The sequence below is a fragment of the Promicromonospora sukumoe 327MFSha3.1 genome, assembly GCF_000385135.1.
GTDB lineage: Bacteria > Actinomycetota > Actinomycetes > Actinomycetales > Cellulomonadaceae > Promicromonospora > Promicromonospora sukumoe_B.
In genome coordinates, this window is the sequence record NZ_ARQM01000011.1 from 459,641 (window position 1) to 690,326 (window position 230,686).

The following is a 230,686-nucleotide window of genomic DNA, read 5'->3' on the forward strand; positions in this document are numbered from 1 at the left end:
CCTCGTCCGCCGGCGAGGCGGAGCGGACCGGCGACGTGAAGGTCGGCAAGAAGGTGGTCGGGCAGTACGCGTTCGTCCCGGTGAAGGGCGGCAGGACCGTCGTCGTGTGGCAGAACGGGACGGTCGTGCTGCAGGCGACCGGTCCGACCGACCGCATGGAGGACTTCTACACGGCGTTCCCCCTGTGACGGCGAGGGTTCGCGCGCGCCGGGGGACAATGGTGTGGTGAACCAGCGACTTGCAGTGCTCGGGGCCGGGAACATGGGCGAGGCGGTGCTCGCGGGTGCGCTCTCGGCGGGCTGGGCCGCGTCCGACGTGGTGGCGACCGTGCGTACCGAGGCCAAGGCCCAGCGCCTGCGCGAGACCTACCAGGTGGCCACGACCAGCGACAACGTGGCGGCCGTCCGCGGCGCCGGCATCGTGCTCGTGGGCGTGAAGCCCAAGGACGTGGGCGCGCTGCTCGACGAGATCGCGCCCGCGATCGACCCGGACGCCGTGGTCGTCACCGTCGCGGCGGGCCACCCGACCGCCTTCTACGAGCGGCGGCTGCCCGCCGGCGTCGCCGTGGTGCGCACCGTGCCCAACACGCCCGCCGCCATCGGCGCGGGCATCACGGCGATCGCGCCGGGCGCGGCCGCCACGGAGGCCCACCTGGCGGCGGTGGAGCACCTGTTCGCCGGCACCGGCGCGGTGGTCCGCGCCGCGGAGAAGGACCTGGACGCCGTCTCGGCGATCTCCGGCTCCGGCCCCGCCTACGTCTTCTACGTGGCCGACGCGCTCGCCGAGGCCGGGGTCCTGCTCGGCCTGACGCGCGACGTCGCGCGGAGCCTCGCGACCCAGACCCTGCTCGGCGCCTCCCGCCTCATGGACGAGTCGGGGGAGCACCCTGTCGTGCTGCGCGAGAAGGTCACCTCACCCGGCGGCACCACGGCCGCCGCCCTGCGCGCCCTGGACGAGGGCGGCGTGCGCGCCTCGTTCCTGAGCGCCGCTGCCGCCGCGCGTGACCGCGCGCAACAGCTGGGTGGATGATCCTCCCGTGACCATCTCTCGACCCGCGACGACGCGGCCGCCGGCCATGGCCGACGTCGCCGCGCTCGCCGGCGTGTCCCACCAGACCGTCTCGCGCGTGCTGAACGGCCACCGCAGCGTGCGCCCGGCCACCCGGGAGCGGGTGCTGGAGGCCATCGCGGAGCTCGGCTACCGCCGCAACAGCGCGGCGCGCGCCCTGGTCACGGCCCGCTCGGCCACGGTCGGCGTGGTGACCACGGGATCGCCGCTGTTCGGCCCGTCGAGCACGCTGATCGCCGTCGAGGAGGCCGCGCGGGAGCAGGGCTGGTACGTCAGCGTCGCGACGCTGCGGCAGTACGACACCGCCACCATGCACAACGCCCTCGAGCACTTCATGGACCAGGCGGTCGAGGGCATCGTGGTGATCGCGCCGCACAGCGACGTGGCCGACGCCGTGGAGTCCTTCCAGGCCCCCGTGCCCGTGGTCCTCATCGCGGCCCGCGAGCTCCAGCCGGACGTGCCCACCATCCCGCTCTCCGTCGACCAGCGGGCGGGTGCGCGGCTCGCCGTCGAGCACCTGATCGAGCTGGGGCACCGGCGCATCCTGCACGTCGCCGGACCGCAGGACTGGCTGGACGCCGTCCAGCGCGAGGAGACCTGGCGCGCGGTGCTCACCGAGAACCGCATCCCCGTGCCCGAGCCCGTCATCGCCGGCTGGACCGCGGACCGCGGCTACATGGTGGGCCTCGACCTGGCCCAGCGGGTCAGGTCCGGCGACGGGCCCACGGCCGTCTTCGCCGCCAACGACCAGCTCGCGCTCGGCCTGCTTCGGGCGTTCTGGGAGTGCGGCGTCTCCGTGCCCGACGACGTCTCGGTGGTCGGGTTCGACGACGTCGACGGCTCGGGGCACTTCATCCCGCCGCTCACGACCGTGCGCCAGCCGTTCGTGGACTTGGGCCGGCGCAGCGTGGCGCTGCTGCTCGCGGCGGTCGACGGCGGCAAGCCGGCCGCCGAGCTGATCGCGCCCGAGCTGGTGGTGCGCCGGAGCGCCGCGGCCCCGCGCGTCTGACGGCGCTCGTCCTGCGCGCCTGACCGCGCTCGCCCCGCGCGTCTGACCGCCGTCGCGCGGCGCGCCTGACCCCTCCCGGGGGCCCCGCATACCTTTATGAGAACGTTGCCGGAGGGGGCGTTGACACGTCCGCGAGGCAGTGGCAGAGTCACCGCGCACAAGGATGTTTACGTTCACATTCTTGGCGCCGGGCAGTGTCGTCCGGCGTGATCCGAGGACATTGCCGTCCAGGAGAGTCCGGACGACGTCGTCCGGGGAAAGGGGTGTGGCCGTGGCCGGTCGCCGCCCACCGAGCCGCCGCGTCTCCGCGGCCGGCTGGAGTTTCGTGACGCCCTTCCTGGTGGTGTTCGCGCTGTTCATCGTGACCCCGCTGGTCTACTCGATGTACCTGAGCCTGTTCCGCAACCAGCTCATGGGCGGCACCACCTTCGCGGGGTTCGCCAACTACGTGACCGCCTTCACCGACCCCAAGCTCTGGGACGGCATGGGCCGCGTGGGCCTGTTCCTGGTGGTGCAGGTGCCGATCATGCTGGGGATCGCCCTGATCGCGGCACTCGCGATCGACAGCGGCCGACTGCACGGCAAGAGCTTCTTCCGCGTGGCGCTGTTCCTGCCGTACGCCGTGCCCGGCGTCGTGGCGGTGCTGATGTGGGGCTTCATGTACGACGACCGGCTCGGTCTCACGGGCAGCGTCAACGACCTGGTGGGCTTCCCCCTCATCGACCCGTACACCAAGCAGTGGATCCTCACGGCGATCGGCAACATCGTGACCTGGGAGTTCGTGGGCTACAACATGCTGATCCTGTACGCGGCCCTCAGGACGGTGCCGCTCGAGATCTACGAGGCGGCGGCCATCGACGGCGCCAACCAGTTCCGGATCGTGCGGTCCATCAAGATCCCCGCCGTCCGCGGCGCCCTGGTGATCGCGACGATCTTCTCGATCATCGGCAGCTTCCAGCTGTTCAACGAGCCGACGATCCTGAAACAGATCGAACCGGCGCTGATCTCGACCTACTACACACCGAACATCTACGCCTACAACCTGAGCTTCGTGGGCAACCAGGTGAGCTATGCCGCCACCGTCGCGATCGTGATGGGCGTGATCACCGCGATCGTCGCGTACGTGGTGCAGCTCCGCGGGACCCGGAGGGAGATCTGATGGCCGGCTACTCGTACCACCGTCCGCGCAAGTCGATCACCCTGACCGTCCTGCTGGGCGCGCTGCTGATCTACTCGGTCCTGCCGCTGACCTGGATGCTGTTCAGCGTCACCAAGACCCAGCCCGAGCTGCTCAGCTCGTTCGGGCTGTGGTTCTCGGGCGACTTCGCGTTCTTCGACAACGTGCGGGACGTGCTGACGCACGACGACGGCGTCTTCCTCAAGTGGTTCGCCAACACGCTGGTCTACGTGGTCGTGGGCGCCGGCGGTGCCACGGTCCTCGCGACCGCCGCCGGGTACGGGCTGGCCAAGTACCGGTTCCGCGGCCGGAACGCGGTGTTCGCCGTCATCCTCGGGGCCATCGCCGTGCCCGGTACGGCCCTCGCGGTGCCGACGTTCCTGCTGTTCAGCCAGTGGGGCCTGACCAACACGATGTGGGCGGTCATCCTGCCGTCGCTCGTCTCGCCCTTCGGGCTCTACCTCATGTGGGTGTTCTCGGCGGAGGCCGTGCCCACCGAGATCCTGGAGGCAGCCCGGGTCGACGGCTCGGGCGAGTGGCGCACCTTCTTCACGATCTCGCTGCGCCTGCTGGCGCCGGGCATCGTGACGGTGGCGCTGTTCGCGATCGTCGCCACGTGGAACAACTACTTCCTGCCGCTGATCATGCTCAACGACCCGGACCTGTACCCGCTGGTGCTGGGTCTGTACCAGTGGCTGGCGGATGCCTCGGGAATCGGCGCCCAGCCGGTGTTCAACCTCGTGATCACCGGGTCGTTCCTGACGATCGTGCCGATCGTGGTGGTGTTCCTGGTGCTCCAGCGGTACTGGCAGTCCGGCCTCAGCGCGGGCAGCGTCAAGGCTTAGGTGAGGTCGGCCCCGCCGACGTCGAGAGACCTGAACTACAACGATGTGGAAGAAGGAAGACCATGACCATCACCCGTAACCGCCGGGTCGCGCTCGGCGCCCTGGCCGCACTGATGGCAGCCTCGCTCACCGCCTGCTCGGGCGGCGGGGACGACGGCGGCGGTGGCGGCGCCTCGGAGGGTGCCAGCGCCGACGAGATCGAGGCCGCGCTCCAGGAGGGCGGCAGCATGACGTACTGGACCTGGACCCCGCAGGCCGAGACGCAGGTCGCGGCGTTCGAGAAGGCGTACCCGAACGTCGACGTCACCCTCGTGGACACCGTCGGCGCCGGCGACGCCAACACCAAGCTGCAGAACGCGATCGCCGCCGGGACCGGCGTGCCCGACGTGGTGCAGATCGAGTACCAGTCCATCCCGCAGTTCCAGCTCCCGGGCCAGCTCGTGGACCTCACCGCGTTCGGGTTCGCCGACCTGGAGGACCTGTACACGCCGTCCACGTGGGGTGCGATCTCGCAGCAGGGCATCTGGGGCCTGCCCCAGGACTCCGGCCCCATGGCGTTCTTCTACAACAAGGACGTGTTCGACGCCGCGGGCGTCGAGGCGCCGACCACCTGGGACGAGTACAAGGACGCCGCGGCCAAGATCAAGCAGCACGACCCGGAGACCTGCATCGGCAACGACACCGGCGACGCCGGTTTCACCACCAGCATGATCTGGCAGGCCGGCGGCAAGCCGTTCCACACCGAGAACGGCGAGGTCACCATCGACCTGGCCGACGAGGGCACCACCAAGTGGGCCGAGATGTACCAGCCGCTCATCGACGACGAGCTGCTCTGCCAGCTCCCGGGCTGGAGCGACGAGTGGTACCAGGCCCTGAACGACGGCACCATCGGCTCGGTGGCGCTGGGCGCGTGGATGCCCGGCATCCTCGAGGACGGCGTGCCGGACGGCAAGGGCAAGTGGCGCGTGGCCCCGATGCCCACCTACGACGGCACCCCGACCAACGCCGAGAACGGCGGCAGCGCGGAGTCCATCCCGGGTGCGGCGGAGAACAAGCTGCTCGCGGCCGGGTTCCTGAAGTGGCTCAACTCGAGCGACGAGTCGATCAAGGCGTTCATGGACACGGGCGGCTTCCCCGCCACGGTCAAGCAGCTGGAGTCGCCTGAGTTCCTGGGCTACGAGTCCGAGTACTTCGGCGGGCAGAAGATCAACGAGGTGCTCGCCGCGGGCGCGTCCGACGTCAACGAGGGCTGGCAGTACCTGCCCTGGCAGTCGTACGCGAACAGCATCTTCGCCGACACCGTGGGCCAGTCCTACCTCGACAAGACGTCGCTGATGGACGGCCTCGCCGCCTGGCAGGAGGAGAACGTGTCGTACGGCACGGACCAGGGCTTCACGGTCAACGGCGGCTGATCCGCCGCACCCGAGAGAACGTGTCAGACCCCCAGGTCACCCCGGTGACCTGGGGGTCTGACACGTTCTGCCGCATGCCGAGGGCGGGCGCCGGGGGCCGGCTTGGGTACAGCGTTGTAGACCGGTATCGTGTGAGCGCTAACATCGCCGTGGCGGCGAGCAGGCTGCTCACCACCACGGCCGAACCACGGATGAACGAGCTACGCCTCGCGACGGTGCGGGCAGGACGGAGCGGTCCACGATGGTGGAGCGGCAGGACGAAGGGGCGGAGCGGCTCGCCGGGCACCGGGAGGCGATCGACCAGGGTCGGACCGCCCTCGGCATCGAGCTCGGCTCCACCCGGATCAAGGCGTGCCTCGTCGGCCCGGGCGGGGAACCGCTCGCCAGCGGCAGCCACGACTGGGAGAACCAGCTCGTCGACGGCATCTGGACCTACTCGCTGGAAGCCGTCTGGGCGGGCCTGCGCGACGCCGTCGCCGAGCTGCTCGCCGACGTCGAGCGGCAGTACGGCGCCCGCCCCGCCACGATCGGCGCGATCGGTGTGTCCGCGATGATGCACGGCTACCTCGCCTTCGACGACGCCGACGAGCTGCTGGTGCCCTTCCGGACCTGGCGCAACACCACCACCGAGCGAGCCTCCGCCGAGCTGAGCCCCCTGTTCGGGCACAACATCCCGCTGCGCTGGTCGGTGGCGCACCTGTACCAGGCGATCCTCGACGAGGAGGCGCACGTGCCGGCGGTGCGGCACGTCACCACCCTGGCCGGGTACGTGCACTGGCGGCTCACCGGGCAGCAGGTGCTCGGCGTGGGCGACGCCTCCGGCATGTTCCCGGTCGACGTGGCCACCGGCGGCTACGACCAGCGGATGCTGGCGCAGTTCGACGAGGTGGCCTCCGGTCACGGGTTCGGTCGGGGTCTCGCCGACCTGCTGCCGGGCGTGCTGCCCGCGGGCGCCGACGCCGGCGCGCTCACGGCGGAGGGCGCCACCCTGCTCGACCCGACCGGCACCCTCAAGGCCGGCATCCCGCTGTGCCCGCCCGAGGGCGACGCCGGCACGGGCATGGTCGCTACCAACTCGGTGGCGCCCCGCACCGGCAACGTCAGCGCCGGCACCAGCATCTTCGCGATGGTCGTGCTGGAGCGGCCGCTGGAGCGCGTGCACCACGAGCTGGACCTGGTGACCACGCCGTCCGGCGACCTCGTCGCGATGGTGCACTGCAACAACGGCGCCAGCGAGCTGGGCGCCTGGGCCGAGATGTTCGGCCAGTTCGCGTTTGCCCTGGGGCAGCCCGCCGAGCCGGGCGCCGTCTTCGAGGCGTTCCTGCGGTCCGCCCTGGACGGTGACGCCGACGGCGGCGGCCTGCTCGCCTACAACTACCTGTCCGGCGAGCCGATCACCGGCCTGGAGGCCGGGCGCCCGCTGTTCACCCGCACCCCGGACAGCCGGCTCACGCTGGCCAACTTCGCCCGGACGCAGGTCTACAGCGCGTTCGGCACCCTCGCCCTCGGCATGCGCGTGCTCGCGCAGGAGCAGGTCGGCCTGGACGCGATGTTCGCGCACGGCGGCATGTTCAAGACCGCGGGCGTGGCGCAGCGGCTGCTGGCCGCCGCGCTCGGCGCCCCGGTCGCCGTGGGCACCACGGCGGGCGAGGGCGGCGCCTGGGGCATCGCCGTGCTGGCCGCCTACCGGGCGTCCGCGGACGGCGCCGCCGCCCCGGCGCAGGACCTGGGCACCTGGCTGGGCACCGAGATCTTCGCGGACGCCGCGCTCGACGTCGTCGAGCCGGACGCCGACGACGTGGCGGGCTTCACCGCCTTCCTGGAGCGCTACAGCGCGGGCCTGGCGATCGAGCGTGCCGCCGTCGCCGAGCTCCGCACCCGAGACACGACGCAGGAGAGCGACCGATGAGCAAGACACTGACCGACTACTCGCAGGCGGTCCAGGACGAGGTGGCGCGCGTCCGCGCCGTCGTCTCCGACCTGCACGCCGAGCTGCCACGCTGGGACCTGGTGGTCTGGACGGCGGGCAACGTTTCGCAGCGTGTGCCGAACGCGGACGTGCCGGACGGCAGCGCCGACCTGTTCGTCATCAAGCCGTCCGGGGTCTCGTACGACGACCTGACGCCGGCCGACATGGTGGTCTGCGACCTCGATGGCAACCTCGTGGACGGCACGCGGGCGCCGTCGTCCGACACCGCGGCGCACGCCTACGTGTACACGCACATGCGCGAGGTGGGCGGCGTCGTCCACACCCACTCGACGTACGCGACGGCCTGGGCCGCGCGCGGCGAGGAGGTGCCGTGCGTGCTGACGATGATGGCCGACGAGTTCGGCGGGCCGGTGCCGGTCGGACCGTTCGCGATCATCGGCGACGACTCGATCGGCCGCGGCATCGTCGAGACGCTCAGCGGCCACCGCAGCCCCGCCGTGCTGATGCAGAACCACGGCCCGTTCACCATCGGCAAGGACGCGCGGGCCGCCGTCAAGGCCGCCGTCATGGTCGAGGAGGTGGCCCGCACGGTGCACGTCGCCCGGCAGCTCGGCGACCCCCTGCCGATCGAGCAGCAGCACATCGACGCCCTCTACGACCGCTACCAGAACGTCTACGGCCAGCAGGCCGCCACGAGCACGGAAGGACAGGCATGAGCACCAAGCCCTACGCGGACCGTGAGGTTTGGTTCCTCACCGGGAGCCAGGACCTCTACGGCGAGGAGACCCTGGCCCAGGTCGCGGAGCAGTCCCAGGAGGTCGCCCGCGCGCTGGACGCGTCGTCCGACGTGCCGGTCAAGGTCGTGTGGAAGCCCGTCCTGAAGGACTCGGCCGCCATCCGCCGCGCCATGCTCGACGCCAACGGCGACGACGCGGTGCTGGGCGTCGTGACCTGGATGCACACCTTCAGCCCCGCCAAGATGTGGATCGCGGGCCTGGACGCGCTGCGCAAGCCGCTGCTGCACCTGCACACGCAGGCCAATGTCGAGCTCCCCTGGGACGACATCGACATGGACTTCATGAACCTCAACCAGGCCGCGCACGGTGACCGCGAGTACGCGTACATCGCCACGCGGCTCGGCGTCGCGCGGACCACGGTGGTGGGGCACGTCTCCAACCCGGCCGTCACCCGCCGGGTGGGCACCTGGGTGCGCGGCGCGGCCGGCTGGGCCGCGACGCACGAGCTCAAGCTGGTCCGGTTCGGCGACAACATGCGCAACGTCGCGGTCACCGAGGGCGACAAGACCGAGGCCGAGCTGCGGTTCGGCGTCTCGGTGAACACCTGGGGAGTCAACGAGCTGGTCGCGGCCGTGGACGCCGTCGAGGACGCCGCGATCGACACCCTGGTCGCGGAGTACGAGGAGAAGTACGACGTCGCCCCGGAGCTGCGGGCCGGCGCCGAGCGGCACGACTCGCTGCGCTACGCGGCGCGCCAGGAGCTCGCCCTGCTCGGGTTCCTCGAGGCGGCCGGCGCCAAGGCGTTCACCACCAACTTCGAGGACCTCGGCGCGCTGCGCCAGCTCCCCGGCCTGGCCGTCCAGCGCCTCATGGAGCAGGGCTACGGCTTCGGCGCCGAGGGCGACTGGAAGACGGCGGTGCTCGTGCGCGCGGCCAAGGTCATGGGCGAGGGTCTCCCGGGCGGGGCCTCCCTGATGGAGGACTACACCTACGACCTCACCCCGGGTTCCGAGCTGATCCTCGGCGCGCACATGCTGGAGGTCTGCCCGTCGCTGACCACCTCGAAGCCGCGCATCGAGATCCACCCGCTCGGCATCGGCGGCAAGGAGGACCCGGTCCGCATGGTGTTCTCGGCGGACGCCGTCGAGGGCGCCGTGGTGGTCTCGCTCGCCGACATGCGCGACCGGTTCCGCCTGACGGCGAACGTGGTCGACGTCGTCACGCCGCCGCGCGACCTGCCGAACCTGCCCGTGGCCCGCGCCATGTGGGCCCCGCGGCCGTCGTTCGAGATCTCGGCCGAGTCGTGGCTGACGGCGGGCGGGGCGCACCACACCGTCATGTCGACCGCCGCGGGCATCGAGGCGTTCGAGGTGTTCGCGGACATCGCGCGTACCGAGCTGCTGGTCATCGACGAGGACACGACGCGCCGCGGCTTCGCCGACCAGGTGCGCCACAACCAGGCGTACTACCGCCTGGCCCAGGGCCTCTGACCCTGGCTCCATTGCTGGTCGAGCTTGTCGAGACCCGGGTCTCGACAAGCTCGACCTGCGGTAGGGGGTCTCGACGAGCTCGACCGGCGTTAAGGGGCCTCGACAAGCTCGACCTGCGGTAGGGGTCAGGTGTTGCCTGCCGTCGCCGCGCCCGTCGTCGCCACCATGGTCGCGACCATCACCGCGTTGACCTCGTCGATCGCCCGCTTCACCGCGTCACCGGCCCACTGCGACTCCGAGATCTCCTTGGCTCGCCGCTTGAGCGTCCGCCGGTCCTGGTCGGGGAAGACCTTGCGGGTCAGGTCGGTCGCGTGCAGCAGCGAGACCAGGGCCGCCGTCGGCTCGTCCAGGTCCGCGGCCCCGGTCAGCGCCCCGAGCACCCGCTCCCGGACCGCGGCCTCCGGCGCCGGGTCGTGCGCCGGCCAGGTGGTGCTCGGGAACAGCCCGAGCACCTTGACCTGCTCCTCGCGGAGCACGCCCCGGGCCGCCAGCCCCTGCTGCAGCGCGTCGCGCAGCGTGCGGGCGAAGCTGCCCTGACCGATCTTCCGGATCGCGTCCTTGGGCCTCCGGCCCTCCAGCAGGTCCAGGATCTCGCGCTCCAGCGGGTCGGACGGCGTCGCCCGTCCCGTCGCGCGGAACCGGCCCTTCTGGCCGCCGTCGACGCCGTCGGACACGCCGAGCGCGCCCCGCAGCATGAGCCCGGCGACGGCGGCACCGGCGAGCGCGAACTGCAGGTGCTGCCCGCTGAGCAGGGGGCGTCCGGAGGCGTCGTCGAGCGCGAGGAGCAGGTACTCCTCGGCGAGGCTGAGTTCCATGGTGGTCTCCCGGTCGTCGCTGTCGTGGGCGGGCTGGGCCCTCGGGACCAGCAGACCACGGCAGGTCCGGCCGCGTGATCCGCCGCGGGGATGACGGCGGCCCACCGCCGGGCGGAGAAGCCTGCCGCCGGGCCGCGCGACCCCGCGGTTCAGGATTGGCCGGACTTGGGAGTTTCGTTCCCCTAACCGGGCGAAAGCGGCAGACTCGTTACCGGAATGTGACGTGTCCACCTGTCTGTCTGGTATTTGTGAGCGCTAACATTCCAACCGGGCACAAAGCCGCTAGCACTCGCACGATGCCGTGCGAGATCTCAAGGAGGAGACATGGCACGCACGACCCTGACCCGTACCGTTCTGGCCGCAGTGTCGGCAGCCTCGCTGTTCGCCCTCGGTGCGTGCAGCTCGGACGCCGGCAACGAGCCCGCGGGTGGTGGCGACACGGTTGCCGCTGACGACGGCGTCATCACGCTCGGTTTCTCCCAGGTGGGCGCGGAGTCCGGCTGGCGCGCCGCCAACACGAAGTCGATCCAGGACACGCTCACCGCGGAGAACGGCTTCGACCTCAAGTTCTCCGACGCGCAGCAGAAGCAGGAGAACCAGATCCAGGCCATCCGCTCGTACATCACGCAGGGCGTGGACGTCATCGCGTTCTCCCCGGTGGTCGAGACCGGCTGGGACGCCGTCCTCCAGGAGGCCAAGGCCGCGGGCATCCCCGTGATCCTCACGGACCGCGCCGTCGACTCCAGCGACGAGACCCTGTACGAGTCGTTCATCGGCTCGGACTTCGTGCTCGAGGGCGAGATGGCCGGCGAGTGGGTCGCCGAGCAGTACGACGGCGAGGGCTACAAGGCCGTCGAGCTGCAGGGCACCACCGGTGCCGCCCCGGCGATCGACCGCAAGGAGGGCTTCGCGTCGGCCATCGAGGGCACCGACATCGAGCTCATCGACAGCCAGACCGGCAACTTCACGCGCGCCGAGGGCAAGACGGTCATGGAGGGCTTCCTCAACGCCCACGACGACATCGACCTCGTGTTCGCGCACAACGACGACATGGGGCTCGGCGCCATCGAGGCCATCGAGGCGGCCGGCCTCACGCCGGGCGAGGACATCAAGATCGTCACGATCGACGCCGTCAAGGACGGCATGCAGGCGCTCGCCGACGGCAAGATCAATTACATCGTCGAGTGCAACCCGCTGCTCGGCCCGGACCTGGCGGACATCGCCAAGAAGGTCCTCGCCGGCGAGGAGGTCGAGAAGCGCATCGTCGTCAAGGACGAGGCGTTCGACCAGGCGGCGGCCAAGGAAGCGCTGCCCACCCGCGAGTACTGACCCCCGCCGCCGGCCGCTCGTGGTCGTGAGCCCGGTGCGCCGGGCGAGCCCCCCGCTGGTCGAGCTTGTCGAGACCCAGGGTCTCGACAAGCTCGACCAGCGGGCCTCGCCCGGCGCACGGGCTCGCCGCCCGGGGCCACGCACGTAAGAAGGTCGAGGATGACCCAGCAGACCACACCACCCGTCGTCGAGATGACCGGCATCAGCGTCGAGTTCCCGCCGGTCAAGGCCCTCGACGGCGTCGACTTCAGTCTCCGCCCCGGCGAGATCCACGCCCTCATGGGCGAGAACGGCGCGGGCAAGTCCACCCTGATCAAGGCCCTCACGGGCATCCACTCGCCGACGGCGGGGACCATCCGCGTGGACGGCGTCGAGCGCCGGTTCTCCGGCCCCGCCGACGCCCGGGCCCACGGCGTGAGCACCGTGTACCAGGAGGTCAACCTCTGCGAGAACCTCACGGTCGCGGAGAACATCATGCTCGGCGCCGAGCCGCGCGTGCTCGGTGGCCTGAACTGGCGGGCGATCGGTCGGCAGGCGGCCACGCACCTGGAACGAATGGGCCTGGACATCGACCCGGGCTCCTCGCTGGGGTCGCACTCGCTGGCGGTGCAGCAGCTCGTCGCGATCTGCCGGGCCACGGTGGGGGACTGCAAGGTGCTGATCCTCGACGAGCCCACCTCCAGCCTGGACACCGACGAGGTGGCCCATCTCTTCACCGTCATGCGCGCCCTGCGCGACGACGGCGTGGCGATCCTGTTCGTGAGCCACTTCCTGGACCAGGTCTACGAGGTCTCCGACCGCATGACGGTGCTGCGCAACGGCACCCTCGTGGGGGAGTTCGTGACCGCTGAGCTGCCGGCGTCCGAGCTGGTGCAGCACATGATCGGCCGGTCCATGGACGTGCTGGAGGCCGCCGAGGAGGTGCTGGAGCAGGCCGAGCGGCCGGCCGACGCGACCCCGCTGCTGCAGGTGGTGGGCCTGGGCCGCAAGGGCTCGGTGCAGCCGTTCGACCTCGACCTCTACGAGGGCGAGGTGGTCGGCCTGGCCGGGCTGCTCGGCTCGGGCCGCACGGAGCTGGCGCGCCTGCTCACGGGCGCCGACCGGGCCGACGCCGGGCAGGCCCGCGTGTCCGGCAAGCCGACGCGCCTGCGCAACCCGCGCGCGGCCATGCGCCACCGGATCGCGTACACGTCCGAGGACCGCAAGGGCGAGGGCGTCGTCGACGGCCTGACCGTGCGGGAGAACATCGTGCTCGCCCTCCAGGCCGAGCGCGGCTGGATGCGGCCGCTGCCCCGCAAGCAGGTGGACGAGCTGGTCGCGAAGTACATCCAGCAGCTCGGCATCCGGCCCGCCGACCCGGAGGCGCTGCTGCGCAACCTGTCCGGCGGCAACCAGCAGAAGGTGCTGCTCGCGCGGTGGCTCGCCACGGCCCCGAAGCTGCTCGTGCTCGACGAGCCGACGCGCGGCATCGACGTCGGCGCCAAGGCGGAGATCCAGAAGCTGGTGGCCGAGCTGGCCGCCGACGGCATGTCCGTCGTCTTCATCTCCGCCGAGCTGGAGGAGGTGCTGCGCATCTCGCACCGCATCGCGGTGCTGAGGGACCGCCGCAAGGTGGCGGAGATCGACGGCAACCGCGCGTCGATGGACCAGGTGGTCGAGCTCATCGCGGGAGGTGGGGCAGCGTGAGGGACGTACTGCGGCACCATCTGTTCTGGCCCGTGGCCGCGCTGGTCGCGCTGCTGGTCGCCAACACGGTGGCCCGGCCGAGCTTCCTGGCGGTCACCGTCCGGGACGGGCACCTGTTCGGCGCCCCGATCGACATCCTGCGCACGACGGCGCCCCTGCTGCTCGTCGCCCTGGGCATGACCCTGGTCATCGCGACGCGCGGCATCGACCTCTCGGTCGGCGCCGTGGTCGCGGTCTCGGGGGCGGTCGCGCTGTCGCACATCGCGTCGTCGCCGAACCCGGACTCGCCGGTCACCGTGCTCACCGCCATCGCCCTGGCCCTGGTGCTGTGCCTGCTGCTGGGCGTGTGGAACGGGTTCCTGGTCTCGGTGCTCGGCATCCAGCCGATCATCGCCACGCTCATCCTGATGACGGCGGGCCGCGGCGTCGCCATGCTCATCACCGGCGGCATGATCACCACCGTCAACAGCGCGCCGTTCAAGGTGCTGGGCTCCGGGTTCTGGCTCGGCCTGCCCACCGCCGCGGTCCTCGCGTTCGGCGTGTTCGCCGTGGTCGCGTTCGTGGTGCGGCGCACCGCGCTCGGCATGCTGCTGGAGGCCACGGGCATCAACCCGGCCGCGAGCCGGCTGTCCGGTGTGCGCTCCCGCACCCTGACCTGGACGGTGTACGCGGCGTCGGGCCTGTTCGCCGGCCTGGCCGGCCTGCTGATCAGCGCCGACACGATGGCGGCCGACGCCAACAACGCCGGCCTGTTCATCGAGCTCGACGCGATCCTCGCGGTGGTCATCGGCGGGACGGCGCTCTCGGGCGGCAAGTTCAACCTGTCGGGCACCCTGGTCGGCGCGCTGGTGATCGCAACCCTGGAGCGGACCGTCACCGTGCTCGGCATCTCGCCGCTGGTCACGCCCCTGTTCATGGCCCTGGTCGTCATCGCGGTGACCCTGCTCCAGTCGCCCCGGATGCGGGAGCGGCTCACGGCGGCCAGACGACGCCAGGTCATGGCGCCGGCCGAGCCGCCGTCCACCGCACGCCCCGACTCGACCCCCGACTCGACGGAGGTGAAGGCCTGATGGCGACGTCGGCCCCCGCGCCCGGCGCGGCCCCCACGGAACCCGTGGCCCCCAAGGCCCGCGCCCGGAAGCTCCCCGTCCGGCTGGACCGGCGATACCTGCCGGTGCTGGGCACGTTCGTGGTGCTCGCCCTCATGCTGATCGTGGGCGGCACCAGGTACGACAACTTCCTGACGCCCGCCGTGATCTCCAACCTGTTCATCAACAACGCGCACCTCATCGTGCTCGCGGTGGGGATGACGTTCGTGATCCTCACCGGCGGCATCGACCTGTCGGTCGGGTCGGTGCTGGCGCTGTCCACGGTGATCACCGCGGCCCTGCTCCAGGCCGGCCTGCCGGTAGCCGTGGTGCTGCCGCTCGCCGTGGGCGCCGGGACGGTGATCGGCCTGGCGCACGGCGTGATGATCCACTACTTCCAGGTGCAGCCGTTCGTCGCCACGCTCGCGGGCATGTTCTTCGCGCGCGGGCTGTGCTTCCTCATCGCGCCCGAGTCCATCGCGATCGACGACCCGTCGTTCGTGGCGCTCGCGAGCTGGGTGCAGATCTTCGGCGAGTGGCGCATGACCTCCAGCGTGCTCATCGCGCTGATCGTGGTGGGCCTCGGCTTCCTGGTGCTGCACTTCACGCGGTTCGGCCGCACCGTCTACGCGATCGGCGGCGGCGAGCAGTCCGCGCTGCTCATGGGCCTGCCCGTGGCCCGCACCAAGGTGCTCGCGTACGTCGTCAGCGGCACCTGCGCCGGGCTCGGCGGCCTGCTGTTCGCCATGTTCTCCCGGTCCGGCTACTCGCTGACCGGTGTGGCGATGGAGCTCGACGCCATCGCGGCCGTCGTCATCGGCGGCACGCTGCTCACGGGCGGTACGGGGTTCGTGCTCGGCTCCGTGCTGGGCGTGCTGGTGCTGGGCCTGATCCAGACCATCATCACGTTCGAGGGCACCCTCAGCTCCTGGTGGACCAAGATCGTCATCGGCGTGCTGCTGCTGATCTTCGTGGCCCTCCAGCGGGTGCTGAGCCTCCGCCGCACCTGACGAGGTACCCCGCCCCCGGCTCGGCGCACCCGCTGCGCCGAGCCAGGGGCGGGGGTCCGACCATCCGAAAGCCACAACGACGTGACGAGAGGAATTACAACGATGAAGAGAACGACGAGACGCAGGACCGCCCTGGTGGCGGCCGCCCTGAGCCTCGGGCTGGCCGCCCCCGCCGTGGCGGCGGCCACGACGCCCGCCGTCGTCCCGGCGGGACCGGCCGCCCAGACCGCCGACCCGTCGACAGGCTCAGGGCAGCGCGGCGACCATGCCGCCTACTTCTTCCCCTACTTCACCGGCGAGTCGACGGCCGACGGCGAGACCATCTCGTTCGCCGTCTCCGACGGTCCCGACCCGCTGGAGTGGACCACGCTGAACGGCGGCGAGCCGGTGCTCTCCTCCGACCTCGGGACCAAGGGGCTGCGCGACCCGTTCCTGATCCGCGGCGGGGACGGCACGTACTACCTGCTCGCCACCGACCTGCAGATCTACGGCGGCGGCAACTTCGGCGACGCCCAGGAGACCGGCAGCCGCTCCATCATGGTCTGGGAGTCCACCGACCTCGTGAACTGGGGCGAGCAGCGCGAGATCGAGCTCGCCCCCGAGAACGCCGGCAACCTGTGGGCGCCCGAGGCGTACTGGGACGAGGCGGCGGGCGAGTTCGTCGTCTACTGGGCCTCGGCGCTCTACCCCGACGACGTCCCGCCCGCCGAGCGCGACATCCGCGACTCCTACCAGCGCATGCTCTACGCGACCACCACCGACTTCGAGACCTTCTCGGAGCCGCAGCCGTGGATCGACGAGCCGCAGGGCGACGGCCTCGGCATGATCGACTCCACGGTCCAGCAGGAGGACGGCGTCTACTACCGCCTCACCAAGGACGAGTCGTACATGGGCATGCGGCAGGAGTCGTCCACCGACCTGCGCCGCACCCAGGGCGTGTCCGACGGCGACGGCTGGGACCTGATCAAGGAGCGCGTCGGGTTCGGGCAGCCCAACCCGTGGGGCGGCACGTTCACCGGGGGCGAGGGGCCCACGCTGTTCCCGTCGCTCACCGACGACCGCTGGTTCCTGCTCCAGGACCAGCCGAGCTACCACGACGGCCAGGGCTACATGCTCTTCGAGACCGACGACCTGAGCAGCGGCGAGTGGACGGCGAACCTCGACGCGATCCTGCCCGCCAGCCCCCGGCACGGCACCGTGCTGCCGATCACCGCCGAGGAGCGCGACCGCCTGCTGGCCGCGTACCCGCCCGCCGCGACCCCGGTCCAGGAGCACACGCTCGACGTCGACGCCGCGGCGGCCGGCACCGAGATGAGCGACGACCTGTACGGCGTCTTCTACGAGGACATCAACTACGCGGCCGACGGCGGCCTCTACGCCGAGCTGGTCCGCAACCGGTCCTTCGAGTTCGCCGCGACCGACAACGCGAGCTTCACGGGCATGACCGGCTGGGACGTGGTGCAGCGCGGGTCCGCGGGCACGGCCGTCGTGGAGTCCGAGCGCGGCGAGTGGCTCAACGACAGCAACCGCGCCTACCTGACCGTCGAGGCCGACGGGCCCGGCGTCGGCGTGCGGAACGCGAGCTACAACGAGGGCTTCGCGATCGAGAGGCGCAAGAAGTACGACTTCTCGGTGTTCGCCCGCGCCGAGCGCGGCCAGCGCCTCACCGTCAGCCTGGAGTCGCCCGACGGCGGGACCACCTACGCCTCGACGACCGTGACGGTCAACGGCTCTGACCGCTGGAAGAAGCACACGGCCACCCTCACCGCGAACCGCACCGTGAACGACGCCCGGCTCGTGGTCACCGGCGGCGCTCGCGGCACGCTGCGCCTCGACATGGTCTCGCTGTTCCCGCGCGACACCTGGGTGGGCCCGGTCAACGGGCGTTCGCCGCTGCGCGCGGACCTCGCCCAGAAGGTCGCAGAGCTGGAGCCGTCGTTCCTGCGGTTCCCCGGCGGCTGCGTCACCAACGTCGGCACCTTCGACACGTACCTGGAGTCCGACGGCGCCGACCGCCGTCGGACCTACCAGTGGAAGGAGACCATCGGGCCGGTCGAGGCGCGGCCCACGAACTGGAACTTCTGGGGCTACAACCAGACCTACGGCCTGGGCTACCTGGAGTACTTCGAGTTCGCGGAGGACCTGGGCGCCACGCCGCTGCCGGTGCTCTCGGTGGGCGCCAACGGCTGCGGCAGCAACATCCCCGAGATGACCGACGACGTCCGCATCGACCGCTGGGTGCAGGACACGGTGGACCTCATCGAGTTCGCCAACGGCTCCGTGCGCACCAAGTGGGGCAAGGTGCGCGCCGCGCTGGGCCACCCCAAGCCGTTCGGCGTGAGGTACATCGGGCTGGGCAACGAGGAGAACACGGACACCTTCCAGGCCAACTTCCCGCGGTTCCGGGACGCCGTCGAGGCGGCGCACCCGGAGGTCACCGTGATCTCGAACTCCGGCCCGGACGACGCCGGCGCCCGGTTCGACGAGCTGTGGGAGTTCAACCGCGAGCAGGGCGTCGCGATGGTCGACGAGCACTACTACAACGACCCGTCGTGGTTCCTGTCGAACACGGAGCGGTACGACTCCTACGACCGCGAGGGTCCGCACGTGTTCCTCGGCGAGTACGCCTCGCGGGGCAACGCGTGGTCCAACGCGCTGTCCGAGGCCGCGTACATGACCGGGATCGAGCGCAACGCCGACCTGGTCGAGCTCGCCTCGTACGCGCCGATGTTCGCCAACGAGGACTACGTCCAGTGGTCCCCGGACATGATGTGGTTCGACAACGACGAGTCCTGGGGCTCGACGTCGTACTGGACGCAGAAGATGTTCATGACGAACACCGGTGACCGGGTGGTCCCGTCGGTGCACGACGGCCCGGAGGAGACCCCCGCCGACATCTCGGGCGGCGTCTTCCTGTCCACGTGGAACACCCGGGCCGCGTACGACGACGTCGTGGTCACCGACAACGCGTCCGGCGACGTGCTGTTCTCGGACTCGTTCGACGACGCGTCCGGCTGGGACCCCCAGTCCGGCACGTGGGCCGTGGCGGACGGCGAGTACGTCCAGTCGGCCGGGAACGTCACCGACGCGCGCTCGATCATCACCGACGCCTACGCCAAGGACTGGGACAACTACACCCTGGAGCTGGACGCCCGGAAGCTGGGCGGCAGCGAGGCGTTCCTGATCGGCTTCGCGGCCGGCGGCCGGGACGACTTCTACTGGTGGAACCTCGGCGGGTGGAACAACACCCGGCAGGCGCTGCAGCGGGCCGACAACAGCTCGGCGAACGAGGTCGCGGCCGTGGAGGGGCACTCGATGGAGACGGGCCGGGACTACCACGTCAAGGTCGTGGTCTCCGGGCGCACCATCAAGCTCTACCTCGACGGCGAGCTGCAGATGACCTACACCGAGCCGACCACGGAGTCGCTGTACCAGGTGGTCACGCGCGACGAGCGGACCGGTGACCTGGTGCTCAAGGTGGTCAACCCCTACGAGTCGGTCGCGCGCACCGCGGTGTCGCTCGCCGGGGCGAAGGTGGACCCCCGGGCGTCCGTCACGGAGATGACCGGGGCGCCGTCGGCCCGGAACACCAAGACCCAGCCCGAACGGGTGGTGCCCGTCGAGAGCCGCACGCGGCTCGACGTGTCCCGCTCGGGCGGCGGCTCGGCGTTCACGTACGACTTCCCGGCCCACTCGATCACTTTCCTGAGGCTTCACGAGCGCTAGCAGTTTTCACGCCCACGGGACCACCGTCAGCCCGTACGGTGGTCCCGTGAGCAAGCTGCCCGAGGACGTCCGGGAACGCCCCATGCCTGACCCTTCAGAGCTGCGCCAGCTGGTCGCCGACCTGCGCCGCCTGGTCCTGACCTACAAGTTCGGGATCGACGAGGTCATGACCAAGATCTCGATCCTGCGGGACGAGTTCCGGCACATGCAGAACTACAACCCCGTGGAGCACGTGGGGTCGCGGCTCAAGTCCTTCGAGTCGATCGTCGCCAAGTGCCGGCGCAAGGGCATCCCGCTGACGCCGGACGGCGTGCGGGACCAGATGTTCGACATCGCCGGGGTGCGGATCACCTGCAGCTTCGTCAACGACATCTACCTGGTGCGCGACATGCTCCTGGCGCAGTCGGACCTGACGCTGCTGGAGGAGCGGGACTACATCAAGCACCCGAAGGCGACCGGGTACAAGTCGCTGCACCTCATCGTGCAGATCCCGGTCTACCTGTCCGACCGGGTGGAGAAGGTCATCGTCGAGATCCAGCTGCGGACCATCGCCATGGACTTCTGGGCGAGCCTCGAGCACAAGATCTACTACAAGTACGACGGCGACGTGCCCCGGCACCTCACCGACTCGCTCAAGCTCGCCGCCGACGTCGCGTGGTCGCTCGACACCTCGATGGAACGCATCCACGACGAGGTCAAGGCGATCTCGGGCGACGAGGAGCCGGTCGCGAGCCGGCACAACCTGCACACCCCGGAGGAGATGCTGCGCGACTTCTGGCGCGCGGCGGAGGCCGACGGCGGCTTCGGCTTCGACAGCGAGACCTGAGCCCCGCTGGTCGAGCTTGTCGAGACCGGTTGGTCGCCCCGTTGGTCGAGCTTGTCGAGACCTTCCCGGGTCTCGACAAGCTCGACCAGCGGTTGGGCTAGCGGGTCGCCAGCGCCCCCGACAGCGCTGTCCACGACTCCGGCGGCAGCGTCACCGTGGTGGTCGTCCCGTCGCCCGCCGTGACCCGGCCGGCGACGTCGAACGTGCCCCAGTGGGCCTGGGCCACCTTCTCTGCGTGCGCGGGACCGGCGACGGCGGCCTCGTGGTCGGCGGTCATCGACCAGCCCTCGGTGACGTCCAGCGCCGCACCCGGGTGCGCCAGCTCGACCTCGACCGGCTCGGGGGAGCGGTTGGTCAGGAACAGGGCCACGGCGCCGTCGGACAGCGTGGCCGCCGCCGTCACCGACGGCACCTCGCCGTGCGCCTTGGTGGTGATGCCCGGCGTCGTCACGCGCAGGTCGAGCGCGTCGCCCTGGGCGAGCCGCGCCGTCGTCGCGAACGGGTGGAACGTGGGCTGCCGCCAGGCCTCGCCGCCGGGCTCGGTCATGATCGGCGCGATCACGTTGACGAGCTGCGCGAGGCACGCGACCGGCACGCGGTCGGCGTGGTTCAGCAGCGTGACCAGCAGGTCGCCCACCACCACGGCGTCGAGCCCAGAGTAGACGTCCTCGATGATGCGCGGCGCGTCCCGCTGGATCGGCAGGTTCTCCTCGCCGGGGAACCGGGTGGTCAGGTACCAGACGTTCCACTCGTCGAAGCTCACGGTGATCTTCTTGTCCGAGCGGCGCTGCGCGCCCACGGCGTCGGCCGAGGCCACGACCCGCTCGATGAACCGGTCCATCGCGGTGCCCGAGCCGAGGAACGACGCGCGGTCGCCGTCGATCTCCTCGTAGTAGGCGTGCATCGAGATGTGGTCCACCAGGTCGTAGGTGTACTCCAGGACCGTGCGCTCCCACTCGCCGAACGTCTCCATCTGCATGGACGAGGAGCCGCACGCCACCAGCTCGATCGACGGGTCCACGAGCTTCATCGCGGCGCCCGCGTTCCGGGCGAGCCTGCCGTACTCGTGCGCGTCCTTGTGGCCGATCTGCCACGGGCCGTCCATCTCGTTGCCCAGGCACCAGAGCTTGACCCCGTAGGGCTTCTCGCGCCCGTTGGCGATGCGCAGGTCGGCCCAGCGGGTGCCGGCCTCGCCGTTGCAGTACTCCAGGAGGGCCACGGCCTCCTCCACGCCGCGCGTGCCGAGGTTGACCGCCATCATCGGCTGGATGCCCTCGCGCTCGGCCCACTGCAGGAACTCGTCGGTGCCCACCAGGTTGGGCTCGACGGTGCGCCAGGCCAGGTCGAGGAACGGCTTGCGCTGCTCCACCGGCCCGACGGCGTCCTCCCAGCGGTAGTTGGAGACGAAGTTGCCGCCGGGGTACCGGACGGTCGTGACGCCCAGCTCGCGGGTCAGGTCGGCGACGTCACGGCGGAACCCGTGCTCGTCCGACGTCGGATGGCCGGGCTCGTGGATGCCCGTGTAGACCGCGCGGCCCAGGTGCTCCACGAACGAGCCGAACAGGCGGCGGTCGACGGTGCCTACGGTGAAGTCGGGGTGCAGCAGGACGCGGGTGCGGGAGGTCGTCATTGTTCCTCGCTGGTCGGTCGGTGGTTCTACAACGTTGCACACTAGCGGATGGACGACGCGGTAGCGATGCCCGTCCTCTACCCTGTGGAAAAACTCGCCGACCGGAGGCTGGCAGCGTGGCCGTGACGATGCACGACGTGGCGCAACGCGCCGGCGTCTCGATCAAGACCGTGTCGAACGTGGTGAACGGCTACCCGTACATCCGCGCCGCCACGAAGGAGCGCGTCGAGGCGGCGATCGACGAGCTCGGCTACCGCGTCAACATGTCGGCCCGGAATCTCCGCACCCGCCGCACGGGCCTGATCACGCTCGCCGTCCCGGAGCTGTCGCTCCCGTACTTCGCGGAGCTCGCGGACGCCGTCATCTCCGCCGCCGACGCCGCCGGCTGGACGGTGCTCATCGAGCAGACCAGCGCGAGCCGCGAGCGGGAGACCGAGGTGCTCTCGGGACGGCGCCGCCACCTCACGGACGGGCTGATCTTCTCGCCGCTGGCGCTCGGCCCCGACGACATCGGCCTGTTCTCCGTGGACTTCCCGCTGGTCATCCTCGGCGAGCGCGTGTTCGGCGCGCCCGCCGACCACGTGACCATGAACAACGTGGCCGCGGCCAAGGCGGCCACCCTGCACCTGGCGTCGCTCGGCCGCCGCCGGATCGCCGTGATCGGCGCGCACGCGGGCGAGCAGGTCGGCTCGGCCGCCCTGCGCACCGAGGGCTACCGGGAGGGGCTCGCCGAGGCCGGGCTGCCGTTCGACCCGGAGCTGGTCGGCGAGGCCGGCCTGTGGCACCGCTCGACGGGCGCCGAGACGATGAGCCGCATGCTCGACGACGGCGTCGAGCTCGACGCCGTCTTCGCGCTCAACGACGCGCTGGCCCTCGGCGCGCTGCACGCCCTGCACGCCCACCGCATCGACGTGCCGGGCCAGGTGGCGCTCATCGGCTTCGACGACGTCGACGACGCGCGGTACTCGGTCCCCGCGCTCTCGTCCGTGGACCCCGGGCGCGACCAGATCGCGCACACCGCGGTGGAGCTGCTGCTGGAGCGCATCGCCGCGTCCGGCGACCCCGCGCCGTTCCGCAGGGTGGTGCCGGACTCGCGCATCGTTGGCCGCGAGTCCACGGGCGAGCCGGGCGACGTGGTCGGCGTCCAGCCGGGCGGCACCGAGCAGGTCGCCGTCGACATGACCTGGGCCTGACGAACCAGGGATCGGCGTATCGAACCTCTTGCCACGGCGGCATGGTTGCCGGTAGAACGGTGCCCGGCGTTCCTACAACGTTGAAAAGTGACCCGGCGACGACGCCGGGAGCGCCGTGGTCCCCGACCGCGGAGCACCGAATCAAGGAGGACTCGGATGCGTACTTCAGCCCGACGCCGAGGCGTGGCTGCCGCAGCCGCCGTGGCCGTCTCCGCCGTCGGCCTCACGGCCTGCTCCGGCGGAGGCGGGAGCGCCGCGGAGGCGACCTGCACCAACGAGATCAAGCAGCCGGACGCCGCCCAGGTGACGGTCTGGGCGTGGTACCCGTCGTTCGAGTCCGTGGTGGACAACTTCAACGAGACCCACACCGACCTGCAGGTCTGCTGGACCAACGCGGGCCAGGGCGCGGACGAGTACAACAAGTTCCAGACCGCGATCGAGGCCGGCACCGGAGCGCCCGACGTGATCATGCTCGAGGCCGAGGTGCTGCCCACCTTCACGATCCTCGAGTCGCTCGTGGACCTCTCCGAGTACGGCGCCGCAGAGCTGGAGGGTGACTACACGCCCGGCTCCTGGTCGGACGTCTCCAACGGCGACGCGGTCTACGCGATCCCCGTGGACGGCGGCCCCATGGGCATGCTCTACCGCGCCGACATCTTCGAGGAGTACGGCGTCGAGGTGCCGACCACCTGGGACGAGTTCGCGACCGCGGCCCAGGACCTGCGCGACGCGGGCTTCGAGGGGCACATCACCGACTTCCCGACCAACGGCAACGCGCTCAACTACGCGCTGTTCGCCCAGAACGGCTGGGAGCCGTTCCAGTACGACGCCGCGAAGCCGACCGAGGTGGGCATCACCGTCGACAGCCCGGAGGCCGAGGAGGTCCTGAGCTACTGGAAGGGCCTGATCGACGAGGACCTGGTGGCCACCGAGGACGCGTTCACGACCGACTACAACGCGGCGCTCGTGGACGGCACCTACGCCGTCTATCTCGCGGCCGCCTGGGGTCCGGGCTACCTCCAGGGACTCTCGGAGGCCGACGCCGACGCCGAGTGGCGCGCGGCTCCGCTGCCGCAGTGGGACCCCGAGAACCCCGTGCAGGTGAACTGGGGCGGCTCCACCTTCGCCGTCACCACGCAGTCCGAGCAGCCGGAGGCCGCGGCGACCGTGGCCAAGGAGCTGTTCGACACCGACGAGGCGTGGAAGCTCGGCGTCGAGGAGGCGGCCCTGTGGCCGCAGTGGAAGCCGATGCTCGAGTCGGACTGGTTCACGGGTCTCGAGGCACCGTTCTTCGGCGGCCAGAAGATCAACGAGGAGGTGTTCCTCGACGCGGCCAACGGGTACCAGGGCTTCTCGTTCAGCCCGTTCCAGGTCTACGCCTACGACCAGCAGACGCAGGCCCTGTACGACATGGTCCAGAACGGCACCGACGCCGCCACGGCGCTCGGCACCGTCCAGGACGGTCTGGTGCAGTACGCCACCGAGCAGGGCTTCACGGTCTCCGAATGAGCCTGAGCAAGAGCGCCGCCGCGCCCGCCGCGGCCCGCCCCACCAGCAAGATCGCCAGCCGGCGGCAGCGCTGGGGATACGTCTACGTGGCGCCGTTCGCCGCCGTGTTCACCGTGTTCCTGGTGCTGCCCCTGGGCTACGCGCTCTGGATGAGCCTGCACAACAAGGGCATCGCCACGGCCGGGCGCAGCGTGTTCGTGGGCGCCGACAACTACGTCAAGGCGTTCACGGACCCGGTGTTCCTGGAGGGCCTGTGGCGGGTGCTGCGGTTCGTGCTGGTCATGGTGCCGGTGCAGATCGTGGTCGCCCTCGTGGCGGCGCTCCTGCTCGACACGCTCGCCACGCGGCTCAGCCGGGCCACGCGCCTGCTGATCTTCGTGCCGTACGCGATCCCGGCGGTGATCGGGGCGCTCATGTGGGGCTTCCTGTACAGCCCCCGGTTCGGTCCGGCGCAGGACGTCTTCGGCCTGCTGGGCCTGACGGCGCCGAACTTCCTCAGCTCCGCCAACATCTTCGGGTCGCTGGTCAACATCGTGACCTGGCAGTGGGTGGGCTACTACATGATCATCATCTACGCCGCCCTGCGGTCGATCGACCCCTCGGTCTACGAGGCGGCGGTGCTCGACGGCGCGGACGGGCGACAGATCGCGCTGCGCATCAAGGTGCCGATGATCTCGTCGTCGATGGTGATGATCGTGGTCTTCGCGCTCATCGGCACCCTGCAGTTCTTCACGGAGCCACAGGTCCTGCGGTCGTCCGCGCAGGGCGCCATCCCGTCCGACTACACCCCGAACATGTACGCGTTCGCGACGGCGTTCAACTACAGCCAGTTCAACTACGCCTCGACGCTGGCGTTCGCCCTCGGGTTCCTGGTGTTCGTGGGCTCGTACGTGTTCCTGTTCCTGACGCGCAAGCAGAGCGGGCTCAAGTGATGGCGACCTCGACCCTTGCCTCCAAGGCCACCACCGACCGCACGGCGCGGGACACGTCCGGCCCCGTGGGCCAGGGCCGCCGCATCGGCTCGCACGTGGTGCTCGTCATCCTGGCGGTCTACTTCGTGGTGCCGCTGTGGTGGCTCGCGGTGGCGTCCACCAAGACCAACTCGGGCCTGTTCGCCGGGGACGCGCTCTGGTTCGGCTCCGACTTCGCCCTCTGGGACAATGTCACGGGGCTGTTCACCCACCAGGGCGGCATCTACTGGACGTGGTTCCGCAACTCGTTCGTGTACGCGGTCGCGGGTGGCGTGGGCGCCACGGTGCTCTCGGTGCTCGCCGGATACGGCCTGGCCAAGTACCGGTTCCGCGGGCGCTCCGTGTTCTTCGCGCTGCTCCTGGGCTCGGTCATGGTGCCGATGACGGCGCTGGTCATCCCCACCTTCGTGCTGCTCAGCGGCATGGGCCTGCTGAACACGATGTGGGCCGTCATCCTGCCGTCGCTGCTGAGCCCGGTCGGCGTCTACCTGGTGCGGGTCTACGCCCAGGACGCCGTCCCGGAGGAGGTGCTCGATGCCGGCCGGGTCGACGGAGCGGGTGAACTTCGTCTCTTCTTCCAGGTGGTCCTGCCGCTGCTGCGCCCGGCCATCGTGACCGTGCTGCTCCTCACCACCGTCGCCACGTGGAACAACTTCTTCCTGCCGCTGGCCGTGCTCCGCGACCCGAACCTGCTCCCCGTGACGGTCGGGATCTACAACTGGCAGGCCCTCTCGAACGCCGGCGCGGGCGGCGAACAGGTCTGGAACCTGATCGTCACGGGCTCGTTCCTGTCGGTGGTCCCGCTGGTCGCAGCGTTTCTCTCGTTGCAGAAGTACTGGCAGGGCGGCCTGTCGCTCGGCAGCGTCCGGTGAGGTCCGGCGCGCCCGGACCGGGCGCGCCGGATTCAAGAGTTGACTGTATCGATGCCGTAACCATCCAAGAAGTTCTCCTTACTTACCCGCGACCCCGGCTACGGTGATCCCCGTCACCGAACGATCGTGGCGGTTCTCAGCCGACACGGTTTTGACCAATGGGCTTGTGAGCGTTCACAATCTGTTGCGTTCACAAAGTGAAGTCGGCCGGGTTGCAGAGACGTTGCCCGGGCAACACTCGAAGAGGAGAAGTCATGGCAAGGAAGCTGTGGGCAACGCGCGGTCTGGCCGCGCTGGCAACGGGCGCGATGGCCGTCTCTCTCGCCGCGTGCGGCGGCAGCGGCGCCGGTGGTAGCGGCGCCGGTGGCGACGGTGCGGGCGACGGCGAGGCCGGCGGCCTCGTGGGCGTGGCGATGCCGACCCAGACGTACGAGCGCTGGATCGCCGACGGCGACGCCGTGAAGACGGGCCTCGAGGAGGCCGGCTACGACGTCGACCTGCAGTTCGCGGGCGACGACATCCCGACCCAGCAGCAGCAGATCGACGCGATGATCAACAAGGGCGCCGAGGCGCTCATCATCGCCTCGATCGACGGCACCGCGCTGGGCAGCCAGCTCGAGGCCGCCGCTGCCGCGGACATCCCGGTCATCTCCTACGACCGCCTCATCCGCGACTCGGAGAACGTCGACTTCTACGTCACGTTCGACAACTACGAGGTCGGCGTGCAGCAGGGCACCTCGCTGCTGACCGGCCTGGGCATCCTCGACGAGAACGGCGAGGAGGCCGCGGACGCGCCCGAGGGCCCGTTCAACGTGGAGCTGTTCGCCGGCTCGCCCGACGACAACAACGCCGGGTTCTTCTTCGACGGCGCGATGTCGGTGCTCCAGCCGTACCTCGACGACAAGACGCTCGTCGTGCCCTCGAAGCAGGTCGACTTCGACACCGTCGCCATCCAGCGCTGGGAGCAGGAGCGTGCGCAGAAGCGCATGGAGGACCTGCTGACCGCCACGTACACCAAGGGTGACGTGACCGTCGACGGCGTGCTGGCCCCGGCCGACGTCATCTCGCGCGGCATCATCACGGCCCTCGGCAACTCCGGCTACGGCGAGGACGACCTCGCGATGCCGATCGTCACCGGCCAGGACGCCGAGGCGTCGTCCGCCAAGCTGATCGTCGACGGCGACCAGTACTCGACGATCTTCAAGGACACGCGTCTGCTGGCCGAGCAGGCCGTCACCGCCGCCACGTCCTTCCTCGAGGGCAACGAGCCCGAGGCGAACGACACCGAGACCTACGACAACGGCGTGAAGGTCGTGCCGTCGTACCTGCTCCCGACGGTGATCGTCACCAAGGACAACCTGCAGGCCGAGCTGGTCGACTCCGGCTACCTCACCGAGGACGAGGTCGCCTCCGGTCAGGTCGACGAGTAGGTCTGACCTCCTCGCGAGACCGGCGCGACACCGCCACGGCCCCTGGGTCGGCCGGTCAGGACACGAAGGTGTCCTGACCGGCCGGCCCGGGGCCGACGGGCGGGCGTCGCACACAGCAACTCATCACTGGCGACAAGCACGCGACAAGGACTGGCATGGCCGATTCGGCGCCGACCGACATCCTCGAGATGCGCGGCATCACCAAGACATTCCCTGGGGTCAAGGCGCTCCAGGACGTCAACCTCACCGTCCGCCGGGGCGAGATCCACGCGATCTGCGGCGAGAACGGGGCGGGCAAGTCCACCCTCATGAAGGTGCTGTCGGGCGTGTACCCGCACGGCACCTACGAGGGGGACATCGTGCTCGACGGCGAGACCGCCGAGTTCGGCACGATCAACGACTCCGAGGCGCGGGGCGTGGTGATCATCCACCAGGAGCTCGCCCTCGTCCCGTACCTGTCGATCGCCGAGAACATCTTCCTCGGGAACGAGCGCACCCGGGCCGGCGGCGCCATCGACTGGAACCGGACCAACGCCGAGGCCGCCGACCTGCTCGCGCGGGTGGGCCTGAGCGAGTCGCCGACGACGCCCATCTCCGCGCTCGGCGTGGGCAAGCAGCAGCTCGTCGAGATCGCCAAGGCGATCTCGAAGGACGTGCGCCTGCTCATCCTCGACGAGCCGACGGCGGCGCTGAACGACAACGACTCCGAGCACCTGCTCGGCCTGCTCCGGCAGTTCAAGGAGCAGGGCATCACGTCGATCATGATCTCCCACAAGCTGGCCGAGATCGCCGAGATCGCCGACCGCACCACGATCATCCGGGACGGCCGGTCGATCGAGACGTTCGACATGGCCACGGCGGGCGCCTCGTCCGACGCGATCCAGGACCGCATCATCCGCGGCATGGTGGGCCGTGACCTCGACAACCGGTACCCCGACCGCGTGTCGCACCCGGGCGAGGAGGTGCTGCGCATCGAGGACTGGACGGTGTACCACCCGACCCAGACCGGGCGCGTCGTCGTCGACAAGGCGCACCTGAACGTGCGTGCCGGCGAGGTGGTCGGCATCGCCGGCCTCATGGGCGCCGGGCGCACCGAGCTCGCGATGTCGCTGTTCGGCCGCTCCTACGGCCGGGACATCACCGGCCAGGCCTACATCCACGGCGAGCCGGTCGACGTGCACAACGTGCCCGACGCGATCCGGGCGGGCATCGCCTACGTGTCCGAGGACCGCAAGCAGTACGGGCTCAACCTCATCGAGGACATCCGGCGCAACATCTCCGCGGCGGGCCTCGGCAAGCTGTCGAAGAACGGCTTCGTGGACGAGAACGAGGAGCTCAAGGTCGCGGAGGAGTACCGCGCGTCCATGAACATCCGCACCCCCAACGTGCTGGTGGAGGTCGGCAAGCTCTCGGGCGGCAACCAGCAGAAGGTGGTGCTGTCCAAGTGGCTGTACACCGCCCCTGAGGTGCTGATCCTCGACGAGCCCACGCGCGGCATCGACGTCGGCGCGAAGTACGAGATCTACACCATCATCAACGAGCTGGTCGCGGCAGGGAAGGCCGTGCTGGTCATCTCGTCGGAGCTCCCCGAGCTCCTCGGGATCTGCGACCGCATCTACACCCTGGCCTTCGGGCGAATCACCGGCGAGGTCGACGTGCCCTCCGCCACCCAGGAAGGACTCATGGCCCTCATGACGCAGGAGACCACGCGCGAGACGCAGGAGACGAAGGCATGACCGGCATCGCCAACATCCGGGAACTGTTCACCCGGAATATCCGTACCAGCGGCATCTACATCGCGTTCGTGGCGATCGTCGTGCTGTTCTCCGTGCTCACCGACGGACTGCTGCTCAGCTCGCGCAACCTGACGAGCCTCGTGCTGCAGTTCTCGTACATCCTGATCCTCGCCATCGGCATGGTCATCATCATCATCGGCGGGCACATCGACCTGTCGGTCGGGTCGGTGGTCGCGCTCACCGGCGCCGTCGCCGCCGTGCTGGTGATCCGCAACGGGATGCCCTGGTGGGTCGGCGTGCTCGCCGCCCTCGGCACCGGGTTGCTGGTAGGTGCCTGGCAAGGATTCTGGGTCGCGTACGTAGGCATCCCAGCGTTCATCGTGACGCTGGCCGGCATGCTCCTGTTCCGCGGCCTCACGCTCGAGGTGCTGAACAACGTCTCGCTCTCGCCGTTCCCGTCGGAGTACACCTCCATCGCCTCGGGCTTCCTCAACGGCCTGCTCGGCGGCTACGGCTACGACACCTTCACGCTCGTCATCTTCGCGGTCGGCGTGCTGGGCTTCGCGTACAACTCCTGGCGCAACCGCCGGGCCCGGATCGCCTACAACCAGACCGTCGAGGCGCCGGTCCTGTTCGTGCTGAAGATCGTGGTGGTCGCCGCCGTCGTGATGTGGTTCGCGTGGAACCTCGCCACCTACCGCGGCCTGCCCGCCGTGCTGATCATCCTGGCCGTGCTGGTCATCGCGTACACGCTGATCACCAAGCACAGCGTGTTCGGCCGCCACGTCTACGCCATCGGCGGCAACCTCGCCGCGGCGCAGCTCTCGGGTGTCCGGGTCAAGCGTGTGAACTTCTGGATGTTCGTGAACATGGGCTTCCTGGCCTCGATCGCGGGCATCGTGTTCTCGGCCCGGTCGAGCGCCGCCCAGCCGGCCGCGGGCAACATGTTCGAGCTCGACGCCATCGCGGCGTGCTTCATCGGTGGCGCCGCCGTGACCGGCGGCATCGGCACCGTGACCGGCGCGATGGTCGGTGGTCTGATCATGGCGGTCATCTCGAACGGCATGTCGCTCATGGGTGTCGACCAGTCGACGCAGCAGATCGTCAAGGGCATCGTGCTGCTGCTGGCCGTCGCGTTCGACGTCTGGAACAAGAAGCGGGCGTCGGCCGCCCGCTGACCCTCCCGCCGAGGTAGAACCCTGGCGAGACAGAACTCTGGCGAGATGGAACCGCAGCGCGCCTGCCGTTCTGTCTCGCCAGAGTTCTGTCTCGCTACGGTTCTACTTCGCCACGGTTCTACCTCGGCGACGTTCGAGGTGGGCGAGAATGGCCGGATGGCCCAACCTGATGCCGCGCCGCGGCGCGGCCGCCGTCCCGCCGGGCAGGACGCCCGTGCCGAGATCCTCGCCGCCGCCCGGGACGAGTTCGTCGAGCGCGGGTACGAGGCGTCGTCGCTGCGGTCCGTCGCGCGCCGTGCGGGCGTGGACCCCGGCACCGTGCGGCACTGGTTCCCCGACAAGGCGCGCCTGCTGACGGCGACGCTCGGGGTCGCGGGGATCGAGCCCGACAAGGTCGTGGAGCAGGTCGCCGCCGGCCCCGTCGAGTCGCTGGGGGAGCGGCTCGCCGCGGCCGTGATCGGCATCTGGGACTTCGACGGCGGCGACACCGTCCGCGTGGTCATCCCGGCCGTCATGTCCGACGCCGAGCTGCGCGGCCTGCTGCCGCAGTTCATCGGCGCGGCCATCCTGGCGCCCGTGATGCGCGCCCTCGACGTGCCCGACGCCGCGCTGCGCGCCGGGCTCGTCGCGTCGCAGATGTCCGGCCTGCTGCTCACCCGGTACCTGATCCCCGTGGAGCCGCTGGCCTCGCTCGCCCCGGCCGACGTCGCCCGGCTCGTGGGCCCCACCCTGCAGCGCTACCTCACCGGGCCGCTTCCGGACGCCGGAGGTCTTGCGCCGTAGCCCGCACCGGGAGCACAATTCCTCACATGAGGAAAAACGCGGTCGTCATCCGGGACCTGCGGGTCGTCCGCGGCGACAGGACGGTCATCGACGGGCTCCGGCTGGACGTGCCCGCGGGGTCCGTCGTCGGCCTGCTGGGGCCGTCCGGCTCGGGCAAGACCACGCTCATGCGCGCCGTCGTGGGCGTCCAGGACAAGGTCACGGGCACCGTGGAGGTGCTCGGCGACGCCGCGGGCAGCCCCGCCCTGCGCCGCCGCGTGGGCTACATGACCCAGGACGCCAGCGTCTACGCCGACCTCACCGTGGTGCAGAACCTGAGGTACTTCGCCGCGCTGGCCGGCGTCCCGTCCCCGGGGAAGGCCGTGGCGGACGCCGTCGCCGTCGTCGACCTCGGCGGGCACGAGAAGCAGCGCGTGGGCACCCTGTCCGGCGGCGAGCGGTCCCGCGTGTCGCTGGCCGCCGCCCTGGTGGGCGACCCCGAGCTGCTCGTCCTGGACGAGCCGACCGTGGGCCTCGACCCGGTGCTGCGGCGCGACCTGTGGACCGTGTTCCGGCGGCTGTCGGCCGAGGGGCGCACGCTCCTGGTCTCCAGCCACGTCATGGACGAGGCCACGCAGTGCGACCGGCTGCTCCTGATGCGCGCGGGCGGCCTGGTCGCGGACACCACGCCCGACGACCTGCTGACCAGCACCGGGGCCCCGGACGCCGAGCGCGCGTTCCTCGCCCTGATCGACGCGGCGAACGCCGTCGAGACCGCACCGGCCGAGACGCTGCCGGCCGAGACGAACGAGGAGACCGCACGATGACCCTGACCCTCGCCACCTCCGGCCGCGTGCTGTCCCAGCTGCGCGGCGACCACCGCACGGTGGCCCTCATCATGCTGCTGCCGTGCCTGCTGATCGGCCTGATCGCCTGGATGTTCCACGACCAGCCCCAGGTGGTCGACCAGTTCGGCCCGATGCTGGTGGGCCTGTTCCCGCTCATCGTGATGTTCCTGGTCACGAGCGTGGCGACGCTGCGCGAGCGGCAGTCCGGCACGCTGGAGCGGCTCATGACGACGCCGATCCGCAAGGGCGACTTCGTCGCGGGCTACGGCCTGGCGTTCGCGACGCTCGCGCTCGTGCAGGCGCTCGTCGTGGTCGGGTTCGCCGTGCTCGTGGGCATGGACGTGGCCGGCCCGCTCTGGCTCGTCGTGGTGGTCGCGCTGCTCGACGCGATCCTCGGCTGCACCCTGGGCCTGGCCGCCTCGGCGCTGGCCCGGAGCGAGTTCCAGGCGGTCCAGATGATGCCGGCGATCCTGTTCCCGCAGCTCATCACGTGCGGGCTGCTCATGCCGCGGGACCAGATGCCCGAGGTCCTGGAGTGGCTGTCCCGGGTCTTCCCGCTCACCTACGCGATCGAGGCGATGACGTCGCTCGCCGCCGGGGACGACTGGTCCGACGTCCGCGGCGCCGTCGGGGTGATCGTCCTGTTCATCGTGGGCGCGGTAGTGCTCGGCATCCTCACGCTCCGCCGCCGCACGGCCTGACCCAGCACCTGTCAGACGTACAGGTCACCGGAGTGATCTGTACGTCTGACACGTGGCTCACCTCAGGTGCAGGGCCTCCGCCACGTCGCCCCAGTGGACGTACGAGAAGCCCGTGGCATCCCGGTCCGGGTCGACGTCGGGGCCGGTCTCCGGCTCGTCGTGCGTGACCAGCAGGCCCGTCTCGTACTCGCCCACGGGCGCGTTGGAGACCGCGAGACCGTCCGAGCCGTTGACGTCGTCCACGCCGTCGCCCGCCACCCGGAACGTGCCCAGCGACCGGTTGTGTCCGGTCAGGTCGTAGACGCCGTAGGTGTCGTCACCCTGGCTGGAGACGATCACGTAGCCGGTGCGGCCGGGGCCGTACCAGATGTCGACACCCTCGGCGTCCGCCGTGAGGTTCTTCCCGCCGTACGACGGCGCGACCGGGTCCACCGGGGCGCACTCCTCGGACTCGGGGTCGTAGGCGTCGTGCACGCCGAAGTCCTTGACCTTGTCGACCAGGCGCGGCGCGCCGGACCCCAGCGGCAGCGGCACCCGCCACAGGCCGACGTCCTCCTGCGCCGCGTACAGCGTGCCGGTACGCCGGTCGACGGCCAGGCCCTCGAGCTGCGGTCCGACGCCCGGCTCCTCGCACGGCACCCAGGTGGTGCCGTCGGGCAGGCGGAACTCGCCGGGCATCGCCAGGTGCTCGACGTCGGTGTAGCCGACGCCGTCCGGCCCGGTCGTGAGGCGGGCCGTGGCGATGGTGGTGCTGCCCTCCTGGGTCACCACGGCGTACGCCGCGCCGCGCCGCGGCTGGTAGACGGCCAGGCCGTACGCCGTGTGGTCCTCGGCGACGGTCTCCCGGTCCGGGCTGAACAGGAACTCCAGCTCGGGGGCGGTGACCTCGGTGAGCGGCACCGCGGCGTCCGCCCCCGCGGGATCGATCGCGAAGAAGCGGATCTGGTCGTTGTACCGGTCCGAGACGACGGCCACGTCCGTCGCCCGGCCGTCGACGCGCAGGCCGTAGGCGATGTCCACGTTGTTGAACCTGCCGGGCACGCCGTCCGCGCGCGGGGCCGGCGTGGCCGCGACCGACTGCAGCTCGGTCGCGGCCACGCCGTAGACCCGGAGGCCGCCCTCCTTGGCCGTCGCGAGCACGAGCGAACGGTCCGAGTCGTCCGGGTGCACCCAGATCGCGGGGTCGTCGCCCGACGCGTTGCCGCCGGCCTCGTCGTCGTACAGCGGCGGAGTCTCCACCGAGGTGGTGACGGTGGCGGTCCGGTGCTTGCGGGTGGCGTCGGTGGCGCCGTCCGCCACGGCTGACGCGGGCGCCGCGACCGGCGCGAGCAGGGCCAGGAGCAGCAGGGTGGCCGGCAGTCCGGCGAGGCGACGTCGCATGCGGAAACGTTCCCGTCCGGGGGTGAACGGGGCGTGTCCGGCGTCTTGTGATCGGTGGTACGGCGGGTGATCAGTCCAGCAGTGGGTCCAGGCCCCACAGCGGGAAGACGGCGCGGCGGGTGGCCTGGACCGACCGGTCGACGGCGTCGGCGGGGTCGTAGCCGTCGCGCCAGCTCCGGAACGGCACCTCCGCCGTGCCGAGCGTGTGCGCGGCCTCCAGGTCCAGGGCCTCCACCGCCTCGTACCACGCGGAGGGCAGCGCGGCCCCGCGCTCCAGGGGTTCGTGCGCGGCCTCGGCGACGAGCGCCGCCCACGCGAGCGGGACGACGTCGGACACGGCGTAGCCGCCGCCGCCCAGCGCGAGCCAGCGGCCGTCGGCGTGCTCGTGCGCCAGGGCGTGCGCCCACTGCTGCGCGGTGGTCTGCGCGTCCACGGAGACGTTCAGGTTCGACAGCGGGTCGCGCCCGTGGGCGTCGCAGCCGTGCTGGGAGACGATCGCCTGCGGGCGGTGCTCCCGCACCAGCGCGGGGACGACGGCGTCGATGGCCCGCAGCCACGCCGCACCCGACGTGCGCGCCGGGACGGGGATGTTGACGGCGGTGCCCTCGGCGGGGCCCGGCATGCCGACGTCGGACGAGGCGCCCGTGCCGGGGAACAGGGTGCGGCCGTCCTCGTGGATCGAGACGGTCAGTACGCGCGGGTCGTCCCAGAAGATGGCCTCGACGCCGTCGCCGTGGTGCGCGTCGAAGTCCAGGTAGGCGACGCGCTCCGCGCCGAGGTCCAGCAGGCGCTGGATCGCCGCGGCGGCGTCGTTGTAGACGCAGAAGCCGGACGCCGCGCCCGGCATCGCGTGGTGCATGCCGCCCGCGACGTTGACGCCGTGCGTGATCTCGCCGTGCCACAGGGCGTCGGCGAGAGCGACGGACCCGCCGAGCTGCCGCGCGGCGGCCTCGTGCATGCCGATGAACAGCGGGTCGTCGTCGGTGCCCAGGCCGCGCATCAGGTCGGGCTCCAGCGTGGTCCCGGCGTGCCGGACGGCGGCCACGTAGTCGGCGTCGTGCACCGTCTCGATGACGGCGTCGGTGGCGGGCTCGGCGTCGACCACCTCCAGCGTGGGCCGGTCGAGCAGGCCGAGCGCCTCGATGAGCCGCATCGTCAGGTCGAGGCGGGCGGGCGCCATGGGGTGCCCGGGTCCGAAGTCGTACTCGAGGAGTCGCGGACTCCAGACCAGCCGGGCGAGGTGCACCCGCCCACGGTAACGGACCACGCCGGGGAGGGGCGCCGTGGTTCACGATCAGCAGCTGGCGTAGCCCGGAGAGGGCGCGCGGCGTACCCTCTGAGGTGCCGTCCCCTGCGGGGGAAACGGTAGTGAAGCCGGGAACTCCCGCCGGACGACGGGATCCCGGCTTTCGCGCGTTCGGGGCGAAGACGGGTCCCGCGCGGGACTTCTGCCCGGCAGCGGCCCTCCGGCGTGGCAGAGTTGGCCCCCGATCGTAGGGACACCGGCACGAGGAGGGAGCACGGCTGATGCCGATCTTCCGGCACAGGCTGTTCGGCATCCGGGAGCTGGTGGACGAGCTGGCCTTCCGGGCGCCGGCCCGCCTCGCCGTCACCGTCTTCGCGGGCGTGATCGGGCTGTTCGCGATCCTGCTGCTCGTCCCGTTCGCGACCGCCGACGGCGAGGGCGCGAGCTTCGTCGACGCGCTGTTCACCGCGGTGTCCGCCGTCTGCGTCACGGGCCTGGTGGTCCAGGACACGGCGACCTACTGGTCGTTCTACGGGCAGGTCGTCATCCTCGCGGGCATCAAGGTGGGCGGATTCGGCATCATGACCGTCGCCTCGCTGCTCGGCATGATGGTGTCGCGCAAGATCGGGCTGACGCAGAAGCTGCTCACGGCGTCGGAGACCAAGACGAGCCGGCTGGGCGACGTCGGCTCGCTGATCCGGGTCATCATCATCACCGCGACGACGCTGGAGCTGTCGATCGCGCTGCTCCTCTTCCCACGGTTCTTCGTGATCGAGGACAACGTGGGCACCGCGGCCTGGCACTCCCTGTTCTACGGGATCTCCGCGTTCAACAACGCGGGGTTCGTGCCGACCCCGGACGGCCTCATGCCGCACGTGGGGGACTGGACGCTCCTGCTGCCGATCGCGCTCGGCGTCTTCATCGGGGCGCTCGGCTTCCCCGTGATCCTCAACCTGCAGCGCTCGCTGCCCCGGCCGGGCCACCGCTGGCACGGCTGGACCAAGCGGCTCTCCCTGCACAGCAAGCTGACGCTCGTGACCAGCTTCGTGCTGCTGGTGGCGGGCGCGCTGCTGCTCCTGGTGCTGGAGTGGACCAACCCGCGGACGTTCGGCCCGCTCAGCGTGGGGGACAAGCTGCTCGCCGCCCTGTTCGCCGGGATCATGCCGCGCTCGGGCGGGTTCAGCACGGTGGACATCGGCGCCATGCACGAGTCGAGCTGGCTCATCCAGGACGCGCTGATGTTCGTGGGCGGCGGCTCGGCGTCGACGGCCGGCGGCATCAAGGTGACGACCCTCGCCGTCATGCTGCTGGCGATCATCGCCGAGGCGCGGGGCGACCGGGACATCGAGGCGTTCGGCCGCCGGATCCCGCGCGACGTGCTGCGACTCTCGATCGCGGTCGTGTTCACGGGCGCGAGCATCGTGCTGGTCTCCTGCGTCGCGCTGCTGCAGCTCACCGACCTCCCCCTGTCCAAGGTGCTGTTCGAGGTGCTGTCGGCGTTCGCGACCGTGGGCCTGAGCACCGGCATCACCGCCGACCTGCCCGACGCCGGGAAGTACGTGCTGGCCGCCCTCATGTTCGTGGGGCGCACCGGTGCCGTGACCGTCGTGGCGGTGCTGGCGCTGCGCGACCGGCGGCGCATCGTACGCTTCCCGGAGGAACGCCCCATCATCGGGTGAGGCCGGAACGGAACGCAGGCCTCACCCGACAGACAACATCGGCTGACAGCCCGATGTGTCAGACGCACAGGTCACTATGGTGATCTGTGCGTCTGACACGTGGAAGAGAGGACTACCGTGCCGGAGAAGAAGCCCGAGCGGGACGCGGGTGTGCTGGTGATCGGCCTGGGCCGGTTCGGGTCGGCGATCGGTGCCACCCTGGACCGGCTGGGCCAGGACGTGCTGGCGGTCGAGCAGGACCCCACCCTGGTGGCCCAGTGGTCGGGACGGCTGCCGCTGGTCGAGGCCGACGCGTCCAACCCGGACGCGCTGGAGCAGCTCGGCGCCAAGGACTTCGGCGTCGCGGTGGTGGGCGTCGGCTCGTCGCTGGAGGCGTCGGTGCTGATCACGGGCAACCTGGTGGACCTCGGGACGCCGCAGATCTGGGCCAAGGCCATCTCCGCCGAGCACGGCCGCATCCTGACCCGGATCGGCGCGCACCACGTCGTCTTCCCGGAGGCCGACGCTGGTTCGCGCGTCGCCCACCTGGTCAGCGGCAAGCTGCTCGACTACATCGAGGTCGAGGACGGCTTCACCATCGTCAAGATGCGCCCGCCGCGGGAGGCGCAGGGCTTCACGCTCGCGCAGTCGAACATCCGCAAGCGGTACGGCATCACCGTGATCGGCGTGAAGTCGCCCGGCGTGGACTTCGTCTACGCGACGCCCGAGACCCGCGTCTCCGCCAACGACCTGCTCGTCTGCTCGGGCCACGCCGACCTGCTGGAGCGGTTCGCGGCCAGGCCGTGACCCGGTGCGCCGGGCCGGCCGAGCAGCGGCTCCGGCGCACCTCACACCGCTGTCGATTACGGGGCGCGCGGCAGAGCAGGTAGCCTAGGTAGCGGACTCCTTTTCGTGTTGGTCGGCCATCGTCACTATGGCGTCACTGTCCCGGACCAACCGTGGACCATTTCGCCGCGCGGCCCGTCGTCGGGCCGCCGCCGACCGACCGACCGAACATTGCGAGGACCTATGGGCTCCGTCATCAAGAAGCGCCGCAAGCGCATGGCCAAGAAGAAGCACCGCAAGCTGCTTCGCAAGACGCGCCACCAGCGCCGCAACAAGAAGTGACGCGCGCGCCGTCGGGCGCGTGACGAGCAGGCCCGGCCCCTCGGGGGCCGGGCCTTCTTCGTTCCCGGGGCGGCCGGCCGCCGCGGGCGGCCGGGCTACCGGGCCTCGGGCGACGTCTCGGCGGCGAGGGCCGCGACCTCGCGGACGGCGTCCGCGACGGCGCGGAAGTCCTTGCGCAGGATCCAGTCGTGGTTGCTGGCGACCTTCGCGCTGATCCCGAGGTTCGGGTTGCGCTCCAGGGCCGGGTCGAGGCTGGCGCGGATCTTCTCCTGCTCGTCGCCCTTGCTGCCCAGGGACGCGCCCGAGGCCAGCACGTAGCGCGTCGGCACGGCGATGGCGTCGAGCACCGGGCCCAGGGCGCTCTCCCGCGCGATCCTGCCGAGCTCGATGTTGCTCTCGGCCTGCTGCGCGGCGCTCAGCCGCGGGGTCAGGCCCGTCGGGCGCAGCAGCCAGGTGACCGGGGTCAGCAGCCGGAACAGCTTGCGGATCCGCACCTCGAGGGCGTCGTCGAGCCAGTCGTTGGGCTCCGCGCCCTCGACCAGGACGGCGCCGATCGCGCGCTGCGGGTTGCGGCTGGCCCAGTGCGCGGCGATGAACGCCCCGTAGGACCAGCCCACCACCAGCGCCCGCTCGACGCCGCGGGCGGCGAGGACGGCGTCGACGTCGCGCACGGCGGTCTCGAAGGAGTAGTCGGCCGACGTGCGGGACTTCCGGCCGCGGGCGCGCTCGTCGTAGGTGATGTGCCGCCACCCGTCGCCCAGCTCGGTGATGGTCCGGCGCCAGTAGCCCTGGGTCGCGAACTGGCCGTTGAGGTAGACGATCGGGGTGCCGGTGCCACCGGTGTCGGTCACGGCCAGGGCCGTGTCGTCGATCGGCACCAGGCCGGACCAGGTGGGGTGCTCGATGGTCATGACTTCCTCTTTCTGGGGGCCTGCCGCGAAACGGTGCTGTTCGGCGGCTGCCGGCGGTGCGGCACCGAGCAGCCTGCTCCCGGCGTCCCACGGGATCAACGGCGAGTCCGGCAAGGTAGCGTTGCCCGCCGGGTCATTGATGCGCGCCGCGACGACGCGCCGGTGAGCGCCTGGTTCACGACGGCGACGGGACGGCGATGGAGCTGCGGGACATCGAGATCTTCCTGACCCTGGCGGAGGAGCTCCACTTCGGGCGGACCGCCCAGCGGCTGCACGTCACCCCGTCGCGGGTCAGCCACGTGATCAAGAAGCAGGAGCGGCAAATCGGCACCGCGCTGTTCGAGCGCACGTCGCGGACGGTCCGGCTCACGCCGGCCGGCGAACGGCTCTACCTGAGCCTCCGCCCCGCGTACCAGCAGATGACGGACGCGATCGAGGAGGCATCGGCCGCGGTGCGCGACGTCTCGGGCACGCTCACGCTCGGCACGATCGGCATCCAGGGCTGGATGGTCGACCACGTCATCAACGAGTTCCGGACCCGCTGCCCGGCCGTCGACCTGAGTCACCGCGACCTGAACACCGTCGACCCGCTCACCCCGCTGCGTGCGGGCGAGGTCGACGTGGCCCACGTGTGGTTGCCGGTGCGTGAGCCGGACATCACCGTCGGCCGGATCACCCATACCTCGCCGATCATCGTCGCCATGGCCGCGGACCATCCCTACGCGGCGCGGGAGTCGATCGGCCTGGAGGACTTCGGCGACCTGACCTTCGTGGCGCACGAGTCGCCCATCCCGGCGTCCATGGAGGAGACGTTCCAGCCGTTCCGCACGCCGTCGGGGCGGCTGGTCCCCCGCGGGCCCCTGGTGGCCACGTGGGACGACGAGCTCAAGGCGGTCACCGACGGGCACGCCGTCATCGCCGCCGCCGCCGAGGCGGCCGAGTTCTACTCCCGGCCCGGCCTGGTCTGGGTGCCGGTCCGCGACGCGCCGCGCTGCCAGTGGGCCTTCGTGTGGCGCACGGCGGACCAGAACCCGCTGATCCGCGCCTTCACGGCGGTCGCCGCCGATGCCGCCGACGCCGTGGCGGACCGCCCCGCCTAGTGCCCCCGCAGCCGGCGTCGGGCGGCCCGCAGCACCAGACCGAGCACCCACGCCGCGCCGGCCCACGACGCCGTCCGGACCCCGCGCCCGGCCGCGCGCTGCGACCGCCCGCGGAACTCGCGGATGGGCCAGCCGACCTCCTGGGCGTGCCGGCGCAGCCGCAGGTCGGGGTTGATGGGGCACGGGTGCCCCACGGACCGCATCATCGGCAGGTCGTTGAGCGAGTCGCCGTAGGCGTAGCTCTCGTCGAGGTCGATCTTCTCGGTCTCGGAGAGCTCGACGATGGCGTCGGCCTTGGCCTGGCCGTGCATGAGGTCGCCCACGAGCCGGCCGGTGTAGAAGCCGTCCTTGTGCTCGGCGACGGTGCCGAGCGCCCCCGTCGCGCCCAGCCGGCGCGCGATGAGCCGGGCGATCTCCACCGGCGTGGCGGTGATGAGCCACACCTGGTGGCCGGCCGCGATGTGCTCGTCGAGGAGCCTGCGGGTGCCGGGGTAGATCCGCAGCGAGAGGACGGCGTCCCACACCTCTTCCCCGAGGGTGGCGACCTCCGCGAGGCTGCGGCCCGCGATGAGGGAGAGCGCGCGGTCGCGGACCACGTCGATCTCGTCCTTGTTCTCGCCGAACAGCAGGTAGCGGGCCTGGATCAGACCGAACCTGAGCAGGTCCCGCGTACCGAAGAACTTGCGCTGGTACGCCGACTTGGCCAGGTGAAAGGCGCTCGCACCGCGGATGATCGTGTTGTCGACGTCGAAGAACGCCGCGGTGGCGGACGAGGGGTGCGTCGACGGCATGGGGGTCACTCTATCGGCGTGTCACAGGACGCAAGTCCTCGCCGGGCACCCCGGCAGAAGCGCTGGTAGAACCGGGGAGTGACGCAGAACATCGGGGCTCCCGAGGGAGCCGGGCTCGCGCGGTTCCTCCACCTGCTGGTCGCCGTCCTCGCGCTCGGCGGCTTCGGCATCGAGCTCGTCGTGGCCCTCTCCGGGGGCGCCGGCCTGGCCCCCACGCACGCCGAGCGGATCGTCCGGCTGTTCAGCTACTTCACGATCCAGTCGAACCTGCTGATCGGCGGGGTGTCGCTCGCGCTCGCCCTGGACCCGCGCCGGGACGGGCCGCTGTTCCGCGTGCTGCGCCTCGACGCCCTGCTGTGCATCACGGTCACCGGGATCGTCTACAACACGGTGCTGCGGGGGCTCGTGGAGCTCACGGGCGCCGGCATGGTGTCGAACGTGATGCTGCACGTGCTGGCGCCGGTGTTCGCCGTCGTCGCCTGGCTGCTGGTGGGGCCGCGCCCGCGCGTGAGCGCGCGGACGGTGTGGTGGTCCGTCGTCTACCCGGTCGCGTGGCTGGTCTACACGTTCGTCCGCGGGGCGGTCACGGGCTGGTACCCGTACCCGTTCCTCGACGTGACCGAGCTCGGGTACGCCGGAGCGGTGACCAACTCGGCGATCGTCGCCGTCGTGTTCCTCGTCCTGGCCTGGGGCGTGCGCTGGGCGGACGGGCGGCTGCCGGACACCGACCGTTCGGCGCCCCGCGCGTGACGTAACCTCGGGGGCGTGACCACCGCTGCCGACACCCGGGTCGTCCTGTACACACGCGAGGCGTGCCACCTGTGCGAGGACGCACGTGCCGTCGTCGTGCAGGTGTGCGAGAGTTCGGGGGCCCGGTGGCGCGAGGTCGACATCGACAGCACGCCCGAGCTCCGGGACAAGTACGGGGAGTACGTGCCCGTGCTCGAGGTGGACGGGATACAGCAAGGTTTCTGGCGCGTGGACGGTGCGCGCCTTGCCCGCCTCCTGGCATGATCGTCCAGGCAGTGTGTGCGTACGCCCGCGACACAGTGGTCGCGGGGAGGGGAGCAGCACGTGGTCGAGCTCAGTGACGGGACAGTCCCCGCGGCAACCGTGGGGAGGCTGCCCTACTACCTGCGTGCCCTCCGGGACCTCGCGGCGGAGGGGGTGGACCTCACGTCCTCGACGGAGCTCGCCGAGCGGTCGGGCGTGAGCTCGGCGCAGCTGCGCAAGGACCTCTCGTACCTGGGTTCGTTCGGCACGCGCGGCGTCGGGTACGACGTCGAGTCGCTCGCCTCGTACATCACCGTCGCCCTCGGGCTCGAGACGGAGCACCGGCTGGCGATCGTCGGCATCGGCAACCTCGGCCACGCCCTGGCGAACTACTCCGGGTACGCGACCCGCGGCTTCCAGGTCGTGGCGCTGCTCGACGCCTCGCCCGACGTCGTGGGCACGGACGTGGCCGGCGTGACCGTGGAGCACGTGCGCGAGGTGGCCGACGTCATCGAGCGCGAGCGGGTCTCGATGGTCGTGCTGGCCCTGCCGGGCCACGGGGCCCAGGACGTGGCCGACGCCGTGGTGGGCTCCGGCGTCCGGGAGATCCTGAACTTCGCGCCGGTCGCGCTCCAGGTGCCGGACGACGTGGTGGTGCGCTCCGTCGACGTCGGCGGCGAGCTGCAGATCCTGGCGTTCCACGCGGCCACCCGCGCCGCCGCGGTCTGATCCTTCCCGGCAGAAACGACTGATCCCGGCTCAGCAGGCCCTGGGCGACCACATCCCGAAGGATGATGGTCGCCCGGAGCCTGCTGAACCAGGATCAGGAGCGCCGCCCACCCGGCGGCAGGGGGAGTGGCTCAGGCCTTGGCGATCGCGCTGACGTCCAGCGTGATCTTGACCTTGTCGCCCACCAGGAAGCCGCCGGTCTCCAGCGTGGCGTTCCACGTGAGGCCGAAGTCCTTGCGGTTGACCTCGAGGTTGGCCTCGAACCCGGCGCGGTCGTTGCCGAACGGGTCCTTGGCGGTGCCGGTGAACTCGGTCTCGAGCTCGACGCCCTTGGTGATCCCGTTGATGGTCAGGTCGCCCAGGATGATGTAGTCGTCGCCGTCGGCCTTGATGCTGGTCGAGGAGAAGGTCCAGGTCGGCTTCTCGTCGGCGTGCCAGAAGTCGGCGCTCTTCAGGTGGCCGTCACGACCGGCGTCGCCGGTGCTCACGGAGGCCGCGTCCAGCTCGGCGGTGACGCTCGACGACTCCAGGTCCTCGCCCACCGTGATGGTGCCCGAGGTGACCGCGATGCTGCCGCGCACCTTCGCGATGCCGGCGTGGCGGACGGAGAAGGAGGCAGCGGTGTGGGAGGGGTCGATGTCGTACGTGCCGGCGGTGAGACCAGCGGGGAGCGGGGTGGCCATCAGGGGGACTCCTTGTGGGTGCGGCGGTTGAGGTAGATAGTTGAGGGATCAACTAGATCTGATGCGTTCCAACATAACGGGTCCCGTAACGTATTCCTAGAGGGCGCTCGGAGCGTCGCAGATCACATCGGGGCCGTGGGACGACGACGGCACCGGGGCGCCGGGTCACCCTCCTGGCAGCTCGGCGAGCACGAAGGCGGTGGGCGAAGTGGCAGCGGAGACGATCGAGGAGTCCGACGTCTGGCTGACGGAGGACCAGCAGGGCTCGTGGCGGCACTATCTCGAGGGCACCGCCCGGTTCGTGGAAGCGCTCGGCGCGGTGCACGACCGGTCCCTCGACCTCTCTCTCGGTGAGTACAGCCTGCTGGTGCAGCTCTCGGAGGCACCGGAGCGCACCATGCGGATGTCGACGCTCGCGGACGGCCTGGTGCTGTCGCGCAGCCGGCTCACGCACACGGTCGCCCGCATGGAGGCACGCGGGCTGGTGGCGCGGCAGGCGGCCGAGGGCGACCGGCGCGGGGTCAACTGCACCATGACCGACGCCGGTTTCACGGCGCTCGAGGCCTCGGCGCCGGGGCACGTCGCCGCGGTGCGCCGGATCCTGGTGGACGCCCTGGACCCCGAGGAGTTCGCGGCGCTCGGCCGGATCATGGCCAAGGTCGCGGCGTCGTCCAAGGTGTCGGGCGGCACGGAGGAGGGCCTCACGGCCCTGTGCGACTGACCGCGCCCCGCGGCGCGTGTCAGACGCACAGGTCACCCGAGGGATCTGTGCGTCTGACACGTGGGTGGTGGGGATGGGGTGGCCCTACTCCGTCAGGACTCGGCTGAACATCGGCCGGTACGCGAACCCGGCGAGCAGGCCGCCCAGGATCGGGAACACGATGAAGACCCAGAGCTGGCCCCATGCCCAGCCACCCGCGTAGATCGCGGTCGCGAGGGACCGGGCGGGGTTCACCGAGGTGTTCGTGATCGGGATCGACACCAGGTGGATCAGGGTGAGCGACAGGCCGATCGCCAGCGGCGCGAAGCCCGGGGAGGCGATCCGCGCCGTCGCGCCGAGGATGACGAAGAGGAAGACGGCGGTCAGGACGGTCTCGGTGAGGATCGCGGAGCCGAGCCCGAACCCGTCCGGTGAGTGCTCGCCGAACCCGTTGGCCGCGAAGCCCGACTCGCGCGCGGCGTCGAAGTAGCCGTCGGGCCCGCCCAGCGCGATCAGCGCGAGCACGCTGGACCCGAGCACACCGCCGATGACCTGGGCCACGACGTAGCCGCCCACGTCGCTCCACGAGAACCGGCCGGACGCCGCCAGGCCCAGCGTCACGGCCGGGTTGAAGTGCCCGCCGGAGATGGGGCCGAGCGCGAACGCGCCGACCACCACGGTGAGGCCGAAGGCCAGGGCGACGCCGAGGAAGCCCACACCCACGGTGTTGGTCTCGGCGTCGGGGAAGTTGGCGGCGAACACCGCGGTGCCGCAGCCACCCAGCACCAGCACGAAGGTGCCGAGCGCCTCGGCACCCAGGCGCGCATACATGGCAGGCGATGCTGTCTCACTCATGTGGAGCCCCCTTGCTTGCATCCGACGGTTTCATGGCGAAACCTTTCCGCCGAATGTAGGTCCGCGAAACCGGATCGGCGCGAGATGACGTAATGCACACTCGCCGGAGGTCACGGGCACCCAGGGTCGGATGGGAGACTGTGGGTCATGGTTTCCACGACGGTTCACCTGCTGCGTCACGGCGAGGTGTACAACCCCGACGGCCTGCTGTACGGGCGCCTGCCCGGATACCGGCTGTCCGACCGTGGCCAGGCGATGGCCAAGATCGTCGCCGACCACCTGACCAGCACCGGCCGGGACGTGACCCACGTGGTGGCGTCCCCGCTGCAGCGGGCGCAGGAGACTGCCGCCCCCGTCGCGCAGGGCTTCGGCCTGGAGCTCGCGACCGACGACCGCATCATCGAGGCCGACAACCGGTTCGAGGGCCTGGCCGTGTCCGGGCCCGGCGGCGGTGCGCTGAAGAACCCGCGCAACTGGCCGCACATGTGGAACCCGTTCCGCCCGTCGTGGGGCGAGCCCTACACGGAGCAGGTCGAGCGCATGCGCCTCGCCGTGCAGGACGCGCGCCGCGCCGCGGAGGGCCACGAGATCGTGCTGGTCAGCCACCAGCTCCCGATCTGGCTCACCCGCCGGGCCCTGGAGGGCGGCACGCTCTGGCACGACCCGCGCAACCGGCAGTGCAACCTCGCGTCTCTGACGTCCCTGCGGTTCGAGGACGACCGGTTCGTGGGCCTGCACTACTCCGAGCCCGCGGCCGACCTGTACGACGGCGCGAGCAAGGTCGCCGGCGCGTGATGCGGGGCAAGACCGTCAAGGCGGTCCAATGGGTAGTGGTCGTCGGCATCGTGCTCGGCCTGGTCGTCTCGCTCGCCGCGTGCAGCCCCGAGGACTCGGGCGCCGGCGACGTCGTCGGGCAGGGGTACGTCTCCGGTGACGGCTCAGTCCAGACGTACGACCTCGGCGAGCGCAAGGGTCCCGTCGCCATCACGGGCACCGACTTCGAGGGCAACGACGTCGACAGCACGGACTGGGCGGGCGACGTGGTGGTCGTGAACACCTGGTACGCCTCGTGCGCGCCGTGCCGCGCGGAGGCCCCCGACCTCGTGAGCCTCGCGGAGTCCAAGGACGGCGTGCGGTTCCTCGGCATCAACACCGAGGACGACGCCGGCGCCGCCCAGGCGTTCGAGCGCACCTTCGAGGTGCCGTACCCCAGCATCGAGGACCGGACCGGCAAGGTTATCGCGAACCTGCAAGGCGTCGTGCCGTTGCAGGCCGTGCCCACCACCGTGCTGCTGGACCAGGAGGGCAACGTGGCCGCGCGCGTCATCGGCCAGGCCGAGCACTCCACGCTCGAGTCCCTGATCGACGAGGTACTGGCGGAGGCCGCCTGATGCTCGCCGGCTCGATCGCGACCGCCGTCGGCGGCGGCTTCGCGAGCACCGCGTTCAGCGGGTCGCTGCTGCTGGCGGTGCCCGTGGCGCTGCTCGCGGGCCTCGTCTCGTTCGCCTCGCCGTGCGTGCTGCCGCTCGTGCCCGGGTACGTCGGGTACGTGAGCAGCATGGCCGCCGCGTCGGCCGGGACCACCCCCGGGATCGTGAGCACCCGCACCAAGCCCGCCCGCGGCCGCGTGGTCGGCGGCGTCGCGCTGTTCGTGCTCGGCTTCACCGTCGTGTTCGTGTCGTTCGGCGCCGCGTTCGGCGGGCTGGGCGCCTACCTCGTGCGCTGGGAGGACGTGATCATCCGCGTGCTCGGCGCCGTGGTGATCCTGCTCGGCCTCGGGTTCCTCGGGGCCGTCCCGTTCCTGCAGCGCGAGGCCCGGTTCCACCTGACGCCGCGCGCCGGCCTGTGGGGCGCGCCGTTGCTCGGCGTCGTCTTCGGGCTGGGCTGGACGCCCTGCATCGGCCCGACCCTCGGCGCCGTGCAGGCACTCGCGATCGACGAGGCGTCCGCGGGCCGCGGCGCGCTGCTCGGCGTCGCCTACTGCATCGGCCTGGGCGTGCCGTTCCTGCTCGTGGCCCTCGGGCTGCAGAGCTCGGAGCGCATGCTGGACTTCCTGCGCAAGCACCGCCTGGCGGCGCTGCGCATCGGCGGCGGGATGCTGGTCCTGGTCGGGCTGCTGCTGGTCACCGGACTGTGGACGCAGCTCACCGGGGCCATGCAGCTCTGGATCGGTGGATTCGAGACGGTGATCTGATGGCCGGCCGTACCCGCAGCAGCGACAGCAGGGAAGGGACGTACGTCCCCGAGGGCATCGCGGACGAGTTCACGCAGGGCGAGCCCGCGGAGGCGCCGTCGTCGGACGAGAAGCCGCAGCGGCCCAACGCGCCCGCGCTGGGCCTGGTCGGCACGCTGCGCTGGATGTGGCGCCAGCTCACCTCCATGCGCGTGGCGCTCATGCTGCTCATGCTGCTCGCCGTGGCGGCCGTTCCCGGGTCGGTGCTGCCGCAGCGCAACCAGGACGCCGCCGGCGTCATCGAGTACCTCGCCGACCACCCGACCGCGGGGGAGTGGCTCGACAAGGCCGGCTTCTTCGACGTCTACTCGTCGGTCTGGTTCTCCGCGATCTACATCCTGCTGTTCGTCTCGCTCGTGGGCTGCATCCTGCCGCGCTCGGCGGCGCACTACCGCGCCCTGCGCGGCCGCCCGCCGCGCGTCCCGTCCCGGTTCAACCGGTTCCCGGCCAAGGCCACCGCGACCACCGACGCCACGCCCGAGGAGGCGGCGGACGCCGTCGCCGCCCGCCTGCGCGGCAAGCTCTCCTGGCTGCCCCTGTTCCGCGTGGACCGGGGTGAGGAGGCCGCCCGCGGCGTCCGCCCCGCCGCTGCGACCGTGAGCGCCGAGCGCGGCTACCTGCGCGAGACCGGCAACCTCGTCTTCCACCTGGCCCTGGTGGGCCTGCTCGTGTCGGTCGCGACCGGCCAGATGCTGCACTACCGCGGCCAGGCCATCGTCACCGAGGGCCGCGGCTTCGCCAACGCGGTGGTGGACTACGACACCTTCGAGAAGGGCTCGTGGTTCCGCCCCGAGTCGCTGGTGCCGTTCTCCATGACGCTCGACGAGTTCGAGTCCGAGTTCGCGAGCGACACCGTCGCCTTCGCCCAGGCCCGCGACTTCACGGCGCACGTGACCGTCGCCGAGCCGTCGGGCGCGGAGCGGAGCGAGCAGATCAAGGTGAACCACCCGATCGTCGTCGACGGCGCCAAGATCTACCTCCAGGGCAACGGCTTCGCGCCCGAGATCACCGTGCACGACGCCGACGGCGCGGTCGCCTTCTCCGGGCGCGTCACCTTCATCCCCGAGGACACGATGTACACGTCCCGCGGCGTCGTGAAGGTGCCGGACGTGTCATCCGGGCTCGATCAGATCGGGCTCGTGGGCTACTTCCTGCCCACGGCGGAGGTGAACGAGGACGGGTCCGCCCGCTCGGCGTTCCCGCAGCCCGTGGACCCGCTGCTCGTGCTCGAGGTGTACACGGGCGACCTCGGCCTCGACGACGGCTCGCCCCAGAACGTGTACGAGCTGGACACGGCGAACCTCACGGCCGCCGTCGACGACCAGGGGCAGCGCATCAAGGTGCTCGCCCGCCCCGGTGAGACCGTCGAGCTCCCGGACGGGCTCGGCACCCTGACCCTGGGCGAGGAGCTGCCGCGCTACGTCGCGCTCGACCTGCGGCACGACCCCTCGCTCGCGTTCGTCCTGGTCTTCGCGCTGCTCGCGCTCGCGGGGCTCACCGTCTCGCTCTTCACACCGCGCCGCCGCGTCTGGGCCCGGGCGTACACCGGGCCGGACGGCGCTACGGTGGTCGAGGTCGCGGGACTCGCCCGGGGCGACGACGCCGGCCTCCAGGCCGAGGTCGACCGGGCACTGGCGGCCGTCACCGGGACCGAGCCCGAACCCGGGGCCGCCCGTCGAGAACCTCAGCAACCGCGCATCGCGACCGGATCGGAAAAGGACTGAACATGGAGCTGGCAAACCTCAGCGTGCTGCTGGTCTGGGGGGCGGCGACCGCGCTCGCCATCGGATTCATCGCGTTCGCGGTGGACCTGTCGCGCCTCTCCGGCGCCAAGGTCGACGCGCGGGACGCGGCCCGCAGCCGGCAGAAGGTAGCCGTCGGCGCGGGCGTGGAGGACGCGCCCGTCGACGCCCCGGTGGACGACGCCGGACCGGCCGCGCCGGTGAGCCGCAAGCTCGCCGGGATCGGGATGTCCGTGACCTGGCTGGCGGCGGCACTGCTGCTGATCGCGATCGTGCTGCGCGGTATCGCGGCCGGGCGCACGCCGTGGGCCAACATGTACGAGTTCGCGCTGGTCGGCACCTTCGTGGCCGTCGCCGTGTTCGTCGGGGTGAACACCCGGCGCGACGTGCGGTTCCTCGGCGCGTTCGTGGCCGGGCTGGGCGTGCTGTTCCTGGTGCTGGCCCAGGAGAAGTTCTTCGTCGCGGCGATGGGCGTGCAGCCCGCGCTGCAGAAGTACTGGCTCGTGCTCCACGTGGGCGTAGCCATCGTCGCGACCGGCATCTTCACCGTCGCGTTCGTGACGTCGGTGCTGCAGCTCCTGCGCGACGCCCGCGACAACGGCTCGGCGATGCTCGGCAGCCGGCACTGGGGCTGGCTGGACCACACCGCGACGCCGGGGGCGCTCGAGTCGCTCTCGTTCCGCCTGAACTCGGTCGCGTTCGTGCTGTGGACCTTCACGCTCATCGGCGGCGCCATCTGGGCCGAGGACGCCTGGGGCCGCTACTGGGGCTGGGACCCCAAGGAGGTCTGGAGCTTCATCGTGTGGGTGGTCTACGCGGCCTACCTGCACGCGCGCACCACGCGCGGCTGGTCCGGGAGCCGGGCCGCCTGGTTCGTCGTGGCGGGCTACGCGTGCGTGCTGTTCAACTTCACCGGCGTGAACCTGATCTTCAACGGGAAGCACTCGTACTCGGGTCTGTGACGGTCCGCTGACGCGGAGCCGTCGAGCCGGACGCGCTGACGCAAGAAGGTCCGCCCCCGAGAAGAGATTCTCGGGGGGCGGACCTTTTTCCGTCTTCGGCCTGAGGCCGTCAGCTGGACTCGCTGTCGTCGTCCTTGGCCTCCTGGCGGCCGCGGGCCTCGCGCTCACGCTTGCGCTTCTCCTGCTCCAGCAGCCACAGGAACTCCGGGTCGTCGTCCGGGGCCACGGGGCCGGAGGGGCGGCGCGGGCCGGGACGCGGGGGCGGCGTCGGGCGGCTGCCGCCCGAACCCGGGCCCGTGGCGGGGCCGGCGCCGGACCGCCGGCTGACCCGGACCACGATCCACGAGATCGCGCCGAGCAGCGGCAGGAGGACGATGAGGAGCACCCAGAGCCAACGGGGCAGACCCGCACGTTCGTCCTCGTCCGCGCCCCAGACATCGGTCAGGGCGTAGGCCATGAGTCCGACGATCACCAAGATCAGGAGTACGCGAGGCATACCCCCAGCCTACGGTGGGTTGGCGCGGGCAGGGCAGCCCCGGACGTGACGTTCGCCCCGTTGTCGCCCGCGGGGCCGCCGTCGTGCCGTCGTGACCCCCGCCCGGCCTACCATGGGTGGGTGCCCCTCGTGATCTACTCCCTGCTCCGCGTCGCGCTCGTAGCCGCGGCACTCGGCGTGCTGTACCTGGTCGGCCTGCGAGGCTGGCTGCTCCCTGTGGTCGCCGTCGTGGTCGCCCTGGCCGTGTCGTACCTGACCCTGGGCAAGCCGCGGGACGCCGCCACGCGGTGGATGGCCGACCGGGCCGAGCGCCGCGCCGCGCAGCGCGCCGCCACGCCGAAGGTCGACGCCGACGCCGCCCACGAGGACGCAGAGGTCGACGAGAAGCTCCGCGCCGACTGACCTTTCCCCACGTGTCAGACGCTCAGGGGGCTCAGAGGGACAGGCCGAACCAGAGCAGCAGGCCGTAGCCCAGCTCGTACAGGCCCGTGCCGGCCAGCACCGGGATGAGCAGCTTGCCGCGCGCCCCGGCGAGGATCGGGATCGACAGCAGCGCCGCCGGGCCGAGCAGCAGCAGGACCACCAGGGACCACGGCGCCCAGAACGCGCACACCGCGCCGAGCAGCACCGGCAGCCAGATCATCGCGATGTACACGCGGCGCGCGCGGTAGTCGCCCAGCCGCACGGCGAGCGTGCGCTTGCCGGCGAGCACGTCGGTGGGGATGTCGCGCAGGTTGTTCACCATGAGCAGCGCGCAGGCGATGAGGCCCACGCCCACGGCGCCGAGCACCGCGGGCCAGGTGATGCGGTCGGCCTGGGTGTAGGTGGTGCCGAGCACCGCGACGAGGCCGAAGAACACGAACACCGCGATCTCGCCCAGGCCCCGGTACCCGTACGGCGTCCTGCCGCCCGTGTAGTACCAGGCGGCGACGACGCTCACCGCGCCGACGGCGATCAGCCACCAGTGCCCGGAGACCGCGCACAGCACCAGGCCCAGGACCGCGGCGACGCCGAACGCGACGAAGGCCGCGGTCTTGACCGCGCGGGGCGCCGCGGCCCCCGACGCGGTCAGCCGCATGGGGCCCACGCGGTCGAGGTCGGTGCCGCGCACGCCGTCCGAGTAGTCGTTGGCGAAGTTGACGCCCACCTGCAGCGCGAGGGCGACGCCGAGCGCCAGCAGCGCGGGCAGCGCCGCCGAGGAGTCGACCTGCGCGGCCGCGCCCGTGCCGACCATGACCGGTGCCGCCGCCGCCGGCAGCGTGCGGGGCCGGGCCCCGGAGATCCACTCGGCGGCAGTGGCCATCAGTGCGTCCTTCGTTCGTGGGGTGTGCCTGGGTTCTCGAGACACCAGGACCGGGCCTGCGCACGGTCCTGGCGGAGGAACGAAGTCATGGTCGCACGGGTTCCCGCCCCGCCCGCACGACGGCGTCGCGCACCGCCCGGCGGTCCACCTTGCCCGGACCCCGGGTCGGCAGGGCCGCGGCGAGGTAGACCCGCCGGGGCGCGGCGGGCGCCCCGAGCGTCTGTCCGACGGCGGAGCGCAGCCCGGCGAGGAGCTCGGCGCCCCCGGCGGTGAGGGGCGGGCCTGGGGCGGTGGGTGCGGGGCCGGCGGCGGTGGGCGCCGGGCCGGCGTCCGGGGTGCCCGGCAGGGCGAGGACGGCGACCACGGCCTGGCCCCACTCCTCGTCGGGCACGCCGACGACGCACGCCTCACCCGGCGTGCCCAGCCCGGCGAGGTGCTCGGCGATCGCGGCCTCGACGGCGGCCGGGGCGACGTTGACGCCGCCGGTGAGGATCACGTCGTCCGCCCGGCCGAGGATCGTGAGGCGACCCCCGTCGAGGCGGCCCAGGTCGGAGGTGCGGAACCAGCGGGTGCCGTCGGGGTCGGTGCGGAACGCGGCGGCAGTCGCGGCGGCGTCGCCCACGTAGCCCTCCGCGAGCACGGGGCCGGACAGCTCGACGACGCCGGTGCGTGGGGCGCCATCGTCGGAGTCGGAGTCGGAGTCGGACTCGGAGTCAGGGTCGGGCCCGGGGGAGGCGTCCGCGCTCGTGCCGGGGGCCGCCAGGCGGACCCGCACCCCGGCCAGCGGGACGCCGTCGTACACGCAGCCGCCGCTCGTCTCGGACATGCCGTAGGTGGTCACGGCGCGCACGCCCGCGGCCCGCGCGCGGGCCAGGAGCGCGGCGGGCGTCGCCGCGCCGCCGACCAGCACGGCGTCGAACCGCGCGAGCTCGGCCAGGCCGGCGCCGTCGTCCGTACCGTCGTCGTCCCCGCCGGCCGTGCCGTCCCCGCCCGCCGCCGCGACGAGCCGGTGCAGCTGGGTGGGCACGATCGAGACGTAGGCGCGCTCGCCCTCGTGGCCGTTGAGGAAGCCGCGGGCCAGGGCCGCGAACGCCGCCGGGGTGAACGGGGTCAGGTCGCCGACGCGCACCTCCGTGCCCGCCACGACCGTGCGGTTGACCACCTGGACGCCGGCCACGTGCGTGGGCGGCAGCACCAGCAGCCAACGGCCGGGCCCGCCGAGCCGCTCGTGGGTGGCCTCGGCCGAGGCCCGGAGGGCGGCGGCGCTCAGCGCGACCTCGCGGGGGTTTCCCGTGGAACCGGAGGTCCGGAGCACGAGCGCGGTCCCGGGCGGGGCGGCGGCGTCGGACAGGCGGGGCTGCGGGGCGTAGGCAGGGCCGCCGTCGAGGGCGTCCCGGACGGCGCGCACCACGGCGCTCGTCGGGTCGGTCGGGGTCACCTCCTGAGCGTAAGCGCGTCCGACGGGCCGGGCGTCGGGCGGATCTGTAACGTGAGCGCCACACGGACCCCTCGGGGCTCGGCATCGATCGCTCGCGGAGGAGAACCGATGACGCGTTGGACGACGGCGGTTCGTGCCACAGGTGCGGCCATGGCGACGGCACTCGTGCTGACCGGCTGCAGCGCCGGCACCCGGGCGGAGGCCCTGCCCGCCCCCGCTCCCACCACGACGGTCGCGGCCGAGGTCCAGGCGACGCGGAGCGCCCCGCCCGACCCCGACGTGCCGCTGGTGTGGCCGCTGACGGGAGTGCGCACCGAGAAGATCGGGAAGCGTCCGGCGGTGTCGGTCAAGATCGAGAACGCGACTGCAGCCCGGCCGCAGCGCGGGCTGAACGAGGCCGACATCGTGTGGGAGGAGGTCGTCGAGGGCGGGATCACCCGGTTCGTCGCGACCTACCACTCGAAGCTCCCGGAGGCCGTGGAGCCGGTGCGCTCCGTGCGGCCGATGGACCCCGCGATCGTCGCGCCGCTCGACGGCATCCTGGTGTTCTCCGGCGGGCAGGGCCCGTTCATCAAGGCCACCCAGCGGGTGGGCACCCAGACGATCATCATGGACGACGGCGACCCCGGGTTCCGGCGTGACCCCGCCCGCGAGGCGCCGCACAACGTGATCGGCACCATGTCCACGTTCCTGGAGCAGGCCGACGACGAGCGGACCACCCCGCCGCCGGCCCAGTTCGAGTACGCGGTCAAGCCCGGCCGGGGCTCGGCGCCGCAGGCCGGCCGGTACGTGCGGTCGGTCGACGTGCGGCTGTCGTCGCTCCAGCGCACCGTCTGGATCTGGGACCGGGAGAGCAAGCGCTACCTGCGCAGCGAGGGCACCACCAAGTCGGTCTCCGCCGACGGCCGCCGGCACGGCGCGCGCAACGTGCTGGTGCTGTCCACCGAGGTGGTCAACACCAAGTTCGTGGACCCGGCCGGGGCGCCGGTGCCCGAGACCAAGCTCGCCAAGAGGGACGGGAAGGGCGTGCTGCTCTCCATGGGGCACGCCATCGCGGTGCGCTGGTCCAAGAAGAGCCTGAACGCCCCGATCGTGCTGAAGGTGCCCGGTGGCAAGACCGCCGAGCTCGACCCCGGCAACACCTGGGTCGAGCTCGTGCCGCGGGGCAAGGGGAGCTGGGAGCTGAGCTGACCGGCCGACGTCGCCGGCGCGGGTATTCTTCCCGCACGGCGACGGCGTACGGCCGTCGTGGCTGATGAGAGAGCTTTCATCCGGGTCTCATCACGAGTTCATGGCGAGCTTGTCGAATAGCGACGTCGCACCCTCGCGTCCCTCGACAAGAAAGCGTGGCCGTCATGAGCATCCTCGACACGTCATCGGAGCTGCGCGGGCTCGACCCGCATCCCGTCGCCACCCCGCTGCGGGTCGGCGGTGCCGTACCCGCGCTGACGCCGGACCCGGCCACGCGCCGGCTGCTGCGGGCCAAGAAGGCCTACTCCACCCGGTTCGTCGCCGCGGCGATCGAGCGGGACCCCGCCGCGTTCGGACTGGTCACGGACCTGTCCGGCGCGCCGCGCCCCGGTGACGTGGTGCTGGCGCGGGTCGTGGCGATCGGCCAGCACAAGCGGCTGGAGTCGCCCGACTCCCGCCGGCAGATCCTGTTCGAGGGCGACGAGATCGTCGTGGCGTACGGGTCACGGTACGCCGCCGACCAGTTCCTCGCGGTGCTCCCGGAGGACCTCGGGCCGTGCCACCTCGCCGCCGCGGGTGGGCTCGCCTCGCGGGTCGTGGACCGGCACGCCGCGATCAAGGACGCCACGGTGATCGAGCCCGTCGGCCTGCTGACGGCCGGGGGCGCGGTGGTGAACCTCGCGACCTACGCGCCGCACCGGGTCCGCGCGGCGGGCAGCACGGCCGGGAACGCCACGCGCGTGCCGGTGATCGCCGTCATCGGCACCTCGATGAACTCCGGCAAGTCCACCACGCTGGCCTGCCTGGCCCACGGCCTGGCCGCCGCCGGTCTGACGGTGCACGCGGGCAAGGCGACGGGCACGGGCGCGGGCAACGACGCCCACCACTTCGTCGACGCCGGCGCGGACCACGTGGTCGACTTCACCGACTTCGGTTTCCCGAGCACGTTCGGGCTCCCCTTCGAGGACGTCCGCGACGTCTTCGCGACGATGGCCGACGTGCTCGCCGCCCCGGCCCGGCCGGGGGCGCCCGCGCCCGACGTGGTGCTGATCGAGATCGCCGACGGCGTCTACCAGGGCGAGACCGGCCGCCTGCTGGTCGACGACGCCTTCCGGTCCGTGGTGGACCGCGTCGTGTTCGCCGCCGGGGACGCGCTCGGCGCGAGCGGCGGCGTCGCGGCGCTGCGGGCCCTGGGCTGCGAGCCGTCGGTCGTCTCGGGCGTGCTCACGGCCTCGCCGATCGCCACCGCGGAGGCCCGCCGGGCCCTCGACGTGAGCGTCGTGCCGACGTACGACCTGTGCCTGCCCGCCGTCGCGTGGGCCGCCGCGGGGCTCACCGGCGCGGCGCCCGTCGGGTCGATCCTGCCGGTCGACCCGCAGCTCGGCTCCCTCGGCGAGGTGTCGCTCGGGGCGGTCGGGGACGCCCAGGTCGGCGAGGGCCATGCGGTCGCCTGAGCCGGGTCGGTCGGCCGGGGCTGGGCGGTCGGCCGGGGCTGGGCGGCCGGCCGAGGGACGATCGGCCGAGCCCGGCGTCCTGCCGCGGATCTACGTCGGCGCCCGGCGGCGCTGGGTGGTCGGCCTCGCCGCGCTCGGCGTCGGCCAGGGCGCGCTCGGGGCCGTGGGCGCCTGGGCGCTGACCCAGCTGCGCCCGGGCAGCACCTGGCCGATCGTCGTCGCGATCCTGAGCATCGTGGCGACCGCGGTGGCGATCGGCGGGCTGCGCATCGAGGAGCGGATCGTCGCGGAGCGGCTCGGCCAGGACTACGTGCGCGAGCTGCGGCGCGAGCTGGTGGAGTCCGAGCTCACGCCGGGCAGCAGCACCCACCTGGGCATCACCGTGGCTCGGACCACGAACGACCTCGCGAGCGTGCGCAACTGGGTGTCGCAGGGCGTGGGCCCGCTGGCGGCCGGGATCCCGCTGATCGCCGGGTCCGCGATCGGGCTCACGGTGCTCGACCCGTACCTCGGGATCGGGTTCCTGCTCCCGCTCGGCCTGCTCGCCGCCGTCATGGTGCCGTGGGCGCGCACCGCGTACCTCAAGTCGCGGCGGCTGCGGCGTGCCCGCGGGCGCATGGCCACGCGGATCGCCGACACGGTCGGGGCGTCGGAGGGCATCATCGCGGCGCGCGGTGCCGGCCGGGAGCTCGACCACATCGACTCCGCGTCCGCCGACGTCGTGGACCGCGCCGTCGACCGGTCGGTGACCGTCGGGGCGCTCCGGGCCGGGGGCACCGTCGCCGCGCTGCTGGCGACGCTCGCCGTGGCCGCCGTCGGCGTGGTGCGCGGGCTCGACCCCGCGGTCACGGTCGCGGCGATGGCCATGGCGGGCCTCGCCTCGACGCCGATCGTCGACCTCGGGCGCATCGTGGAGTACCGGCAGACCTTCCTGGCGGCTCGCGCGGTGCTCGTGCCTGCGCTGGCCGACGCCGCCCGCCGGCGGGCCGAGCACGAGCGCGCGAGCAGCGCGGCGGCGTCGGCCGACCTGCCCGACGGCGCGGACGAGCCCGGCCGGGTGCACGTGGTGGTGCCCGGGCTGGTTCCCGGCGACGCGCCGCTGAGCGCCGCCGCGGGTGACAGGATCCGCCTGACCGGCGACGACCCGGACACCCCGCTGCGCCTGATGCGGCGGGTCGTGGGCCTCGACCTGGCGCCGTCCGGCACGACCGACGAGGTGTGGGTGGCCGGGCAGAACCTGGGAGCGGTCGCGCCCGCGGACGGGCGCGAGCTCGTGGGCCTGGCGACCCGCGGCACCGTGTTCGAACGTGGAACGCTGCGGCGCGCGCTGCGCTACCGCCGTCCCGACCTGGACGACGCGACGGCCGACGAGGTGTTCGCCGCGGTGGGCCTCGACGTCGACCGGTTCGCGGACGGGCCCCGCACCGTGCTGCGCGCGGGCGGGGACCCGCTGACCGTCGACGAGCGCGCGCGGCTCGCGCTGGCCCGCGCGATCTACGGCGAGCCGCCCCTGCTCCTGGTCGCCGACCTCGACCGCGACCTGGACGAGGAGGGCCGCGACCGGCTCGCCGGCATCCTCGCGGCGTACCCGGGGGTGGTGCTGTTCGCCGGGCCCGACGAGCTGGCCGAGGCGCTGGGCGCGCGGGAGGTCCGGCTGGCGGCGGAGCCGGTGCCGGTCACGCCGGACGGCCGGGTGGCGGACGACGACGAGTAGCCGACCGGGCTGCCGGTCGCCCCACCCGCTGGTCGAGCTTGTCGAGACCCCTCACCAGGTCTCGACAAGCTCGACCGACGGGGGCTCGACCGACGGGGGCTCGACCGACGGGGGCTCGACCGACCGGGCCCCGACCAACGGGGCGTGCCGCGTCAGTAGTAGTAGGGGAACGCCGACCAGTCCGGGTCGCGGCGCTCCAGGAACGCCTCCTTGCCCTCGACCGCCTCGTCCGTCATGTACGCCAGCCGCGTCGCCTCGCCGGCGAACACCTGCTGGCCCGCGATCCCGTCGTCGGCGGCGTTGAACGCGAACTTGAGCATCCGGATGGCCTGCGGTGACTTGCCCGCGATGATCCGGGCGTACTCCAGCGCCAGACCCTCCAGGTCCTCGTGCTCGGCGACCTCGTTGACGGAGCCCCAGCGCTCGGCGTCGTCGGCGGAGTACTCGCGGGCGAGGAAGAAGACCTCCCGCGCCCGCTTCTGCCCGAGCTGGCGGGCGAAGTACGCGGAGCCGTACCCGGCGTCGAACGAGCCGACGTCGGCGTCGGTCTGCTTGAACTTGCCGTGCTCGCGGCAGGCGACCGTGAGGTCGGCGACCACGTGCAGGGAGTGCCCGCCGCCCGCGGCCCAGCCGTCCACGACCGCGACCACGACCTTGGGCATGGTCCGCATGAGGCGCTGCACCTCCAGGATGTGCAGGCGCCCGGCCTTGGCGGGGTCGATGTGATCCGAGGTCTCGCCCGCTGTGTCCGTCGTGTAGCGGTAGCCGTCGCGCCCGCGGATGCGCTGGTCGCCGCCGCTGCAGAACGCCCAGCCGCCATCCTTGGGGGAGGGGCCGTTGCCGGTCAGCAGCACCGTGCCGACGTCGGACGTCATGCGGGCGTGGTCCATGACCCGGTACAGCTCGTCCACCGTGTGCGGGCGGAACGCGTTGCGCACCTCCGGGCGGTCGAACGCGACGCGCACCACGGGCAGGTCGCGCGGCTCGGGGCCGCTGCGGTCGACGCCGCGGTGGTAGGTGAGGTCGGTCAGGTCCTCGAACCCGGCGACCGTGCGCCAGCGCTGCGGGTCGAACGTCTCGGAGACCTGACGGGGGAGTTCGGTGCTCGTGCTCACGCGGTCCAGCCTAGTTCGGCGGAACGACGCCGGGCGCTCCTGAGGTTCTGTGCAAGCCACGATGTTGCGACGTTTCAACCGCACTCCCGCGGGCAGGAGCTCGTGGTCTGAACAGAACCTCAGGAGCGAACGGTGAAGCCCCGCACCCCCGACCCGTGGGGGCGGCCGGGTCGATAGCCTGGACCCGTGCTGCTGATCGGTGAACCTCTTGTCTGGTCCACGCCCCTGCGGACCCGCTTTCGCGGGATCGACGTGCGCGACGGCGTCCTGCTCCGCGGCCCCGCCGGCTGGGGTGAGCTGTCCCCGTTCTGGGACTACGACGACGAGGAGTCGGCCACCTGGCTGCGCGCCGCGCACGAGGCCGCCTTCACCGGCTGGCCGGACGCCGTCCGCGACAGCGTCCCCGTGAACGTGACCGTCCCCGCCGTCGGGCCGGAGCGGGCGCGCGAGATCGTCCTGGCGTCCGGCGGCTGCCGCACCGCCAAGGTCAAGGTCGCCCAGCGCGGCCCCGACGGCACCCTCGAACCCGTGGCCGCCGAGGCGGAGCGCGTCGCCGCCGTCCGCGACGCCCTCGGGCCCGACGGTGCCATCCGCGTCGACGCCAACGCCGCCTGGACCCCCGACGAGGCCCTGGCCCACCTCGCCGAGATCGACCGCGCCGCCGGCGGGCTGGAGTACGTCGAGCAGCCCTGCGCCGGCGTCGACGAGCTGGCCCTGGTGCGTCGCAAGCAGGACGTGCCCGTCGCCGCCGACGAGTCCATCCGCCGTGCCTCCGATCCGATGCGGGTGGTGCGCCAGGAGGCCGCCGACATCGTGGTCCTCAAGGTCCAGCCGCTCGGCGGCGTGCGCGCCTGCCTCGACCTCGCCGAGCAGGTCGGCCTGCCCGTCGTCGTCTCCTCCGCGCTGGAGAGCTCCGTGGGGTTGGCCGCCGGCGTGGCGCTGGCCGCCGCGCTGCCCGAGCTCCCGTACGCGTGCGGCCTCGCGACGTCGCAGCTCCTGACCCACGACGTCGTCGCCCAGCCGCTGCTGCCGGTCGACGGCGCGCTCCCCGTGCGCCGCCCCGACCCGTCGCCCGAGGCGCTCGCGGCCGCGGCCGCCGACGAGGCGACCACGCGGCGCTGGCTCGACCGGTACCACCGCCTGACCCGGATCCTGGAGGACGCATGACCATCCCGCCCGCCGTGGCCACCGCCCGCGCCCTGATCGCCGACCTGGTCAGCCGGGGTGTGCGCGACGCCGTGCTCGCGCCCGGCTCGCGCAGCGCCCCGCTCGCGTACGCGCTCGCCGAGGCCGCCGACGCCGGGCACCTCACCCTGCACGTCCGGATCGACGAGCGGGACGCGGGGTTCCTCGCGCTCGGCCTGTCCAAGGGCGCGGAGGGTGCGCCGGTCGCCGTCGTCACCACCTCGGGGACGGCCGTCGCGAACCTGCACCCCGCGGTGCTGGAGGCCAACCACGCGGGCCTGCCGCTGATCCTGCTCACCGCCGACCGACCGCACGAGCTGCGCGGCACCGGCGCGTCGCAGACCACCGACCAGGTCGGCATCTTCGGCTCCGCGGTGCGGTACGCCGTGGACGTCCCCGCGCCCGTCGCCCCGGCCGGCGAGGACGACGCCGCGACGGCGCTGCGTGACCTGCGGAGCTTCGCCGGCCGCGCGGTCGCCGCCGCCCTCGGGTTCCGGTCCGGGCACCCCGGCCCGGTGCACCTCAACCTCGCGTTCCGGGACCCGCTGGCGCCGTCGGCCCCGCTGCCCGGCCTGCCCGCGGGGGGCGCCGAGGAGGGGCACCCGAAGCCGGACCCGCCGCTGGTCGTGCCCGCCGTGCACCAGCACCTCGGCTCGCCCGCGCTGCCCGGCGACCCGGAGCGCACGGTCGTGGTCGCGGGCGACGACGCCGGACCCGAGGCCCGGCAGCTCGCCGAGGCGCAGGGCTGGCCGCTGTTCGCCGAGCCGTCCTCGGGCGCGACGGGCGGGCCCAACGCGATCGCCGGCTACCGGATGCTGCTCGGCGCCGACGAGCTCGCCGACGGTGTCGAGCACGTGGTGGTGCTCGGCCGGCCCACGCTCTCGCGCCCGGTGCAGCGGCTGCTGGGCCGCCCGTCGGTCGCGGTCACCGTGGTCGCGCCGGGCGCCGGCCCGTGGCCCGACGCCGCCCGCAACGCCGCCGTCGTGCTCCCGGGCCTCGCGCCCGTCTGGTTCGAGCCGGCCGAGCGGCGGACCACGCCGTTCCTGGAGCGCTGGCAGGCCGCCGGGGCCTCGGCCGCCCTCGTGCTCGACGAGGTGACCTGCGACGACGCCGTGCTCGGCGGCCCGACGGCGCTGTCGGTGGCGCGCGCCGTGGCCCGCGTGCTCGGCCCCGCCGACCTGCTCGTCGTCGGCTCGTCCAACCCCGTGCGCGACCTCGAGCTCGTGCTCGGCCTCGACGGCCCCGGCCCCGCCGTCCTCGCCAACCGCGGCCTGGCCGGCATCGACGGCACCGTCTCGACCGCGGTGGGGGTGGCCCTGGCCGCCGCGCGGCGCGGCCTGCGCACGCGCGCCCTGCTGGGCGACCTCACGTTCCTGCACGACGTCGGCGGCCTGCTCCGCGGACCCGACGAACCCCCGGTCGACCTGGAGATCGTCGTGGTGAACGACGACGGCGGGTCGATCTTCGCGACCCTGGAGCACGGCGCGCTGGCGTCGACGGGCGACGCCGCGAGCGCCACCTTCGAGCGGGTGTTCGGCACGCCGCACGGCGCGAACCTCGCGCAGCTGTGCGCGGGGTACGGGGTGGACCACCAGCTCGTCAAGGACGTGCCGACGCTGCGGCACGCGCTGCAGGCACCCAGCCACGGCGTCCAGGTGATCGAGGTGCGCGTCCCGCGCGCCGACCGACTCGCGGAGACCCGCGCCCTGGCCGAGCGGGTCCGCGCCGGCCTCGGCTGAGTGCGTGACTTCGGTCGGTTGCACTGAGACCGGTCGCACGTTGGACCGGTCTCAGTGCAACCGACCGAAGTCGGATGACCTGCACTCAGCGCGGTCTCGGGATGTGCAGGGAACTCACAGATTCGTTTAAGCGTGGGACAAGGAACGGGGTGTCAACTAGTTCTGACTTCAAGGAGGGTCACGATGACCGACCAGAACAGCACCACGCCGCAGCCGGAGCAGCAGCCGTCCGGTACGCAGCCCACCGAGCAGCTGCCGGTCGCCGGTTCGGCTCCCGTCCCGAACGCGGGCGCCGAGCAGTCCGCGACCCTCGCGCAGTCGACTGCTCCCGTACCGACGCCGCCCCACGGCGCGACGCCGCAGGACGCGCAGCCCGACGCCGCGCAGCCGCAGGGCGCGCAGCCCACCCCGGCCCCGGCTCCCGTACCGAGCCCGGCCCCGGCCCCCGCGCCGGGCGTCACGCCCGCCCAGGCCGCCCGCGCCCAGCACACCCCGCAGGACCCCGCCGCGCAGCACCAGCCCGCGCAGCCCCAGGCCCCGCAGCACCACGCGCCGCAGCACGAGGCCGCCCAGCACCAGACGGTGCAGCTCCCGGCCGCGCAGCACCAGGCGCAGCCCCAGCACCCGGCGCAGCCCCAGCACCCGGCCCAGCCCCAGCCCCACGCCCAGCAGCACCACACCACCCCGCTGCAGACCGTGACCCCTGGCGCGGGCCCGGGCCCGTCCCCGGCCTACGTCAACCCGTACTCGGCCCCCGCGACGGTCGCGGCCGAGCCCAAGCCCCGGAACCGCACCTGGGTCCCCGTGGTCGCCGCCGCCGCGGCCGCCGCGGTGCTGGCCAGCGCGGGCACGGCGGGCCTGATCACGCTCACCGGCGGTGCGGACAACGGCGCCTCCCTCGCGGACGTCGGCCAGTCGAACAGCCAGACCGTCCCCGTGAAGAGCTCCACGGTGGAGAACCCGGACTGGACGGCGGTCACCTCTGCCGTCGAGCAGTCCGTGGTGTCCATCCAGGTGCAGACTCAGGCGGGCGGCGCGGAGGGTTCCGGCGTCGTGCTGGACACCCAGGGCCGCATCCTGACCAACAACCACGTGGTCTCCGGGGCACAGACCGTGCAGGTCACGCTCAGCGACGGCAGCGTGTACGAGGCCAAGATCGTCGGCACCGACCCGACCACCGACCTCGCCGTCGTCCAGCTCACCGACCCGCCGTCGGACCTCAAGCCGGCCAAGTTCGCCGACTCGGACAACGTCGTGGTGGGCGAGCCCGTGATGGCGCTCGGCAACCCGCTGGGCCTGGCGAACACCGCCACGACCGGCATCGTGTCCGCCCTGGACCGCCCGGTCACGGCCAGCGCCGAGGACGGGTCCGACCAGGTGGTCACCAACGCGATCCAGATCGACGCCGCGGTCAACCCGGGCAACTCGGGTGGTCCGCTGTTCAACGCGTCGGGCGAGGTCATCGGCATCACGTCCTCGATCGCCACGCTGTCGAGCGGTGGCGGCGGGACGTCCAGCAGCTCCGGCTCGATCGGCCTGGGCTTCGCGATCCCGGGCAACCTGGCGTCGCAGATCGGTGACCAGCTCAAGGAGAACGGCACCGCCCAGCATGCCTTCCTCGGTGTCTCGATGTCCGACGCGACCGCGACGGCGGACGGGGTCACCCGGCGCGGCGCGGGCGTCGAGGACGTCGTCGCCGACTCGCCGGCCGGCAAGGCCGGTATCAAGCAGGGCGACGTGATCGTCGCGATCGATGGGTCGGCGGTCAACAGCCCGGAGTCGCTCACGGCGTTCGTCCGCGAGAAGGAGGCTGGTGCCAAGTCGGTGCTGACCGTGGTCCGCGACGGCAAGACGCAGGAGATCACCGTCACGCTCGCGGTCAAGGACGAGGCGGCCAGCTCCTCGCAGGACCAGCAGCAGGGCCAGCAGGGCCAGCTGCCCGGCCAGGGCCAGCAGGACGGCTCGGGCTCGGGTTCGGACCAGACCAACCCGAACAACATCCCGGACTGGCTGCAGCAGTTCTTCGACAACCAGGGCTGACCCTCGCCATCCCCTCGGGGAGCACCCTGGCCGGAGAGCAGCGGGGCGGGGCAGGACGCGGAACGGCGTCCTGCCCCGCCCCGTTTCCATGCCACGGATCGCGGCCGACGTCGTATTCGCGTTCGGCGGGTGAACTTGGCCCGGCCGGACTACTTTGGTCCGCGTGTCTGGGACGTACACCGTGGTCAGGACGCTCGGCCGGTCGGATGCCGCGCACGAGATCCTCGAGGAGCTGCCGGAATGGTTCGGCATCGACAGGTTCACGCACGAGTACGTCGACGCCGCGGCGAGGTTCCCCAACTACGTGGCGGTCGCGGAACCCGAGTCCCGTGAGCCCGGGACGTCCCCCGCGGACGCCGCCACACCGCCGTCGTCCCGGGCCGACGGCGGAGCCATCCCGGCCGACGACGTGCTGGGCGTGCTGCTCCTGGACCAGCGCTACCCGACGTCGGCCGAGGTGCACCTGCTCGCGGTGCGCCGCAAGCACCACCGGGCCGGCATCGGGCGCACCCTCATGGCGCGGGTCGAGGACGACCTCCGCGCCCAGGGCGTGCGGCTGCTGAGCGTGAAGACGCTGGGGCCGTCGGCGTACGACCCGGGGTTCGACCAGACCCGGGCCTTCTACAGCGCCTGCGGCTTCCACCCGGTCGAGGAGTTCCCCGACCTGTGGGCCGACGAACCCTGCCTGCTGATGGTCAAGGCCCTCTGAGCCCCGGCCGGGCTCAGAGGGCCGGCGAGGCTCAGGCCTTGGCGGGTGCCCCGAACAGGGCCTCCGCGGCGCCCGGCACCACGGCGGCGACGACGCCGCCCAGGCTGCGCTCGAGGTAGCCGACCAGCTCGTCGTCGGCCAGGTCGGAGTTGATGCCGCCGTCGACCAGGGCCTGCTCCGCGAGGGCCACCCAGGAGCGGACCGCGATGCGCAGGAGCTCGGTCTCCTCCACGCCCAGCTCCAGGAGCACGGCCATCGCGCGCTCGGTCTGCTGGCGCCGCGCGTCCTCGATCACGGCCCGCACCTCCTCGTCGCCGCTGGCCGCGCCGCGCACGAGCGAGTAGAAGGTGGGCCCGTGCTCCCGGACGTACGCGACGAGCTGGCTCAGCGTGTTGGCCAGGCGCTCGGCGGGCGGGAGCTCGGGCTGGGGTTCCGAGGCGTGGAGCATCGAGTCGCGCGCGCGGCGCACGATCTCGTGGTGCAGGCCGTTCTTGGAGCCGAAGTAGTAGTACACGAGCCCCGTCGAGACACCGGCCTCGGCGGCGATCTCCTCGACGGTCACCTCGGCCAACGGGCGGTCCGCAAGAGTCGCGACACCCAGTGCGACGAGCTGGTTGCGGCGTTCCTCCGGACGGAGTCGCGTGCGTCGGGCTGTTGCCATGCGTCGAGCATATCCGGCATGCTTTGCGCCGCCGTCAGCCGGTCAATTGACGCTGAGTCAGTAGACGCGCTACCGTCGCGGCGGGACGACGATGCCGTCGCCCTCACATTGGCACAAGGGGAAAACCAATGAAGCTCAGCAAGCTCACGGGGACGCGTAAGGGCCGCGTGGCTCTCGCCGTCATCCCGGTCACCGTTGCCGCCAGCATCCTGCTGGGCGGGGTCGCGCAGGGCGCCGTGCCCGTCTCGTTCGCCATCTCCGGCAGCCAGTTCAAGATCGGCGCCGACAAGCTCGAGGGTGTGGGCTTCTCGCAGTACGCCGGCGTCGCGACTGCCTCGGACGGCACGCAGCACCCGGCCGCCATCGCGAACATCAAGGACGCGAAGCTCTTCAACCTCTGCCAGTCGGTCGTGCAGGACACGCCGCTCGGCAAGGTCGGCCTGCTGATCTCCGCGGGCACCGGCGACGAGCCCGCGAAGGCCACCGACCTGCAGATCGGCATGAACGACCTGTCGGGTACCGCGATCTTCAAGAACATCCGCATCGGTGTGGACGCCTCGACGGTCAACACGACCAAGAAGGGCGACGCCGGCGACTTCGCCATGGACTCCGACTCGATCGACATCGACGGTCTCCAGCAGGTCTCGTGGAGCACGCAGGCCGCCGTCTTCCAGCTGACGGACCTCAGCCTCAAGATCACGGACGGCACCGAGTGCTTCTGAGTCCGGGTGACGGCCCGGCGGACGCCGGCCGCCCCGGACTTCGCGCGAGGTTCGCTCGATGGCGCGAGGACTTCGGTCCCTGGCGCTCGCAGCGGCCGTTCGTCGGGGGTGTGCTGGTAGTTCTCGCGGGCTTGGAGATGCTCCTGTCCGGCCCCATCAAGCTGGACCAGCTCGGCATGAACATCGTGCTGCAGTTCGGGGTCGAGGGCGCGCAGGCGACGATCCTGCCGCTCGCGCTCGTGCTGCTCGGGATCCTGGTGATCGCCCAGCCGGTGCACCGGATCTTCTACGGCGTGATCTCGCTGGCGATCTCCGTCTACTCGATCGCGGGCGTGAACCTCGGCGGCTGGGTCGTCGGGTTCCTGCTCGGCGTCGTCGGCGGCATCATCGTCGTGTCCTGGGCGCCCGAGGAGGAGTCCGGCACCGCGGAGGAGTCCGGCAAGGCGGAGGAGCCCGACGCCGCTGCGGCCCCCGAGGCCGCGGCCCCGCCGGCCGCGGCTGCGGCGATGGACGACGCGGCGCGGGCGGACGACGCGGCCCCGGACGCGAAGGCCGAGACGCCTGAGCCGGCCGCCGACACCCCGGAGCCGGACGACGCCCCGTCGTCCGCCCCCGGGACCGCGGCCGACACCGAGGCGATCCCCAAGGCGGAGTCGCTCAGCGGCGCGCTGCGCGCCCTCTCGCAGAAGTCCGCGGCCGTGGTCGTGGCGGGCGCGATGGCGGTCGGCGGCATGAGCCTGCCGGCCTCGGCGTCGGGCGCGGAGGCCAAGCAGGACGACTCGTTCTGGTGCGTGGTCTTCGGGGCGTGCGACGAGGGGGACGCCGAGCCGTCCGCCTCGCCCACGCCGTCGCCCAGCGCCTCCGAGACGGCTGGCGAGGACGAGGACCCTGTCGGGGACGCGGTCGACGACGTCACCGGCGGCGGGTCCGACCCGGCCGACGGCTCGGGCTCGAGCTCGGACGGCAAGGACGACGACGGCGGCAAGGCCGCGGGGGACGAGGGCGACGAGCCCGAGTGCCAGGAGCCCACGCAGGACGGCGAGGTCCCCGCGGACGCCGCCGACGAGGCGCCGAGCGACCCGTGCGGCGAGATCGACCCGCAGGCGACGATCGAGGAGGCCCTGCACACCGAGCTGGGCACCTGCGTGAAGGTGACCTTCGGCGGCAAGTACGACCTCAACGTCGACCTGCCGGGCCAGTGCGGCGCCAAGGAGGACGGCTCCGTCTTCTCGCTCCCCGCCGACCTGGAGAGCCGCGACCTGACCATCCCGCTCACCGGCATCAACGGGATCGGCCTGGCGAACGTGCCGGTCAAGAACGACGGAACGCGGCGCGACGCCATCAAGATCTCGGCCGACAAGGTGGTCGTCGACGGCTTCTGGCTGAAGTCGTACGCCTACGACAAGGGCACGGTCGCCGGTACGGACACCCGGGCGAACTTCGTGTCGCTCGAGGGCGACGCGCACATGTACGTGTCGTCGATCCACGCCAACCTGCCCGACGGCCAGGACCTCCTGGAGGTCGCGACCAAGGTGCTCGAGGGCGCCTCGCTCATCGAGATCCTGCTGACGGCCACGGACGCGCGGATGGGCTTCATCGGCGCGACGTCCGACCGGCAGGTGTGGGACCACTTCCGCGAGCAGGTCTGGGGCGACCCGGCCCGCCCGATCGGCAAGGGCCCCACGGCGGGCACCCCCTGACCGTTCGCTGGTCGAGCGTTCTCGCTGGTCGAGCTTGTCGAGACCCAGGTCTCGACAAGCTCGACCAGCGGTTGGTCAGGACACCGCGCCCAGGGCGTAGCGCATCGGCTCCAGCTTGGCCTCGGACTCGGCCAGCTCGGCCTGCGGGTCCGACGCCGCGACGATGCCGCAGCCCGCGAACAGCCGGATGTGCCGCGGGTCGGTCGCGGAGATCTCCGCCGACCGCAGGGCGATGCCCCACTCGCCGTCGCCGTCCGCCCCGACCCAGCCCACCGGGCCCGCGTACCGGGCGCGGTCCAGCCCCTCGATCTCGCGGATCAGGCTGCGTGCGGCGGTCGTCGGCGTGCCGCACACGGCGGCGCTCGGGTGCAGCGCCGCGGCCAGCGACAGGGACGACGGAGCCCGCCCGCCCCGCTGGTCGGTCAGCACGCCGGTCACGTCGGTGGCGAGGTGCATGACGTTCGGCAGGTGCAGCACGAACGGCGCCTCGGGCACGTTCATCGACGAGCAGTAGGGCTCCAGGGCGGCGGCCACGGAGCGCACCGCGAACTCGTGCTCCTCGAGGTCCTTGGAGGACCGGGCGAGCTGGGCCGCGCGCAGCAGGTCGGCGTCGTCGGCGTCCGCCACGCCGTGCTCGCGGCGGATCGTGCCGGCCAGCACGCGGGAGGCCACGAGGCCCTTCTCGCTGCGCACCAGCAGCTCCGGGGTGGCGCCCACCATGCCGTCCACGCTGAAGGCCCAGCAGGCGTCGTACGCGGACGCCAGGCGGCCCAGCAGGTGCCGGGTGTCCAGCGGGTGCTCGGCGGTCGCCACGACGTCGCGGGCGAGCACCACCTTCTCCAGCTCGCCGGTCTGGATCCGGGCGATGCCCTCGGCCACCACGGCGGGCCAGTCCGCCGCGGCGACGGCGCCGTCGGCCAGCGTCACGCGGCCGGGCTCGGTGACCGGCTGCTGCGGGTAGGCGGACAGCAGGTCCTCGCCGACGGGCGCGGACCGGTCGCCCACCAGGGAGATCGTGGTCATCCAGGTGCGTTCGCCCCGCCGTCCGACGACGACGCGCGGCACGATCAACACGCCGCTCGCCCGCGCGGGGTCCTCGGCCTCGTCCCCGGGGGAGACGTCGTCGAACGCGAAGCTGCCGAACGCGACCAGCCCGCTGCCGGGCAGGTTCACGTCGTCGTGCACCACGGCGTTGTCGAGCACCTGGCGCCACGCCTCGTCGGCGTCGGCGAACCGGCCGGGGCCGAAGGTCTCGAACCGCAGCGCCTCGCCCCAGCCCACGAGCCCGTCGCCGTGCCGTACCCAGGCCAGCGCGTTGGTGTCGGGGAGCCGGTCGACGAGCGCCGTCGGCGTGCCGGGCAGGTCGTGCGTCGCCACGGTCCGCACCACGAGCTGCGGGCCGTGCGGAGCGCCGGGCGGCGCCTCGTCGGACGTGGTCGGCGCCTCGGCCGGCCAGGAGTCGTACACGCTGATGCCGGAGGGGGAGCCGGTGGGTGTGCCGGGAGTGCCGCCGGAAGGTGAAGCGATCATCGCTTTCAGGATAAGCGCGCGGGCCCCGAGTGCTTGCCGCTGGTAAGGGAGGTCACAGGTGGTCGGTAGTTCGTCAGATGGTCGGCACCCCGGAATGCCGATCACCTGACGAATTGCCGACCACCCGGATCGCCTGCGGCCCCCAGCACGCTCCCACGGCGTGAAACGATGGCCGCATGTCCCGTGCAAGCCTGGAGAAGAAGCCGGCCGAGGTCGCGTCGATGTTCGACGGGATCGCCGCCCGCTACGACCTGACCAACGACCTCATCTCGATGGGGCAGGACCGGCGCTGGCGCCGCCTCACGGTCGAGGCGGTCGCCGCGATGCCGGGCGAGCGCGTGCTCGACCTCGCCGCGGGCACCGGGACCAGCAGCGAGCCCTTCGCGGCCGACGGCGCCTTCGTGGTCCCGTCCGACTTCTCGATCGGCATGCTGCAGGTGGGCAAGCAGCGCCGCCCGGACCTGCCGTTCGTCGCGGGCGACGCCACCAGGCTGCCGTTCGCGGACGAGTCGTTCGACGCCGTGACGATCAGCTTCGGCCTGCGCAACGTGGTGGACACGCTCTCGGCGCTGCGCGAGATGCGGCGCGTGGTGCGGCCCGGCGGGCGCATCGTGATCTGCGAGTTCTCCACCCCGACGTGGGGCCCGTTCCGCACTGTCTACCAGGAGTACCTGATGCGCGCGCTCCCCGTGGTGGCCGGCGCCGTGACGCGGGACAAGGGCTCCTACGACTACCTCGCCGAGTCCATCCGGGGCTGGCACACGCAGGTCGACCTGGCCAAGCTCATGCTCGAGGCCGGCTGGGAGCACGCCGCCTACCGCAACGTCACGGGCGGCATCGTGGCCCTGCACCGGGCGGTCCGCGGGGCCTGAGCTAGTCCGCAGCGTCTTCGCGAGGTCGTGACTTTGCATCGAGATCGGTCCAACGCCGGACCGATCTCGATGCAAAGTCACGACCTCGCCCCTTTGCGCGCCAAGGGGGCACCCCGCGCAGGGCTGCTGTGACCTCCCCAAGTAAGGGGAACCTTCCTACACAATCCCCCCTAAGTGTGGCTAGGGTGTCGGTGTTGTGACAGGGTTCACAAGGGCTTGTCATGAAGCCCTTGCCGAACCCCGCACAGCAGGTCAGCAACGACCAGGCAGCGGGTTCCCAACGGGGGTGAACGTGCGAAGAGTGATACGCGACGACGCGGATGTCATCGTGGTGGGCGCCGGTCCGGCCGGCTCGTCCACCGCGCACTGGTGCGCGGCCGCGGGGCTCGACGTGCTGCTGCTGGAGAAGGGCGAGTTCCCCCGCGACAAGATCTGCGGCGACGGCCTCACGCCGCGTGCCGTGGCGGAGCTGGTCCGCATGGGCGTGCCGACCCGCCAGGAGGACGGCTGGATCCGCAACCGCGGCCTGCGCGTCCACGGCGGCGGCCGCTCCTACGAGCTGGACTGGCCAGCCCTGACCACCTACCCGGGCTACGGCATGGCCCGGACCCGGATGGGCCTGGACCACACCCTGGCGCAGCACGCCCAGGCGAGCGGCGCCAAGCTCCTGCAGCGCACCAAGGTCACGGGCCCGCTGCGCGACGACGACGGCCGCGTGGTCGGCGTCACCGCCCAGCCGCTGGACGCCCGCGGCCGCGCCGAGGGCCCGGTCAAGGAGCTGCGCGCGCCCGTCGTGGTGGCCGCCGACGGCGTCAGCTCGCGGTTCGCGCTGGCCGTGGGCCGCGAGCGCCGCGACGACCGCCCCATGGGCACCGCGGTGCGTGCCTACTACCGCACCCCGCGCCACGACGACCCGTTCATGGAGTCGCACCTGGAGCTGTGGGACGGCGAGCCGGGCAGGAGCAACCTGCTGCCGGGCTACGGCTGGATCTTCCCGCTCGGTGACGGCACCGTGAACGTGGGCCTCGGCAGCGTGTCCTCGACCCCGGCGCGGCAGTCGGCGGCCGGCATCGACTACCGGCGGCTGATGGAGACGTGGCTGGAGAAGAGCGCGCCGGAGGGCTGGGACCTGGTCCACGAGCCCGAGCGCGGCCCGATCCGCGGCGCGGCCCTGCCCATGGGCTACAACCGCGGCCCGCTGTACGCGGACGGCGTGCTGCTGGCCGGCGACTCCGCGGGCATGGTGAGCCCGTTCAACGGCGAGGGCATCGCGTACGGCCTGCAGGCGGGCCGGGTCGCCGCCGAGGCGATCAGCCAGGCCCGGCACCGCACCAGCGACGCGGCGCGCGAGGCCACGCTCGCCACCTACGCGGACCGCATGCGGGCCGACCTGGGCGGCTACTACACCCTGGGCCGCTGGTTCGTGCGGCTCATCGAGCACCCGGAGATCATGCGCGTCTGCGTCCGGTACGGGCTGCCGCGCAAGGTCGTCATGCAGTTCACGCTCAAGCTCCTGTCCGACTGCTACGAGCCGCACGGCGGCGACTGGGTCGACCGTGTCATCGCGGGCCTGACCAGGGTGGTCCCGAGCGCATGAGCATCACGTCCATGAAGGGCACGTCGTCCACGAAGGGCACAGCATGAATCCCTACGTACCCATCCTGATCCTCATGGCGATCGGGGCGGTCCTGGCGCTCGGCGGGGTCGCCGCGAGCGCGATCATCGGCCCCAAGCGGTACAACCGCGCCAAGCTCGACTCGTACGAGTGCGGCATCGAGCCGACGCCGCACGCGGTGGGCGGCGGGCGCCTGCCGATCAAGTACTACCTGGTGGCGATGACATTCATCGTCTTCGACATCGAGGTCGTCTTTCTCTACCCGTGGGCCGTGGACTTCACGACGCTCGCGACGTTCGGGCTGGTGGCGATGCTGGCGTTCCTGGCGCTGATCACCGTCCCGTTCGTCTACGAGTGGCGCCGCGGCGGCTTCGACTGGGTCTGACAGCGACTTCACGCGCGGCGCCTCCCGGCGCCGGGCAGCGACGCCGGGCGGGGCCCGGCAGCAAGGAGGGGACATGGGTGTCGAGGAAGCGCCGTCAGGTTTCCTGCTGACGACGATCGAGGACCTCGCGGGGTACCTGCGCAAGGCCTCGGTGTGGCCGGTGACGTTCGGCCTGGCCTGCTGCGCCATCGAGATGATGGCGGCGGGCGCGTCGCGGTTCGACCTGTCGCGGTTCGGCATGGAGGTGTTCCGCGCCTCGCCGCGCCAGGCGGACCTGATGATCGTCGCGGGCCGGGTGAGCCAGAAGATGGCCCCGGTGGTGCGTCAGGTGTACGACCAGATGAGCGAGCCCAAGTGGGTGCTCTCCATGGGCGTGTGCGCGTCGTCGGGCGGGATGTTCAACAACTACGCGATCGTGCAGGGCGTGGACCACGTGGTCCCGGTCGACATCTACCTGCCCGGCTGCCCGCCGCGCCCGGAGATGCTGATCAACGCGATCCTCGGGCTGCACGACCACATCCAGAACGCGCCGCTGGGCGTGAACCGGGTCGAGGCGGCGCGCGCCGCCGAGGCGGCCGCGATGGAGGCCACCCCCACCTTCGAGATGAAGGGCCTGCTGCGATGAGCGACGTCACGCCGGGCGGCGACCAGGGCTCGGCCCTGACACCCCCGGAGGGCGCGGCCACCTTCGAGGTGGTCGAGGTCAGGAAGGGCATGTTCGGCGTCCAGGGCTCGGGCGACACGTCCGGCTACGGCGGCCTGGTCACGCCCGTCGCGATGCCCGCCGCGTCGCCCCGCCCGTACGGGAGCTGGTTCGACCAGGTGGTCGACGTCCTGGCCGAGGTGCTGGCCGACGGCGCCCGCGTCGGCGGGCCCACCTACGACCAGGCGGTCGAGAAGGTGGTCGTGGACCTGCACGGCGCCGAGAGCCCCGACGCGCGCCAGGTGGAGCTCACCCTGCACGTCGCCCGCGAGCACCTCGTGGCCGTCTGCCAGGCCCTGCGCGACGACCAGGACCTGCGGTTCGAGCTGTCCCTCGGCGTCAGCGGCGTGCACTACCCGCACGACGCGGACAGGGAGCTGCACGCCGTCTACCACCTGACGTCGGTCACGCACTCGCGCCGCCTGCGGCTCGAGGTCGCGGCGCCCGATGCCGACCCGCACATCCCGTCCACCACGTCCGTGTACCCGGCCAACGACTGGCACGAGCGCGAGACCTTCGACTTCTTCGGGATCGTCTTCGACGGCCACCCCGCCCTGACGCGCATCGAGATGCCGGACGACTGGGTGGGCCACCCGCAGCGCAAGGACTACCCGCTCGGCGGCATCCCCGTCGAGTACAAGGGCGCCACGGTGCCCCCGCCGGACACGAGGAGGAGCTACTGATGAGCGCTCCCACCACTGCACCCCACGCCACCCGGGCCGCCGGGAACGAGGACATGTCGTCCACCGTGCGGGCCTTCGAGGCCTACGGCGACGGCGACTGGGACGACATCGCGCGCGAGGCGATCGGCGAGGAGCGGATCGTCGTCAACATGGGTCCCCAGCACCCGTCCACGCACGGCGTGCTGCGCCTGATGCTGGAGATCGACGGCGAGACCGTCACCGAGGCCCGCGCCGGCATCGGCTACCTGCACACGGGCATCGAGAAGAACATGGAGTTCCGCACCTGGACGCAGGGCACCACGTTCTGCACCCGCATGGACTACGTGGCGCCCCTGTTCCAGGAGGCCGCCTACTGCCTCGCCGTCGAGAAGCTGCTCGGCATCACCGACGACGTGCCCGAGCGCGCCAGCGTGATCCGCGTCCTGATGATGGAGCTCAACCGCATCGCCTCCCACCTGGTCTGCGTCGGCACCGGCGGCAACGAGATGGGCGCCACCACCGTCATGACCATCGGGTTCACCGCCCGCGAGGAGATCCTGCGGCTCTTCGAGGCCGTCACCGGCCTGCGCATGAACCACGCCTACATCCGCCCCGGCGGCGTGGCCGTGGACACGCCGGAGGGCTTCACCACCCAGGCCCGCGAGGCCCTGAAGAAGGTGCGGCACTACCTCAAGCAGCTCGGCGACCTCATGCTCGCCAACCCCATCTTCAAGGCCCGCCTGACCAACGTCGGCGTCCTGAACCTCTCCGGCTGCATGGCGCTCGCCATCACCGGGCCCGTGCTGCGCTCCACCGGCCTGCCGTACGACGTCCGCAAGGACAACCCGTACTGCGGCTACGAGACCTACGACTTCGACGTCCCCACCGCCAAGGGCGCCGACTGCTACGACCGCGTGGTGCTCCGCATCGAGGAGTGCTACCAGTCCCTCAAGATCGTCGAGCAGGCCCTGGAGCGGCTCGACCGCACCGAGGGCGAGCCGGTCATGGTCGCCGACAAGAAGATCGCCTGGCCCGCCCAGCTCGCCGTCGGCGGCGACGGGCAGGGCAACTCGCTGGAGCACATCAAGAAGATCATGGGCACCTCCATGGAGGCCCTGATCCACCACTTCAAGCTGGTCACCGAGGGCTTCCGCGTCCCCGTGGGCCAGGCCTGGCAGACCGTGGAGCACCCACGCGGCGAGCTCGGCGTGCACGTCGTCTCCGACGGCGGCACCCGCCCCTACCGCGCGCACTTCCGCGACCCCTCGTTCAACAACCTCCAGGCCACGTCGGTGATGTGCGAGGGCGGCCAGGTGGCCGACGTCGTCGTCGCCGTCGCGTCCCTGGACCCCGTGCTGGGAGGTGTGGACCGATGACCGCAGATCCGCAGGCGGCCACGAAGACCGGCTACGACGCCGAGACCGTGGCGTCCCTGACCGCCGACGCCACGGCGATCATGGCCCGCTACCCGGACCCCCGGTCCGGGCTGCTGCCCATGCTGCACCTCGTGCAGTCGGTCGACGGGTACGTCAGCCGCGACGGCATCCTGTTCTGCGCCGAGATGCTCGGCATCACGGCCGCCGAGGTCTCCGCCGTCGCCACCTTCTACACCCAGTACAAGCGCCACCCCAACGGCACCTACACCGTGGGCGTGTGCACCAACACCCTGTGCGCCGTCATGGGCGGCGACGCGATCTTCGACGAGCTCAGCGACCACCTCGGCGTGGGCCACGACGAGACCACCGACGACGGCGCCATCACCCTCGAGCGCATCGAGTGCAACGCCGCCTGCGACTACGCGCCCGTCGTGATGGTCAACTGGGAGTTCTTCGACAACCAGACGCCCGAGACGGCCACGGCGCTCGCGGACAAGCTGCGGCTCGGGGACGACGTCGTGCCGACCCGCGGCGCCGCGTCCGTCTGCTCGTTCAAGCAGATGAGCCGGGTCCTGGCCGGGTTCCCCGACGGCCGCGCCGACGAGGGCACGGGCGCGGGCGAGCCGACGCTGGTGGGGCTGAAGGTCGCCCGCGAGCGCGGCTGGACGGCTCCGGAGGCCCCGGCGGCCGGCGGCGCGGCGGAGGGCGCGGCCGCGGGCCAGACCAGCCCGCCCGTCGGCACGCCCGGGTCGAGCGCCGAGCGCAAGCCGGCGACGTCGTCCGACACCGAGACCGGCAAGGACAAGAAGCCCGGGGAGGACGCGAAGTGAACCTCACACCGGTACTCACCGACACGTGGGACAAGGACCGCTCCTGGCGGCTGGCCACGTACGAGCGCAACGGCGGCTACGCCGGCCTGAAGAAGGCCCTGACGATGGAGCCGGCCGCGCTGGTCCAGGCCGTCAAGGACTCCGGGCTGCGCGGCCGCGGCGGCGCGGGCTTCCCCACCGGCATGAAGTGGGGCTTCCTGCCCCCGCCCGACGGTGGCCCGCGGTACCTGGTCGTCAACGCCGACGAGTCCGAGCCGGGCACCTGCAAGGACATCCCGCTCATGCTCGCCAGCCCGCAGCACCTGATCGAGGGTGTGGCGATCACGAGCTTCGCGATCGGCTGCGACCACGCGTTCATCTACGTGCGCGGCGAGGTGCTGCACGTCTACCGGCGGCTGCTGAACGCCGTCGAGGAGGCGTACAAGGCGGGCTACCTGGGCAAGAACATCCAGGGCTCGGGCTTCGACCTGGACGTCACGGTGCACGCGGGCGCGGGCGCCTACATCTGCGGCGAGGAGACGGCGCTGCTCGACTCGCTGGAGGGCCTGCGCGGCCAGCCGCGGCTCAAGCCGCCGTTCCCCGCCGTGGCCGGCCTGTACGCGCGGCCCACGGTGGTCAACAACGTGGAGTCCATCGCGTCCGTCCCGGCCATCGTGGCCCGGGGCGCGGACTGGTTCGCCTCCATGGGCACCGAGAAGTCGCAGGGCCACGGCCTGTTCTCGCTGTCCGGGCACGTGACCCGGCCCGGCCAGTTCGAGGCGCCGCTCGGCATCACGCTGCGCGAGCTGCTCGAGCTCTCGGGCGGCATCCGCGCGGGCCACGAGCTGAAGTTCTGGACCCCGGGCGGGTCGTCGACGCCGATCTTCACGCAGGACCACCTCGACACCCCGCTCGACTACGAGTCGGTGGGCGCGGCGGGCTCGATGCTCGGCACGCGCGCGCTGCAGATCTTCGACGAGACGGTCTGCGTGGTGCGGGCCGTGTCCCGGTGGACCGACTTCTACGCGCACGAGTCCTGCGGCAAGTGCACGCCGTGCCGCGAGGGCACCTACTGGCTCAAGCAGGTGCTGCACCGCATCGAGGCCGGCGAGGGCCAGGACGGCGACCTCGAGCTGCTGGTCGACCTGTGCGACAACATCCTGGGCAAGGCGTTCTGCGCCCTGGGCGACGGCGCCGTCTCACCGATCACCTCCAGCATCGAGCACTTCCGGGACGAGTACCAGGCGCACATCGACGGGCACGGCTGCCCGTTCGACCCGAGCGCGTCGGCGCTGTTCCCGTACACCCCCAAGACACGGACACCGGGTGCCCTCACGGGCGCCGGCGCGGGAGGTCACTGATGACCGTCACCACGAACAACCCCACGGCCGAGGCCGCCCCGGTCGAGCTGGTCACCTTCACGATCGACGGCACGGAGGTGAGCGTGCCCAAGGGCACGCTGATCATCCGCGCCGCCGAGCAGGCCGGCATCCAGATCCCGCGGTTCTGCGACCACCCGCTCCTGGCGCCCGCCGGCGCGTGCCGGCAGTGCCTCGTCGAGGTCGCCATGCCGGACCGCGAGGGCAACGTGCGGCCCATGCCGAAGCCGCAGGCGTCGTGCACCATGACGGTCGCGCCCGGCATGGTGGTCAAGACGCAGCACACCTCCGCCGTCGCCGACAAGGCGCAGCAGGGGGTCATGGAGCTGCTGCTCATGAACCACCCGCTGGACTGCCCGGTCTGCGACAAGGGCGGCGAGTGCCCCCTGCAGAACCAGGCGATGAGCAACGGGCGGCCCGAGACGCGGTTCGTCGACGTCAAGCGCACCTTCCCCAAGCCGATCGCCCTGTCCACGCAGATCCTGCTGGACCGCGAGCGCTGCGTGCTGTGCCAGCGCTGCACCCGGTTCAGCGAGGAGATCGCGGGCGACGCGTTCATCGCCCTCCAGGACCGCGGCGCGCACCAGCAGATCGGCCGGTTCGACGAGGACGTGCTCGGGTTCGCCGGCGCGGAGTCGTCCACCGGCCCCGTGGACCGTCCGGTCGGGGAGGCCACGACGGACACGTCCGGGCGGCCGTTCTCGTCCTACTACTCGGGCAACACCGTGCAGATCTGCCCGGTGGGCGCCCTGACGGGCGCGGGCTACCGGTTCCGGTCGCGCCCGTTCGACCTGGTCAGCAGCGAGAGCATCGCCGAGCACGACTCGTGCGGCTCGGCGATCCGCATCGACCACCGCCGCGGCCAGGTGCTGCGCCGGCTCTCCGGCGAGGACCCGGTGGTCAACGAGGAGTGGATCACCGACAAGGACCGCTTCGCCTTCACGTGGCAGACGGCGCCGGACCGCATCACCACGCCGCTGGTGCGCGAGGACGGCGAGCTGCGCCCCGCGTCCTGGGTCGAGGCCCTGGAGATCGCGGCGGCCGGCCTGGCCGCAGCCCGCGACAACGGCGGCGTGGGCGTGCTGCCCGGCGGCCGCCTGACGGTCGAGGACGCGTTCGCCTGGTCGCGGTTCGCCCGCACGGCGCTCGGCACCAACGACGTGGACCAGCGGGTGCGCGTGCACTCCGCCGAGGAGGCCGCGTTCCTGGGCCGCGTCGTGGCCGGCTCCGGCGTGGGCGTCACGTTCGGCGACCTGGAGCACGCCCCCGCGGTGCTGCTCGTCGGCCTGGAGGCCGAGGAGGAGGCCGGCGTCACCTTCCTGCGGCTGCGCAAGGGCGCACGCGGCAAGGCCGGCACCAAGGTCTTCTCGATCGCCCCCTACGCCACCCGCGGCCTGGCCCGCCTGGACGGCACGCTGCTCCCGGCGGCCCCCGGCACCGAGGCCGAGTGGCTGACCAGCCTGACCACCAGCCTCGGTGGCGGCCTGCTCCCCGCGGACGCCCCGACGTCGGACATCGACACGAGCGCCCTGGCCCAGCCGGGCGCCGTCATCCTGGTGGGCGAGCGCCTCGCGGGCTCGCCCGGCGCGTACACGGCGGCCCTCGGCCTCGCCGAGGCCACGGGCGCGCGGCTCGCGTGGGTCCCGCGGCGCGCGGGCGAGCGCGGCGGCGTCGAGGCCGGCCTGCTGCCGGGCCTGCTGCCCGGCGGCCGCCCGGTCGCCGACGCCACGGCGCGGGCCGAGGTGGCCCAGGCCTGGGGCGCCGAGCTGCCGGCCACGCCCGGCCGCGACACCGCGGGCATCCTCGGGGCGCTCGCCTCGGGCGCCCTGGGCGGAGCGATCGTGGGCGGCGTCGAGCTCGCGGACCTGCCCGACCCGGCGGCCGCGCGCGCGGCGCTGGACGCGGTGCGGGCCCGGGGCGGGTTCGTCGTGAGCGTCGAGGTGCGCGCCTCGGAGGTGACCGAGCGGGCCGACGTCGTGCTCCCGGTCGCCCCGCCCGTGGAGCGTGCCGGCTCGTACTGGAACTGGGAGGGCCGCGTGCGGTCCTTCGCCGCCGCGCTCGAGTCGAGCGCGCTGCCCGACCACCGCGTGCTGCACGTCCTGGCGCAGCAGCTCGGGGTGGACCTGCAGGCGGCGTCGCCCGCCGAGGCGCACCTCGCGATCGCCCTGACCCAGGGCGCGTGGGAGGGCGACGCGGTGACCATCGAGAGCGACGTGCTCGCCGCACCGCCCGCCGTGGGCCCGGGGCAGGCGGTGCTCGCCACCTGGCGGCTCCTGCTCGACGCGGCCTCCGGCCAGGAGGGCGAGCAGTTCCTCGCCGGCACGGCCAAGCAGGCCGTCGCCCGGATGTCGGCCGCGACCGCGGCCGGTTTCGGGGTCGCCGACGGCGGCGTGGTCACCGTCAGCACGGCGCGCGGCTCGGTCCGGGTGCCCGCCGCGGTCACCGACGGGATGGTCGACGGCGTGGTCTGGCTGCCGCTCGCGTCCGCCGGCTCCCGCGTGCACGACACGCTCGGCGCGACCGCGGGCGACCTCGTCACCGTCACGCCGGAAGGAGACGCCCGATGAACCCGGTGCTGCTGGCCGAGGCCGCGCCCGGCGTGGCCGCGGACTTCTCGCAGGAGACCATCTGGGCCTCGATCGTGAAGGCCGTGCTGATCGTGGTCTTCCTGCTGACCAGCGTGCTGTTCGCGATCTGGTTCGAGCGCAAGGTCGTGGCGCGCATGCAGGTGCGCCCCGGCCCCAACTGGCACGGGCCGGCCGGCCTGCTCCAGTCGCTCGCGGACGCCATGAAGCTCCTGCTCAAGGAGGACATGACGGTCACACGAGCCGACCGGTTCGTGTACCTGCTGGCACCGATGATCTCGGTGTTCTGCTCGCTGCTCGTGTTCGCCGTGATCCCGTTCGGGCCGAGCCTGCCCTTCCCGTGGACCGACTGGACCACACCGGCGCAGCTCACCGACTTCCCGGTGGCGGTGCTCTACGTGCTGGCCGCCGCGTCGCTCGGCGTCTACGGCATCGTGCTGGGCGGTTGGGCGTCGGGCTCCACGTACCCGCTGCTCGGCTCGGTCCGGTCCACGGCGCAGGTGATCAGCTACGAGCTCGCGATGGGCCTGTCCCTGGTGAGCGTCTTCATCATGGCGGGGTCGATGTCGACCTCCCAGATCGTGTCCAGCCAGACGCAGATCTGGTGGTTCATCCCGCTCGCGCCGGCCTTCGTGATCTACGTGATCTCGATGGTCGGCGAGACCAACCGCCTGCCGTTCGACCTCCCCGAGGCCGAGGGCGAGCTGGTCTCCGGCTACATGACCGAGTACTCGTCGATGAAGTTCGCCTGGTTCTTCCTGGCGGAGTACATCAACATGCTCAACGTCTCGGCCGTCTGCGTGACCCTCTTCCTGGGCGGCTGGCGGGCACCGGTGCCCGACGGGTTCCTGGGCGGCGCGCTCAACGAGGGCTGGCTGCCCATCATCTGGTTCCTCGTGAAGCTCTGGGCCGTCATGTTCTTCTTCGTGTGGGTGCGCGGCACGCTGCTGCGCCTGCGCTACGACCAGTTCATGGTCTTCGGCTGGAAGGTGCTCATCCCGGTCGCGCTGGCCTGGGTCGTCGTGCTCGCCGTCGTGCAGTGGCTGCAGCGCGTGCAGGGCATGTCCTTCCAGCAGTTCGTCCCGGTGATCATCGGGGTCGCCGTCGTCTTCATCGCGGTCATGTGGTTCTGGCCCGACAAGAAGGCCGCGCCACCGGGCGACGGCGCGGACAAGGAGCCCGTCGACGCGTTCGCCGGCGGGTTCCCGGTGCCGCCGCTGCCCGGCGAGAAGCTGCCCCCGTCCAAGCGGTTCGGAAAGGAGGTCCACGGTGAGTGAGCGAAAGTCGGGCGAGTACCAGCCCCTGCGGCCCCAGCCGGGACCCATCGCGGAGCTGTTCGCTCCCGTCGCGGGATTCGGCGTGACGCTGTCGTCGATGTTCAGGCCCACGGTCACGGAGCAGTACCCCCGCGAGAAGGTGCCCACCCAGCGCCGGTTCCACGGCCGCCACCAGCTCAACCGGTACGCCGACGGGCTGGAGAAGTGCATCGGCTGCGAGCTGTGCGCCTGGGCGTGCCCGGCGGACGCGATCTACGTGGAGGGCGCGTCCAACGCGGACCTGCCCGAGAACGCGGGCCTCCAGGTCAACGCGGACGACTCGGCCGGCGCGCACATGAGCCCCGGCGAGCGGTACGGCGGCGTCTACCAGATCAACTACCTGCGCTGCATCTTCTGCGGGCTGTGCATCGAGGCCTGCCCCACGCGGGCGCTGACCATGACCAACGACTTCGAGCTGGCCGGCAAGACGCGCGCCGGCATGATCTACGAGAAGCAGGACCTGCTGGCCCCGCTCTCGGAGGGCATGCTCGCGGCGCCCCACCCCATGGTCGAGGGCACCACGGACACCAACTACTACAGCGGCGACGTGCTGGGCCCGACGGCGGCCCAGGTCGACTGGGTCCGGGAGCACCGGCCCGACGACGAGACGCTCGACGCCGCCGACGCCGTCGCCTCGGGCCGCGCGCCCGCGCCGACGCCGCGGCAGCACGAGCTGCGCCCCGACGAGGGTCCGGGGGCCGCCGAGCGGTCCGCGGGCGCCGCCGCCGTGGGCTCCGTGCGCGTGCTGGCGAGCGACGCGGCCGGCTCCGGCCGCCCGGGGGTGACGGCATGACCCCCGCCGGGCTGGAGATCTCCGGCGGCGAGACCGTCCTGTTCTGGGTGATCGCGCCGCTCATGGTGCTCGCCGCGCTCGGCCTGCTGTTCGTCAAGCGGGCCGTGCACGCGGCGATGTGCCTCGTGTTCGTCATGGTCAGCATGGCCATCCTGTACATCGCGCAGGAGGCACCGTTCCTCGGCGTCGTGCAGGTGGTCGTGTACACGGGCGCGGTGATGATGCTGTTCCTGTTCGTCCTGATGCTCGTCGGCGTCGACGCGTCGGACTCGCTCACCGAGACCATCCGCGGGCAGCGCTGGATCGGCCTGCTCATCGGCATCGGCCTCGCCGTGCTGCTGGGCGCCGTGGTGGGGCGCGCGGCGTTCCCGCCGGCGGCCGGGCTGAACGGGGGAGACCCGGGCGGCGTCGCGAACCCGCAGGGCCTGGCCCGCGTGCTCTTCTCCCAGTACGTGGTGGCCATGGAGGCCGTGGGCGTGCTGCTCGTGACCGCGGCCGTGGGCGCGCTCGTGCTCACCCACCGGCGCCGGCTCACGCCCAAGCAGGACCAGCGCGCCGTCGCCGACGCGCGGGTCCGCGCCCTGCCCGACGGCGTGGTGCTCACCCCGCTGCCGTCGCCGGGCGTCTACGCCACGTCCAACGCGATGGACACGCCCGCGCTCGGGCCGGACGGCGAGCAGGTGCCGCAGTCGGTGTCGCGGGTGCTGCGCATCCGCGGCCAGGAGAAGGCGGCCCCGCACGCGCCGGGTACCGAGCTCGTCGAGACCCAGGCCCAGGTCGGTGGGTCCCGCTCGACCGGAACGCGTGAGGGAGAGGCCTGATGGACATCACCAACTACGTGGTCCTGGCCGCCGTGCTCTTCGCCATCGGGGCCACGACCGTGCTGCTGCGCCGCAACGCGATCGTCGTCTTCATGGGCGTGGAGCTCATGCTCAACGCCACGAACCTCGCCTTCGTCACCTTCGCCAGGATGCACGGCGACCTGACGGGCCAGGTGCTCGCCTTCTTCGTCATGGTCGTCGCCGCCGCCGAGGTCGTCGTCGGCCTCGCCATCATCGTGACGATCTTCCGTACCCGCCGCTCGGCCTCGGTCGACGACGTCAACCTGCTCAAGGGCTGAGGGGGAGACAGTGAACGAAGTGATCGGGCTCGCCCCCTGGCTGGTCGGCTTCCCGCTGATCGGCGCAGCGATCCTGCTGCTGGGTGGCAGGGCCACCGACCGCTGGGGCCACTGGCTCGGGGTGGCGGCCTCGGCCGCCTCCGGGGCCGTCGCCTTCATCCTGATGTTCCGCATGATCGGCACGCCCGCCGAGGACCGCTCCGTCGACCACCACCTGTGGACATGGCTGTCCGCCGGGAACCTGGACGTGGACCTCGGCATCCGGCTGGACCCCCTGTCCATGACCTTCGTGATGCTCGTGACCTTCGTGGGCACGCTCATCCACATCTACTCCGTGGCCTACATGGACCACGACCCCGACCGGCGCCGCTTCTTCGCGTACCTGAACCTGTTCGTCGCGGCGATGCTGACGCTGGTCCTGGCCAACTCCTACCTCCTGCTCTTCGTGGGCTGGGAGGGCGTGGGCCTCGCGTCCTACCTGCTCATCGGGTTCTGGGACACGGGACGGCCCTCCGCGCGGGAGAACGCCGTAGCGGCCAAGAAGGCGTTCGTCATGAACCGCATCGGTGACATGGGGCTCATCGCCGCCATGGCGCTGCTGTTCGCCCACGCGGGCGCCCTCGACTTCGGCACCGCCCTGTCCGAGGACTCCGTCGGCACCATGTCGCAGGCCACCGCCACCGCGATCGGCCTCTGCCTGCTGCTCGCCGCCTGCGGCAAGTCGGCGCAGTTCCCGCTCCAGGCCTGGCTCGGCGACGCGATGGCCGGCCCGACGCCGGTCTCCGCGCTCATCCACGCGGCCACCATGGTCACCGCCGGCGTCTACCTCATGGTGCGTTCCGGGGCCATCCTCGAGGCCGCGCCCACGGCGCAGCTCGTCGTCGTGCTGGTCGGCGCGGTGACCCTGCTGTTCGGGGCGATCGTCGGCTGCGCCAAGGACGACATCAAGAAGGCGCTGGCCGCCTCCACGATGTCCCAGATCGGCTACATGATGCTCGCCGCGGGCCTCGGCCCGGCCGGGTACGCGTTCGCGATCTTCCACCTGCTCACCCACGGCTTCTTCAAGGCGGGCCTGTTCCTCGGCGCCGGCTCGGTGATGCACGCGATGGGTGACCAGACCGACATGCGGCGCTTCGGCGGGCTGTCGCGGTTCCTGCCCATCACCTGGATCACGATGGGCCTGGGCTGGCTCGCGATCCTCGGGATCCCGCCCTTCTCCGGCTTCTGGAGCAAGGACGGCATCATCGAGGCCGCGTTCATCCCGGTCGAGGGCCAGCCGTGGCGGGCCTGGGTGTTCGGCACGGTCGCCGTGCTCGGCGCCGCGATCACCGCGTTCTACATGACGCGCCTGTTCTTCATGACGTTCGGCGGACGCCGTCCGCGCTGGACCGAGAACCAGCACCCGCACGAGGGCTCGCCGCTGATGTGGTGGCCGCTGGTCTTCCTCGGCGTCGGCTCCGCCGCGCTGGGTCTCGTGCTCGGCATCGGCGGCACGTTCACCACATGGCTGGAGCCGGTGACCGGCCATGCCGAGCACCACGAGCCCGTGCTGCCGGTCCCGGTGATCATCACCGCCACGCTCGTCGTCGTCGTGCTCGGGGCGCTGCTCGCGTTCCGGATGTACGCCGTCAACCTGGTCCCCGAGGAGGCGCCGCGCGGCTCCGTCCTCACGCGGGCCGCCCGCAAGGACCTCTACCAGGACGCCGCCAACGAGACCCTCGTGATGAAGCCCGGCTACGGGCTGGCCCGCGTGGTGCAGGTCGGCGACCGGGACGTCGTCGACCGCGGCTGGAGCGTGCTGCCGCAGGCGGTCTCGTGGTTCGGCGGGGTGTTCCGCAAGGCGCAGACCGGGTACGTCCGCTCGTACGCGGCGGGCATGGCGGGCGGCGTGCTCGTCATCGCCGTGGTCGTGTGGCTCGTGGTGGGTCTCGGTGGTGCCCAGTGATCGGAGGAGAGATGTTTCCCTGGCTGACCGCCCTCATCGCGTGGCCGCTGGTCGGCGCGGCGGTGGTGGCGCTGGGCGCGCTCGGTCGCTCCCGGACCGGCTCCGCGAACGCGGGGACCGGCCTGGCCCGCCCCGTCGCCCTGGTGTTCTCGCTGGTCGAGGTGGCCCTGCTGGTCGGGGCGTTCCTCGCCTTCGACACCAGCGCCGCCGCCGAGCACCAGCTCGCCGAGACCCATGCCTGGATCCCGCAGATCGGCACGTCCTACGCGGTGGCCGTCGACGGCGTCGGCCTCCTGCTCGTGGCGCTGGCCGTGGTGCTGGTGCCGCTGGTGCTGCTGGCCGCCTGGAACGAGCAGGGGCGCGACGAGGTGCGCCTGCGCCGGTTCGTGGGTCTCGTGCTGCTGCTCCAGGCGTTCATGGTGGCCGTGTTCGCCGCCCGCGACGTCTTCCTGTTCTACGTGCTGTTCGAGGCCATGCTGATCCCCGCCTACTTCCTCATCGGCGGGTTCGGGCAGGGTGCGGGCCGGCGCCAGGCGGCCGTGAAGTTCCTGATGTTCAGCCTGGGCGGCGGGCTCATCATGCTCGCCGCGGTGATCGCGCTGTACTTCCTCGCGGTCGGCGCGGGCGTGGACCCGAGCAAGGCCTTCCTCGTGGACGAGCTGGTGGGCGTGAACCTCGGCACCATCGCCGAGCGCCTCATGTTCGTCGGGTTCTTCATCGCCTTCGCGATCAAGGCCCCGATGGTCCCGGTGCACAGCTGGCTGCCCGACGTCGCGGGCAACGCCACCCCCGGCACGTCCACGCTGCTGATCTGCGTGCTGGACAAGGTGGGCACCTTCGGGATGCTGACCCTGTGCCTGCCGCTGTTCCCGGAGGCGTCCCGCTGGGCCGCGCCGTTCGTGATCGCGCTCGCCGTCATCTCGGTGCTGTACGGCGCGATCATGGCCATCATGCAGACCGACCTGCTGCGCCTGGTCGGCTGGACGTCGGTGAGCCACTTCGGCTTCATCATCCTGGGCATCTTCACCTTCACGCCGCTGGGCACCGCCGGGTCGAGCTTCATGATGCTCAACCACGGGCTGGCCACGGGCGCACTGTTCCTGGTGGCCGGGTTCCTCGTGGCCCGGCACCCGGAGCGGTCGCAGCGGATCACGGACTACCGCGGCCTGCGGTCGGTCACGCCGGTGCTCGCCGGCACGTTCCTCGTGGCGGGCCTGGCGACGCTGTCGCTGCCCGGCCTGGCCACGTTCGTCAGCGAGATCATGGTGCTGATCGGGGCCTTCTCCGGGGCTCCCGCCGGCTCGGCCGCCTGGACCGTGGCGGCGATCCCGGGTGTGGTGCTCGCCGCGATCTACGTGCTGCTGACCTACCAGAAGATCTTCACCGGGGCGCCGGCCGAGGGGCTGGAGGCGCTGCCCGACCTCAGGGCGCGTGAGCGTATCGTCGCGGCCCCGCTGGTGGTCGGACTCCTGGTGCTCGGCCTGGTGCCGGGCCTCGCCCTGACCTACGTGGACGCGCCGGCGCAGCAGTCGGCGACGACCATCGCGGTCGACGACCCGGCGGACGCCGCCGCGCAGATGGGGAGCGACAAGTGAACGGCAACGAGTTCGTGGCACCCGAGATCGACTGGCTCGCCCTCGCGCCGCTGATCGTGGTGCTGGGCGCGGGTGTGGTCGGCGTGCTCCTCGAGGCGTTCGTCCCGGCCAGGGCCCGCCGCGTGACCCAGATCGTGCTCACCCTGGCCGCGCTGGCCGGTGGCCTCGCGTTCGTGGTGTACCTCTGGCCCCAGATCGTGGCGCAGCCCGTCCAGGTGGTCGGCGGCAGCGTGACGCTGACGCCGTTCGCGCTCGGAGCGCAGGGCATCATCGCGCTGCTCGCGTTCCTGGGTGTGCTCGTCGTGGCCGACCGCACCGCCACCGGCCAGGACGCGTTCGCGCCCACGGCCTCGGCGGTGCCCGGCACCTCGTACGAGGACCTCGCCCGGAAGTCGGGCCTGGAGCAGACCGAGATCTACCCGCTGCTGCTGTTCGCGGCGGGCGGCATGATGCTCTTCGCCTCCACCGACGACCTGATCGTCATGTTCATCGCGCTGGAGGTGCTGTCGCTCCCGCTGTACGTGCTGTGCGCCACGGCGCGCCGGCGCCGGCTGCTCTCGCAGGAGGCGGCGGCCAAGTACTTCCTGCTGGGCGCCTTCGCGTCGGCGCTGTTCATCTTCGGCGTCGCGCTGATCTACGGGTTCGCCGGCACGGTGCGGCTCCTGGAGATCGCGCAGCGGGTGCAGCAGGGCGCACTGCCCCTGGAGGGCATGAGCGCGCTGCTCGTGGCCGGTGTGCTGCTGGTGACGGTCGGCCTGCTGTTCAAGATCGGCGCGGTGCCGTTCCACGCCTGGACCCCCGACGTCTACACCGGCGCGCCCACGCCCATCACCGGTTTCATGGCCGCGTGCACCAAGGCGGCGGCCGTCGCGGCACTGGTCGAGGTGCTGTACCGCATCTCGATCGGCGTCCAGGCGGTCGACCCGGAGATCATGCGGCAGCTCCAGGTGGTCATCGTCGTGGTGGCCGTCCTGACCATGGCCGTCGGCACCGTGATCGGGTCCGTGCAGACCGACGTGAAGCGCCTGCTGGCCTACTCGTCGATCGCGCACGCCGGGTTCCTGCTGGTGGGCATCGCCGGCTTCGGCCCGCAGGTCCAGTCGTCCACGCTCTTCTACCTGCTCGCCTACGGCATCGCGACGATCGGCGCGTTCGCCGTGGTCACGCTGGTCCGGGAGCGCCGGGTCACGCCCGGGGCGCCGGAGGACAACGGCCCCGTGGCCGACGACGGCGTGGTGCTCGGCGAGGCGACCGAGATCGCCCAGTGGGCCGGCCTGGGGCGCAAGGCCCCGTGGCTCACCGCTGCGTTCGCCCTGTTCCTGCTGTCCATGGCGGGCATCCCGCTCACGGCCGGGTTCATCGCCAAGTTCGGCGCGTTCGCCGGGGCGACGTCGGGCGGCCTGTGGTGGCTCGCGGTGCTCGGCGTGCTCGCGTCGGTGGTCGCCGTGGCGTTCTACCTGCGGCTGCTGGTCGTCATGGTGTTCCAGCCGGGGACGGTCGAGCCGGCCTCGCAGGTCGAGCCTGCCTCGCGGGTGGAGCCTGTCGAAACCGGGGTCTCGACAAGCTCGACCAGCGAGGGCGCGACCGGCGAGGGCGCCGAAGGCTCGACCAGCGAGGGCAGCGTCGCCACCGCGACCAAGGTGCAGGTCACGGCCGCGCAGCGCGTCGTCGTCACGGTGGTGCGGTCGCGTGGTCCGGCGGCCGTGGCGATCGCCGTCTGCGCGATCGCGACGGTGATTCTCGGAGTTTTCCCGTCTCTGGTTCTTAATCTGGTGGCAGAGGCAAGTAAGTTCGTGCCGTGACCTCCGTACCGCTGCCGCCCCAGACGACGACGGGTACGTCGGCGTCCGCACCCCCGGCCGCTCCGACTGACCTGCCCGACCCGACCGCGCTCGGCCTGCCGATCACGGACCCGGAGCTGGCGTCCCGTCTCGCGGACCGGCTGACGGTGGTCGACGAGGCGCTGTCGGACGCCGTCTCCAGCGCGGACAAGCTGGCCGACGGCGCCTCGCGGCACCTCGTCGACGCGGGCGGCAAGCGGTTCCGGCCGCTGCTCACCCTGCTCACGGGTGAGCTGGGCGACGGCGCTGCGCCCGGTGTCGTCGACGCCGCCGTGGTGGTCGAGCTGACGCAGGTCGCCTCGCTGTACCACGACGACGTCATGGACTCGGCGCCGATGCGCCGGGGCGCCCCGGCGGCCCACATGGTGTGGGGCAACTCGGTGGCGATCCTGGTGGGCGACATGCTGTTCGCCCGGGCCTCGGCCCGGGTGGCCGAGCTCGGTCCCGAGGCGGTGATCCTGCAGTCCCGGACGTTCGAGCGCATGTGCATGGGGCAGCTGCACGAGACCATGGGCCCGGACGACGGCGAGGACGCCGTGGCCCACTACCTGCAGGTGCTGAGCGACAAGACGGCGTCGCTGCTGTCGGCGTCGGCCCGGCTGGGCGCCATGCTCGCCGGTGCGCCGAAGGGGCAGATCGAGGCCGTGGGCGCGTTCGGCGAGAAGGTCGGCGTCGCCTTCCAGCTCGCCGACGACGTCCTCGACGTCGCCTCCGAGGGCGAGACCTCGGGCAAGACGCCGGGCACCGACCTGCGCGAGCACGTGCCGACCATGCCGGTGCTGCTGCTGCGCCAGCACGTCGCGTCGGGCTCCGCCACCGACGACGACAAGGACCTGCTCGCGACGCTCGACGGCGACCTGTCGTCCGACGAGGTGCTGACGGCCGCCCTGCAGCGCCTGCGGGCGCACTCCGTCCTTGCCGACACCCGGGAGCTGGCGGTGCGCTGGGCGCGCGAGGCGGCCGCGGAGCTCGCGCCGCTGCCGGACGGGCCGGTCAAGGAGTCCCTGGAGCAGTTCGCGCAGGCCCTGGCGGACCGCGCGGTCTGACGCGCGGGCGGTCCTCGACGACAGTGACGAAGTTGTGATCATGCGTCTGACCTGGTACTTCGCTCCAGACTAACGATTTCACCCGTCCAGGAAGACCCTCTAACGTTCCGGTTGTCGGAGGCAACGGCTAGGCTGCCGCCACCGCCGCTGATCGAGCCTTGAGGAAAACCTGTGCCCGTATTGAAGGTGTCGACGCGCTCGGCGGTCTCCGGAGGCGTCGTCGCCGTCTTCGGCGGGGCGCTGGTGCTGCTCATGCTGCTGCAGCAGGGCGAGTCCACGGCCAGGGTCGACCTGGACGACTCCGGTGTGTGGGTCACGAAGACCTCGGCGGGGCTCCTCGGCCGGTTCAACAACGAGGCGCAGGCGCTGGACGGCACGCTGCTGTCCGGCTCGTCGACGTTCGACGTGCAGCAGGCCGAGTACCGGGTGCTGATGACGGACCCGGGAACGGCGACCGCGAGCCCGGTCGACCCGGCGCAGCTCACCCTCGGCGGCACCATGAGCGCGCCCGCGGGCGCCGTCATCACCTCCGGCGGGCACACCGCCGCGGTGCTTGACCCGGACGACGGCCGCCTGTGGGTGCTCCCGTTCGAGGCCGCGGTCCAGTTCAGCGCCGACGACCTGGACCCGACGGCGGAGCTCGGGCCGGGCGCCCGGGTCGCCGTCGCGACCGACGGCACGGTCTTCGGCGCCGCGCCCGCCAAGGGCCGCCTCGCGACCGTCACGACCAACGGCTCGGGCACCGTCGACGAGGTGACCGACTCGGAGCTCCCGGTCGGCAAGGGCGCCGAGCTCGAGGTGACCGCCGTCGGCGACCGGCCGGTGGTCCTGGACCGCACCGCGTCGACGCTCGTGCTGCCCGGCGGCGACGTCGTCGACCTGGCGGGCGGCGCCGAGGCACGGCTGCAGCAGCCCTCGGGTGAGGCGGACGCCGTGGTCGTGGCCACGCCGAAGGGCCTGGTCACCCAGCCGCTGCGGGGCGGGAGCTCCACCACGCGCGTGGGCCAGGGCACCCCCGCGGCGCCCGTGCAGCTCGGCGGCTGCACCTTCGGCGCCTGGTCGGGCACCGGCCGGGTGGTCCGGGACTGCCCCGGCACCGACCGCGACGTGGACGAGACCCTGGAGGGCGCCGACGGCGAGCTCGCCTACCGGGTCAACCGCCAGGTGATCGTGCTGAACGACGTCTCGGCGGGCACGCTGTGGATGGCCGCGGAGGACTTCGAGAAGGTCGACGACTGGGACCTGAAGATGCCCGAGGACGCCGAGGGCGAGAAGACGGAGTCCGAGACCACCACGCCCGAGATGGTCGACCAGTTCGTGGCCCAGCGGGACAAGCCGAACCGCCCGCCGGAGCCCGAGGACGACTCCATCGGCGTCCGGCCGGGCCGCACCACCGTGCTGAACGTGCTGGGCAACGACCTCGACCCCGACGGCGACGTGATGACCGCGTCCATCGCCGACCCCGAGGGCCGGGTGGCCGGCGAGGGCGCCTCCGACGTCTCGGTGGACCGCGTGCTCGACGGCGCGGCGCTGCAGGCGAACGTGCCCGAGACCGCGACCGGCACCACGACCTTCACCTACACGGTGGACGACGGGCGCGGCGGCACCGCCGACGCCGACGTGAAGGTGCGCGTGGTGCCCCTGAGCGAGAACGAGGCGCCGGTCTCGACCGGCGAGCCCGTGCTGCGCGTGGCGCAGGGCGGCGACGCGTCCATCAAGGTGCTGCCGTTCTGGCGCGACCCCGACGGCGACGACCTGGTCCTCTCCAGCGCGGCCACCGCGGACCCCATGGACGAGGTGCGGTTCCGGCCGGACGGCACGGTCGAGTTCCGCGACGGCGGCACCGCGACCGGCCGCAAGATCGTCGAGCTCACGGTCACGGACGGCCTGGACCAGGTGGGCGAGGGCCGGCTGCTCGTCGACGTGATCGCCACCCAGGAGCCGCCCGTCGCGGTGGCCGACCACGTCACCGTGCTGGCGGGCGACCCCGTCACGGTCCGGCCGCTGCGCAACGACTCCGACCCCAACGGCGACCGGCTGCGCCTGGTCAGCGTCTCGGAGCAGGCGCCGGCCACGATCACGGAGAACTACGCCGCGGGCACCTTCCGGTTCGTGAGCCAGGAGCCCGGCAGCTACGACATCACCTACCAGGTCAGCGACGGCCCCGGCTCGACCATGGGCCTGGTGCGCGTCGACGTGCTGCCGCCGCCGGACGCCGCCGGCCCGCCCGTGGTCGTGGCCGACACCGTGCTGCTCCCCGCCGGCGGCTCCGCGCTGGTGGACGTGCTGGCCAACGACACCGACCCGGGCGGCGGCGTGCTGGTCGCCTCGTCGGTCGAGGCGCCGCCGGAGGTCACCGCCGTCGTGCTGGACCACCACGTGCTGCGGGTCGCGGAGACCGAGCGCCTGGACCGGCCCGTGACCCTGCGGTACACGGCCTCCAACGGCACGGAGACCGCCGTCGGGCAGGTGCGGGTGGTGCCCATCGCCGCGCCCACCAAGCTGCGCCCGCCCGAGGCGACGCCGGACGAGACGACCGTGCACACGGGCGACATCGTCACGGTCCCGGTGCTGAAGAACGACTCCCACCCCGACGGGCTGGAGCTGAAGCTCACGCCGGAGCTCGTCGAGGAGCCGGACACCGGCGAGGCGTTCGTCTCCGAGGACACCGTGCGCTTCCGGGCCGGGTCCGAGGCCGGCACGGCGCACCTGGTCTACGAGGTGCGGGACAGCAACGGCCAGAAGGACTCCGCGCAGGTCACGATCAACATCACGGACACCCTGGAGAACGCGGCGCCGCAGCCGCCGGACACCACGGCCCGCGTGCTGGCGGGCTCGGTCACCCGGATCCCGCTGCCGCTGGACGGCAGTGACCCGGACGGCGACTACGTCACGCTCGACGGCCTCTCCGCGCCGCCCGCGCAGGGCACGGCCCGCGTGGTCGACGGGTTCCTCGAGTACGAGGCGTCCGAGGGCGCCGCCGGGGCCGACGAGTTCCGCTACTCCGTGACCGACACCCGCGGCGCGACGGCCGAGGGCACGGTCGCCGTCGGTGTCGCCCAGCCGCCGGGGGTCAACCAGCCGCCCACCGCGGGCGACGACGAGACGCTCGTGCGCCCCGGCCGCGACGTCGCGGTGGACGCCCTGGCCAACGACTCCGACCCGGACGGCGACCAGGTCGGCCTGGTGCCCAAGTCGTTCGAGGGCGCCGAGGGCCTGGACCCCCGCGTCGTCGAGGACCTGGTGGTGGTCACCACACCGCGCGACGAGGGCACGCAGACCTTCTACTACGGCATCGAGGACACCTTCGCGGCCCGCGCCACCGGCGCGATCACCGTGCAGACCGCCAAGGACGCACCCCTGCTGCGCCCGGTCGCGCGTGACGACGTGGTGCCGCCCGCGGACGTCACGTCCGACACCGTGACCGTGGACGTGCTGCGGAACGACTCCGACCCCGACGGCGTCGCGACCGACCTGACGGTCGCCGTGCTCGGCGAGGACGGCGAGCAGCCCGCCGGCGTCACCCTCGGCGAGGGCGGCGAGGTCACCGTGGCGCTCACCGAGGACCCGCAGGTGCTCACCTACACCGTGACCGACATGGACGACCTGACGGCCAAGGCGTTCCTGCGGGTGCCGCGCGACGGCTCGCTGCCGCACCTGAAGCAGCCGGTCGAGGCGCTGCGCACCTTCGCGGGCGAGACGCTCGAGATCGACATCGCCGACCACGTCGTGGTGGCCGACGGCCACGAGCCCCGGTTCACCGTCGAGGAGAAGGTGACCGCCGTCGAGGGCACGCGCGATGTCACCGGCCCGACCACGCTGACGTACACCTCCGACGAGGACTACGTGGGACGCGCCTCGGTCACCTTCGAGGTGACCGACGGCGACGGCCCCGACGACCCCGAGGGCCGCACCGCGGTGCTGACCCTGCCGATCGACGTGCGGGCCAGCCGCAACCAGCCGCCGGAGATCAAGGGCACGCCGCTGCTGGAGGTAGCCGCCGGCGAGGAGTCGGCGCTCGACCTGTCGCGCGTCGCCGTCGACCCCGAGGGCGACCCGCTGACCGTCGAGGTCACCGGCGCGGCCGAGGGCATCACCTTCGGCACCCAGGGCGCGACGGTCACCGCGCAGGCGCAGCCCTCCGTCCCGAAGGGCACGCGGTTCACCGTCCCGTTCACCGTGTCCGACGGCGGCCACCCGCCCGTCGCCGGCGAGCTCGCCGTCACGGTCGTGGCGTCGACGCGCCCGCTCGCGCGGGCCAACCCGGACGAGGTGCGCGACGCGCACCAGGGCGCGGCCGCCACGGTGGACGTGCTGGCCAACGACGCCAACCCGTTCCCCGAGGAGCCGCTGAAGGTGGTCGGCGCCGTGGTCGAGACGGGCCAGGGCTTCGTGGAGACGACGGACTCCACGGTGGTCGTGACGCCGTCGGACGACTTCGTGGGCGCCATGGTGGTGCGGTACCGCGTGGCCGACGCGACGGCCGACGTCAGCCGCGAGGTGGAGGGCACGGTGCGCCTCACGGTGCTGGGCCGGCCCGAGGCGCCGCGCGCCCCGCAGGTCGAGGAGGTGCGGTCCGAGACGGTGGTGCTGACGTGGGACCCGCCGTCGGACAACGGGGCCGAGATCACCGGGTACACCGCCCGGTCGGGCAAGGGCGACGTCACCGAGTGCAAGTCCACGACCTGCACGGTCACCGGCCTCAAGAACGACGTCGTCTACAACTTCACCGTCACGGCCACCAACGAGGTGGGTGAGTCGGAGCCGTCCGGGCCGTCCGAGGACGCCCGGCCGGACGAGAAGCCCGACAAGCCGGAGCCGCCGTCGCTGAAGTTCGGCGACTCGTCACTGACGGTCTCCTGGAAGAACCGGACCTACACCGACCGCTCGCCGATCGAGTGCGTGAACCTGGAGATCAGCCCGGCCCCGGCCGACGGCGTGATCCAGAAGTCCTGCGTCACCGGCAGCTCGATCGTCTGGGACGGGCTGGCCAACGGCACCGCCTACACGGTGACGGTGCAGGCCGTGAACGCCGCGCCGGACCCCTCGGACTGGAGCGACGCCTCCGCCCCCGAGACCCCGGCCGCGCCGCCGGCCAAGCCCGCGGCGCCGTCCGCCCAGCGCGTGGACAACGCGCTCGGCGGGCAGATCACGGTGTCCTGGACCGAGCCCGCCAACAACGGCGCCCCGGTCGAGCAGTACCACCTGGACGTGTACCGCAACGGGTCCAAGGTCGAGACGCAGACGGTGACGGGCACGTCCCGCGTGGTCTCGGGCCTGTCGGCCGAGGCGTCCTACACGTTCGCTGTCACGGCCGAGAACAAGGCCGGCAACTCGCCGGCCAGCGACCAGTCGGCGGCGCAGGTGCCGTACGGGAAGCCCCAGGTCCCGGGCACGCCGACGGCGGCGCTCGGCTCCACCACGAGCGGCCAGGCCGACGTGCGCTGGAGCGGCATCGCGGCGGACGACTTCCGCGGGCCTGCGCACCGGTACGAGGTGCTGGCGAACGGCGGGGGCACGCCGGGGAACGCCGGGACCGCGACGTCGTACACCTTCAAGAACCTGGCCAACGGCACCGCCTACCGGTTCCAGGTGCGCGCCTGCAACCAGTACACGTGCTCGGCCTGGACGGCGAGCTCCAACCCCGTGACCCCGTACACGACGCCGGGCGCCCCGGGCGTGAGCTGGACGCTGCGCTCGTCCTCGGAGGGCCGGTTCACCGTGTCGCCCCCGGGCAGCAACGGCGGCCGGGCCGTGGAGTCGATCCGGTACCGCGTCAACGGCGGCGGCTGGCAGAGCATGTCCGCGTCCGGCGGCAACGTCGACGTCGGGCCGGCGTACAGCACGGGCTACAGCCTCGAGGCGCAGGCCTGCAACGCGGCCGGGTGCGGCACGACGGCTTCGGGCAGCGGGCGGACCAACTCCAACCCGGCCAACCGCTCGTTCACCATCTCCAAGGGCGCCGACGGCTCGACGTCGTCGGGCTGCCAGCAGGGTGCGGCGTGCCGGTGGATCAACATGAGCATCACCGGGTGGGAGCCCAACACGGCGTTCACCATGCGGTGCCTCACCACCGTGCGTCAGCCGGCGGGCCAGGTGTACTTCCCTCGCTACGAGCAGGGCAACTGGTGGGGTCAGGCCTGGGGCGTGCCGCTTCGGACCGACGGCAACGGCAACTGGTCCGGGCAGTCGGACTGCATGCACGGTTACACGGGTGCCCAGACCTGGGTCGAGACACAGGAGCTGGGGTCGTCGAACCGACTGACCTGGTAACCACCGGAAATTTGCCCCGACACGGTTGCGACACACCGGCCGCTTACCAGACAGACTCCTACAATCTGGACGGGCGGCATGGGTAGTCCTGCCCACTGAAATTCCACGACGATTCACCCTTGCCCCCGGTAGTGTGCTCCCGTTGCGCCTGTGTGTGCCGTCCGGGCGGGCAAATTTTCGGTGGCGTGACTGTTGAAGAGGAGGACGCATGAGCTTTGTCTCGCGCGTGTACGAGAACCGCAGATCGGCAGCATCGGTCGGCGTGGTGTCCCTCTTCGGCGCGGGCCTCCTGGGCTTCGCGCTCCTCTACGACGGCGAGGCCACGGCCGACGTCCAGCTGAACGACTCCGGCGTCTGGGTGACCCAGACGGCGTCCGGCAAGGTCGGCCGGTTCAACTACGAGGCCAAGGCCCTCGACGGCACCCTGCTCGCCAACTCGGCGAACTTCGACGTGGAGCAGGACGCGCAGCGCGTGCTCCTGGACAGCGTGGGCGACTCGTCCGCGAGCCCCATCGAGCCCGCGCAGCTCACGCTGCGCGGCACCATGAAGTTCCCTGCGGGCGCGCAGGTCGGCGCCGGCGGCGCCACCACCGCCGTGTACGACGAGGAGTCCGGCAAGGCCTGGGTGCTCCCGTTCGACGGCGCGGTCGCGTTCGACGAGAAGAAGCTCAAGCCGACGCTCAAGGTGGGCAAGGGCGGGACGCTCGCGGTCGGCAAGGACGGCACCGTGTTCCTCGCGGTCCCGGCCGACGGCAAGCTGTACACGGTCCCGACCAGCACGCAGGGCACCGCCAGGGACGCCGACGAGTCCTCGCTGCCCATGAGCGCCGACGCCAAGATCCAGGTCACGGCCGTGGGCGACAAGCCGGTGGTGCTGAACGAGTCGACCGGCAACGTGGTGCTCCCGGGCGGCGACGCGGTCGAGATCAAGGACGCGTCGCAGGGCATGCTCCAGCAGCCGTCCGACAAGGCCGACAACGTGGTGCTGGCCACCCCCAGCGGTCTGGTCTCCCAGCCGCTGGGCGGTGGCGACGCGACCACCCGCTCGGCGGAGGGCACACCGTCCGCCCCGGTCCAGCTCAGCGGCTGCGTGTACGGCGCCTGGAACTCGGGCCAGGTCATCCGCGACTGCGAGGGCTCCGACAACGACGTGGACGAGCGGCTCGAGGGCATCGACGCCAGCACGAGGCTCGCCTACCGCGTGAACCGCAACATCATCGTCCTGAACGACGTCGCGAACGGCGCCCTGTGGATGGCCGCCGACAAGTTCGAGAAGGTCGACGACTGGGACCTCAAGATGCCCGAGGACGCCGAGGGCGAGAAGACCGAGTCGGAGCAGACCACGCCCGAGCAGGTCGACCAGTTCGTGGCCCAGCGGGACAAGGCCAACCGGCCGCCCGTCGCCAAGGACGACAACTTCGGCGTGCGGCCGGGCCGCACCACCGTGCTGAACGTGCTCGGCAACGACGTGGACAAGGACGGCGACGTGATGGTCGCCGCGCTCAAGGGCGAGCCCGACGGCGACATCAAGGTCAACCGTGTGCTCGACGGCGCGGCCCTGCAGGCCGACGTCCCGGCCGACGCGACCGGCACCACCACGTTCACGTACGAGGTCGACGACGGCCGCGGCGGCACGGACCAGGCGTCCGTGGACGTCCGGGTGGTGCCCCTGGAGGAGAACAACCCGCCCGTCCAGTCGGGTGAGCCCGTGCTGCGGGTGGGCCAGGACAGCATGGGCACGATCAAGGTGCTGCCGTACTTCAGGGACCCCGACGGCGACGACATGTTCCTGTCGAACGCGAGCACGGCCGACCCGCTGGACGAGGTGCGGTTCCGGCCGGACGGCACCATCGAGTTCCGCGACGGCGGCACCACCACCGGCCGCAAGATCGTCGACATCACGGTCTCCGACGCGCTGGGGCTGCCGTTCCAGGGCCGGCTCCTCGTCGACGTCATCGCGACCAACGTGCCGCCCGTCGCCGTGCAGGACCACGTGACCGTGCTGGCGGGCGAGCCCGCGACGGTGCGGCCGATGCAGAACGACTTCGACCCCAACGGCGACAAGCTGCGCCTGACGGCGGTCGGCGAGAAGGCGGGCCTGGAGATCACGCCGAACTACGGTGCGGGCACCTTCCGCGTCGTGAGCGACTCCGAGGGCTCGTACGACCTGACCTACCAGATCACCGACGGCCCCGAGCCGACCATGGGCCTGGTGCGCGTGGACGTCGTCGAGCCGCCGGACGAGGCCGGGCCGCCCATCGCGGTCTCCGACCAGGTGCTGCTGCCGACCGGCGGCTCGGCACTGGTGGACGTGCTGGCGAACGACACCGACCCCGCGGGCGGCGTGCTCGTGGTGCAGGGCGTGGACGTCCCGGACGACGCGCCGGTGAAGGTCGCCGTGCTGAACCACCAGATCCTGAAGGTCTCCGAGGTCAAGCGGCTCGACGAGCCCGTGACGCTCACCTACACCGTCGCGAACGGCGCGGGCACCACCACGGGCCAGGTGCGCGTGGTGCCGATCCCGGCGCCGGCCCAGCTGCGCCCGCCGGAGGCAGGCCCGGACGAGGCGACCGTGCACGTGGGCGACGTCGTGACCATCCCCGTGCTGAAGAACGACACGCACCCGGACGGCCTGGAGCTGACCCTGACGGACGAGCTGCAGGAGTCGCCGCCGGCCGCGGCCGGCGAGGCCTTCGTCTCCGAGGACACGGTGCGGTTCCGCGCCGGCCAGGAGGCGGGGACGTACCACGCGGTCTACGAGGTGATGGACTCCAACGGGCAGAAGGACTCGGCCCAGGTGACCATCATCGTCAAGGACGACCCGGAGAACGCGGCGCCCCAGCTGCCCGACATCACGGCCCGGGTGCTCGCCGAGGGAACCACCCGGATCCCGCTGAACCTCGACGGCACCGACCCGGACGGCGACTACGTCACGCTGAGCGCCATCTCCGGCGCCCCGACGCAGGGCACCGCGACGATCGTGGACGGGTTCATCGACTACACGGCGGCCGAGGACGGCACCGGCCTGGACACCTTCACCTACCAGGTCACGGACACCCGTGGCGCGGTGGGCGAGGGCCTGGTCCGCGTGGGCATCACGCCCAAGCCGGCCACCAACCAGCCGCCGCAGGCCGCGGACGACGAGACGACGGTGCGGCCGGGCCGCACGGTCGCCGTCCGCGCGCTGGAGAACGACACCGACCCCGACGGCGACGAGATCGGCCTGGTGGAGAGCGGGTTCGAGGGCACCGGGGACATGGACCCCAAGGTGGTCAAGGACGACGTCGTGGTCACCGCGCCGGACGACGAGGGGTCCTACTCCTTCTACTACGGCATCCAGGACACCGCCAAGGCCAAGGCCAGCGGCGCCATCTCGGTGAACGTCGACCAGAACGCGCCCCTGCTGCGGCCGATCGCGCACGACGACGTCGTCACGGCGGACGACGTCGAGGGCTCCTCGACCGTGACCGTCGACGTGAAGGCCAACGACATCGACCCGGACGGCGTGGCCGCCGACCTCGAGCTGAGCATCGACCCCGACCTGGAGGGCGTGCGGATCACCGACGAGGGCATGGTCGAGGTGGAGCTCACCCAGAACGCCCGGGTGATCACCTACACCGTGACCGACATGGACGGCCTGGAGGCCAAGGCGTTCGTTCGCGTTCCGGGCGACCAGGCGCGGCCGCACATCAAGCCCGGCCAGGAGCCGCTCAAGGCGACCAGCGGCGAGCCGCTGACGATCGACCTGGCTGACTACGTGGTGGTGCGCGACGGCACCGAGCCGCGGATCACCGAGGAGAAGACGGTCAAGGCCCTGGAGGGCAAGGTCGTCGTCGACGACGAGGACACACTCGTCTACACCTCGGCCGAGGACTTCGCCGGTGGGGCCTCGGTCAGCTTCGAGGTGACGGACGGCGACGGGCCGGACGACCCCGAGGGCCTGACGGCGGTGCTGACGCTGCAGATCGACGTGACGCCGTCCAAGAACATGCCGCCCAAGATCACCGGCCGGCCGGTGCTGGAGGCCACGGCCGGCGAGGAGAGCTCGGTCGACCTCTCGCGGTACGTCAAGGACCCCGACAAGGACCCGCTGACCTTCACGGTCAAGGGCGTCGAGGGCATCTCGCCCGCGGTCTCCGGCGACACGGTCTCGGCCGAAGTGGACCCCTCCGTCTCGAAGGGCACCGCGCAGGAGCTGGCGATGACGGTCTCGGACGGCAAGAACCCCGCCGTCGACGCCGTGCTGACCGTCAAGGTCGTGGCCTCGACCCGGCCGCTCGTGCAGACCACGCAGGACGTCGTGCTCGACGCCCACCAGGGTGAGCCGACGACCATCCCGGTCCTGGCCAACGACACGAACCCGTTCCCGGGCAGGGACCTGACCCTGTCCGGGGTGCCGACGGTCGAGACCGGCCAGGGCACCGCCGAGTACCGCGGCGACCAGCTCGTGGTGACGCCGTCCGAGGACTTCACCGGCGCCATGCTGGTGCGGTACCGCGTGCAGGACGTCACCGGCGACCCCGACCGCGAGGTCGACGGCATCGCCAAGCTGACGGTCCTGGGCAAGCCGGAGCCGCCGCGCGCGCCGCGCGTCGAGGAGGTGCGCTCCCAGACCGTGGTGCTGAGCTGGGACCAGCCGAACAACAACGGTGCGGACATCACCGGCTACACGCTGCGGACGCAGAACGGTCAGGAGCACGCCTGCGGCACGACCACCTGCACGTTCGACGGGCTCAAGAACAACGTGAAGTACACGTTCACGGTCACGGCGACAAACGAGGTGGGCGAGTCCGACCCGTCGCCGGCCTCCAAGGAGGCTCGCCCGGACGAGAAGCCGGACCAGCCCGCGCCGCCGACCCTCGAGTTCGATAACAAGAGCCTCAAGGTGTCGTGGAAGAACAAGGTGTACACGGACCGGTCGCCGATCGAGTGCGTGAACCTGGAGATCAGCCCGGCCCCGGCCGACGGCGTGATCCAGAAGACCTGCGTCCAGGGCGGCAACACCACGTGGACCGGGCTGGAGAACGGCACGGCCTACACGGTGCGGGTCCAGGCCAAGAACGCGGCCCCGGACCCGTCCGACTGGTCCGAGCCGTCCGCGCCGGAGACCCCGGCCGCGCCCCCGGCCCAGCCGGCCGCACCGACCGCGAAGCGCGCCAACACCGCCTGGGGCGGTCAGATCGACGTCTCGTGGACGGCCCCGGCCAACAACGGTGACGCCGTGAAGGCGTACTACCTCGACGTCTACCAGGACGGCAACAAGGTCAAGACGCTGAAGGTGTCCGGCACGTCGCAGCCCGTCCAGGACCTGAACCAGGAGTCTTCCTACACGTTCACCGTCCAGGCCGAGAACAAGGCGGGCAAGTCCCCGGTCAGCGGGCAGTCCGCCGCGGAGCCGGCGTACGGCATCCCGACCCGCCCGGCGGGCGTGCAGGCGAGCAACCCTGGTAACGGGCGGGCGAACGTGAGCTGGAACGCGATCGCCGGCTCGGACTTCCGCGGTCCGGCGCACCGGTACGAGGTCTCGGCCAACGGTCAGGGCAGCCCGAGCGCGGGCAACGCGACGTCCTACACGTACGAGGGCCTGAACAACGGGACGTCGTACACGTTCCAGGTCCGCGCGTGCAACCAGTACGTCTGCGGAGACTGGTCGGCGGCGTCCAACGCGGTGATCCCCTTCGGCCCAGTGCCGAAGCCGTCCATCTCCGCGAACGGCGGTGACCAGAAGGTCACGTTCACCTGGGACGCCACCGCGCAGAACGGGCGGCCCACCACGGTGCGGGTCACCGGTGCGATCAGCAGCACGGCCAAGAGCGGTTCGCAGACGGCGTCGGCCGGGTACAGCGACGCCAAGGAGGCGTGCGTCACGGTGACCGACTCCGAGAACCAGTCGGCGAAGACCTGCGCCACCGGCACGTCGGACGCCCGGCCCAACCCGCGGGCGTGGGTGACGCACGGCAGCTCCATCAACAACAACGAGTGCAGCCACTCGTCCTGCGCCTATTTCAAGATCAACACGAAGGACTTCCCGGCGGGCAACCACTCGGTGGCCTGCTGGGCCGGCGACACCCCCGAGGTCAGCGGCTGGCACGACATCGTCACCCACGGCCGCACCTGGGAGACGAGCAACCGGCGGACCTACAACATCCCGGCCAACGGGCAGGTCCAGCTGAACTGCTTCTTCGGCCATCCAGGAGCCGCGGTCGCCGTGATGATCGACGGCACCCGCTATGAGGCCACGAACTGGTAGAACCTTCCCTGCCCGGCCGCCGCGCACGCGGCGGCCGGGCACGCCATGATCGACACAGATTTCACCCGACGAACGAGCAGTAACGAGCAGTAGGGATAGACGAGATGACCACGATGACCCCTGAGCAGGCGGCCTGGTTCGCCCAGACCTTCGACCGGCTCGTCGGCAACGTCGGCCAGGCGGTCCTGGGCAAGGCGCCGGTGGTGCGCATGGCGCTCACGTGCATGCTCGCCGAGGGCCACCTGCTGCTGGAGGACGCCCCCGGCACCGGCAAGACCATGCTCGCCCGCTCGATCGCGGCGTCGGTGCAGGGCACGCACAACCGCATCCAGTTCACGCCGGACCTGCTGCCCTCCGACGTCACGGGTGTGACGATCTACGACCAGAAGACCGGCAAGTTCGACTTCCATCCGGGCCCGATCTTCGCCTCGATCGTGCTGGCCGACGAGATCAACCGTGCCTCGCCGAAGACCCAGTCCGCGCTGCTGGAGGTCATGGAGGAGGGCCGGGTCACCGTCGACGGCGTCGCCCACACGACCGGCCGCCCGTTCATGGTGCTCGCGACCCAGAACCCGATCGAGCAGGCCGGTACCTACCGCCTGCCCGAGGCCCAGCTCGACCGCTTCCTGATGAAGACGTCGGTGGGCTACCCGGACCACGCCTCGACGGTGGAGATCCTGTCGGGCGCCTCGGTCAAGGACCGCAGCAAGACCCTGCAGCCCATCATCACCACCAAGGCCGTCACCGAGATGGCCGACCTCGCCGCGACCGTGCACACCGACACCGCGGTGCTGGAGTACGTGTCCCGCCTCGCCGAGGAGACCCGCAACGCGCACGAGGTGCGCGTCGGCGTCTCGGTCCGTGGTGCGCTGGCCCTGGTGCGCTGCGCCAAGGTGTGGGCCGCCGCGCACGGCCGCAACTACGTGCTGCCCGACGACATCAAGGAGCTGGCGCAGCCGGTCTGGGCCCACCGCTTCGTGCTGGACCCGGAGGCCGAGTTCGCGGGCGCCCGCCCCGACGTCGTGCTGGCCCGGATCATGGCCGACGTCGCCGCGCCGCAGGAGCGGGCCTCGGCATGACGACCTCGGGCATGGCGTCCGGTACCGGGTACGGGAAACGTCAGGAGAAGCCGACCGGTCTCGCCGGCGTCGTCGCGGCGGGCCGGGCGCAGGCGCAGCGCGGCCGGCGCGGCTGGGTGACCTTCGCCGCCGGCGCCCGTACGCGGGCGGCGGCGGCCGGTCGCACGCTCGCGCCGGTCCGCCGCACGTTCAGCACGTTCGGCATCGCGGTGACCCTGGTCGCGGCCGGTGCCTGGATCGCAGCGCTGACGCTCGGCTGGCTCGAGCTGCTGGTGGCCGCGATCGTGCTCACGGTGACGCTGCTGTGCGCCATCGTGTTCGTGCTCGGCCGGTTCAAGTACGACGTCGTGCTCGACCTGGCGCAGGCGCGCGTGACCGTCGGCGACCGCGCCGTCGGGCGCCTCGACGTGCGCAACGCGTCGAACCGCCCGCTGCTGCCGTCGGTGATGGAGCTCCCCGTCGGCACCGGCACGGCGGCCTTCCCCGTGCCCCGGCTCAAGGGCGGCGGCACGCACGAGGAGATCTTCACGATCCCGACCCGGCGCCGCAGCGTCATCACGGTCGGCCCGGTCAAGTCCGTGCGCGCCGACCCCCTGGGTCTGCTGCGCCGCGAGATGACGTGGACGAACGAGCAGGAGGTCTTCGTGCACCCGCGCGTCAAGAACCTCACGGGCTCGTCGACGGGGTTCCTCAAGGACCTCGAGGGCCGCGTCACCAACGACATCACCAACGCCGACGTGAACTTCCACGCGCTGCGCGACTACGTGCCGGGCGACGACCGCCGCCACATCCACTGGAAGACGACGGCCCGCACCGGTCAGATCATGGTGCGCCAGTTCGAGGAGACCCGGCGCTCGCACCTCGCGGTGCTGCTGTCCACGCGCGCCGAGGACTACGCGAACGAGGACGAGTTCGAGCTCGCCGTGAGCGTGTGCGGCTCCCTGGGCCTGCAGGCCATCAAGGAGGACCGCGGCGTGACGGTGCTCGTCAACGAGGCCACGCTGCACGGTGACCACCGCACCCGCCTGCTGGACGACCTCTCCCGGATCGAGATGGTGTCCCGCAAGTCCAAGCTGGTGGACCTCGCCCGTGCCGCGAGCATGGCCGCCGCCGACTTCTCGGTGATCTCCTTCATCGTCGGCAGCATGGTCACGCCCACCGAGCTGCGCGCGGCGTCGGCCCGCGTGCCCGCCGGCGTGCAGGTCATGGCCATCCAGTGCGTGCCGGGGGCCTCCCTCGGCCGGCACTCCATCGCGGAGCTGGGCGTGCTCACCCTGGGCCGCCTCGGCGACCTGCCCCTTGCGCTGAAGAAGATGAGCGACGCATGAGTGACGAGAACACCCGTGGCAACCTCCCGAGGGGAGGGGCCGCGCAGGGCAACCAGCCGCCCTACGGCACCGGTACCGGGTACCGGACCGGCACCGGCCGGGGCACCACCCGCCGCAGGGAAGCCGAGCAGCCGCGCGCGCTGACCAGGTTCGCCCTGGTCGACGTCGCGGCGCTCGTCGTGATGCTCGGGGCCGTCGCCGTCGGCTTCGGCCCGGTCTGGGGCTCGCTCGGCTACCTGCTGCCCACGGTCGGCGGCGTCGTCGTCGGCCTGGCCGTGGCCTGGGTGGGCGCCTGGCGCCGCTTCCCGGCCGTCGTCGTGACCGCGCTCGCCGTGCTGGCCTACGTCCTGTTCGGCGGCGCGCTGGCCCTGCCGCACACGACCATCGCCGGTGTCGTGCCCACCCTGGACACGGTGCGCGAGCTGCTGCTCGGCTCGGTGCAGGGCTGGAAGCAGTTCATCACCACCACGCCCCCCATGCGGTCGTTCCCCGACCTCGGGGTGGTCCCGTTCCTGCTCATGCTGATCGTGTCCCTGGTCGCGGGCACCATCGCCTGGCGCGCGAAGCACGCCGTCTGGGCCGTGGTGCCGATCATCGTGGCCCTCGTCGGCGTGATCCTGCTCGGCACGGTCGACCCCGCCATGCCGATCGTCCAGGGCCTCGTGATCGCCATCGCCGCGCTCCTGTGGGGCGCCGTGCGCGTCATGGAGGCGCGCGTCGGCACGCACTCGATCTCCACGGAGGCGAGCCGTGAGGCCACGCGCCGTCTGCGCTGGCACCGCGTCCGCACGGGCGCCACGATCCTGGGCGTCGCCGCGCTGGCCGCCGGCTTCACCGCGCCGATCATCATGCCGGGGCAGCCCCGCACGGTGCTCCGCGAGGAGATCGTCCCGCCCTTCGACATCCACCAGTTCACCAGCCCCCTGGTCGCGTTCCGGCACTACGCCAAGGACGCCCGCGAGGACGAGCTGTTCACGGTGAGCGACCTGCCCGAGGGCGCCCGCGTGCGGCTCGCGACCCTCGACCGCTACGACGGCGTTGTCTACGACGCGGCCGGCGACGGCGGCGACACCGGCGTGTACACGCGCGTCGGCGAGGAGATCGCGACGGGCTCCAGCGTCACGCCGACGCCGATCGACATCACCGTCTCGGGGTACAGCGGCGTCTGGGTCCCGGAGATCGGCAAGCTCACCGGCATCGAGTGGAGCGGCGCGAACGCCGAGGCGCAGACGGACGGCACCTACTACAACCGGGACACGCTCACCGCGATCACCACCGCGGGCATCAAGAAGGGCGACACGTACCGCCTGAACGTGCTCATGCCCGAGACGCCGGACGAGGACGTCCTCAAGAAGTCCGAGATCAGCGACGCTGACCTGCCCGAGACCGAGCCGACCGCGATGCCGGCGGGCCTGCCCGCCAAGGCGACGCAGTTCACGGGCGAGGAGACCGACCCCGCGACCAAGCTGTTCTACATCCGGGACGCCCTGCAGGCCTCGGGCGTGCTGTCCAGCGGTCTCGACGGCGAGGTGCCGTCGCGTCCGGGCCACTCGGCGGAGCGGATCGACACGCTCGTCGAGGAGGAGAAGATGGTGGGTGACGACGAGCAGTTCGCCGTCGCGCTCGCCCTCATGGCGCGGCAGGCCGGCATCCCGGCCCGCGTGGTCATGGGCTTCTACCCCGACAAGGACAGCGACTACCAGGAGGGTGAGCCCTGGACGGTGCGCGGCGAGGACGTGCACGCCTGGATCGAGGTGCCCTACAAGGAGTACGGCTGGGTGCCGATCGACGCCGTCCCGGACGAGAAGCCCCAGATCCAGCCGGAGCCCAAGAGCGAGCAGGTGCCCAAGCCGCCGGTGCTCCAGGACCCGGAGCCGCCGGAGGAGCCGGACAAGGCGAAGGCCGGCAGCGTCGAGGACGACAACAAGGACGACGCCGAGAACGACCCCTTCGACTGGGGCCTGCTCGGTCTGATCCTGCTCGCCGTGGGCATCCCGCTGCTCGTCATCGCGGGCCCGATCATCGCGATCCTGGCCTACAAGGCCCGGCGTCGTACGGCCCGCCGCACCGCGGAGCAGCCCGCCGACCGGATCAGCGGCGGCTGGCACGAGGTGGTCGACGTCGTCACCGACCTCGGCACGACCGTCCCGCCGGGCGCGACCCGGCGCGAGGGTGCCGGCGTGATCGCCGGTGCGCACCAGGTCCCCTCGACCCTCACGCTCGCCCACCGGGCGGACGCGTCGGTCTTCGGGCGCGGTGAGCCGACCCAGGCGGACGTCGACTCGTTCTGGGCCGAGGTGGACGAGCTGGTGGGCGGTCTACGCTCCAACCTGAGTACGCGACGGAGGGTGCGCGCGGCGTTGTCGCTGCGGTCCGTCTGGGCGCGTGTGGGCGGTGGTCGCGGAGTCCTCGCGGCACTCGGGGGACTCGGGTCCCGGCGGAAGAAGGAGAGCTGATGACGGACGTGGTCTGCGCTGGTTGCGGGTCGACCCAGCGAGCGGGTGCGCCGTTCTGCGCCGCGTGCGGACGGGAGTTCCCGCGTACGGGGCGTCCGGTCGCCGAGCCGGCCCAGGTGCCCCAGGGACAGGTGCAGGCGGCGGCCGCGGCCGCCGCCGCCCGGAACGGCTCGGGCTCGGTGCCGCTGGTGGAGAGCCGGCCGCCGATCACCACCGAGGTGGAGGTGTACACGGCGACGCAGATCCCCAAGGCGGGGTCCGTGCCGCCGCCGCTGGTGGCGCCCTACGCGGGTGTCGGCAAGCGGTTCGTGGCCTGGCTCATCGACGGCGCCATCGCCGGTGTGCTCGTGGGCATCGTGGCGGCCGTCGGCATCGCGCTGATCGACATCCCGTCGGGCCTCGTGGTCATATCGCAGGAGCAGAGGGCTGAGATCGCCGCCCAGGTGATGCGGGTCTACCTCCTCGGTGGCCTCGTCGCGTTCCTGTTCCAGCTGTCCATGTGGATCTGGGAGTCCCGGACCGGCCGCACCATCGGCAACTCCGCGATGGGGCTGCGCACCGTGTCCGCCGAGGACCGCGGGCCCATCGGGTTCGTCCGCGAGCTGCTGCGCGTGCTCGTGCTCGCCGCGGGCTCCGTGGTGTTCGTCGTCGGCCAGATCGTGGTGCTGCTCAGCCCGCTCTGGGACAAGGGCGGCAAGATGCAGGGCTGGCAGGACAAGGCGGCCCGGTCGGTCGTCATCGACATCCGCGCCCCGCAGGTCCCCGGCACCGGCCTCACTCCGGTGGCGGCCGGCCCGCGGGCCCCGGGCAAGCCCGCGGTGCGGCCCGCCGCGCCGGCCGCGCCCGCCCAGGGGCAGTACGGCTCGCCGCAGCTGCCCCCGCTGTCTCCCGCGGGCCAGCAGGCCCCGGCGCAGCCGGCCGTCGCGGCGCCCGACCCGTGGGCGTTCCCGCAGGCACCCGCCCAGGGCGCCCCGGCAGGGGGTGGCGACAGCCTGATCACCGGCATCCCGGGCAGCACGCCGAGCGCTCCGCCCGCGCAGCCGGTCCAGCAGCAGCCGGCCCAGCCGGCTCAGCAGCAGCAGCCTTATCAGCAGCAGCCGTACCAGCAGCCCGCGCAGCAGCAGCCGGCCCAGCCGGTCCAGCAGCCGGTCCAGCAGCCGGTCCAGCAGCCGGTTCAGCAGCAGCCGGCGCAGCAGCCCGGCTCGGCCTGGCCGACCAAGACCTGGCCCGCGGGTCAGGAGCCCGGTGCGCCCGCGCAGCCGGCCCCGGCCCAGCCGGCGCCGGTCCAGCCCGCACCCGTCCAGCCGACGCCGGCCCAGCCGGCCCAGTCGGCGCCGACCCTGCCGCCGCAGTCCGACGAGTTCTCGGACGCCACGCGGATGCAGGCGCCCATCCTCGAGCCCGCCGCCACCGTGACGGTGGCGATCGAGCTCGAGTCGGGCGAGCGCCGCGTCATCGACGGCCCCGCGCTGGTGGGCCGCAACCCGCAGGCGACCGGTGGTACGGGGTACATCCTCGTGCGCGTGGACGACCCGACCCGGTCGGTGTCCAAGAACCACGCCGAGCTCGGCGTGGACTCCGCGGGGCTGTGGCTGACGGACCGCGGGTCCACGAACGGCACGGTCGTCTCGGCGCCGGGCCGCTCGCCGCAGGTCGCGGAGCCGGGCGCGCGCGTCCGGGTGCCGGTCGGCTCGACCATCCACGTCGGGGACCGCCGTCTGGTCGTGCACGCCGACGAGTCCAGGGCATGACCCAGCAGGAGCAGGGGCTGACGACGATCTGGGGTGCGGCCTCGCACCAGGGTCGTCGTCGGTCCCTCAACGAGGACGGGTACCTGGCCACCGGCCGGGTGTTCTTCGTGGCCGACGGCATGGGCGGCCACGAGGCGGGCGAGGTGGCCAGCGCGGAGGCGCTGGCCGCGCTCAGCGGTCTCGCCGACATCGACAAGGTCGAGCCTGCCCTGGTGGAGGCGTTCCTCGAGATCGCCCAGCAGCGGGTCCGCGCCATCGAGACGGACTCGGGCAACGCGCCCGGCACCACCCTGACGGGCGTGCTGGTCGACGAGCGCGAGGACGTGCCGTACTGGCTGTTCGTGAACGTCGGCGACTCGCGTACCTACATCCTCTCGGGCGGGGTGCTCACGCAGGTGAGCGTGGACCACTCCGAGGTGCAGGAGCTCGTGGACGCGGGCACCATCACGATGGAGCAGGCCCGGATCCACCCGCGGCGGAACGTCATCACGCGGGCCCTCGGCGCCCAGGACGACGTCCGCGCCGACTTCCGGTACATCCCGGTCACGCTGCACGACCGCGTGCTGGTCTGCTCCGACGGCCTCACGGGCGAGCTGACCGACGAGCAGATCACGACGATCCTGCTGGAGCAGCCGGACCCGGAGCGAGCCGCCGGGCACCTGGTCAACGCCGCGATCCAGGCCGGTGGCCGGGACAACATCACGGTGGTCGTGGTCGACGTGACCGGCGTGGACCACGAGACCTTAGGCTCGTCGACAGCGCCACGGGCGGGGGCGGAGATGGACGAGGACACCCTGCCGCGAGAAGAGCACGAAGCAAGAACCCAGGGGGTCTGACATGACGGTGCACTACAGCGAGGGTTCCGCGCGGGTGGTGGTCCGCAACAACACGGTGGTCGTGCTGCCCGGGCCGGCGCCCGCCGGCGTCGTCGACGCGCTCTGGACGGCGCTCGAGGGGCCGGACGGCGGGGTCGCCGCGACCCTCGGTGTGCTGGCCGCCGGCGGCCTGGCGGAGACGCCGCCGTTCGCCGTGGTCTCGCTCTCCGGGGGCGAGCCGGCGACGGCGGCGCACGTCGCCGTCCGCGGTACCGGCGTCAAGGTCGTGGTGAGCGCCGAGGGCGCCGGCGGCCCGGTCGAGGTGACCGGTGCCGGCGTCGTCACGTGGTCGGAGCGCGTCGTCGACGGCCCGACGTCGTTCGCCGTCACCACCGACGAGGCGCCCGCCGACGAGGAGTACCCGGTGCAGGCCGCGGTGGTGCGGGCGAGCGCCCTGCGGCGCACGCTGGTCGAGACCGCCCAGGCGGCCGAGCTCCCGGCGTCCCCGGTCGAGGTCCCGGCGGCGAAGGCCGAGCCGGCCCCCGCGCCCGTGCGTGGTGTCCCGATCTTCGGGTTCGGCGGCCAGCCGTCCGGCGAGACCATCGTGCCCGGCGCGCTCGACGTGCCCCTGCTCGGCGGCGAGCCCGACGCGAAGCCGGAGCCGGCCGACCAGCCCGGTCCGGACGCGAGGCCCGAGCCCGACGCCGCCCCCGAGCCCGCCCCGCTGCTCGGCCTGGGCACCGTGAGCGCCCCCGAGGCGCCGCGCACCGAGGTCGACGAGGCCACCCAGTTCGGCGCCGACGACGACTACGGCCACCTCTTCGGCGACACCGTGATGCGCCGGGTCGAGGACGCCGCGGTGCGGCAGGGCGAGGACGACGACGAGGCCGAGGAGGAGGCGGCGGCCGCGGAGCCGGCGCCCGCCCCGCCGCCCGTGCCCTCGCCCCCGCCCGTGCCGGAACCGCCGGTGCAGCCCGAGCCGGCCGGCGACTCCCTGATCTCCGGGATCCCGGGCGGCTGGACCCCGCCCAGCACGCTGAGCCCGGCGGAGCCGCCCCCGGGCGTGACGCCGGGCGCCGCGCAGCGGGCCGCCTCGGTGGGGGACTCCCCGGCCGACGACGTGCCCCTGGACGACCACGACGGCCAGACCATGATGTCGTCCGACATCGCCGCGCTCCGCAAGGCCGCGGGCGCCGTCGTGCCCAAGTTCTCGGCGGGCATCCTGCCGGGCGGGCCGCAGATCCTGGGCCTCCTGTGCCCCGACGGGCACCCCAACCCGCCCACGCACGACCGCTGCCGCGCCTGCGGCGCCGAGCTCGGCGGCGACGCCCAGCAGGTGCCGCGCCCGTCGCTCGGGCAGATGCTCGTCACCGGTGGCGTGCAGCCCGGCATCGGGGGCCCGCAGGTCGTCGAGCTGGACCGCCCGGTCGTCGTCGGCCGGCGTCCGCGCACCAACAACGCGTCGGCGGACCGCACGCCGCGCCTGGTCACCGTGGCCAGCCCGGACCAGGACATCTCGCGGTCGCACGTCGAGATCACCCTCGAGGAGTGGCACGTGCTGGTCGCGGACCTCGCGACCACCAACGGGACCACCCTCCTGCGCCCGGGGCAGCAGCCCCGGCGGCTGCACCCGAACGAGAAGGTGATCGTGGTCGAGGGCGACGTCGTGGACCTGGGCGACGGGGCGACCCTGACGTTCGAGGGCATCTGGTGAGGGCCTCGACGGACGAGTCCCCCTCCACCATCGAAGAAGGAGTGTTGTGAGCAGCAAGCGGGCGCCTTCCGCGCCGCCTCAGATCGCCGGGTTCGAGTACAAGAAGCTGATCGGTTCCGGCGGCTTCTCGGACGTGTTCCTCTACGAGCAGCAGCGACCCAAGCGGCAGGTCGCCGTCAAGGTGCTGCTCAAGGAGCACGCGAGCGACGCCCAGCGGGTCGCGTTCGACTCCGAGGCCGACCTGATGGCGGTCCTGGGCAACCACCCCTCGATCGTGACCATGTACGAGGCGAGCGTCGCCGACGACGGCCGTCCGTACCTGGCCATGGAGTACTGCTCGCGCCCCAACCTGGGCGCGCGGTACCGGTCGGAGCGCTTCTCGCTGGCCGAGGCGCTGCGCACCACGATCCAGATCGCCGGCGCGGTCGAGACCGCCCACCGGCTCGGCATCCTGCACCGCGACCTGAAGCCCGCCAACATCCTGGTGACGCAGTTCGGGCACCCCGCGCTCACCGACTTCGGCATCTCGTCGACGGTCGACCAGGCCTCCGCCGCGGAGGGCATGTCCATCCCGTGGTCCCCGCCGGAGTCGTTCGGCGACCCGCCCGTGGCGGGCAAGACGACGGACGTCTGGGCGCTGGCCGCCACCTGTTACACGCTGCTGGCCGGGCGCACGCCGTTCGAGGTGCCGGGCGGCTCCAACACGTCGGCCGACCTGGTCGCGCGGATCGAGCAGGCGCCGCTGCCGCCCATCGGGCGCAACGACGTGCCGCCGTCGCTGGAGCAGGTTCTCCGCATCGCGATGGCCAAGCACCCGTCCTCGCGCTACCCGTCGGTGCTGGCGTTCGCCCGCGCGCTGCAGCAGGTCCAGGTGGGCCTGGCGCGCGACATGACCCCCATCGACCTCCTCGACGAGACCGGTGCGGTCGCGGAGGAGGAAGAGGACGAAGACGGTACGCGGCTGAAGAACGTCACGGCGATCGACCCGGGGCAGCGACCTGCTCCCGCGCAGTCGTTCGCCGGGGGCGGGACGTCGTCGGGCGGCTTCGCGCCCGCCACGCAGGGCACCCAGGGCACGTCCGGCTGGGCGCCCCAGGGCGGCACCGCGCCTGGCCGGTCGACGACGGTGCCCGCCGTCGACGTGCCGGTGGCCGCGGTCGGGTGGAACACCCCGGCCGTCGAGGAGACCGTGCACCGCACGCGCGGGCCCGAGGCCCCCGCGGAGGAGCCGCTGGCGGCCGAGCCCGAGAAGTCGTCCCCGTGGAGCACCGTGGCGCTGATCGCCGGCGCCGTGGTGCTGGTGGCCGTCCTCGTCGTGGGCTGGATCGCGCTGAAGCCCGGCGCCGGGGAGCCCGAGACGGAGCAGACCGCGACGGTCGCCGGCGACCCGCCCCCCGCGCCCGGCGTCGGGTACGTGCCCCCGGTCCGTGACCTGGAGGGCAAGGCAGAGGGCAAGAACGCCGTCTTCACCTGGCAGCCGCCGAAATCCAGTGAGGAGGGCGACGAGTACGGGTACCGTGTGCTGTCGGCCACCGAGCAGAGCCGCTACGAGCCCGTTGTGGGAACCACCGTGACCGTGGCCCGGCTCCAGGGTGAGAAGACGTGCCTCGAGGTCGTCGTGGTGCGTGCGGGCAAGCCTTCGGCGCAGCCGGCGCAGCAGTGCGTCGAGCTCGACTGACGGACACCGGCCGGTCGGCCGGCTGACAGGGGGAGAGGACGACGTGGGCGATCTCGCGCTGGAGTTCTGTGGCGAGTGGTTCGACCCTGCGCAGGCAGCGGACGGGTTCGACGTGGGCCGCGAGGGCGACCTCGCGATCGACGACAACCCCTACCTGCACCGTCGCTTCCTGCGCCTGACGCAGGAGGACGGGATCTGGTGGCTGTCCAACGTGGGCTCCCTGATCTCCGCGACGGTGTGCGACGCGGGCGGCGGGGTGCAGTCGTGGCTGCCGCCCGGCCACCGCCTGCCCATCGTCTTCCCCACCACCTCGATCGTCTTCACGGCCGGCCCCACCACCTACGAGCTGACCGCTCAGCTCACGGACGCCCCGTACCACGAGGTCCGCTCCGAGGACCCCGACACCGGCGCCACCACCATCGGCGCCATCAGCTTCACCACCAGCCAGAAGCAGCTCATCGTGGTGCTCGCCGAGCCCATGCTGCGCCGCGAGGGCACCGGCCTGAGCGAGATCCCGTCCAGCGCGGACGCGGCTCGCCGGCTGGGCTGGGCCACCACCCGGTTCAACCGCAAGCTCGACAACGTCTGCGAGAAGCTCGACCGCATCGGCGTCAAAGGACTGCGCGGCGGCCCCGGGGTGCTCGCCACGAACCGGCGTGCCCGGCTCGTCGAGTACGCGGTCGCCTCCCGCCTGGTGACCCCCGCAGACCTTCCACTTCTCGACCTGAAGGACGACGCCTGACGTGCGCATCAAGCTGACGCTGAACAGACCCGACGAGTCCGGCGTGAACGTCGCGGTCACCGCCGACGCCACCGCGACGGTGCGCGACGTGGCCGAGGCCCTCTTCTCGGGCGACCCCACCCGCAACGGCGCCCCGGCGCCCGAGAACCTGTCCCTGCAGGTGGTCGGGGACGGATCGACCAGCTTCACCAGCGGTCGCGTGCTGACCCCCACGAGCGACCTGGTCCAGGCGGGCCTGCGCTCCGGGTCCGTGGTCTCGATCGTCCGGGTCTCCGACCAGTTCGTGAACCCGGGGCAGGACCGCGGCACCGCCGTCGCGCAGCTCCGCGTCCTGGACGGGCCCGACGCCGGGCGCGACTTCCCGCTGCCGGTCGGCACGTCCTACATCGGCCGCGACCGGGGCATGGACATCCGCCTCCAGGACGGCCAGGTCTCCAAGCGGCACGCCCGCGTGGTCGTGGGCGAGTCCATCGAGCTGCACGACCTCGCCTCGGCCAACGGCCTCGTCATGGGCGGCAAGCGGATGACGCGCGCCGTGCTGACGTCGTCCGACACCGTGACCCTCGGCGAGACCACGCTGTCCGTGGTGGCGCTGCACCGGTCGACGAACATCGCGCCGACCAGCCCGGTCGTCGAGTTCAACCGGTCGCCGCGCGTGGTCACCCGGTTCGGCGAGATCAAGATCAAGGCGCCCAAGCCGCCCAAGCCCCCGCAGCCGCAGCGCCTGCCGTGGCTGATGATGCTCGCGCCGATGGCGATGGGCGCCGTCATGTACTCGGTCACCCGCAACCCGATCTCGCTGATCTTCATGTTCATGAGCCCGGTGATGATGTTCGGGATGTGGATGGACCGGAAGATCTTCGGCAAGAAGCAGTTCAAGGAGGCGTCCGAGCAGTTCGAGCAGGCCGTCGTCGCGACGTCGGAGCGCATCGACCGCACGCACGCCGTCGAGCGCGCCGTCCGGCTCGCGGAGCTGCCCTCCCTCGCGGAGTCCCTCGACGCCGTGCGCCGGCTCGGCGGGCTCATGTGGACCCACCGCCCCGAGCACCGCGGCTTCCTCTCGGTGCGGTTCGGGCTCGGCTCGGGCCCCGCCCGCACCCTGTTCGACGAGCCGCGCGAGAACGACGCGATCCCCGAGCACTGGCAGCGGGTCCTGGACCTCCAGGAGCAGTGCCTCACCATCCACGACGTGCCGATGGGCGCCGGGTTCCGGCACGGCGGCAACGTCGGCATCGCCGGGCCGAGCGGCGTGGTCGAGCCGGTGGGCCGCTCCGTGCTGCTGCAGCTCGTCGCGCTCCACTCGCCCGCCGAGCTCGTCGTCACCGCGCTCACCTCCGCGCGCTCGCGGGCCGACTGGGAGTGGCTCGAGTGGCTGCCCCACACGGGCTCGCCGCACAGCCCGCTCGGCGCGTCGGACCACCTGGCCGACGACCCGGCGTCGGGCATCTCCCTGCTGACCCGGCTCGAGGAGCTCGTCGAGGCCCGGGGCGCCAACCTCGACGGCAACGCGGCTCTCGTGGGCGAGCTCGACGCCGAGAAGGACCGCAAGGACCCGCCGCCCCCGCCCGTGCTGCCGTCCGTCGTCGTCCTCGTCGAGGACGACGCCCCGGTCGAGCGGGCCCGGCTCGTCCGCCTGATCGAGCACGGCGCCGCCGCCGGCGTCCACGTGGTCTGGATCGCGCCCACGGTCGAGCAGCTCCCCGCGGCCTGCCGCACCTTCGTGCTCCTGGACCCGAACTCCACCGACAACGGCGCGATGACGGGTGAGGTGCACTACGGCCAGCTCGCCTACCCGGTGCGCTGCGACGTCGCCGACCTCGGCACCGCGCGCGAGGTGGCCCGCATCCTGTCGCCGGTGATCGACATCGGCGCGCCCACCGACGACGAGTCGGACCTGCCGCGCGCGGTCTCCTACCTGTCGCTGGCCGGCACCGGGCTCGGCAAGGACGCGGGCGGTGTGATCGAGCGGTGGCGGGAGAACCTGTCCCTCACCCCGCGCGACGGCTCGCCGCCGGTCCGGCGCAAGACCCCGACCAACCTGCGCGCGCTCGTCGGGCACGACGGCGTCGAGCCGTTCCACCTGGACCTGCGCACCCAGGGCCCGCACGCCCTCGTGGGCGGTACCACCGGTGCCGGTAAGTCGGAGTTCCTGCAGTCCTGGGTGCTCGGCATGGCGGCCGCGCACAGCCCCGACCGCGTGACGTTCCTGTTCGTGGACTACAAGGGTGGCGCCGCGTTCGCCGACTGCGTCAACCTGCCGCACACCGTCGGCCTGGTGACGGACCTGTCGCCGCACCTCGTGCGGCGCGCGCTGTCCTCGCTGCGCGCGGAGCTGCACTACCGCGAGCACCTGCTGAACCGGAAGAAGGCCAAGGACCTGGCGTCCCTGGAGCGCACGGGCGACCCCGAGGCGCCGCCCAGCCTGATCATCGTGGTCGACGAGTTCGCGGCCCTGGTCGGCGAGGTCCCGGAGTTCGTGGACGGCGTCGTCGACGTCGCCCAGCGTGGCCGCTCGCTCGGCCTGCACCTGATCCTGGCGACGCAGCGCCCCGCCGGTGTCATCAAGGACAACCTGCGCGCCAACACGAACCTGCGCATCGCCCTGCGCATGGCCGACGAGCACGACTCCAAGGACGTGCTCGGGGACGAGATGGCGGCGCACTTCTCGCCGTCGATCCCGGGTCGCGGCGCCGCGAAGACCGGCCCTGGCCGGCTCACCACCTTCCAGACGGGCTACGCCGGTGGCTGGACCACGGACGAGCCGGAACGTTCCTCGCTGGACATCGAGGAGATGGACTTCGGCACCGGCCGCCGCTGGGAGCTGCCCGCTCCCGAGGTGATCGAGGACCGCGACCCCGGCCCCAACGACATCGCGCGCGTGGTCAGCACGATCCGCCGCGCGGCGAACGACGCCGGCGTCCCGACGCCCCGCAAGCCGTGGCTGCCCGAGCTGGCGCCCACGTACGACCTGGCGCTGCTGCCCAACCGGCGCACCGACTCCCAGCTCGTCCTCGGCGTGCTGGACAACCCGCCGGCCCAGGCCCAGCCGACCGTGCACTACGAGCCGGACAGCGACGGCAACCTCGCCATCTACGGCACCGGTGGCACCGGCAAGAGCACCACGATGCGCACCATCGCGGTCTCCGCGGGCCTGACGCACCGCGGTGGCCCCGTGCAGGTCTACGGCATCGACTGCGGCTCCGGCGGTCTGTCGATGCTGGAGAACCTGCCGCACGTCGGCGCGATCATCGCCGGTGACGACGAGGAGCGCGTGGGCCGCCTCCTGCGCCGTCTGCGCGACACGCTGGACCAGCGGGCCGACCGCTACGCCGCCGTACGCGCCTCGACGATCGAGGAGTACCGCCGCCTGGCGAACAAGCCCGACGAGCCGCGCATCATCGTGCTCGTCGACGGTATCGGCGCGTTCCGCGACGCCTACGAGAACATCACGGCCCGCGGCTTCTCGATCTTCGGCACGTTCACGCAGCTCGCGACCGACGGCCGCCCCGTCGGCATCCACCTCGTCATGAGCGGCGACCGCGCCGTCTCCGTGCCGCCGTCGCTGGCCTCCACGGTCCAGAAGCGGATCGTGCACCGCATGGCCAAGGAGGACGACTACGTGATGCTGAACGTCCCGAAGGACGTCCTGACCCCGGCGTCCGCGCCGGGCCGGGCCATCATGTACGGCCAGGAGGCGCAGATCGCCGTGCTCGGCGGCGACTCCAACGGTGCGGTGCAGTCGCGCGAGCTCGCGCGCCTGGAGCAGACCATGCGCTCGGTCGGCGGGGTGCCCCAGGCCCCCGGCGTCGAGCGGCTGCCCGAGTCGTTCACGCTGGAGCAGCTGCCCCAGCGCTCGGCGGAGCTGGCCACGATCGGCCTGCGGGACCTGGACATCGCCCCGATCGGCCTGCCGATGCGTGGCCCGCTCATGCTCGCGGGCCCGCCCGGTTCGGGCCGCACGACGGCGTTCGTGACGCTGGCGACGGCCCTGCGCCGGGCCGGCAGCGGGCGGCTTGTGTACCTCTCGTCGCGTCGGTCGAGCCTGTCCGTCATGGACCTCTGGGACATGTCGGCGCCCAGCCCCGAGGAGATCGTCGAGACCCTCAAGGACCTCACCGCGGCCCTCGAGAGCGATCGGCTCGCCCCGGGTACTCTCACCGTGATGATCGAGAACTACACCGAGCTCACGGGCACGCCCGCGGAGAAGCCGATGGAGGCCTTCGTCAAGCTCGCGTCCCGCAAGGACCAGCTCGTCATCGGTGAGTCGGAGTCGTCCACCTGGAGCAAGGCGTTCACGCTCGCGGGCCCGTTCAAGTCCGGCCGCAACGGCCTCCTCCTGACCCCGGGGGACTCGGACGGCGAGACGCTCATGAACACCCCGCTCGGCCGCATCCGCCGCAAGGACTTCCCGCCGGGGCGCGGGTTCCTCGTCACGGCGGGCCGCGCAACCAAGATCCACGTCGCCCTCCCGGGGTGACGGGGCATGGGGAGTCCTCCCCATTCCACCGCGTCACGGGCCATGGAATAGTTCGTGACGTCGCAGAGACGGAGGTTGTCCGAGGGGGCAGCCACAGACAAAGGAGCTTGACATGGTCGCAGAGGGTGGCAACGTTTTCGGTCTTGATGTCGAGGCAGTCCGGAGCCTCGCCAACACGCTCCGTACCCAGGCCGAGGGCGTCCGTCAGGTCGTGACGACGATCACGAGCCAGATGGCCCAGACCCAGTGGAACGGTCAGGACGCCGTGCAGTTCCAGGAGGAGTGGGACGGCACCCACGCCGCCAAGCTCAACGAGATCGCCGCGGCGCTCGAGCAGTACGGCACGACGGCCGACAACAACGCTCAGATGCAGGACGAGACCTCGAGCGCGTACTGATCGAGCTCGAGCCTCTTCCAGAGGCCAGGCCCCGCACAGGGGCCGGTACCAAGGGGTGCGGGACCGACTACGGCCCGCACCCCTTGAGTCGTAAGGACAAAAGAATTCTCGGTTGTACCCAGGCGAGGCCCGACGCCGTCACCGGCGGGACGTGAGGAGAACCAAGTGAGCGGGGGAATGGTCGGCGCCGATATCGAGGCGCTGCGTTTGCTTGCGGACAAGTTTGACGAGGGTAGCGACAGGCTCGAGAACATCGTCACCGTCGTGGAGTCGGCAGTCCCGCAGGACAGTGGCTGGAGCGGGCCGGACGCCGAGGGCTTCCGTCAGGAGTGGAGCGGCAGCCACCTCGTGCGGCTCCGGGAGACGGCGGCCGCGCTGGGCGAGGTGGCCGGCAAGGTGCGGTCCAACGCCGACGCGCAGGAGCAGACGTCGAGCGACTACTCCGGCATCGGCGGTGGCACCGGCGGCACCGACGTCGCCGGCGCGAGCGACAGCGGCTTCAACTGGGGCGGTCTCGGCCTGGCCGGGATGCTCGGTGCCAAGGGGATCGGGTTCGCGCTGGCCGCCACGAAGGCGATCAAGACCGGACCCGCACTGGCGGGGCTGCTGTCGGCGACCCGCCTCGGCGACGCGGCGAAGATCGCCGACGCGACGACGGACGTCTTCCGTGGCGCGGGTGGCCTCGTGGGCCGGACCGCGGCCGGTATCGGCGTCGCGGAGGACTTCGGTCTCATCGGCAAGATGAGCGGCATGGTCGGCCTGGCGAGCTCCGCCGGCAACATCGCGCGGTTCGCGGGCACCGCCGGCGGCGTGTTCGGTGTGATCGGCGGGTTCAACCAGATGTTCAACACCCAGTACGACGGCGTCCGAGGCGGCGTCGACCGGGTCATGGGTGGCCTGTCGGTCATCGGCGGTGCGGGCGGTATCGCGATGGCCCTCGGCGGTGCGGCGATGCTCGGCCCCGTGGGCGTCGGCATCGCCGTCGGCGCCGGCGTGGTCGCCGGTGCCTGGGCCCTGGGCAACCTGGTGTACGACAACTGGGACTCGATCTCTGGCGCGGCGAGCACCGCCTGGAACGCGACGACCGGTGCCATCAGCGACGGCTGGAACGCGGCAGGCGATGCCGTCGGTAACATTGCAGACGCGGCAGGGGATGTCGTATCCGACGTAGGCGACGCGGTCGGCGACGGCCTCTCGGCCGCCGGCGACTTCGTAGGAGGGCTGTTCAGTTGAGCGGGCAGACGATGAACTTCACCAAGGCGGACTACGAGGCGGCCATCGCCGTGCTCGGGCGTGCTGAGGAAGGGAAGCCGGTCGGGATCGTGAACCTGACCGACGAGCAGGTCATGGTGCTCGACGGCGTCCAGGCCTTCCAGCCCACGCCGCTCCCGTGGCTCGACGCGCAGGGCGACGTCGACAAGGAGCTCGTCGGCAAGGTGGCGCTCCGCGCGCTCCTCGGCCAGGGTTACGTGGTGCCCGCCAGCCGCGGTGAGGGCGAGGAGATCGGGATCGACGCGATCCCCGAGCTGACCGGCACGCTGGTGCTGCGCCGGACCGCCCAGGCGATCATCTCCGCGGAGCGCGTGACGACCCTCGGTCGGCACTGGGTGTTCTGCTACGTGCACGAGGGTTACGGGATCCTGGAGGAGGAGGTCGCCACCAGTGGCCACCACACCTTCTCGGTGTACCCCGAGGCCTTCCTCGGTGAACGGCTGGAGCAGTACCTCGACCCGACGTCCGCCGCGATCATGGCCGGCAAGCCGCGCACGTTCACGGTGCCGGAGTTCGAGGCCGCCGCGCCGAACCTCCCCGAGCTCGCCGAGGCCCTGACCGTCACCGTGGTGTCGGTCGCCAAGGCCGGCGTCGAGACGATCCGGAACGTGACCGTGTACTCGGGCCCGCGCGGTGTGTTCACGGTGCAGGGCGACCTGCGCGACGGCGTGGACGACCGCCTGGTGCTCACCGAGGTGGGGGCGGGCGTCGTCCGCGGCCTCCCCGGGAAGCTGCTCGCCGCATGAGTGCTGCGGGAACGACTTCGGTCACCGGGGACCGTGTCCCCCGCAAGGCCCGCAGGATCGCCGCCGAGCTCCCTGAGCTCGGCGGCATCCGCCATGTCGAGGCCAACCCGCCGTCGCCCACCGCGTGGTGGGTCGCCGTCGGGGTCGCCGTGCTCTTCACGGTGGTCATCTCTCTCGGGACCGGTGGGATCGTCGGCGCGGTCGTGCTGATCCCGGCCTGGGTGGTGATCGGCTGGATCGTCCTCGGGTACATGGGGGCGGAGAAGGTGGTCGTGCTCGACCGCGGGCTGCTCATCGGCTCGTTCGCGCCGGGCCTGAAGCCGCGCGTCGTGCCGTTCGACCGGTTCGAGGTCGACTCGGTCACCGCGGTTCGCCCGGGCTTCAAGCTCGCCGACATGCTCCGCGGCCGCACGCGCCTGACCACCGGCCGCACCGCGGTGTGGGCCTGGAACGGGGTGGCCTTCGTGGCCGCGCTGGGGCCCGTCGCGCAGCGGAGCTACGTCGACGCCGCCGGGACGTTCCGCGCGGAGGACCCCGCGCGTCGCGAGCGGGTCGTGTGGTGGTTCGGCACCTGGCGGCAGCCCGACCGCCTGGTTGGTGCCCTGGAGTCCGCCCTGCTGGACCTGGGCCAGCCCGTGGCCGGTCTCTCGCAGCAGGTGCTGCCGCTGGTGCGGATCAGCGGCCGGCCCGTCGACGCCGCCACGCAGGTGCCTCGGCTGGTGGCGGCGCTGGAGCGTGCCTCGTGAGCGAGGAGCGCACCGTCATCCGGTGGGCCCTCTGGATCGGCCTCGGGCTCTTCGGCGTGGTCGTCTTCGCCAAGTCGGTCGACCTCATCCCCGTCGCCGTGATCGCCGGCCTGCTGGGCCTGCTCGCACTCGGCTTCGCGGGGTACGGAGCGCTGGACCAGGCGGCCGAGCGCGCCAACCTCCGTCGTCGTGCCGCCAAGGTCCAGCGGGAGCGCGAAGAGGGGCGTTGAGCCCGGAACGCGAGGATTCTCACAGGAACCCCACGTCCACCCCCTGAACCTGGGGTGAGGTGGGCCTTACCCGGTCGGTAGAATCGGAAGCGGCCTTCGCTTCCCTTGTCCTCGACCGGAAGGCGCCCCCTTCGTGAGCACCACCCGACCCTTGCGCGTCGCCGTCGTCGGCGCCGGCCCCGCCGGCATCTACGCGAGCGACATCCTGTCCAAGACCGACCTCGACGTGAGCATCGACCTGTTCGAGCGCCTGCCGGCGCCGTTCGGCCTCGTGCGCTACGGCGTGGCCCCGGACCACCCGCGCATCAAGCAGATCATCGTCGCGCTCCACAAGGTGCTCAGCCGCGGAGACATCCGCCTGCTGGCCAACGTGGACTACGGCGTGGACCTGAAGCTCGAGGACCTGCGCCAGTTCTACGACGCGGTGATCTTCTCCACCGGGTCGATCAAGGACGCCGAGCTGAACATCCCGGGCATCGACCTGGACGGCTCGTACGGCGCCGCCGACTTCGTGTCCTGGTACGACGGCCACCCCGACGTGCCGCGCACCTGGCCGCTGGAGGCCCAGCAGGTGGCCGTGATCGGCGCCGGCAACGTGGCGCTCGACGTGGCCCGCATCCTCGCCAAGCACGCGAAGGACCTGCTGCCCACCGAGATCCCGGCCAACGTGCACGAGCTGCTGGAGAAGTCCCCGGTCACGGACGTGCACGTGTTCGCGCGCCGCGGCCCGGCGCAGGTCAAGTTCTCTCCGCTGGAGCTGCGCGAGCTGGGCCACGTGCCCGACGTCGACATCGTCGTGTACCCGGAGGACTTCGACTTCGACGAGGGCTCCGAGGCGGCGATCAACTCGTCCAACCAGACCAAGCAGGTCGTCAAGACCCTGGTCGACTGGACGCTCAAGGACCCCGCGCAGAACACGGCGTCGCGCCGGCTGCACCTGCACTTCCTGCACGCCCCGGCCGAGGTGCTCGGCGAGGACGGCAAGGTCGTCGGGTTCCGCACCGAGCGCACCGCGCTGCAGGGCGACGGCACCGTCAAGGGCACCGGCGAGTTCACCGACTGGCCCGTGCAGGCCGTCTACCGCGCCGTCGGCTACTTCGGCTCCTCCCTGCCGGAGATCCCGTACGACGACGTCAAGGGCGTTATCACCAACCGCGAGGGCCGCGTCGTCGACATCGATGGCAACCAGGTCCCGGGCGTGTACGCGACCGGCTGGATCAAGCGCGGCCCGGTGGGCCTCATCGGCCACACCAAGTCCGACGCGTCGGAGACCATCCGGCACCTCGTCGAGGACGTCACCGGTGTGGCGGACGGCGAGGCGCCCGGCGACCTGACGGGCGGGCGCACCGCCCCGCAGGGCACCACGGAGGCCGTCACCGAGTTCCTCGCCGGCAAGGGCGTCGACTACATCGAGTGGTCCGGCTGGGAGCTCCTGGACGCCCACGAGCGGGCGCTCGGCGAGGCCGTCGGCCGTGAGCGGATCAAGGTCGTCCCGCGCGACGAGATGGTCACCATCAGCCGCCGCTCGTAGGCTGCTCACCGCGGACGTCCAGCAACCGTGCCCGGAAGACTCAGGTCTTCCGGGCACAGTTGTCGGTGGGGCGCCGGCCCGCCGGGGAACCCGGGGCCGGGCTGGCGCGTTCGGGTGGGAGGAAAGGAGTGCGATGCACAGGCACTACAACGGGCTGAAGACCGCCGCGCTGTTCGGTGGCATGTGGGCCGTGATCCTCGGGCTCTGGGCGCTCTTCGGGGCGAAGTCGGGCTTGCTGTGGATCTTCGTGCTCATCGGGCTGGGGACCACGGCCTACGGATACTGGAACTCCGACAAGCTCGCGATCCGCGCGATGCACGCGTACCCGGTCACGGAGCTGCAGGCGCCGGAGATGCACCGCATCGTGCGCGAGCTCTCCACGGCGGCACGCCAGCCGATGCCGCGGCTCTACATCTCGCCGACCAAGGCGCCCAACGCGTTCGCCACCGGCCGCAACCCGCAGAACGCCGCCGTGTGCTGCACCGAGGGCATCCTCGGGCTGCTCAACGAGCGCGAGCTGCGGGGCGTGCTGGGCCACGAGCTGATGCACGTCTACAACCGCGACATCCTGACGTCGTCGGTGGCCTCCGCGCTCGCCGGCGTCATCACGGCCCTGGCGCAGTTCCTGCTCTTCTTCGGCGGCGGCGACCGCCGCGAGGGCGGCAACCCGCTCGCGGCGCTCGCCATGGCGCTCCTCGCCCCGATCGCGGCCATGCTCATCCAGATGGCGATCTCCCGCACCCGCGAGTACGACGCCGACGAGGACGGCGCCCGCCTGACGGGCGACCCGCTCGCGCTCGCGTCCGCGCTGCGCAAGCTGGAGCAGGGCACGCAGCGCGCCCCGCTGCCGCAGGACCGCGACCTGACCAACGTGTCGCACCTGATGATCGCCAACCCGTTCCGCGGCGCCGGCATCGGCCGCCTGTTCGCCACGCACCCGCCGATGCCGGACCGCATCCGCCGGCTCGAGGCCATGGCGGGCGGCCCCGACGGCGGCTACAACCCGGGCGGCCCGACGTCCGGCCCGGACTGGGGCACCCCGCCCGGGATGCTCTGAGCCCACCCGCCCGCCGTCCGCACCTCACCCGCGCAAAGCGTTCGTCGCGGTCGGCGGGTGCGGATACGGTGAGCAGATTCCGACCGGGCGTGCAGGGGCGCCCGGGTGTTACGCAGAAGGAGCACCACACATGGCCGACTCGTCGTTCGACATCGTCAGCAAGGTCGACCGCCAGGAGGTCGACAACGCGCTGAACCAGGCCGCCAAGGAGATCTCGCAGCGGTACGACTTCAAGAACGTCGGCGCATCGATCACCTGGAGCGGCGAGAGCATCGTCCTCGTCGCCAACTCGTCGGAGCGCGTGCTCGCCGTCCTCGACGTCTTCGAGACCAAGCTGGTCAAGCGCGGCATCTCGCTCAAGGCGCTCGAGCTCGGCGACCGCGAGCCCAAGCCGTCCGGCAAGGAGTACCGCCTCGCGGCGACCCTCAAGGAGGGCCTGGCGGGGGAGTCCGCCAAGAAGGTCACCAAGATCATCCGCGAGGAGGGCCCCAAGGGCGTCAAGACGCAGATCACGGGTGACGAGGTCCGGGTGACCAGCAAGTCGCGCGACCAGCTCCAGGAGGTGCAGAGCCTGCTCAAGGGTTCGGACCTGGACTTCGCGCTGCAGTTCACGAACTACCGCTGACGGCGGGTGGACGGGCGGTCACCGGGAGTCCGGTGGCCGCCCGTCCGGCCTGTCGCGAGGACTCTGCACGATCCGATGCCTATGCCGTGAGGCGATCCGCCTCGGCCAGCAGCAGCTCGCCGAACGGCTGAAAGCCGATGCTGCACGCGTAGACGCCGCTGAAGACTCGGTGGATGGTTCCCCATTCCCAGATGGCGGTGGCTTCCACGCCCGTGCGAGATGCCAGCCGCTCGGTCCGCGCGCAGAGGTCATCGCCGAGGTCCGGGTTGCAGCGCACGATGGTGCCGAGGTCGCACGCCGGTTCGGCTCGCAGCCCGGCTGGATCGATGAGCTTGTAGCTGCCGTCACTCGCCTGCAGGGCGTTCATCTCGTGGATGTCACCGTGGACCAGAACTGCGGACCGGTCGTCGTGGGCGAGGCGACGACGATTCATGCATTCCAGCGCGCCCGCCACGGTGGCCGGAGAACACGGTCGCCCTGCCTGCTCCCACAGTGCCGGCAGCCGGTCGGCGTACCGCTCAGCCAGGTTCGCGCCGGTTGGTAGGTCGACGTCGGGACCGATCGGACGCCACAGACGAACCGCCACATCGCACAGCAGGTTGTGGCGGCTGACAGGATCGGCCACGACGTCGTACATCGGAGTCCCGAGGCGCTCCAGCAGAAGAGCCCGTCGATCCGCGTCCTCGCCCAGCAGCCTGGCGCAGCCCACTCCGTCCGCAAGGCGCAGCAGCTTGGCCTCCGGCCCGATGTCCCGACCTGGCACACCGATCTTGAGGACCGCCGGAGTTCCGTCAGCCTGTGTCACCTCGACGACCAGGGCGACGTGACCGCCCGCGAGGCTGGCGCCGATTCTCAGGGACCACTCGTGGGCCAGTGAGTTGACCACACCTGGCAGCTCGTCCAGCCAGGATTCGTTCCCGTCGGCAATGACCGTCCTGCGGACCTGTTCAGGAATGTCGAGGCGCACCCCGCCAACCTAGCCCGGTGACTCCGGCCCGGGTGATGGCGCGTCTCAGTCGCGCGCCCCGAGCTCCACCGCCAGCTCCATGCAGCGCAGCCGGGCCGGGGAGAAGTCGTAGGGCATCTTCCCGACGGCCTCGAACGCGCTCATGGACCGTGGCTCGCTGCCTGAGGTCGGGTCGGCGTCCCAGGACTCGAAGAGCGCGTCGTCGCGCTCGTCCAGCCCGGCCTCCTCCATGGCGGCCCCCAGGACTCGTTCGAACGCGTGCCGTTCGGCGGCCACCCGGGCCACCCGGGGGTCGTCGACGGCGACCGTGTCGTCCAGCGCCTCCTCGGCGGCGTCGACCCGGTCGGACTCCGCCCGCAGCTCCGGGTCGCCGGCCAGGACGAGGAACCGGCCGGCCTGCACCGCCGCGCCCAGCGGCCCGAAGATCCGCTCGGTGACCAGCAGGGTGTCCAGGTCCGCCTGGCGCAGGGCGCCCTCGGGCAGGTCCGCGAGGCGACTGGTGACGACGTCGGACAGCAGGCCCGCCCGGCTGCCCTGGGTGCGCATCCGCTGCACGGCCGCCCGCTGCCGGCGCAGCTCTGCCTCCTGGGCGACCAGGGTCTCGTCCAGCCGTTCCAGGACGGCCGCGATGCCGTCGTCGTCGGGCCCGGCAGGGGCGGAGCCGAAGGCGTCGCGGATGTCGTCGAGCGCGATCCCGGCGTCCGCCATCCGGCGGATCCACAGCAGCCGGATCATGTCCTCGTAGCCGTAGCGGCGCCGGTCGTCGCCGCCCCGCTCGGGCTCGGGGAGCAGGCCGATCTCGTGGTAGTGCCTGATCGCGCGCGGCGTCGTGCCGGCGAAGGCGGCGGCGTCACCGATCTTGACCTGGCGCGGCGGGACGAAGGACGGGTGCATGGGTGGAGCCTTCCTCGACGGGGGACGTAGGTCCACCGGACCACATCCCGCTACGTGAGGTGCAACTCCGGTCACCCGAGGGCCGGCGTGGGCGAGAACTCGCGCAGCTCCTCGCGGCCGCCGCGGACGACGAGGCACGTGGACTCCGGCACCTCTCGCCAGGCTCCGCGCAGGTCCCCGAGCGGCTCGGACACCACGAGCCGGGCGTCGTCGGAGATCCCGTGCAGCACGGGGTTGTCGGGGTACTGGTGGCGGAGCGTCGAGACGTCGGTGCTGTGGAACAGCGACCGGGACTCGCCCATGCTGGAGTACCGGAACGCCCACGTGGTCTCGCCGTCGGTGGTGGCCACCGTCATCTGGATCGGGTGCTCGACGCCGTGGCGTCGCCCCGTCTCCTCGATGAGGCCGACGGCGCGGGCCACCGCCCCGGGTGGGTCCTCCTGGAGCCCGAACGTGAGGGCCAGGTAGAAGAACAGCTCGGAGTCCGTCGACCCCTCGATGCCCGGGTAGAGGGCGGGATCGACGGCCAGCATCAGGTCGCGTTTCACCGCCGGGAAGTCGGCGATGCCCCCGTTGTGCATCCAGAGCCAGCGGCCGTGCCGGAACGGGTGGCAGTTGGCCTGCTGCACGTCCGTGCCGGTCGAGGCCCGGATGTGGGCGAAGACCCGCCCGGCGGCCGCGTGGGCCGAGATCTCCCGCAGGTTGCGGTCGTTCCAGGCCGGCTCGGTGCTGTGGTAGATCCCTGGTTCCTCCAGGGCGCCGTACCAGCCGACGCCGAAGCCGTCACCGTTGATGGTCTCCGCGCCCAGCCGGGAGTGCCTGCTCTGCACCACCAGAGAGTTCTCCGGCTTGTAGAGCAGATCCTCCAGGAGCACGGGCGATCCTGAGTACGCGAGCCAACGACACATCTCGACCTCACTCTCGGGGCCAGCATGCGCCGGGGGCCGCCGCCGCGCGTCATCCGAATCGGGTGAGGCCGGACGGGCGACGGGTCGCCGGCACGACGTCCGGCCGTGACGGCGACCCGACCGGTCAGCCGACGCTCACCGGCTCCGCGACGCGGTCGGCGTCCGACGCCGCGGCGGGCGCCGGGTGCCCGAGCGACAGCCCCTGGCCGCGCCGGCGGAACAGCAGCGCGGACAGCACCGCGCCGACCGCGAAGAACCCGGCGCCCCACCAGTACGCGGTCGAGTAGCTGGCGATCGCGGCCTGGCCGGCGACCGCCTCGGTGACCGGCGCGTGGGCAGCGAGGTAGTCGGCCGCCGCGGTGGCGGCCAGCGTGTTGAGCAGCGCGGTGCCGATCGAGCCGCCCACCTGCTGGCTCGTGTTCACCATGGCCGAGGCGACGCCGGCGAACTCCCGGTCCACGCCCAGCGTGGCGGTCTGCATGGAGGCGGGCATGATCGTGCCCATCGCGAACCCGATGACCATCAGGCCGGGCATGACGTGGCCGACGTACGTGCTCGAGGCGTCCAGGAACGTCAGGTCGATCATGCCGATCGCCCCCAGGGTCATACCGATCGGCACGAGCAGCTTGGGCCCAAAACGCGGCACGAGCAGGTTGGTGCCGAGCTGGGCGGCGAGGATCAGCATGCCGATCATGGGCAGGAACGCCAGGCCCGTGCGGATCGGCGTGTAGCCGAGCGTGAGCTGCAGGTAGTACGTGACGAAGAGGAAGATGCCGAACATGCCGGCGCCGGCGATCAGCACCGAGAGGTACGCGGCGCCCCGGTTCCGGTCGAGCACGATCCTCAGCGGCAGCAGGGGGTGCGCCGCGCGCGTCTGCCAGAAGGCGAAGGCCACGAGCAGCACGCCGGCCGCGGTGAGCAGGCCCCAGGTCAGGGGCGCGTCCCAGCCGCCGGTCTCGGCGTTGGAGAAGCCGTAGACGAGCCCGAACAGCGCGCCGGAGACCAGCAGCGTGCCCGGCACGTCCAGCTTCGGCCGCGGGCCGCTGCGGGCGACGCGCGGGATGAACATCGACGCGCCGACCAGGGCGACCGCGGCGATGAGCACGTTGATGTAGAGGTTCCAGCGCCAGTCGAGCGACTCGGTCAGCACGCCGCCCAGCAGCAGCCCGACGGCGCCGCCGGCCCCGGCGATGGCGCCGAAGACGCCGAACGCGCGGGCGCGTTCCCGGGGGACGGTGAAGGTGGTGGTGAGCACGGCGAGGGCCGTGGGGGCCAGCAGCGCGCCAAAGGCGCCCTGGAGTGCACGGGCGGCCACGAGCAGCTCGAAGGAGCCCGCGGCGCCGCCCAGGGCCGAGGCGAGGGCGAACCCGATGAGCCCGACGACGAAGGTGCGCTTGCGGCCGATGAGGTCGGAGAGGCGCCCGCCGAGCAGGAGCAGGCTCGCGAACGTGAGGGAGTAAGCGGTGATGACCCACTGGCGCTGGCCGTCCGAGAAGCCGAGGTCGGCCTGGGCGGAGGGGAGGGCGATGTTCACGACGGTCGCGTCGAGCACGACCATCAGCTGGGCGAGCCCGACCACGACGAGCGTGATCCAGCGACGACGGTCCGTCGCGGGGGTTGAAGTCTGGGACATGTCTCGCAGCATATACGGAACTATCGAGTTCCGGATACCGTTGGTTCAGTATTAACCCGAAGGTAAGGTCGGACAGTGCAGCGAGGAGGGCGACAGCGATGACGGATGTCCAGCAGACCGAGGCAAAGCCCCGGCTCGGACGCAAGAGGGACCACACCCGCGACCCCGAGATCCTGGACGCCGCGCTCGAGGTGCTGTCCGAGTCCGGCTACGACGGCATGACCATCGACATGGTGGCCACCCGCGCCAAGGCCGGGAAGGCGACCGTCTACCGCCGGTGGTCGTCCAAGGCCGAGCTCGTGCTCGACGCCGTCGCGTGCATGAAGCAGGGCGAGATCGACCTCGACGACCTGCCGGACACCGGGACCCTGCGCGGCGACCTCGTCGCGATGATCCGGACGCCGAGCATCCGCGACGGCGAGCGCAAGCTCAAGGTGATGGCCGGGATCGTGTCGATGATCGCGCGCAGCCCCGAGCTGGCCGCCGCCGCGCAGGAGGCGCTCGTCGAGCCGCGCGCCACGGTCAACCGCATCTTCTTCCGCCGCGCCATCGAGCGCGGCGAGGTCCCGGCCGACATCGACGTCGAGAAGCTCTGCATCATCGGCCCCGCGCTCGTCGCCTACAGCGTGCTCATGCTGGGCCGGCCCGTCGACCGCGACTTCCTGATCTCGAACATCGACCAGGTCATCCTGCCCGCCGCCGGCGTCCGGGCCGAGCCATGACCGGCCTGCCCCGGGTCGTCGCGACCGACCTCGACGGCACGCTCCTGCGCAGCGACGGCAAGGTCTCCGACCGCACCCGCCAGGTCCTCGCCGACCTGGACGCCGCTGGCGTCGAGGTCGTCTTCGTCACCGCCCGGCCCCCGCGCTGGCTCGACCACCTCGCCGACACCGTGGGCGGCCACGGCCGTGTCATCTGCATCGGCGGGGCGTGCGTGCTCGACCTCGCCACCGGCGAGACCCTCGAGACCTGCGGTTTCGACGACGACGCCGTGCGCGCCGTCGTGACCGGCATCCGCACCGCGCTGCCCCACGCCGCCCTCGCCTTCGAGCGGCCCGACGGCGTCGCGTTCGACCCGGCCTACCCGAAGCGTGAGCCCGCGCTGGACCCCGGCCTCTGGTCGGTGCCGGTCGAGGAGACGCTCGGCGCTCGCGGCCCGGTGTCCAAGATCCTGGCGCTCGACCCTGCGCGCATACCGCCGCCGGGCATCCTCCTGGACCCGCCGGAGGACATCCGGCTGGCGCAGGAGGAGTTCTTCACCGCCGTCCGCGCCGCCGTGGGGGAGTACGCGCACCTGGCGTACTCCGGCGCCGTCGGCCTGGCCGAGCTCATGCCGCCCGGCGTCGACAAGGCCGCCGCGCTCGCCCGCTGGTGCACGCGCCTCGGCGTCGACGCCGCCGACGTCTGGGCCTTCGGCGACATGCCCAACGACCTGCCGATGCTCACGTGGGCGGGCCGCGGCATCGCGGTGGCCAACGCCCACGCGGACGTGCTGGCCTGCGCGGACGCCGTCGTCGGGCACCACGACGCCGACGGCGTGGCCGAGGAGCTCGCGACCCTGCTCGCCCGCGGCCTGGACCGCGCCTAGGCCGGCTCGTCCAGCAGCGGGCTGAGGTGGCGCGTGCCCAGGGCGCGCGTCGCCTGCCTCGCGCCCGCCTTGAGGCACTCCGCGGTGCCCGCGCCGCCCAGGTGCGCCGCGAAGAACCCGGCGAAGAACGCGTCCCCGGCGCCGTTGGTGTCCACCACCTCGGTGGGCTCCGCCGGCGTCTCGAACCAGCCGTCCGCCGTGCGCGCCACGGCGCCCCGCGCGCCGAGCGTGCACACCACCGTGCTCGCGCCCCGCTCCAGCAGGGTCGTCATGAGCGCGCGGTGGTCGTCCGTGCCGTCGTCGTTGAGGAAGACGAACGAGCACGCGTCGGCGAACGGCCGGTGGAACTCGGCCACGCCGTCGTAGTCGTGCAGGTCCGTCCAGAGCGTGGCACCGCCCGCCACGGCGGCCGGCAGCAGGGCCTGCCCGACGGCGCTCAGGTCCAGCACCACGTGCTCCGCGGCCGCCACGCGTGCGACTGCCGCGGGGTCCGGCTCCGGCGACGCCTCGGGCACCGCGAGGTAGATCGAGAGGCGCTCGCCGGCGTCGGTCATCAGGTTCAGGTGCTGCTCCGACGGCCCGGCCACGCGCCGCGCGAGCACCTCCGCGCCCCGCGCGTGCCCGAGCGCCTGCAGGATCAGGTCCGCCTCGGGATCCGTCCCGACGTCGGCCACGAGCGTGCTCGCCACGCCGAGGTCGGCCAGGTTCAGGATCTTGCCGGCGCTCGTCCCGCCCAGCGTGCGCACCGACCCGCGCGCGAACAGCGTGTGCGGGCGCGGGTCGGGCAGGCGGTCGAGCCGGACCATCGTGTTCCAGGTCGCGGGCCCGGCCACGACGGTGCGAGGAGAGTTCATGCGCACACCCTCCCATCAGCGGAAGGAGTCAGGGGAGCAGCAGCACGTGCGCGCCGGCGACCGTGGCCGGGTCGCTCATCATGTCGACGGCCACGATGTGCCCGTCGTGCACGACCACCGCGAACAGGCCGAGTGGCGTGCCGCCCGGCGCGTACGCGAACCCCACGGAGCCGTCGATGAGTGCGGGCACCGCTGCGCCCGCCCGGCCGCGGAACGCCTCGGCCACGGCCGCGGCCCCGCGCACCTCGCGGGCCAGCAGGGGAGCGCCGCGGTCCGCGGCCTCGGCCGCCGCCGCGAGGGCGGCCTGGTCGGCGCGCAGCACCACGTCCGGCGCGAGCACGGCCAGCAGTCCCGCGAGGTCGCCCGTGCGGGACGCCAGGAGAAACGCCTCGACCACCTGCCGGTCCGTCTTTCCCGGGGCGGCGGCGCGGGAGCCGGCGTCGTCCGCCGCGTCCTCACCGGCGGCGTGCTGCGCCCCGGGTCCGGACTGCACCCGGCGCCGTCCGCGGCTCGCCAGCTGGCGAGACGCCGCGACCGAGCGGCCCAGCACGGGGGCGATCTGCTCGTACGGCACGGCGAACAGGTCGTGCAGCACGAACGCGAGGCGCTCGGCCGGGTCGAGGCTCTCCAGCACCACCTGCATCGCCACCCCGACGACGTCGGCCAGCTCGGCCTCGCGCACCGGGTCGGGAGAGGCGTCGTCCAGGATCTCCGGCGCGACGTCGTCGGGGGCACCCGACGGCAGCGGGTCCTCGCGGCGCGTGTTCCGGGAGCGGAGCATGTCGAGGCAGATCCGGCCGGTCACCGTGGTCAGCCAGCCGGCGAGGTTGTCGATGCCCTCGTCGCCGGTGCGGCTCAGGCGCAGCCAGGCCTCCTGCAGCGCGTCGTCGGCGTCGTCGGGGTTGCCGAGCATCCGGTAGGCCACCGCCCGCAGGCGGGGCCGGTGCTGCTCGAAGGTGCGGGCGAGGTCGTCGGGGGTCATCTGTCACATCCTCGTTCGGGGGTTCGTCATCGGTGTGACGGCGCGCAGGGCGCCGATGTGACTGGCCGGAACCCGGCCACGACGAGAGGACCGCGATGACCACCGAGACCACCGCTCAGGAACTGGCCCAGCACCTCGACCTCCAGGCATCCGGCACCCCCCACCTGCGGACGGTGACGCCCCGTGCGAAGAACCCGGCGCTGCTGGTGCCGGGCGCCCTGAAGGCGCTTCCTGAGCTGGGGAAGCTCGCCCACGGCCAGGGTGTCCCCGCGACCACCCTCGAGCTGGTGCACCTGCGCGTCAGCCAGATCAACGGCTGCGGTTGGTGCATCGAGTACGGCATGCGCCAGGCCCGCAAGGCCGGCGAGTCGGAGGACCGTCTGGCGTCCGTCGCCGCCTGGCGCGAGTCGCCCTACCTCAGCGAGGCCGAGTGCGCGGCGATCGAGCTCGCCGAGGCGATGACCCGCCTCGCGGACAGCGCGGAGGGCGTGCCGGACGCCGTCTGGGACCGCGCCGCCGAGCACTGGGACGAGAAGGCGCTCGCGGCACTCGTGCTGCACGTCGGCGTCACCAACCTGTTCAACCGCCTCAACGTCACGACCCGCCAGGTCCCGGGCACCTGGTGACTCCGTGACCGCTGGTCGAGCTTGTCGAGACCCCCGGCCCCGACAAGCTCGACCGGCGTCAGCCCCGCCCGAGGCGCGGCGCCTTACGGGCCTGCCGGACGCCGTCGACCGTGAGCAGGATCAGCGCGACCCACACCAGCGCGAACCCGGCCCAGCGGGCCGGCGGCATGTGCTCCCCGAACACCAGCAGCCCCACGAGGAACTGCAGCACCGGCGCGAGGTACTGCAGCATGCCGACCACGGACAGCGGCAGCCGCCGGGCGGCGGCGCCGAACAGGAGCAGCGGCAGGGCGGTCACGATGCCGGCCGACATCAGCAGCAGCGCGTGCCCGGTGCCCTCGCTCGTGAACGTGCCCGCGCTGCCCAGCCAGAGCAGGTAGGCCAGCGCGAACGGGGTGGCGACCGCCGTCTCGACGGCCAGGCCGGGCAGGGCCGCGACGGTGCGGCCCACGCGGTTCTTCACGAGCCCGTAGAGGCCGAAGGAGAGCGCGAGGGTCAGCGAGATCCAGGGCAGCCCACCCAGCCCCGTGGACAGCACGACGACGGACGCGGCGCCGCACGCGATCGCGATCCACTGCACGGGCCGCAGGCGTTCGCGCAGCACCAGCACGCCGAGCAGCACGGTGACGATGGGGTTGATGAAGTAGCCCAGGGCGGCGTCGAGCACGCGGTCGCTGAGGACGGCGTACACGTACACGACCCAGTTGACGACGATCAGGGCCGCCGCGACGGCGAACGTGCCCAGGATGCGCGGCGACCGCAGCGCCGTGCGGAAGTCGCCGAGCTGGCGCAGCGCGGCGAGCGCGATCAGGCAGAAGAGCAGGCTCCACACGATGCGGTGCGCCACGATCTCCAGGGGGCCGGCCGGCTCCAGGAGCGGGAAGAACAGCGGCATCCCGCCCCAGAGCAGGTAGGCGCCGATGCCGAGGGGGAGCCCCCAGCGATCCTGTTGTTGTGTCACGGCGTCACCATAGAACTCGCGCGCTCGTGCGGGTCGCGAACGGGCTGTGGGGCTCGTCACCAGGCCGGACCCGATTTCGATTTCTCGCCGGGGCCTCGTGGGGGCTATGGTTGGCACCGTTCACGGCTGGTTGCCCGAGCGGCCAAAGGGATCTGACTGTAAATCAGACGGCTCAGCCTTCGGGGGTTCGAATCCCTCACCAGCCACGTGAAGCAAACAGGGCGTGACCGACATCGTTGGTCACGCCCTGTTTCGTTGTCGGGTTCGTGCCGGTGCGGCCGGGCTGCGCGTCTGCGTGGCCGAGGTCGTACGCGGGTCCTGGCCCTGGTTTCTGGCCCAACCGCAGGGTCCGGACCGGGCTCGCGACCTGCGCGGCGCACCTCACACCCGATTCGATTTCACGCCAGGCCGGAGGGCATGTAGAGTCTTCCTCGCCGCCCCGATAGCTCAGTCGGCAGAGCGTCTCCATGGTAAGGAGAAGGTCAAGGGTTCGATTCCCTTTCGGGGCTCTGTGATCGACGCGGGGTCGTACGCCTACCTCACCGGCTAGCCGGTGGGGAGCAACGGCGGACGGCCTCGCGTTCAGTCACGCGCGGCGGGGTAGCTCAGCTGGTCAGAGCGCACGACTCATAATCGTGAGGTCGCGGGTTCGAGCCCCGCCCTCGCTACCAAGCAAGTACATCCGCCCGGCACCCTTTTGCCGGGCGACGAGAAGACACATGGCGCCTCCCTCTCGAGGCGCGGAGGTGAGAGCCATGGCAAGCAAGAGCGCGGATGTCCGCCCGAAGATCACGCTGGCGTGCGTGGACTGCAAGGAGCGGAACTACATCACGAAGAAGAACCGGCGGAACGACCCGGACCGCCTGGAGCTGGCGAAGTTCTGCCCGCGCTGCGGCAAGCACACGTCGCACCGCGAGACCCGCTGAGTCTCTCGTAGCTTCACACCGACGTGGCGAACGCTGATTTCGAGGGCCGGTCCTACCCGGCCAACGCTCCCTACTCCGTAGGCCCCGAGAAGATCCGCGAGTTCGCTGTTGCCGTCGGTGCCACGCACCCCGCGCACCACGATCTCGTGGCGGCGCGGGGTTCTGGCTATCCGGACCTTGTCGCCCCGCCCACGTTCGCCGTGGTCGTGGCGCAGCGCGCGGAGTCGCAGTACATCAGCGACCCCGAGGCGCAGATCGACTTCACGCGCGTGGTCCACGCGGACGAGCGCTTCACGCACCACCGCCCGATCGTCGCCGGCGACGAGCTCACGACGGTGCTGCACGTGGACCGCGTCGTCGTCCGCGGGGCGATCAGCATGGTGACCACGCGCTGCGAGATCTACGCGATGCCCCAGCACGTCGAGGTGCCCTCGCCCGAGGCCGAGGGCCCCGGCGAGCACGTCGCCACCGTCGTCTCCACGCTGGCCATCCGAGGTGAGGACGCATGAGCCGCCCCGACATCGCGACGCTCGCCGTCGGCGACGTGATCGGCAGCCGCACCGTCACCTTCGACCGCGCGGCCCTCGTCCGGTACGCGGGCGCCAGCGGCGACCTGAACCCGATCCACTGGAACGACAAGTTCGCCGTGGGCGCGGGCCTGCCCGGCGTCATCGCGCACGGCATGCTCACCATGGGCAGCGTCGTCGGCCTGGTCGTGGACTGGGCGGGCGACCCGGGTGCCGTCGTCGACTACCAGACGCGGTTCACCAAGCCCGTCGAGGTGCCCAACCCGGGCACCGCCCAGGTCGACGTCGTGGGCACGGTCGGCGTGGTCGACGCCGAGGCCGGAACGGTCCGCGTGGACCTCGTCGTCACGGTCGACGGCGGCAAGGTCCTGGGCCGCACCCAGGTGCTCGTCCGCCTCTGACGCCCTTCGGCGCCCGACGGCGCCCCGGTCGCCCCGTGCGGCGGCCGCCCCGCGAACAGTTCGTCGGGGTAACCAATTTTTAACCCTTAAACCCTTCCTCATGCGTACCCGCATCAGGTGTGATGCTCTCGTCCGGAGTTGTACGGACCCGACGAGAGGAATTCCGCGTGACGTCTCGACGACGTATCACAGCCCTGGCCACCGCGGCCGGGGTGCTCTTTCCGCTCATCCCGCTCTCCGCGGCCGCCGCCGGTGCGGCGACCGCCTCTCCCGCAGCGGCACCGCGCGCCGACGACGTCGTGGCGTGCGCCCCGGTGCTGGCCGCGGGCTCGCTCGACGAGGCGTTCGGCGCGGCCGCCGAGGCCACGGGGGTGCCCGAGGACCTGCTCAAGGCAGTGTCGTACCTGGAGTCCCGCTGGGACCAGCACGCGGGCCAGGCCAGCGCCGACGGCGGCTACGGCGTGTTCAACCTGGAGGCCGGCCCGGCGCTCGGCCACGCGCACGGCGAGGGCCTGCCGCTCTCCGCCGTGACCGACAAGGCGGGCCCGGCCCGCGAGGGCACCGCCGAGCTGACCCGGGCCGCCGCGCTGACCGGCCTCGACGAGGCCACGCTGAAGTCCGACGCGCAGGCGAACGTCTGCGGCGGCGCGGCCCTCCTGGCGTCGTACCAGGCCCAGGCGGAGCGCGACGGCGCCGCGGCGACGCCCGCCGCCCAGGCCGACGCCGCCAAGGCCGACGACCTGACCGCCTGGGAGGACGCGGTGTCCCGCATGAGCGACATCGAAGGCTTCGCGGCCGGCGTCTTCACGACGCTGCGGCGTGGCGCGGGCACCACGACCCCCGCGGACGGTCCGGTGATCCTCACCGGCAACCCGGACGTCGTCGTGCCGAAGGCTCGGGCGACGAGCGACCCCGGGGCGGACTGTCCCGCCGACCTGGGCTGCGAGTGGCTCCCCGCCCCGTACGAGAAGGCCTCCGCGGACGACCCGGACGGCACCGGGGACTACGGCAACCACGACCAGGCCGACCGCACGGGCGCGGGCGGCCCGTCGATCGACTACATCCTGATCCACGACACCGAGACGGCCTACCAGCCGTCGGTCAACCTGGTGCAGGACCCGACCTATCTGGCCTGGAACTACACCCTGCGGTCCTCCGACGGGCACGTGGCCAATCACCTCGACCCGGCCGACGTCGGCTGGCACGCGGGCAACTGGTTCATGAACATGCACTCGATCGGCCTCGAGCACGAGGGCTGGGCCGGCACGGGCTCCTGGTACACGGAGGCGATGTACCAGTCCTCGGCCGCGCTGGTGCGGTACCTCGCGGAGGAGCACGACATCCCGCTCGACCGCGCCCACGTCATCGGGCACGACCAGGTGCCGGGCATCCTGCCGGGCTACACCAAGAACGTGCACTGGGACCCGGGCCCCTACTGGGACTGGGACCACTACTTCGAGCTGCTGGGCGCGCCCATCGGCGGCGACCTGGAGGCGACGACGGACGTCGCGCCGGGCGACGTCGTCGAGGTGCGCACGGGCTACGCCGACAACCCCAACACGGTGACGGGCTGCGAGGAGGCGTCGCCGACCTCGGGCGACTGCGTCGAGGGCGCGGGGACCAACTTCCGCTACCTGTACCAGGAGCCCTCCCAGGACGCCGCGCTGGCGAAGGACCCGGGCTGGAAGCCGGACGGCGCCGACGGCACCACCTACGCGAGCGACGTGAGCGCGCGCGTGCAGTCGGGGCACAAGCTCGTCGTCGACCGGGTCGAGGGCGACTGGCTCGGCGTGTGGTGGGCCGGTGCGCTGGTCTGGCTGCACAACCCTGCCGACCGGCCGGTCGTGGTGCCGACGACGGCGCAGACGATCACCGTCGCGGGTGACGCCCCGGCGCCGGTGTTCGGCCGGGCCTACCCGGAGGCGGCCGCCTACGAGGCGCACCCGGACGTGCCGGTGCAGGAGGTCACCCCGATCGAGTACACGGTCGGCGTCGGGCAGACGTACGCCGTGTCCGACGACGACGTGGCCGCCGACTACTACCGGGCCGCCACCTTCGACGGCTCGGGGCCGGGCGACCGCACGGTCGTGCGCGGCGACGACGTCTACTACCAGGTGTGGCTGGCGCACCGGCACGTGTACGTCAACGCGGCCGACGTCGAGCTCCACGACCCGGTGGTCGCGGACGTGGCGGGGCCGTCGATCGAGGGCAAGGCCAAGGCAGGTCGCTTCCTGACCGCCGATCCCGGGTCGTACCTGCCGGGCGACGTCGACGTGGCCTACCGGTGGCTGCGCGACGGCGAGCCGGTGCGCTGGGCGACCGGCAGCCGGTACCTGGTGACAGGCCGCGACCGCGGCGCGGAGCTGACGGTCGAGGTGACGGTCTCCGCGGACGGGTACACGTCGGCGTCGTACACCTCGGAGCCGCGGCGCGTGGCGGGCCGCTGACGGGGAGCTGATACGCACGCGGGGTGCGTTGCGCGCAGTAGACGATGTCTACCGTGCGCAACGCACCCCGCGTGCGTACGTTCTGCCCGCGCCCGGCCGGACGGCCAGGGCGACCCGGCTCACCAGTTCGGGGTGACCCCCGGCAGGTTGCGCGGCAGCTTCACGTCCTTCGGGTGGTAGACGTACGTGAGGCCGTCGGTCGAGGTCTGCCAGACCCGCTCGAAGTTCTCCCGCGTGTACACGACGCGGACGGCGTCGTTGGTCGCCCCGTGCGGGTCGTTCAGGATCGGGTCGCCGTCGGCGGTGAACCCGCGCAGCACCACGAGGTGCCCGTCCGTCTCGTACCCGGCCTCCGGCATCTCCTCGGCCTCGAAGTTGATCGAGAAGACCAGCGGGATGCCGGCCGCGACGAACTTCTCGGCCTCCGCGAGCGAGCGCAGCCGGGTCACGAACGACTCCAGGCCGAACGTGCTCGCGTAGGCGGCGTTGAACGGCCAGTTGCCGGCGCCCTCGTACGTGTAGTCCCAGGTGTTCATCGCGGCGTAGTCGACCTGCGGGTCGCCGTTCGGGGCCTCGATGCCCTCCAGCTCCTCGGCCGGCACCTCGCGCCCGTAGGAGTAGATCACCATCGTCGACGACGTCGGTGAGCACCACACCTGGCCGCCGCCGCCGAACTCGGGGTACTCGCCGCGGTGGATGTTCTGGCTGTACTGCGGCACGTCGAGCGACACCTCGCGCCCGAGCGTGAAGTCGCTCGTACCCGTGTAGTGCGTGTCGGGCAGGTACTCGTTCGTCATCGTGCTCACGGAGTCGAGCCGCGGGGAGACCCGCGTGCCCTCGGGCCGGTACAGCGTGGCCCGGGTCTGGAACGCCTCCGGCTCGTTGCCGGACTTCGCGACGAACGTGTCCGTGAACAGGTACGCGTCGTCGTCGGTCTGGCCGTTCACGGAGGTGCGGTGGATGTCGCCGACGCCGCCGTCGGCGGGAGCGAACTCGTCGTCCGAGGCCCAGCGGCCCATGACGAACCACTTGGTCCAGGTCCCGTCGGCCTTGCGGCCGCGGAACTCGATCTCGACCCAGGTGCCCGTGGGCGTCTTCGCGTTCCACGAGCTCACGGACTCGTCGATGGCGTACCCGGTCTCGACCACCGGCGAGGTCCACCGGCCGGTCTCGTAGCTGACGGGCGTGCCGTCACCGAACGGGTCGGTGTACTCGACGATCTCCCCGCCGCCCCGCAGCACCAGCCCGCCGTGCGCGCCCGGCCGCAGGTTGGAGCTCTCGCCCGCGCGGAAGTCCCGCACACCGTCCCACGCGGTCAGCGTGATCTGGTTGTCCGACGCCGCCGTGCCCTGCCCTGCCGCCTCCGTCGCCGGAGCGGCGCTCGCCGCGATCCCCGCCTGCGTCACGAGCGCTCCTGTCGTCACCAGTGCCAATGCCGTCTTGCGCAGTCTTCCCCGTGTCGACACGCCTGTCTCCCTGTCTCCGGGCCCCTCTTTGATGAGCGGGCCGTGGACCCTACCTATCAGAGCGAGGGCCAGGACAGTAGCAAATTAGGCGTCAGCCGAAAGCGCGTCGTGCGCAAGAGGTGCTCAGGGGAGCGGGGCGTGCGCGCCCGTGCGCGGGCCGAGGGCCGCACCCGTCGCCAGCAGCACGCCGCCCAGGCAGAGCAGCGCGGCCACCGCGGTCCGCTCCCCGAGCGCGGCCTGCAACGGCGGCAGGTAGTACGGATAGAGCGCGGGCAGCACGATCGACAGGCTGTAGCCGACGCCGTAGCCGCTGGACCGGACCGCCGTCGGGAAGCGCTCGGCGAGGTAGGCGCCGACCGGTCCGTACCCGCTCACGGCCACCACCTGCAGGGCGACCACCAGCAGCACGGTGACCGGCACGGCGGACGTCGTGAACACCCCGGCGTACGTCACGGGAGCGGCGACGGCGGCCACCACGCCCGCCGCCACGAGCGTCGCGCGCCGGCCCGCCGACGTCGACACGTGGCCGAGCGCCAGCATCGTCCCGGCGGACACGGCGGTGCCGCACATCATCATGAACGAGACGGCCCGCGCGTCGAGCTCCCCGGCGCCCTGCAGCGCCGTGGCGAGCGTCGGTACCGACATGTTGGTCAGCAGCCACAGTCCGGTCATCATGAGCAGCACCTGGCCGAGGGCCCGCCGGTGGGCGCCGAACAGCACGTCCCGCAGCGGTCGCGGACGCTTGGCGGTACCGGTCCACGCGGCGGAGTCGGCCACCCCGCCACGGCGGTAGTACCAGAGCATCGCCCCGGCCAGCGCGGCACCCGCCAGGAACGGCAGGCGCCAGCCCCACGCACTGTACGACGCCGGGTCGAGCACGCTCAGCAGGAGCAGCACGAGCGCCGAGATGGTGGCGTTGGCCAGCGGCGACATGCTCATCGCCGTCCCGCTGAGCAGCCCTCGGCGGTGGGGCGCCGACCACTCCATGGCCAGCGGGATCGCCGACGTGTACTCGCCGCCGATGAAGATGCCGCCGAGAAAGCGCAGCGCCACGACGATCGCCAGGGTCCCCGCGCCGAGCACCTCGTGACCGGGCACCAGCGCGATGAGCAGCGTGGTCAGTGCGACGCCGGCCAGGGCCACGCGGGTGGTGGAGGTGCGGCCGATGCGGTCCGCGAGCGGGCCGAAGAGCGCGGCTCCGAGCGGGCGGCCGAGCAGCGTGGCGACGAAGACGAGCCCGGCGTTGGCCGCCAGGGCGTCGGACCCGAACAGGTCCGCCGAGGCCGGGGCGAGCGCGACGACCGGCAGGAAGATGTCGAACTGGTCCACGTAGTTGCCGCCGATGCCACCGCGGACGGCACGGCGGGCGGCGCCGGGGTGCGGTGGTCCGCCGGCTCCGGGCGCACCGGCGGGGCTGGACGGGCTGGACGGTACGGGCGCGTGGGCGGGTTGCTGGGCAGCGGTCACCGAGGCTCACTTCCTTCGCCGGAATGACCCGGAGCAGGTTCAACGGTCGACGCGGCGTCAGCGTCCTCTCAGCCCGTGCCTCCGGGCTCCCGTGTGGTCGGCGCCACCCTAGCGCCTCTCACGTGTCAGACGTACAGATCCCTCGGGTGACCTGTGTGTCTGACCCGTGGTCAGCCGAGGTCGGGCACGGGGCCGGTCGTCGTGCCCTCGACCAGGCTGACCGGCAGCATCACCGACTCCGGCTGCTCGCCGGCCAGCAGCGCGATGACCGCGAGCCCGAGCGCGCGGCCCTTCTCGACCAGCGGCTGGTGCACGCTGGTGAGCACGTCGGGGGAGAGCCACGGCAGGTCGAGCCCGTCGAACCCGGCTACCGACACGTCCTCGGGCACGCGCAGACCGAGCTCCCGCGCCGCGATCACGGCGCCGGCCGCGAGCAGGTCGGAGTGCGCGATGATCGCCGTCGGGCGGTCCCGGGCGGGTGCCCACTCGGAGAGGATCTCGGTGGCGGCGTCCCGCCCGTGCTCCACGAGCGAGGCGGGCGTCTCCCACGACATGACAGGCTCGATCACGTCGCGCACGCCGGCCAGACGGTTGCGGGTGGGGGTGCGCTCGGCGGCGGCGAGCCGCTCGGCGTCGACCAGTCCCGACCGCTCGTCGCGCCCGAACGGCAGCGCGATCTCCGCGATGCGGGTGTGGCCCAGCTCGACCAGGTGCCGCACGGCCTCGGCCGCACCGCGGCGGTCGTCGACGCCGACCACGGGCACCCCGGGCACCTCGTGCCCCTCGCCGATCACGACCGGCACGCCCCGGCGCTGCAGCGCCGCCAGGTTCGGGTCGCCCTCCAGGATGCCCCACACGAGCACGGCCACGTCCATCGCGGCGGCCTCGACCAGCGGGTCGACGGCGGCGGGCAGCCCCGCCTCGGCCGCGAGCCCGACGGACTGCGCGGTGGCGCCCTGCGGCATGCCGGGCACGAGCAGCACGCCCAGGCCCTGCTCGCCGATCGCGGAGACGAGGCCGTGCAGCACCTGCGTGGACACCGGGTCCCGGAACGACCGGCCGAGCTGGTCGCCGATCACCACGCCCACGATCCCGGAGCGGCCCGACCGGAGCTGGCGCCCCAGCGGGTTGGGCCCCGAGTACTCGAGCTCCCGGGCGGCGGCCAGCACCTTCTCCCGGGTCTCGGGCGTGATCGGTCCCGCACCGGAGAACGCGAGCGAGGCGGTGGACACGGAGACACCTGCCAGCTCGGCGACCTTCGCGAGGGTCGGTCGGCCAACGGTCTGGCGGTTCATCGCGGTTCCTTCTCTCGCATCGGGCACCGGTGGTGCAGGACCCGGGTATCTGCTGGGCTGATCCCAGATTGTGGCTTACGGTCGGGAGATTCAATCGCACCAAGGAGTTCCGTGCCTACTGCACACGCCGCCGCCCGCGCGGTCTTCGTCGTCTTCGCCGCCAGCGGGTTCGCGTTCGCGAGCTGGGCATCGCGCCTCCCCGCCGTCCGGGACGGCCTCGGGTTCTCCGAGCAGGAGATGGGCATCCTGCTCCTGACGGGCTCCATCGGATCCGTCGCCGCGATCCCGCTCTCGGGCCTCGTCGCGGAGCGGATCGGCACCGCGCGCACCGTGCTGTCGTTCTCGGGCCTGCTCGTGGCCGGGCTCGTCGTGGCCGGTTACGGCGTCGCGTCGGACGAGCACCTCGCCGTCCGCGGCGGCCTGATCCTCTTCGGGGTGGGCGCGGGGGTCTGGGACGCCGCGATGAACCTCGAGGGCGCCACCGTGGAGCAGCGCCTCGGGCGTGCGGTCATGCCGATCTTCCACGCCGGGTTCTCGTTCGGCACCGTCCTCGGCGCCGGCATCGGCGCCCTCGTGGCCACCGCCGGCGTCCCGGTCCTGTGGCACATCGTCGCGGCGGGCGTGGTCGCCTTCCTGTCCGTCGTGGTCGCCACCCGGTTCTTCACGCCGCGTGCGCTCGCGGCCGCCGTACCGGACGACGCCGTGGGCGCGGCCGGCGCGGACGGCGCCGACCCGGCCGAGGTGACCCCGCCGCCGTCGGGCGTGGCCGGCCTGCTCGCCGCCTGGCGCGAGCCGCGCACCCTGGCGATCGGCCTCGTGGTGCTGAGCGCCGCACTCACGGAGGGCGTCGCCAACGACTGGGTGAGCCTCGCGGTCGTGGACGGGTTCGGCACCTCCGACGGCATGGGCGCCGTGGGCCTCGCCGTCTTCCTCACCGCGATGACGACGGCCCGCCTCGCCGGGACGCGAGCGATCGACCGGTACGGACGGGTGCCGGTCCTGGTGATCTCTGCTGCGCTCGCATTCGTGGGCGTGCTGACGTTCTCCCTGGTCCCGGTCCTGTGGCTCGCGCTGATCGGGGTCGGCCTGTGGGGCCTGGGCGCCGCGATGGGCTTCCCGATGGGCATGAGCGCGGCGTCCGACGAGCCACGCCGGGCCGCGATGCGCGTGGCCGCCGTCTCGACCATCGCGTACACCGCGTTCTTCGTGGGCCCGCCGCTGATCGGCTTCGTGGCGCACGCGACGGGCTACCGCCTCGCGGTGCTCGTGCTGCTCGTCCCGATGGCGCTCGGGCTCGTCGTGGCCCGCTCCGTGCGGCCCCTGCCGACGGCGGCAGGTGTGAAGAGGTAGCGGGGATCACAGCGGCGGGTATGCCCAGGCCAGGCCGCGGAAACCGAGCACTGAACACGTCTGCGGACACCAAAAGGTTCCAGAATTGGCAGACATCACCCACGCCATGTCGAAGATGTGCACAAATCCAACGCGTCGGGTAGATAGGCTTGCACGGTGAGCCCATACCCGGCAGACACCGTCCAGGCACAAGCGGTGGTCCCCAGCCTCGCCGACCTCACCACCCTCCGTGTTGGTGGGCCGGCAGCCTCGTACGTCGAGGCAGAGGAAGAGGCCGCGATGATCGAGGCGGTGACCGCCGCCGACGACGCCGGCGTGCCGCTGCTGGTCGTGGGCGGCGGCTCCAACCTGCTGGTGGCCGACGAGGGCTTCGGCGGCGTGGTCGTCCGGGACGTCCGCACCGGGATCACCGTCGAGTCGGACGACTCCTGCGGCGGCGCCGTGGTGACCGCACCCGCCGGCCAGAACTGGGACGAGCTGGTCGCGCGCGCCGTCGACGAGGGCTGGGTCGGCATCGAGTCGCTGTCGGGCATCCCGGGGACGGTCGGCGCCGCTCCCGTGCAGAACATCGGCGCGTACGGCCAGGAACTGTCCGGCGTCGTCTCCCTGGTCCGCACCTGGGACCGCGGGGACCGCCGGGTACGGACCTTCTCCGTCGGCGAGCTGCGCTTCGGGTACCGCACGTCGCTGCTCAAGCGCTCCATGCACGGCGAGGGGCGCGAGGGCATCAAGGGCGAGGGCGACCCGCGTGCCCCCTGGTACCCGTCGCCGCGCTACGTGGTGCTGAGCGTCCAGTTCCAGTTCCGGCTCGGCACGCTGTCCGCGCCGGTGGGCTACGGCGAGCTGGCCCGCCGCCTCGGCGTCGAGGTGGGGCAGCGCGCCCCGATGAAGGACGTCCGCGAGACCGTGCTGGGCCTGCGCGGCGGCAAGGGCATGCTGCTCGACAGCCCGGGCTTCGACGGGGAGCCGGACCACGACCGCTGGAACTCGGGGTCCTTCTTCACCAATCCCGTGATCCCCGTGGAGCACCTGGAGCACCTGCCCGAGGACGCCCCGCGCTACCCGGTCCGCTCCGCGACGCCGGAGACGACCACGGGCCCGAGCCTCGGCGCCATCGACCCGACGCTCGTCAAGACCAGCGCCGCGTGGCTCATCGAGCACGCGGGCTTCGCCAAGGGCTTCGGCCTGGCGGGGGAGCACAGCCCCGCACGGCTCTCGACCAAGCACACGCTCGCGATGACCAACCGCGGCGGGGCCCGCACCGAGGACGTCATCGCGCTCGCCCGCGCGGTGCGCGACGGCGTCCGCGACCGGTTCGGCGTGACCCTCGTGCCGGAGACCGTCCTGATCGGCGTCTCCCTCTAGCCCCTGCGCGATCACGTGTCAGACGCTCAGGTCACCCGGGTGACCTGAGCGTCTGACACGTTCTAGTAGACGACTACGGGCGTGCCCGACGGGGCGCCCCAGGTGTCCCAGATCCAGTCCATCGCGCCGTTCGACACCCGCACGCAGCCGTGCGACGCCGGGAACGCCGGCACCGACGCCGACCCGTGCACCGCGATGCCGCCCGTGAAGAACTTGGGCCGCCACATGTCGCCGAGCTCCAGGCCCGACGCGTACATCCGGTTCTCCTCGCGGTACACCGCGAACGACCCGCGCGGCGTGTACGCCGTGTAGGTGTTGCCCTTGGCCTGGTACGTCTCCCCGTTGCCGGACGACGCGTTGATGACCTTGACGACCTTGCCGTTCTCGACGGCGAGCACGAGCTGCCGGTCGATGTCGATCTCCAGCACCTTGCCCGACGACGTCTGCGCCTTCGGCACCACGCCCTTGTCGGCCGCGGCCTGCGTGGCGTCACCCACCACGCCGTCCCGGTACAGGCCGCCGGCCTTCTGCAACGCGAACACCGCCTGCTGCGTCTCGCCGCCGTACGCCTTGTCCACGGAGGTCACGAAGTACCCGAGGTCCTGCAGCCGCTGCTGGAGCTTGCCCACGCGGTTGCTGCTCTCGCCGTACTCGATGTAGTCCGGCTTCTCGGGCTCGTCGTCCTTGCCGCCCTTGCCGTCGCCCTTGTCGTCGGACTTGCCCTCGTCGGAGCCCTTGCCGGAGCCGCCGTCGTCGTCCGCGTCGTCCCCCGACCCGTCGGCGTCCTCGTCGCCCTGGCCGGACCCCTCGTCCGTGCCCTCGCTCGCGCTCTCCGACGGTGTGGCGCTCGGCTCGGCCTCCGCGGACGGCTCGCTCGCCGTCGGCTCCGGGCTCGGCGAGCTCTCCTCGGGCGCGGACGCGCTCGGCGAGCTCGTCGTCCGGTCCGCCTCCGCCGGGGGCTCCCGGTCGTCGCCGCAACCGGACAGCAGGGTCGCCGCCAGCGCCACCGCGCCCAAGGTGCCGACGACCCTCTTGCCCACGGCGCGGCTGACCGCACCGTGGCCGGACCTGCTGTGCACAACCCGCATCGTGACTCCTCCTCGACCGCGCCTGCTGGGGGTGGCGCGGCACAACACCCGCGAGACGACGTCGTCCCCCCGCGAGTGTCCTGTATCTCTAACCGACGCGCGGCGGATCAGGATCGTTGGGACAGTCGATCGTCACCCAATCGTGACTGTTCCGCCTGCGGGGAGCCGAACCGGCGCGGCGGCGGGGTCCGGGGCCAGCAACCAGGCGTCCACCTCGGCCAGCAGTCGCGCCTTGGTCGACGACGACGCCCGGCTGGCCCGGATCGACGACGCCGCCAGCCCCGCGAGCTCCGCGTCCGTGAACCCGTGCGCGTCGCGTGCGATCTGGTACTGGTCCACGAGCCGCGACCCGAACAGGAGCGGGTCGTCCGCGCCGAGCGCCACGACGGCGCCCGCGTCCACCAGGGTACGCAGCGGCACCTCGCTCGCCTCCCCGTACACCCCCAGCCCGATGTTCGAGCCCGGGTTCACCTCCAGCGCCACGCCGCGGTCCACGATCTCCGCGAGCACCCGCGGGTCCTCCGCGGACCGCACACCGTGCCCGATCCGGTCCGGCACCAGCTCGCGCATGACCTCGCTGATGTGGTCCGGCCCGAGCAGCTCCCCGCCGTGCGGCACGGCGGCCAGCCCGGCCCGGCGAGCGATGTCGAACGCGGGACCGAACTGCGACGTCTCCCCGCGGCGCTCGTCGTTCGACAGCCCGAAGCCCACGACCTCGCCGACGCCGTCGCCCGCGTACCGGGCGGCGAGCCGCGCCAGCGTGCGCGCGTCGAGCGGATGCTTCATGCGCGACGCCGCGATGATCACGCCCACCTCGATCCCGTACGCGGCGCTCGCGGTCCTGGCGGCGTCGATCACGATCTCGACGGCCGGCGTGATGCCGCCGACGAAGGGCGCGTAGGAGGTGGGGTCGACCTGGATCTCCAGGCGGCCCGAGCCTTCCGCGGCGTCGTCGGCCGCCGCCTCGTGGACCAGGCGGCGCATGTCGCCCTCGGACCGCACGCAGGCGCGTGCGGCGTCGTAAAGGCGCTGGAAGCGGAACCAGCCGCGCTCCGTGGCGGGCAGGCGCAAGGGGTCGTTGTCGATGAGCGCATCGGGCAACCGGACGTTGTACGCGGCAGCCATGTCGACGAGGGTCGGCACCCGCATGGATCCGGTGAAGTGCAGGTGGAGGTGCGCCTTGGGAAGAAGTGCGAGGTCGCGCATCTGCGTAGTCTGGCAAAGCAGCGTGCTGCTGGCAGCCGCGATCGTGATACTCCGCACTACTCACACACATCGCGCCGACCATCTTTGGTGTGCGCGCTCTCCGCTACGTATCCTGAGAAGAACATGCCGCAGATAGCCGAAATGACTGATTTGCTCGATCCGCAACGATGGACCCCGGTGAACCAGTGACTGAGAACAACACGGGCGAGGCCGACGCAGCCGACCTCCCGGTGCACGTCGTCCTCGGGGGCAGGTACGAGCTGGTCGACGTCCTCGGCACGGGCGCGACGTTCACCGTGTACGACGCGCAGCGGGTTGCGGTCCCGGAGCCCGAGCCGGGCGACGAGGACGCGGCGTCCGAGGCGGCTGACGCGACCGACGTGACCGAGGCGGACGACGGTGAGGCCGCCGGCGCGGATGCGGACGGCGACGAGGCGAAGGCTGACGAGGCGAAGTCCGGCGATGCCACGGCTGACGAGGCCGACTCCGGCGACGGTTCCGGCAGCAAGGACGGCGAGCCCGACGCCGCGTCCGACGTCGACGGTGAGCCGGCCGCCGGGGCAGAGGGCGACCCCGACGCGACGGCCGAGATCGCCGAGCCCGCGGAACCCGAGGCCGACCCCTTCGACGGGCCCCTCGTGGTCAAGGTGCTGCACCCGCACCTGGTGGACGACCAGAACGCCCGGGCCTCCCTGCAGCGCGAGGTCGACGCGTCGGCGCTCGTGACGCACCCGGGCGTCGTGAAGGTCCTGGACTCCGGCGAGGAGGACGTCGCGGGCGCGAGCGTGCCGTGGACGGTCATGAACCGCGTGCCGGGCATCTCCCTGTCCGACTACGCCGGGGACAGCGGCCTGCCCTGGCGGGACGCGCTCATGATCATCGACGGCCTGCTGGAGGGCCTCGCCGCGGTGCACGCGGCAGGTCTGGTGCACCGGGACATCGCGCCGCGCAACGTGATGGTCGACAAGCAGCCCGACGGCACGTTCGCCGTCGGCCTGCTGGACCTCGGGCTCACCCGGCCCGCCGGTGGCGACGGCGAGGGTGCCACGGTGGCCGGATCGGTCATCGGCATGTCGCCCGAGCAGGCGCGCGGCAAGCCGCTCGACGCCCGGAGCGACATCTACGCCGTCGGCGCGCTCGCGTACTACACGCTGACCGGGCACGCCCCGTTCGAGCGGGCGCAGGCCGAGGACGTCCTGCGGGCGCACGTGAACGCCCCCGTGCCCGCGGCGTCCGCGCGGCGCGCGGCCGTCCCGGCGTCGGTGGACCGCCTCGTGTCCCGGGCCATGGCCAAGGACCCGAACCGCCGGTTCCCGACGGCCGACTCGATGCGCGAGACGGTCACGATCCTGCTCGGTGGCCCCGCGGGCCGGATGGGCACCAGCGGCGAGACCATGCAGCTCGGTGTGGGCGCGGGCGGCACCGAGGTGATCGACCCGGTGACCGGCGCACCCGGGTCCGGCACGATGGTGCTGGGCCCGGCGACCGACCCGGAGGACCGCACGACCATGGTCGCCGCGGTGGGGGCTGCCGGCGCCGCCGGTGCGCTCGCCGCCGACCCGGCCGCCGCGTCCGTGCCGCCGCCGCTCGCGCCGCCGGAGGAGGAGCGGTCCTTCTGGCAGAAGATGACCACCGGCCGCGGCCGCGTGGTCACGATCATCGTGTTCGCGCTGCTCGTGTTCGGCGGGGCCGGCCTGGTGATCGCGAACATGATGGGCGACAACGGGCCACAGGGGGTCACGCCGAGCGAGAGCCCGTCGACCCGGGAGCCGTCGCGGTCGCCCTCACCGTCGCCGACCCCGAGCGACACGGAAGAGGTGGCCCCGCCGCCGGAGTTCACTCCGCGTCCGTCGCCGACCCCGTCGCCGACCCCCACGCCGTCGCCGACGCCCACCCCGTCGCCGACACCTACGCCCACGCCGACGGACCAGCCCACGGAGGAGCCCACCGAGGAACCGACCGAGGAGCCGACGGAGGAGCCCACGGAGGAACCGACGGAGGAGCCGACGACTCCGGTCGAACCGTCGACCAACCCCAGCGGCGGCGGGCAGGCGGACGGCGGCACCAACAACCAGCCCGCAGGCAGCCGCTAGCCGCGGGTCGCCGGCCGCCGGCGCCACGCGAGGGCGCCCTGGTCCCACGACCAGGGCGCCCTCGGCGCGTCACAGCTCCTTGAGGCGCTCCTTCAGGGCCATGGCGGCGCGCGCCCGGAGCATGGGGCCTTCTGCCTCCTCGTCGGACGACGCCTCCGCGACCGTCGCCATGTGCGCCGCGAACCGCGCGTCCGCGGCGGCGAGGGTCGCGTCCGGGTCTGCGCGGTAGGCGTCGCCGACGTCGTCCAGCGCGCCGTCGTGGAAGGTCACGCCCATGGTGTCGATCGGCAGCACCATGTCGTAGATCGCCGAGGCGACAGCCGCCTCGACGCGTGCCGTGATGTCGATTTCGCCCGAGTTGTTCATGCGGGCAACCTATCGGCCGCCTGGCGCGCCGTCCTGGAAAGACGCCGTTGTCCGTCCCGAAGGGGTCAGGCGATCCAGCCGCGCTCCCGGGCCACCGTCACGGCGGCCGTGCGGTCGGCGACGCCCAGCTTGGCGAACGCCCGGATGAGGTGCGTCTTCACCGTGGCCTCCGTGATCGACAGCTCCCGCCCGACCTCGGCGTTCGACCTGCCGCGCGCCACCAGCGTCAGGACCTCGGACTCCCGCGCGGAGGGCCGCTCCGCCGCGGTGCGGACCGAGCTGACCAGGCGCGTCGCCACGCTCGGCGCCAGCACCGTCTCGCCGCGGGCCGCCGCGCGGATGCCCGCGACGAGCACGGCCCGCGGGGTGTCCTTGAGCAGGTAGCCGGTCGCCCCGGCCTCGACGGCGCGCAGGATGTCGGCGTCGGTGTCGTACGTGGTCAGCACCACCACCCGGGGCCCGGTGCCCACGATCCCCGCGGTCGCGGAGACGCCGTCGAGCACGGGCATCCGCAGGTCCATGAGCACCACGTCGGGCGCGAGCTCCCCGGCCAGCGCGACGGCCTGCTCCCCGTCGGCGGCCTCGCCCACGACCTCGAGATCGTCCTCGACCGCGAGCATGCCCGCCAGCCCCGACCGCACCACCGGATGGTCGTCCACCACAAGCACCCGGATCATCGCGCCACCCCCTGTGTCCCGTCCTCCGCCCGGACGGCGTTCCCGCCGTCCGGCGCCGTGCCCTTGTGCCCGTCCGCACCCGCACCCGCGCCCGTGCTCGTGCCCGGTACGGCGGCGTCGACCGGGACCCGTGCCCGCAGCGTCGTACCGCTGCCCGGCGTGGAGCTGACCGACAGGGTGCCACCCACCGACCGCACCCGGTCGCGCATCCCGGCCAGCCCGAACCCGTCGTCGACGTCGGGGCCGAAGCCCTGCCCGTCGTCGGCCACGGTGAGCGTCACCGCCCCGTCGGCCTGGGCCAGACGCACGCCGACGATCATCGCCCGCGCGTGCCGCCGGACGTTCGACAAGGCCTCCTGGGCCGCCCGCAGCAGCACCACCTCGGTCGCCGGCGGCAGCGGCCCGACGCCGCTGGCCTCGAAGCTCACCACCTCGTTCGTCTCCAGGGCGTACCGCTCCGTGAGCCGCCCCAGCGCCTGCGGGAGCGAGGCGTCCTGCAGTGCCACGGGGGCGAAGGCAGCGACCAGCGCCCGGGCCTCGGCCAGGTTCTCGCGCGCCGTCTCCTCGACCACGCGCAGACGTTCCCGCGCGCCGCCGTCGTCCCCGTGGTCCAGGGCCGCCGTCGCCGCCTGCGCCTGCATGACGACGCTCGTGAAGCCCTGGGCCAGCGTGTCGTGGATCTCCCGGGCGAGGCGCTCGCGCTCGGCCACGACACCCGCCTCGTGGTTGGTCCGGGCCAGCTCCGCCTGCGCGGCACGCAGCTCGTCGAGCAGGCGCGCGTGCTCCTCGGCGCGCCGCATCGCGAGGTGGAACCAGAGCCCCAGCCCGATCGCGAACAGGAGCGTCACGAACATCTGCGGCACCACGTCGAGCACCACGTCCGGCGCGAAGTCGTAGGCCGCGACGATACCGATCGTCACCGACACGGTGAGCGCCGCACAGCCCACCACGCCCTGCTTGATCGACTCCAGCAGCATCCACACCTGCGCGAACGCGATGAACATCAGGAACGTCGCCACGCCGGCCTGCGATACGGCCACCCCGGTGGCCAGCACCAGCACCACCAGGTAGGCCAGGGCCGGGCCCCGCTGCCGGGTGCGCGCCGCCCGGGCTCCCCACAGCAGGTACGCGATCACGAGCGCCGCCAGCGCCGCACAGGCCACCACGAGGTGCGTGCCGCGCGTGCCCTCCAGCACCAGGGCGGCCGCGGTGAGCGCGACGATCACGCCGAACGCCGCGTCCCACCACCGCACCTGCTGCTCCCACCCGGCGTACAGGAGATCGGCGGGGTCCCCGCCGCTCGCCGCGTCGTCGCGCCCTGCGCCGCGAGTTTCGTCAGCCGTCATCGTGTCGTCGCCACCGGAACGTCCGGGTGCCGACCACGAGCGCCACCACCAGCCATGCCGCCAGTACAGCAGCAGTCGCACCGTGCTGCCAGGAGCCGGCCGGCTCCGCCGCCGCGAACGCCTCCGGCAGGAACACCGACCGCATGCCCTGCGCGATCCACTTCAGCGGGAAGATCGACGACAGGTCGAGCATCCAGCCCGGCAGCTGCGTGACCGGGAAGAACACGCCCGACGTGAACTGCAGCACCAGGAGCGGTGTCACCACCACGGCGCTCGCGGACCGGCCGGAGCGCGGCACCGACGAGTACGCGACGCCGCACACGGCGCCGGCCGCCGTCCCCAGCACGAACACCCACGCGAAGGTGATCCAGCGCGCCGGGTCCTCGGGCAGGGGCACGTCGAAGGCGACTGCCGCGACCGCGAGCAGCAGGGCGGTCTGTGCGAGCACCGTCACCAGCGACAGGAGCACCTTGCCCAGAAAGTACGACGTCGCGGGCAGCGGCGTGGCACGCAGCCGCTTGAGCGTCCCGTCGTCCCGCTCGACGGCGATCGACATCGCGAGCGTCTGGTAGGTCGAGAGCATGACGCCGGTCGCGATCATCCCGGGCAGGAAGTACTGCGCGAAGCTGACGCTGACGCCGTCCGAGACCACCGGGTCGTCGTCACCGAAGACCGCGGAGAAGATCGCGAGCATGATGATCGGGTACGCGAACCCGAAGACCATCGAGTCGCGTTCGCGGAGGAACTGCAGCAGCTCCACGCCGCCGCGCACCAGGCCGAGCCGAAGCGTGCCGGGCAGTCGCCTGGCGGTGCTCGCCCCGGTCCGGGCAGTCCTGCTCGTCGCAGCAGCCGTGCTCATCACGCCGCCTCCTCGGTGTCGATGGTGCTCTCGCCGATCAGGGACAGGTACACGTCCTCGAGCGTCGGGCGGGTCACGGACAGGCCGGGCACCTCGCCGTCCGGCCCGGCGGCGGCGATCAGGCGCGCGACGGCGGCCGTCGGCCGGTCGGTCCGCTCGGTGCGGCGCACGCCCTCGTCGTCCCACGCGACGACCGGGGTGCGGGCCCCCGGCCCGCCGAGCGTCTCGGGCGTGCCCTCGGCGACCACGACGCCGTCGCGCACGACGACCACGCGGTCCGCGAGCTGCGCGGCCTCGTCGAGGTAGTGGGTGGTCAGCAGGATCGTGGTGCCGTCGTCGCGCAGGCCGGTCACGAGGTCCCAGAAGGAGCGCCTGGCCTCCGGGTCGAACCCCGTCGTGGGTTCGTCCAGGAAGAGCAGCTCGGGTCGGCCCACGATCCCGAGGGCCACGTCGAGCCGCCGCCGCTGGCCGCCGGACAGCCCGCGCGTCCGCGCCCTGGCCTTCTCCGCGAGCCCGACGGCGGCGATGACCTCGCCGGGGTCGCGCGAGCCGGGGTACGCGGCGGCGGTGGAGCGCACCTTCTCCAGGACCGTGAGCTCGCTCAGGTCCCTCGAGTCCTGCATGACCACGCCGATGCGGGCCCGCCAGGCGCGGCCCGCGTGCCGGGGGTCCTCGCCGAGCACGGTGACGTCGCCGTCGTCCCGGTCGCGGAACCCCTCGAGGATCTCGACGGTGGTGGTCTTTCCGGCCCCGTTGGGGCCAAGCACCGCCACGATCTCACCGTGGGCGACGTCGAGGTCCAGCCCGGCCACGGCGTCCTTGAACCCGGTACGGGCGGTGCCGTACCGCTTGCGGAGGCCGCGTACCCGCACGGCCGACGATCCGGTTGTCTCCATGTCCCGAGCATGCTCCGCGGGGCACCTCCGGCGGGACGCCCGTTCGGCTGCATCTCGTGTCCGTCGTCCGGTGGACAGCGCTCACCCGGTGACCTGCGAGGGGCCCCGGGGAACGAGTTCGACCTACGGCGCTGGGTACCGTACAGTTGTGCCTCGGTGATCGAAGCTCACCTGATGCGGCGTGCCTCTCCAGGGCACGCGGTGGTCAGGACCGGGTAACGAACACATAGGGTAGTGGCGCAATTGGTAGCGCAGCGGTCTCCAAAACCGCAGGTTGCAGGTTCGAGTCCTGTCTACCCTGCCAGCGTGAACCCCAGCGGGGCCGCGCGCAGCGGGCCCACGTGAGTGGACCTGGAACGGCAGTCCGCGCCGCCCGGCGCGCCGGGCCACAGGAGTGGGGTAGCAGTGAGCGACACCGAGGTGATCCAGAGCGCCGCGGAGCGTCCGAGCAAGGGCGGCGGCAACATCTTCGCCCGGATCGCGCTCTTCGTGCGCCAGGTGGTGGCCGAGCTCAAGAAGGTCGTCTCGCCGACGCGCTCCGAGCTCATCACGTACACGACCGTCGTGCTCGTCTTCCTGGTCGTCGTCATGATCTTCGTGGTGGCCCTGGACTACGCCTTCGGCATGCTGGCCGGCTGGGTCTTCGGCTGATCGTCCCTCTCGGAGACGACGGCTGAGGCGGTCGTCGGCGGGCCCGTCGGACGGGCCTCACGCCGGTCCGGGTGCGCCGGACCAACACATGCGGCACGCTGCGCAGTACTTCGCTGTGATCGTTCTCGCCCGTCGCTGATTGTCCCTTCGCGGTACTTTCGCGCGACAATGGCCGGACACAGCTCGTAGAAGTACGCACACCCGTGCCGGGCGCAGCCCCGGCGCACGAAGAGAAAGCAGGTTCGTTTCGTGTCCCAGGACTCTCTGGACCAGACGGAGAACGTCTCGCCGGCCGACGGCGACGAGACGGCCGTCGACGCGCCCCTGGACGCCGAGAACGCTGACGTGCCTGCGGACGCCGAGACCCCGGCCGAGACCGTCGAGGACGAGGTCGAGGACGACGTCGCCGACGAGCGCCCCGCTGACGCCGACGGCGACGTCATCGTGGACGAGGTCGAGGAGTTCAAGCGAACCCTCCGCGGCCAGTTCGGCGACTGGTACGTCATCCACTCGTACGCGGGTTACGAGAAGCGCGTGAAGACCAACCTCGAGAACCGCATCCAGAGCCTGAACATGGAGGACTACATCTTCCAGGTCGAGGTTCCGATGGAAGAGGTCGCCGAGATCAAGAACGCGCAGAAGAAGATCGTGAGCCGGGTGCGCATCCCGGGTTACGTCCTCGTGCGCATGGACCTGACCGACGAGTCGTGGGGCGCCGTGCGGCACACCCCGGGCGTCACGGGCTTCGTCGGGCACACCCACCAGCCCGTGCCGCTGAGCTTCGACGAGATCTACTCGATGCTCGCGCCGTCGATGCTGCCGCAGGCCGGCCAGCAGGTCGGCCAGCAGGCACCTGGTGGCGGCACCATCACCAGCTCCGGCAAGGCTCCGGTCCACGTGGACTTCGAGGTCGGCGAGTCGGTGACCGTCACGGACGGTCCGTTCGACACGCTGCCCGCCTCGATCTCCGAGATCAACGTCGAGGCCCAGAAGCTCAAGGTCCTCGTCTCCATCTTCGGCCGGGAGACCCCGGTCGAGCTGGGGTTCAACCAGGTCGCCAAGATCTGATTCGTCCGTACCCCAGCACTTGCAACCGGGTCATCGCCCACGGCGTAGGCCCATCCAACAGAAGGTAGTGAACGCATGCCCCCGAAGAAGAAGGTCTCCGGCCTCATCAAGCTGCAGATCCAGGCCGGCGCCGCGACGCCGGCTCCGCCGATCGGCCCCGCGCTGGGTCAGCACGGCGTGAACATCATGGAGTTCTGCAAGGCGTACAACGCGGCGACCGAGTCGCAGCGTGGCAACGTCATCCCGGTCGAGATCACCGTGTACGAGGACCGCTCGTTCACCTTCATCACCAAGACGCCGCCGGCCGCCGAGCTGATCAAGAAGGCCGCCGGTGTGGCCAAGGGCTCCGCGACGCCGCACACGGTCAAGGTCGCCTCGATCACCAAGGACCAGGTCCGCGAGATCGCGACGACCAAGCTTCCTGACCTGAACGCGAACGACCTCGACGCCGCGTCGCTGATCATCGCGGGCACCGCCCGCTCGATGGGCATCACCGTTTCCGAGTGATCCCCCCGGGGCTTCCGCCCCGGACGAACCACCACCAGTGGCAGGGCCGGTCGGCCCGCTACGACCACAAGGAGAGAACATGGCAAAGCGCAGCAAGGCGTACCTCGCCGCCGCGGAGAAGATCGACAGCGAGAACCTGTACTCGCCGCTCGAGGCCATCCGCCTGGCCAAGGACACCGCCACGGTCAAGTACGACGCCACCGTCGAGGTCGCGTTCCGGCTGAGCGTGGACCCCCGCAAGGCGGACCAGATGGTCCGTGGCACGGTCAACCTGCCGAACGGCACGGGTAAGACCGCCAAGGTCATCGTGTTCGCCAACGCCGCCAAGGCGGAGGAGGCCCGTGCGGCCGGTGCCGACGAGGTCGGTGGCGACGAGCTGATCGAGAAGGTGGCCGCCGGCTACACCGACTTCGACGCGGCTGTCGCCACGCCGGACCTCATGGGCAAGGTCGGTCGCCTCGGTAAGGTCCTCGGCCCCCGCGGTCTCATGCCGAACCCGAAGACCGGCACCGTGACGATGGACGTGACCAAGGCTGTCACCGACATCAAGGGCGGCAAGATCGAGTTCCGCGTCGACAAGCACGCGAACCTGCACTTCATCATCGGCAAGGCTTCGTTCTCCGAGGCCCAGCTGCTGGAGAACTACGTCGCCGCGCTCGACGAGGTCCTGCGCCTCAAGCCGTCGTCGTCGAAGGGTCGCTACATCAGCAAGGCGACCATGACCACCACGATGGGCCCCGGCATCCCGCTGGACCAGAGCAAGACCACCAAGCTTCTCGAGGAGCTCTCGGCCTGATCCGAGCGCCCCGAAAGCGCAGAGAGGCCCGCATCCCGCAAGGGATGCGGGCCTTTTTGAATTTTCATCAGGATCATGTATCGAACCGGGTGGTCCCACCTCTTGTCTGATGGGCGGCAGGAAGCCGACGTGAGCCGAGGAGAGAGGAGTGCCTGATGGGCACTGTTTTCTCCCTCCCCGGATCCGTGTGCTCGGCCGTAGACTCGGTTGGTCCAAGCGCTCCACGTCCGGCACGCGACGTGGAAACATCCGCCAGCAGAGAATCCCGTGGTGCAATGACAGGATCAAGGGAGGCCCTGCCCGACGTCGACGGGTCCGGTCTCACGCTCGGTGATCGCGCGGCGATCGCCCTGACCGAGTACCGCGCCGGAAACCACCAGGCGCTCGGCGACCTGGTGCGCGAGGCGACGCCGCTGCTGTGGCACACGGTCCGCGCGCAAGGGGTCGACCGCGATGCCGCGGACGACGTCGTGCAGAGCACCTGGGTCGCGTTGGTACGCCACGCCGAGTCGATCGCCGAGCCGAAGGCCGTGCTGAAGTGGCTGCTGGTCACCGCGAAGCGCGCTGCCTGGGAGGCGGTGCGCAAGCACCGTGACGACGAGAAGCGCCGTACCGAGCTGCCGGACGACAGCCCTGAGCATCCGATGGCTCTCCCCGCGAACGACCCGCCCCCGGACGCCGAGGTGCTGCGCGACGAGCGCGACCGCATCCTCTGGACGTCCCTCCAGAAACTTCCCGGACGCTGCCAGGAGCTGCTGCGTCTGGTGTCGCTCGCCGACCGGCCGGACTACCGGTACATCTCGGCGGCGATCGGAATGCCGATGGGTTCCATCGGTTCGACTCGTGGCCGCTGCTTGGCGAAGCTGCGCACCATCCTCGATGAGCAAGGGGACTTCTCGTGGACCTGACGCCGGAACCCAACCAGGACGACGAGGCCGTGGGGCACCTCTCGTTCGACCCGAAGGGCGTGCTGGACGCCGAGGACGGCGCCGTGCTGACCCGGCTCGCGCGCGCGGTCGGGGCCGTGGACCCGGTGCCGGAGGGGCTCGTCGAGCGGTCGCTGTTCGCGATCACGCTGGCGGGTCTCGAGGCCGACATGATGGAGGCCGTCTACCTCGACGCTCCGCTCGCGGGCGTCCGGGGGGCCGCCGCGGCGGCCCGGGCCGACGACGCCGCGCCCGCCGAGGCGAAGACCATCACCTTCACGCACGACTCGCTGACCGTGATGATCACGCTGTCCCCGTCCGCCGGCGGACGGGTCCGGATCGACGGCTGGGCCGCACCCGCGGCCGGGCTGGACGTGGAGCTGCACCGCCCCGGGGTCGACGTCGTCACGACGGCCTCCGACGAGGACGGCCGGTTCGCCTTCGACTCGGTGGAGCGCGGGCGCGCGAGCCTGGTCGTCCGCCGCACCGACGGCGGTGGCGGCGCCGTGAGCACGCCGATCATCGAGCTGTGAACCGCTGAACTGCTGAACTGCTGAACTACCGAGTGTTTGATCTGGCCGAGGGGCGCGGCGGGATCTGTCGAGCAATCGTCGTCGATGGAGAGGTATTGCTGTGAGCGAGCCCATGCCTGAGCCCGAGCTGCGCGTCCGTGACCACGCCGGGGGGTGGCGGCCGGTCCGGGAGGTCGATCCGGAGTCGTACCGGCTCCCGGGCGGCGGTCGTGTCGCGCCGACCCGATACGTACAGGACCGTGTGATCGTCCGCGGCGACGCCGAGGGCGGCCACAACGCGCTGCTGGACCTGATCACCACCCGAGCGCGCGAGCAGGGCATCACGGTGACGACCAGCGACTTCGTCCAGGCGCAGTCCCGCGCGGGCGCAGGCGTGCTCCACGGGCGGCCCGACGTCGAGGTGCGGCTCGACGACGTGAGGGACGACTGGGACGCGCTGGGGCTCATGGTGGCTGTCGCAGAGGACGCCGGCGAGAGCCGGGCTCGGCTGACGCTGGACCACGTGATCACCGGACACAAGAACAAGGGCGGGTTCGGCGACCCCGACGAACGCATTCCGGCGGTCTACCCGGGTGCCGCGCCGGTCCGTACCCCAGACGGGGCTTCACCGCTCGTGACGGCCGGGGGAGTCGAGCGCCCCGTCGTCGCCGTCCTCGACACCGGGATCGGTGCCCACTCCTGGTTCGACGAGCCCCGTACCGTGGTGCTGCGCGATGCGCTCCTCGACGGTCAGCCGATCGGTACCTTTCCGGAAGAGGACGTCGACGCCGAACGGGACGGCCGCCGGGACGGCCCCGCATCGCCTCTCGACACTTTCGCGGGCCACGGCACGTTCATCGCCGGTGTGGTGCACCAGATCTGCCCCGACGCGGCCATCTTGCCCGTTCGCGTGTACGGCGGTGCGGGAACGGTGTCCGAGTGGGACTTCGCGCGTTCGCTGGAGAGGCTGCTCGAGTTCCATCTGCGAGGCCTCGCTCGCGTTCCGGGCTACTTTCCCGTCGATGTCGTGGTGATCGCCAGCGGCTACTACCTGGAGCACCCTGAGGACGATGACGACTACGAGGGCATCTATCGTGGGCGGCTCCGTGACCTCCGCCGAGCCGGTGTCCTCGTGGTGGTTTCTGCGGGCAACGACGGCTCGGCCCGCAAGTCGTTCCCTGCGGGCTGGGCGCCGCCCGTGCGGCGGACCGCTGAGGGCACCACACCCGTGGACCCGAGCGACCTGACGCCGGGACATACGCCGCTTATCGCTGTCGCAGCATCCAACCCGGACGGTACGCTCGCAGCGTTCAGCAACGACGGACCGTGGGTCGCGGCAGTGCGCCCCGGGGTCAACGTGCTGAGCACGATGCCTACGACGTTCGACGGTGCGTTGCGGGGCGAGCGGACTGCGGACGGTTTGCGGCACACGATCGATCTGGACGACTTCACGCGTGGGTTCGGCACGTGGAGCGGTACGTCCTTCGCGTCACCGCATCTCGCTGCGCAGCTGGCCGCGGCGCTGTATGCGCGGCGCAGCGCCGGAGAAGTACCGGCACACGACCCGCAGGGCCGTGTCCGTGATGCCTGGCATGCTGTTGTCGAGGTCGGCGATCTCTACTCGGAGATGCCTGGAGTGCCAGTCTGATGTCGTGAACGGGGAGGTGGGCAGCATCGATCTGGTCGCGCTCACCGAGCGGTTCGAGCGGGCACGCGAGTGGAACCTTCGTGCGCGCCCGAAGGTGGCCTTCCGTGAGTTCCGGGACCTGCTGGAAGACCTCGGACGGGAGGGCCGGGCAGCCCTCGACGACACAGCACTGGAAGAGTGGGTCTGGCTCACCGCGAGGTCCTGGATGGGCCTGGCGCAAGCCGAGTTCGCGCTGTCGGGCGACGCGAGGGCGGCGATCGCCTCGCTCGACAACGCTGTTGCCGCGGCGGGCGCCCTCACCGGGTCCGAGCGCGAGCACGTCGAGGCGGTCGCGGCCGGGCAGCGAGGAATGATCCTGCTCCACGCCGGTCAGATGCGCGAGGCGATCCCGCTCTTCGACAGGGTGCTCGAGGTGAGCCATCACGAGGCGCATCGTGACCGAGCGATGGCTCACCTGAATCGTGGCGTGGCCTATTCGGACCTCGGCGCCTTCGACCAGGCGCTGGCAGACGACCTGGCCGCTGCTCACCACGCCGAGGCGTCGGACAACCACAGGCTGGTCGCGTTCGCCCGTCACAACGCCGGATTCGATCTGAGCATGCTCGGGGACCTCCCCGCGGCCCTCGCCGAGATGGCGGCCGCGCGGGAGCTCGCACCGGACCAGGACGACGGCATTCCGCTGCAGGGGCGCGCCGAGGTCCTCTACGGGGTCGGGCTGCTCGAGGAGGCGGAAGCCCTCCTGAGCGAGGCGATACCGCAGCTGCTCAAGGCCGGTCTCCGCACGGACCGCGCCATCGCCGAGTACTTTCGCTCCAGGTGCCTGCTGGCGCTGCGACGCTTCGACGAGGCGGCCGCGCTCGCCGTGCGAGCCCGGAAGCACTTCCTGGCCGTCGGTTACGAGCAGTGGGCGGCGCTCGCTCGTGTCCTCGAGCTCGAGGCCGCACTCGCACCCGTCCGGAACGACGCGCAGACGCTGCCCCAGGCCGTCGTCCGGCGCAGAGCGGCGCAGGCGCTCGCCGTCGCCGTCGAGGGTGATGCGGCAGGGCCCGTGCTCGGTCAGCATCCCGGTCACGCGGCGAGGCTGGTCGCGGCGCAGTGGCTGCTCCTCGCCGGGGACCGGTCCGGGGCGCGGTCAACGCTCGCCGAGCTACCGCGAGGCCTGGTCAACGCCCCGCTGACGATGCGGATCCAGCACTACACCGCTCGAGCGGAGCTGGCTTTCGCGACCGGGGACCGGGCGACCGGGCTGCGCGCCGTCCGGTCGGGCCTGGGCCTGCTCGCCGACCACCGTAGCCGCCTCGGGTCCGTCGAGTCCGTCACGGCCGCCGCGGCGCACGGCGTCGACCTGACCCGCGTCGACGTCGTCGCGGCGGTCCGCACCGGCAGGCCGGCCGCCCTGTTCGACGCCCTGGAGCGCGGTCGCACCACGTTCGCTGGGACCGGCCGCGTCACCCCGCCCGACGACCCGGAGGCGGCCGCGCTGCTGACCGAGGCACGCGGCCTGCTGGCACGGGCCCGCGAGCTCGGCGCGGGCTACTCCAAGGAGCGCGAACGCCTCACCCGTCGCGCGAGCCGCATCCAGGACGAAGTGCGGGAACGCTCCTGGCGGCACGCCGGCAACGCCGGCGCCGCGCAGCGCCCGGTCACCGCCCGCGAGGTGCGCGGCGTCCTCGCCGGGACGCGCAAGGAGACCGTCGTGGCCAACTTCGTCGCGATGGACGGCATGCTCCGCTGCGTCCGCGTAGACGCCGCCGGCGTCACCACCGTCGACATCGGCTCCGCCGACGAGGTCATCGAGCACGTCCGCCGCCTGAACGCCGACTTCGCGATGGCCGCCAACGACCTGATCCCGGCCCCCTTGCGCGCCGCGGCGTCTTCCTCGCTGGCCCGCAACCTCAAGGCGCTCGACGCCGTCCTGCTCGCGCCGCTGCGCGCCGACGGCGACCTCTACGTCGTCGGCCGCGAGCCCCTGCTCAGCGTGCCGTGGGCCGCCCTCCCGTCCCGCGGCGGCCTGCGCACCTCCGTCAACTCGTACGTCGCGCGCGGCCGTGCGCACGCCCGGCCCACCGGTGAGCACCGGCTGCTCGCCGCCTCCGGCCCCGGCGTCCGCCACGGCGCCGCCGAGGCGCGCGGCGTGGGGGAGCAGTGGCCCGGCGCGACCGTCCTGACCGGCAAGGACGCCGTCACCGAGCAGGTCCGCACCGCCCTGGCCACCCACGACGTCGTCCACCTGGCCACCCACGGTCAGCACGACGCCGACAACCCGCTCTTCGCGAGCATCGAGCTCGCCGACGGCCCGCTGTTCGCCCACGAGCTCGACGGCACGCCGCTGCCCGGCTCGGTCGTGATCCTGTCGTCCTGCGAGGTCGGAGGTTCCACCCAGGTGCTCGGCGGCGAGCTTCTCGGCCTGACCTCGGTGCTCCTGCGCCTGGGCGCCCGCGCCGTCATCGCCTCGGTCGCCAAGCTCTCCGACGAGCTCGCCGCACGCGTCATGCCCCGCCTGCACGCCCACCTGCGCGAGACCGACGACCCCGAGGCGGCGCTCGCGGCCGCGCTCCGCGACGTCGCCGAGCCCGTGCCCCTGGTCTGCTTCAGCTCGGTCGAAGGCCTCGCCGCCGGGTGAATTCACGGGCGAGGCCCAATCCTTCACCTGGGCCAACGTCCTGACCTGCACCGTCGCGGCGCACGATGACAGGCCGCCCCGCGCCCCGCTATCGTTTCCCGCCCGGTGTCCCTCGGGCCACCGCGAGGCAAGGGGACAAGCATGTGGCCGGAACTTGAGGCGGAGCTCCTGGCCGCCCGGGATCTGAACGCCCGGTCGCGGCCCGGCGACGCACTGCCACGGTTCCGGGACGTGCTCGACCGGCTCCGCGTCATGGACCTCGCCGGGCTCGGCACCACCGACCGCGAACGCTGGGCCGAGGGCATGGTGCGGTCGCTGGCGGGCCAGGCGGTCGCGGTCCACTCCGTCGAGGACACGCTGGACAAGCCCCTCGCCCTGCTCGACGACGCCGACGGCCGGGCCGATGCCGCACCGCGGCGGATCCGCCGGCGGCTCTCCGCCGTCGTCGACGGCACCCGGGGCCTGCTGCTGCAGCGCTCCGGCCGGCTCACCGACGCGCTCGCGGCCTTCGACCGGGTGCTCGCCGACGCGGACCAGCTCCCCGCGCGCGACTACGCGACCGCGCTGCTGAACCGCGGCGCGACCGCCATCGAGCTCGGCCGGCTCGACGCGGCGCTCGCCGACTTCGACGCCTGCCACGAGGCCGCCGGGCGCGCCGACCTGCCCGGCATCGCCTCGCTCGCCCTGCACAACACGGGCTTCGTCCGGTACGCGCTCGGCGACCTGCCGGGGGCGCTGCAGGCCATGGCGGCGGCTCGCGCCGTCGACCCGGAGCGCGCCGACGGCGTGCTCGACATCGGCCGCGGTGCCGTCCTCTACGAGGCCGGCCTGCTCGAGGACGCCGAGCAGGTCCTCACCCAGGCGATCTCCCGCATGGTCGTCCCCGGCCGCGCCCAGCACCGCGCCGAGGCCGAGTACTTCCGCGCGCGCTGCCTCATGGCGCTGCACCGCTGGGACGAGGCGCGCACCGCGGCCGCGTTCGCCCGGCGGTACTACGTCGGCGTCGGCCACCCGCAGCGCGCCGCCGTCGCGCGCGTGGCCGAGCTGGAGGCGATCCTCCTGCCGATCCGCCGCGGCGAGGCCCCCGTGCCCGGCGACGCGCGCCGGCGCGCCGAGCAGGCCCTCCAGGCCGCCGAGGCGGGCGACGAGGTGGACCCGCTGCTCGGACAGCGCCCCGGCCTGACCGCGCGGTTCGTCGCCGCGCACTGGTACCTGCTGGCCGGCGACGTCGCCGCGGCCCGTGCCGTCCTCGACAGCCTGCCCGACGGGATGGCGGACGCCCCGCTGTCCACCCGCATCCAGCGGCAGACCGTCCTCGCGCAGCTCGCGTTCGCGGCGGGCGACCGGTCCGCCGGCATCGACGCCGTGCGCACCGGCCTCGGGCTGCTCGCCGACCAGCGCGTGGGCCTCGGCTCGGTCGAGTCCGTGACCGCCGCCGCGGCGCACGGCGTCGACCTGCAACGGACCGACGTCGAGGCTGCGCTGCGCACCGGCCGGCCGGACTGGCTGTTCGAGGCGCTCGAACGCGGCCGGGCCACGTTCGCCGGGATGGGCGGTACCACCGCGCCCGACGAGCCCGCCGTCGGCGCGCTCGTCACCGAGGCCCGCGGGCTCGTCGTCCGGGCGCGCACCCTCACCGACCGGGACAGCGCTGCCGAGCGCGCCCAGCTCTTCGAGCGGTCGCGCCGCCTCCTGGCCACGGCGCGCGAACGCGCCTGGCACCGCACCGGCGCGGACCCCGGCCCCGCCGAGGACCGGCCGGCCACCGCGGCGGAGGTCCGCGACCTGCTCGCCGCCCGCGACGACGGCGCCGTCGTCGCCAACTACCTGGTGCTCGACGGCGTCCTGCGCTGCGTCCGCGTCGACGCGCACGGCGCCCGCACCCTGGACCTCGGACCGCTGGCCGAGGTCACCGAGCGCGTGCTGCGCGTCCGCGCCGACTTCGGCGCGTGCGCCAACGAGCACGTGCCCCCGGCCCTGCGCGACTCCGCCCGCCGCTCCCTGGCGCGCAACCTCGGCGCGCTCGACCGCCTCCTGGCCGCGCCCATGGGCGCCGACGGCCCGCTGTACGTCGTGGGCCGCGAGCCCCTGCTCGGCGTGCCGTGGACGGCGCTCCCGTCCCGGCGCGCCCGGCGCACGACCGTCCGGTCTTTCATGGCACGCGGCCGCGCGCACCCCCGCCCCGAAGGCAGGCACCGGCTGCTGGCCGCGTACGGCCCCGGCGTCACGCTCGGCGCGCGCGAGGTCCAGGCCGTCGGCGAGGTGTGGCCGGGCGCCACGGTCCTCACGGGGAGCGCGGCGACCACGGCCGCCGTGCGGTCCGTGCTCGCCACCCACGACATCGTGCACCTGGCCACCCACGGCAGGCACGACGCCGACAACCCGCTCTTCGCCTTCGTCGACCTCGCCGACGGGCCGCTGTTCGCCCACGAGCTCGACGGCACCCGGCTCCCCGGGTCGGTGCTCGTCCTGTCGGCCTGCGAGGTCGGCGGCTCGTCCCAGGTGGTCGGCGGAGAGGTGCTCGGCCTGTCGTCCGTGCTGCTGCGCCTGGGCGCCCGCGCCGTCGTCGCCGCCGTCGCCCCGCTCTCCGACGCCGTCGCCGCGCGCGTCATGCCCCGGTTCCACGCCCACCTGCGCGCCACCGACGACCCCGAGGCCGCGCTCGCGGCGGCGCTCGCGGACGAGCCCGAGCCGGTACCGCTGGTGTGCTTCGCGTCCCTGGAGGGCCTGGACCACTGATGTGGCCCACGCCACCGCCCGCCGCGTGCGGCTGCACGCGCGGAGCCATGTATAGTTCTCGGGTAACCCAAGACCGCCGGTCGTCCGACGCCGCCCGCTCGTCAAGAGCACAGGACGGAAGAAGACCGAAGTCCCGCTGAGAGCGGGGGCCTGCGCAGGTGACGAACTCGAGAGCGGCCCTGCCGCGCGAACCGAGCCCCGTGCATCTGCGCCGGGGCTCTTTTTCTCGTTCCGGGGCGACGCCCGGGGCCCAGCGCCCCAGGGGACGGTGGTACCACCACCGGAAGGATTGCCATGGCGAGGCCGGACAAGGCAGCCGCTGTCGCAGAGCTCGCGGACAAGTTCCGCGACTCCAACGCGGCCGTGCTGACCGAGTACCGCGGGCTCACCGTCGCGCAGCTCAAGGAGCTGCGTCGGTCGCTCAGCGGCAACGCAACCTACGCCGTGGTGAAGAACACGCTGACGGGGATCGCGGCCAAGGAGGCCGGTGTCGAGGGTCTCGACGCCGACCTGAAGGGCCCGTCCGCCATCGCATTCGTGACCGGGGACCCGGTCGAGGCTGCGAAGGGTCTGCGTGACTTCGCCAAGGCGAACCCTGCTCTGGTCATCAAGGGCGGCGTGCTCGACGGCGCCGCGATGTCCGCTGCAGAGATCACGAAGCTCGCGGACCTCGAGTCCCGCGAGGTTCTGCTGGCCAAGGTGGCCGGCGGTCTGAAGGCCACGCTGACGCGTGCTGCTTACGCCTTCACCGCCAAGCCCGCCCAGGTCGCCCGTGCCATCGATGCCCTGCGTCAGAAGCAGGAATCGGAGGGTGCTGCCGCCTGACCAGGTGGCAGTGCCAGTTCACACCCCCCTGCTTCTCGCGGACTCGAACCGGTCCGCGAAGCGCCAACTGAAAGGAACGCCATCATGGCGAAGCTCTCCACCGACGAGCTCCTGTCCGCCTTCGAGGAGCTCACGCTCATCGAGCTCTCCGACTTCGTGAAGGCCTTCGAGGAGAAGTTCGACGTCACCGCCGCTGCTCCGGTCGCCGCTGTTGCTGCCGGCCCCGTGGGTGGCGCGCCGGCCGAGGCCGCCGAGGAGAAGTCGGAGTTCGACGTCATCCTCGAGGCCGCCGGTGACAAGAAGATCCAGGTCATCAAGGAGGTGCGCGCGCTCACGTCCCTCGGCCTGAAGGAGGCCAAGGACCTGGTCGACGGCGCGCCGAAGCCGGTTCTCGAGGGCGCCGACAAGGACGCCGCCGAGAAGGCGAAGGCCGCCCTGGAGGGCGCCGGCGCCACCGTCACCCTCAAGTGACCTCAGGCACCACCGCCTTCGGGCTGGTGTGACGGCGGCCCGGGCTCGTCCCGGGCGCCGTCCGCCGAACGCAGAGGCCCGCACCCCTCGGGGTGCGGGCCTCTCGCGTGCTCTGGATCGTCCGTCCGGGCGCCTGGTTCCGCGGCACACGCCTCACCAGTGCGGATACGCAACGTTTCGAGGTTTACCACAGTCTCGAGGTGCGGGCCCTAGGGGGACTGGACATACTAGAACCAGATAGGTATGCTAGCGCTTTGCGCCCGCGTGTGCCCTCGACGCCTCCCCCTGCTTCCCGAAAGTCCTGGTCGCATCCCCCTCGTGGTGGGATGCCCACCGGTGACCGGTGAAGTCCGGCAGAGCTTCCTGCAGCACCGCAGAGCGTACAGCGTTCACCCGAACTGCAGGGAAGGACCCCTCTTGGCTGCCTCGCGCACCCCTTCAGCTCCGTCCGCCGAAGCCATTGCGAACCGTACCGCTTCCCGTCGCGTTTCTTTCGCAAAGATCTATGAGCCACTCGAGGTCCCCGACCTGCTTGGCCTGCAGACCGAGAGCTTCGACTGGCTCCTTGGTAACCCAGCCTGGCAGGGCCGGGTAGAAACTGCCAAGGCGGCTGGTCGTAATGATGTCCCGGAAACCTCCGGACTGGAAGAGATCTTCGAGGAGATCTCCCCGATCGAGGACTTCGGCTCCTCGATGTCCCTCTCCTTCTCGAACCACCGCTTCGAGCCGCCGAAGTACACGGCGGACGAGTGCAAGGAGAAGGACTTCACCTACGCGGCCCCGCTGTTCGTCACCGCGGAGTTCGTCAACTACACCACCGGTGAGATCAAGAGCCAGACCGTGTTCATGGGCGACTTCCCGCTCATGACCGCGCGCGGCACCTTCATCATCAACGGCACCGAGCGCGTCGTCGTCTCGCAGCTGGTGCGTTCCCCGGGCGTGTACTTCGAGCGCACCCCGGACAAGACCAGCGACAAGGACGTCTTCTCCGCGAAGATCATCCCCTCGCGTGGTGCGTGGCTCGAGTTCGAGATCGACAAGCGCGACGCCGTCGGCGTGCGCGTCGACCGCAAGCGCAAGCAGTCCGTCACGGTCCTGCTCAAGGCCCTCGGCATGAGCGAGGCCGAGATCCGCGAGCAGTTCGCCGAGTTCCCGTCGGTGCTCGACACCCTCGAGAAGGACCACGTCCACACCGAGGACGAGGCCCTGGTCGACCTGTACCGCAAGATCCGCCCGGGTGAGCCGCCGACGGTCGAGGCCGGTCGCGCGCTGCTCGAGAACTTCTACTTCAACCCGAAGCGCTACGACCTCGCGAAGGTCGGCCGCTACAAGGCGAACAAGAAGCTCGGTGTCGACGCGGAGCTCGCCGACTCCACGCTGTCGCTGACCGACGTGGTCCACACGATCAAGTACCTGGCGTCGCTGCACGCGGACAAGACCACCATGGACGGCGTCCGCAACGGCCAGCCCGTCGAGGTGCGCGTCGAGACCGACGACATCGACCACTTCGGCAACCGCCGTATCCGCGCCGTGGGTGAGCTCATCCAGAACCAGGTGCGCACGGGTCTGTCCCGCATGGAGCGCGTCGTTCGCGAGCGCATGACCACGCAGGACGTCGAGGCCATCACGCCGCAGACGCTGATCAACATCCGTCCGGTCGTCGCGTCGATCCGTGAGTTCTTCGGCACCTCGCAGCTGTCGCAGTTCATGGACCAGAACAACCCGCTGGCCGGTCTGACGCACAAGCGTCGTCTGAACGCGCTGGGCCCGGGTGGTCTGTCCCGTGACCGCGCCGGCATGGAGGTCCGTGACGTCCACCCGTCGCACTACGGCCGCATGTGCCCGATCGAGACCCCTGAGGGTCCGAACATCGGTCTGATCGGCTCGCTGGCGTCGTTCGGTCGCATCAACCCGTTCGGCTTCATCGAGACGCCGTACCGCAAGGTCGAGAACGGCAAGGTCACCGACAACATCGAGTACCTCACGGCCGATGACGAGGACCGCTACATCATCGCGCAGGCCAACACGCCGCTGCTCGAGGACGGCACGTTCGTCCTCGACCGCGTCCTGGTCCGCACGAAGGGTGGCGAGACCAACGACATCCCGGGCGCCGAGGTCGACTACATGGACATCTCGCCGCGCCAGATGGTGTCGGTCGCGACGGCCCTGATCCCGTTCCTCGAGCACGACGACGCCAACCGCGCCCTCATGGGTGCCAACATGCAGCGTCAGGCCGTGCCGCTGGTGCGGTCCGAGGCCCCCGTGGTCGGTACCGGCATGGAGCGCCGTGCGGCGGTCGACGCCGGCGACGTCATCGTGGCGACCAAGCCCGGTGTGGTCACCGAGGTCTCGGCCGACCTGGTGCTCGTGGCGAACGACGACGGCACGACGGGCTCGTACCGCGTGCACAAGTTCGTGCGCTCCAACCAGGGCACGAGCTACAACCAGCGCGTGCTGGTCGACGAGGGTGCGCGGGTCGAGGTCGGCTCCGTGCTCGCGGACGGCCCGGCGACGGACGAGGGCGAGCTCGCGCTCGGCCGCAACCTGCTGGTCGCGTTCATGTCGTGGGAGGGTCACAACTACGAGGACGCGATCATCCTGTCGCAGCGCCTCGTGGAGGACGACGTCCTCTCCTCGATCCACATCGAGGAGCACGAGGTCGACGCGCGTGACACCAAGCTCGGCCCGGAGGAGATCACGCGGGACATCCCGAACGTCTCCGAGGAGGTCCTCGCGGACCTCGACGAGCGCGGCGTGATCCGCATCGGTGCCGAGGTCGGCGCCGGCGACATCCTGGTCGGCAAGGTCACCCCCAAGGGTGAGACCGAGCTGACCCCGGAGGAGCGCCTGCTGCGGGCCATCTTCGGCGAGAAGGCGCGCGAGGTGCGCGACACCTCGCTCAAGGTGCCCCACGGCGAGCAGGGCACGGTCATCGCGGTGCGCGAGTTCAACCGGGAGGACGGCGACGAGCTGCCCGCCGGCGTGAACCAGCTGGTGCGCGTGTACATCGCGCAGCGCCGCAAGATCACCGTCGGCGACAAGCTGGCCGGCCGCCACGGCAACAAGGGCGTCATCTCGAAGATCCTCCCTCAGGAGGACATGCCGTTCCTCGAGGACGGCACGCCCGTCGACGTCATCCTGAACCCGCTGGGTGTGCCGGGCCGCATGAACGTGGGCCAGGTGCTGGAGACCCACCTCGGGTGGATCGCCAAGCAGGGCTGGGACGTCTCGCTGGCCGAGGACAAGGGCGGCGAGTGGCTGGAGAGCCTGCCCGAGGTCGCGCACAAGAGCGAGCCGAGCCGGCCCGTCGCCACCCCGGTGTTCGACGGTCTGGAGGAGGTCGCGCTCCGCGGTCTCTTCGGCGCCACCCTGCCCAACCGTGACGGTCAGCGGATGGTCAACCAGGACGGCAAGGCGCAGCTCTTCGACGGCCGCTCCGGCGAGCCGTTCCCGGAGCCCGTCTCCACCGGCTACATGTACATCCTGAAGCTGCACCACCTGGTCGACGACAAGATCCACGCGCGTTCGACGGGTCCGTACTCGATGATCACGCAGCAGCCGCTGGGTGGTAAGGCGCAGTTCGGTGGTCAGCGCTTCGGTGAGATGGAGGTGTGGGCGCTCGAGGCGTACGGCGCCGCGTACACGCTCCAGGAACTTCTCACCATCAAGTCCGACGACGTCCCGGGCCGCGTGAAGGTCTACGAGGCGATCGTCAAGGGCGAGAACATCCCCGACTCGGGTATCCCGGAGTCCTTCAAGGTGCTTCTCAAGGAGATGCAGTCGCTGTGCCTGAACGTCGAGGTGCTCTCGAGCGACGGTGTCTCCATCGAGATGAAGGAGTCCGACGACGAGGTGTACCGCGCCGCTGAGGAGCTCGGCATCGACCTCTCCCGGCGGCCGAACGCCGCCTCCAGCGTCGACGAGATCTGATACCAGGCCGCGCCCGTGCACCGGGCGCGGACCTGGACACCCCGAGGATTTTCGAGAACTTCAGGAAGTAGGACACCTTGCTCGACGTCAACGTCTTCGACGAGCTGCGTATCGGCCTGGCCACGGCCGAGGACATCCGTGCCTGGTCGCACGGTGAGGTCAAGAAGCCAGAGACCATCAACTACCGCACCCTCAAGCCGGAGAAGGACGGGCTCTTCTGCGAGAAGATCTTCGGTCCGACCCGCGACTGGGAGTGCTACTGCGGCAAGTACAAGCGCGTGCGCTTCAAGGGCATCATCTGCGAGCGCTGTGGTGTCGAGGTCACGCGCTCCAAGGTGCGCCGTGAGCGCATGGGCCACATCGAGCTCGCCGCCCCCGTCACGCACATCTGGTTCTTCAAGGGTGTGCCGTCCCGCCTGGGCTACCTGCTCGACCTGGCGCCGAAGGACCTGGAGAAGGTCATCTACTTCGCGGCCTACATGATCACGTCGGTCGACGACGAGGCCCGCCAGGAGGACCTGCCCAACCTGCAGAACGAGATCGACCTCGAGAAGAAGGAGATCTCCGACCGCCGGGACAACGACATCAACACCCGCGCTCAGAAGCTCGAGGCCGACCTGGCCGAGCTCGAGGCCGAGGGTGCCAAGGCTGACGCGCGCCGCAAGGTGCGCGACTCGGCCGAGCGCGAGATGGCTCAGCTGCGCAAGCGCTCGGACCAGGAGCTGGACCGCCTCGAGCAGGTCTGGGACCGCTTCAAGAACCTCAAGGTCGCCGACCTCGAGGGCGACGAGATGCTGTACCGCCAGCTCCAGGACCGCTACGGCACCTACTTCGAGGGTGCGATGGGCGCGAACGCGATCCAGCAGCGCCTGCAGAACTTCGACCTGGACGCCGAGGCCGAGTCGCTGCGCGAGACCATCCGCTCGGGCAAGGGCCAGCGCAAGACCCGTGCGCTGAAGCGCCTCAAGGTCGTCAACGCGTTCCTGACCACCACCAACTCGCCCACGGCGATGGTGCTGGACGCCGTCCCGGTCATCCCGCCGGACCTGCGCCCGATGGTGCAGCTCGACGGTGGCCGGTTCGCGACGTCGGACCTGAACGACCTGTACCGCCGCGTCATCAACCGGAACAACCGCCTCAAGCGGCTCCTGGACCTGGGCGCGCCGGAGATCATCGTCAACAACGAGAAGCGGATGCTCCAGGAGGCCGTGGACTCGCTGTTCGACAACGGCCGCCGCGGTCGCCCGGTCACGGGCCCCGGCAACCGTCCGCTGAAGTCGATCTCCGACATGCTCAAGGGCAAGCAGGGCCGGTTCCGTCAGAACCTGCTCGGCAAGCGCGTCGACTACTCGGGCCGTTCGGTCATCGTGGTCGGCCCGCAGCTCAAGCTGCACCAGTGCGGTCTGCCCAAGCAGATGGCGCTCGAGCTGTTCAAGCCGTTCGTCATGAAGCGGCTCGTGGAGCTGAACCACGCGCAGAACATCAAGAGCGCCAAGCGCATGGTCGAGCGCACGCGTCCCGTCGTCTGGGACGTGCTCGAAGAGGTCATCACGGAGCACCCCGTGCTCCTGAACCGTGCGCCGACGCTGCACCGTCTGGGCATCCAGGCGTTCGAGCCGCAGCTCGTCGAGGGCAAGGCCATCCACCTGCACCCGCTCGTCTGCGGCGCGTTCAACGCCGACTTCGACGGTGACCAGATGGCTGTCCACCTGCCCCTGAGCGCCGAGGCGCAGGCCGAGGCCCGCATCCTCATGCTCTCGAGCAACAACATCCTGAAGCCGTCGGACGGCCGTCCGGTGACCATGCCCTCGCAGGACATGATCATCGGTCTGCACCACCTCACGAGCGACCGTCCGGGCGCCGTGGGCGAGGGTCGTGCGTTCGGCTCCGTGGCCGAGGCCATCATGGCCTTCGACCGGGGCGAGCTGGACATCAACGCGCAGATCAAGCTGCGGATGTCCGACCTGGTGCCGCCGCTGAAGGACTTCGAGGCGCCCGAGGGCTGGGAGCCGGGTCAGCAGCTGCTGTTCGACACCACGCTCGGCCGCTACCTGTTCAACGAGACGCTGCCCGTCGACTACCCGTACGAGAACGGGATCGCCGACAAGAAGCGCCTCTCGACGATCGTCAACGACCTCGCCGAGCGCTACCCGAAGGTGGAGGTGGCCGCGGCGCTGGACGCGCTGAAGGACGCCGGCTACCGGTGGGCCACGCGTTCCGGTGTCACGATCGCCATCTCGGACGTCGCGGCCCCGACCGTCAAGGGCGAGATCCTCGACGAGCACGAGGCTCGGGCCCTCAAGGTCCAGCAGCAGTTCGACAAGGGTCTGATCACCGACGACGAGCGCCGTCAGGAGCTCATCGAGATCTGGACCCAGGCGACCGACAAGGTCGCGTCGGCCATGCGGGTGAACCTCGAGAGCAACGCGCGGAACACCGTGATGCGCATGGTGGGTTCGGGCGCCCGCGGTAACTGGATGCAGGTCCGTCAGATCGCCGGTATGCGCGGCCTCGTGGCGAACCCGAAGGGCGAGATCATCCCTCGCCCGATCAAGTCCAACTACCGCGAGGGCCTGTCCGTCCTCGAGTACTTCATCGCGACGCACGGTGCCCGTAAGGGTCTGGCCGACACGGCCCTCCGTACGGCGGACTCGGGTTACCTGACCCGTCGTCTGGTGGACGTCTCGCAGGACGTCATCATCCGCGAGGAGGACTGCGGCACCGAGCGTGGCCTCACGCTGCCGGTGGCGGAGAAGCTCGCGGACGGCTCGCTCGTCCCGGACGACCGCGTCGAGACCAGCATCTACTCGCGTACCTTCGCGACCGACGTGGTGGACGCCGACGGCAACGTCATCGCGACCGCCGGGTCGGACGCCGGCGACGTCATCATCGACAAGGTCATCGCCGCGGGCATCGAGAACGTCAAGGTCCGTTCGGTCCTGACGTGCGAGTCCCGCGTCGGTACCTGCGCCAAGTGCTACGGCCGCTCCCTGGCCACGGGTCTGCTCGTGGACATCGGCGAGGCCGTCGGCATCATCGCGGCGCAGTCGATCGGTGAGCCGGGCACGCAGCTGACGATGCGTACCTTCCACACCGGTGGTGTGGCCGCGGCGGAGGACATCACGCAGGGTCTGCCGCGTGTCACCGAGCTCTTCGAGGCCCGCACCCCCAAGGGTGAGGCGCCGATCGCGGAGTACACGGGTCGCGTGACGATCGAGGACACCGAGCGGACGCGTCACCTCGTGCTGACGCCGGACGACGGTGGCGAGGAGATCAAGTACCCGGTCACGAAGCGTGCGCGCCTCAAGATCGCGGACGGCGACCACGTCACCGTGGGCACCCAGCTCGTCCAGGGTGCCGTCGACCCGAAGAAGGTGCTGCGCATCCTCGGCCCCCGTGCCACGCAGACGCACCTGGTGGACCAGGTCCAGGAGACCTACCGCAGCCAGGGTGTGGACATCCACGACAAGCACATCGAGGTCATCGTGCGGCAGATGCTGCGCCGCGTGACCGTGCTCGACTCGGGTGACTCGCAGCTGCTGCCGGGTGAGCTCGCGGAGCGCATGCGCTTCGAGGACGCGAACCGCAAGGCCGTGTCGGAGGGTGGCCAGCCGGCCGCCGGCCGTCCGGAGCTGATGGGTATCACGAAGGCGTCGCTCGCGACCGACTCGTGGCTCTCGGCGGCCTCCTTCCAGGAGACCACCCGGGTGCTCACCGAGGCGTCGATGAGCGGGCGTCGTGACCCGCTGCTCGGCCTCAAGGAGAACGTCATCATCGGTAAGCTCATCCCGGCCGGTACGGGTCTGCCCCGCTACCGCAACGTCGAGGTCGAGCCCACCGAGCAGGCCAAGGCCGAGCTCTACCCGAGCTTCGGCTACGACGAGATCGACTTCCCGACCCTGGGTATGGGTTCGGGCGAGGCGATCCCGCTGGAGGACCTGGACCTCGGCGACTTCCGCTGATCCTGGTCCGCTGACCGCGAGGTAGAGCGCCTGTCCTGCTCCGCACGGGTTCGTCCCGTGCGAGAGCCGGGCAGGCGCTCTACTTCGCGGTTCTACGGGGCGCACCTCACATCCGATTCGTTTTGACCCCCCGTAGACACGCAGGTATTCTTAGAATTCGTGCCCGCGCCGTCGGGCCGCACCTCCTGAAGGCCGCCGCGAGGCAGCTTCGGAAAAGCGGCCGATGTGAGTGCGTGGGCATCCCGGCGAGATCCTCCGGGGCACGTCGTGCCCCGATGGTGGAGCCGGGCCATCGAGCCGGTGGTACGTGGCGTAGCAGTCCCTGTCTGGGGCCTGTGGGTGCCGCATGCGATCGGCACGCACAAGCCAGAACCATTGACGGGGACGCCGGCAGGGCGTCGCCGAAGCTCAAGAAGACGACGGAGACGTAGTGCCTACGATCCAGCAGCTCGTCCGCAAGGGGCGGACCTCGAAGGCCGGGAAGTCGAAGACCCCGGCCCTCAAGGGCTCCCCCCAGCGGCGCGGCGTGTGCACCCGCGTGTACACCACCACCCCCAAGAAGCCGAACTCGGCCCTCCGCAAGGTCGCCCGCGTGAAGCTTTCCTCGCAGGTCGAGGTCACCGCGTACATCCCCGGTGTCGGCCACAACCTCCAGGAGCACTCGATCGTGCTCGTGCGCGGCGGTCGTGTGAAGGACCTTCCCGGTGTCCGCTACAAGATCGTCCGTGGCGCGCTCGACACGCAGGGCGTGAAGGGTCGCAAGCAGGCTCGGTCCCGTTACGGCGCCAAGAAGGAGAAGAGCTGATGCCCCGCAAGGGTCCGGCCCCGAAGCGGCCGCTCATCGTCGACCCCGTCTACGGGTCCCCGGTTGTCACGCAGCTGATCAACAAGGTCCTGCTCGACGGCAAGAAGTCGACCGCCGAGGCGATCGTCTACGGCGCCCTCGAGGGTGTCCGCGCCAAGACCGACGGCGACCCTGTCGTGGTCCTGAAGCGCGCGCTCGACAACGTCCGTCCCGCCCTCGAGGTGCGTTCCCGCCGTGTCGGTGGCGCCACCTACCAGGTGCCGGTCGACGTGCGCCCGACGCGTGCCACCACGCTCGCGCTCCGCTGGCTCACCGACTTCTCCCGCGCTCGCCGCGAGAAGACGATGACCGAGCGTCTGATGAACGAGATCCTCGACGCGTCGAACGGTCTCGGTGCCGCGGTCAAGCGCCGCGAGGACATGCACAAGATGGCCGACTCCAACAAGGCCTTCGCGCACTACCGCTGGTAGTAGCTTCCGAGCGGCCCCGGGTCACCCCCGGGGCCGTCGGTGGATGCAGTACCGCCGGCCACCCAAGCCCACCTTTAGACCAAGGGGTAAGACACCGTGGCACTCGACGTGCTGACCGACCTGAACAAGGTCCGCAACATCGGCATCATGGCCCACATCGATGCCGGAAAGACCACGACGACCGAGCGCATCCTGTTCTACACGGGTGTGAACTACAAGATCGGTGAGACGCACGACGGTGCGTCGACGATGGACTGGATGGAGCAGGAGCAGGAGCGCGGCATCACGATCACGTCCGCCGCGACGACCTGCTACTGGAAGAACAACCAGATCAACATCATCGACACGCCGGGCCACGTCGACTTCACGGTCGAGGTGGAGCGGTCGCTCCGCGTGCTCGACGGCGCGGTTGCCGTGTTCGACGGCAAGGAGGGTGTCGAGCCCCAGTCCGAGACGGTGTGGCGGCAGGCGGACAAGTACGACGTCCCGCGCATCTGCTTCGTCAACAAGATGGACAAGCTCGGTGCGGACTTCTACTTCACCGTGAAGACCATCGTGGAGCGCCTCAAGGCGAAGCCGCTGGTCATCCAGCTCCCCATCGGGTCGGAGAACGACTTCGAGGGCGTCGTCGACCTCATCGAGATGAAGGCGCTCACGTGGCGCGGCGACACCAAGATGGGCGAGGAGTACGAGGTCGAGGAGATCCCGGCCGACCTCGTCGAGAAGGCGCAGCAGTACCGCGCCGAGCTCATCGAGGCCGTCGCCGAGGCTGACGACGAGCTGCTCGAGAAGTTCCTCGGTGGCGAGGAGCTGTCGATCGCCGAGATCAAGAGCGGCATCCGCAAGCTCGTCATCTCGTCCTCGGCCTTCCCGGTCCTGTGCGGCTCGGCGTTCAAGAACAAGGGCGTGCAGCCCATGCTCGACGCCGTCATCGACTACCTCCCGTCGCCGCTCGACGTCCCGGCCGTCCAGGGCCACGACGTCAAGGACGCCGAGAAGGTCATCGAGCGTCGCCCCGAGGAGTCGGAGCCGTTCTCGGCTCTCGCTTTCAAGGTCGCCACGCACCCGTTCTTCGGCAAGCTGACCTACGTCCGCGTCTACTCGGGCAAGGTCGCGCAGGGCGCCCAGGTGCAGAACTCGACCAAGGGCAAGAAGGAGCGCATCGGGAAGCTCTTCCAGATGCACTCCAACAAGGAGAACCCGGTCGAAGAGGCGCACGCCGGCCACATCTACGCGTTCATCGGGCTCAAGGACGTCACCACCGGTGACACCCTGTCGGACCCGGCGAACCAGGTCATCCTCGAGTCGATGAGCTTCCCGGAGCCCGTCATCGACGTGGCCATCGAGCCGAAGACGAAGGCCGACCAGGAGAAGCTGTCGACCGCCATCCAGAAGCTCGCGCAGGAGGACCCGACCTTCCGCGTCAAGCTGGACGACGAGACCGGCCAGACCGTCATCGGCGGCATGGGCGAGCTCCACCTCGACATCCTCGTCGACCGCATGCGTCGCGAGTTCAAGGTCGAGGCGAACGTCGGCAAGCCGCAGGTCGCGTACCGCGAGACGATCCGCCGCACGGCGGAGAAGATCGACTACACGCACAAGAAGCAGACCGGTGGTTCCGGCCAGTTCGCCAAGGTCCAGGTGACCTTCGCGCCGCTGGAGACGTCGGAGGGCGAGCTCTACGAGTTCGAGAACGCCGTCACCGGTGGCCGCATCCCGCGCGAGTACATCCCGTCGGTCGACGCCGGTATCCAGTCGGCCATGCAGCAGGGTGTGCTGGCGGGCTTCCCGGTCGTCGGCGTGAAGGCGACGCTGATCGACGGTGCGTACCACGACGTCGACTCCTCGGAGATGGCGTTCAAGATTGCCGGTTCGATGGTCTTCAAGGAAGGCGTCAAGCGCGCCGACCCTGTCCTGCTCGAGCCGGTCATGGCCGTCGAGGTGCGTACGCCCGAGGAGTACATGGGCGACGTGATCGGCGACATCAACTCTCGTCGTGGCATGATCCAGTCCATGGAGGACGCGACCGGTGTGAAGGTCGTTCGCGCCCAGGTGCCGCTGAGCGAGATGTTCGGTTACATCGGTGACCTCCGGTCGAAGACCCAGGGTCGCGCGGTGTACTCGATGCAGTTCGACAGCTACGCCGAGGTTCCCAAGGCAGTTGCCGAAGAGATCATCAAGAAGACCCGGGGCGAGTGAGTCCCCACAGGTCGACCCGCACAACCAACCTGTAGGAAAAACCGCACGCCCCGCAGTTGTAGGCTTCTTGGCCGGACATCTGCAACGTTCGGAACATCTACCCAAGTCCCAGGAGGACCCCAGTGGCTAAGGCCAAGTTCGAGCGGACCAAGCCGCACGTCAACATCGGCACGATCGGTCACGTCGACCACGGTAAGACGACGCTGACCGCCGCGATCTCGAAGACGCTTGCGGACAAGTACCCGGAGCTCCCGGCGAACACGCAGCGCAACTTCGACGAGATCGACGCCGCGCCGGAGGAGAAGCAGCGCGGTATCACGATCAACATCGCGCACATCGAGTACGAGACGCCGAAGCGCCACTACGCGCACGTCGACGCTCCGGGTCACGCCGACTACATCAAGAACATGATCACCGGTGCCGCCCAGATGGACGGCGCGATCCTGGTGGTCGCCGCGACCGACGGCCCGATGGCCCAGACGCGTGAGCACGTGCTGCTCGCCCGTCAGGTCGGCGTGCCCTACCTGCTCGTCGCGCTCAACAAGTCCGACATGGTCGACGACGAGGAGATCCTCGAGCTCGTCGAGATGGAGGTCCGCGAGCTGCTGTCGTCGCAGGAGTTCGACGGCGACAACGCCCCGGTCGTTCGCGTCTCGGGCCTCAAGGCTCTCGAGGGCGACCCGGAGTGGGTCGAGAAGATCGTCGAGCTGATGGACGCCGTCGACGAGAACGTTCCGGAGCCGGAGCGCGACCTCGACAAGCCGTTCCTCATGCCGATCGAGGACGTCTTCACGATCACCGGTCGTGGCACCGTCGTCACCGGCAAGGTCGAGCGTGGAACCCTGGACATCAACTCCGATGTCGAGATCGTGGGTATCCGCGTCCCGCAGAAGACCACCGTCACGGGCATCGAGACGTTCCACAAGCAGATGGACCAGGCGCAGGCCGGCGACAACACCGGTCTCCTCCTGCGTGGCATCAAGCGCGAGGACGTCGAGCGTGGCCAGGTCGTCGTGAAGCCGGGTTCCATCACCCCGCACACGAACTTCGAGGCTCAGGTCTACATCCTGGGCAAGGACGAGGGTGGCCGTCACAACCCGTTCTACTCGAACTACCGCCCGCAGTTCTACTTCCGCACCACGGACGTCACCGGCGTCATCACGCTGCCCGAGGGCACCGAGATGGTCATGCCCGGCGACAACACCGAGATGACGGTCGAGCTGATCCAGCCGATCGCCATGGAGGAGGGCCTGGGCTTCGCCATCCGCGAGGGTGGCCGCACGGTCGGCTCCGGCCGTGTGACCAAGATCCTCAAGTGATCTTGGAGCACGAGCTCATCTGACGGAAGTCAGCTGAACAATGGGGCCCGGGCGCTTCGGCGTCCGGGCCCTGTTGCTTGAGTAGTGGGCATCACACCGCCTTGCGTTTGGCTCATGCCAAGTCGTATGGCAAGATTGCATAGTTGCCTGTCACAGGCGCGCTCTTTCAAGTGTCGAACAGTGTGCAGAACCGCAGCCCAGGCCCCGGATCGTTGAGGGCCGGCAGAGGCTGGAGCGGTCACCCTCCCGGGGTAATCCGGACGAGGGGTCGCGGGGTTTATCGCCTGCTGTTTGATGCGTATGGGCGCCCCGCGGAGCACACGTTCTCCGGAATTCCGGAGGCACTGTTCCGAGCAGGCTCGGCAAACGTCGTGGTCGGTCCGGCTGTACAGCTGGGTCAGATCACTTCCCAACGGCCCTGACGCCAGCAATGGTGTTCTGCGCCCGGCTGTGCCGCTCTAAGCGACACGCCCGAGTGCGTGGGTCGGACAGTAGCGGTTCGAGAGAGAGAGTCAGACGACGCCATGGCGGGACAGAAGATCCGCATCCGGCTCAAGTCCTACGACCACGAGGTGATCGACAGTTCGGCGCGCAAGATCGTCGACACGGTCACTCGCGCTGGTGCGACGGTCGTGGGTCCGGTGCCGCTGCCGACGGAGAAGAACGTCTTCGTTGTGATCCGGTCGCCTCACAAGTACAAGGACAGCCGCGAGCACTTCGAGATGCGTACGCACAAGCGGCTCATCGACATCATCGATCCCACGCCCAAGGCCGTCGACTCGCTCATGCGACTCGACCTGCCGGCGGACGTGAACATCGAGATCAAGCTCTGAGGCTGGAGGGGACATCATGACCAACCAGCAGAAGAACGTGACCGCGTTGCTCGGCACGAAGCTTGGTATGACCCAGCTCTGGGACGAGGCCGGTCGCCTCGTGCCGGTGACCGTGGTCTCCGTGGGCACCAACGTGGTGACCCAGATCCGTACGGTGGACGCCGACGGCTACGCGGCTGTTCAGCTCGCGGCCGGCCAGGTCGACCCCCGCAAGGTCACCAAGCCCCTCAAGGGCCACTTCGAGAAGGCCGGCGTGACGCCGCGCCGTCACGTGGCCGAGGTTCGCACCGAGAACGCGTCCGAGTTCACGCTCGGCCAGGAGATCACCGCCGAGGCCTTCGAGGCCGGCGCCCTGGTCGACGTGGTCGGTACCACCAAGGGCAAGGGCACCGCCGGTGTCATGAAGCGTCACGGCTTCTCCGGCGTGGGCGCCTCGCACGGTGCGCACCGCAACCACCGCAAGCCCGGCTCGATCGGTGGCGCCTCGACGCCGTCGCGAGTCTTCAAGGGCCTGCGGATGGCCGGTCGGATGGGTAACGCCCGTCAGACCACCCAGAACCTGACCGTTCACGCGGTCGACGCCGAGAAGGGTCTGCTGCTCGTCAAGGGCGCGGTTCCCGGCCCCAAGGGTGGCGTCGTCCTCGTGCGTAACGCCGCGAAGGGAGCGTGAAACCGATGACCGCTCTGACTGTCGACGTCCTGGACGCCCAGGGCAAGAAGTCCGGCACCGCCGAGCTCCCCTCTGAGGTGTTCGACGTCGCCGTGAACGTCCCGCTGATCCACCAGGTGGTCGTTGCGCAGCGCGCAGCCGCCCGCCAGGGCACGGCCTCCACGAAGACTCGTGGCGAGGTCCGTGGTGGTGGCCGCAAGCCGTACAAGCAGAAGGGCACCGGTCGCGCCCGCCAGGGTTCGACGCGCGCCCCGCAGTTCGCCGGTGGTGGCACCGTCCACGGCCCGCAGCCGCGCAAGTACGACCAGCGCACCCCGAAGAAGATGAAGGCCGCCGCTCTCCGCGGTGCGCTCTCCGACCGCGCCCGCGCCGGTCGCGTTCACGTCGTCGCCGGCTTCGGCATCGAGGGCGTCCCGTCGACCAAGACGGCGCTCGCCACGATCAAGAAGTTCACGGAGCGCGAGAACGTGCTCGTCGTGACGCTGCGTGAGGACGAGACCACGGTCAAGTCGCTCCGCAACGTTCCCGAGGTGCACCTCCTGGTCGCTGACCAGCTGAACACCTACGACGTGCTCGTCTCCGACGACGTGATCTTCACCGAGGGCGCGCTCGCCGCGTTCCTCGAGGGCCCCGCCAAGGGCGCGAAGGCTGTCGCCACGGAGGCCGAGGCCGAGACCGCTGAGGAGACCGCCAAGTGAGCGTCACCGTGAAGGACCCGCGCGACATCCTGCTCGCGCCGGTCGTCTCCGAGAAGAGCTACAACCTTCTCGACGAGGGCAAGTACACCTTCATCGTGGACCCGAGCGCCAACAAGACCGAGATCAAGATCGCGATCGAGAAGGTCTTCAGCGTCAAGGTCGCTTCGGTGAACACGATCAACCGCAAGGGCAAGACGCGTCGCACGCGTTTCGGCCTCGGCAAGCGCAAGGACACGAAGCGTGCGATCGTCACCCTCCGCGAGGGAACGATCGACATCTTCGGCGGTCCGGTCGGCTGAGCTGACGAGAGACGATTGAGGACAGGTTTCCATGGGAATCCGTAAGTACAAGCCGACGACGCCCGGCCGCCGCGGCTCCAGCGTCGCCGACTTCGTCGAGGTCACGCGCTCGCAGCCGGAGAAGTCTCTGATCCGGCCGCTGAGCAAGACCGGTGGCCGTAACAACACCGGTCGTATCACGACGCGGCACAAGGGCGGTGGCCACAAGCGCGCCTACCGCGTCATCGACTTCCGTCGCCACGACAAGGACGGCGTGCCCGCGAAGGTCGCTCACATCGAGTACGACCCCAACCGCACGGCTCGCATCGCGCTCCTGCACTACGCGGACGGCGAGAAGCGCTACATCATCGCGCCGAACAAGCTGTCGCAGGGCGACCGCATCGAGGCCGGTGCAGGCGCCGACATCAAGCCCGGCAACAACCTGCCGCTGCGCAACATCCCGACCGGTACGGTCATCCACGCCATCGAGCTCCGGCCCGGTGGCGGCGCGAAGATCGCCCGCTCGGCCGGTGCGTCGGTGCAGCTCGTTGCCAAGGACGGCCCGTACGCGCAGCTGCGCATGCCGTCCGGCGAGATCCGCAACGTCGACCTGCGCTGCCGCGCGACGGTCGGCGAGGTCGGCAACGCCGAGCAGTCGAACATCAACTGGGGCAAGGCCGGCCGTATGCGCTGGAAGGGCAAGCGCCCGACCGTCCGCGGTGTCGCCATGAACCCGGTCGACCACCCCCACGGTGGTGGTGAGGGTAAGACGTCCGGTGGTCGTCACCCGGTCAGCCCCTGGGGCCAGGCGGAGGGTCGTACCCGCCGTCCGAACAAGTCGAGCGACCGGATGATCGTCCGTCGCCGTCGTACCGGCAAGAAGCGCTGATAGGAGCCTGAAACATGCCTCGTAGCCTGAAGAAGGGCCCCTTCGTCGACGGCCACCTCCAGAAGAAGGTGGACGTCCAGAACGAGAAGGGGACCAAGAACGTCATCAAGACCTGGTCCCGTCGGTCGGTCGTCACGCCCGACTTTCTCGGTCACACCTTTGCCGTGCACGACGGTCGCAAGCACGTCCCGGTCTTCGTGACCGAGGCGATGGTCGGCCACAAGCTCGGCGAGTTCGCTCCCACGCGGACCTTCCGCGGCCACGTGAAGGACGACAGGAAGGGTCGTCGCCGCTGAGGCGTGGGGTCACCCCACCCAACAGCAGTGATGACCTGGACTGTCTGAGAAAAGGAAGCAGGACAGCAATGGAAGCCAAGGCGCAGGCGCGGTTCGTCCGTGTCACGCCCCAGAAGGCCCGGCGCGTCGTGGACCTCATCCGTGGCAAGCAGGCCTCTGAGGCCGTCGCGGTGCTGAAGTTCGCACCGCAGGCCGCCAGCGAGCCGATCCGCAAGGTTGTGGAGAGCGCGATCGCCAACGCTCGGGTGAAGGCCGACCGCGCCAGCGAGCGCTTCGACGAGAACGACCTGGTCGTCTCCGTCGCGTTCGTCGACGAGGGGCCGACGCTCAAGCGGTTCCGCCCGCGGGCTCAGGGACGTGCAACGCGCATTCTCAAGCGCACCAGCCACATCACCGTGGTGCTCGCCGACAAGGAAGGGGCCCGATAGTGGGACAGAAGGTTCACCCGCACGGGTACCGCCTCGGTATCACCACCGACCACCGGTCGCGTTGGTTCGCCGACAGCACCAAGCCTGGTCAGCGGTACCGCGACTACGTCCGTGAGGACGTCCAGATCCGCAAGCTCATGGGCACCGGCCTCGAGCGTGCCGGCATCTCCAAGGTCGAGATCGAGCGCACCCGCGACCGCGTCCGCGTGGACATCCACACGGCGCGTCCGGGCATCGTCATCGGCCGTCGTGGTGCTGAGGCCGACCGCATCCGCGGTGAGCTCGAGAAGCTCACGGGCAAGCAGGTTCAGCTCAACATCCTCGAGGTCAAGAACGCGGAGATCGACGCGCAGCTGGTTGCCCAGGGCATCGCCGAGCAGCTCGCCAGCCGTGTCTCCTTCCGTCGTGCGATGCGCAAGGGCATGCAGTCCGCCCAGCGCGCCGGCGCGAAGGGTATCCGCGTGCAGGTCTCCGGCCGCCTCGGCGGCGCCGAGATGAGCCGTTCGGAGTTCTACCGCGAGGGCCGTGTGCCCCTGCACACGCTCCGTGCGTACATCGACTACGGCTTCTACGAGGCCCGCACCACCTTCGGCCGCATCGGCGTGAAGGTGTGGATCTACAAGGGCGAGACCACCGAGAAGGAGTTCGCCGCTCAGCAGGCTGCAGCCGCGCCCCGTCAGGGCCGTGGCCGGGGCGACCGCCCTGAGCGTGGCGAGCGCGGCGGAGACCGTCGTGGCGGTCGTCGCAACGAGCGTCCGGCCGAGCGCAGCGCCGAGTCCGCCCCCGCGGACCAGGCTGCTGCCGCTCCGGCCGCAGAGACCGGAACGGAGGCCTGACCATGCTGATCCCGCGCAGGGTCAAGCACCGCAAGCAGCACCACCCGTCGCGCTCCGGCGCGGCGAAGGGTGGCACCCAGATCGCGTTCGGCGACTTCGGCATCCAGGCTCTGGAGCCGGCGTACGTCACCAACCGCCAGATCGAGGCGGCGCGTATCGCAATGACCCGCCACATCAAGCGTGGCGGCAAGGTGTGGATCAACATCTACCCCGACCGTCCGCTGACGAAGAAGCCTGCCGAGACCCGCATGGGTTCCGGTAAGGGTTCGCCGGAGTGGTGGGTCGCCAACGTCAAGCCGGGCCGCATCGTTTTCGAGCTGGCCGGCGTGGACGAGTCCCTTGCACGCGAGGCCATGCGCCGCGCGATGCACAAGCTCCCGATGAAGTGCCGTTTCGTGGTGCGCGAGGGTGGTGTCTGATGGCTATCGGTACCCAGGGGCTCGCCCCGATCGATCTGGACGGCATGGACGACGAGACTCTCGTCGGCAAGCTGAAGGAAGCCAAGGAGGAGCTGTTCAACCTCCGCTTCCAGTCGGCGACCGGCCAGCTCGAGAGCCACGGTCGTCTCAAGGCCGTGCGTCGCGACATCGCCCGGATCTACACGATCCTGCGCGAGCGCGAGCTCGGCATCCGTACGGCTCCGAGCGTGAGTGAGTGAGGCAATGAGCGACAACACGACTGCTGCTGAGGCCCCTGAGGCCCAGCGCGCGACGCGTAAGGTGCGCCGTGGCTACGTGGTGAGCGACAAGATGGACAAGACCATCGTGATCGAGGTCGAGGACCGGGTTAAGCACCCCCTCTACGCCAAGGTCATCCGTCGCACCACGAAGGTCAAGGCGCACGACGAGCAGAACAGCGCCGGCATCGGCGACCTGGTTCTGATCATGGAGACCCGCCCGCTGTCCGCCACCAAGCGGTTCCGGCTCGTGGAGATCCTCGAGAAGGCCAAGTAAGACTTCTCTTCCCGCTGGGGGCGGTGCGTGACACACGTACGCGTGGCGCCCCCAGCACAGCAACTATCCGTTCGGCCAGGCTCGCCGGAAGCAGTCCGCGCGAGAACCAGTTCGACGACAGGAGTTCACTCAAATGATCCAGCAGGAGTCGCGACTTCGGGTCGCCGACAACACGGGTGCCAAGGAGATTCTCTGCATCCGCGTTCTCGGTGGCTCCGGCCGTCGCTACGCCGGAATCGGCGACACCATCGTCGCCACCGTCAAGGACGCGATCCCGGGCGGCAACGTGAAGAAGGGCGACGTCATCAAGGCCGTCGTCGTCCGGACCGCCAAGGAGCGCCGTCGTCCCGACGGTTCCTACATCAAGTTCGACGAGAACGCCGCCGTCATCCTGAAGAACGACGGCGAGCCTCGCGGCACCCGCATCTTCGGCCCGGTGGGTCGTGAGCTGCGTGACAAGCGGTTCATGAAGATCATCTCGCTGGCTCCGGAGGTGCTCTGACCATGGCGAAGATCAAGAAGGGCGACCAGGTCATCGTGATCTCGGGTCGCGACAAGGGCAAGACCGGCCGCGTGCTCGAGGTCCTGAAGGACTCCGACCGCCTCGTGGTCGAGGGCGTGCAGCGCGTCACGAAGCACACCAAGGTGGGCCAGTCGCAGCGCGGCACCCGCACCGGTGGCATCGAGACGGTCGAGGCGCCGATCCACGTGAGCAACGTGATGATCGTCGACCCGGAGACCAAGAAGGGCACCCGCGTCGGGTACCGCCTCGAGCAGGTGGAGCGGGACGGTCGTACCAAGACCGTCCGGATCCGCGTCGCGAAGCGCTCCGGGAAGGACATCTGATGACCGAGACGACCATCGAGGCCCCGGCCCAGCCGCGCCTCAAGCAGAAGTACCGCGAGGAGATCCTCTCGGCGCTGATCGAGGAGTTCGGCCACAAGAACCTGCACCAGGCCGGCGGTCTCACGAAGATCGTCGTGAACATGGGTGTGGGCGACGCGGCCAAGGACTCGAAGCTCATCGAGGGCGCGATCCGCGACCTCTCGGCGATCACCGGTCAGAAGCCGCAGGTCACCAAGGCTCGCAAGTCCATCGCTCAGTTCAAGCTGCGCGAGGGCATGCCGATCGGCGCGCACGTCACGCTCCGCGGCGACCGCATGTGGGAGTTCCTCGACCGCCTGCTGTCCACCGCTCTGCCGCGTATCCGCGACTTCCGCGGCCTGTCGCCCAAGCAGTTCGACGGGCACGGCAACTACACCTTCGGTCTCACGGAGCAGTCGATGTTCCACGAGATCGACCAGGACAAGATCGACCGGGTCCGCGGTATGGACATCACGGTCGTGACGACGGCGACGACCGACGACGAGGGCCGCTCCCTGCTGCGCCGTCTCGGCTTCCCCTTCAAGGAGAACTGACATGGCGAAGAAGGCCCTGATCAACAAGGCGGCCGGCAAGCCGAAGTTCGCGGTTCGCGCCTACACCCGGTGCCAGAAGTGCGGTCGTCCGCACTCCGTCTACCGCAAGTTCGGCCTGTGCCGTATCTGCGTGCGGGAGATGGCCCACCGTGGCGAGCTTCCCGGCGTCACCAAGAGCAGCTGGTAACACAACTACGCCGTAGGTCTGTCCGGCCACACGAGGCCGTTCGGATACCCCGGCGAGGAAGGGCAAGAGCCCGATGACTATGACCGACCCGATCGCAGACATGCTGACCCGTCTGCGTAACGCGAACTCGGCGCACCACGACACGGTCACCATGCCGTCGTCGAAGCTGAAGACGCACATCGCTGAGATCCTGCAGGCCGAGGGCTACATCGCCGGCTGGTCCGTGGAGGACGCCCAGGTGGGCAAGTCCCTCACGCTCGAGCTGAAGTACGGCCAGAACCGGGAGCGCGCCCTGGCGGGCGTGCGCCGCATCTCGAAGCCCGGCCTGCGCGTCTACCGCAAGTCCACCGAACTGCCCAAGGTCCTCGGCGGCCTGGGCGTGGCGATCCTGTCCACGTCCTCCGGCCTGCTGACCGACCGCCAGGCACAGGCCAAGGGCGTCGGCGGCGAAGTCCTCGCCTACGTCTGGTAATCCGGAAAGGAGAAAACGCCAATGTCTCGAATCGGCAAGCTTCCCGTTCCGGTCCCGGCCGGCGTGGACATCACTGTCAGCGGCGCGCTCGTGACCGTGAAGGGCCCCAAGGGTTCTCTCGAGCACACCGTGCCCGCACCCATCAATGTCGCCCAGGAGGACGCCCAGCTCGTGGTGTCCCGTCCGGACGACGAGCGGAACTCCCGTGCGCTGCACGGCCTCACCCGCACCCTGATCGCCAACATGATCACGGGCGTGACCGAGGGCTACGAGAAGAAGCTCGAGATCGTCGGTACTGGTTACCGTGTCGTGGCGAAGGGTTCGAACCTCGAGTTCGCGCTGGGCTTCAGCCACCCCGTTGTCATCGAGCCCCCCGCGGGTGTCACGTTCGCAGTCGAGAGCCCCACCAAGTTCTCGGTCTCGGGCATCGACAAGCAGCAGGTCGGCGAGGTCGCAGCGAACATTCGCAAGATCCGCAAGCCCGAGCCCTACAAGGGCAAGGGCGTGCGCTACGCCGGCGAGAACGTCCGCCGCAAGGTCGGAAAGGCTGGTAAGTGACGATGGCTATCAAGATCCTGGGCAAGGGCAAGTCCGTCGCTCGCCAGCGTCGTCACCTGCGCCTGCGCAAGAAGATCACCGGCACCGCCGTTCGTCCCCGTCTGGTCGTCACCCGCTCCGCGCGCCACATGGTCGCGCAGATCGTGGACGACAGCGTGGGCAAGACCGTCGCCTCGGCGTCGACCCTCGAGGCCGACCTGCGTGCGTTCGACGGCGACAAGACGGCCAAGGCCCGCAAGGTCGGCGAGCTCGTCGCCGAGCGTGCCAAGGCTGTCGGCGTCGACACCGTCGTGTTCGACCGCGGCGGCAACAAGTACCACGGTCGCGTCGCTGCTGTGGCTGACGGCGCCCGCGAGGGCGGTCTGGCCCTGTGATGACAAACGCACGGAAGAAGAGGACTCTCTGATGGCTGCAGGGCAGCGCAGCGGCGCCCCCCAGGGTGCCGCCACCGAGAACAAGGACCGCAACGACCGCCGTGGTGGCGGGCGTCGCGACGACCGCCGCGGCGGTCGCGAGGAGAAGAGCGCCTTCGTCGAGAAGGTCGTCTCCATCAACCGCGTCGCCAAGGTCGTCAAGGGCGGCCGCCGCTTCAGCTTCACCGCGCTCGTCGTGGTGGGCGATGGTGACGGCACCGTCGGCGTCGGCTACGGCAAGGCCAAGGAGGTGCCCGCGGCGATCGCCAAGGGTGTTGAGGAGGCGAAGAAGAACTTCTTCCGCGTCCCCCGCATCCAGGGCACCATCCCGCACCCCATCCAGGGTGAGGCCGCTGCCGGTGTCGTGTTCCTGCGTCCGGCGTCCCCGGGTACCGGTGTTATCGCCGGTGGTCCGGTCCGCGCCGTGCTGGAGTGCGCCGGCATCCACGACGTGCTGAGCAAGTCGCTCGGTTCGTCCAACGCGATCAACATCGTGCACGCCACGGTCGCGGCCCTGCAGGGCCTCGAGGAGCCGGCCGCAGTTGCCGCTCGTCGTGGGCTCCCGCTGGAGGACGTGGCCCCGGCCGCGCTGCTCCGCGCGCAGGCCGCCGGTCGTGCCGAGTCGACTGCAAAGGCGGGTGCGTGATGGCTCGACTCAAGGTGACTCAGACCAAGTCCGCCATCGGCGGCAAGCAGAACCAGCGTGACACGCTGCGGACGCTCGGCCTCAAGCGGATCGGCGACACCGCCGTGAAGGAGGACCGCGCGGAGATCCGTGGCATGGTCAAGACGGTGGCGCACCTCGTCGCCGTCGAGGAGGTCGAGTGATCATGGCGGAGAACAAGCCGCTGAAGGTCCACCACCTCCGTCCGGCCCCCGGCGCCAAGACCGCGAAGACCCGTGTGGGTCGCGGTGAGGGCTCGAAGGGTAAGACGGCGGGTCGTGGTACCAAGGGTACGAAGGCTCGTTACCAGGTCCCCGCGGGCTTCGAGGGTGGGCAGATGCCTCTGCACATGCGCCTCCCGAAGCTCCGTGGCTTCAAGAACCCGTTCCGGGTCGAGTTCCAGGTCGTGAACCTGGACAAGCTTTCCGAGCTGTTCCCCGAGGGTGGCTCCGTCACCGTCGAGGACCTGGTCGCGAAGGGCGCGGTCCGCAAGGGCCAGCCCGTGAAGGTGCTCGGCAACGGCGACGTCACCGTCAAGCTCGAGATCGCGGTCGACCGCGTCTCGGCTTCCGCCAAGGAGAAGATCCTGGCGGCCGGCGGTACGGTCTCGGAGGCCTGAGACAGCTGACAGGGCCGGCGGCGCGTGAGCGCGGCCGGCCCTGTGTGCTCTCTTGAGTATTTCCCGGAGCGAACGTGGTCCAACGGACCCCGTAAGCAACGTAGAATCCGACACGGTCTGGCTGCACCGTTGTGGTCTGGCCCACGTTCGACTCACCTCGCCGGCGTCCCGCCGGCGACACTAGATCCCGCAACGGCGGGCCAGGAGGATAGGGTGCTCAGCGCTTTCGGCCGGGCTTTCCGGACGCCAGACCTGCGGCGCAAGCTGCTGTTCACGATCGCCATCATGACGATCTTCCGCCTCGGGTCGTTCATCCCGACGCCGGGCGTGGACTACGCGAACGTGCAGCAATGTATCGCGCAGGCGGACAACGACAGCCTGCTCGGCCTGATCAACGTCTTCAGCGGCGGCGCGCTGCTGCAGCTGTCGATCTTCGCCCTCGGGATCATGCCGTACATCACGGCCAGCATCATCGTGCAGCTGCTTCGCGTGGTCATCCCGCGCTTCGAGGCGCTGCACAAGGAGGGCCAGTCGGGCCAGACCAAGCTGACCCAGTACACCCGCTACCTGACGATCGCCCTCGCGATCCTCCAGTCGACGACCGTCATCACGACGGCGCGCCAGGGCCTGCTCTTCAGCGGCTGTGGCCTCGACGTCATCGCGGACGACAGCATCCTGACCTCCATCTTCATGGTCATCACCATGACCGCCGGTACCGGCCTGGTCATGTGGCTCGGTGAGCTCATCACCGAGCGCGGCGTCGGCAACGGCATGTCGCTCCTGATCTTCACGTCGATCGCCGCCAGCTTCCCGACCTCCCTCTGGTCGATCGCCGGTGGCGCCAACGGCGTCGTGAACTTCACGATCATGGTCCTCGTGATCATCCTGGTCATCGGCCTCGTGGTGTTCGTCGAGCAGTCGCAGCGCCGCATCCCGGTGCAGTACGCCAAGCGCATGGTGGGTCGCCGCATGTACGGCGGCACCAGCACGTACATCCCGATCAAGATCAACATGTCCGGCGTGATCCCCGTGATCTTCGCGGCGTCGATCCTGGCCATCCCGGGGCTTCTCGCCCAGTTCGGGGACCAGAGCTCCGAGTGGGTCGTCTGGATCTCCAACAACCTGGTCCAGCAGTCGTCGCCGCTGTACATCGCGATCTACACGCTGATGATCATCTTCTTCTGCTTCTTCTACACCTCGATCACGTTCAACCCGGACGAGGTCGCGGACAACATGAAGAAGTACGGCGGCTTCATCCCCGGCATCCGGGCCGGCCGCCCCACGGCGGAGTACCTCGACTTCGTGATCACCCGGATCACCTCCGCCGGTTCCCTGTACCTCGCGCTGATCGCGCTGATCCCGACGCTGGTGCTCGTCTTCCTTGGCGTCAGCACCAACCTGCCCTTCGGCGGTAGCTCGATCCTCATCGTGGTCGGCGTCGGGCTGGAGACGGTCAAGCAGATCGACTCCCAGCTGCAGCAGCGCCACTACGAAGGATTCCTCCGTTGAGCCAGACTCCCACCACCGCCACTCGCCGCGAGCTGCACGCTCGTCCGGACCGGGAGGGCCAGGTCACTCGCCTGGTCATCATGGGTCCGCAGGGCGTCGGCAAGGGCACGCAGGCAGCGCGCCTTGCAGAGGTCTTCGGGATCGTGGCGATCTCCACCGGTGACATCTTCCGCGCCAACATCAAGGGCAACACGGAGCTCGGTGCGACGGCCAAGGCGTACATGGACAAGGGTGACCTCGTCCCGGACGAGGTCACCAACGCCATGGTCCGCGACCGTCTCGCCGAGGTCGACGTCAAGGCAGGGTTCCTGCTCGACGGCTACCCCCGCAACGCGGCCCAGGTCGCCGAGCTGGACACCGCGCTCGCCGGTCTCGGCTGGGAGCTCGACGGCGTGATCGAGCTGACGGCCGAGCGGGACGTGCTCATGGAGCGCCTCACCAAGCGTGCGGAAGAAGAGGGCCGGGAGGACGACACCCCCGAGGGGATCGCCCGCCGCCTCGACATCTACTACAGCGAGACGGCACCTCTCACCGCCGCCTACGCGGAGCGTGGCCTGCTGGCCAAGGTGGACGGCGTCGGCGAGATCGCCGAGGTCACCGACCGCATCGTCGCCTCGCTCGCGACCCAGCTGGGCTGAGCGGTGGTCTTCGGCCGGGAGCGGATCGAGTACAAGACGCCGGACCAGGTGCGCCTCATGCGGCGCGCCGGTCTGGTGGTCGCCGACACGCTCGCCGCGGTCCGGGCCGCCGCCCGGCCCGGCCTGACCACCGCCGACCTCGACGCGGTCGCCGCGCGGACGATCGAGGCGGCCGGCGCCAAGCCGTCGTTCCTGGGCTACCAGGGCTTCCCGGCGGTCATCTGCGCCTCGGTCAACGACGAGGTCATCCACGGCATCCCGGGCGGCCGGGTGCTCGCCGCGGGTGACCTCGTCTCGATCGACTGCGGCGCGATCGTCGAGGGCTGGCACGGCGACTCGGCGATCTCGTTCGTCCTGGGCCCCGAGGGCGCCCTGGACCACCGCCTGCCCGACGACGACCTGGTCGCCGCCGGAGCGGATCTCGCGGACATCGCGCTCGTCCGGGCCACCGAGACGGCCATGTGGGCCGGCATCGCGGCCCTGGCGTCGGCCAAGCGGCTCAACGCCGTGGGCGAGGCCGTCGAGACCGCCGTCGAGCTGGCCGGGGAGTTCACCGGCACCGAGTACGGCATCGTCGAGGAGTACGTGGGGCACGGCATCGGCACCGCCATGCACCAGCCCCCGGACGTGCACAACTACCGGACCTCCGGGTCGGGCCCGCGCCTGCGGTCCGGTATGTGCCTCGCCATCGAGCCGATGATCAGCCGGGGCGGCGGCGAGACCAAGGTGCTCGCGGACGACTGGACCGTGGTCACGACCGACGGCTCGCGCGCGGCCCACTGGGAGCACTCGACGGCGATCATGGCGGACGGCATCGTCGTCCTGACGGCCGTCGACGGGGGAGCGGAGCGCCTCGCCGACTTCGGCGTGCAGCCCGTCGACCTCGGCTGAGAAAACTTCACCCCGGGTCTATTTAAGTACCAGTCAGTTGGCTACGATCGGCCTGTGACCGACGACGCGCACACCCTGCCCGACACCCGTACCCAGGCGCCGGCGCACGCCGTGCCGGGGCGGTCGCGCGGGCCGTGGTACGCGCGGGTCCTCCCGGCTCTCGGCCGGGGGCTGCGTCGCTTCGGGCGCTGGCTCGCCGCCTGGGCCCGCCGGCTCGCCCCGAGTCCCTTCCTGTGGGTCGGGATCGTGCTCGGCTTCGGCACCTCGCTCCTCGTGTGGGAGTCGGTCCTGCTGCTCGGCGTCGTGGTGTGGCTGTTCGGCATCTGGGTCTGGGTCACGCGCGGGCGGCCCGTGCTGGTGGCGCTCGGCCTGGGCATCGTGCTCGGCTGGCTCCCGATGCTGTACTTCTTCGTGGGCAGCCTGCCCCACACGATGATCGGCCTGCCCGGGGTCGAGTACGACCTCTGAGCGGCTCCGCGTGGCGAGGCTCACGCGCCGGACGTGCGCCGTCGGCCGTCTTCGCTTTGAATGGTTTACGAACTGACGTAAGATAGATCGCTGGGTGTAGTCCGTTCAACGCCTCCAGATCTTGAAAGGGTGCCGACGGCGCCTGCCGGTCCCCGCTCGTGCGGGGCGCAGGCCGAGGCACACGAGGTAGGCGGTACACGGACACACGCGACATCCACACCCGACTGTCGGTCTCGCAGGTCTCCTGCGGTGCCGTGGGCGTGGAAGCAGTCACGACGAGAGTTAGCGGAGGATATGGCAAAGAAGGACGGTGTCATCGAGATCGAGGGCAGTGTGATCGAGGCTCTGCCGAACGCGATGTTCCGCGTCGAGCTGTCGAACGGTCACAAGGTTCTCGCGCACATCTCGGGAAAGATGCGTCAGCACTACATCCGGATCCTCCCCGAGGACCGCGTGGTGGTGGAGCTCAGCCCGTACGACCTGTCCCGCGGCCGGATCGTCTACCGCTACAAGTAGTCAGTCCCCGATCCGGGGCTGCGTCACCCACGGCCTGGCCGAGGACGACGTCGCCGTACGATCGACCACCCACGACACTGCTGCGCGCGCACCGGGAGACCGGACGTTCGTGGCGGAGGAAAACCCGATGAAGGTCAAGCCGAGCGTCAAGAAGATCTGCGACAAGTGCAAGGTGATCCGCCGGCACGGTCGCGTCATGGTGATCTGCGACAACCTGCGCCACAAGCAGCGCCAGGGCTGATCACGCTCCGGGCACACGCCCGGGCCGGTGGCTGAGGCCACCACCAGCGCACCACCTCGAACCAGCCCCGCGGGCAACCGCGCAGGGCAGGGGAACCCTCGGACCGGAGGCCGGGGCCCGCGAAGAATCGCGGGATGGCGGTGCGGCAGACCTCCGACGAGCAGTACAGGAGCCGGAAGGCACATGGCACGTCTTATCGGCGTCGACCTCCCCCGCGACAAGCGGCTTGAGGTTGCGCTCACTTACATCTTCGGTGTGGGTCGTACCCGCGCGAAGGAGACCCTGGCCGCCACGGGCATCAGCCCGGACATCCGCGTGAAGGACCTCGGCGACGCCGAGCTCGTTGCGCTCCGCGACTACCTCGAGGGCAACTTCAAGCTCGAGGGTGACCTCCGCCGTGAGGTCGCGGCCGACATCCGCCGCAAGGTCGAGATCGGCACCTACCAGGGCCTGCGCCACCGTCGCGGCCTGCCGGTGCGTGGTCAGCGCACCAAGACCAACGCGCGCACCCGCAAGGGTCCCAAGCGCACCGTCGCGGGCAAGAAGAAGGCCCGCTGATAGCAGTCCGTGGAGCGGTCGGCTCATCGAGCTGAGACCGCCCCGGTCCGATCAGACCAGGAGATTACAGAACAGATGCCTCCCAAGACTCGCGCCGCCGCCGGCCGCAAGCCGCGCCGCAAGGACAAGAAGAACGTCCCGCTCGGCCAGGCGCACATCAAGTCCACCTTCAACAACACGATCATCTCGATCACCGACCCGTCCGGTGCCGTGGTGTCGTGGGCCTCTGCCGGCCACGTCGGCTTCAAGGGCTCCCGCAAGTCCACCCCGTACGCCGCGCAGATGGCCGCCGAGTCGGCCGCCCGCCGCGCGCAGGAGCACGGCGTCAAGAAGGTCGACGTCTTCGTGAAGGGCCCGGGTTCCGGTCGCGAGACCGCCATCCGCTCGCTCCAGGCGACCGGCCTCGAGGTCGGCTCGATCCAGGACGTGACGCCCCAGGCGCACAACGGCTGCCGCCCCCCGAAGCGTCGCCGCGTCTGACGCTGTTCGTCGCGACGCGGTGCGGCGCGCGGCCCCAGGGCCGCGGACCGCACCGCGATCGCGGCGCCCGCTCACCTCATGAGGTGAGCAACCCGCCCGGACGGTGACAGAGATCCGCCCGGGCTGCGAGAGATCGCAGAGACCGTGATGCGTCATATAGCGGACGCACACCGAAAGGACACCCACAGTGCTTATCGCACAGCGCCCCACGCTGACCGAAGAGGTCATCTCGGAGAGCCGTTCCCGCTTCTCCATCGAGCCGCTCGAGCCTGGCTTCGGCTACACGCTCGGCAACTCGATGCGTCGCACGCTGCTGTCGTCCATCCCGGGCGCAGCCGTCACGTCCATCCGTATCGACAACGTGCTGCACGAGTTCAGCACCGTGTCGGGCGTGAAGGAGGACGTCACCGAGATCATCCTCAACATCAAGAACCTCGTCGTCTCCTCGGAGAACGACGAGCCCGTCGTGATGTACCTGCGCAAGCAGGGCGCCGGCACCGTGACCGCCGCGGACATCGTTCCGCCGGCGGGGGTCGAGGTCCACAACCCCGACCTGCACATCGCCACCCTCAACGACAAGGGCAAGCTCGAGATCGAGCTGACCGTCGAGCGGGGCCGTGGGTACGTGTCCGCCGCGCAGAACAAGCAGTTCGACGCGGAGATCGGGCGCATCCCGGTCGACTCGATCTACTCGCCGGTCCTCAAGGTCACGTACAAGGTCGAGGCCACCCGAGTCGAGCAGCGCACCGACTTCGACAAGCTCATCGTCGACGTCGAGACCAAGCAGGCGATCACGCCTCGCGACGCGCTCGCTTCGGCTGGCAAGACCCTGGTCGAGCTGTTCGGCCTGGCACGTGAGCTGAACGTCGAGGCCGAGGGCATCGAGATCGGCCCGTCGCCGACGGACACCGCGCTGGCCGCGGACCTGGCGCTGCCGATCGAGGAGCTCAACCTCACCATCCGTTCGTACAACTGCCTCAAGCGCGAGGGCATCCACCAGGTGGGCGAGCTCGTGGCCCGCAGCGAGGCGGACCTGCTCGACATCCGCAACTTCGGTGCGAAGTCGATCACCGAGGTCAAGGAGAAGCTGGCCGAGCTCGGCCTCAGCCTCAAGGACTCGCCGCTGGACTTCGATCCGGCCGGCGCCTCGTACTTCGAGGGTGGCGACTCCGCGGCCTACGGCAGCGACGAGCAGTCGTACTGACGTCCCGCACCCGGCCTAGGCCGGGTGCGCGGAACCACATTCAAGGAGACAAGCAATGCCTACCCCCACCAAGGGCGCACGGCTCGGCGGTAGCCCGGCTCACGAGCGTCTGATCCTCGCGAACCTGTCGACCTCGCTCTTCGAGCACGGCCGCATCACGACTACCGAGACCAAGGCCAAGCGCCTGCGTCCGCTGGCCGAGCGTCTGATCACGTTCGCGAAGAAGGGCGACCTGTCCGCCCGCCGCCGCGTGCTCACCGTCGTGCGCGACAAGGGCGTGGTCCACACGCTGTTCACCGAGATCGCCCCGGCCATGGCCGAGCGCAACGGTGGCTACACGCGTATCACCAAGATCGGCACCCGCAAGGGCGACAACGCGCCGATGGCGGTCATCGAGCTCGTCACCGAGCCCGTGAGCCCCAAGCAGGCCGTCGTCAAGGAGGCCACCAAGGCCACCGAGAAGGCTGCTCCGGTCGAGGACGCGCCCGTCGAGGACGCTCCCGTGGAGGAGACCCCCGCCGAGGACGTCAAGGACGCCCCCGCGGAGGACGCTCCCGCCGAGGAGACCACGGAGGAGAAGAAGGAGGCCTGAGCCCCCTTCCTCCCTGCACGACGCCGGGCCGCACCTTCCGTACGGAGGGTGCGGCCCGGCGTCGTCGTACGACGTGTCAGACGTACAGATCACCAGAGTGACCTGTACGTCTGACACGTCAGGACGGCGGGAGGTCCCAGGCGCGCGCGCCGCCCACGAGGGCGGCCGAGTTGGGCACGATGACGACGTCGTCGCCCAGCCTGGCCAGTGCCGACGGCGTGATGCAGCGGGCGTTGCCGCCGCCGATGTACAGCCGGTCCCAGTGGAAGACCGGCCGCAGCCCGTCGACGACGGTGACCACGCGCCGCGACCACAGCCCGTCGCCGAGCCGGCGCCGCTCGGGCTCGCCGATGTACTGGTCGTACGTGAGGCTGCGGCGCACCGGGGCGTGCGACCACTCCAGGTGCGGCGCGATGCGCCCGCCGTGGAACATCGCCGTGCCCAGGCCCGTGCCGAGCGTGATCACGAGCTCCAGGCCCGACGCCGCGACCACACCGGCGCCGTGCACCTCCGCGTCGTTCAGGACGAGGGCGGGCAGCCCGAGGCGCGCGGCCACCGCCGCCTGCATGTCGAAGCTGCTCCACGCGTCCTGGAGCGCGGGGACCACCCGGGACCGGGGTCCGGACCTGGTGATGTAGTGCGGCGTGTGCACCACGACGCCGCTGCGGATCATGCCCGGCATGCCGACCGTGACCCGTGCCGCGGCGGGCAGGTCGGTGGCGATCTTGGCGATCGTGTCGACGAGCAGCTCCGGCGGCAGCGGGTAGGGGGTCGGCACCCGGACGGGGGTCGCGTGGGCCGTGCCCGACGTGTCGAGGACGGCCGCCTTGATGCCGCCGCCGCCGCAGTCGACCGCGAGCGTGAGGGTGTCTGCCATGACGTCACTGTACGAACCCCGGCGGGGGCATCGGGGAAGATGGCTGACGTGAACGACTTCATCCGGGTCCGTCTCGACCTCGCCTACGACGGCACCGACTTCGCGGGCTGGGCTCGTCAGCCGGGCCTGCGCACCGTCGAGGGGACCCTCCAGGACGGCCTCGCCCAGGTGCTGCGGACCGAGCCGCGCGGCCTCCCGGCGCCCCGGCTCACGGTCGCCGGCCGCACCGACTCCGGCGTCCACGCCCGGGGCCAGGTGGCGCACGTCGACGTCGACCAGGAGGCCTGGGCCGCGCTGCCGGGCCGGTCCGACCGCTCGCCCGGGGCGTCGCTCGTGACCCGCCTGGGGGGCGTGCTCCCCGGCGACCTGGTCGTGCGGCGGGCCGCGCCCCCGCCCGCGGGCTTCGACGCGCGCTTCTCCGCGCTGCGCCGCCGCTACACCTACCGGATCGCCGACGACGTCGCGCTGCGCGACCCGCTGCGCCGCAGCCACGTGCTGTGGTCCCGCAAGGCGCTGGACGCCGACGCCATGGACGCCGCCGTCCGCCCGCTGACCGGGGTGCGCGACTTCGCCGCCTACTGCAAGCCGCGGCCCGGGGCGACGACCATCCGGGAGCTGCAGCGCATGGCCTGGGAGCGGCCCGCCGACGGGCCCGACGCCGGCCTCGTGGTCGCGCACGTCGTGGCCGACGCGTTCTGCCACAACATGGTGCGCGCGCTCGTCGGGGCCTCGATCGCGGTGGGGGAGGGGCGGCGTCCGGTGAGCTGGCCGGCCGACCTGCTGGCGAGCCGGCGGCGGGAGGCCGGCGTCTTCGTGGTGCCGCCCGAGGGGCTGTGCCTGGAGGAGATCGCCTACCCGGCGGACGCCGAGCTCGCGGCGCGGGCCGATGCGGTCAAGGCGAAGCGGATGGACGAGGACGTCTGGGACGACCAGGTGGCGGCGAAGTAGAACGCTGGCGAGACAGAACCGCTGGTCGAGCTCGTCGAGACCGCAGCAGGGTCTCGACGAGCTCGACCAGCGGGTGGTGGCTCTCGACAGCGGATGTGCTCGCCGGAGCGTTACGTAGGCGAAGGGCCTCAGGGCTCCTCGACCCAGTGGACCGCGGCCTCCTCGGCGCTCGCCCCCGCGCCGTCGATGCCCGCGTCCGTGCCGTACAGGTCGTTCTGCCGGTCGCCGTCCTCGGCGGCATAGCTGCCGGGGTCCGCGTCGGGGTCGGACACGAGCCGGCCGGCACGCGACGTGTCGGCACGGTCCAGCGGGTCCTCCTGCCAGACGTCCGGCTCCTCCTCGCTGAGGCGCTGGTCCATCGACTCGCCCTGCCGCTCCTCCCACGAGGTCTCGCCCCAGTGGTTCGAGCGCGGACGGTCCGGCGGGGAGTAGCCCTCGTCGAGGAAGTCCTTGGGACCACGGCTGTACAGGGTGTCCTCGGTCGGGAGCTGGTCGGTGTCGCCCTCGGCGATACCGTCCGGTCCAGGCATGGTGGCTGGGGTTTCCTCGGTCATGGTCCTACCGTGACACCAGTTCGGCGCAGACGCCAGAGTGCCGGGGTCGGAGTGCCGCAGTGGCGAACCTCATGCCCGGGAACGGCACGGTGGTGCGCCTACGCTTTGACCCCCGGGGAAACTGCCAGGTACTCTAATGAGTCGTTGTGCTTTGTCACGACGTCCTGCGACGGCACCGAGCCCACTCGAGTGCCGACGACCGGCCCGGACGTCATTCTGACCCCCGCGCACAACGACCTGACTCATCGGGCGCCGCTTCTCGCCCGACGACACCGCAAACGAAAAGGTTACGAACCGTGCGTACGTACACCCCCAAGCCCGGCGACGTCCAGCGCGACTGGTACGTCGTCGACGCGACCGACGTCGTCCTGGGCCGCCTGGCAAGCCAGGTCGCAACCCTGCTGCGCGGGAAGCACAAGCCGACCTTCGCCCCGCACGTCGACGGCGGTGACTTCGTCATCGTCATCAACGCGGACAAGGTCGCGCTGAGCGGCAACAAGCGCGAGACCAAGCTGGCTTACCGCCACTCGGGCTACCCGGGCGGTCTCACGGCCACCCCGTACGGCGAGCTCCTGGACACCAAGCCGGAGCGCGCCATCGAGAAGGCCGTGCGCGGCATGATCCCCAAGACCTCGCTCGGTCGGACGCAGATGACCCACCTGAAGGTCTACGCAGGCTCTGAGCACCCGCACACGGCGCAGCAGGCCAAGCCGTTCGAGATCACCCAGGTTTCGCAGCAGGCCTGAGGCCGCTGCCGGATCGCAACGCGAAGGACGCGAGGACATCACAGTGGCCGAGACCACCGTCGAATTCGAGCAGGGCGCCGAGGCGCCCAGCAACTACACCACCGAGACTTCCGCGCCGGCGACGCGCGGTTCGTCCATCACCGCCCCGGGCCAGGCCCTCGGGCGCCGCAAGGAGGCCGTGGCGCGCGTGCGCCTCGTCCCCGGCACCGGCACCTGGAAGATCAACGGCCGCACCCTCGAGGACTACTTCCCGAACAAGGTGCACCAGCAGCTGGTCAACTCGCCGCTGAACCTGGTCGAGGTCGAGGGCCGCTTCGACGTCATCGCCCGCATCACGGGTGGCGGCACGTCGGGTCAGGCCGGTGCGCTGCGCCTGGGCATCGCCCGTGCGCTGAACGCCATCGACGAGGACGCGAACCGCGCCGAGCTCAAGAAGGCCGGCTTCCTCACGCGTGACGACCGCAAGGTCGAGCGCAAGAAGGCCGGTCTCAAGAAGGCCCGCAAGGCTCCGCAGTACTCCAAGCGCTGATCAGAGCGCTTGGCCGGGTGGCCCCGCCGGACAGTGTCGAACTGTTCAGCGGGGCCACCTGCATTTGCAGGGGCCAGAGAGCGGAACCGGCACCCGCCGGCGCCCACTACGGTGGGATCGGGAACGAGCTGAGGAGAACGTGCATGGGCAGGCTGTTCGGCACCGACGGAGTTCGGGGCCTCGCCAACAAGGACATCACCGCGGAGCTGGCGCTGGAGCTGGGCGCCGCCGCGGCCCGGGTCCTGACCGCGCAGGGTGAGCTGCTGGGCCCGCGACCGCGGGCCGTCGTCGGGCGGGACACGCGGGCGTCCGGGGAGTTCCTGGCCGGGGCGGTCGCCGCCGGTCTGGCCTCCGCGGGCGTGGACGTGGTGATGCTGAACGTGCTGCCGACGCCGGCGCTGGCGTACCTGGTGACGGAGCTGGAGGCCGACCTCGGCGTCATGGTCTCCGCCTCGCACAACCCGATGCCGGACAACGGCATCAAGTTCTTCGCCCGGGGCGGGCTCAAGCTCGACGACGCCGTCGAGGACGCGATCCAGGCGACGCTCGGGGACGACTGGGAGCGCCCGACGGGCGCCGACGTCGGCCGCATCCGCACCGACGGCCAGGCGGCCGCCGAGCGCTACGTGCGGCACCTGACCGACAGCGTCGGCACCACCCCGGACCACCGGCCGCTCGAGGGCCTGCGCATCGCGCTGGACTGCGCGAACGGCGCGGCGAGCGAGGTCGGCCCGGAGGCGCTGCGCGCCGCGGGCGCGGACGTCGTGGTGATGAACGCCAGCCCCGACGGCCGGAACATCAACGAGAAGTGCGGCTCGACGCACCCGGAGCAGCTCCAGGCCGTCGTCGTGGCCTCGGAGGCCGACTTCGGCGTCGCGTTCGACGGCGACGCCGACCGCTGCCTCGCCGTCGACCACACCGGCAAGATCGTGGACGGCGACCAGATCCTCGGCATCCTGGCCACCGCGCTCAAGGAGGAGGGCCGCCTGCCGGGCGACACCCTCGTGGTCACGGTGATGAGCAACCTCGGACTCATCCTGGCGATGCGGGAGCGGGGCATCACGACGGTGCAGACCGCCGTCGGCGACCGGTACGTGCTGGAGGAGATGCGCGCCAAGGGCTACGGCCTGGGCGGCGAGCAGTCCGGCCACATCATCCTGGCCGAGCACGCCACCACCGGCGACGGCGTCCTGTCGGCGCTCCACCTCGCTGCCCGGGTCAAGGCCTCGGGCAAGCGCCTGGGTGATCTTGCGGGTGAGATCGAGCGCCTGCCGCAGACGCTCGTCAACGTCCGCGGCGTGGACAAGTCGCGTGCCGGTACGGACGAGGGCGTGCAGTCCGCGGTGGCCGACGCGACCGCGCGGCTCGGCGACACCGGCCGGGTGCTCCTGCGGCAGTCCGGTACGGAACCGCTGGTCCGCGTCATGGTCGAGGCCCCGGCGCAGGACGAGGCGGACAAGGTGGCCGAGGACCTCGCCGCCGTCGTGCGGGAGCGGCTCGCGCTCTGACGTGAACGGCCCGTGAAACCTTGGGAAGCGGGGTTGTCCCAGGGGGTCCCCTGATGCGTTTCAGGGGGCCCCCTTGCGTACTCTGGCAGTAGGCACTATGAGGTGCCCCTCTACGCCCCCTGGGCGCCGCCCTGAGCTTGTCGAAGGGTGGTGCCCGGCCGAGACTTCCCGAGGTCCCGTGCTCGAACTCATCTCCACCGTCCTGAGCGCCACCGAGGCCTGGATCCTCGCGATGGCCGCCTCACCGTGGATCTACCCGGCCATGTTCGCCTTCGCGACGATCGACGGGTTCTTCCCGCCGCTGCCGAGCGAGTCCGTGGTCATCACGCTCACCGTGTCGGCGCACAGCACCGGCACGCCCTGGATGTGGCTGGTGCTGATCGCGGCGGCGGCCGGTGCCTGGGTGGGGGACCAGATCGCCTACCAGATCGGCAAGATGATCGGCACGGACCGCGTTCCGTTCCTGCGCTCGGCCCGGGGCCGCCGGGCCGTGGACTGGGCGGAGCGGGCGCTGACCCGCCGCGGCGCGTCCTTCATCCTCGCGGCGCGCTACGTGCCGATCGGCCGCGTGGCCGTGAACATGACGGCGGGCGCCGTCGGCTACCCGCGGCGCCGGTTCATGTTCATCGCCGCGATCGCGGCGGTCATGTGGGCCCTGTACTCCGCGGGCATCGGCCTGGTCGCGGCCCAGTGGCTCGGGCACGAGCCGCTGCTGGCGATCGTGATCGGCGTCGTCCTGGGCGTCGCGATGGGCTTCATCGTGGACAAGGTCGTGGGCTGGTTCTCCCACCGGCACCTCGACGAGGACGCGGACGGCGAGGCCGGCCCGGACGGCGAGAAGGTCGCCGTCCCGGCGGGCGCCACGGAGATGGTCCGCGAGTACGTCCACCGGGTCGACGACGCGGACAGGTCCGCGAACGAGCGCTGACCCGCTAGAGCTTGCGCAGCCGGACCCGCTGCACCGCGTGGTCCGAGCCCTTGGTCAGCACCAGCGTGGCGCGGCCGCGCGTCGGCAGGATGTTCTTCTCCAGGTTCGGCGCGTTGATGGACTCCCAGATCGAGAGCGCCTTGTCCGTGGCCTCCTGGTCGGAGAGCGACGCGTACCGCTTGAAGTAGGAGTCCGGCTTGGTGAACGCCGTGCGGCGCAGCTCCAGGAACCGTTCCACGTACCACTGCCGGATGTTCCGGGTGCGGGCGTCCACGTAGATCGAGAAGTCGAAGAAGTCGCTCACCGCGACGGTCGACTCGTCGACGGAGGACGGCCGCGCCGGCTGCAGCACGTTCAGGCCCTCGACGATGAGCACGTCGGGCTTGCGGACGACGACCTCCAGCTCGGGCACGATGTCGTAGATCACGTGCGAGTACACCGGCGCGCGCACCTCGGTCTGCCCCGCCTTGATGCGGGACAGGAACCGGATGAGGGCCCGCCGGTCGTACGACTCCGGGAAGCCCTTGCGCTCCATCAGGCCGCGCCGTTCGAGCTCCGCGTTCGGGTACAGGAACCCGTCGGTCGTGATGAGCTCGACGCGCGGCGTCTCGGGCCAGCGGGCGAGCATCTCGCGCAGCACGCGCGCCGTCGTCGACTTGCCGACGGCCACCGAGCCGGCCACGCCGATCACGTAGGGGGTGCGGGGCGGGTCCTCGTGCAGAAAGGTCGAGGTCGCGTCGTGCAGGCCGCCGGTGGCCTGCACGTAGAGGTTGAGCAGTCGCGACAGAGGGCGGTAGATCGCGTCGACCTCGGCGAGGTCGATCGGGTCACCGAGTCCGCGCAGGCGCTCGACGTCGTCGTCGGTCAGCGGCAGCGGGGTGGACGCCGACAGGCGGCTCCAGGCCGCCCTGTCGAGATCCACGTAGGGCGAGGACGGGGCGAGGGCGAGCAGGTGCTCCCCGAGGTCCGTCGTCGAGAACTGTGAAACCACCTGCAGCATTGTGCCCCACCCGCGGCACGGATCGGCGTCGTCCGAGGCCGGAGGGGTCCTGGAGGTGATGCCGAGGGTGAGATACGGGCCCTGTGAGCCCAGTCATGGGGGCGCACCCGAACGCTCGTTAGACTCGCCCGCATGTGTGGGATCGTCGGTTACACCGGAACTGCTGCGTCTATCGCGGACGGCATCGCCTCGGGCGCCGCCTCGCCGTCTGGCACGCCCCTTGACGTGGCCATCGAGGGGCTGCGCCGCCTCGAGTACCGCGGCTACGACTCGGCGGGCGTGGCGCTCGTCGCGCCCGGCCTGGACGGGGTCGCGTGGGCCAAGAAGTCGGGCAAGCTCGCCAACCTGATCGAGGTGCTCGACCAGGACCCGCTCCCGGAGGCGACCGCCGCGATCGGCCACACCCGCTGGGCGACGCACGGCGGCCCCACCGACGCGAACGCCCACCCGCACCTGGCCGACGGCGACCGCCTTGCCGTCATCCACAACGGCATCGTCGAGAACTTCGCGCAGCTCAAGGCCGAGCTGCTGGCCGACGGCGTGGTGTTCCGCTCCGAGACCGACACCGAGGTGGCCGCCCACCTCGTGGCCAAGGCGTACCGCGAGACGGGCGACCTGACCGCCGCCATGACCGCCGCCGCCGGCCGCCTGGAAGGCACCTTCACGCTGCTCGCCGTGCACGCCGACGCCCCCGAGACCGTGGTGGGCGCCCGCCACGACTCCCCGCTGGTGGTGGGGCTCGGCGAGGGCGAGAACTTCCTGGGCTCCGACGTCGCCGCGTTCATCGCGCACACCAAGGAGGCCCTGGAGCTCGGCCAGGACCAGGTCGTCACCATCACGCCCACGTCGGTCTCGGTGACGGACTTCGACGGCAAGCCCGCCGAGGCCAAGCGCTACACCGTGGACTGGGACGCCGCTGCCGCCGAGAAGGGCGGCTTCGACTCCTTCATGGACAAGGAGATCCACGACCAGCCGCAGGCCGTGGCCGACACGCTGCTCGGCCGGACCGACGCCGCGGGCGCGCTCGTGCTGGACGACCTGCGCATCGACGAGTCGATCCTGCGCGCGGTGAACAAGATCATCGTGATCGCGTGCGGTACCGCCGCCTACTCCGGGCACGTGGCGAAGTACGCGATCGAGCACTGGTGCCGCATCCCCGTCGAGGTCGAGCTGGCGCACGAGTTCCGGTACCGCGACCCGATCGTCGACGAGCGCACCCTGGTGGTCGCCGTGACGCAGTCCGGCGAGACCATGGACACCCTGATGGCCGTGCGGCACGCGCGCGAGCAGGGCGCCAAGGTGATCTCGATCGTGAACACCCACGGCTCCACGATCCCGCGCGAGTCCGACGCCGTGCTCTACACGCACGCCGGCCCCGAGATCGCCGTCGCCTCCACCAAGGCGTTCCTGGCGCAGATCACCGCCGCCTACGTGCTGGGCCTGTACCTCGCCCAGCTCCGCGGCAACAAGTTCCCCGACGAGATCGCAACGCTGCTCGACGAGCTGCGGGCCATGCCGCGCAAGATCCAGACCGTCATCGAGCGCGGCGAGTACGTGCGCGCGACCGCCCGGTCCATGGAGAAGTCGGACAAGGTGCTGTTCCTGGGGCGGCACGTCGGCTTCCCGGTGGCCCTGGAGGGTGCGCTCAAGCTCAAGGAGCTCGCGTACATCCACGCCGAGGGCTTCGCCGCCGGCGAGCTCAAGCACGGCCCGATCGCGCTGATCGACGAGGGCCAGCCCGTGTTCGTCGTGGTGCCCTCGCCGCGCGGGCGCGACTCCCTGCACTCGAAGGTCATCTCCAACATCCAGGAGATCCGGGCGCGCGGCGCCCGCACCCTCGTGATCGCGGAGGACGGCGACGACGAGGTGCGCAAGTACGCCGACGAGATCTTCTGGATCCCGCAGGCGCCCACGCTGCTCCAGCCGCTGCTGGCCGTGGTGCCGCTGCAGATCTTCGCGATGGCGCTCGCCACCGCGAAGGGCCTGGACGTGGACCAGCCGCGCAACCTCGCCAAGTCGGTCACGGTCGAGTAAGGACGCCGGCCCGGCTGTGGCACGCTCGTCGGCGTGGAACTTCAGAAGCTCTCCGACGAGGTCGAGATCATCAGCCGGGCCTACGCCCGCATCCACGGGCTGGAACGCACCGACGACTGGCTCCTGCTCAAGCTCCACGAGGAGATCGGGGAGCTCACCCAGGCGTTCCTCAACCTTTCCGGCCGCTCGCGCGACCGGGGCCTGACCGACGACGAGGTGCGGGACGCGTTCCGGGGCGAGGTCGCGGACGCCCTGGGGCAGCTGCTGCTCGTGGCCCGGCGGTTCGACGTGGACCTGGCCGAGGAGCTGGACCGCAAGTGGTTCCGCTGGCAGCACCTGGTCCGGCCGGAGGACACGGCGGGGATCCGGGACGCTGGTACTGATGCCGGGGGTGCCGGTGTCGCTGGTCCCGGTGTCGGTGGTCCCGTCTAGGGTCTGATCCGGGCGGGCCGCCGTGGCCTCCCAGGAGAGGAGCGCCGGTGGCGTACGTAGAGGTCGACGGGGTCCAGGTGCACTACGTGGAGCACGGGCCGCCGTCCGGCGGCGGGGTGCGTACGGCGGTGCTGGTCCACGGGTTCCCGGTGGACCACCGGCTCATGACCGGCGCGTTCGAGCCGGTCTTCGCGGGGCGTGCGGGCTGGCGTCGCGTGTACGTGGACCTGCCGGGAATGGGCCGCACGACGGCGCCCGCCGTGGCGAGCACCGACGACGTCTTCCGGATCCTGCGCGGCGCCGTCCGGGCCCTGGTGCCCGACGGCGGCTACGTGGTGGTCGGGCAGTCGTACGGCGGGTATCTCGCGCGGGGGCTGGCCGCCGCCGACCCCGACCGCGTGGCCGGAATGGCCGCCGTCGTGACGGTGGTCGACCCGCGCCACGAGCTGCGGCACGTCCCGGAGCGCCAGGTGCTGGTGCGGGAGCCCGCGCTGCTGACCCGGGTGGGCGCCGAGGCGCTCGACGCGGAGGAGGTGCTGGTGGTGCAGACCGAGGAGACCTGGGAGCGGGCGCGCCGGGACGTCGACCCGGGGCTCGCCGCCGCCGACCCCGAGGCGGTCGCGCGGATCCAGGCGAGCTACTCCGGGACGTTCCCCGTGGAACCGGCGTCGTTCGACAAGCCGGTCCTGATCCTCGTGGGCCGCCAGGACTCGACGACGGGCTACCGCGACGCATGGGACCTGGTGGAGCGTTACCCGCGGGCGACCTTCGCCGTGCTGGACCGCGCGGGACACGCCCTGGACATCGAGCAGCGCGGACTGTTCGAGGCGCTCGTGGGGGAGTGGCTGGACCGCGTCGAGGAGGCGACCCCGGCCTGAGCCGGGGCGCCTCGGGCGACGGCGATCAGCTCGACACCGCGACGAACACCAGCAGCGTGACGATCGCGGCGATCACGACGCCGAAGACGGCGACCATGATCACGGGGAAGGGGAGCTTGTCGTCGTCCTCCGGCATGGCAACCTCCTACGCGCGAAAGGTGGCGACCTGCCGGTACGGAGCAGGTGCCACCTTTACCTTTGCATTACGAGGGTATGGTGCCTCAAAACGGGCATCCCTCGCAAGACCCCGGTGTGAAGCGGCTGACCTGCGGTTTTGTCCGCACGGAGCGCTCCGGGGCCGGGGCGCGGCGGGCGCGGGATCTAGGCTGTGCCCATGATCATCGGCACCGGCATCGACGTGGTCGACGTGGACCGGTTCATGGAGACCCTCGACCGCACGCCCCGGCTGCGGGAAAAGCTGTTCACCGAGGCCGAGCGGGAGCTGCCGGCGGCGTCCCTGGCCGCCCGGTTCGCCGCGAAGGAGGCCATCGCCAAGTCGCTCGGCGCCCCGGGCAACCTGCGGTGGCACGACGTCACGGTGCACCGCACGGTGGGCGGCCCGCCCCGGATCGACGCGAGCGGCACCGTCGCCGCCCGCGCCGCCGAGCTCGGGGTGCGCACGTGGCACATCACGATCTCGCACGACGCCGGGATCGCGTCGGCGATGGTCATCGCTGAGGGCTGATCCTGCTGTCAGACCCACAGTTCACCCGGGTGATCCGTGGGTCTGACAGCTTGGGTTACTGGAGCTCCGGGATGACCTGCTTCTCGAAGAGCTCCAGGCCGCTGGTGTCGTAGGCCGCCTCCTGGAAGTACGTGATCGCGTACTCCAGGCCGCGCGCGCCCATGCCCTGCAGCCGCTCGACGATCTGCTCCGGCGTGCCGACCAGGAGCCCGCCCCGCCAGTTCGTGATCTCCCGGTCCGCCTTGCCGGGCACCGACTTGCGCAGGTGCGCCTCGATCCAGTCCAGCCGCTCGGCGACCTCGGCGTCGTTCTCGCCGATCACCACGTTGTAGTTCGTGGACCGCGTGATCTCGCCGAAGTCCCGCCCCACGTCCTTGCAGTGCGCCTCGAGCACGCCCGACTTGTGGGTGAAGCCCTCGGGCGACCCGTCGAAGTTGGTGTACTGCGCGTGCTGCGCGGCGATGCGCAGCGTCTTCTGCTCGCCGCCGCCCGCGATCCACAGGGGGATGGACGGGACCTCGGCGCCGCCGTCGCCCACCGGGAGCTGCTGCAGCGGCTGCGGGTAGCAGAGCGCGCCGTCGACCTGGTAGCGCTTGCCCTCGAAGGTGCCCGAGGAACCGGTGCGCCACATGCTCGACATGATCTGCACGCCCTCGTCGAGCGCGCGCAGGCGCTCGCCCGCCGTGGGGAAGCCGTAGCCGTAGGCCCGCCACTCGTGCTCGTACCAGCCGGCCCCGATGCCCATCTCGATGCGCCCGCCGGAGATCGTGTCGATCGTCGAGGCGACCTTCGCCAGGTAGGTCGGCTCCCGGTAGGCCATGCAGGTGCACATCTGGCCCAGGCGGATGCGCTGGGTCGCCGCCGCGAACGCGGCCATCAGGGACCACGCCTCGTGCGTGGCCTCGGTCGAGGGCTCTGGCGTGGTGTGGAAGTGGTCGTACACCCAGGCCGACTCCCAGGCGAACTCGCCGCCGGGGACGGCCTCGCCCGCGGCCTGGTTCTCGGCGCGGTGGACGAGGGAGAGCATGGTGGCCCACTGGTCGGCGGGCGCGACGTCGACCAGGTCGAAGCGCCAGCCCTGCGGGATGAAGAGTCCGAATCGCATGGCCCGACCCTATGCCGACGACGTTCGACCAGGGGAGGGGTGGTCGAAATTGTCGGGTTTCGGTACCTCCGGTGCTGGTCGAGGCGGCAGGATGGGGCTGTGAAAGACGCGTGGAGTTCCGACGAGGTACGAAAGGCCGAGGAGCCGCTGATCGCCGCCGGCGTGCCGCTCATGGCCAGGGCCGCGTACGCGCTGGCCCGGACGGTCCTGCGGGAGGTGGCGGCCCGTCCTGCCGGGAACCGTACGACCCGCCCGGCCGGTCGCCCTGCCGCCCGCCCGAGCGGCGTCCGCCTGCGGGGGAGCCTCGGCTCCGACGGCCTGCCCGGTACGGCCCGGGTGCGGCCCGCCCGCTCGGCAGAGACCCGCGGCGACGTGCGCGGCGCGCGCGCCCTGCTCCTCGTCGGCCCCGGCAACAACGGCGGCGACACCCTGTACGCCGGTGCGCACCTGGCGCGCCGGGGGATGTCGGTCACCGCGGTCCTCGTGTCCGCCCGCGCCCACGAGGAGGGCCTCGCGGCGTTCGAGGCCGCCGGCGGGCACGTGCAGCGGCTCGCCGACGTCCGGGTCCCGACCGTGGTCCAGTGGGCCCGCGCGTCCGACGTCGTGCTGGACGGCCTGGTCGGCGTCGGCGCCCGCGGCGCCCTGCGGCCGCCCGCCGGCGGCCTGGTCCGCGCCCTCGTCGAGGCCCGCGAGGCGGCCGGCCGCCGCTGGCCGTACACGGTCGCCGTGGACATCCCCAGTGGCATCGGCGTGGACGACGGCGTGGTGCCCGGCCCGGTGCTGCCCGCGGACCGCACGGTCACGTTCGGCGCGCTCAAGGCCGGGCTGCTGCTGCCCCCGGCGGCCCAGCTCGCCGGCACGGTCGAGCTGGTCGACATCGGCTTCCCCGACGTCTCGGTCACCGACCACTGGGCCGGCGCGGCCCAGCGCGTCACCCTCGGCCGGCACGCGATGCCCGGCACCGACACCGGCTCCGGCCGCGTGCGGCGCCTGGAGCCCGCCGACGTCGCCGCCCTCTGGCCCGCGCCCACCGCGCGCGACCACAAGTACACGCGCGGCGTCGTCGGGGTGGTCGCGGGCACGAGCACCTACCCGGGCGCGGCCGTGCTGGCCACGTCCGGCGCCGTGCGCGCCGGGGCCGGCATGGTGCGCTACCTCGGCCCCGAGGACGTCGGCACCCGCGTGCTGCTGGCCCGGCCCGAGGTGGTCGTGGCGGGCGGCCGCGTCCAGGCGTGGGTGCTGGGTCCCGGGCTCCCTGCCTTCGACCCGGAGGAGGGGCCCGACGACGACGGCCAGGCGCGTCGCGTCTTCGGGGCGCTCGCGGCGGTGACCGGCGTGCTGTCCGAGGACGTGACCGGCGGCCGGATGCCCGCCGTGATCGACGCGGGCGCGCTCACCATGCTGGAGCACCGGCTCCCGGCCTGGGCGGTGCTGACGCCCCACGCCGGCGAGCTGGCGGAGCTGCTGCAGGGCCTCGGGCACGAGGCCGACCGCGCGGCGGTCGAGGCGCGGCCTCTGCACTGGGCCCGCACCGCGCACCAGGCGACCGGCGCGACCGTGCTGCTCAAGGGTGCGGTCACGGTCGTGGCCGGCCCCGGCGGCGCCTACGCGCAGGCGGACGCCCCGCCGTGGACGGCGACCGCGGGCGCGGGCGACGTCCTGGCCGGGATCCTCGGCACGCTCCTGGCCGGCCGCTCCGCCGACGTGGTCGCGGACGAGACCCTCGCGGCCCGCCTTGCGGCGGCCGCCGTGCTGGTGCACGGCCGGGCCGCGGCGCGCGCGTCGGCGGGCGGGCCGGTCGCCGCGCTGGAGATCGCCCGCGCGGTGCCCGCGGTGATCGCCGAGCTCCTGGGCTGAGGGCGCCCACGACGGCGGGGCGGGCCGGGCGGCCCGCCCCGCCGCGGCTCCCGCCGTCGGCCCGGCTCGCCGCGCCCCCGCCGGCGGCCGGCCCCGCTAGGCTGGCCCGTGATGAGTCAACGTGTCGTCGCCTGGGGGCAGGAGCTCCGCGAGATCCACCGGCGGCTGCGCGACGCCCTCGGCGTCGCACGAGCCGCCGTCGAGGACGGCGCGTCCGGCCCTGCGGCGACCCGCGACCTCCAGCTCTACTGCGTCGGGTTCTGCGCCGCCCTGACGGGGCACCACCGCGCCGAGGACGCCACGCTGTTCGACGTCGTGCTGACCGCCCGGCCGGACCTCGCGCCCGTGGTCGCCGACCTCAAGCGGGACCACTCCATGCTCGACCACCTCCTGGGCGAGCTGGAGCGCGCCGCGCTGTCCGGCGAGGACCGGGACGTGCTGCTGCGGCACCTGGACGGCATCGACGCCGTCATGGAGACGCACTTCCGGTACGAGGAGAAGAAGCTCGTCCCCGTGCTCGACGACGCCGACCGGCCGGCGTCCGACGCGCAGGCGCTGCTCGGCCCGCTGGCCTGACGCCACCCTCTGCCGAATTGGGCATTCCGGATTTATTTCCGGAAGGCAGGCCTTTATCCCGGCTGCCCGAGTTGTGCCAGGTAGGAGGGTAATTTCCTCGTATCACAGGCACGAACTGCACGATTTATCTCTTGTCATAGACTCTCGACGCGCTCCGATCAATATTCATGCAATTCAGGGGAATTGGGGTGTGCGTGCTATCTAGCTACGGGCCTTCCGCGGCCATGTCGCCGACGACTTCGGAGGCAGGACAGAGCCAGGCGGGCGGCAGGGGGAGGGGCCACGTGGTCCACGGGCGGGACAGAGAACTGCGGGTCATCGGGCATTTCGCGACCGACCTGGACCCGACGGTCCTGGTCGTGCGCGGCCTGAGCGGCATCGGCAAGACGGCGACGGTCATCCGCGCGCTCAAGCAGGTCGGCGCGGGGTCGTCGGCGGTGCGCGTGGTCCGGCCGTGCTCGCCACGGCCCTCGGCGCACGACCTGGAGAACAGCAGGCGCATCGACCTGTCGGCCTGGTCCGTGCCCGACCACCTGGAGCACGACTCCGACTTCGACGCCGCGGGCTTCCTGCGCGCCGTCTCGGCCTGGGCGGGCGACGCCGGCACCGGGCCGCGTGTGCTCTTCGTCGACGACGTGGGCGTGCTCACCGCCGAGCGCGCACGCTGGCTGCAGCACCTGGCCGACGAGGCGTACGGGCAGGACTGGCGGGTGATCGCCGCCGTACGGAGCATCTCCGCCGAACCGCTCTCGGACGACGTCGAGGTGCTGGAGCTGGGCCCGCTGGACCGCGGCTCCCTGCGCCGCGTGCTCGACATGGAGCTGAGCGTCCCGGTCGCCGCCGACGTCGTGGAGCAGCTGCGCTGGTGGAGCGCGGGCAACCCTCGGATCGCCCTGGAGCTCGCCGGTGCGCTGAGCTCGGGCGAGCTGCGCGGGGACGCCGCCTGGTCCGGTCCCGAGGTCGTGGGCTCCGCTGCCCGGCGCGTCTACCGCGCGATGCTGGCGGGCCTCGACCCGGCCACCATGACCGCGCTCGCCGGCGCGCCGCTGGGCGCCGCGCCGCTCGGCGGGGCCGCCCTGGAGCGCCGGGACGCACGGTCCGCCGTGCGGCACCCGCTGCTGGCGCTGCTGTGCCGTGAGGCGCGCGGCGCGGAGGGGCACGCCGACGTGCGGGACGCACAGGTCGCCGAGCGCGACGTGACCGGCGCGCACGCGGCGGAGCACATCCTCGACGGGCTGCACCTCGACGAGCTGCCGGCCCGCGCCTGGGCCGTCGTGGCCGCGGCCCCCGAGCCGCGCCTCGCGGCGCGCGCCGTCGGCGTCTCGCTGCTGACCGGGCGCACCTGGATGGACCACCGCGACGGACCGCTGGTGCCCGACGGCGTCGGGCCGGAGTGGACCGACCACCTCTGGTGGCGCGACGCCGCCGAGATCCCCGCCGACGTGCGCGCCGCGGGCGCGCGCGTGGCGCTGACGCTGCTGCGGCTGGAGGGCACCGGCGAGCTGCCGGACCCCGGCGCGCTCCGCGCGGACCTTCGGCTGCTGGGGCCGACGCCCGGCCAGGACTGGGTGGGTGTCGAGATCCAGGTGCGTGCCCTGCTGATGCTGGGCGACGTCGTGGGCGCCCGCAGCCTGCTCGCCGACCACTCGGGCGCGGCGGCCCGGAGCACGGTCGCGGAGATCGTGGCCCGGGACCTCGCCGCGGCGCGGGTCGCGGCGTTCGACGGCCGCGCCGTCGATGTCCGGACCCACCTCGCGCACGCGGCCGAGCTGCGGCCCTCGGTGGACGAGTGGCTGCCCGCGCGCGGGCTGCGTGCGGCGGCCGACGCCGTCGTCGACGGCACCGCCCCGGCCAGCACGATGCCCGCCCAGGCGGGGAGCTGGTCGCCGCGGGCGCTGGGGGAGTACGCGGCCGACCTCGGCGCGGCCCACCTCGTGGTCGGACAGGCGGAGGGCGCGGTCGCGCTGCTGACCATCGCCCTGGAGCACTGTGCCTGGCCCTACCGCGGCCGCGTGCAGGTGCGCTGCGACCTGGTCGAAGCCGTCATGGCGTCCACGCCGCCCGGCCGGGTGGGACCCCGCGTCGAGCGGCTCCTCGAGGCGCCCGTGGCCCCCGAGGAGCGGTCGGCGGTCGACGTCGCCGCGGCCTGGTCCCGGCTGAGTGCCCTGCTGGCCGACGACGGCACGCCGTCACCCACCTTCGAGGCGGCGCTGCACGCGGCGCCCGTGCCCATGTCCCCCTGGCAGCGCGTGCGCATGCTGGTGGCCTACGGCCGGTACGCCGTGACACGCGGGGGCCGCGCGACGGGCACCGCGATGCTCGACGAGGCCCGGACGCTGGTCCGGCTCGCGGGTATGGCGGGCTGGCTGCGCGGGATCGACGTGTTCCTCGCCGAGACGGACGAGAGCGGCGCGGCCGGCCCCGAGTGGGAGGTGCTGGGCAGGCACGAGCGGGAGATGGTCCGGCTCGCGGTGCACGGCGCGACCAACTCCCAGATCGCCCAGGCCACGTTCGTGTCCGAGCGGACCGTCGTGAACCGGCTGCGGCAGGCCTACACGACCCTCGGCATCCGCGACCGGCGCGATCTGGTCCGGCTCGCGGAGACCCGGCCGCCCGCCTGGCTCGCCGGCGGGTAACTTCCGAGCGCAGATTTTTCACCCGCTCGCGCGGCTGTTTTTCACCCGGCATTCCGGACTTCTTTCGCTTCTCTCCGGCATTGTGCGTACGCCTGCTTTTGGCGCGCCTCGAATCGTCTCGAACGCAGTTGCGGTTGCGTTCGATTGCGTCAGCGCACGATTACCGCTCTGCCTGGCAGGCGGCTGAGAACCACTGTTCCCTGAGGGCCGGGAGCCGGTGCGCCTCATGCGACCGCCCCGAAGATCCGGACGTGATCACGTACCGATCCGGACGCTTTTTCTTAAGCGCGAATGTGGAGGAGTGAGTTCCGTTGAACCCAACGCAAGTACCGTCACGCCGTCGAAGGGGTGGCCTCGTACTGCGCCGATCTCTGGTGACGGTCGCGGCTTCGGCCCTTGTGGTTACCGCCACGGGTCTGCCGGCAGTCGCCGCCGTTGACAGCTACCCGGACGAGCCGTCGGAGGCCGCTGCGAGCGTCCTCGACTCGACGCTCTTCAAGAAGGCGCTGGCAGCAGCCGCCTACTCCGAGGCCGGCTCGGTCTCGAACGCAGGCCCGAACGAGGGCAACCTGAACGTCGAGCTGCTCGGCTCGGAGCTCGTTCACCTCGGTGACGTCGAGGTCCGCCTCGACGAGATCCTGGACTTCGGTCAGCTCGGTGCGCTCGCCAGCCGCAGCGAGGCCTCGGGTCCGCTCGACGCCCACGCGATCTCCGGCCTGGCCGGCGCCGACGGCGGCGTGACCCTGGACGGCGAGACCGACGACTTCGGCAAGGCGACCGTGGACGTCCTGTCCGTCGCGCGCCTGCTGGGCGTCGACGGCCTCACGGACCAGATCGTCGACCAGCTCCTGCTCGAGGCAGGCGCCGGCGCGGCCGAGGTCAAGGCCGAGGACGGCGTCATCCTGGACCAGGACGGCGTGGGTGGCCCCGGCCAGTACCGCGTCGCCGACCTGGACCTGACGCTGCACTCCCCGGTCATCGAGGACGCTGCCTCGTCGATCTACGACATCGGTGGCACCATCGACACCACCGTCGAGGACCTCGTCAACGAGAACCTGGACGAGAGCGCCCTGACCGGCCTCTTCGACGCGATCCCTGGCGTTCCGACGCCGTCGATCACCGTCGACAGCAACATGCAGGAGAACCTGTTCCAGTCCGTCGTGGGCGAGCCGATCACCTCGAAGAACCAGCTCATCACGATCGACCTGTCGACCGGCCAGCTCGAGGTGCACCTCGACAAGCTCGTGGACGGCCCGAACGAGGGTGGCATCAACGCGCTCGACCCGAACACCGAGCTCATCGACGACACGACCTACCCGCTGATCGCGGAGACCGTGCACGAGCTGATGGAGGACATCACCAACATCCTCATCGGCGCGATCGAGGACTCGCTGAACTCGGTGACGATCAACATCGCCTTCACCGACGAGAGCCCGCTGGGCAACCTCGACGTCTCGTGGTCGCTGCCGCTGGCAGACGCCGTGAACGGCAACTTCCCCGAGGCCGTGAACAACAGCACGGGCACGATGGCCCCGGTCGCCGAGCTCCTGGTCGGCACCATCAACACGGTGGGCCCGGCCCTGGCGCCGATCCTGGCCCCGGTCTACGACCTGCTGATCAGCGACGAGGGTGACAACATCTTCGACCTGCTGATCAACGACCTGAAGACCGACGCCATCACGAAGCCGCTCCGCGAGCTGCTCTCGCCGGTGTTCGACGTCCTGTCGCAGGTGCTGTCGATCACGATCAACCGCCAGGTCATGACCGAGGGCGTTGCCCCGACGTCGACCAAGGCCGCTGCTGCCGAGACCTCCTTCGAGCTGTCGGCGCTGAGCATCGCCCTGCTGCCGGCCAACGAGGTCGCACGCATCAACCTGGGCAACGCCGCCGTCCGCATCGGCGGCGACGACGGTGGCTCGGGCGAGATCGACCCGACCCTGACCGCCGTGCCGGCCTCGGTCGCGCCCGGTCAGTCGACCGTCGCGACCGGTGAGGGCTACACGCCGGACTCGACCGCGACCGTCCAGCTCACCGACCCCGAGGGCAACCCCGTGGGTGACGCGATCGCCGTCGACACCGACTCCGAGGGCGGCTTCAGCACCCCGGTGCCGGTCCCGTCCGACGCCGAGCTCGGTGACTACACGGTCGTCGGCACCGACGACACCACCGGTGAGGCCGCCGAGGCCCCGCTGGCAGTCGTCGCCGGTTCCGACATCTGCGCCATGGACCCGACCCTGACGGTCGAGCCCAACGCCGCCTACCCGGGCGACACCGTCTCCGTCGTGGGTCAGGGCTTCCCGGCCGGCGTGCCGGTCACGGTCCAGCTGCGCGACGCCGAGGGCAACCCGGTCGGCGACCCGATCACGGTCACCCCGGACGAGGCCTGCGGCTTCATCACCGACCTCACGGTTCCCGAGGACGCCGAGCCCGGCGACCACGTCGTGGGCGCGGAGCCGGAGGACGGCAGCGAGGGTGCCGAGGCACCCCTGGAGATCCTCGACCCGGGCACCAACAACCCGGGCGAGTGCACGGACCCGGCCATCACGGCCGACCCGACCATGGTCCGCGCGGGCGAAGAGGTGACCATCACCGGTACCGGCTTCCCGGCCGGCGCCAACGTCACCGTGCAGCTCCAGACCACCGACGGTGAGAAGATCGGCAAGCCGGTCACCGTGAAGGTGGACGAGGACTGCGGCTTCACCACCCCGATCACCGTCCCCGAGGACACCCCGCCGGGCGTCATCATCGTGGACGCGCAGCCGGACGACGGCAGCGAGGGCGCGCAGACGCCGATCGCCGTCATCGAGACGGTCGGTGGCGACGGGCGCGACCTGACGGCGCGCTTCGAGAACCCGACCGCCCAGCGGGGCGACGAGCAGACCTTCTACGCCTCGGGCTTCGAGCCCGGTGAGGTCGTCGTGGGCCTGATCAACTCGGAGAGCTTCGCGCTCCAGGCCCAGGAGGCCGACGCCGAGGGCAACGTCCAGTGGACGTTCACCGTCGACGAGCGGCTCGACCTGGGTGAGCACCAGGGCATCGCGGTCAGCACCGAGCAGGGCGACTCCGCGTCGGCCACGTTCGAGGTCGTCGCCGGCGCTGGTGGCAACGGTGACGGCGGTCTCGCCTCCACCGGTGCGAACGTCGGCATCCTGATCGGTGCGACGGTGCTGCTCCTCGGCGCCGGTGCGGTCATGATCAAGCGTCGCCGCGAGATCAGCCAGGCCTTCGCCACCGCGATGGGCCGCCTGTCCGACGACTCGCGTTCCGCCTGACGGACTGAGTCTCTGACGAAGCAGTAGACGGACGCAGCGGTCAGGCGTCCGAAGCAGACCGGCCCGGTGCGACCTCGTCGCACCGGGCCGGTCCTGTCAGGAAAGGGTCCGCAGGGGGCCGAGAGCTGAGCGAAGGAGAAGGAACCGTGCGCGAGGTGTCGTCGAAACGGAGGCTGGTCCCGACGATCGTCGCGGCGGCCGCCATCGTCTCGCTCGTCGTGGCCGCGATCATGGTGGTGGAGCAGGCCCTGCCCGCCGCGCCGAGCCCCCGCGACGAGGACTCGCGGGTGCAGGGCAGCGCGCACGTGAACTGCGCCGAGAACGAACCGCTCGCGCAGGAGCTGCTCAGCGGCTCCGTGTGGACCATGTGCTGGCGCGTCGACGCGAGCCGCGGCCTGGTCCTCGAGGACGTGCACTTCACGCCCGCCGGCGAAGAGCCGGTGCTGGTGCTCGCGGAGCTGTCCATCGGGCAGCTCGAGGTGCCGTACGACACCGGCCTGCGCAACACCGAGGACATCACCACCCAGGGCTTCGGCGGCAGCCACATCATGACCCTCACCGAGCCGGAGTGCCTCGGGGAGCGGCTCGAGACCTACGTGCCGAAGATCGGGGACGGCTCGATGGGCGGCGGCGGCCAGGACCGCGCCGTGCTCTGCCAGGAGGTGGTCGACGGCGGCATCGCCTACCGCAGCGGCGACACCACGGGGACCGAGGTGGCCCGGCGCACGGACCTGCGGCTCTCCACGATCTCGAAGGTGGGCTGGTACGAGTACGTGAGCCAGTACACGTTCGGCGGCGACGGCAGCATCCGGTCCGACCTGGGCGCGACCGGCGACCTGTCGCCCGAGGACTACGGGGACGACCCGGCCCACGGCTGGCCCGTCGGCCCCGGCGACACCGACTACGCCACCAGCCACTCGCACAATGCCGTCTGGCGGGTGCACTGGGCCCTCGGCGGCCGGGGCGGCCAGGTGGTCGAGCAGTACGACGCCGCGCCGACCGGCGAGGTGGGCCCGCGCGCGCCGCTCGTCGAGGGCGGCCTGACGCGCATCCCGCGCGAGGGCACCGCCAAGGCGGCGGACCGGCGCTGGTGGCGCGTGGTGAACCCAGAGGTCCTCAACGCGGACCAGCACCCGATCTCGTACCAGATCGAGCTGGGGGCGACGACGCCCTTCCAGCTCACGCAGGACCACAAGCACACGGGCGGCGCCGACGGCGGTGGCGACAGCGACGACGGCTACGCGCTCGCGTTCACCGAGGCCGACGACTGCCAGCTCTACGCCACGGCCAACAAGGACGGCTCCTGCGGCGCGGGCGTGCTCGACTTCGCGCAGGACGGGGCGGAGCTGTCCGACGTCGTCACATGGGTCGCCGTCGGCTTCCACCACGTGGCGCGCGACGAGGACCAGAGCCCCATGGAGATGCACTGGCAGGGCTTCACGCTCACGCCGCGGGACCTCACCGCGCAGCGCGTCGACCCGCCGCCGGCCCGCGAGGACGTCAACGGGAAGCCGGCCGACACCCACTGAGCAGTACGCGGCCGGGGGTGGCTACCTCAGGGCGGCGAGGAACGCGTCCTCGGCCGGGTAGTCGAACGAGCCGTCGAAGTACTCGTGCTGCAGGGTGCGCTGCTCCTGGGCTGTGCGGAGCAGCCAGTCGATGGCCTCGCCGACCGTCTCGGCGTAGCCGCCTGCCGGCCGATAGCCCAGAGCCTCGGCCGCTGACGTGTCCAGCACGATGGGGGACGCCGTGCTCCAGGGCGTGCGTCCGAGGCCCGTCGGTGCTGAACCGTCGAGCGGGACCTCGTCCCAGGAGTGCCCCAGGTGGTCGGCGACGGCTCGGGCGATGGCTCGGGCGCTCGGCGCATCCGGGTCGGCGCTGTTCAGGACTCGCGTCCCAGGTCGGTCCGCCACGGTCTCCACGAGTGCCGCCAGGTTGATCGCGGCCGTGGGGTGATCGACGCCGCGTCCGCCGTCGGCCAGGAGGACGACGCGACGGCCGTCGAGCACGCGCCGGACGAAGTACCACTCCCGTGCCGGCACGGCGCCCTCGCCGTGCACCTTGGACGCGCGGACCACCGTGACCGGATGGCCGGAGTCGAGGAGGACCCCCTCGGCCGCCACCTTGTTCGCCCCGTACCCGGCGGCCGAGTCGTAGGCCCCGCTCTCGTCCGGCGGTACGGTCGGCTGGTCCTCGCGCACAGGCCCTGTGAACCTCGGCTTCACCGGCGAGTTGACGTGGTTGCCGTCGGCGTCGACGTACACCGCCTTGCTGGAGATCATCACCGTCGACCCGACGTCGGCGAGCGTCGGGAGCAGGCCGCGCGCGTCCGCCGCCGTGAAGCAGAGACAGTCCACGAGCAGGTCGACGCCGTCCCCGACGAGCCCGGCGGTCGCGGCCGCGTCGGACCGGTCGGCGACGTGGTGCCGCGCGCCGGCCGAGGCAAGGTCCGCGGGAAGGCGTGCCGGGTCCCGTCCTGTCAGGTCGACCTGCCAGCCCGCTGCGACGAGCCGGCGTGCGACCGCCCGTCCGAGCACACCGGTACCACCGAGGACTACCGCTCTGCGCATCACCCGATCGTAGGTGCTGACCAGGCAGCTCAGGCCTTCCGGGCCTCCACGAGCGTGCGGCGGCTGTGGCAGACGAAGGACCCGTGCTCCGCGATGTGGTCGTACAGCGCACGCAGCTGGTCGCGGTACCTGTCCACCGTGAAGTCGGGGACCGTCCACAGGACCTTGCGCAGGAAGTGCACCACCGCGGCCAGGTCGAAGAATTCCACCCGGGTCCGCGCGTCCCGCAGGTCCACCACGTCCAGCCCGGCGTCGGTCACCCGGGCGCGCAGCCGGCCGGTGTACGCGTCGTCGTCGTTCGCCTGCGGGCCCATGAGGAACTCGTACAGCTCGCGGTTCGAGCCCCCGCCCACCTCCTGGACCAGGAGCGTGCCGCCGGGCGCCAGCACCCGCGCGGCCTCGCGGTACGGGAACGCGACCGGGTGGCGGCCCGTGACCAGATCGAACGTGTCGTCGTCGAACGGCAGCGCGCCGTCGCCGCCGTCGACCAGGCGCACCACGCCCCCGTAGGGGCGCAGCGCGGCCGAGGCGAGCGAGTGGTTCGGCGCCCACGCCTCCGTGGCGCGCACGACGTCCGGTACCCGCGCCGCCAGCCCCAGCGCCTCGGCGAAGACCTCGCCGCCGCCCGTGTCGACGTCGAGCACCGCGCCGGCGCGGCCCAGCCGCTCGCCGCACAGCCGGACGTAGCCCCACCCGGGGCGCTCCTCGGTGGCGCGGCCCGCGAACCAGGAGAAGTCCCAGCCGTCGGTGGGGACGGCCAGCGCCTCGGCCACCTGCTCGTCGAACGTCATGCCGCCGACGCTAACCGCGGACATCCCCCGGTCACCAGGAGATATCCCCCGACCGGGGGAGGGGCGGCGCACCCCGCGGACGGGAGCGTGGAGGCATACCGCACGACCGACCGAAGGGAACCGTCATGCCCCGCCTCACCCGCGCCACCCTGATCGGCGCCACCGTGGCCAGCGGCGTCACCGCGCTGCTCGGCCTCACCTGGCTGCTCGGGCTCTGGCCCAGCCCCTACACCGTCCCGGGCGCCGCGCTCCTGGCGGGCCTCGCCGGGCCCGACGCCGCCGTCGTCACGCATGTGGTCACGGCGCTGACCGCCGTCGCGGCCGGTATCGCGGCCCTCGCCGGAGCCCTTGGCACCCGGGGGCGGGTCGCGGCCGCCGTGCTCCAGCTCGTGGTGTTCGGCGTGGTGCTGCAGGGCACCGGGCCGCTGTCCACCATGGGCTACCTGGTCGCCATGGCGATGCCTCTCGCCGTGGTGGTCCTGCTGGTCCAGGTGGTGCGCCGGTACCCGGTGGCGCGCTGGACCGTCGGGGTGCCCGGCCTGGTGGTGCTCCTCGTGGGTGGCTTCCTGGCGCGCGACGCCCTGGGCGGCATCCTGCGCATGCTCGGTTCCGGGCTCGCGGAGCAGCGTGCCGGCCTGCTGCTGACCCTCCTCGTGCTCGTCACCGGCACCCTCTGGGCCGCGGTCGGCGTGCAGGCGCTGGCCGGCACGCCCGCCGTCGACCGCGCCACCGACTGGGTGGTGCGGCACCGGAAGGCCATCACGATCGTGGCTGCCACCGGACCGCTCCCGTACGCGCTGATCCGTCTCACCTGGCTCACGCCGTGGCCGCAGCTCGGGTTCGACCTGGACCTCTCCACCCGGATCTGGGGCCTGACCCTGTCCAGCGGCGCGTGGCTCGGGTTCTTCCTCACGCTCGGCCTGATCCGGCCGTGGGGCGAGATGTTCCCCCGCTGGATGCCCGGCCTCGCCGGACGCCGCGTACCGATCGCAGCGGCCGCCGTGCCCGGCGGGCTCATCGCCGTCACCCTGATCTTCTCGACGGTCCCCATGCTCGTGCTGTTCAGCGGGCAGGGCCTGGTCGAGGGAATCGTCGGCGCCATCGCCTTCCCGTGCTGGTACTGGGGCCCGGCCCTGGCGCTCGCCGTCTGGGGGTACGTGGCGCACCGGCTCCGGTCCGACGGCGGCAGCGGCGACGACGGCGACGGCGACGGCGGCGCGGACATCGCCCACCGGGCCGGCGCCGGTCGTCCCGCCGAGGCGCTCGCGGGCCGGTGGCTCCGCGACGACCTGCCCTGACCTGGCGAGCAGCCCCGACGACCGGAGAGGATGGCGGCATGCAGGCGACGACGCGGTACCTCGCCCGGCGCTTCGCCTGGCACATGCTGGGCGCCGCGATCGGGCTGGCGCTGGTGCTGCTCGTGTACGGCCTGCTGAACACCGCCACCGGCGGAGTCCCGGGCTGGGTGGTCGCGGCCACCGCCGTCGCGGCGGCGGTGGCCCTCGGCCTCGTCCCGGGCGCCCGGGAGCTCGAGGTCACGGCGGCCCGCGCGCTGCTCGACGTCGACGACGAGCTGGTGGTCCCCGCCGAACCCCGCCTCGCCCACCGGGCCCGGACCGCCGCCTGGGTGATGCTGCACCTGCTCACCGGCCTGGTCGTGGCGTCCTGCCTGTTCGCCCTGCTCCCGGCGGTCGTGCTGGTCGGCTTCGAGGCCGTCACCGGACGGTCGCTGAGCTCCGGGCTGGCGGTCCCGTCGGGCCCGGTCGAGGTGGCTCTCCGGCTGGCGGCGTGCGCCGCCGTCGGGCTGCTGGCGGTGACGGCGACCTGGCCGCTCGGCGTGGCGGCGTCCGCCCTCGCGGGGCGCGTGCTCGGGCCCACGCCGCACGACCGGCTGGAGACCGCCCTGGCCCGCGCCCGGCGCGAGGCCGAGCACACGCGTCTCGCCCGGGAGCTGCACGACGGCATCGGCCACGCCCTGACCGTGGTCAGCGTGCAGGCGGCGGCCGGACGGCGCGTCGTGGCGGCGAACCCGGAGGCGGCCGCGGACGCGCTCGCGGCCATCGAGGACACGGCCCGCTCGGCGCTCGCCGAGCTGGACCAGCTCCTGGCCGTCCTGCGGGACGACGCCGCCGACGCCGCACCCGCCGCGCTGGCCCCGGCCCTGGACGACGTCGTCGCGGCGCACCGCCGGGCCGGCCTCGACCTGGGCGCGCGGATCGACCTGCCGGCCGGGCTGCCCGCCCTGCTGAGCGGTACGGTGCAGCGCATCGTCACCGAGGCCCTGACCAACGCGCACCGGCACGGCGCGCCCGGCCCCGTGCGGCTCACCGTGGGCCTCTCCGGGGCCGACGACGACCGGGTGCTGATCGAGGTGGTCAACCCGGTCCGGAGCGGCACCCGGACCGGCCGGCGCCCGTCGGGCGGCCGCCCGTCCGGCGGGCGCGGCCTGGCCGGGATCCGGGAGCGGGTCGCGCTGTTCGGCGGCACCGCCGAGGCGGGGCCCGACGGCGACCGCTGGGTGCTCCGCGCGACCCTGCCCTGGACGCCCGCACCGACCGACCGGAAGGAACCCGATGCCTGACGCCCCCGTGCGGGTGCTCCTCGCCGACGACGAGCCCCTGGTCCGCAGCGGCCTGCGCCTCATCCTGGACGCCGAGCCCGACCTGGAGGTGGTGGGCGAGGCCGGCGACGGCGCGCGGGCGGTGGAGCTGGCCCGCAGCCTGCGGCCCGACGTCGTCTGCATGGACGTGCGGATGCCCGGCGTGGACGGCCTGCGCGCGACCGAGCTGGTGCTGCGGCTGCCGGAGCCACCCCGTGTGCTCGTGGTGACCACGTTCGAGCACGACGGCTACGTGCTCGACGCGCTCACCGCCGGGGCCTCGGGGTTCCTGCTCAAGCGCGCCGGGGCCGACGAGATGGTGCAGGCCGTGCGCACCGTCGCCGTCGGGCAGAGCCTGCTGTACCCACAGGCGCTGCGCGACCTGGTGCGCACGCGGCCGCGCGCGGCGTCGGGGGCTCCGGCCCTGACGCCGCGCGAGCGGGAGGTGCTGGCCCTGGTGGCGCAGGGCATGACCAACGCCGAGATCGCGACGGCGCTCGTGGTCGGCGTCGAGACGGTGCGCACGCACGTGGCGTCCGTGCTGGGCAAGCTGCGGGCGCGCGACCGGACGCAGGCCGTGGTGCTGGGCTACCGGGCGGGGCTGGTGGAGCTGTAGCCGGTCCGGCGCCGGATCCGGGTCGGTCCTGCTTCAGTCGCGGGGGAGGACCATCTCGATCTCGTCCGGGAACGGCGAGTAGTCCGAGGTCTTGCGGCGGCCCGTGCGGTGCCAGCCCAGGTGCTCGTAGAAGCCGATCGCCTGGTCGTTGTCGGCGAGGCACCACAGGCGCGGGTCGGCCATCTCGGCGACCGCCATGTCCATCGCGGCCCGGGCCAGGCCGCTGCCCCAGTGGGCGGGGTGCACCGCGAGGTGCCGCAGCAGCCGCTCGTCGTGGGCCACGAAGCAGGCCAGCCGGGGGTGGTCGGCGTCGTCGTCCAGGACGAGGACGCGGACCCCCGGCTCGGCGAGCGCGGCCTGCCACTTGGCCAGCACCTCGTCGGACGGGAACGGGTACATGCCCGGCGGGAAGATGTGGCCGAGCGCCGCGATCCCAGCGGCGCGCTCCACGTCCAGGAGCGCCTGCGCGTCCTCGGGCGTGGCCTGCCGGAACCGGTTGACGACCATTGCCCCAGCGTACGGCCCAGCCTCACCCGTGGCACCACCGCTGAGATTTGCGTCCGCGACCTGCGCCGGAGCGGGCGAAAACTGGTCTGCAACATTTTCCCGAAGTGCTGTGACCTCGGCGCGGTTCGCGCGTCTAGGGTGCATGACGGATACAGCATTCAGCGCGGTGATGTCCCGCCTCTCGGCGCTCGACACGCTCTCGCTGCGGGTGAGTCAGGACTGGCTGGCGTTCGGCCTCGACAGGGTGGACGTGCTGGTCATCGAGATACTGACGGTCAGCGAGGTCACGGCCATGCCGCTCGTGGCCAGGCACCGGCTGTCGCCGGAGGTACCGGACCCGGGACGGGAGCTGGGTCTGACCCGGGTCTGGACCGGTTGGCTCGGCGACGCCTCGGACGTCGTGCCCGTCGCGATGCGGCTCACGCTCGCGCCGAGCGACGACGGGTGACCGGGGCGCCGGGCCCTCAGCGGGGCAGGTGCGCCTCGATCTCCCCGATGATCGCCGGGTCGTCCGGCAGCGTCCTCGGCGAGTACCGGCGCACGTCGCCCCCGGGCAGCACCAGGAACTTCTCGAAGTTCCAGCGGATCTTGCCCGAGTGCCCCTCGGCGTCCTCGGTCTTCTTGAGCTCGACGTAGAGCGGGTGCGCGTGGCGCCCGTTCAGCCGGATCTTGTCGAGCACGGGGAAGGTGACGCCGTACGTCATGGAGCAGAACTCGGCGATCTTCTCGTTCGAGCTCAGCTCCTGCAGGAACTGGTTGCTGGGGAAGCCCAGCACCGTGAAGCCGCGGTCCTGGTACTTCTTCTGCAGCTCCTCGAGGGTCGCGTACTGCGGGGCCAGGCCGCACCGCGAGGCCACGTTCACCACGAGGACCACGTCCTCCTTGTGGTCGGCCAGCGAGATCTCGGTGCCGTCCATCGTGTGGAAAGGAATGTCGTAGAGGGTCACCCGGTCATCTTCCACCCGTTGTCCGGGTCGACGGAACCCTTCGGGCACGAGTGCGGACCAGCCGGGTTAGGTTGACGACGTGACCCGTACGCCCGGACCCGCCAAGCACCGGCCCCCGCTGCCCGTGCGGGACGGGCTCAACCCCACCCGGATCGTGCTCCCGCACGACCCCGCCGTCGTCGCGCGGTTCCCGTACGCGCTCGACTACCTCCTGGACCGGTTCCGCGACGACGCGGACCGGCTGCTCGAGGAGGTCGCCCAGGGGGAGGTGGTCACCGGCCACGGCGAGCCGCTCACCCCGACGACGCCGTACGAGCCGCGCGGGTTCCTCTACCTGTACCGCGACCCGCCGGCCCACGAGGACCCGATCCCGTTCGAGCCCGAGGTGCTGCACCGCGACGAGAACCTGCTGGTCGTGGACAAGCCGCACTTCCTCGCCACGATGCCGCGCGGGCGGTGGGTGCGCGAGACCGCCCTGGTCCGCCTCCGGGTGGCCCTCGACCTGCCCGAGCTCTCCCCGGCCCACCGCCTCGACCGCGGCACCGCCGGTGTGCTCGTCCTCACGGTCCGGCCCGAGGTGCGCGGCGCGTACCAGGAGGCCTTCGCCCGCCGCGTGGTGCGCAAGGTCTACGAGGCCGTGGCCCCGCTCCCGGAACCGGGCGCGCGCGTGGCCCTGGGCGAGCCCGTCACGCTCCGCAGCCGCATCATGAAGCGGCGCGGGGTGACCCGCGCCGAGGAGGTGCCCGGCGAGCCCAACGCGGAGTCCCTGATCACGCTCACCGCCGTCGACGACGCCCGTGGCCTGGGCCTCTACCGCCTGGAGCCGCACACCGGCAAGACCCACCAGCTCCGGTTGCACATGGCCTCGCTCGGGCTGCCGATCCTGCACGACCCGTTCTGGCCCGAGCTGCGCAACCAGCCCGACGACTTCGACCGGCCCCTGCAGCTCCTGTCCCGCTCCCTGGAGCTCACCGACCCCCTGTCCGGCCGCCCGCGCCGCTTCGAGTCCCGCCGCGACCTGCGCGAATGGACCCGCGAGCCGCCGCGCGACGTGTCAGACCCACAGATCCCTCCGGTGACCCGAGCGTCTGACACGTCCGCGGGCATCTGACAGGTGCAAGAATCGGTGCGATGAGTACCGCCGCCGCCTACCCCGCCCGCGCCGTCGTCGATCTCGACGCGATCCGCGACAACGTGCGCGCCCTGCGGACGACCGCCCCGACCGCCCAGGTCATGGCCGTCGTCAAGGCGGACGCGTACGGGCACGGGCTGGCCCCCTCGGCCCGGGCGGCGCTCGCGGGCGGTGCCACCTGGCTGGGCGCGGCGCAGAGCGTCGAGGCGCTGGCGATCCGCGCCGCCGTCGGACCCGGCCCGCGCATCCTGACCTGGCTCTACGCGCCCGGCGAGCCCCTGGCCGACCTCGTGCGCGCCGACGTCGACGTGGCCGTCGCCGCGGCCTGGGCCCTCGACGAGGTGGCCGACGGCGCTCGCGCCGCGGGCCGCACCGCCCGCGTGCACCTCAAGGTCGACACCGGGCTGGGCCGCAACGGGATCATGCCCGCGGACCTGCCCGCCGTCCTCGACCGGGCCGCGGCGCTGCGGGCCGAGGGGACGCTCGCCGTCGTCGGCCTCATGTCGCACTTCGCGCTCGCGGACGAGCCCGACGACCCGTCGGTCAAGATGCAGACCCACGTCTTCGAGGAGGCGCTCCGGACCGTCGAGGCGGCCGGGATCGACCTCGAGGTGCGGCACATCGCCAACTCGGCGGCGACGCTGACCAACCCGGCCGCCCACTACGACCTGGTGCGCCCGGGGATCGCCGTGTACGGGCTCTCGCCCGTGCCGCACCTGGGCGCCCCGGGCGACTACGGCCTGCGGCCCGCCATGACGCTGGAGGCGCGGCTCGCGACCGTCAAGCGGGTGCCGGAGGGCCACGGTGTCTCCTACGGGCACTTCTACGTGACGCCGCAGGACACCGTGCTCGGGGTCGTGCCGCTCGGCTACTCCGACGGCATCCCGCGGCACGCTTCGGGCGGCTCGCTCGGCCCGGGCGGCCCCGTGCTGGTCGGGGGCGCGGTGGACGACGTCGCCGCGCCCGAGACCGGCCTCGGCACCGTGCGCGTGCTGCGTGTCGCGGGCCGGGTGTGCATGGACCAGATCATGCTGGACCTGGGCCCCTACGCGTCCGAGCAGGCCGGCGACGTCGTGACGTTGTTCGGGGCGTCCGACGGGCTCGCCCGCGCCGGGGCGCCCAACGCCGAGGACTGGGCACAGGCCGCCGGCACCATCAGCTACGAGATCGTGACGCGCCTCGGCGCGCGCGTGCCACGTGTGTACGTGGGCACGGCAGGAAGGGAGACCGCGTGAGCGGGGCAGTGAGCGGACCGGGCGACATCACGACGTCGGAGACGGCGGTGATCGAGCTGCCGGACGCCGACACGACGCGCGCCTTCGGAGCGGCCCTCGCCGGGTTGCTGCGCCCGGGGGACCTGGTGATCCTCACCGGCGACCTCGGCGCGGGCAAGACGACCCTGACGCAGGGGATCGGGGCAGCGCTGAACGTGCGCGGGCAGGTGGCGTCGCCCACGTTCATCGTGGCGCGCGAGCACCCGCCCCTGCCGCGCCCGGACGGGACGCGCGGGCCGGGGCTCGTGCACGTCGACGCCTACCGGCTCGGCGGGCTCGGCGAGCTCGACGCGCTCGACCTGGACTCCTCGCTGGAGGACTCCGTGACCGTCGTCGAGTGGGGGCGCGGCCTGGCCGAGGCCCTCGCCGACGACCGCCTGGAGATCGACCTGGAGCGGCCGCGGGGCGCGCCGTCGTTCGACCCCGGTGTGGAGGCGGCCGAGGACCCGGAGGCGGGGACCCGGAAGGTGACGATCCGCGCGGTGGGACCGCGCTGGGCGGGCGTGGACCTGCTTTCCCTGGCGTGATCGGTAGTTCGTCAGGTGATCGGCAGCCCGAGCTGCCGATCACCTGACGAACCACCGATCATCTCTACGGGCGCCTGTGGCCGTAATACCCTGGTCACGTGGCCGTTCTCGCACTCGATACCTCAGCAGCCGTCGCCGTCTCCCTCGTCGACGAGGACGGCGCGCGTCTCGCGTCCCGCTCCTCCGACGAGCGCCGCAGGCACGCCGAGTCGCTCGCGCCCCTGATCACCGAGGTCCTCGACGAGGCCGGGATCGAGCGTGCCGACCTGACCGCCGTCGTCGCCGGTACCGGTCCGGCCCCGTTCACGGGGCTGCGCGTCGGTCTGGTGACCGCCCGGACGCTCGCGCTCTCCCTCGGCATCCCGGTGCTGGGTGTGCCGAGCCTCGACGCCCTGGCGGTGCAGGCCGTCAGCGACCTCGGGCTCCGCGCGGGGCAGGAGATCCTGGCCACCTCCGACGCCCGCCGCAAGGAGGTCTACTGGGCGCGCTACCGCGTGGTCGCGCACGAGGGGCCGCACGGCGTCCCGGTCGTGGAGCGCACCGCGGGGCCCGACGTCGACCGGGCCGGGTTCGTCGCCCAGGGCCAGCTCCCCACGCCGGACGCCGGGGACGCCCCGCTGCCCGTCGTGGTCGGCGAGGGCGCGATGCTCTATCCCGAGTTCCTGCCCGTGGCCGACGACGCCCCGCTGGTCCCCGACGCGACCGTGCTCGCCCGCCTGGCGCTCGTGCGCCGCGCCGCCGGCGAGGACCTGCCGACCGAGCCGCTGTACCTGCGGCGCCCGGACGTGCACGAACCCGGGCGTCCCGCGGCCGACGCCGGCTCAGGGACCGGTTCGGCGACGGCTGCCACCGGCGGTGCCGCATGATCACCGAGGTGCGGCTCCGCCCGCTGCGCAGTGCCGACTTCGACCGTGTGCTGCAGCTCGAGCGGCAGCTCTTCGGCCGCGGCGCCTGGACCTACGGCATGCTTGCCGACGAGCTCGCGGGCCTGGGCCGCTGGTACGTCGTGGCGGAACCGGAGCGGCTCGACCGCGCCGGGGACCAGCCCGTCGTCGGCTACGCCGGGCTCTGGTTCGACGGTGACGTCACGCAGATCATGACGATCGGCGTCGACCCCGACGTGCAGCGGCACGGCGTGGGGCGCCAGCTCATGGACGCGCTCATCGAGCGGTCGCGCAAGGTCAAGGCGGAGGCCGTGCTGCTGGAGGTGCGCGTGGACAACGCGCCCGCCATCGAGATGTACCGCGACTTCGGCTTCCAGATCCTCGGCGTGCGCAAGCGCTACTACCAGCCCGAGGACATGGACGCGTACACGATGCGCCTCGACCTGGCGGAGGTGGAGCACCCGATGGCGGACGCCGCCGTCGAGTCGCCGGTCGACGCGCCGGCTGCCGACACCCCGAACGACGCCACGGGAGACGCGGCCTGAGGTAGCCGAAACTACCTACCCGAACCTGCTAAACCTACTAATCCGAGGCTCGGATTAGTAGGTTTAGCAAGTTCGACCATCCATATTGGTGACCGATGATGAGGGATGCCACGGCATGAGGGAACGAGTCCTGGTCGACGCCGCGACGCTAGCGGCCGACCTGCAGGTCGGCGACGCGCCGGACCCGGCCGAGGGGCGGCCCGTCGTGCTCGACGTCCGCTGGGCGCTGGGCATGACCGACGGCCACGACCAGTACCGCGCCGGGCACGTGCCGGGCGCCGTGTACGTGGACCTGGAGTCCGAGCTGGCCGCGCACGGCTCGCCGTCCGACGGGCGGCACCCGCTGCCCTCGGCGGCGGCGTTCCAGGCGGCCGCGCGCCGCTGGGGCGTCTCGGCCGGCTCGCGTGTCGTGGTCTACGACTCCGTGGGCGGCACCTCGGCGGCTCGCGCCTGGTGGCTGCTGCGCTACTTCGGCGTGCCCGACGTCCGCATCCTCGACGGCGGACTCGCCGCGTGGACCGCGCAGGGCTCCGCCGTCGAGCCGGGGGACGTCACGCCCGGGCCGGGCGACGTCGTCGTCCGCCCCGGGGGCATGCCCGTGATCGACGCGGACGGGGCGGCCGAGCTGGCCGACGGCGCCGGCGTGCTGCTGGACGCCCGGGCCGGCGAGCGGTACCGCGGCGAGGTGGAGCCCGTGGACCCGCAGGCCGGGCACGTCCCGGGCGCGGTCAGTGCGCCGACCACCGAGAACCTGGGCGCGGACGGCCGGTTCCTGCCGACCGGGGACCTGCGGCGGCGGTTCGGGGGGCTGGGGGTCTCGGCAGGCTCGACCAGCGGTGGGTCCGACGTCGTCGGCGTGTACTGCGGCTCGGGTGTCACGGCGGCGCACGAGGTGGCGGCGCTCGCGGTCGCCGGCGTGGACGCGGCGCTGTACCCGGGCTCCTGGTCGCAGTGGTCGAACGACCCCGCGCGGCCGGTCGCCGTGGGCTGACCGTCCGTGCCCCCGGAAGGCGCGGATCGGATCAGGGCGTGGGGCTGACCTCGTTGAGCACGAGGATCTTCTGCCACACCTTGCGGGCCATGCCGACCGTCAGCGACTCGATGGTCGAGACCGTGTTCAGCACGATGTCGTCCTGCGACTCCTCGGCGCACAGTGCCGCCGCCTTGCCGACGATCGACAGCAGCTCGGTGCAGTACTCCAGGTAGTACTCGATCTGCTCGGGGGTCAGGTCGACGTCGTTGTTCTCCGACTCGCCCGAGAAGGCGTCCCGCAGGATCTCCGGCTCCTTGGTGAGCTGGTGCATGTCGATGATGTGCGCCAGGGAGCGCAGCCGGTGCAGCTTGCCCAGCAGGTCCGACCGTTGCACCCGTTGCGGCACCGAGTGCAGCACGACGACGGCGACCGCGACGAACACGATGTCGTTCACGGCGCTCTCGATGAGCGGCAGCCAGTCGAGGCCGTTGTCCGGCGCCTCGGTGCCCGCGG

206 protein-coding genes, 4 tRNA genes and 1 riboswitch (2 of these 211 cut by a window edge) are annotated in these 230,686 nt (G+C 71.7%); of the genes, 170 read left to right on the top strand and 40 right to left on the bottom strand.

Annotated features, from left to right (window positions below; translation table 11 throughout):
- The 9 genes from H291_RS32665 to araA form a co-directional block, all read left to right on the top strand.
- Positions 1 to 188: the 3' end of a hypothetical protein gene (locus tag H291_RS32665; RefSeq protein ID WP_020015973.1), read on the top strand. 466 nt of this gene lie to the left of the window's left edge; only the last 188 of its 654 coding nucleotides appear in the window; the start codon falls outside the window, past its left edge; it ends in the stop codon at positions 186 to 188.
- Between the two features lie 73 nt (positions 189 to 261).
- Positions 262 to 1,029 (top strand): pyrroline-5-carboxylate reductase, encoded by a 768-nt coding sequence (proC, locus tag H291_RS0115770; protein WP_051109530.1) that lies wholly within the window; start codon positions 262 to 264, stop codon positions 1,027 to 1,029.
- A 46-nt stretch (positions 1,030 to 1,075) separates the two neighbouring features.
- Complete coding sequence (locus H291_RS0115775; RefSeq protein ID WP_020015975.1) at positions 1,076 to 2,077, top strand: LacI family DNA-binding transcriptional regulator; 1,002 nt, start codon at positions 1,076 to 1,078, stop codon at positions 2,075 to 2,077.
- A 265-nt stretch (positions 2,078 to 2,342) separates the two neighbouring features.
- Positions 2,343 to 3,236 (top strand): carbohydrate ABC transporter permease, encoded by an 894-nt coding sequence (locus H291_RS0115780; RefSeq protein WP_020015976.1) that lies wholly within the window; start codon positions 2,343 to 2,345, stop codon positions 3,234 to 3,236.
- A complete protein-coding gene (locus H291_RS0115785; protein ID WP_020015977.1) occupies positions 3,236 to 4,099 on the top strand; it encodes a carbohydrate ABC transporter permease in 864 nt (287 codons plus the stop codon). The genes H291_RS0115780 and H291_RS0115785 overlap by 1 nt, the downstream gene beginning before the upstream one ends.
- Before the next feature lie 62 nt (positions 4,100 to 4,161).
- Positions 4,162 to 5,511 (top strand): ABC transporter substrate-binding protein, encoded by a 1,350-nt coding sequence (locus tag H291_RS0115790; protein ID WP_020015978.1) that lies wholly within the window; start codon positions 4,162 to 4,164, stop codon positions 5,509 to 5,511.
- A 241-nt stretch (positions 5,512 to 5,752) separates the two neighbouring features.
- Positions 5,753 to 7,420: a xylulokinase gene (locus H291_RS0115795; RefSeq protein WP_020015979.1), complete on the top strand. Its 1,668-nt coding sequence runs from the start codon at positions 5,753 to 5,755 to the stop codon at positions 7,418 to 7,420.
- On the top strand, positions 7,417 to 8,157 hold the full coding sequence (locus H291_RS0115800; RefSeq protein WP_020015980.1) for an L-ribulose-5-phosphate 4-epimerase: 741 nt from the start codon (positions 7,417 to 7,419) through the stop codon (positions 8,155 to 8,157). The genes H291_RS0115795 and H291_RS0115800 overlap by 4 nt, the downstream gene beginning before the upstream one ends.
- Positions 8,154 to 9,668: an L-arabinose isomerase gene (gene araA / locus H291_RS0115805; protein ID WP_020015981.1), complete on the top strand. Its 1,515-nt coding sequence runs from the start codon at positions 8,154 to 8,156 to the stop codon at positions 9,666 to 9,668. The genes H291_RS0115800 and araA overlap by 4 nt, the downstream gene beginning before the upstream one ends.
- A 125-nt stretch (positions 9,669 to 9,793) precedes the next feature.
- On the opposite strand, the gene H291_RS0115810 is transcribed toward araA, so the two are convergent.
- On the bottom strand, positions 9,794 to 10,483 hold the full coding sequence (locus tag H291_RS0115810) for a GOLPH3/VPS74 family protein (RefSeq protein ID WP_020015982.1): 690 nt from the start codon (positions 10,481 to 10,483) through the stop codon (positions 9,794 to 9,796).
- A gap of 324 nt (positions 10,484 to 10,807) precedes the next feature.
- Between H291_RS0115810 and H291_RS0115815 the strand changes: the two genes are divergently transcribed.
- The 6 genes from H291_RS0115815 (at position 10,808) to H291_RS30395 (ending at position 20,148) form a co-directional block, all read left to right on the top strand.
- On the top strand, positions 10,808 to 11,812 hold the full coding sequence (locus tag H291_RS0115815; RefSeq protein ID WP_020015983.1) for an ABC transporter substrate-binding protein: 1,005 nt from the start codon (positions 10,808 to 10,810) through the stop codon (positions 11,810 to 11,812).
- A 159-nt stretch (positions 11,813 to 11,971) separates the two neighbouring features.
- Positions 11,972 to 13,498, top strand: a complete 1,527-nt coding sequence (locus H291_RS0115820) for a sugar ABC transporter ATP-binding protein (protein ID WP_020015984.1) — start codon at positions 11,972 to 11,974, stop codon at positions 13,496 to 13,498.
- On the top strand, positions 13,495 to 14,568 hold the full coding sequence (locus H291_RS30390; RefSeq protein WP_051109506.1) for an ABC transporter permease: 1,074 nt from the start codon (positions 13,495 to 13,497) through the stop codon (positions 14,566 to 14,568). Before H291_RS0115820 ends, H291_RS30390 begins: the two co-directional genes overlap by 4 nt.
- Positions 14,568 to 15,596, top strand: a complete 1,029-nt coding sequence (gene yjfF, locus H291_RS0115830; RefSeq protein ID WP_020015986.1) for a galactofuranose ABC transporter, permease protein YjfF — start codon at positions 14,568 to 14,570, stop codon at positions 15,594 to 15,596. The genes H291_RS30390 and yjfF overlap by 1 nt, the downstream gene beginning before the upstream one ends.
- Positions 15,597 to 15,698: 102 nt before the next feature.
- Positions 15,699 to 19,322 (top strand): alpha-L-arabinofuranosidase C-terminal domain-containing protein, encoded by a 3,624-nt coding sequence (locus H291_RS0115835; RefSeq protein WP_157237083.1) that lies wholly within the window; start codon positions 15,699 to 15,701, stop codon positions 19,320 to 19,322.
- A gap of 46 nt (positions 19,323 to 19,368) precedes the next feature.
- Positions 19,369 to 20,148: a GTP pyrophosphokinase gene (locus H291_RS30395; RefSeq protein WP_020015988.1), complete on the top strand. Its 780-nt coding sequence runs from the start codon at positions 19,369 to 19,371 to the stop codon at positions 20,146 to 20,148.
- A 97-nt stretch (positions 20,149 to 20,245) separates the two neighbouring features.
- Here H291_RS30395 and arfA read toward each other — a convergent pair whose 3' ends face one another.
- On the bottom strand, positions 20,246 to 21,778 hold the full coding sequence (gene arfA, locus H291_RS0115845; RefSeq protein WP_020015989.1) for an arabinosylfuranosidase ArfA: 1,533 nt from the start codon (positions 21,776 to 21,778) through the stop codon (positions 20,246 to 20,248).
- 116 nt (positions 21,779 to 21,894) lie between these two features.
- Between arfA and H291_RS30400 the strand changes: the two genes are divergently transcribed.
- From H291_RS30400 to H291_RS0115895, 10 genes are all read left to right on the top strand, one after another.
- On the top strand, positions 21,895 to 22,971 hold the full coding sequence (locus tag H291_RS30400; protein ID WP_020015990.1) for a LacI family DNA-binding transcriptional regulator: 1,077 nt from the start codon (positions 21,895 to 21,897) through the stop codon (positions 22,969 to 22,971).
- A 156-nt stretch (positions 22,972 to 23,127) separates the two neighbouring features.
- Positions 23,128 to 24,480, top strand: a complete 1,353-nt coding sequence (locus H291_RS0115855; RefSeq protein ID WP_026365813.1) for an ABC transporter substrate-binding protein — start codon at positions 23,128 to 23,130, stop codon at positions 24,478 to 24,480.
- Positions 24,477 to 25,412 carry a carbohydrate ABC transporter permease gene (locus H291_RS0115860; protein ID WP_020015992.1) on the top strand — a complete coding sequence of 312 codons (936 nt, stop codon included), beginning with the start codon at positions 24,477 to 24,479 and terminating at the stop codon, positions 25,410 to 25,412. Before H291_RS0115855 ends, H291_RS0115860 begins: the two co-directional genes overlap by 4 nt.
- On the top strand, positions 25,412 to 26,323 hold the full coding sequence (locus H291_RS0115865) for a carbohydrate ABC transporter permease (protein ID WP_020015993.1): 912 nt from the start codon (positions 25,412 to 25,414) through the stop codon (positions 26,321 to 26,323). The genes H291_RS0115860 and H291_RS0115865 overlap by 1 nt, the downstream gene beginning before the upstream one ends.
- 254 nt (positions 26,324 to 26,577) lie before the next feature.
- Positions 26,578 to 27,753, top strand: a complete 1,176-nt coding sequence (gene chvE, locus H291_RS0115870; protein ID WP_026365814.1) for a multiple monosaccharide ABC transporter substrate-binding protein — start codon at positions 26,578 to 26,580, stop codon at positions 27,751 to 27,753.
- Positions 27,754 to 27,908: 155 nt separating this feature from the next.
- Entirely contained in the window at positions 27,909 to 29,489 is a 1,581-nt protein-coding gene (mmsA, locus tag H291_RS0115875) for a multiple monosaccharide ABC transporter ATP-binding protein (protein ID WP_020015995.1), read from the top strand.
- Entirely contained in the window at positions 29,486 to 30,667 is a 1,182-nt protein-coding gene (gene mmsB, locus H291_RS0115880) for a multiple monosaccharide ABC transporter permease (RefSeq protein WP_020015996.1), read from the top strand. Before mmsA ends, mmsB begins: the two co-directional genes overlap by 4 nt.
- Before the next feature lie 156 nt (positions 30,668 to 30,823).
- Positions 30,824 to 31,450, top strand: coding sequence for a TetR/AcrR family transcriptional regulator (locus tag H291_RS0115885; RefSeq protein ID WP_020015997.1), 627 nt, complete (start codon positions 30,824 to 30,826; stop codon positions 31,448 to 31,450).
- Between the two features lie 26 nt (positions 31,451 to 31,476).
- A complete protein-coding gene (locus H291_RS30405; RefSeq protein ID WP_020015998.1) occupies positions 31,477 to 32,256 on the top strand; it encodes an ABC transporter ATP-binding protein in 780 nt (259 codons plus the stop codon).
- Positions 32,253 to 32,978 carry an ABC transporter permease gene (locus H291_RS0115895; protein WP_020015999.1) on the top strand — a complete coding sequence of 242 codons (726 nt, stop codon included), beginning with the start codon at positions 32,253 to 32,255 and terminating at the stop codon, positions 32,976 to 32,978. Before H291_RS30405 ends, H291_RS0115895 begins: the two co-directional genes overlap by 4 nt.
- A gap of 57 nt (positions 32,979 to 33,035) precedes the next feature.
- Here H291_RS0115895 and H291_RS30410 read toward each other — a convergent pair whose 3' ends face one another.
- Together H291_RS30410 and H291_RS0115905 are read right to left on the bottom strand one after the other, a co-directional pair.
- Entirely contained in the window at positions 33,036 to 34,358 is a 1,323-nt protein-coding gene (locus H291_RS30410) for a phytase (RefSeq protein WP_020016000.1), read from the bottom strand.
- A gap of 70 nt (positions 34,359 to 34,428) precedes the next feature.
- A complete protein-coding gene (locus H291_RS0115905; protein ID WP_020016001.1) occupies positions 34,429 to 35,604 on the bottom strand; it encodes an acetoin utilization protein AcuC in 1,176 nt (391 codons plus the stop codon).
- Between the two features lie 281 nt (positions 35,605 to 35,885).
- On the opposite strand from H291_RS0115905, the gene H291_RS0115910 reads away from it, so the two are divergent.
- The 3 genes from H291_RS0115910 to H291_RS33415 all read left to right on the top strand — a co-directional run bounded on the left by H291_RS0115910 (position 35,886) and on the right by H291_RS33415 (position 38,390).
- Positions 35,886 to 37,283, top strand: coding sequence for a TrkH family potassium uptake protein (locus H291_RS0115910; RefSeq protein ID WP_020016002.1), 1,398 nt, complete (start codon positions 35,886 to 35,888; stop codon positions 37,281 to 37,283).
- 99 nt (positions 37,284 to 37,382) lie between these two features.
- A complete protein-coding gene (locus H291_RS0115915; RefSeq protein WP_026365815.1) occupies positions 37,383 to 38,069 on the top strand; it encodes a potassium channel family protein in 687 nt (228 codons plus the stop codon).
- A gap of 222 nt (positions 38,070 to 38,291) precedes the next feature.
- Positions 38,292 to 38,390 carry a 30S ribosomal protein bS22 gene (locus tag H291_RS33415; protein WP_003792170.1) on the top strand — a complete coding sequence of 33 codons (99 nt, stop codon included), beginning with the start codon at positions 38,292 to 38,294 and terminating at the stop codon, positions 38,388 to 38,390.
- Between the two features lie 95 nt (positions 38,391 to 38,485).
- Here H291_RS33415 and H291_RS0115925 read toward each other — a convergent pair whose 3' ends face one another.
- Entirely contained in the window at positions 38,486 to 39,301 is an 816-nt protein-coding gene (locus tag H291_RS0115925) for an alpha/beta fold hydrolase (RefSeq protein ID WP_020016004.1), read from the bottom strand.
- A gap of 197 nt (positions 39,302 to 39,498) precedes the next feature.
- Between H291_RS0115925 and H291_RS0115930 the strand changes: the two genes are divergently transcribed.
- The gene (locus H291_RS0115930; RefSeq protein WP_020016005.1) at positions 39,499 to 40,401 is read left to right on the top strand and encodes a LysR family transcriptional regulator; all 903 of its coding nucleotides are present in this window, start codon (positions 39,499 to 39,501) and stop codon (positions 40,399 to 40,401) included.
- Here H291_RS0115930 and H291_RS0115935 read toward each other — a convergent pair.
- Positions 40,398 to 41,192: an HAD family hydrolase gene (locus H291_RS0115935; protein WP_020016006.1), complete on the bottom strand. Its 795-nt coding sequence runs from the start codon at positions 41,190 to 41,192 to the stop codon at positions 40,398 to 40,400. The two genes, H291_RS0115930 and H291_RS0115935, sit on opposite strands and share 4 nt — an antisense overlap.
- A 78-nt stretch (positions 41,193 to 41,270) precedes the next feature.
- On the opposite strand from H291_RS0115935, the gene H291_RS0115940 reads away from it, so the two are divergent.
- Genes H291_RS0115940 through H291_RS0115950 form a run of 3 tightly spaced genes read left to right on the top strand, consistent with a single transcriptional unit; the run spans position 41,271 to position 42,914 of the window.
- A complete protein-coding gene (locus H291_RS0115940) occupies positions 41,271 to 41,942 on the top strand; it encodes a Pr6Pr family membrane protein (protein WP_020016007.1) in 672 nt (223 codons plus the stop codon).
- 15 nt (positions 41,943 to 41,957) lie between these two features.
- A complete protein-coding gene (locus H291_RS0115945; RefSeq protein WP_020016008.1) occupies positions 41,958 to 42,206 on the top strand; it encodes a glutaredoxin family protein in 249 nt (82 codons plus the stop codon).
- Positions 42,207 to 42,266: 60 nt separating this feature from the next.
- Complete coding sequence (locus H291_RS0115950) at positions 42,267 to 42,914, top strand: redox-sensing transcriptional repressor Rex (protein ID WP_026365816.1); 648 nt, start codon at positions 42,267 to 42,269, stop codon at positions 42,912 to 42,914.
- Positions 42,915 to 43,045: 131 nt separating this feature from the next.
- Here the strand turns inward: H291_RS0115950 and H291_RS0115955 are convergent, their stop codons facing one another.
- Positions 43,046 to 43,597, bottom strand: coding sequence for a YceI family protein (locus H291_RS0115955; RefSeq protein ID WP_020016010.1), 552 nt, complete (start codon positions 43,595 to 43,597; stop codon positions 43,046 to 43,048).
- 199 nt (positions 43,598 to 43,796) lie between these two features.
- Here H291_RS0115955 and H291_RS0115960 point away from each other — a divergent pair, with 199 nt between their 5' ends.
- Positions 43,797 to 44,318, top strand: coding sequence for a MarR family winged helix-turn-helix transcriptional regulator (locus tag H291_RS0115960; RefSeq protein WP_026365817.1), 522 nt, complete (start codon positions 43,797 to 43,799; stop codon positions 44,316 to 44,318).
- Between the two features lie 84 nt (positions 44,319 to 44,402).
- On the opposite strand, the gene aqpZ is transcribed toward H291_RS0115960, so the two are convergent.
- On the bottom strand, positions 44,403 to 45,152 hold the full coding sequence (aqpZ, locus tag H291_RS0115965; protein WP_198012512.1) for an aquaporin Z: 750 nt from the start codon (positions 45,150 to 45,152) through the stop codon (positions 44,403 to 44,405).
- 147 nt (positions 45,153 to 45,299) lie between these two features.
- Here aqpZ and H291_RS0115970 point away from each other — a divergent pair, with 147 nt between their 5' ends.
- The 5 genes from H291_RS0115970 to ccsB are packed head-to-tail and all read left to right on the top strand — an operon-like array spanning position 45,300 to position 50,089.
- On the top strand, positions 45,300 to 45,947 hold the full coding sequence (locus tag H291_RS0115970; RefSeq protein WP_026365818.1) for a histidine phosphatase family protein: 648 nt from the start codon (positions 45,300 to 45,302) through the stop codon (positions 45,945 to 45,947).
- Complete coding sequence (locus H291_RS0115975; protein WP_020016014.1) at positions 45,947 to 46,543, top strand: TlpA family protein disulfide reductase; 597 nt, start codon at positions 45,947 to 45,949, stop codon at positions 46,541 to 46,543. Before H291_RS0115970 ends, H291_RS0115975 begins: the two co-directional genes overlap by 1 nt.
- Positions 46,543 to 47,346, top strand: a complete 804-nt coding sequence (locus H291_RS0115980) for a cytochrome c biogenesis CcdA family protein (RefSeq protein WP_020016015.1) — start codon at positions 46,543 to 46,545, stop codon at positions 47,344 to 47,346. Before H291_RS0115975 ends, H291_RS0115980 begins: the two co-directional genes overlap by 1 nt.
- Positions 47,346 to 49,109 (top strand): cytochrome c biogenesis protein ResB, encoded by a 1,764-nt coding sequence (gene resB / locus H291_RS0115985; RefSeq protein ID WP_020016016.1) that lies wholly within the window; start codon positions 47,346 to 47,348, stop codon positions 49,107 to 49,109. The genes H291_RS0115980 and resB overlap by 1 nt, the downstream gene beginning before the upstream one ends.
- A gap of 2 nt (positions 49,110 to 49,111) precedes the next feature.
- The gene (gene ccsB, locus H291_RS0115990) at positions 49,112 to 50,089 is read left to right on the top strand and encodes a c-type cytochrome biogenesis protein CcsB (RefSeq protein ID WP_020016017.1); all 978 of its coding nucleotides are present in this window, start codon (positions 49,112 to 49,114) and stop codon (positions 50,087 to 50,089) included.
- 109 nt (positions 50,090 to 50,198) lie between these two features.
- Here ccsB and H291_RS0115995 read toward each other — a convergent pair whose 3' ends face one another.
- Positions 50,199 to 50,585 (bottom strand): PLDc N-terminal domain-containing protein, encoded by a 387-nt coding sequence (locus tag H291_RS0115995; RefSeq protein ID WP_026365819.1) that lies wholly within the window; start codon positions 50,583 to 50,585, stop codon positions 50,199 to 50,201.
- Positions 50,586 to 50,705: 120 nt separating this feature from the next.
- Between H291_RS0115995 and H291_RS0116000 the strand changes: the two genes are divergently transcribed.
- Positions 50,706 to 50,987 (top strand): DUF4229 domain-containing protein, encoded by a 282-nt coding sequence (locus H291_RS0116000; RefSeq protein ID WP_020016019.1) that lies wholly within the window; start codon positions 50,706 to 50,708, stop codon positions 50,985 to 50,987.
- Between the two features lie 31 nt (positions 50,988 to 51,018).
- On the opposite strand, the gene H291_RS0116005 is transcribed toward H291_RS0116000, so the two are convergent.
- On the bottom strand, positions 51,019 to 51,888 hold the full coding sequence (locus H291_RS0116005; protein ID WP_020016020.1) for a 1,4-dihydroxy-2-naphthoate polyprenyltransferase: 870 nt from the start codon (positions 51,886 to 51,888) through the stop codon (positions 51,019 to 51,021).
- 85 nt (positions 51,889 to 51,973) lie between these two features.
- On the bottom strand, positions 51,974 to 53,326 hold the full coding sequence (locus tag H291_RS0116010) for an AMP-binding protein (protein ID WP_020016021.1): 1,353 nt from the start codon (positions 53,324 to 53,326) through the stop codon (positions 51,974 to 51,976).
- Between the two features lie 108 nt (positions 53,327 to 53,434).
- On the opposite strand from H291_RS0116010, the gene H291_RS0116015 reads away from it, so the two are divergent.
- The 3 genes from H291_RS0116015 to H291_RS0116025 all read left to right on the top strand — a co-directional run bounded on the left by H291_RS0116015 (position 53,435) and on the right by H291_RS0116025 (position 57,685).
- The gene (locus H291_RS0116015) at positions 53,435 to 54,517 is read left to right on the top strand and encodes a DUF3048 domain-containing protein (RefSeq protein ID WP_026365820.1); all 1,083 of its coding nucleotides are present in this window, start codon (positions 53,435 to 53,437) and stop codon (positions 54,515 to 54,517) included.
- 164 nt (positions 54,518 to 54,681) lie between these two features.
- Positions 54,682 to 55,971, top strand: coding sequence for a DUF1611 domain-containing protein (locus H291_RS30415; protein WP_157237086.1), 1,290 nt, complete (start codon positions 54,682 to 54,684; stop codon positions 55,969 to 55,971).
- Positions 55,958 to 57,685, top strand: a complete 1,728-nt coding sequence (locus H291_RS0116025; RefSeq protein WP_020016024.1) for an ABC transporter ATP-binding protein/permease — start codon at positions 55,958 to 55,960, stop codon at positions 57,683 to 57,685. The genes H291_RS30415 and H291_RS0116025 overlap by 14 nt, the downstream gene beginning before the upstream one ends.
- Positions 57,686 to 57,837: 152 nt before the next feature.
- Here H291_RS0116025 and H291_RS0116030 read toward each other — a convergent pair whose 3' ends face one another.
- Positions 57,838 to 58,800 carry a 1,4-dihydroxy-2-naphthoyl-CoA synthase gene (locus tag H291_RS0116030; RefSeq protein WP_020016025.1) on the bottom strand — a complete coding sequence of 321 codons (963 nt, stop codon included), beginning with the start codon at positions 58,798 to 58,800 and terminating at the stop codon, positions 57,838 to 57,840.
- A 186-nt stretch (positions 58,801 to 58,986) separates the two neighbouring features.
- Between H291_RS0116030 and H291_RS0116035 the strand changes: the two genes are divergently transcribed.
- From H291_RS0116035 to H291_RS30425, 4 genes are all read left to right on the top strand, one after another.
- Complete coding sequence (locus H291_RS0116035; RefSeq protein ID WP_020016026.1) at positions 58,987 to 59,967, top strand: o-succinylbenzoate synthase; 981 nt, start codon at positions 58,987 to 58,989, stop codon at positions 59,965 to 59,967.
- Complete coding sequence (gene menD, locus H291_RS0116040) at positions 59,964 to 61,724, top strand: 2-succinyl-5-enolpyruvyl-6-hydroxy-3-cyclohexene-1-carboxylic-acid synthase (RefSeq protein ID WP_020016027.1); 1,761 nt, start codon at positions 59,964 to 59,966, stop codon at positions 61,722 to 61,724. The genes H291_RS0116035 and menD overlap by 4 nt, the downstream gene beginning before the upstream one ends.
- 183 nt (positions 61,725 to 61,907) lie before the next feature.
- Positions 61,908 to 63,764 (top strand): S1C family serine protease, encoded by a 1,857-nt coding sequence (locus tag H291_RS30420; RefSeq protein ID WP_020016028.1) that lies wholly within the window; start codon positions 61,908 to 61,910, stop codon positions 63,762 to 63,764.
- A gap of 163 nt (positions 63,765 to 63,927) precedes the next feature.
- Positions 63,928 to 64,473, top strand: a complete 546-nt coding sequence (locus H291_RS30425) for a GNAT family N-acetyltransferase (protein ID WP_198012513.1) — start codon at positions 63,928 to 63,930, stop codon at positions 64,471 to 64,473.
- A 31-nt stretch (positions 64,474 to 64,504) separates the two neighbouring features.
- Here the strand turns inward: H291_RS30425 and H291_RS0116055 are convergent, their stop codons facing one another.
- Positions 64,505 to 65,134 carry a TetR/AcrR family transcriptional regulator gene (locus H291_RS0116055; protein WP_026365821.1) on the bottom strand — a complete coding sequence of 210 codons (630 nt, stop codon included), beginning with the start codon at positions 65,132 to 65,134 and terminating at the stop codon, positions 64,505 to 64,507.
- 128 nt (positions 65,135 to 65,262) lie between these two features.
- On the opposite strand from H291_RS0116055, the gene H291_RS0116060 reads away from it, so the two are divergent.
- Both H291_RS0116060 and H291_RS32670 read left to right on the top strand, forming a co-directional pair.
- Positions 65,263 to 65,856, top strand: a complete 594-nt coding sequence (locus tag H291_RS0116060; protein WP_020016031.1) for a DUF6230 family protein — start codon at positions 65,263 to 65,265, stop codon at positions 65,854 to 65,856.
- Positions 65,847 to 67,556 (top strand): DUF6114 domain-containing protein, encoded by a 1,710-nt coding sequence (locus tag H291_RS32670; protein WP_269637115.1) that lies wholly within the window; start codon positions 65,847 to 65,849, stop codon positions 67,554 to 67,556. The genes H291_RS0116060 and H291_RS32670 overlap by 10 nt, the downstream gene beginning before the upstream one ends.
- A 75-nt stretch (positions 67,557 to 67,631) precedes the next feature.
- Here the strand turns inward: H291_RS32670 and H291_RS0116070 are convergent, their stop codons facing one another.
- Complete coding sequence (locus tag H291_RS0116070) at positions 67,632 to 69,086, bottom strand: isochorismate synthase (protein WP_020016033.1); 1,455 nt, start codon at positions 69,084 to 69,086, stop codon at positions 67,632 to 67,634.
- A 176-nt stretch (positions 69,087 to 69,262) separates the two neighbouring features.
- On the opposite strand from H291_RS0116070, the gene H291_RS0116075 reads away from it, so the two are divergent.
- From H291_RS0116075 to H291_RS0116250, 36 genes are all read left to right on the top strand, one after another.
- Positions 69,263 to 69,958 carry a demethylmenaquinone methyltransferase gene (locus H291_RS0116075; protein ID WP_020016034.1) on the top strand — a complete coding sequence of 232 codons (696 nt, stop codon included), beginning with the start codon at positions 69,263 to 69,265 and terminating at the stop codon, positions 69,956 to 69,958.
- Between the two features lie 301 nt (positions 69,959 to 70,259).
- Positions 70,260 to 71,555, top strand: a complete 1,296-nt coding sequence (locus tag H291_RS0116080; RefSeq protein ID WP_020016035.1) for a geranylgeranyl reductase family protein — start codon at positions 70,260 to 70,262, stop codon at positions 71,553 to 71,555.
- A gap of 43 nt (positions 71,556 to 71,598) precedes the next feature.
- Entirely contained in the window at positions 71,599 to 71,958 is a 360-nt protein-coding gene (locus H291_RS0116085; protein ID WP_020016036.1) for an NADH-quinone oxidoreductase subunit A, read from the top strand.
- A gap of 73 nt (positions 71,959 to 72,031) precedes the next feature.
- Positions 72,032 to 72,583 carry a NuoB/complex I 20 kDa subunit family protein gene (locus H291_RS0116090; protein WP_020016037.1) on the top strand — a complete coding sequence of 184 codons (552 nt, stop codon included), beginning with the start codon at positions 72,032 to 72,034 and terminating at the stop codon, positions 72,581 to 72,583.
- Positions 72,580 to 73,344, top strand: a complete 765-nt coding sequence (locus tag H291_RS0116095) for an NADH-quinone oxidoreductase subunit C (protein ID WP_020016038.1) — start codon at positions 72,580 to 72,582, stop codon at positions 73,342 to 73,344. The genes H291_RS0116090 and H291_RS0116095 overlap by 4 nt, the downstream gene beginning before the upstream one ends.
- Complete coding sequence (locus H291_RS0116100; RefSeq protein WP_026365822.1) at positions 73,344 to 74,699, top strand: NADH-quinone oxidoreductase subunit D; 1,356 nt, start codon at positions 73,344 to 73,346, stop codon at positions 74,697 to 74,699. Before H291_RS0116095 ends, H291_RS0116100 begins: the two co-directional genes overlap by 1 nt.
- Positions 74,696 to 75,529 (top strand): NADH-quinone oxidoreductase subunit NuoE, encoded by an 834-nt coding sequence (nuoE, locus tag H291_RS0116105; RefSeq protein WP_020016040.1) that lies wholly within the window; start codon positions 74,696 to 74,698, stop codon positions 75,527 to 75,529. Before H291_RS0116100 ends, nuoE begins: the two co-directional genes overlap by 4 nt.
- Positions 75,526 to 76,869, top strand: coding sequence for an NADH-quinone oxidoreductase subunit NuoF (gene nuoF, locus H291_RS0116110; protein WP_020016041.1), 1,344 nt, complete (start codon positions 75,526 to 75,528; stop codon positions 76,867 to 76,869). The genes nuoE and nuoF overlap by 4 nt, the downstream gene beginning before the upstream one ends.
- Entirely contained in the window at positions 76,869 to 79,454 is a 2,586-nt protein-coding gene (locus tag H291_RS0116115) for an NADH-quinone oxidoreductase subunit G (protein WP_020016042.1), read from the top strand. The genes nuoF and H291_RS0116115 overlap by 1 nt, the downstream gene beginning before the upstream one ends.
- Positions 79,451 to 80,749 carry an NADH-quinone oxidoreductase subunit NuoH gene (gene nuoH, locus H291_RS30435; protein ID WP_020016043.1) on the top strand — a complete coding sequence of 433 codons (1,299 nt, stop codon included), beginning with the start codon at positions 79,451 to 79,453 and terminating at the stop codon, positions 80,747 to 80,749. Before H291_RS0116115 ends, nuoH begins: the two co-directional genes overlap by 4 nt.
- A complete protein-coding gene (gene nuoI / locus H291_RS30440; RefSeq protein WP_020016044.1) occupies positions 80,742 to 81,581 on the top strand; it encodes an NADH-quinone oxidoreductase subunit NuoI in 840 nt (279 codons plus the stop codon). The genes nuoH and nuoI overlap by 8 nt, the downstream gene beginning before the upstream one ends.
- On the top strand, positions 81,578 to 82,402 hold the full coding sequence (locus tag H291_RS0116130) for an NADH-quinone oxidoreductase subunit J (protein ID WP_020016045.1): 825 nt from the start codon (positions 81,578 to 81,580) through the stop codon (positions 82,400 to 82,402). The genes nuoI and H291_RS0116130 overlap by 4 nt, the downstream gene beginning before the upstream one ends.
- Positions 82,402 to 82,701, top strand: coding sequence for an NADH-quinone oxidoreductase subunit NuoK (gene nuoK, locus H291_RS0116135; RefSeq protein WP_020016046.1), 300 nt, complete (start codon positions 82,402 to 82,404; stop codon positions 82,699 to 82,701). Before H291_RS0116130 ends, nuoK begins: the two co-directional genes overlap by 1 nt.
- A 19-nt stretch (positions 82,702 to 82,720) precedes the next feature.
- Positions 82,721 to 84,646, top strand: a complete 1,926-nt coding sequence (gene nuoL, locus H291_RS30445; RefSeq protein ID WP_020016047.1) for an NADH-quinone oxidoreductase subunit L — start codon at positions 82,721 to 82,723, stop codon at positions 84,644 to 84,646.
- 11 nt (positions 84,647 to 84,657) lie between these two features.
- Positions 84,658 to 86,241: an NADH-quinone oxidoreductase subunit M gene (locus tag H291_RS0116145; RefSeq protein ID WP_020016048.1), complete on the top strand. Its 1,584-nt coding sequence runs from the start codon at positions 84,658 to 84,660 to the stop codon at positions 86,239 to 86,241.
- Positions 86,238 to 88,043 carry an NADH-quinone oxidoreductase subunit NuoN gene (gene nuoN / locus H291_RS0116150; RefSeq protein ID WP_020016049.1) on the top strand — a complete coding sequence of 602 codons (1,806 nt, stop codon included), beginning with the start codon at positions 86,238 to 86,240 and terminating at the stop codon, positions 88,041 to 88,043. The genes H291_RS0116145 and nuoN overlap by 4 nt, the downstream gene beginning before the upstream one ends.
- Entirely contained in the window at positions 88,040 to 89,128 is a 1,089-nt protein-coding gene (locus tag H291_RS0116155; protein WP_020016050.1) for a polyprenyl synthetase family protein, read from the top strand. The genes nuoN and H291_RS0116155 overlap by 4 nt, the downstream gene beginning before the upstream one ends.
- Before the next feature lie 171 nt (positions 89,129 to 89,299).
- The gene (locus H291_RS30450) at positions 89,300 to 95,401 is read left to right on the top strand and encodes a fibronectin type III domain-containing protein (protein WP_232216086.1); all 6,102 of its coding nucleotides are present in this window, start codon (positions 89,300 to 89,302) and stop codon (positions 95,399 to 95,401) included.
- 208 nt (positions 95,402 to 95,609) lie between these two features.
- Complete coding sequence (locus H291_RS30455) at positions 95,610 to 101,651, top strand: Ig-like domain-containing protein (protein WP_033326949.1); 6,042 nt, start codon at positions 95,610 to 95,612, stop codon at positions 101,649 to 101,651.
- Positions 101,652 to 101,755: 104 nt separating this feature from the next.
- Positions 101,756 to 102,730: an AAA family ATPase gene (locus H291_RS0116170; RefSeq protein ID WP_020016053.1), complete on the top strand. Its 975-nt coding sequence runs from the start codon at positions 101,756 to 101,758 to the stop codon at positions 102,728 to 102,730.
- Positions 102,727 to 104,058, top strand: a complete 1,332-nt coding sequence (locus H291_RS0116175; RefSeq protein ID WP_020016054.1) for a DUF58 domain-containing protein — start codon at positions 102,727 to 102,729, stop codon at positions 104,056 to 104,058. The genes H291_RS0116170 and H291_RS0116175 overlap by 4 nt, the downstream gene beginning before the upstream one ends.
- Positions 104,055 to 106,514 (top strand): DUF3488 and transglutaminase-like domain-containing protein, encoded by a 2,460-nt coding sequence (locus H291_RS0116180; RefSeq protein ID WP_020016055.1) that lies wholly within the window; start codon positions 104,055 to 104,057, stop codon positions 106,512 to 106,514. Before H291_RS0116175 ends, H291_RS0116180 begins: the two co-directional genes overlap by 4 nt.
- Positions 106,514 to 108,265, top strand: a complete 1,752-nt coding sequence (locus tag H291_RS0116185; protein ID WP_084468172.1) for an RDD family protein — start codon at positions 106,514 to 106,516, stop codon at positions 108,263 to 108,265. Before H291_RS0116180 ends, H291_RS0116185 begins: the two co-directional genes overlap by 1 nt.
- Entirely contained in the window at positions 108,262 to 109,101 is an 840-nt protein-coding gene (locus tag H291_RS0116190; protein WP_020016057.1) for a PP2C family protein-serine/threonine phosphatase, read from the top strand. The genes H291_RS0116185 and H291_RS0116190 overlap by 4 nt, the downstream gene beginning before the upstream one ends.
- A gap of 1 nt (position 109,102) precedes the next feature.
- Complete coding sequence (locus tag H291_RS0116195; protein ID WP_020016058.1) at positions 109,103 to 110,794, top strand: FHA domain-containing protein; 1,692 nt, start codon at positions 109,103 to 109,105, stop codon at positions 110,792 to 110,794.
- A gap of 46 nt (positions 110,795 to 110,840) precedes the next feature.
- Complete coding sequence (locus tag H291_RS0116200) at positions 110,841 to 112,472, top strand: serine/threonine-protein kinase (RefSeq protein ID WP_020016059.1); 1,632 nt, start codon at positions 110,841 to 110,843, stop codon at positions 112,470 to 112,472.
- 43 nt (positions 112,473 to 112,515) lie between these two features.
- Positions 112,516 to 113,214, top strand: a complete 699-nt coding sequence (locus H291_RS0116205) for a hypothetical protein (RefSeq protein WP_020016060.1) — start codon at positions 112,516 to 112,518, stop codon at positions 113,212 to 113,214.
- Between the two features lies 1 nt (position 113,215).
- On the top strand, positions 113,216 to 117,691 hold the full coding sequence (locus H291_RS0116210) for an FtsK/SpoIIIE domain-containing protein (RefSeq protein WP_020016061.1): 4,476 nt from the start codon (positions 113,216 to 113,218) through the stop codon (positions 117,689 to 117,691).
- 112 nt (positions 117,692 to 117,803) lie between these two features.
- Positions 117,804 to 118,088, top strand: coding sequence for a WXG100 family type VII secretion target (locus tag H291_RS0116215; RefSeq protein ID WP_020016062.1), 285 nt, complete (start codon positions 117,804 to 117,806; stop codon positions 118,086 to 118,088).
- Positions 118,089 to 118,253: 165 nt separating this feature from the next.
- Complete coding sequence (locus H291_RS0116220) at positions 118,254 to 119,321, top strand: WXG100 family type VII secretion target (RefSeq protein WP_232216087.1); 1,068 nt, start codon at positions 118,254 to 118,256, stop codon at positions 119,319 to 119,321.
- The gene (locus tag H291_RS30460; RefSeq protein ID WP_157237094.1) at positions 119,318 to 120,106 is read left to right on the top strand and encodes a hypothetical protein; all 789 of its coding nucleotides are present in this window, start codon (positions 119,318 to 119,320) and stop codon (positions 120,104 to 120,106) included. The genes H291_RS0116220 and H291_RS30460 overlap by 4 nt, the downstream gene beginning before the upstream one ends.
- Positions 120,103 to 120,852: a hypothetical protein gene (locus H291_RS0116230; RefSeq protein WP_020016065.1), complete on the top strand. Its 750-nt coding sequence runs from the start codon at positions 120,103 to 120,105 to the stop codon at positions 120,850 to 120,852. The genes H291_RS30460 and H291_RS0116230 overlap by 4 nt, the downstream gene beginning before the upstream one ends.
- Entirely contained in the window at positions 120,849 to 121,082 is a 234-nt protein-coding gene (locus tag H291_RS0116235) for a hypothetical protein (RefSeq protein WP_020016066.1), read from the top strand. The genes H291_RS0116230 and H291_RS0116235 overlap by 4 nt, the downstream gene beginning before the upstream one ends.
- Positions 121,083 to 121,215: 133 nt before the next feature.
- On the top strand, positions 121,216 to 122,613 hold the full coding sequence (locus tag H291_RS0116240; RefSeq protein ID WP_026365824.1) for an FAD-dependent oxidoreductase: 1,398 nt from the start codon (positions 121,216 to 121,218) through the stop codon (positions 122,611 to 122,613).
- Positions 122,614 to 122,746: 133 nt separating this feature from the next.
- Positions 122,747 to 123,670, top strand: coding sequence for a zinc metalloprotease HtpX (gene htpX / locus H291_RS0116245; protein WP_020016068.1), 924 nt, complete (start codon positions 122,747 to 122,749; stop codon positions 123,668 to 123,670).
- 130 nt (positions 123,671 to 123,800) lie between these two features.
- The gene (locus H291_RS0116250; RefSeq protein ID WP_020016069.1) at positions 123,801 to 124,295 is read left to right on the top strand and encodes a YajQ family cyclic di-GMP-binding protein; all 495 of its coding nucleotides are present in this window, start codon (positions 123,801 to 123,803) and stop codon (positions 124,293 to 124,295) included.
- Positions 124,296 to 124,374: 79 nt separating this feature from the next.
- Here H291_RS0116250 and H291_RS0116255 read toward each other — a convergent pair whose 3' ends face one another.
- The 4 genes from H291_RS0116255 to H291_RS0116270 all read right to left on the bottom strand — a co-directional run bounded on the left by H291_RS0116255 (position 124,375) and on the right by H291_RS0116270 (position 128,697).
- Positions 124,375 to 125,262: an aminoglycoside phosphotransferase family protein gene (locus tag H291_RS0116255; protein ID WP_020016070.1), complete on the bottom strand. Its 888-nt coding sequence runs from the start codon at positions 125,260 to 125,262 to the stop codon at positions 124,375 to 124,377.
- Between the two features lie 45 nt (positions 125,263 to 125,307).
- On the bottom strand, positions 125,308 to 126,156 hold the full coding sequence (locus H291_RS0116260; RefSeq protein ID WP_020016071.1) for a MerR family transcriptional regulator: 849 nt from the start codon (positions 126,154 to 126,156) through the stop codon (positions 125,308 to 125,310).
- Positions 126,157 to 126,227: 71 nt separating this feature from the next.
- Positions 126,228 to 127,064, bottom strand: coding sequence for a class II glutamine amidotransferase (locus H291_RS0116265; RefSeq protein WP_051109507.1), 837 nt, complete (start codon positions 127,062 to 127,064; stop codon positions 126,228 to 126,230).
- Between the two features lie 124 nt (positions 127,065 to 127,188).
- On the bottom strand, positions 127,189 to 128,697 hold the full coding sequence (locus tag H291_RS0116270) for an MFS transporter (protein WP_051109532.1): 1,509 nt from the start codon (positions 128,695 to 128,697) through the stop codon (positions 127,189 to 127,191).
- A 98-nt stretch (positions 128,698 to 128,795) separates the two neighbouring features.
- Here H291_RS0116270 and H291_RS0116275 point away from each other — a divergent pair, with 98 nt between their 5' ends.
- Both H291_RS0116275 and H291_RS0116280 read left to right on the top strand, forming a co-directional pair.
- Complete coding sequence (locus H291_RS0116275) at positions 128,796 to 129,419, top strand: TetR/AcrR family transcriptional regulator (RefSeq protein WP_020016074.1); 624 nt, start codon at positions 128,796 to 128,798, stop codon at positions 129,417 to 129,419.
- Positions 129,416 to 130,285 (top strand): HAD family hydrolase, encoded by an 870-nt coding sequence (locus tag H291_RS0116280; RefSeq protein ID WP_020016075.1) that lies wholly within the window; start codon positions 129,416 to 129,418, stop codon positions 130,283 to 130,285. Before H291_RS0116275 ends, H291_RS0116280 begins: the two co-directional genes overlap by 4 nt.
- Here H291_RS0116280 and H291_RS0116285 read toward each other — a convergent pair.
- Together H291_RS0116285 and H291_RS0116290 are read right to left on the bottom strand one after the other, a co-directional pair.
- The gene (locus tag H291_RS0116285) at positions 130,282 to 131,139 is read right to left on the bottom strand and encodes a carbohydrate kinase family protein (RefSeq protein WP_026365825.1); all 858 of its coding nucleotides are present in this window, start codon (positions 131,137 to 131,139) and stop codon (positions 130,282 to 130,284) included. The genes H291_RS0116280 and H291_RS0116285 overlap by 4 nt on opposite strands.
- 28 nt (positions 131,140 to 131,167) lie before the next feature.
- A complete protein-coding gene (locus H291_RS0116290; RefSeq protein ID WP_020016077.1) occupies positions 131,168 to 132,121 on the bottom strand; it encodes a sigma-70 family RNA polymerase sigma factor in 954 nt (317 codons plus the stop codon).
- A 95-nt stretch (positions 132,122 to 132,216) separates the two neighbouring features.
- On the opposite strand from H291_RS0116290, the gene H291_RS0116295 reads away from it, so the two are divergent.
- On the top strand, positions 132,217 to 132,747 hold the full coding sequence (locus H291_RS0116295; protein WP_020016078.1) for a carboxymuconolactone decarboxylase family protein: 531 nt from the start codon (positions 132,217 to 132,219) through the stop codon (positions 132,745 to 132,747).
- Positions 132,748 to 132,805: 58 nt separating this feature from the next.
- On the opposite strand, the gene rarD is transcribed toward H291_RS0116295, so the two are convergent.
- A complete protein-coding gene (gene rarD, locus H291_RS0116300) occupies positions 132,806 to 133,708 on the bottom strand; it encodes an EamA family transporter RarD (RefSeq protein WP_020016079.1) in 903 nt (300 codons plus the stop codon).
- Positions 133,709 to 133,832: 124 nt separating this feature from the next.
- Between rarD and H291_RS0116305 the strand changes: the two genes are divergently transcribed.
- The 7 genes from H291_RS0116305 to H291_RS30465 all read left to right on the top strand — a co-directional run bounded on the left by H291_RS0116305 (position 133,833) and on the right by H291_RS30465 (position 138,009).
- Positions 133,833 to 133,914: transfer RNA gene (locus H291_RS0116305), tRNA-Tyr, on the top strand.
- Positions 133,915 to 134,144: 230 nt separating this feature from the next.
- Positions 134,145 to 134,217: transfer RNA gene (locus H291_RS0116310), tRNA-Thr, on the top strand.
- Positions 134,218 to 134,302: 85 nt separating this feature from the next.
- Positions 134,303 to 134,379 (top strand) — tRNA-Met (locus tag H291_RS0116315).
- Positions 134,380 to 134,463: 84 nt separating this feature from the next.
- A complete protein-coding gene (gene rpmG, locus H291_RS0116320; RefSeq protein ID WP_013837798.1) occupies positions 134,464 to 134,634 on the top strand; it encodes a 50S ribosomal protein L33 in 171 nt (56 codons plus the stop codon).
- Between the two features lie 23 nt (positions 134,635 to 134,657).
- Entirely contained in the window at positions 134,658 to 135,143 is a 486-nt protein-coding gene (locus tag H291_RS0116325) for an FAS1-like dehydratase domain-containing protein (RefSeq protein WP_020016080.1), read from the top strand.
- Entirely contained in the window at positions 135,140 to 135,562 is a 423-nt protein-coding gene (locus H291_RS0116330; protein ID WP_020016081.1) for a MaoC/PaaZ C-terminal domain-containing protein, read from the top strand. The genes H291_RS0116325 and H291_RS0116330 overlap by 4 nt, the downstream gene beginning before the upstream one ends.
- A gap of 167 nt (positions 135,563 to 135,729) precedes the next feature.
- Positions 135,730 to 138,009, top strand: coding sequence for an N-acetylmuramoyl-L-alanine amidase (locus tag H291_RS30465; RefSeq protein ID WP_157237096.1), 2,280 nt, complete (start codon positions 135,730 to 135,732; stop codon positions 138,007 to 138,009).
- A 119-nt stretch (positions 138,010 to 138,128) separates the two neighbouring features.
- Here H291_RS30465 and H291_RS0116340 read toward each other — a convergent pair whose 3' ends face one another.
- The 3 genes from H291_RS0116340 to H291_RS0116350 form a co-directional block, all read right to left on the bottom strand.
- On the bottom strand, positions 138,129 to 139,415 hold the full coding sequence (locus H291_RS0116340) for a C39 family peptidase (protein WP_020016083.1): 1,287 nt from the start codon (positions 139,413 to 139,415) through the stop codon (positions 138,129 to 138,131).
- A 183-nt stretch (positions 139,416 to 139,598) separates the two neighbouring features.
- Positions 139,599 to 140,942 (bottom strand): MFS transporter, encoded by a 1,344-nt coding sequence (locus tag H291_RS0116345; protein ID WP_020016084.1) that lies wholly within the window; start codon positions 140,940 to 140,942, stop codon positions 139,599 to 139,601.
- A riboswitch (TPP riboswitch) is annotated at positions 140,936 to 141,045 on the bottom strand. (Overlaps the previous gene by 7 nt.)
- Before the next feature lie 67 nt (positions 141,046 to 141,112).
- Complete coding sequence (locus H291_RS0116350; RefSeq protein WP_020016085.1) at positions 141,113 to 142,237, bottom strand: LacI family DNA-binding transcriptional regulator; 1,125 nt, start codon at positions 142,235 to 142,237, stop codon at positions 141,113 to 141,115.
- A 111-nt stretch (positions 142,238 to 142,348) separates the two neighbouring features.
- Between H291_RS0116350 and H291_RS0116355 the strand changes: the two genes are divergently transcribed.
- Positions 142,349 to 143,587: an MFS transporter gene (locus H291_RS0116355; protein WP_020016086.1), complete on the top strand. Its 1,239-nt coding sequence runs from the start codon at positions 142,349 to 142,351 to the stop codon at positions 143,585 to 143,587.
- 156 nt (positions 143,588 to 143,743) lie between these two features.
- Complete coding sequence (locus tag H291_RS0116360; protein ID WP_051109508.1) at positions 143,744 to 144,952, top strand: UDP-N-acetylmuramate dehydrogenase; 1,209 nt, start codon at positions 143,744 to 143,746, stop codon at positions 144,950 to 144,952.
- Positions 144,953 to 145,014: 62 nt separating this feature from the next.
- On the opposite strand, the gene H291_RS0116365 is transcribed toward H291_RS0116360, so the two are convergent.
- Positions 145,015 to 146,040, bottom strand: coding sequence for a L,D-transpeptidase family protein (locus H291_RS0116365; protein ID WP_157237098.1), 1,026 nt, complete (start codon positions 146,038 to 146,040; stop codon positions 145,015 to 145,017).
- Positions 146,041 to 146,172: 132 nt separating this feature from the next.
- A complete protein-coding gene (locus H291_RS30470; RefSeq protein ID WP_051109509.1) occupies positions 146,173 to 147,246 on the bottom strand; it encodes an adenosine deaminase in 1,074 nt (357 codons plus the stop codon).
- A 185-nt stretch (positions 147,247 to 147,431) separates the two neighbouring features.
- Between H291_RS30470 and H291_RS32675 the strand changes: the two genes are divergently transcribed.
- The gene (locus tag H291_RS32675; RefSeq protein ID WP_020016090.1) at positions 147,432 to 149,339 is read left to right on the top strand and encodes a serine/threonine-protein kinase; all 1,908 of its coding nucleotides are present in this window, start codon (positions 147,432 to 147,434) and stop codon (positions 149,337 to 149,339) included.
- 69 nt (positions 149,340 to 149,408) lie between these two features.
- Here the strand turns inward: H291_RS32675 and H291_RS0116380 are convergent, their stop codons facing one another.
- The 5 genes from H291_RS0116380 to H291_RS0116400 all read right to left on the bottom strand — a co-directional run bounded on the left by H291_RS0116380 (position 149,409) and on the right by H291_RS0116400 (position 153,483).
- Positions 149,409 to 149,705 carry a hypothetical protein gene (locus H291_RS0116380; protein WP_020016091.1) on the bottom strand — a complete coding sequence of 99 codons (297 nt, stop codon included), beginning with the start codon at positions 149,703 to 149,705 and terminating at the stop codon, positions 149,409 to 149,411.
- A 65-nt stretch (positions 149,706 to 149,770) separates the two neighbouring features.
- The gene (locus H291_RS0116385) at positions 149,771 to 150,382 is read right to left on the bottom strand and encodes a response regulator (RefSeq protein ID WP_020016092.1); all 612 of its coding nucleotides are present in this window, start codon (positions 150,380 to 150,382) and stop codon (positions 149,771 to 149,773) included.
- On the bottom strand, positions 150,379 to 151,728 hold the full coding sequence (locus H291_RS0116390) for a sensor histidine kinase (protein WP_020016093.1): 1,350 nt from the start codon (positions 151,726 to 151,728) through the stop codon (positions 150,379 to 150,381). Before H291_RS0116390 ends, H291_RS0116385 begins: the two co-directional genes overlap by 4 nt.
- On the bottom strand, positions 151,718 to 152,587 hold the full coding sequence (locus H291_RS0116395) for an ABC transporter permease (RefSeq protein ID WP_026365829.1): 870 nt from the start codon (positions 152,585 to 152,587) through the stop codon (positions 151,718 to 151,720). Before H291_RS0116395 ends, H291_RS0116390 begins: the two co-directional genes overlap by 11 nt.
- Positions 152,587 to 153,483, bottom strand: coding sequence for an ABC transporter ATP-binding protein (locus H291_RS0116400; protein WP_020016095.1), 897 nt, complete (start codon positions 153,481 to 153,483; stop codon positions 152,587 to 152,589). The genes H291_RS0116395 and H291_RS0116400 overlap by 1 nt, the downstream gene beginning before the upstream one ends.
- A 228-nt stretch (positions 153,484 to 153,711) precedes the next feature.
- Here H291_RS0116400 and H291_RS0116405 point away from each other — a divergent pair.
- The 49 genes from H291_RS0116405 to rplQ all read left to right on the top strand — a co-directional run bounded on the left by H291_RS0116405 (position 153,712) and on the right by rplQ (position 196,243).
- Positions 153,712 to 153,787: transfer RNA gene (locus tag H291_RS0116405), tRNA-Trp, on the top strand.
- A 101-nt stretch (positions 153,788 to 153,888) separates the two neighbouring features.
- Entirely contained in the window at positions 153,889 to 154,134 is a 246-nt protein-coding gene (gene secE, locus H291_RS0116410; RefSeq protein WP_020016096.1) for a preprotein translocase subunit SecE, read from the top strand.
- A 249-nt stretch (positions 154,135 to 154,383) separates the two neighbouring features.
- On the top strand, positions 154,384 to 155,202 hold the full coding sequence (gene nusG, locus H291_RS0116415) for a transcription termination/antitermination protein NusG (protein ID WP_020016097.1): 819 nt from the start codon (positions 154,384 to 154,386) through the stop codon (positions 155,200 to 155,202).
- A gap of 75 nt (positions 155,203 to 155,277) precedes the next feature.
- Positions 155,278 to 155,709: a 50S ribosomal protein L11 gene (rplK, locus tag H291_RS0116420; RefSeq protein ID WP_020016098.1), complete on the top strand. Its 432-nt coding sequence runs from the start codon at positions 155,278 to 155,280 to the stop codon at positions 155,707 to 155,709.
- A gap of 79 nt (positions 155,710 to 155,788) precedes the next feature.
- Positions 155,789 to 156,505, top strand: coding sequence for a 50S ribosomal protein L1 (gene rplA / locus H291_RS0116425; RefSeq protein ID WP_020016099.1), 717 nt, complete (start codon positions 155,789 to 155,791; stop codon positions 156,503 to 156,505).
- A gap of 275 nt (positions 156,506 to 156,780) precedes the next feature.
- Positions 156,781 to 157,413 carry an RNA polymerase sigma factor gene (locus H291_RS0116430; RefSeq protein WP_020016100.1) on the top strand — a complete coding sequence of 211 codons (633 nt, stop codon included), beginning with the start codon at positions 156,781 to 156,783 and terminating at the stop codon, positions 157,411 to 157,413.
- Complete coding sequence (locus tag H291_RS0116435) at positions 157,404 to 157,964, top strand: hypothetical protein (RefSeq protein ID WP_020016101.1); 561 nt, start codon at positions 157,404 to 157,406, stop codon at positions 157,962 to 157,964. The genes H291_RS0116430 and H291_RS0116435 overlap by 10 nt, the downstream gene beginning before the upstream one ends.
- A 100-nt stretch (positions 157,965 to 158,064) precedes the next feature.
- Entirely contained in the window at positions 158,065 to 159,591 is a 1,527-nt protein-coding gene (locus H291_RS32680) for a S8 family peptidase (protein WP_020016102.1), read from the top strand.
- 4 nt (positions 159,592 to 159,595) lie between these two features.
- On the top strand, positions 159,596 to 162,214 hold the full coding sequence (locus H291_RS0116445; protein ID WP_020016103.1) for a CHAT domain-containing protein: 2,619 nt from the start codon (positions 159,596 to 159,598) through the stop codon (positions 162,212 to 162,214).
- Positions 162,215 to 162,355: 141 nt separating this feature from the next.
- The gene (locus H291_RS0116450) at positions 162,356 to 164,953 is read left to right on the top strand and encodes a CHAT domain-containing protein (protein WP_020016104.1); all 2,598 of its coding nucleotides are present in this window, start codon (positions 162,356 to 162,358) and stop codon (positions 164,951 to 164,953) included.
- 294 nt (positions 164,954 to 165,247) lie between these two features.
- Positions 165,248 to 165,778 carry a 50S ribosomal protein L10 gene (gene rplJ, locus H291_RS0116455; RefSeq protein WP_020016105.1) on the top strand — a complete coding sequence of 177 codons (531 nt, stop codon included), beginning with the start codon at positions 165,248 to 165,250 and terminating at the stop codon, positions 165,776 to 165,778.
- Positions 165,779 to 165,862: 84 nt separating this feature from the next.
- Positions 165,863 to 166,249: a 50S ribosomal protein L7/L12 gene (rplL, locus tag H291_RS0116460; RefSeq protein WP_020016106.1), complete on the top strand. Its 387-nt coding sequence runs from the start codon at positions 165,863 to 165,865 to the stop codon at positions 166,247 to 166,249.
- 417 nt (positions 166,250 to 166,666) lie between these two features.
- Positions 166,667 to 170,179, top strand: a complete 3,513-nt coding sequence (gene rpoB / locus H291_RS0116465; protein WP_026365830.1) for a DNA-directed RNA polymerase subunit beta — start codon at positions 166,667 to 166,669, stop codon at positions 170,177 to 170,179.
- Positions 170,180 to 170,256: 77 nt separating this feature from the next.
- Positions 170,257 to 174,141, top strand: coding sequence for a DNA-directed RNA polymerase subunit beta' (locus tag H291_RS0116470; protein WP_020016108.1), 3,885 nt, complete (start codon positions 170,257 to 170,259; stop codon positions 174,139 to 174,141).
- A gap of 430 nt (positions 174,142 to 174,571) precedes the next feature.
- Complete coding sequence (rpsL, locus tag H291_RS0116475) at positions 174,572 to 174,946, top strand: 30S ribosomal protein S12 (protein ID WP_020016109.1); 375 nt, start codon at positions 174,572 to 174,574, stop codon at positions 174,944 to 174,946.
- Complete coding sequence (gene rpsG / locus H291_RS0116480) at positions 174,946 to 175,416, top strand: 30S ribosomal protein S7 (RefSeq protein WP_020016110.1); 471 nt, start codon at positions 174,946 to 174,948, stop codon at positions 175,414 to 175,416. Before rpsL ends, rpsG begins: the two co-directional genes overlap by 1 nt.
- 96 nt (positions 175,417 to 175,512) lie before the next feature.
- Entirely contained in the window at positions 175,513 to 177,615 is a 2,103-nt protein-coding gene (gene fusA / locus H291_RS0116485; RefSeq protein WP_026365831.1) for an elongation factor G, read from the top strand.
- A 122-nt stretch (positions 177,616 to 177,737) separates the two neighbouring features.
- Entirely contained in the window at positions 177,738 to 178,934 is a 1,197-nt protein-coding gene (gene tuf, locus H291_RS0116490) for an elongation factor Tu (protein WP_020016112.1), read from the top strand.
- Between the two features lie 524 nt (positions 178,935 to 179,458).
- Positions 179,459 to 179,767: a 30S ribosomal protein S10 gene (gene rpsJ / locus H291_RS0116495; RefSeq protein WP_019146773.1), complete on the top strand. Its 309-nt coding sequence runs from the start codon at positions 179,459 to 179,461 to the stop codon at positions 179,765 to 179,767.
- A gap of 16 nt (positions 179,768 to 179,783) precedes the next feature.
- Positions 179,784 to 180,437, top strand: coding sequence for a 50S ribosomal protein L3 (gene rplC / locus H291_RS0116500; protein ID WP_020016113.1), 654 nt, complete (start codon positions 179,784 to 179,786; stop codon positions 180,435 to 180,437).
- A gap of 5 nt (positions 180,438 to 180,442) precedes the next feature.
- Positions 180,443 to 181,135 carry a 50S ribosomal protein L4 gene (gene rplD, locus H291_RS0116505; RefSeq protein ID WP_020016114.1) on the top strand — a complete coding sequence of 231 codons (693 nt, stop codon included), beginning with the start codon at positions 180,443 to 180,445 and terminating at the stop codon, positions 181,133 to 181,135.
- Positions 181,132 to 181,434, top strand: a complete 303-nt coding sequence (gene rplW / locus H291_RS0116510; protein WP_020016115.1) for a 50S ribosomal protein L23 — start codon at positions 181,132 to 181,134, stop codon at positions 181,432 to 181,434. Before rplD ends, rplW begins: the two co-directional genes overlap by 4 nt.
- A gap of 31 nt (positions 181,435 to 181,465) precedes the next feature.
- Positions 181,466 to 182,302: a 50S ribosomal protein L2 gene (gene rplB / locus H291_RS0116515; protein ID WP_020016116.1), complete on the top strand. Its 837-nt coding sequence runs from the start codon at positions 181,466 to 181,468 to the stop codon at positions 182,300 to 182,302.
- Positions 182,303 to 182,316: 14 nt separating this feature from the next.
- Entirely contained in the window at positions 182,317 to 182,598 is a 282-nt protein-coding gene (gene rpsS, locus H291_RS30490) for a 30S ribosomal protein S19 (RefSeq protein ID WP_020016117.1), read from the top strand.
- A 68-nt stretch (positions 182,599 to 182,666) separates the two neighbouring features.
- On the top strand, positions 182,667 to 183,026 hold the full coding sequence (rplV, locus tag H291_RS0116525; RefSeq protein ID WP_020016118.1) for a 50S ribosomal protein L22: 360 nt from the start codon (positions 182,667 to 182,669) through the stop codon (positions 183,024 to 183,026).
- On the top strand, positions 183,026 to 183,862 hold the full coding sequence (gene rpsC / locus H291_RS0116530) for a 30S ribosomal protein S3 (RefSeq protein ID WP_020016119.1): 837 nt from the start codon (positions 183,026 to 183,028) through the stop codon (positions 183,860 to 183,862). The genes rplV and rpsC overlap by 1 nt, the downstream gene beginning before the upstream one ends.
- A 2-nt stretch (positions 183,863 to 183,864) precedes the next feature.
- Positions 183,865 to 184,281, top strand: a complete 417-nt coding sequence (gene rplP / locus H291_RS0116535; RefSeq protein WP_020016120.1) for a 50S ribosomal protein L16 — start codon at positions 183,865 to 183,867, stop codon at positions 184,279 to 184,281.
- The gene (rpmC, locus tag H291_RS0116540; RefSeq protein WP_020016121.1) at positions 184,281 to 184,520 is read left to right on the top strand and encodes a 50S ribosomal protein L29; all 240 of its coding nucleotides are present in this window, start codon (positions 184,281 to 184,283) and stop codon (positions 184,518 to 184,520) included. The genes rplP and rpmC overlap by 1 nt, the downstream gene beginning before the upstream one ends.
- 4 nt (positions 184,521 to 184,524) lie before the next feature.
- Entirely contained in the window at positions 184,525 to 184,815 is a 291-nt protein-coding gene (gene rpsQ, locus H291_RS0116545) for a 30S ribosomal protein S17 (protein WP_020016122.1), read from the top strand.
- A 133-nt stretch (positions 184,816 to 184,948) separates the two neighbouring features.
- Entirely contained in the window at positions 184,949 to 185,317 is a 369-nt protein-coding gene (gene rplN, locus H291_RS0116550) for a 50S ribosomal protein L14 (protein WP_020016123.1), read from the top strand.
- A gap of 2 nt (positions 185,318 to 185,319) precedes the next feature.
- Entirely contained in the window at positions 185,320 to 185,661 is a 342-nt protein-coding gene (gene rplX, locus H291_RS0116555; RefSeq protein WP_020016124.1) for a 50S ribosomal protein L24, read from the top strand.
- Positions 185,661 to 186,233: a 50S ribosomal protein L5 gene (gene rplE / locus H291_RS0116560; protein WP_020016125.1), complete on the top strand. Its 573-nt coding sequence runs from the start codon at positions 185,661 to 185,663 to the stop codon at positions 186,231 to 186,233. Before rplX ends, rplE begins: the two co-directional genes overlap by 1 nt.
- 1 nt (position 186,234) lies before the next feature.
- Positions 186,235 to 186,420 carry a type Z 30S ribosomal protein S14 gene (locus H291_RS0116565; RefSeq protein WP_020016126.1) on the top strand — a complete coding sequence of 62 codons (186 nt, stop codon included), beginning with the start codon at positions 186,235 to 186,237 and terminating at the stop codon, positions 186,418 to 186,420.
- Positions 186,421 to 186,493: 73 nt separating this feature from the next.
- Positions 186,494 to 186,892 (top strand): 30S ribosomal protein S8, encoded by a 399-nt coding sequence (gene rpsH, locus H291_RS0116570; protein ID WP_026365832.1) that lies wholly within the window; start codon positions 186,494 to 186,496, stop codon positions 186,890 to 186,892.
- Positions 186,893 to 186,913: 21 nt separating this feature from the next.
- Entirely contained in the window at positions 186,914 to 187,450 is a 537-nt protein-coding gene (gene rplF, locus H291_RS0116575) for a 50S ribosomal protein L6 (protein ID WP_026365833.1), read from the top strand.
- A gap of 2 nt (positions 187,451 to 187,452) precedes the next feature.
- Positions 187,453 to 187,824, top strand: coding sequence for a 50S ribosomal protein L18 (gene rplR, locus H291_RS0116580; protein WP_026365834.1), 372 nt, complete (start codon positions 187,453 to 187,455; stop codon positions 187,822 to 187,824).
- 31 nt (positions 187,825 to 187,855) lie between these two features.
- The gene (gene rpsE / locus H291_RS0116585; RefSeq protein WP_020016130.1) at positions 187,856 to 188,509 is read left to right on the top strand and encodes a 30S ribosomal protein S5; all 654 of its coding nucleotides are present in this window, start codon (positions 187,856 to 187,858) and stop codon (positions 188,507 to 188,509) included.
- Positions 188,509 to 188,691, top strand: coding sequence for a 50S ribosomal protein L30 (gene rpmD, locus H291_RS0116590; protein ID WP_020016131.1), 183 nt, complete (start codon positions 188,509 to 188,511; stop codon positions 188,689 to 188,691). The genes rpsE and rpmD overlap by 1 nt, the downstream gene beginning before the upstream one ends.
- A 2-nt stretch (positions 188,692 to 188,693) precedes the next feature.
- Entirely contained in the window at positions 188,694 to 189,146 is a 453-nt protein-coding gene (gene rplO / locus H291_RS0116595; protein WP_026365835.1) for a 50S ribosomal protein L15, read from the top strand.
- A 213-nt stretch (positions 189,147 to 189,359) separates the two neighbouring features.
- The gene (gene secY, locus H291_RS0116600) at positions 189,360 to 190,655 is read left to right on the top strand and encodes a preprotein translocase subunit SecY (RefSeq protein ID WP_020016133.1); all 1,296 of its coding nucleotides are present in this window, start codon (positions 189,360 to 189,362) and stop codon (positions 190,653 to 190,655) included.
- Positions 190,656 to 190,735: 80 nt separating this feature from the next.
- Positions 190,736 to 191,293, top strand: a complete 558-nt coding sequence (locus H291_RS0116605) for an adenylate kinase (protein WP_020016134.1) — start codon at positions 190,736 to 190,738, stop codon at positions 191,291 to 191,293.
- Between the two features lie 3 nt (positions 191,294 to 191,296).
- Positions 191,297 to 192,184 carry a type I methionyl aminopeptidase gene (gene map, locus H291_RS0116610; RefSeq protein ID WP_020016135.1) on the top strand — a complete coding sequence of 296 codons (888 nt, stop codon included), beginning with the start codon at positions 191,297 to 191,299 and terminating at the stop codon, positions 192,182 to 192,184.
- A gap of 54 nt (positions 192,185 to 192,238) precedes the next feature.
- Positions 192,239 to 192,652, top strand: coding sequence for a hypothetical protein (locus H291_RS0116615; protein ID WP_020016136.1), 414 nt, complete (start codon positions 192,239 to 192,241; stop codon positions 192,650 to 192,652).
- A 294-nt stretch (positions 192,653 to 192,946) separates the two neighbouring features.
- On the top strand, positions 192,947 to 193,168 hold the full coding sequence (gene infA, locus H291_RS0116620) for a translation initiation factor IF-1 (protein ID WP_020016137.1): 222 nt from the start codon (positions 192,947 to 192,949) through the stop codon (positions 193,166 to 193,168).
- A 127-nt stretch (positions 193,169 to 193,295) separates the two neighbouring features.
- Positions 193,296 to 193,409: a 50S ribosomal protein L36 gene (gene rpmJ, locus H291_RS0116625; RefSeq protein WP_003956441.1), complete on the top strand. Its 114-nt coding sequence runs from the start codon at positions 193,296 to 193,298 to the stop codon at positions 193,407 to 193,409.
- A gap of 183 nt (positions 193,410 to 193,592) precedes the next feature.
- Positions 193,593 to 193,967 carry a 30S ribosomal protein S13 gene (rpsM, locus tag H291_RS0116630; RefSeq protein WP_020016138.1) on the top strand — a complete coding sequence of 125 codons (375 nt, stop codon included), beginning with the start codon at positions 193,593 to 193,595 and terminating at the stop codon, positions 193,965 to 193,967.
- Positions 193,968 to 194,042: 75 nt separating this feature from the next.
- Entirely contained in the window at positions 194,043 to 194,447 is a 405-nt protein-coding gene (gene rpsK, locus H291_RS0116635) for a 30S ribosomal protein S11 (RefSeq protein ID WP_020016139.1), read from the top strand.
- Between the two features lie 187 nt (positions 194,448 to 194,634).
- The gene (locus H291_RS0116640; protein WP_020016140.1) at positions 194,635 to 195,651 is read left to right on the top strand and encodes a DNA-directed RNA polymerase subunit alpha; all 1,017 of its coding nucleotides are present in this window, start codon (positions 194,635 to 194,637) and stop codon (positions 195,649 to 195,651) included.
- Positions 195,652 to 195,706: 55 nt separating this feature from the next.
- Positions 195,707 to 196,243 (top strand): 50S ribosomal protein L17, encoded by a 537-nt coding sequence (gene rplQ, locus H291_RS0116645; RefSeq protein WP_020016141.1) that lies wholly within the window; start codon positions 195,707 to 195,709, stop codon positions 196,241 to 196,243.
- 118 nt (positions 196,244 to 196,361) lie between these two features.
- On the opposite strand, the gene H291_RS0116650 is transcribed toward rplQ, so the two are convergent.
- Positions 196,362 to 197,120 (bottom strand): ROK family protein, encoded by a 759-nt coding sequence (locus tag H291_RS0116650; RefSeq protein WP_020016142.1) that lies wholly within the window; start codon positions 197,118 to 197,120, stop codon positions 196,362 to 196,364.
- A 39-nt stretch (positions 197,121 to 197,159) separates the two neighbouring features.
- On the opposite strand from H291_RS0116650, the gene H291_RS30495 reads away from it, so the two are divergent.
- Positions 197,160 to 198,068, top strand: a complete 909-nt coding sequence (locus tag H291_RS30495; protein ID WP_020016143.1) for a tRNA pseudouridine synthase A — start codon at positions 197,160 to 197,162, stop codon at positions 198,066 to 198,068.
- Between the two features lie 128 nt (positions 198,069 to 198,196).
- On the opposite strand, the gene H291_RS0116660 is transcribed toward H291_RS30495, so the two are convergent.
- Positions 198,197 to 198,622: a DUF5709 domain-containing protein gene (locus H291_RS0116660; RefSeq protein ID WP_026365836.1), complete on the bottom strand. Its 426-nt coding sequence runs from the start codon at positions 198,620 to 198,622 to the stop codon at positions 198,197 to 198,199.
- A gap of 296 nt (positions 198,623 to 198,918) precedes the next feature.
- Between H291_RS0116660 and rplM the strand changes: the two genes are divergently transcribed.
- The 4 genes from rplM (at position 198,919) to H291_RS0116680 (ending at position 202,333) form a co-directional block, all read left to right on the top strand.
- Positions 198,919 to 199,368 carry a 50S ribosomal protein L13 gene (gene rplM, locus H291_RS0116665; protein WP_020016145.1) on the top strand — a complete coding sequence of 150 codons (450 nt, stop codon included), beginning with the start codon at positions 198,919 to 198,921 and terminating at the stop codon, positions 199,366 to 199,368.
- A 43-nt stretch (positions 199,369 to 199,411) separates the two neighbouring features.
- A complete protein-coding gene (gene rpsI, locus H291_RS0116670) occupies positions 199,412 to 199,897 on the top strand; it encodes a 30S ribosomal protein S9 (protein WP_020016146.1) in 486 nt (161 codons plus the stop codon).
- Between the two features lie 143 nt (positions 199,898 to 200,040).
- A complete protein-coding gene (glmM, locus tag H291_RS0116675; protein WP_020016147.1) occupies positions 200,041 to 201,405 on the top strand; it encodes a phosphoglucosamine mutase in 1,365 nt (454 codons plus the stop codon).
- A gap of 178 nt (positions 201,406 to 201,583) precedes the next feature.
- Positions 201,584 to 202,333 carry a DedA family protein gene (locus H291_RS0116680; RefSeq protein ID WP_020016148.1) on the top strand — a complete coding sequence of 250 codons (750 nt, stop codon included), beginning with the start codon at positions 201,584 to 201,586 and terminating at the stop codon, positions 202,331 to 202,333.
- Positions 202,334 to 202,337: 4 nt separating this feature from the next.
- Here the strand turns inward: H291_RS0116680 and coaA are convergent, their stop codons facing one another.
- Positions 202,338 to 203,333, bottom strand: coding sequence for a type I pantothenate kinase (gene coaA / locus H291_RS0116685; protein WP_020016149.1), 996 nt, complete (start codon positions 203,331 to 203,333; stop codon positions 202,338 to 202,340).
- A 132-nt stretch (positions 203,334 to 203,465) separates the two neighbouring features.
- Between coaA and glmS the strand changes: the two genes are divergently transcribed.
- The 4 genes from glmS (at position 203,466) to H291_RS0116710 (ending at position 207,362) form a co-directional block, all read left to right on the top strand.
- Complete coding sequence (glmS, locus tag H291_RS0116690) at positions 203,466 to 205,367, top strand: glutamine--fructose-6-phosphate transaminase (isomerizing) (protein WP_026365838.1); 1,902 nt, start codon at positions 203,466 to 203,468, stop codon at positions 205,365 to 205,367.
- A gap of 33 nt (positions 205,368 to 205,400) precedes the next feature.
- Positions 205,401 to 205,799: a hypothetical protein gene (locus H291_RS0116695; protein ID WP_020016151.1), complete on the top strand. Its 399-nt coding sequence runs from the start codon at positions 205,401 to 205,403 to the stop codon at positions 205,797 to 205,799.
- A gap of 47 nt (positions 205,800 to 205,846) precedes the next feature.
- Positions 205,847 to 206,677, top strand: a complete 831-nt coding sequence (locus H291_RS0116700) for an alpha/beta fold hydrolase (protein WP_020016152.1) — start codon at positions 205,847 to 205,849, stop codon at positions 206,675 to 206,677.
- Between the two features lie 334 nt (positions 206,678 to 207,011).
- The gene (locus tag H291_RS0116710; RefSeq protein ID WP_020016154.1) at positions 207,012 to 207,362 is read left to right on the top strand and encodes a holo-ACP synthase; all 351 of its coding nucleotides are present in this window, start codon (positions 207,012 to 207,014) and stop codon (positions 207,360 to 207,362) included.
- Positions 207,363 to 207,417: 55 nt separating this feature from the next.
- On the opposite strand, the gene H291_RS0116715 is transcribed toward H291_RS0116710, so the two are convergent.
- The gene (locus H291_RS0116715; protein WP_020016155.1) at positions 207,418 to 208,467 is read right to left on the bottom strand and encodes a TIGR03560 family F420-dependent LLM class oxidoreductase; all 1,050 of its coding nucleotides are present in this window, start codon (positions 208,465 to 208,467) and stop codon (positions 207,418 to 207,420) included.
- Positions 208,468 to 208,566: 99 nt separating this feature from the next.
- Here H291_RS0116715 and H291_RS0116720 point away from each other — a divergent pair, with 99 nt between their 5' ends.
- The 5 genes from H291_RS0116720 (at position 208,567) to H291_RS0116740 (ending at position 218,337) form a co-directional block, all read left to right on the top strand.
- Positions 208,567 to 210,324, top strand: coding sequence for a bifunctional ADP-dependent NAD(P)H-hydrate dehydratase/NAD(P)H-hydrate epimerase (locus tag H291_RS0116720; RefSeq protein ID WP_020016156.1), 1,758 nt, complete (start codon positions 208,567 to 208,569; stop codon positions 210,322 to 210,324).
- Positions 210,325 to 210,435: 111 nt separating this feature from the next.
- Positions 210,436 to 210,900, top strand: coding sequence for a hemerythrin domain-containing protein (locus H291_RS0116725; RefSeq protein WP_020016157.1), 465 nt, complete (start codon positions 210,436 to 210,438; stop codon positions 210,898 to 210,900).
- Between the two features lie 284 nt (positions 210,901 to 211,184).
- The gene (locus H291_RS30500; RefSeq protein WP_020016158.1) at positions 211,185 to 213,536 is read left to right on the top strand and encodes a helix-turn-helix transcriptional regulator; all 2,352 of its coding nucleotides are present in this window, start codon (positions 211,185 to 211,187) and stop codon (positions 213,534 to 213,536) included.
- Between the two features lie 398 nt (positions 213,537 to 213,934).
- Entirely contained in the window at positions 213,935 to 216,808 is a 2,874-nt protein-coding gene (locus H291_RS0116735; protein WP_020016159.1) for a choice-of-anchor G family protein, read from the top strand.
- 146 nt (positions 216,809 to 216,954) lie between these two features.
- A complete protein-coding gene (locus tag H291_RS0116740; RefSeq protein ID WP_020016160.1) occupies positions 216,955 to 218,337 on the top strand; it encodes a copper amine oxidase in 1,383 nt (460 codons plus the stop codon).
- 21 nt (positions 218,338 to 218,358) lie between these two features.
- On the opposite strand, the gene H291_RS0116745 is transcribed toward H291_RS0116740, so the two are convergent.
- Positions 218,359 to 219,378 carry an NAD-dependent epimerase/dehydratase family protein gene (locus tag H291_RS0116745; protein ID WP_033326963.1) on the bottom strand — a complete coding sequence of 340 codons (1,020 nt, stop codon included), beginning with the start codon at positions 219,376 to 219,378 and terminating at the stop codon, positions 218,359 to 218,361.
- Between the two features lie 29 nt (positions 219,379 to 219,407).
- Entirely contained in the window at positions 219,408 to 220,169 is a 762-nt protein-coding gene (locus H291_RS0116750) for a class I SAM-dependent methyltransferase (protein WP_020016162.1), read from the bottom strand.
- A 125-nt stretch (positions 220,170 to 220,294) separates the two neighbouring features.
- Here H291_RS0116750 and H291_RS33830 point away from each other — a divergent pair, with 125 nt between their 5' ends.
- The 3 genes from H291_RS33830 to H291_RS0116765 are packed head-to-tail and all read left to right on the top strand — an operon-like array spanning position 220,295 to position 223,384.
- Entirely contained in the window at positions 220,295 to 221,467 is a 1,173-nt protein-coding gene (locus tag H291_RS33830; RefSeq protein ID WP_026365840.1) for a hypothetical protein, read from the top strand.
- A 38-nt stretch (positions 221,468 to 221,505) separates the two neighbouring features.
- Positions 221,506 to 222,750: a sensor histidine kinase gene (locus tag H291_RS33835; RefSeq protein WP_020665185.1), complete on the top strand. Its 1,245-nt coding sequence runs from the start codon at positions 221,506 to 221,508 to the stop codon at positions 222,748 to 222,750.
- Positions 222,743 to 223,384, top strand: coding sequence for a response regulator (locus tag H291_RS0116765; RefSeq protein WP_020016163.1), 642 nt, complete (start codon positions 222,743 to 222,745; stop codon positions 223,382 to 223,384). The genes H291_RS33835 and H291_RS0116765 overlap by 8 nt, the downstream gene beginning before the upstream one ends.
- 33 nt (positions 223,385 to 223,417) lie before the next feature.
- Here H291_RS0116765 and H291_RS32685 read toward each other — a convergent pair whose 3' ends face one another.
- A complete protein-coding gene (locus H291_RS32685) occupies positions 223,418 to 223,891 on the bottom strand; it encodes a GNAT family N-acetyltransferase (protein WP_020016164.1) in 474 nt (157 codons plus the stop codon).
- A gap of 142 nt (positions 223,892 to 224,033) precedes the next feature.
- Here H291_RS32685 and H291_RS0116775 point away from each other — a divergent pair, with 142 nt between their 5' ends.
- Positions 224,034 to 224,339, top strand: coding sequence for a hypothetical protein (locus H291_RS0116775; RefSeq protein WP_157237106.1), 306 nt, complete (start codon positions 224,034 to 224,036; stop codon positions 224,337 to 224,339).
- Positions 224,340 to 224,355: 16 nt separating this feature from the next.
- Here H291_RS0116775 and H291_RS0116780 read toward each other — a convergent pair whose 3' ends face one another.
- Positions 224,356 to 224,838 carry a glutathione peroxidase gene (locus H291_RS0116780; protein WP_026365841.1) on the bottom strand — a complete coding sequence of 161 codons (483 nt, stop codon included), beginning with the start codon at positions 224,836 to 224,838 and terminating at the stop codon, positions 224,356 to 224,358.
- A 79-nt stretch (positions 224,839 to 224,917) separates the two neighbouring features.
- Between H291_RS0116780 and H291_RS0116785 the strand changes: the two genes are divergently transcribed.
- The 6 genes from H291_RS0116785 to H291_RS0116810 all read left to right on the top strand — a co-directional run bounded on the left by H291_RS0116785 (position 224,918) and on the right by H291_RS0116810 (position 230,191).
- Complete coding sequence (locus H291_RS0116785; RefSeq protein WP_020016167.1) at positions 224,918 to 225,949, top strand: pseudouridine synthase; 1,032 nt, start codon at positions 224,918 to 224,920, stop codon at positions 225,947 to 225,949.
- 20 nt (positions 225,950 to 225,969) lie between these two features.
- On the top strand, positions 225,970 to 227,205 hold the full coding sequence (gene alr, locus H291_RS0116790) for an alanine racemase (RefSeq protein ID WP_020016168.1): 1,236 nt from the start codon (positions 225,970 to 225,972) through the stop codon (positions 227,203 to 227,205).
- Positions 227,202 to 227,771: a tRNA (adenosine(37)-N6)-threonylcarbamoyltransferase complex ATPase subunit type 1 TsaE gene (gene tsaE, locus H291_RS0116795; RefSeq protein ID WP_232216089.1), complete on the top strand. Its 570-nt coding sequence runs from the start codon at positions 227,202 to 227,204 to the stop codon at positions 227,769 to 227,771. The genes alr and tsaE overlap by 4 nt, the downstream gene beginning before the upstream one ends.
- Positions 227,772 to 227,869: 98 nt before the next feature.
- Positions 227,870 to 228,637: a tRNA (adenosine(37)-N6)-threonylcarbamoyltransferase complex dimerization subunit type 1 TsaB gene (gene tsaB, locus H291_RS0116800; RefSeq protein WP_020016170.1), complete on the top strand. Its 768-nt coding sequence runs from the start codon at positions 227,870 to 227,872 to the stop codon at positions 228,635 to 228,637.
- Positions 228,634 to 229,200: a ribosomal protein S18-alanine N-acetyltransferase gene (rimI, locus tag H291_RS0116805; RefSeq protein ID WP_020016171.1), complete on the top strand. Its 567-nt coding sequence runs from the start codon at positions 228,634 to 228,636 to the stop codon at positions 229,198 to 229,200. The genes tsaB and rimI overlap by 4 nt, the downstream gene beginning before the upstream one ends.
- Positions 229,201 to 229,315: 115 nt before the next feature.
- A complete protein-coding gene (locus H291_RS0116810) occupies positions 229,316 to 230,191 on the top strand; it encodes a sulfurtransferase (protein WP_020016172.1) in 876 nt (291 codons plus the stop codon).
- Positions 230,192 to 230,222: 31 nt separating this feature from the next.
- Here H291_RS0116810 and H291_RS0116815 read toward each other — a convergent pair whose 3' ends face one another.
- Positions 230,223 to 230,686, bottom strand: partial view of a hypothetical protein gene (locus H291_RS0116815; protein ID WP_020016173.1) — the 3' portion only. Its footprint extends 259 nt past the window's final position; the window shows 464 of its 723 coding nt (coding positions 260–723); its start codon lies beyond the right edge, outside the window; the stop codon is at positions 230,223 to 230,225.

Excerpts from the sequence above, each read along its gene's own strand:
- proC (WP_051109530.1), top strand. The coding sequence starts at position 262 with ATGGGCGAGGCGGTGCTCGCGGGTGCGCTCTCGGCGGGCTGGGCCGCG.
- H291_RS0115775 (WP_020015975.1), top strand. The coding sequence starts at position 1,076 with ATGGCCGACGTCGCCGCGCTCGCCGGCGTGTCCCACCAGACCGTCTCG.
- H291_RS0115785 (WP_020015977.1), top strand. The coding sequence starts at position 3,236 with ATGGCCGGCTACTCGTACCACCGTCCGCGCAAGTCGATCACCCTGACC.
- H291_RS0115790 (WP_020015978.1), top strand. The coding sequence starts at position 4,162 with ATGACCATCACCCGTAACCGCCGGGTCGCGCTCGGCGCCCTGGCCGCA.
- H291_RS0115795 (WP_020015979.1), top strand. The coding sequence starts at position 5,753 with ATGGTGGAGCGGCAGGACGAAGGGGCGGAGCGGCTCGCCGGGCACCGG.
- H291_RS0115800 (WP_020015980.1), top strand. The coding sequence starts at position 7,417 with ATGAGCAAGACACTGACCGACTACTCGCAGGCGGTCCAGGACGAGGTG.
- araA (WP_020015981.1), top strand. The coding sequence starts at position 8,154 with ATGAGCACCAAGCCCTACGCGGACCGTGAGGTTTGGTTCCTCACCGGG.
- H291_RS0115810 (WP_020015982.1), bottom strand. The coding sequence starts at position 10,483 with ATGGAACTCAGCCTCGCCGAGGAGTACCTGCTCCTCGCGCTCGACGAC.
- H291_RS0115815 (WP_020015983.1), top strand. The coding sequence starts at position 10,808 with ATGGCACGCACGACCCTGACCCGTACCGTTCTGGCCGCAGTGTCGGCA.
- H291_RS0115820 (WP_020015984.1), top strand. The coding sequence starts at position 11,972 with ATGACCCAGCAGACCACACCACCCGTCGTCGAGATGACCGGCATCAGC.
- yjfF (WP_020015986.1), top strand. The coding sequence starts at position 14,568 with ATGGCGACGTCGGCCCCCGCGCCCGGCGCGGCCCCCACGGAACCCGTG.
- H291_RS0115835 (WP_157237083.1), top strand. The coding sequence starts at position 15,699 with ATGAAGAGAACGACGAGACGCAGGACCGCCCTGGTGGCGGCCGCCCTG.
- arfA (WP_020015989.1), bottom strand. The coding sequence starts at position 21,778 with ATGACGACCTCCCGCACCCGCGTCCTGCTGCACCCCGACTTCACCGTA.
- H291_RS0115855 (WP_026365813.1), top strand. The coding sequence starts at position 23,128 with ATGCGTACTTCAGCCCGACGCCGAGGCGTGGCTGCCGCAGCCGCCGTG.
- H291_RS0115860 (WP_020015992.1), top strand. The coding sequence starts at position 24,477 with ATGAGCCTGAGCAAGAGCGCCGCCGCGCCCGCCGCGGCCCGCCCCACC.
- H291_RS0115865 (WP_020015993.1), top strand. The coding sequence starts at position 25,412 with ATGGCGACCTCGACCCTTGCCTCCAAGGCCACCACCGACCGCACGGCG.
- chvE (WP_026365814.1), top strand. The coding sequence starts at position 26,578 with ATGGCAAGGAAGCTGTGGGCAACGCGCGGTCTGGCCGCGCTGGCAACG.
- mmsA (WP_020015995.1), top strand. The coding sequence starts at position 27,909 with ATGGCCGATTCGGCGCCGACCGACATCCTCGAGATGCGCGGCATCACC.
- mmsB (WP_020015996.1), top strand. The coding sequence starts at position 29,486 with ATGACCGGCATCGCCAACATCCGGGAACTGTTCACCCGGAATATCCGT.
- H291_RS0115885 (WP_020015997.1), top strand. The coding sequence starts at position 30,824 with ATGGCCCAACCTGATGCCGCGCCGCGGCGCGGCCGCCGTCCCGCCGGG.
- H291_RS30405 (WP_020015998.1), top strand. The coding sequence starts at position 31,477 with ATGAGGAAAAACGCGGTCGTCATCCGGGACCTGCGGGTCGTCCGCGGC.
- H291_RS0115895 (WP_020015999.1), top strand. The coding sequence starts at position 32,253 with ATGACCCTGACCCTCGCCACCTCCGGCCGCGTGCTGTCCCAGCTGCGC.
- H291_RS30410 (WP_020016000.1), bottom strand. The coding sequence starts at position 34,358 with ATGCGACGTCGCCTCGCCGGACTGCCGGCCACCCTGCTGCTCCTGGCC.
- H291_RS0115910 (WP_020016002.1), top strand. The coding sequence starts at position 35,886 with ATGCCGATCTTCCGGCACAGGCTGTTCGGCATCCGGGAGCTGGTGGAC.
- H291_RS33415 (WP_003792170.1), top strand. The coding sequence starts at position 38,292 with ATGGGCTCCGTCATCAAGAAGCGCCGCAAGCGCATGGCCAAGAAGAAG.
- H291_RS0115925 (WP_020016004.1), bottom strand. The coding sequence starts at position 39,301 with ATGACCATCGAGCACCCCACCTGGTCCGGCCTGGTGCCGATCGACGAC.
- H291_RS0115930 (WP_020016005.1), top strand. The coding sequence starts at position 39,499 with ATGGAGCTGCGGGACATCGAGATCTTCCTGACCCTGGCGGAGGAGCTC.
- H291_RS0115935 (WP_020016006.1), bottom strand. The coding sequence starts at position 41,192 with ATGCCGTCGACGCACCCCTCGTCCGCCACCGCGGCGTTCTTCGACGTC.
- H291_RS0115955 (WP_020016010.1), bottom strand. The coding sequence starts at position 43,597 with ATGGCCACCCCGCTCCCCGCTGGTCTCACCGCCGGCACGTACGACATC.
- aqpZ (WP_198012512.1), bottom strand. The coding sequence starts at position 45,152 with ATGAGTGAGACAGCATCGCCTGCCATGTATGCGCGCCTGGGTGCCGAG.
- H291_RS0115970 (WP_026365818.1), top strand. The coding sequence starts at position 45,300 with ATGGTTTCCACGACGGTTCACCTGCTGCGTCACGGCGAGGTGTACAAC.
- H291_RS0115975 (WP_020016014.1), top strand. The coding sequence starts at position 45,947 with ATGCGGGGCAAGACCGTCAAGGCGGTCCAATGGGTAGTGGTCGTCGGC.
- H291_RS0115980 (WP_020016015.1), top strand. The coding sequence starts at position 46,543 with ATGCTCGCCGGCTCGATCGCGACCGCCGTCGGCGGCGGCTTCGCGAGC.
- resB (WP_020016016.1), top strand. The coding sequence starts at position 47,346 with ATGGCCGGCCGTACCCGCAGCAGCGACAGCAGGGAAGGGACGTACGTC.
- ccsB (WP_020016017.1), top strand. The coding sequence starts at position 49,112 with ATGGAGCTGGCAAACCTCAGCGTGCTGCTGGTCTGGGGGGCGGCGACC.
- H291_RS0115995 (WP_026365819.1), bottom strand. The coding sequence starts at position 50,585 with ATGCCTCGCGTACTCCTGATCTTGGTGATCGTCGGACTCATGGCCTAC.
- H291_RS0116005 (WP_020016020.1), bottom strand. The coding sequence starts at position 51,888 with ATGGCCACTGCCGCCGAGTGGATCTCCGGGGCCCGGCCCCGCACGCTG.
- H291_RS0116015 (WP_026365820.1), top strand. The coding sequence starts at position 53,435 with ATGACGCGTTGGACGACGGCGGTTCGTGCCACAGGTGCGGCCATGGCG.
- H291_RS30415 (WP_157237086.1), top strand. The coding sequence starts at position 54,682 with ATGAGCATCCTCGACACGTCATCGGAGCTGCGCGGGCTCGACCCGCAT.
- H291_RS0116025 (WP_020016024.1), top strand. The coding sequence starts at position 55,958 with ATGCGGTCGCCTGAGCCGGGTCGGTCGGCCGGGGCTGGGCGGTCGGCC.
- menD (WP_020016027.1), top strand. The coding sequence starts at position 59,964 with ATGACCATCCCGCCCGCCGTGGCCACCGCCCGCGCCCTGATCGCCGAC.
- H291_RS30420 (WP_020016028.1), top strand. The coding sequence starts at position 61,908 with ATGACCGACCAGAACAGCACCACGCCGCAGCCGGAGCAGCAGCCGTCC.
- H291_RS0116055 (WP_026365821.1), bottom strand. The coding sequence starts at position 65,134 with ATGGCAACAGCCCGACGCACGCGACTCCGTCCGGAGGAACGCCGCAAC.
- H291_RS0116060 (WP_020016031.1), top strand. The coding sequence starts at position 65,263 with ATGAAGCTCAGCAAGCTCACGGGGACGCGTAAGGGCCGCGTGGCTCTC.
- H291_RS0116070 (WP_020016033.1), bottom strand. The coding sequence starts at position 69,086 with ATGATCGCTTCACCTTCCGGCGGCACTCCCGGCACACCCACCGGCTCC.
- H291_RS0116075 (WP_020016034.1), top strand. The coding sequence starts at position 69,263 with ATGTCCCGTGCAAGCCTGGAGAAGAAGCCGGCCGAGGTCGCGTCGATG.
- H291_RS0116085 (WP_020016036.1), top strand. The coding sequence starts at position 71,599 with ATGAATCCCTACGTACCCATCCTGATCCTCATGGCGATCGGGGCGGTC.
- H291_RS0116090 (WP_020016037.1), top strand. The coding sequence starts at position 72,032 with ATGGGTGTCGAGGAAGCGCCGTCAGGTTTCCTGCTGACGACGATCGAG.
- H291_RS0116095 (WP_020016038.1), top strand. The coding sequence starts at position 72,580 with ATGAGCGACGTCACGCCGGGCGGCGACCAGGGCTCGGCCCTGACACCC.
- H291_RS0116100 (WP_026365822.1), top strand. The coding sequence starts at position 73,344 with ATGAGCGCTCCCACCACTGCACCCCACGCCACCCGGGCCGCCGGGAAC.
- nuoE (WP_020016040.1), top strand. The coding sequence starts at position 74,696 with ATGACCGCAGATCCGCAGGCGGCCACGAAGACCGGCTACGACGCCGAG.
- H291_RS0116115 (WP_020016042.1), top strand. The coding sequence starts at position 76,869 with ATGACCGTCACCACGAACAACCCCACGGCCGAGGCCGCCCCGGTCGAG.
- nuoH (WP_020016043.1), top strand. The coding sequence starts at position 79,451 with ATGAACCCGGTGCTGCTGGCCGAGGCCGCGCCCGGCGTGGCCGCGGAC.
- H291_RS0116130 (WP_020016045.1), top strand. The coding sequence starts at position 81,578 with ATGACCCCCGCCGGGCTGGAGATCTCCGGCGGCGAGACCGTCCTGTTC.
- nuoK (WP_020016046.1), top strand. The coding sequence starts at position 82,402 with ATGGACATCACCAACTACGTGGTCCTGGCCGCCGTGCTCTTCGCCATC.
- H291_RS0116145 (WP_020016048.1), top strand. The coding sequence starts at position 84,658 with ATGTTTCCCTGGCTGACCGCCCTCATCGCGTGGCCGCTGGTCGGCGCG.
- H291_RS30455 (WP_033326949.1), top strand. The coding sequence starts at position 95,610 with ATGAGCTTTGTCTCGCGCGTGTACGAGAACCGCAGATCGGCAGCATCG.
- H291_RS0116170 (WP_020016053.1), top strand. The coding sequence starts at position 101,756 with ATGACCACGATGACCCCTGAGCAGGCGGCCTGGTTCGCCCAGACCTTC.
- H291_RS0116175 (WP_020016054.1), top strand. The coding sequence starts at position 102,727 with ATGACGACCTCGGGCATGGCGTCCGGTACCGGGTACGGGAAACGTCAG.
- H291_RS0116180 (WP_020016055.1), top strand. The coding sequence starts at position 104,055 with ATGAGTGACGAGAACACCCGTGGCAACCTCCCGAGGGGAGGGGCCGCG.
- H291_RS0116185 (WP_084468172.1), top strand. The coding sequence starts at position 106,514 with ATGACGGACGTGGTCTGCGCTGGTTGCGGGTCGACCCAGCGAGCGGGT.
- H291_RS0116190 (WP_020016057.1), top strand. The coding sequence starts at position 108,262 with ATGACCCAGCAGGAGCAGGGGCTGACGACGATCTGGGGTGCGGCCTCG.
- H291_RS0116195 (WP_020016058.1), top strand. The coding sequence starts at position 109,103 with ATGACGGTGCACTACAGCGAGGGTTCCGCGCGGGTGGTGGTCCGCAAC.
- H291_RS0116215 (WP_020016062.1), top strand. The coding sequence starts at position 117,804 with ATGGTCGCAGAGGGTGGCAACGTTTTCGGTCTTGATGTCGAGGCAGTC.
- H291_RS0116230 (WP_020016065.1), top strand. The coding sequence starts at position 120,103 with ATGAGTGCTGCGGGAACGACTTCGGTCACCGGGGACCGTGTCCCCCGC.
- htpX (WP_020016068.1), top strand. The coding sequence starts at position 122,747 with ATGCACAGGCACTACAACGGGCTGAAGACCGCCGCGCTGTTCGGTGGC.
- H291_RS0116250 (WP_020016069.1), top strand. The coding sequence starts at position 123,801 with ATGGCCGACTCGTCGTTCGACATCGTCAGCAAGGTCGACCGCCAGGAG.
- H291_RS0116260 (WP_020016071.1), bottom strand. The coding sequence starts at position 126,156 with ATGCACCCGTCCTTCGTCCCGCCGCGCCAGGTCAAGATCGGTGACGCC.
- H291_RS0116265 (WP_051109507.1), bottom strand. The coding sequence starts at position 127,064 with ATGTGTCGTTGGCTCGCGTACTCAGGATCGCCCGTGCTCCTGGAGGAT.
- H291_RS0116270 (WP_051109532.1), bottom strand. The coding sequence starts at position 128,697 with ATGTCCCAGACTTCAACCCCCGCGACGGACCGTCGTCGCTGGATCACG.
- H291_RS0116275 (WP_020016074.1), top strand. The coding sequence starts at position 128,796 with ATGACGGATGTCCAGCAGACCGAGGCAAAGCCCCGGCTCGGACGCAAG.
- H291_RS0116280 (WP_020016075.1), top strand. The coding sequence starts at position 129,416 with ATGACCGGCCTGCCCCGGGTCGTCGCGACCGACCTCGACGGCACGCTC.
- H291_RS0116285 (WP_026365825.1), bottom strand. The coding sequence starts at position 131,139 with ATGAACTCTCCTCGCACCGTCGTGGCCGGGCCCGCGACCTGGAACACG.
- H291_RS0116290 (WP_020016077.1), bottom strand. The coding sequence starts at position 132,121 with ATGACCCCCGACGACCTCGCCCGCACCTTCGAGCAGCACCGGCCCCGC.
- H291_RS0116295 (WP_020016078.1), top strand. The coding sequence starts at position 132,217 with ATGACCACCGAGACCACCGCTCAGGAACTGGCCCAGCACCTCGACCTC.
- rpmG (WP_013837798.1), top strand. The coding sequence starts at position 134,464 with ATGGCAAGCAAGAGCGCGGATGTCCGCCCGAAGATCACGCTGGCGTGC.
- H291_RS0116330 (WP_020016081.1), top strand. The coding sequence starts at position 135,140 with ATGAGCCGCCCCGACATCGCGACGCTCGCCGTCGGCGACGTGATCGGC.
- H291_RS0116350 (WP_020016085.1), bottom strand. The coding sequence starts at position 142,237 with ATGAACCGCCAGACCGTTGGCCGACCGACCCTCGCGAAGGTCGCCGAG.
- H291_RS0116365 (WP_157237098.1), bottom strand. The coding sequence starts at position 146,040 with ATGCGGGTTGTGCACAGCAGGTCCGGCCACGGTGCGGTCAGCCGCGCC.
- H291_RS30470 (WP_051109509.1), bottom strand. The coding sequence starts at position 147,246 with ATGCGCGACCTCGCACTTCTTCCCAAGGCGCACCTCCACCTGCACTTC.
- H291_RS0116380 (WP_020016091.1), bottom strand. The coding sequence starts at position 149,705 with ATGAACAACTCGGGCGAAATCGACATCACGGCACGCGTCGAGGCGGCT.
- H291_RS0116385 (WP_020016092.1), bottom strand. The coding sequence starts at position 150,382 with ATGATCCGGGTGCTTGTGGTGGACGACCATCCGGTGGTGCGGTCGGGG.
- H291_RS0116390 (WP_020016093.1), bottom strand. The coding sequence starts at position 151,728 with ATGACGGCTGACGAAACTCGCGGCGCAGGGCGCGACGACGCGGCGAGC.
- H291_RS0116395 (WP_026365829.1), bottom strand. The coding sequence starts at position 152,587 with ATGAGCACGGCTGCTGCGACGAGCAGGACTGCCCGGACCGGGGCGAGC.
- H291_RS0116400 (WP_020016095.1), bottom strand. The coding sequence starts at position 153,483 with ATGGAGACAACCGGATCGTCGGCCGTGCGGGTACGCGGCCTCCGCAAG.
- rplK (WP_020016098.1), top strand. The coding sequence starts at position 155,278 with ATGCCCCCGAAGAAGAAGGTCTCCGGCCTCATCAAGCTGCAGATCCAG.
- rplA (WP_020016099.1), top strand. The coding sequence starts at position 155,789 with ATGGCAAAGCGCAGCAAGGCGTACCTCGCCGCCGCGGAGAAGATCGAC.
- H291_RS0116430 (WP_020016100.1), top strand. The coding sequence starts at position 156,781 with ATGACAGGATCAAGGGAGGCCCTGCCCGACGTCGACGGGTCCGGTCTC.
- H291_RS0116450 (WP_020016104.1), top strand. The coding sequence starts at position 162,356 with ATGTGGCCGGAACTTGAGGCGGAGCTCCTGGCCGCCCGGGATCTGAAC.
- rplJ (WP_020016105.1), top strand. The coding sequence starts at position 165,248 with ATGGCGAGGCCGGACAAGGCAGCCGCTGTCGCAGAGCTCGCGGACAAG.
- rplL (WP_020016106.1), top strand. The coding sequence starts at position 165,863 with ATGGCGAAGCTCTCCACCGACGAGCTCCTGTCCGCCTTCGAGGAGCTC.
- rpsG (WP_020016110.1), top strand. The coding sequence starts at position 174,946 with ATGCCCCGCAAGGGTCCGGCCCCGAAGCGGCCGCTCATCGTCGACCCC.
- rpsJ (WP_019146773.1), top strand. The coding sequence starts at position 179,459 with ATGGCGGGACAGAAGATCCGCATCCGGCTCAAGTCCTACGACCACGAG.
- rplC (WP_020016113.1), top strand. The coding sequence starts at position 179,784 with ATGACCAACCAGCAGAAGAACGTGACCGCGTTGCTCGGCACGAAGCTT.
- rplD (WP_020016114.1), top strand. The coding sequence starts at position 180,443 with ATGACCGCTCTGACTGTCGACGTCCTGGACGCCCAGGGCAAGAAGTCC.
- rplB (WP_020016116.1), top strand. The coding sequence starts at position 181,466 with ATGGGAATCCGTAAGTACAAGCCGACGACGCCCGGCCGCCGCGGCTCC.
- rpsS (WP_020016117.1), top strand. The coding sequence starts at position 182,317 with ATGCCTCGTAGCCTGAAGAAGGGCCCCTTCGTCGACGGCCACCTCCAG.
- rplV (WP_020016118.1), top strand. The coding sequence starts at position 182,667 with ATGGAAGCCAAGGCGCAGGCGCGGTTCGTCCGTGTCACGCCCCAGAAG.
- rplP (WP_020016120.1), top strand. The coding sequence starts at position 183,865 with ATGCTGATCCCGCGCAGGGTCAAGCACCGCAAGCAGCACCACCCGTCG.
- rpmC (WP_020016121.1), top strand. The coding sequence starts at position 184,281 with ATGGCTATCGGTACCCAGGGGCTCGCCCCGATCGATCTGGACGGCATG.
- rpsQ (WP_020016122.1), top strand. The coding sequence starts at position 184,525 with ATGAGCGACAACACGACTGCTGCTGAGGCCCCTGAGGCCCAGCGCGCG.
- rplN (WP_020016123.1), top strand. The coding sequence starts at position 184,949 with ATGATCCAGCAGGAGTCGCGACTTCGGGTCGCCGACAACACGGGTGCC.
- rplX (WP_020016124.1), top strand. The coding sequence starts at position 185,320 with ATGGCGAAGATCAAGAAGGGCGACCAGGTCATCGTGATCTCGGGTCGC.
- rplE (WP_020016125.1), top strand. The coding sequence starts at position 185,661 with ATGACCGAGACGACCATCGAGGCCCCGGCCCAGCCGCGCCTCAAGCAG.
- H291_RS0116565 (WP_020016126.1), top strand. The coding sequence starts at position 186,235 with ATGGCGAAGAAGGCCCTGATCAACAAGGCGGCCGGCAAGCCGAAGTTC.
- rpsH (WP_026365832.1), top strand. The coding sequence starts at position 186,494 with ATGACTATGACCGACCCGATCGCAGACATGCTGACCCGTCTGCGTAAC.
- rplF (WP_026365833.1), top strand. The coding sequence starts at position 186,914 with ATGTCTCGAATCGGCAAGCTTCCCGTTCCGGTCCCGGCCGGCGTGGAC.
- rplR (WP_026365834.1), top strand. The coding sequence starts at position 187,453 with ATGGCTATCAAGATCCTGGGCAAGGGCAAGTCCGTCGCTCGCCAGCGT.
- rpsE (WP_020016130.1), top strand. The coding sequence starts at position 187,856 with ATGGCTGCAGGGCAGCGCAGCGGCGCCCCCCAGGGTGCCGCCACCGAG.
- rpmD (WP_020016131.1), top strand. The coding sequence starts at position 188,509 with ATGGCTCGACTCAAGGTGACTCAGACCAAGTCCGCCATCGGCGGCAAG.
- rplO (WP_026365835.1), top strand. The coding sequence starts at position 188,694 with ATGGCGGAGAACAAGCCGCTGAAGGTCCACCACCTCCGTCCGGCCCCC.
- H291_RS0116605 (WP_020016134.1), top strand. The coding sequence starts at position 190,736 with ATGGGTCCGCAGGGCGTCGGCAAGGGCACGCAGGCAGCGCGCCTTGCA.
- infA (WP_020016137.1), top strand. The coding sequence starts at position 192,947 with ATGGCAAAGAAGGACGGTGTCATCGAGATCGAGGGCAGTGTGATCGAG.
- rpmJ (WP_003956441.1), top strand. The coding sequence starts at position 193,296 with ATGAAGGTCAAGCCGAGCGTCAAGAAGATCTGCGACAAGTGCAAGGTG.
- rpsM (WP_020016138.1), top strand. The coding sequence starts at position 193,593 with ATGGCACGTCTTATCGGCGTCGACCTCCCCCGCGACAAGCGGCTTGAG.
- rpsK (WP_020016139.1), top strand. The coding sequence starts at position 194,043 with ATGCCTCCCAAGACTCGCGCCGCCGCCGGCCGCAAGCCGCGCCGCAAG.
- rplQ (WP_020016141.1), top strand. The coding sequence starts at position 195,707 with ATGCCTACCCCCACCAAGGGCGCACGGCTCGGCGGTAGCCCGGCTCAC.
- H291_RS0116650 (WP_020016142.1), bottom strand. The coding sequence starts at position 197,120 with ATGGCAGACACCCTCACGCTCGCGGTCGACTGCGGCGGCGGCGGCATC.
- H291_RS30495 (WP_020016143.1), top strand. The coding sequence starts at position 197,160 with ATGGCTGACGTGAACGACTTCATCCGGGTCCGTCTCGACCTCGCCTAC.
- H291_RS0116660 (WP_026365836.1), bottom strand. The coding sequence starts at position 198,622 with ATGACCGAGGAAACCCCAGCCACCATGCCTGGACCGGACGGTATCGCC.
- glmM (WP_020016147.1), top strand. The coding sequence starts at position 200,041 with ATGGGCAGGCTGTTCGGCACCGACGGAGTTCGGGGCCTCGCCAACAAG.
- coaA (WP_020016149.1), bottom strand. The coding sequence starts at position 203,333 with ATGCTGCAGGTGGTTTCACAGTTCTCGACGACGGACCTCGGGGAGCAC.
- glmS (WP_026365838.1), top strand. The coding sequence starts at position 203,466 with ATGTGTGGGATCGTCGGTTACACCGGAACTGCTGCGTCTATCGCGGAC.
- H291_RS0116710 (WP_020016154.1), top strand. The coding sequence starts at position 207,012 with ATGATCATCGGCACCGGCATCGACGTGGTCGACGTGGACCGGTTCATG.
- H291_RS0116715 (WP_020016155.1), bottom strand. The coding sequence starts at position 208,467 with ATGCGATTCGGACTCTTCATCCCGCAGGGCTGGCGCTTCGACCTGGTC.
- H291_RS0116725 (WP_020016157.1), top strand. The coding sequence starts at position 210,436 with ATGAGTCAACGTGTCGTCGCCTGGGGGCAGGAGCTCCGCGAGATCCAC.
- H291_RS0116745 (WP_033326963.1), bottom strand. The coding sequence starts at position 219,378 with ATGCGCAGAGCGGTAGTCCTCGGTGGTACCGGTGTGCTCGGACGGGCG.
- H291_RS0116750 (WP_020016162.1), bottom strand. The coding sequence starts at position 220,169 with ATGACGTTCGACGAGCAGGTGGCCGAGGCGCTGGCCGTCCCCACCGAC.
- H291_RS33830 (WP_026365840.1), top strand. The coding sequence starts at position 220,295 with ATGCCCCGCCTCACCCGCGCCACCCTGATCGGCGCCACCGTGGCCAGC.
- H291_RS33835 (WP_020665185.1), top strand. The coding sequence starts at position 221,506 with ATGCAGGCGACGACGCGGTACCTCGCCCGGCGCTTCGCCTGGCACATG.
- H291_RS0116765 (WP_020016163.1), top strand. The coding sequence starts at position 222,743 with ATGCCTGACGCCCCCGTGCGGGTGCTCCTCGCCGACGACGAGCCCCTG.
- H291_RS32685 (WP_020016164.1), bottom strand. The coding sequence starts at position 223,891 with ATGGTCGTCAACCGGTTCCGGCAGGCCACGCCCGAGGACGCGCAGGCG.
- H291_RS0116775 (WP_157237106.1), top strand. The coding sequence starts at position 224,034 with ATGACGGATACAGCATTCAGCGCGGTGATGTCCCGCCTCTCGGCGCTC.
- alr (WP_020016168.1), top strand. The coding sequence starts at position 225,970 with ATGAGTACCGCCGCCGCCTACCCCGCCCGCGCCGTCGTCGATCTCGAC.
- rimI (WP_020016171.1), top strand. The coding sequence starts at position 228,634 with ATGATCACCGAGGTGCGGCTCCGCCCGCTGCGCAGTGCCGACTTCGAC.
- H291_RS0116810 (WP_020016172.1), top strand. The coding sequence starts at position 229,316 with ATGAGGGAACGAGTCCTGGTCGACGCCGCGACGCTAGCGGCCGACCTG.